Origin of the sequence: Bacteroides sp. 3_1_23, assembly GCF_000162555.1 — a bacterium.
GTDB lineage: Bacteria > Bacteroidota > Bacteroidia > Bacteroidales > Bacteroidaceae > Bacteroides > Bacteroides ovatus.
In genome coordinates this window covers 1-230,686 of record NZ_GG774954.1, presented here as the reverse complement: position 1 = coordinate 230,686, position 230,686 = coordinate 1, and the positions used below count along the sequence as shown (strand labels likewise).

Here is a 230,686-nt window from a genome sequence, read left to right as displayed (position 1 = left end):
CGTATGCAGCAACGCCCGATACAGATATTAGTCAATGCGCTCCGGGAATTAGGAGCTGAAATAGAGTATGTCCACCATGAAGGATATCCTCCCTTATGTATCAAAGGGGCAGAGTTGAAAGGAAATGAAATAACCTTGAAAGGAAATGTAAGTTCCCAATATATATCTGCTCTATTGATGATAGGTCCGGCACTCAAAGACGGTTTGACTTTGCATTTAAGCGGAGAGATTATTTCCCGCCCTTATATCAATCTTACATTGCAACTGATGCAGGACTTTGGAGCCAAAGCCGCATGGACTTCTCCCAATAGCATATCCGTTGCTCCACAACTCTATCAGAGCATTCCTTTCAAAGTGGAAAGTGACTGGAGCGCAGCTTCCTATTGGTATCAGATTGCCGCCTTATCTCCCAAAGCAGAAATTGAATTATTGGGGTTGTTTCATAACAGTTATCAGGGAGATAGCCGGGGAGCAGAAGTTTTCTCACGCTTAGGTATAACTACCGAATTTACATCGCAAGGTGTGAAACTGAAAAAAACAGGCAAAGCGCCGGAAAGACTGGAAGAAGACTTTGTCGACATTCCGGATTTGGCACAGACATTCGTTGTTACCTGTGCCTTGCTGAATATCCCTTTCCGTTTCACCGGATTACAAAGCCTGAAAATAAAAGAGACTGACCGTATTGCCGCTCTGCGAGCCGAGCTTAAAAAGCTGGGATATGTGATCGAGGAAGAAAATGACAGTATATTAATGTGGAATGGCGAACGATGTGAACCGGAAGAAACTCCGGTGATTGAAACCTACGAAGACCATCGGATGGCAATGGCATTTGCACCGGCAATTATCCGCCATCCCAATTTACTTATTGCCGATCCGCAAGTCGTTACCAAATCATATCCCGGATACTGGGAAGATTTGAAACAGGCCGGATTTCAGGTTATAAACGAAGGCTAATTTTCATACGCTGTGGAAGATTTCAACAAATATACTTCCCACATCAACTACTCCCCTATTGTAGATTTTGTATTACAACAGGGGAAGCAGACCTATTATAAGAAAGGAGACTACTTTTCCCGCCAGGGAGAAGTATGCAAAACAATGGGGTTCGTCAGTTCCGGTTCTTTCCGGTACTGTTGCACCAACAGTGTAGGCGAAAACAGCATTGTAGGCTATACTTTCGATCATTCTTTTGTTGGCAACTATCCGGCTTTTCAGTTACAGGATAAATCAAATGTAGATATACAAGCCTTGTGTGACTGCTCGGTATACGTAATCAATTACCAGCAAATGGCAGACTTCTACGATACCAACGACGCTCACCAAAAGTTAGGACGCCGCATCGCAGAAACGTTATTGTGGGAAGTCTACGACCGGATGATTTCAATGTACAGCCTGACACCGGAAGAACGCTATCTTGAAATTATCAACCGTTGTCCCGACTTACTGAAACTGATAACTTTAAAAGAACTGGCTTCCTATCTTCTCATTCGTCCCGAAACATTAAGTCGTATCCGAAGAAAAATCGTACAAAAATAATATCTTGATTTCAATCAAGGTTTTATTTATTCTCTACCCTTACTTTTGCAGATAAACAAAAAATTTGATTGTATTTCATGAAGAAGATTATAATTATAGGTGCAACCTCCGGCATCGGTCGTGGATTGGCAGAAGCCTATTCTCAAGAAGATTATCTTATCGGCATTACCGGTCGTAGAGAGAATTTGTTAAAGGAGGTATGTACCCAAGACAAAGACAAACTATTCTATCAAGTATGTGACATCACTGATACACAAGCTGCTATTTCATCTCTTGAAACGCTCACTCAAAAGATGGGTGGAATGGATATACTGATTATCTGTGCCGGAACCGGGGAACTAAACCCTGAGCTATCCTACCAACTGGAAGAGCCTACTCTATTAACCAACGTAATAGGCTTTACCAACATCGCAGACTGGGGATTCCGATATTTCGAACGGCAAAAAAGCGGGCATCTGGTTACTATTTCCTCTGTTGGAGGTACACGCGGCAGTGGCATCGCTCCGGCCTACAATGCGTCGAAAGCCTATCAAATCAACTATATGGAAGGATTACGACAAAAAGCAACTAAATCTCCTTATTCTATTTACACTACCGATATTCGTCCCGGATTTGTAGACACCGCTATGGCAAAAGGAGAAGGATTATTCTGGGTTACTCCCGTTGATAAAGCTGTGAAACAAATTAAAAAGGCTATTTCTAAAAAGAAAAAAGTAGCTTTCATTTCCAAAAGATGGAGATATGTAACTATTCTGTTTCGTCTGTTGCCATCTGCTATTTATTGCCGGATGTAAAGTTCTACCTGTTCGCCACCTCTCTATATAGTAAGAAAAAAAACTTTCGTGAATTCTACAACCCGGCAAGAGAGATTATCTGCACAAATTCACTATCTTTGCAAAGATAGCCCGTCAACAGACCAACAAAGGACTATTATTGCTACATGGACCGACTGATAATACCTAACTTGAAACAAAGGTGTATATGAATACTAGTTTTGTTAACTTAACAACAGAAAATCTTTCTAATGAGCATTTATGCTGCATTATCCGCAGCAAAAAGTCCCATCCTGGTATTGAAGCAAAGCGGCAATGGCTTTCCGACCGACTGAATGAAGGTCATGTCTTTAGAAAGTTAAATGCAAAAGCTACGGTTTTTATTGAATATGCTCCTCTTGAAACAGCTTGGGTTCCCGTCATCGGCGACAACTATTATTATCTGTATTGTTTATGGGTGTTAGGTAGTCCCCGAGGAAACGGATATGGGAAAGCATTAATAGAGTACTGTATAGCCGATGCCAAAGAAAAAGGTAGATCCGGCATTTGCATGCTCGGGGCAAAAAAACAGAAGAGCTGGCTTTCCGACCAATCATTTGCAAAGAAATCTGGCTTTGAGGTGGTTGACACTACCGATAACGGATATGAATTGCTTGCTCTTTCTTTTGACGGAACAGTACCGAAGTTCGCGCCAAATGCCAAGAATCTGAAAATAGAAAGTGAGGAACTGACGATTTATTATGATATGCAATGCCCCTATATCTATAAATACATTGAAATGATCAAACAATATTGTGAAACAAATGATGTCCCTGTTTCTTTTATTCAAGTAGATACGCTACAGAAAGCAAAAGAGTTACCGTGTGTTTTTAATAATTTTGCTGTATTTTATAAAGGAAGTTTTGAGACTGTGAATTTACCAACTATCGACTACTTGAAAAGAATACTCAAAAAATAAGAAATACAATCCTGACTTTTCCCGTTAATTATCAGGATTGTATTTTATCTGCTTCATTAAAAGGACTTCTCATTTGCCATCTTCCACATATTGAGAAAAGAGGCTTTGGTGATTTCTACTATCTTATCCCAATTCAATCGGTCGGCATGATCGGAAGGCTGGTGATAATCAGGATGCCCGTCCGTATGATACCAGATAATCGGAATACCTACTTTGGTAAACGAACCATTATCACTTCCTCCTATCGGATTTTCCCAAGCGCGGTAATCCGGTTCCAATTGCAAACCGTATTTTCTGATATCCTCTTTCAACCAATCCCCAAAGACCGGGTGGGCGGATGTATAGAAATAAACGACCTGTTTGGGTTGTTGAGGTTTGTTGTTACGGCCAATCATGTCAAAGTTCAGATAGCCTTTGATTTGAGATAGGAAAAGACAAGTTTGTACAAAATATTTAGAGCCAAGCAGTCCTTTTTCTTCTCCATCCCAAAAAGCAAAGATTACATTTCTTTCGGGTTGCTGTCCACTGGCTAAAAAGGCTCTTGCTATTTGCAGCACTGCCGATACACCGGAAGCATTATCGTCAGCACCATTGTATATTTGGTCGCCATCGAGTGCAGGATCAATACCTAAATGGTCGAAATGCGCCCCCACAATCACATATTCTTTGGTATTTTTACCAGGAATCATTCCCAATACATTCCTCATGGAAAGCTTCTGATGAACTTCCTGTTTCAGTTTAACTATGGAATCAGGATGCACTTCCAGACATCCTTTTTTCTGACGTTCTTTACGGTAAGCATCAAAAGGCTGGAAATAGCTGTCAGCCAAAGGTGATACTCCCATCCATTGCAATAAAGAAGCAATATACTCCGAGGTCACACGTGAACCATGAAAACCTGCCTCACGGCCTTGCAATTCATCACTAGCCAAAAAGTTGATAGTAGCTTCGGCAGAGGAACGGTTGATACTCTGCAACCCTTTTTCTACGTTAGTTTGGGCAGATAACAACAATGAAAAATTACACAAAAAAGAGAGAAGCAGAATGTTTTTCTTCATGATGTATATAAGATTTAAGAAACAATCGTCCATACTTTACTTATTTTCAACTATCCAGTTTTTATCATTCAAGATATTTCTATTACAATCATCTGCTCCTGGATTATCATTAAAAGAAATCCGATATTGGCGGGGAGGAGTCGGATAATAAATAGCAGGTTCCAGCGCTTGACCCAAGGAATCAAACAGTGCATTCAAGGCATCCTCATCCAATTGATTCGAGTGACAATAAAGATGTTCTAACAGACTTCCTTGCGGTACCATTAAACGAGTTAGCTGATTATGTTCACAACGCAATTCACTGATATTAGAGCTATCGGACAGATCAAGTTCGGTCAATTTGTTGTATGAGCAACTTAATTCCCTTAAAGAAGGGCAACATTTCAATATATCAGTAATTGATTGGAAAGCACATCCTTGTATCAATATCGCAGAAATTGAAGTCTTCTCGTTCAATTCCAGATGTGACAATACTTCATTAGAACTCAAATCAATATCGCGCAATGCCGGCAAGCTTTTAAGGGAAAGGGAAGAAAAACCATTATAAGAACAATATAAACTTTCCGCTTCCGGATGACTACCAAACTCTATTGAAGTCAATTTGGGATTAGAATAAACTTGTATAGATCGCAATCGGAAACAATCCTCAATCTCCAAATGCTCCAAATCAGTGAAACTACCGATATTAATACTTTCCACATTAGGACAGAAGGTATTCAAGTCCAATTCGCGAGTATCAGAAATGCTATTCAAAGCCAGTGATTTCATTCGCGGCATATTTCCCAAATAAAGATGACTCAAAGGAAGAAGCAAACCACTTATATCGATAAGCTGCAGCTCTTCAGCCCAAATCCTCACTTCATATAATTCTTTATTTCCATATCTATATACCACTCCGCCACTCATTGAAGAAGGATCTTCTATTTTCTGTATACGACCGTTTCCCCAATCTATCACCATTCGTCCCCCACTTGCTACAATGTCCAACTGCCGCCAGTCTCCTACAACATTCACTGTAAAGCGAATCGTGTTTTCATCTGTCAATGCCGGAAATTCAAAATCATCTCCAAACACTCTGTTATCCGTATCTTTACAGGCAGCAAGGGTAGTGAATAAGATAACCACCCACATACTCCGAACGAATAATATACTCTGTCTTTTCATCTTATATTTGAGTTAGTAACATACAAAAGTACGAAAGAAATAGATAGCATACACGATAGAATACAAATTTATAAGTAACTTTGCACAAAATTGATTGGTAACTGTTATATTGTCATGTGGATACTTATTATAAGTCTGGTGTTGCTGGGTGTCATTGCGCTGATAGCCGGAATTATCCGCAACAAAAGACTGCAAAAGAAAATAGAAAAGGGCGAACTGGACCGTATGCCGGAAGTGAAGGAAGTAGATGTGGAATGCTGCGGACAACACGAAGTATGCGAACGGGATAGCCTGCTGGCAGCTGTCAGCAAAAAGATAGAATATTACGATGACGAAGAACTGGACCAGTTCATTGGCAAGGCAGGAGATGCGTATACAGAAGAAGAAACAGAAATGTTTCGGGATGTATTGTATACGACACTGGATGTAGAAGTGGCCGGATGGGTACGTAGCCTTCAGCTCCGTGGCATTGAACTACCGGATGATCTCAAAGACGAAGTTTTTCTGATTATCGGAGAAAGAAGAAACATAGAAGTAAAAAAGGCAGATGACAGGTGATGTGATGGATTTACTACAATATACATTCTTTCAACACGCCCTATTGGGAAGTCTGCTGGCAAGCATTGCCTGTGGGATTATCGGTACATATATTGTAACCCGCCGCCTGGTATTTATCAGCGGAGGAATCACTCATGCTTCTTTCGGAGGGATCGGGTTAGGATTGTTTGCCGGAATTTCTCCGATACTCTCGGCAGCCGTATTCTCGGTATTATCGGCTTTTGGTGTCGAGTGGCTTAGCAGACGGAAAGATATGCGCGAAGATTCTGCCATTGCAGTATTCTGGACGTTAGGGATGGCACTCGGAATTATGTTCAGCTTCCTGTCGCCGGGATTTGCGCCTGACTTATCAGCTTACCTCTTCGGCAATATCCTGACTATCAACCAAATTGACTTATGGATGCTCGGCATATTGGCACTGATACTGACCGGATTCTTTTATCTGTTTATCCGCCCTATCGTATATATTGCTTTTGACCGTGAGTTTGCACGTTCGCAAAAGATTCCGGTAGAGATATTCGAATATGTGTTGATGATGTTCATTGCGCTGACAATTGTAGCCTGCCTGCGTATGGTAGGCATCGTACTGGCCATTTCTCTTCTCACCATTCCACAGATGACAGCCAACTTGTTCACTTATAGTTTCAAGAAGATTATCTGGTTATCAATTGGCATCGGTTTCTTGGGCTGCCTGGGTGGATTATTTATTTCTTATCACTGGAAAGTCCCTTCGGGAGCTTCCATCATATTCTTCTCTATCCTGATTTACGCTGTTTGTAAAATCGGAAAGAGTTGTTGCAGGAAAAAGTCATAATAATAGATAGTATATGGAAATCAAAATTCAATCACTGGAAAGTATCCATGAAGCAGCCCGTGAATTTATCGCTGCTATGGGCGACAACACTGTATTTGCTTTATACGGAAAGATGGGTGCCGGCAAAACGACATTTGTCAAAGCACTCTGCGAAGAATTGGGCGTAACGGATGTTATCACTTCTCCTACTTTTGCTATTGTCAACGAATACCGTTCGGACGAAACCGGAGAGTTAATCTATCACTTCGATTTTTACCGCATCAAGAAACTAAGCGAAGTGTATGACATGGGCTACGAAGACTATTTCTACAGTGGCGCTCTCTGCTTTATCGAATGGCCGGAACTGGTAGAAGAACTACTTCCGGGAAATGCCGTAAAAGTAACGATTGAAGAACTGGAAAACGGAAATAGAGTAATCAGACTATGACCGGACAATATATCGTACAAGGAATCTTTGCGCTGGCAGGAATCGTCTCCCTGCTGGCGTCATTGCTGAACTGGGACTGGTTCTTTACAACGCGCAACGCACAAACCATTGTCCGGAATGTAGGACGCAACCGGGCAAGGCTCTTCTATGGAATACTGGGAATTATCATCATTGGAATGGCTGTATTCTTCTTTGTGGAAACACGGAAAGCCATAGGAGGATAATATGTTTTTAAGAGAATCCTTTTGTTTTCTTCCCATTTTTTACTATTTTTGTATGAAAGGAGGATAGAAAAGTGAAAACAACCAATGAATATCTTACAAAAATTCGCCAATTCAAACAACAGTTTGCCGAGAAATATGGAATTATTTCTATTGGTATTTTTGGTTCTGTTGCCCGTGGAGAGCAACATGAAGAGAGTGATTTGGATGTTTTTGTTGAACTAAAGGATCCGGACCCTTTTATTATGTTTGATATTAAAGAAGAACTGGAACGTATATGTAACTGCAAAATAGACCTCCTTCGTTTGCGTAAAAACCTCCGTTCACTTATTTCCCAAAGAATAGCAAGAGATGGAATATACGCTTAAAGAAGAAAACATCTTCCTCCTTTAAAAGAGACAGTTGAACAAATTATAAAAGACTTATCATAGTAGTTGTCGTGACTTCATCTCCAGATACTTATTAATCACATCAATCGAAAGATTCTCCGGTGTAGTTAATAAAGAATAGATTCCATGTTGTTTCAAAGTAGATACAATCAGCCGCTTCTCGTAAGCGAACTTTTCTGCAATCACGTGACGATAGTAGCTTTCCGTATCTTTTGCCGGTTGGGCGATATATTCCTTCAAATCGACATCTTCAAAAAAGACTACGAGCAAACGGTGTTGGCGGTTTAGTTGTTTCAGGTAAGATAATTGACGGTTCATTCCTCCTATGCTCGAGAAGTTAGTATATAGTACCAGCAGGCTACGCTTACTGACATGTTTGTTCAAATGAACGCAAAGAGCCGAGAAGTCTGTCTCCCCGAAAGTGGTCTGCTGGCTATAAAGACTTTCCAGCAATGTCTGCATATATCCCGGTTGCTTGGAAGCAGGCACGAAAGTATCGAAGTGTTCATCGAAAGTCACTAATCCGGCTTTATCTTCTTTCCGCATGGCAACATACGAAAGCACCAGCGAAGCATTAATTGCATAATCCAGCAAGGTCATTCCACGGAAAGCTTGCTGCATCACTCTACCTTTATCGATCACATTATAAATCTGCTGTGAACGTTCGTCTTGGTACACATTCACCATAAGTTCATGCCGGCGGGCACTTGCTTTCCAGTTAATCGTACGGTAATCATCCCCCTTTACATACTCTTTAATCTGCTCAAACTCCGTATGATGCCCAACCCGGCGAATACGTTTTATTCCCAATTCTGTCAGATTATCACTTATTGCCAGCAATTCATATTGATGGAGCATCAGATATGACGGGTACACTTTGATATCCAAAGGTTCTGCACAAGTATAGCGCCGGGATATAAAGCCGATTTTTCCGGTCACAAAAACTCTGATATGACCGAAAGAGTAAACGCCACGATGAGTAGGTCGAAGACGATAGGTAACTGTTTTTCCCTCGTTTGCTCCAAGCTTCACCTGAAAGTCGACATCACGTTTCTGAAAGATAAAAGGGATCTCATCTATGATTTCTAAAGATACAGGATGCGGATAACTACTTTCTACTCGAATACTTACTTCATTTTCGTCGCCATTAGAGAAACGGTCGGCACACTGACGGAAAGCACGGATTCCACGAATACGATAAAGAGAATATACGTCTGCCAGTACCACCAAAAGCAAGACAAAGAGTGCCCACTGCCCGATAACAAAGAACGGAGCAAAAACATATCCGCTACCCAACAACAGGATAACCAGGACAAGGGCAATATAGAAACGACGAGTTAGAAACAAATGATTTATGATTTATGATTTATAATTTCTTGGATTTACGATTTCTTCAACTTACAATTTACAATTTACGTACAGTTTATAATTTACGATTTATGATTTCTTCGATTTATGTTATGAATAGGGTCAGACATCCAACGCGCAGCCCAAATCATAAATCAGAATTCATAAATCATAAATCTTTTCATTTCGGGACTTCCACTTTATCAATTAAGCGTTGTGTCACTTTCACCGGTGAATAGCCTTCCATTTCAGCTTCCGCAGTCAGGATCAGACGGTGCTGAAGTACATAAGGAGCTACAAACTTGATATCTTCCGGTGTCACAAAATCACGTCCCTGCAAAAGAGCATACGCTTTTGACGATTGCAGCATGGCTACAGATGCACGTGGAGAAGCTCCCAAATATACGGCCTTACTGGTACGGGTCTGCTGTACAATCAATGCGATATATTGAAGTAACGTGCGGTCTACGAATACTTGATTCATGAAAGCACGAAGCGACAGCAGTTCTTCCTTGGTAATAGCGGGAGTGATGTCGTCCAACTTCACCAATGCGGCATTGGTATGATGACGTTCCAAGATATTCACTTCCTCTTCCAATGAAGGATAATCCATCGTTATCTTCATCAGAAAACGGTCGAGTTGTGCTTCGGGAAGTTTGTATGTTCCCTCCTGCTCTACCGGATTCTGGGTAGCCAAAATCGTATAAAGATCTCCCATCCGGTGAGTCGTTCCATCAATACTGATCTGGCGCTCTTCCATTACCTCAAACAAGGCAGCTTGTGTCTTGGCAGGAGCACGGTTGATTTCATCGACCAATACAATATCCGCAAAAATCGGTCCCTGATGAAAATCAAAACCATTCGTTTTCATATTAAACACAGTCGTACCTAATACGTCACTTGGCATTAAGTCCGGAGTGAACTGAACACGACTGAAGTCTGCATCAATCAGACGAGCTGTCAAACGGGCCAACAGTGTCTTCGCAACTCCCGGAACACCTTCTATCAATACGTGTCCATTCGCCAAAATCGCCGTCAGTACCAAATCGACTGTCTGCTCCTGCCCTACTATGACGGAAGCAATCCGGTCTTTCAACTCTTGTATCTTCTCGGAAAAGAGAGTTAAATCTACTCGCTGTTCTGTATTCTCTTCCATAAATTTCTTCTTTAGATATGATTGATTATTTCATTCATTTTATCGATATATACCTTCATCTGCTCCGCATCAATAACACGTCCTCCGTAAATCACAGGTCTGACTTCGCGGATAAATTTAGCAATCTCTCCGGCATCCATTCCGGTTTTCCGGGCAATCCGGTGGAAAGAGCGTTCATCGTCGGCCACTTCTTCAATATCCACTTGAATCTCTCTCCGCAGTTCTTCGGCTAAATAGGAAAACTTCTTGCGAACTAAATCCGCATGGTCTTTCTTCTGAAAGTAAAGCGTGCCTATCAGTTCGGTAAATTCAAGAGATTTATTGGCCGGCTCGTGAATAACAGGGATCACCCGTTGCCGCCTCTTCGCTGTGAATATCATAAAGAGCAGGATGGTAATCATCGTCAGATACAAAGCCCAACGAAGCGGTTCATGTGCAAGAAAATAACGGAAAGGTGATTGCTGCACCTGTGCAGTTTCTTTCATGTACCCCTCCGTACGAACGATAGGAAGCTTCCCCATCTGCGACAACAAACGGAAGATATAGGTTGCATTTTTGCCGTCCAACATTCCGTAATTGGTAAAAATCAAAGGAGTGGAAACTAAAATAACTTCTCCTTTCCCCCACCGACGGGACATCGCTACAGGCATATAAACAAGACTATCCGTTGTCAACGAGTCCACCTCTGTTTCATACCGGAACTCATTCGACTCAAAAACTCTTTGTGCCAACACCCTTTCCGGAAGTGAATCTCCCCAAAAATAAGAGGAGCATAACTGGGGATAAAAATAGAAAGTCTGACGGGGATAAACCGTCGAATCTCCTATCCAATGCAAGCTATCTTTTTTCAAAAATGAAGTTGCATATTTCTTCAAAGCCATCGGACTGAAGTAAGAATAGTAAGACCTGAACTGCAAGGTATCTTCCAAATATCTGCCGAACAAGGTACTCACCAACATGATCTTATCTCCGCGTTCCGCCATTTTCAACAGAGCGTTTACATCGACGTCCGACAATCGCAAATTATCAGAGATAACCAATATACCTTTGCGTTGCGTCGTATCTTCCTGCTCCAATTGATAGAGACTCTTCCTCGAAAAAGTGTACCCCTGTGGCAAAGAAGAAGACAACACACTATCGAACACTGCACATCCGAAAGGTTGCTCGTCATGATGTCCGAAAGTGGGCTTCCACACAAAATTCTTCGGCAAATGATATTCTATTGCAAACATGATGAATAGAAAAGCGACAATAAAGACAATGAACCAGCGACTTCCTTTCATGAAACGCCTCCTTTCCCTATTTCTTCCTGCAAGGCCTGCATTACCCGGAAGAGTTCTTCCGTTGCCTCAAAGTTGCCATAACGTACCCGCAGGAAATGATTGGTCAGTTGCCTGAAAGCCGGTAGCCGGACTTCATTGATATACTGGGTAGGCGTTTTATAAAGTTGCCAATCAATACGTTCAGCGTCACTAAGTTGTTTCAAAGTTTGCAGATAGAGCAAACGTACTGCTTCCCGGTAATTCTGACGGGAAAGCGCTTCCGCAATCCCTCCCGGAAAATCTACTCCGTAAATGGTGTCTTCTTCAACTGTATAAGGCAACGCATTTTTATGCGAGACCATAAACAATTCCGGACGTTTCCGATAGACGAACCAAACAATCAGCAACAAAAGAAGGATGGCAATACATACCAGGATAAGCCCTGAATACTCTTCAGCAAAACGACTGCCGAATATCTTACGCATCAATTCCCCAAACTGTCTGCTGATCCACTCAAAGATATTCATCTCCGGAGTAATCAGTTCACGGTTATAGTTGTATGCCGGATCAGACTGCCAGAGGGCAATCTGCGCCGTATCACAGACTAATGTATCAGCCGGGGAAGTGAGATTCATTTAGTTGAGGTCTGTTTTAGAGTTTGTCAAAATTATCAATATCACTTTCTACCGTTATGCTGTCTACCACTTCCGATGCATGACCGTACTGATAAACCAGACCGACAATACTAAATATAGCCGACAAGTAAGAACCATACAACATTAGGATAGAGAACAAATATTGTGCGAAGTTCAGTCCGACCGATGAAGAGGTTGCACCTCCGTCACTCATAGTAAAGATCATTTTCACAATATAGATTACATACCATGGTATAGAAACAATTGTCTGCAATACGCTGGCAATGAGTCCCATTACAATTAATATCAGAAAAATTCCACCCCAGGTTGCGAATCCCAACCGGAATGTCTTTGCAAATGCCTCGCTCAACGAAATGTCTTCAAATAAGTAGATGGGAGACATTAATACCAAAGGTATCATAAATGCGAATAAAAGCGGAATGGTCAGAATGAGTGTGAAAGGTGTTAACACAGCCAATAGAACAACAAGGATCACCGCAAAGAGGAACAAGAAGCCACAAGCAATCCCCATCAGAAACAGCCTCTTGACATTACGGAGCAGCAACGGTTTTATATCGCCAAATACAATTCCGTTCAGGCGTTCTTCCCGTTCATTGTACAATCGCACCATCGCATAAATCAAGGAAGTCATCAACAAAGCTCCCAAACATGAAAAAAAGATAACTCCTGCATAATTCAGTGCAAATGAAGGTCCCAGAGCAGCTAAAGGATTATCACTTATTCCTCCGGACGCCTGCATAGCAGTAATATCTGTCATACTTCCCATTAAACCGCTAAAATTTGCGGCTTGAATTAAGCATATAGGGAGTATCAGATAAGTTGAATACTTAAACAATTGTTTCCAATTCTCTTTTATAAAATCAAAAGAAGCGTTCAACTTCTCACCGAAAGGACGTTTCACATACATCGCAATCTTAGGTTTCTGTGATTCCATGTTTTTTTCTATTTGGTAAATAAATATAGTAGAATATAATAAATGCCAGAGAAGTGAATATCACGCCAAGCCTCAACACATCAGGAAGCTCTGTGTGCCGGGTAAGAAAACCTTCTATAAAGCCTGCCATAATGAATACCGGAACAGTGCCGATCACTATTTTCAAGCCTCGCTTCGCTCCTCTCCTAAAAGATTCCAAGCGGGAATAGGTGCCGGGGAACAACCAGCCGTTGCCCAAAGCCAATCCGGCGGCACCGGCCACGATAATTGCCCAAATCTCAAGCGTTCCGTGCAACCAGATGGCAAGACTGGATTCCCACAACAAATCGTGTTGATAAAAGAATGTTTGAAAAGCTCCTACCATGATACCATTGGAGAGAAGCATATACCCTGTTCCAAAACTAGTCAGCAATCCCATTGCAAAGCAGTTGAAAGAGACCATCACGTTATTAAGTGTAATGCCCAAGAACATCGGTACTTCGGAAGAACCATTATATACGGCCATCGGCTCACCATTGGCAATATTGTCGAGTGTCATATCCACATAACCGTTTCCCAATATCAGCCGGACAAAATCCGGGTCATTTGCTGCTGATAATACGCCGATTAATGCGCTGGCAACAAAAATCAAAAAGGAGGTCAGTAATTCGCGCCGTGCATCGTGCATGGTTCGTGGCACTTCCTGTGTCCAGAAGGTAATAATCCGTGTCCACTTCTCGCGTTTATTGCGGTAGATTTCGTTGTGCAACGCTGAAGCCAGATTATTCAGATAAATAGTAATACGGGAAGTTGGGAAATGTGTTTGGGCAAATGCCAGGTCAGCTGTCAAGTCCGTATACGCATCGGCTAGTTGGTCGGGGGACAGACTTGCCGCCCGCTCCACAACTTTCTCTGTCTCCTTCCATTTTTCAATGTTCCGACGAATAAACGTTACTTCTTTCATGCTTTTCAATAGATTTCGGATAAGTTTTGTCCGAAACCGGAAGCAAAAATAAGAGAATTATGATATATTTGCAACGGAATCCTAAAAATGTTTAACCTGAAATGGCAGAATCTACGATAATAACCGGACAATTCGTTCGTATCAGCCAAACGCCCGCCAGTATCGGCGAACGACTGATGGCTTTAATCATCGATTATTTTCTGATCGGGCTTTACATCTTGTCCACTATTACGCTCTTGTCTAAATTAAGTTTACCGTCAGGATTCAGTTTGTTCTTTTTTCTGTGCGTCGTTTATTTACCGATTCTCGGTTATTCTTTTCTTTGCGAGATGTTCAATCACGGACAGAGCTTTGGCAAAAAACTCATCAATATCCGTGTCGTAAAAGTAGACGGTTCTACTCCAAGCATCGGCTCTTATCTGTTACGATGGCTTCTTTTCCCAATTGATGGTCCCATCACAAGTGGCCTTGGACTTCTGGTCGTTTTATTGAATAAGAACAACCAACGATTAGGGGATCTAGCTGCCGGCACTATGGTAATTAAAGAGAAAAACTATCGTAAGATACATGTCAGCTTGGATGAATTTGATTATCTGACCCAAAATTATCATCCGGTATATCCGCAGTCGGCTGATTTATCTCTCGAACAAGTGAATGTAATTACCCGGACTTTGGAATCCAGCGAAAAAGACCGGGCAAGACGTATCACGGCACTTGCCAAAAAAGTACAGGAATTACTTTCCGTTACTCCCCGTGAGGGTAATCAGGAGAAATTTCTTCAGACGATACTTCGCGATTATCAGTATTATGCGTTGGAAGAAATATAACCAGAATACGCTGTTTCAGACTATTCAGGCAAGGGATTATTCTCACCGTAGTGAGAATTAATTCTCATCGCAATGAGTATTTTTTCTCATTGCAGTGAGAACTTTTTCTCATAGGCATAAGAATGTTTGAGAAAAAGCACCGCACAAAAAAGGGGTATACTCACAGAGCACACCCCTTATCTTAATTTTATCTGCAATGAGACCGGACGTCGTTTAGTCCACCTGTCCCAGAGAGTTTCCGTATTCCATTTCTCCCTGAACCACAAAGAGGACTTCTTCAGGATCGTATTCCCCTATTTCATCCTTTTTGGCTTCTTTTACAATGTAAGCCACAACCTCTTCCAAATCGATGTTGACATAGCCGTCTTCATCGGGTTGAGCGTCGAGAATGCCACTTTCAGAGTAATACTCGTCGATTAAATCGAGAAAATAATACAATTCATCGTCCGAGAACTTCTCTTTCAGTTCTTGAGGCAGATAGTTTTTGATAAACTCGATGGTCTTTTCGTCATCGGCATCTGCTAATAAAAAATCGTCTTCCAGTCCCATTTTTTTAAGTATTAAGTGATAAGTATTAAGTATTATCGACTATAAAAGCTTCTTCACCTTTTCTGCGAATACCGGTTTGCCAACTGCACCTACCTGTTTGTCTACTATTTCACCGTTCTTGAAAAACAATACAGTAGGAATATTACGGATACCATATTCAGCAGCCATATCACCATTTTCGTCTACATCGCACTTACCAATGATTACTTGTCCTTCAAACTCCGCAGCCAATTCTTCAATGATAGGAGCCACCATCTTGCATGGGCCACACCAAGGAGCCCAAAAATCTACAACAACCGGTTTTCCTTCTGCAAGAACCTCTTTATAGTTGCTGTCTGTAATTTCTAAAGCCATTTTTTTAAGTATTAATTATTAAACGTTATTTCGTTAGCTTATTCTCGCCACAAATATAATCAATTTATCCTATTGTGATAGACTTTAATTGGAAGTTTTATAATAATCATTGAGAATCATCCATTTACTGGAAAAGTCTAATTTCACCCCTAAAAATGAACCTTAAATAATTAACTATTATGGTAAATATGAAGCAATGACAAGCATATCATTCAGATATCAGTCAACTATCACTGAAATAATAAATCAATCCTTTCTACAACAACTCCCTTATTCTTCTGATTTCCGATATTGTACAATTCCTCTCGAAGTGAAACTTGAACAAAGTCGATAATCTTCCAATCCAACGCAATACCATTATTCTCTTGTGCGGAAGCCGGATACCAATAAGGATTCACTCCCGGCCAATCCTGCGGTAACATAGCCGCCTTCGTCGGTACAAGGTCAGATACCGGAATCAGGATATCCGATGCGTCAGCTTTCAAATTAAACACAGCACCATATCCTCTTCCCTCTTTATCTACAAAATTGCAAATGGCTTTATCAGTATTGTTCAATCCATAAGCGCGAATACAAATATATGCAGGAGCCGTCTTACTTTTACTCCGACAAGTTATCCGATCACCTATATAATGGGAAAAAGTCACATCACAAGGAGCTATATAATCTTCCTTTTTCTCCAAATCAAGAACAGAAAGCTGAAAGGCAGGCAGCAATTCCAGTCCTGATACTACCGAACTGAATTGTGATTCGGGGCTCCTAAACGTGCGTGTACGACGGATATGCTTCCAATTGTCCTGTGGTCCTAAAAGAGACAAAGGAGTTGTTTCGTTTATCAGATGCATAGCGTAAGTAGCTTGTTCATAATAGTCCCACCGTTCAGGAGTGCAATATGTCTTTTCCGGAAACAAGATTGTATCATCTCCCGTATCTATGCCGAAATGATACTCATAATCCCCCTTAGCAAGCCAGCTTATATCGGCTTTCGCCGTGTAGAAGAAACCGTCTTCCGCCGTCATCGGTATACGCTTGCATCCCCAGGGCTTCAACATCAGATAAACATCTACCTGTTGAGGACGTTTGGGGCCGAACACTTCACACCGGAATGTCACTTCCTTATCAGCAGTAAACTCCGGCCATGTATGATTGGCTATTTTCCACTCTTTCATCGGAGTCTGATAGAAATCCTTGGCAGGAAGTTCTTCCTTGCTAACTATCTTTCCATCTGACAGCAGATATTTTCCGGGCAATACAGTCATTTCAGTTTCCAGACCGGGAAGCTGTATTTGAATGTTCCGTTCATTGTACACCGATTTTCTTGACACCCTATGTTTATTCAACATTTTATAAGGGTCATCTACATCCATTATATCAGGGTAGATTTCCAGTTGCCAGGTATTATCATCCTGTTTGTCAAGAAAATAAATACCTGTTCCCGAATAACGGACTACCGGAGAAGAACCAACCCCGGCAATATGCTTCAATGCTGCCGGATTTTTGGGACGGGTAGACGTAGTATTTGAATAATAGAACATATCTCCGGAGTTCAATTCACTCAACTGTTCATCGTAACTCACCCGAAAATCGCCGAAAGTCTTGTTATCCGGATAATACCCGAAGTGTTTGCCACGTGGGATACGACGCATCACTTCAGCGGCAATCATACTGCTTACCGCCTTTGAAGGAGTAAAGACCATATTGAAAAAATGAGTCTGCCAGCCTAAATTCATCGGAGCTGTACGCAGCATATCATAAGAAAAGATGGCAGCAAACTGGATACTGCCCCTACGGAACTCGCGCGCCATAGCCGGGAACATAAAACCGGAAGCCATATCCGTTGCATCAAATTCATAAACGATTTTTGCTTTTCCGCATAAATCAGGATGAAGCATCTGCTCGTAACGGTCTACGAACAACAAGCCGTTTCCTTCAATGGAATAATTGTTATTCAACGCACTCGGATACCAAGCATGAGTAGAACCTTGTATATCCGATTTCCGAATAGCAGGAGCCACACGGAAGTCTTGGCTGACATTATAGAAAGTCAACTTCTTACAACCGGTACTCCGGATTGCCTTGCACATCCGGTTGATATAACGCACCATACCTGGAATGTCTTCCGGAAATTGGGTAGGTTCGTTGATAAGTTCGACAAACAGAATGTTCGGTTCATCCTTCAAGCAGCGACCGGTGTAAGGATTACGATGATTGAGCAGTTGCTTCATGTAGTTTTCCTGTGCACGGATAGCTTCCTCGTCGTGTATAAGTGTATTTTTAGGATAATATTTGGCCAGACCGGTATTTGTTGTATCACTCATTTCCGGCCATTGTGAATTATAGGTCACGATAGGGCTAAGCAACATATAAATATCCCGTTTATCCGCTTCGGCAATCAGATAGTCCAACAGATGCAAATGTTCATTCTCCAGCAAATTTCCCTCACGATCCGTATTCTGATAGTCTCCCCAAAAGCAGAGACGTAATCCGTCCCAGTTCATTCGCTTGAAATGTTCCAGGTCTTCCACAATCATTTGCTTTCGATCACCGCCCACATAATCTGCTGCACGAAAATCGCAAGCAGAAGGCAGGCAATAATTGGCACCGAACAAGGCTACTTCCTTACGGTTTTCCGTCCAACGTATCACGCCTTGTTTGTCCATATAGACCTTCTCGGCACAATATCCCATTGTGCCGAGAAGAGTTATTAATAATGTAAATAAGCTTTTCCTCATAAAATGATAAACTAGTTATTTATCCTCAATTGATATTGGGGGATAATTTCCACGTTCTTAATCTCAAGCACCTGGTTATTTCCTTTAAAATCAGGAATGGCAGACTGGGGCAAATCTTGCAGACAGGTAGCATCCGAACGTAAAGGACGGAAGTAGAACGACATAGCTTCTTTGTTCATCATCTCTTTATGGCGGTTAAGACCAATCATCCATGGTTGGGCATGCCAGAATTCATCCTGTACCATTTTTCCACCGAGGAAGGCCATTGCCACATCACCCGTGTAATCTATCTTCATGAAGTATTCATTCACTTGCGGGGTATGAACGGTATCACTGAAAGCTACGGTAATACGACGGGTGGTTATCTTCTCTACACGACATTCGGGCCTGACAGGCTGAACCTGCACTGTTTGTGATTGCCATCCTTTTGCCGAAGGATACAAGATATAATCAAAGGCGTTATTTCCAAGTTGTTGCAGGGTGATACCTTCTGCCGTCGGTAATACGGTAGCTGTCGTTATCAATAGTTGCCCGTCCACCTTGATGGCATTGAGTGCCTGTTCATGATTCAGTGTCGTAATCTTTATTTTCTTACCGTTGCGGGGTGTGACGGTGATAGTGCTTTTCAAACCGCTTGTAACGGTGTATTTAGCCTTACCTTTGACGGTGCGGGCATCAAAACAATACTCCAGTTTCATACCTTCCGGGGCGAAGAAAATATAATGGTCGATACCGTTATCATTGATTTTCATCAGAGGTTGCGCTGTAGCATAACGGAGTCTGGCACTTCCGAGCATCAAGTTGAATGGCAGAATCACGCTTTCATCTTTCGGCAATGTAAAAGTTCCCTGTTCAGGTATGCGCAGTGTTTCATTCCGAAGATTCAGTTGCAATTGCAGACCGTCCATATCATGCCGCAATGTGTCATGATCCTGAAAGTTTATCATGAAAATAAATCCGCTGTCGTCTTTCATCCGGGCAGCGTAACGCAAATCGTCCCGATTGTCAGGAGTCATCTTATCCCAACCTTCCGGTAATACGGTTTCCATGGGAGCAAGATTACTGCCGAAATCAGCAAGAAACGAATGGATGGTGCGCAGGTAACGATAAGACGGATGTTCCAATCCGAATTCACCAAGAGGAGCCTGGAAATCATAGGAGATTTTGGGCATCCCCATCGGTTCGTCCTGATAGCTCCCTATATTATCCTGACGTAGCGGAGTACTTCCTCCGTGATACATATAATAACCAATACCGTTGCTTCCGCTACCGAGCGTACGAATCATCAATGCCTGTGCCGCACGTGCCGTAACGATAGGCCTGCGTCGGTAAATCATCTGTATTCCTGCCCCCATTTCCGCACAGAACGAAGGGAATCGTTCCGCGTCGTAGCGCACCGGAGCATAATCAGGCACACGGTGTATATCTTTAAACATACAGAAAGGCGACATTCTCGGTTCTTCCCAGAAAGGATAGGTGTAGGCGGATGTCACGGGAATTGCTTCATTGTCGATAACAGCCGCATTTCCCCAGCCGGTAGCTGTATAGAACGGAGTGATAATACCTTCTTCCTGTGCCATTTTTTTAAGAGTACGCATGTGTTCCTCTCCAAGTTCGGCGGTAGTGACTTTCTTATCCATCACACTTACGCCAATCATTGCATAGTCAATGTCATAACTTGCTACAGTAAAGTCCAGCGGTTCGCCGGGATAATTCACTCCCCAAGGAGATGCGGAATGCTGCATCTCATTTTCCAACTGGCAACCGATGATCGGACCGCCATCCTTATAATACAATCCTTGCAGTTGCCGGCCTATCTCGCCATAAAGTCTTTTTACGTAAGAGAGGTATAGAGGCTGATTGCTGCGTACATCCACCGGACGGGCGAAAAGCCAGTCGGGTATGGAGCCGTTACGTATTTCACCGTGACAGAAAGGGCCGATACGTACGATGACCGGCATGTCATGCTTCTTGCAAAGTTCTATGAAATGGCGTAGGTCTTTATTGCCACTCCAGCAGAACTTGCCTTCCTCTTCCTCATGTAATCCCCAGAAAATATAGGTTGGCAATACATTCACTCCACCGGCTTTCATCTTTACAATCTCCTGTTCCCACTGTGCACGGGGATAACGGGTAAAGTGGAACTCTCCCATAACAGGTATCACAGGCTTTCCGTCGATAGACATATAATAGCTGTTTACGGAAATATTTCCACCCGACGGGTTACTGCCCCCCATCTTAAGGTGCCCCGTATATATAGTCTTCTCTTTCGCCGGAGCGGAAAGCTCATATACTTGCTGTGCATGAAAAGTGGTTGCATATAGGGCAAACGCTAAAGCTGCATAAATTTTCTTCTTCATAATATGTGTTTTTAATGATGTAATTCCTATTTAATCAGGGGCAGTACTTGATTGGCAATTGTTTCCATCCCTTTCACAGTAGGATGCCCGCTTTCTTTCTCGATTCCTTGCAGTTGTACGTACTTTATTCCGTAATGTTCACAAACAACCTTGGTTGACTCTACAATCTCCGTTTTCAGGTCATCACTGATGATAAAGTAAAGCGTCACATTGGGATAATGCTCTTGAGCCAACTCTATCAATTTAGCCAATGCAGGACGATAGGTGTAGAGATCAGCCCGCTTGAAATCTCCATATTTGTATTCACCGATAGGAGTGTCTGCCCAATTGTCATTTATTCCACCGAAGATGAGGATGATATCAGGATTCCCCAAACGGGGAACCCTCGTAATAAATGAACGGTCGGCATAGTCTTCATCATTATATCCCGAATAGGATACGGTAGCCCCGCTATAGGAGTCGTTTGCTCCCAACTTGAAGCCGGCTTTCTTGATGACCTGCCACCACCACATCTGTTTCACATTCACTACCCCTGTCTTAGACCAATCGGTAGTTGTGTAATACGTTTTATTGGTGTCCGGTATATACTTCTCAAAGGTAGAATAAGAATCGCCCAAGACCGCAACAGTCGGTCTGACTTTTTGCGCTACTGCATTTACCGTAAACAGGCAAGCAAGGATATACAAGAATATATATTTCATGTTTTGAACTACTTATTATTATCTATCATAATTATTTTGCTTGATAGCCCCTTTGGACTCATCAATGAAACTCTGCGGAATCCAGAAACGGTTGTGTCCCTCGTGTACATTGAAGTAGCCGCGTCCTTCGGATTTATTAATGGCATCAATGCGATTGTTGGCATATTCCACGTACTTTCCAAAGCGAATCAAATCCTGACGGCGAAGTCCTTCGAGATAGAACTCATGACCGCGTTCCAAAAGGATGGCTTCATTGAAGGCTTCACCCGAAGCTGTTTGAGCGTCATCCAGTTCCGACAGTCCGGCACGCTTGCGTACACGGTTTACCAAACCGACGGCTTCCGTCGTAGGACTGCCCTCATTACGGTTGATACACTCGGCAAGTGTCAACAGCACATCAGCGTAGCGATAGATAACCACGTCAATGCCGCTTTGCCCGTCTTTCATATCCGGATCCATGCCGTATTTCAAGGGCAACGCACCTTTTGCCAACTGAGCGCTGTTCGAGCGGTCTATCTTTTCTCCATTTTTATTCGTATAAGCAGTCACTACGTTCTTCAGACGCAAATCGCCTTCTTCAAATGTACCATAAAAATCCCAAGGCATTACATAGCCACCCCAACCGGTTGCCTTTTCAGCCCAAGGATAATCGGCGGGAAGCACTTCGGCAGTCATGTAGTTGGAGTACCAACTGGCGGTATTGTTGCAAGCCAGTTGCAGAATCACCTCATTGTTGCCTATTCCCTCTTTGGAGAAGATATAGTTATAATCAGGTTGCAGGCTATACACACGTCCTTCCATCTCCAACAATTCGCGGGCTAAAGTTTCCGCTTTATCGAAGTAGCCTTTTATCATGTAATATTTCAACAGAATCATACGTGCCGCCCCTTTCGTCATACGTCCGCGCGCCTCCGCCACTTCGGGCAAATCACGGATTGCATCCCGCAAGTCCGCTTCCATCATTGCGTCATATTCTTCTTCCGTCAGTCGGGGAAGATAAACAAAAGTCTGCGGGTCGTCCAACACCTCATCCGAAGCCACTGGCACAGGGCCGAACATATCATAAAGGTAAAGCCCCATCCATCCGCGCAAAGCCTTCGCCTCACCCGAGTAAAGCGCTTTTGCATCTTCACTCACCGGAGAGTTTTCAATACGACGAATGGTATTACGTGCTTTCGAAAGAAAATTATAACGCTCGAAATTTGAGTAAGCATGATTCTGAATACTGCCTCCCACAGTAGCATACCACTGTTGGAAATAAAGTTCATCTGACTCCCACGCCCAGCAACACCAAAGCACATCAGTCGTCATATCACCTATTACTTGATATCCCATATAATCCGCTGAATAAACAGCTTTGAAATCACCGGGGTTAAAATCATAGTAGAGCGAATTTACCGCCAGTTTCAAGTCAGTCTCCGTCTTAAAGAAGTTTTCCGGAGAGATTTCGGTATAGTCCAAACGTTCCAGTTCACAGGAAGTCATTGATAACAGCATCAAGGCTGTTGCTATATATTTCATTGTTTTCATACCCAGTATATATTAGAATTTCACATCCAGACCAATAGCAAATGAAGACTGATTCGGATAAGCTCCGATACCGTTTCCGGTTTCAGGGTCCATTCCCTTATAAGGAGTAAATACGGCCAGATTACGTCCTGCGGCATACAGCCTGACTGAACGAATCTTATTCTTGAACCATTGGGCAGGGAAAGTATAACCGATTGACAAATTATCCAAACGCAGATACCAAGCCTTTTCGAGGAAAAAGTCACTCTTCTTGGGGTCAACGCCCGAAGAAGCCTCCGCTACACCCGGCAATGTACCCATAGGATTGGCAGGCGACCAGCGGTTCTTCACTTCATCCAGGACATTGACACCATACGTAATGTCTTCGATGCCATAAATGGACTGCAACTTGATGTCGTTCACTTTCCATCCGTTCAGCGAACCATAGAGGTAAATGTTGGCGTCCCAGTTCTTCCAACGGAAAGTATTGTTGATACTGAAAGGAATCGGGGTACTGTTTGCCAGTACCACCATGTCGGCTTCATCGAGCACACCATCCTCTCCCGTTGTCCGGATATAACGCCCTTCACTATCCCGCATCTTTTCGCCCTTCTCATCCAGTTGATAACCATTCAAATCCTGATATAGAATAGCTCCGGCACCAGATTTCTGGAGATGGTTGTAAGTCCGATCCATCTGAATCAGGCCATTCGTCCTGTATCCGTAGATGTTGTCCCACCTTTCCACATAGTCCTGATAGACAGCAGGAATGAAGTCCGGGTCGCGTTTCGTTGTGTGATTGCGGTAATAGGAGAAATTGATGTCGGTAGTCCAGCCAAAGTTCTTATTGTCGAAATTTACACTGTGGATACCGATATCTATACCACGGGCACGATAAACGGTCGCCGAATTGTAATCTATCTTCTTCACTTCCTGATAGGACATCAAATTTTTCTCCAGAATGACATCCTTACGCAGACGTTGGTAGAGGTCGACAGAACCGGACAGACGGTTGTTGAAGAAACCGAAATCAATACCGAAGTTATAGTCGGTCAGTGTCTCCCATTTCAATTTATCATTGCCCAGTTTGGAGATAGCCATACCGTTTACCAGGCTTCCGTTAGGGGCAAATGCGCCTTGCGAAACTTTATAATAGGTATTGATACCGGTGAGATTGCCCGCATTACCGGTTTGTCCCACACCTGCACGGAGTTTCAGGTTGCTCAACCAACCGATATCCTTCAGCCAGTTTTCTTCATTCATACGCCAGGCTGCCGATATTCCTGGGAAAGCGCCCCATTGATGCTCCTTCGAGAAGTTGGACGAACCATCTACGCGGAGATTGACAGTCAGGATATATTTGGATGCCAGCGAATAATTCAGACGTGCAAGGAATGAAGCCATCTCACTGGCTCCCTTATACGAGCTGATAGTCGGTTTTTCCTGCTCACTTGTCCCGATATTGTTCATCAAAGAGCCGTCGTATGGGAATTGTGAAGCGACGATACCCATCCCTTCCCAAGACGACTTCTTGTATTCAAAACCAGCCATCAGGTTCACATCATGTATTTCATTGAATACTTTCGCGTAATTGGCAATCACATTGAACAGGTTCATTTGCGATTTCGCATTTTGCTTGGAAGCCTGACCGTCCACACTATATCCCTTTTTGGTCGTGGTGGGAATGTATTGGTCGGCCTGCACATCTTTCATATCGAAACCGACAGTAGCCTTCAGCAACAAATCCTTGATAGGCCGGAACTCCAGATAACCACTGACAAAAAGATCGCGGCTCACTGTCTGGTCGGTAATATCCAATAACGAAACGGGATTCGGATAGATGTCACGAATCGGATTTACGGAGTATTTACCTTCTTCATCACGCACCGGTACGGTAGGAATAAATGTCATAGCCGAATATATCAACGCTGAATTATCCTGCCGTCCATCACCCAACGGTACATCGTGATACTTAATCTGTGAAAAAGTGGAATTGATACCGGCTTTCAACATACGGTTGATGGTCTGGTCAACATTCAAACGTCCGGTAATACGATTCATCGAGTTATTTTTGGCAATTCCCTGATGGTCATAATAACTCAATGAGAACAAGTATTTCGTGGCGTCCGTACCGGAAGAAACCGAAAGATTATGTTCATTTACGATACCTACACGGGTTACTTCATCCATCCAGTTTGTTCCGTCACCTACGAAATCAGCAATTTGCCTATCGGTATACTTCTTTTCATCCCCACGTCCCAGTTCATCAAACACTTTATTCTGTTCAATCATAAAATCACGTGCCTTCAGGAAATCCGGTGCATCCTTGATATACTGGAAAGCAACCGAACCGGAATAAGAGATATCGGGCTTACCTGTTTTTCCTCGTTTGGTGGTAATCAGAATCACCCCGCCCGAAGCATCCGAACCGTAAATAGCCGCCGCCGATGCGTCCTTCAGAATATCAATCGTCTCAATGTCATTGGGATTGAGATTAATCAGGGCATTGTCTTTTTCACCGCCACTATATGCCGTTCCTGCTGTCACTGTTTTTGTTGACAACTGCGGCACACCGTCAATGACAATTAACGGACTCTGTCCCGAAAGCCCACCACGAATGGAGATATTCATCGAACCGCCCGGATTGGCACTGTTTTGTGTGATATTCATTCCTGATGAACGTCCACGCAACATGGAACCTACCGAAGCTGATGCAGCCGTCGGCAATTCATCGGCTTTTACGGAAGCCACCGCACCGGAGATACTGCTCTTTTTAGTCGTACCATAGCCGACTACTACAACCTCATCCAATGTTTTAGTGTCTTCTTTCAGTATAAACTCCATCGGTGCAGCAGACGCTTTCTTCTCTTGAGAAATGTAACCAATATACGAAACGGTAATCGTTGCTCCCGAGGGTACGTCAGACAGGCTGAACTTACCGTCCAAATCGGTAATGGAGCCGTTGGTAGTACCTTTCACGACTACACTCGCACCAATGATAGCTTCACCGGCCGGATCTTTCACCAATCCTTTCACTTGAATGTTCTGTGCCATCAGTGAAGTAGCCAACAACAGGAAGGTAAAAAAGAATCCTGTCCTCACACATATTGAATATATTGTTTTCATAGTTGTTCTCTTTTTATTCTGTTACTTTCTTGATTGTAGCCCAAAGAATAGCTGTATCGAAGGTGATTTGCACTGCACCGTCATAGTCGCTCGCATAGCTTGCCACACTGCCACCTGCACTTGTAGTATCTTCCCACCAGCCGCATCCGGTCGCATCGCCCCAATAGCGGAGAACATATCCCCAGTCGGACACACGGGCTGCATAGTATTGGCGCGTACTTGAATAACTGCCGATTTGGTGCAAGGTAGAAGTATAACGATATCCATTGCGCGCCATCTCTGTAGCAGGCGTACCCCAATCGGCAAAATCACTGAAGCCACAGCCGGACACGGTGAGCGATCCTGTATAGGTTGTCGCTGAAGGTTCCAGTTTCCACATGCTATAAGTATGTGCCTGTAAATCAATCCAAACACCATAATAGCCTGACTCAGCAACCGTAACAGGCACCACATAACCATTGTTATTCATCAGTTTTGAATTAACGTAAGGACTTACACCGAAAAGGTCACCGTCCATCGTCTTCTCCGCCGTAAAGTAGATTTGGAAGTTCGCCTTGTCTGCATAAATTTTTCCTTCATATTGGTACTCTCCCTTGCGGGTCATCGGTGCATAGTAGCCGTCGAGGTAGTCGTCAGCTTTCTCGGAAGCATTAACCACCCACATTACAGGGTAATCTTCGAATGGATCTTCCTCCTCTGCTAGCATAACAACAACCGTAGTAGTGACAACAGTTTCATTGCCTCCGGCATCCGTTATAGTCAAAGTGACAGGAAATTCTCCCGTAGTAAAATCAACAGTACGTCTCAATTCTCCATTACGCCCGGTTACTTTTACCGTCTCATCTATTTGCATACTGGGGATTTGAAGACGAATATCTTTCAACTCGCGGTCATCGGTGAACTTCACATTCAGATTCCAACTTCCTTTATTTGCGGCTGCATCGAAATCTACTGCTATCCGCGACGGAAGTTGGGTTTGCATAATCGGACTCTCCATATCAGCTACATAAGTCAGCAGCACATTTTTCTTGCTTTCCCGACCGTCTACGTCACGGATAGTAATCAATAAATATTCTTCAAAACTAGCGTTTTTCGGTACAATGAGCCGATAATCATAATTAAAGACTTTGGGCTTCTGCCCGCCCAGTTCATATACTTTATGAATCCCCCATTGTTCACAACTTAACGTGACGCTTTCCAATCCTACATAATTAGATGCGGTTCCTGATACCAAAACGGTGTCACCGGGAAACGTCTCTATCTCATCACTCATTACATAAAGACCGGGAGCCACATCTTCCTTATCATCATCGCAACCGACAACAAAATATATAAGTGCCAGCAACAAACTGATTTTTCCGAATCTACTTAAAATATTCTTCATGGTATCTTCCTTTTAGTTGTTATATTTGAATGCATCCAATACTTCCAATCTATTTCCTTCATAACCAAACAAGGTGGTATTGCTTACATAATTCTTGGCACCCAGTTCCCATCCCATGCCTTCCACTTCGATAAAGATAGGATCCCAATAAAGAAAACCAAGTATGCGGCAGTCTTTCGCTTGCTTTATTTCTTTTATTTGTTCAAGCATGAAGTTTTTCTGTCCAAGCGGGGAAAAATCCAAATACGGCCCGTTGTCCGACAGTTGCCCCTGAGTTCCGTCAGGCAAAGTCTTGTCCCAGCTATATCCAGTTTCCATAATTAAAATATCCTTATCAAATTTAGCTGTGATATAATCCGCCCATTCACGCATTTGTGCTGCCGTATTTTTCGTCCAGAAAGGATAATAAGAAGTACCGATTATATCATATTTCGTATTTCTTTTTTTCAGTTCACCATAATACCAGTTATACAAGTCTTTATCTCCGGCACCTGCCGAGTGAATAATGACCTTTGAATCCGGTGATACAGCTTTCACCGCATCATAACCTGTATTGAATAGTTCGGAAAGCTGCGCAAAATTGTCACAACTTCCATCCGGATATAACATGCCGGCTTGTACTTCATTACCCAACGAGACAAATTCGGGAGTCGTCCCCTGTGCTTTCATCTTATTCATGAAATCAAAGGTAAAATCGTAGAGTGCTTTTTTCAGTCCATCAAAGTCGAGCCCTTCCCATTCATGCGGTTTGTTCTGGTCTTCTCCATTTGTCCAGTAATCACTATAATGGAAAGTCAACTGTATCTGCATACCGGCTTGTTTGGCTCTTTTTGCCAGCCGCAAAACATCTTCCGGGCCTGAAATGCCTGCGGGCAAACGGTTGGAAGGAGAATAGTCCGGATTTCCCGGGTCATTGTACAGACGGAGACGGACAATATTGAAACCATTATTCTTCAAGATTTCGATGCAGTCCTTTTCTTCTCCGTTTTCATAGAATCTGCCACCCATCTGCTCTACGTAAGTCAGTTGTGAGATATCACCGCCTTTCAGCAGATTATATTCCTTCTCTGTTTTCTTCAAACGCAGCCCGTCAAAGCGGCTCCAGTTTGCTTCAGCCGATTCGCTATGGATTTCAATATCACATTTACCGCCTTCCACTTTTATCCCGCGCACATAGGAGCGAATCCAGGTAGAAGGAGATGCTTGTAATGAAGTCATTTTCTTAGTATCGGTGCCTGCTGCTACATAACAAGACGTTTGTCCTCCGGTACTCTTATAATAAAATTCAAGGTCATAAATACCATCTTCCAAACCGCTGACAGTTTGACAGGTGGATACCGTATATGACGAAGCTGCTCCATAATGTAAAGCATAGTTGCCTTCACATCCCCCTTGCACTACTTTTGCGGCAGAATAGTCCCCGCTTACTGTCCAGCCTTTAGGAGAAGCTGTTTCGGCAGCGTCTTCTTCAAAACTTCCGTTAGGCACTTTCACCACTGTAACAGCAGGTTCGGGGTTAGCGACTGCTACCGGGTCGTCCGAACAAGCAGCCGTACTGCACACAATGGAAAAGCTAATTGCAATAAAGCCTGTAATTTTCATGATTAAACTGTTTTTAATATTTCTCATGTCATTGCTATTTAAGGTTTATATAAAAAGGAGCTTGTGACGATGCTTAAAATTAAACATCGCCACTAAGTTGTCCTACCCTATCAGGCTTCTGAAAGCCTGAATACCCTGATGATTAATATCCAATCTTTCTACCTCACTTAATAACCGGACGGATTTCTCCTTCTGATCCAGTCCCCAATATCCTAATGCCATCATATATTTGCAGTGAATTACGTTCCTTATCGTCAAGTCATCCTCCCAAATCAACAAGTCGGGTAGCGACACTGCAAAATAATCCATTTTAATCTTGTCAAACAAATGTTTTTCTCCATAAGAAGTCAATTTATGAAAGCGGCCGTTAGCCTCATCCATGCGCCCGAGTTTCAATAACGCCAGACCTTGATAGAATATTTTATCAGGTTTCGCATCATTGTAGTACATGGCGGCAGCCGGTTCGGTAGGTCCGATGATTGCCTGTTCCCAACATTCCACAGCCTTGTCATGTTGTCCCAATCCTTCGTAAGCACAACCCAGGAAGTAATAAAAATCATTCTCCTGTGCACCATACAATTTGCCTTCACCAAGATGATGCGGATATTCCAGACATTCTTCCAATAATGATATTGCTTCTTTATTCTCACCGGCAGTTAATGCTTTCTTTGCCAATTCCACACGAGCCAGTTGATATTGGGCAGGCACTTTTCCTTCGCCACCCTCCCAGGGATGGAAGTTATGTGCATCCAATACCGTTTTCGCCTTTTCGTACTCTCCTGTCTGATTCAACAAGGTGATTTCTTCCAGTATCAGGTCATCACGCTGCTTAATAAGTTCAGGATATTGTTGCAGGAAAGCTAGGCGCTCTTTGTGCGAACGACGGACACGCTTGTAAAGTTGATCGAGTTCCATCAAGATACGTGCATCGGTTGTGTCAAGGCGGAAAGCACGTTCCATACATTCGATGGCTTTCGCTTCCTCATTTTTCTTGTTGAAGAATGCCAAAGCCAGGTTACGCCATACGGTCGGAAAGCTACCGTCCAGTCTTGCGGAAGTTTCCCATGCTTCCATAGCCAGGTCGTACTGGCGCTTGTCGTAATACAGATTACCCAAATAGTAAGGAGCTCTTGCATCGTCCGGATTCTGTACCATGGCACATTGCAAGGCAAGAATTGCTTCCAAACGGTTGGGAAAACAGTAGTCGGGGCAAGCTTTGACTACATCGGCAAACGCCTGTTTCACTCCGGAGAGTCCCCCCTGGTGCAGACACCAGCCCAGATAATAGTAAGTCATTGGTGTAACAATACCTTCGGCAATGGCTATATTCCATAAGGAAGCAGCTTCCTGCCAACAACCTGCGGCACAATAGTCAAGAGCTATTTCATCATAGTTGTGAGGTTCTCCACGCATCATCTCTTTCATGACAGACAATTCGTCGACTACGTTCGTTATCAGATACTTCTCATAACGACAACCAAAGTTGAATTTATCAATAGCCAATGAGTCTTCAATCAGTTGCAGGGCTTCTTCGGTTCTGCCCATCCGGCGGAGAATAGCAGTTTTCAGAGCGCGGGCTTTATGATTATGCCAGTTGCGGATAAGCGAACGGTCTATTTCGTCTAAGGCATCTTCCAAACGACTTTGCATGGTAGAAATCTGCGCGCAGGCAAAGTATCCCGCATCCTGCCAGGCGGCATTCCAACAAGATTTATAGAAACGGTCGTAAGCCTCATTGTATCGTCTCTGGTATTTCAAGGCAAGACCGAGATTATAGATCGGTTCTCCGTCGTATGGATTCGGATTACGTTTCTGTAAGGTCTTTACGGCTGTAAGCAAGTATTGCTCCGCTTTATGGAAACGGCCTTTACGGATATACCACAGACCAAGCGCATTGTTATTACGCACATCAATCGGATCACGGCGCAATGCTTCTTCGTAGTATTCTACGGGATTGTATGTGGCATGTCTGTACTGTTCCAAGTGTAAGCCGGTCAGATAAAGCTGTTCAGTAGTCTTTATTTCTTCCGGGAGCAGGGCTGCTTCAGCAGCGTCGGGAATAGGTTTCACTTCTTCCGGTTCTGCATGCCAATAAAGTAATTCCCTTCCGTTTGCCGTGATTTCAAGAATCAGTTTGTCGAGCTTCTCACCATTCACATTTACCGTTTCATCCAGCAATTCTTCCGGAGTGATAGTCACTTCCTTGCTATAATATATTTTCCCGTCTTCACCTTTCAAGACAACATTTACCGTTTGGCACGAAGTAGCAAATATCTTGAAGCGAACGCTGTCCTCCCCTTCCGGTTCAATATTCATCAGCAAATCTCTGCTGGCATTCTTCACCACTCCCAATTCCCGGTAAGGCAGGAAATATTGAACGAAGCTCTTTTCTTCGTAAGGTTGGAGCCAGGTAAAGTCCGGTTGATTTTCGGTATAGACACCTGCCATCAGTTCAATGTACGGCCCGTCTTCGTCTGTCAGGTTGCGGTCCCATGCGCGGCCAAAGTCGCCGTTTCCCCACGTCCACTGTTTCTTGCCCGGAGAAATGTGGTGGTTCGCTACATGAAGCATGCCGGCACGAGTATCATTCTCATATCCACCCTCAAAGTTAAAGCGGGAGTTGACAGCCATATAGGAAGTAGGAACCTTGATATTCTTATAGTTCGAGATATCTACTCCGGCAGAATAATCCATCTTGTAGTAAGTACCCGTTGCGATGGGGAAACTGGATACGGCACGCTTTCCATGGTCGAAAACGGCATTGATATCGGGCGGGAATACGCTCTGATAGTAGTCGTTCACCGCTACGGCAGGGTTTGCCCACCACAGGAAGGTCTGCGGTACTTCAGTACGGTTGTAAAGTACTCCCTTGATTTCAAGAAAAGCATGTCCCGGACGAAGCGTAAAACCTGCCATTCCTTTCTGATGAAACATACGTTCCATTTCATTCACCCATACCGTGACACTTCCGTCAGCATTTTCCTCAATAGTCGTATCTACAGGCATGTAGGTGCTGGGGCGGTGATGTTGAGGCCAGTTAAACTCAATGCCGCCTGAAATCCACGGTCCGGCAAGCCCTACCAAAGCAGGCTTTATCACATGATTATAATAAATGAAATGACGTTCTCTAATTTTATCATAAGCCATCTGTACACGTCCGCCCAGTTCGGGCAGAATCATGACCTTAATGTATTCGTTTTCGATAAAAATAGCATTGTATTCCTTATCCACTTTCTCATCAGACATCGATTCAATCACAGGATAAGGATAGACCACCCCGCTACTGCCTTGATATACGCGTTTCTCCAAGAATATTGGATTCTTCTCCGGTTTGCCTACTTCATAAGTAGGTATAACCACCTTTTCTTTCCATGCCTTTACCATCGTATTATTGATTATAAATTTGTTTTTGTATTCGTTGACAAAGAGATCAAGAGACAAAGAGGATCAGGGACAGGGAGATTTTACATTCTCCCTGCCTGATTGATGATGTTATCCAATACCTATTTACTTACTTGTTAATTTGCCAACCTGTTGTTTTTTTATTTGATTAAATCCTTTTCCAATGCTTCCAGTGATTTGCCTTTCGTTTCGGGCAACGCACGGAAGAAGAGCAAATAGCCGACAGCACAAATGACTGCATAAATCCAGAATGTACCACTGCTTCCCAAGAAATTATTCAGTAACGGGAAAGTGTATGTCAGCGTGAAACTACCTACCCACAAAGCAAATGTACAGGTTGCCATTGCAACGGCACGCACCCGGTTCGGGAAGATTTCGGCAAGCAGCACCCAAGTGATAGGCCCCAGGGACATTGCATAGCAAGCGATAGCCAGCACAACAAGTACCACCATAAAGAATCCGCTTACCTCGAAGAAATAGCAAGTGCCGAGAATGAGATAAATGCCAGCCAGCCCTCCGGCACCAAAAAGCATCAGAGCGCGACGTCCCAAGCGTTCGACTGTATAGATAGCCACAAAAGTAAAAACTACATTCGCCACACCTGTCACCACAATATTAAAGAGAACATCTCCCAACGAATACCCTGCAGACTGGAATATCTCCTGCGCATAATTGAAGATTACATTCGTACCGCACCATTGCTGGAATACAGCCACAATAATGCCTAAAACAAGTACCTTGCGGAACGGACGGCTAAACAATAACCGCAATCCTCCTTCCGACTTCGAAGAACCGGTTTCTTCCACCAAGCGAAGTTCCTGATCGGCATAATCATCACCACCTATTTTACTAAGCACATTCCATGCTTTCTCTTCTTTTCCTTTCATCGCCAGCCAGCGGGGACTTTCGGGGATGAAACATGCCAACAACAAGAATATCGCAGCAGGGAAGGCAGCCGCCCAAAACATCCATCGCCATCCCATCTGCCCGTTCCATGAAGCACAAATATCCACAGGAGAAAAGTCTGCAGGAATAGGTTCTGCAATCAGCCAGTTAGTGATTTGAGCGCCCAGGATACCGAGTACAATCGTCAATTGATTCAGCGAAACGAGTTTTCCCCTAATTGACGTAGGAGCTACTTCGGCAATATACATGGGAGAAAGTCCCGAAGCAATTCCGATTCCGATGCCACCTAAAAAACGGGCTGCCAAAAACCAACTAAATGCGGAAAACGCTCCGGTAGCATAAGCTGAAGACAAGAATATGAAAGCAGAAATTATCAGGAGAGGCTTACGTCCATAACGGTCTGCCATCATGCCTGCCACCATAGCGCCAATCAAACAACCGAGCAAAGCCACGCTCATGGCAAGTCCCTGCATGGCGGGTACATCGGCAATATCGAAATAGAGTTCATAGAAAGGCTTCGCTCCCCCTATCACCACCCAGTCGTAGCCAAAGAGAAGTCCGCCCATCGCAGAGACTAAACATATAAAATAGACAAACTTTTTATTATAACTTTTCATACCATTAGAAGATTGATTAATTGATACTGCAAAGATAGAGCATGTCAAGAGCATAAAAAATAGAATTTCATTCGATAAAGATGGACAATCTTATTTTTTGCAGTTTATTTGATAGATAAGATACATTGTTATATATTTGCGCAGAACAGTCGAATCATATACTATGAGATTATGGTAAAGTTGAAAGATGGATTTACCGGAGAAAGAGCTTTAGTGCTTCCCCGCATTATCGTTGACAAAATGGAAGAAGACCCTCTTACCTCCATGCTACACATTACTGACATCGGATATTATCCGAAAGCCAAGCATCACTTCCGGGAACGGAAAGAGCCTATCAACCAGTATGTATTCATCTATTGCATAGACGGGGCCGGATGGTATCGCATCGGCAATCAGGAATATACCGTATCCGCCAACCAGTATTTTATCCTCCCTGCAGGAGTTCCCCATGCCTATGCTTCCGACAAATCGTATCCATGGACTATTTACTGGATACACTTTAAAGGTATTCTCGCTCCCTTTTACGCTCAAGAGGCAAGCCGCCCAATGGATATCCAACCTGAATCGCATTCACGCATCAGTACACGAATCAATTTATTTGAAGAGATATTCAATACTTTGAAGAATGGTTATAGTAATGAGAACCTGCGTTATGCATTCTCTATGTTTCATTTTTATTTGGGAACATTGCGATATATACAACAATTTCGCAATGCAACTGCAAATAATGATGCAGCAGAAGATGAAAATGTAAGCGAACTGGCTATTCATTATATGAAAGAGAATATGGAAAAGCATCTTAGCCTACAAGATATAGCCGATCAGATCGGATATTCTCCTTCCCACTTCTCCCTGTTGTTCAAAAAGAAAACAGGCCATAGTCCTTTGACCTATTTCAACTTATTAAAGATACAGCAATCCTGCCAGCTACTCGACACTACTGATATGAAAATTAATCAGATATGCTATAAAATAGGTATAGAAGATACCTATTATTTCTCCCGGTTATTCAGCAAAATCATGGGGATGTCTCCACGTGAGTATCGTAAATCGAAAAAAGGATAACAAAGATTGAAAAAATAGCACACAACTATATAAATAAAAAGAGACTATGTTTTCTACAACATTGTCTCTTTTATTATTTTTCTAAATTTTAAATTAACCTCCTTATCTTTGTTCCATAAAGAAATAGACAAAGCAAAATTCTTATTTCAAAACGCCATAAATCACCAATAATCAATTTATATGAAATCCCAGTTCCGGACGTTCCTTTAAATATGTTATTAAATCCCGCCCCACCGAAAGCTTAATCGGACGGGAAATCAAATCAATTGACATGTGGCTTACATCGGCATCATCCGTCACTTTAAAATACAATTCCGTATTTCCCGGATGTTCCTTAGTCAGAGTGGCAAGTTCAGTAACCAAAGCCGAGTTCAAGACCGACAGAGGAATGATAATCGTGATCTTCTGCACCAGTTCTTCTTTCACATCGGGAAGAAGCTCCATAGAGGTGATTTTCACTTCCAATTCATCCTGCCGCCATTGTTTGGCTTGACAGCGAGCCTTGATATACAAGAACGTTCCTTCATTGAGATATCCCTGATAAGTCACCCAGTCGTTTCCCCAGAATGGAATCTCGGTAGAACCGGAATAGTCCTCAATCTTGGCAATACCATACGGATTTCCGTTCTTGCTAACTCCACGACGAACACTGGTCACAATTCCTCCCATCGTTATTTCACGACCAACAAGTGCAGCTTTATCTTCCAAATCCGCCATCCGTGTATTGCAGACATGTTCCAATACGATAGAAAATTCATCCAACGGATGAGCAGAAAGATAGATACCGACCAAATCACGCTCACGATTCAGACGATCAAGATCACTCCAACGTTCTACACCTTGAGGAATTTCAGGAGTTGCAACATCAATAACGTTTTCACCACCGAACAAAGAATTGACAGCAGCTGCCTTATCTGCCTGATAGCGGTTACCATAACGCATCAATGTTTCCAGAAATACCTCACCTTTAGAATTTACAGCAAAATATTGTTCCCGTTTCAGTTCAGGAAAACTATCAAACCCTCCGGCTAATGCCAGACATTCCATATTCTTTTTGTTGCAGGCATTCAGGTTGACACGTTGCACAAAGTCGAATATACCGAGAAAAGGACCATTCTTACGCCGTTCCTCCATTATGCTTTGTACAGCAGCTTCACCTACACCTTTGACAGCACCAAGTCCGAAACGAATATCACCGTCATGGTTTACGGTAAACTTCAGGTTACTTTCATTCACATCCGGTCCCAGCGTCTGAATACCCATTGCTTTACATTCGTCCATCAGTTTCGTGATATCAGTAATGTTCGACAAGCTTCGGCTCATCACAGCAGCCATATATTCAGGAGGGTAATTGGCTTTCAGATAGGCTGTTTGGTAAGCCACCCACGAATAACAAGTAGCATGTGATTTATTGAAAGCATAAGACGCGAATTTTTCCCAGTCTGTCCAAATCTTCTCAAGCACTTTCGGGTCATGTCCATTCTTTCGTCCGCCTTCAATAAACTTAGGTTTCATGTGATCCAACTTGTCACGCAACTTCTTACCCATGGCCTTACGGAGTGCATCAGACTCACCACGAGTAAAGTCTGCCAATAAACGTGACAGAAGCATCACCTGTTCCTGATAGACCGTAATCCCATACGTATCCTTCAAGTACTTTTCCATTACAGGAATATCATACTCAATCGGCTTGCGTCCATGTTTACGATCAATAAAATCAGGGATATAATCCATCGGTCCCGGACGATAAAGGGCATTCATGGCAATCAAATCTTCGAATGTAGAAGGCTGCAATTCGCGCAGGTACTTCTGCATACCAGCAGATTCAAACTGGAATGTACCAATCGTACGTCCGTCACTATATAATTTATAAGTAGCCGGATCAGAAATATCTATCGCATCGACATCCACTTCAACATTACGACTTAAACGGATATTTTCAACAGCTTCTTTGATGATAGACAAAGTTTTCAGACCGAGGAAGTCCATCTTAATCAACCCAGTATCTTCAATCACCGAGCCTTCATACTGGGTAACAAGCATCTTTTCGCCCGTTTCCTTATCATCAGCAGTGCTGACAGGTACCCAGTCAGTAATATCATCACGGCAAATAATCGTACCGCAAGCATGTACACCTGTACCACGCACGTTGCCTTCAAGCATTTTGGCATACTTGATCGTATCCCGCAATAGAGGATCAGATGACGCTTCCGCTGCTTGCAATTCGGGAACATAAGCAATGGCATTCGGCAAATTAAGTTTCTTGTCAGGAATCTTGTCAGGAACCAGTTTACACAAACGATCGGATTCTGACAAAGGTAGCTTTTGTACACGCGCGACATCCTTGATAGCCATCTTTGTCGCCATAGTACCATACGTAATAATATGAGCAACTTTTTCCTGACCATATTTATTTGTCACCCAACGAAGTACCTCACCACGACCGTCATCATCAAAGTCCACATCAATATCGGGCAAGGAAATACGGTCTGGATTCAAGAAACGTTCAAACAGCAAATCATATTGGATAGGGTCTATCTTCGTAATACCCAAACAATAAGCCACTGCTGAACCTGCTGCCGAACCACGTCCCGGACCCACCGACACACCCAGTTCCTTACGTGCCGCATTGATAAAGTCCTGTACAATCAAGAAGTATCCGGGGAAACCCATCGTTTTCATGATGTACAATTCGAAGTTCATTCGTTCTTTGACTTCTTCCGTTAGAGGTTCACCATAAATTCTTTTAGCTCCGTCAAAAGCCAGTTTTGCCAAATAATCTCCTTCAAGTTTTATACGATAAAGTTTATCATAACCACCCAAGCGTTTAATTTTTGCTTTCGCATCCTCTTCACTTAATACCACATTACCATGTTCATCTTGAGTAAACTCGTCGAACAAGTCTTTTTCTGTAAACTTCTCCCGATACCCCTCCTCTGTTCCGAAATCTTCGGGAATGGCGAAAGTCGGCATAATAGGCGCATGGTCGATGGAGTAGTATTCTACCTTATCAAGAATCTCCAGTGTATTGCTCAATGCTTCGGGCACGTCGGCAAAGAGTTCGTTCATCTCTTCGCGTGTCTTCATCCATTCCTGTTTGGTATAAAGCATACGGGTAGGATCATCCAAATCCTTACCGGTACTCAAACAGATCAAACGGTCGTGCGCTTCCGCATTCTCTTCGTCTACAAAGTGAACGTCATTCGTACAAATCAGTTTGACATTGAATTTCTTAGCATACTCTATCAAATGTTTGTTCACATTCACCTGCAACGGATAACACTCATGATTGGCACGGGGAACAGTCGCTTTATGGCGTTGTAACTCCAGATAGTAGTCATCGCCAAACAAGTTCTTATACCATTGTATTGCTTCCTCCGCTTCGGCAAATTGCCCGGCAGTAATCCGCTTCGGCACCTCACCACCGAGACAGGCTGAACAAATAATAAGTCCTTCGTGATATTTTTCGAGTTCGCTACGGTCAGTACGCGGACGCATATAATAACCGCGCGTCCACGCGTGCGATACTAATTTAATAAGGTTGTGATAACCAGTTTCATTCTTAGCCAATACGATCAGGTGATAACCACTCTGGTCGGGCTTGCCTTCTTTCAGGTCCATGGTACGGCGTGCCACATACATTTCACAACCGATGATCGGTTTGAATAGTTTGTTTTCCGCTTCCACGATCTTAGCTTTGCAAGCAGCAATCTCCGCCTCTTTATCCTCGCACTCTATCGTGCCGGCCTCAATTCCTGCAATTCGCTTCTTCAGGTCCTTGACTTCACCTTTCGGACCGCTGTTCTTCTTATTGACGTAGTTCGTAAATTCCTTGATACCGAACATATTTCCATGATCGGTCACGGCTATACCCTTCATCCCATTCTTCATAGCTTTATCAACCAGACGAGCTACGCTAGCCTGACCATCCAACAAAGAATATTGAGTATGGACATGTAAATGAACGAAATCCTGCATAATGATAAGTAGTTAATTTGAAGGCATAAAATTACTACCTCCCGGGTTATAAACAAAAATAATCCTCAAAAAGTTATCAACATTCGCATTTCTATGCTCATTTACTTGCTGAATTTTTAAATTAAGTATATTTTTGCAGACAATATCATTAAACAGCATTCATGGGCCGACTAAAGAAATTGAAGAAAATACGTATTCACCGCGAAGGAACACATATATTATGGGCTAGCTTCTTGCTATTGCTATTGATTAATGCGGCTCTTTATTGGGGGATCGATTGCAAAATACCATTTTATGTGGTAGCAGTAGCGAGTATAGCAGTCTATCTGCTGATGGTGAATTTCTTTCGATGTCCGATCCGTCTCTTCGGACAGGACACTGAAAAGATTGTCGTAGCACCCGCCGATGGAAAAATCGTCGTTATCGAGGAAGTCGATGAAAACGAATATTTCCATGACCGCCGGTTAATGATATCCATCTTCATGAGCATTGTGAATGTACATGCCAACTGGTATCCGGTGGACGGTACCATTAAAAAGGTAGCACATCATAATGGAAACTTCATGAAAGCATGGCTGCCGAAAGCCAGCACAGAAAACGAACGTTCTACGGTAGTAATCGAAACTCCGGAAGGAGTGGAAGTACTCACCCGGCAAATTGCCGGAGCAGTGGCACGCCGTATTGTCACCTACGCTGAAGTAGGAGAAGAATGTTATATTGACGAACACATGGGATTTATCAAATTCGGTTCCCGTGTGGATGTGTATTTACCCATTGGCACAGAAGTATGTGTCAGCATGGGACAATTAACGACTGGTAACCAAACGGTTATCGCCAAACTTAAATAATTCTGTCACAATGACAAACGTTATTAAAAACAGTATTCCGAATACCGTAACCTGCCTGAACCTTTTCTCCGGTTGTATTGCCTGCGTCATGGCTTTTGAAGCCAAATATGAGCTGGCTCTACTTTTCATTGCTTTAAGTTCCATTTTCGATTTCTTCGACGGATTGTTGGCTCGTATGCTCAATGCACATTCCATTATCGGAAAAGACTTGGACTCATTGGCAGATGATGTCAGTTTTGGAGTTGCTCCTTCACTGATCGTATTCTCTCTGTTCAAAGAAATGTATTATCCGGCAAGTATGGAGTTCATCGCTCCTTACCTACCCTATTTGGCATTCTTGATTTCTGTTTTTTCAGCATTGCGCCTGGCTAAATTCAATAATGACACGCGACAGACCAGTTCTTTTGTGGGACTTCCGGTTCCCGCCAACGCTCTGTTCTGGGGCTCTTTAGTGGCGGGTGCACATGACTTCCTGATATCAGACAACTGCCATCCTGTCTACCTTCTTATACTTGTCTGTCTGTTTTCCGGACTGCTGGTATCAGAAATACCGATGTTTTCGCTGAAATTTAAAAATCTGTCATGGAATGACAACAAAATCAGTTTTATATTCCTGATTATCTGCATTCCTCTTCTTATATTTCTTGGAATCAGTAGCTTTGCCGCCATCATTGTATGGTATATTTTACTTTCACTTTTTACAAGAAAAAGTAAATAAACAATCTCTTGGCACGTTTGTTGTACTATGAGTTTTATCGAAGTAACAACATAAAAATCATAGCCCGATGCATATACTTTTATTCATACTCATTTTTATTATTGCCATTTTCGTATTTGGCCTTTCTATTATCGGCTTCATACTAAGAACGATTTTCGGATTAGGACGTGGTTCTTCTTCATCACGCCCGAAACAAACGGAATCGGGACGTACAAGCCAACAGGACTATGGCCAAAGAGATCGCCGTTCAAATGATGATGAAGAGGAAATATATTCCGAGAATGTTCCGGAGAAAAGACATAAAAAAATATTCACCCAGGACGATGGTGAATATGTAGATTTTGAGGAAATCAAATAAAACAGGATACTGCTTTTATTTTCGTTTCGCAGCAAAGAACTCTTTCATTAATGTAGCGCATTCGTCAGCCATTACCCCTTTTACAACCACCGTTTTAGGATGTAGAGCCGAACCGGCATATTTCTGATAGCCGCGTTTTTCATCTTCGGCGCCAAATACAAGCTTACCAGTCTGTGCCCAAGCAATAGCTCCGGCACACATTACGCAAGGTTCAACTGTGACATACAGGGTACATTCGTTCAAGTACTTGCCACCAAGCACATTGGCAGCAGCTGTAATAGCCTGCATCTCGGCATGAGCCGTTACATCATTCAATGTTTCTGTGAGATTATGGGCACGTGCGATAATCCGCTCCTTACAAACCACGACAGCTCCAACGGGAACTTCCCCCCGCTCGGCAGCCTTTCCTGCCTCTATCAAAGCTTGTTTCATGAAGTAAATATCGTCCAGCATTCCACCCTTTAATTTTGAATCTATTATTTTTATTATCCCCCTATCGTCTCATGTCGTGTTCACCAAAAAGGGTTGGATAATCTTCTTCCATATTCTTATGAATAAACATGAGAATCGTTTCACGAAGCCAACGTGACTTGTTCGTTATCTTATATTTCTCAAGATAACGATCTACAATCAGCTGTTCTTCGTCGCTCAATAAAATGCTCATCCGTCGTTCCCTTTTGGTACACTCGACATGCATTTTCAGGCACTTCTTACTCCTTTTTCTCATATCTTCTGCAAAATTACTTTTACTTCTGTAAATACAAAGAATAAAAGCAGTAAATTTGCAAAAAAAGATGGCTAAACATAATGATTTAGGAAAAGCCGGAGAAAATGCCGCCGTAGCTTATCTTGAACAGAAGGGGTATCTCATCCGTGACCGGAACTGGAGAAAAGGACATTTCGAACTGGACATTGTAGCAGCAAAGGATAATGAACTGATTGTAGTAGAAGTGAAAACTCGCAGTAATACCCTATTTGCAGAGCCGGAAGATGCTGTTGATTTACCTAAAATAAGACGTACGGTACGCGCAGCGGATACCTATATCAGATTGTTTCAGATTGACTCTCCTGTACGCTTTGATATCATTACTGTAGTAGGCAACGACGGGCATTTCAAGGTTGAACACATAGAGGAAGCGTTTTATCCTCCTTTATATTAAAGAATGCTTTGGCTTTACATATTCATCATTATAAGAGCCGTGAAATGCGTGCAATCTGCGCTTAAAATTATGATATAACCAATTATGAAAACATACTATAATTATTAATTCATTATGAATGTAGAAACTATCAGAGAATACTGCTTAAGCAAGAGAGGAGTCACCGAATCTTTCCCTTTCGATGATGTATCACTGGTTATAAAGGTAATGAACAAGATGTTTGCTCTCATTGACCTGGAAGAAGCTAATCACATCGCGCTAAAATGTGACCCGGAGAAAGCAATCGAACTGCGTGAACATTATTCGGGAATTGAAGGGGCTTATCATTTTAATAAAAAGTACTGGAATAGTGTCCGCTTTGATAGTGACATAGACGATAAATTGATGAAAGAGCTTATCGATCACTCTTATAATGAGGTAATCAAAAAATTTACTAAAAAGTTACGTGCAGAATATGATGCCCTTCCCTGATATATTCCCGGTTCCATTGATTCATATCAACGAGACTAATTCTACCAACAATTATCTGCAATCTCTCTGTTCTAAACAGAAAATGGAAGAACTAACTGTCGTTGTCGCCGATTTTCAAACTTCCGGTCGGGGACAACGTGGCAATTCTTGGGAATCAGATCCTGGCAAGAATCTTCTTTTCAGCACCGTTATCTTCCCTGAGTTTTTGGAAGCACGACGTCAGTTTCTCATTTCACAGGTCATCTCTTTAGCCATTAAAGAAGAATTAGATACTTATACCACCGATATCTCTATCAAATGGCCGAACGATATTTATTGGAAAGAAAAGAAAATATGCGGGATGTTGATAGAAAACGATCTGATGGGGCGGAACATCAGTCAAAGTATTGCAGGCATCGGAATTAATATTAATCAGGAGATATTTCACAGTTCTGCTCCTAACCCCGTTTCACTAGTACAAATCACAGGAAAAGAGCATGATCTATTCGAAATACTGAAAAATATCATGCTACGTATCCAATCTTATTATAGCTTGCTCAAAAAAGGCGATACGACATCAATAGCCTGTCAATATGAAAAGTCTCTTTTCAGAAGGGAAGGAATTCATCGATATAAAGATGCCAATGGAGAATTTCTTGCACGAATCGTTTGTGTAGAACCTGAAGGAAGATTAATTTTAGAAGACGAGATGCTGATGAAAAGAGACTATATGTTTAAGGAAGTAGAATATTTACTGAAATAAGCTATCCTATTCCAGATCAAAACATTATCTTTGGAACGTGCGTTTTTATATAAAACTCTTTCATTTATGAAAACAAAACTAATTTTCCTCCTTTCATTATTATGGATATTAATAGGATGCGATGATTCAGATTCTGCAACATTGAATATATCAGAATCGAAGTTTGATAACATCAGCGCAAGCGGTGAATCATTAACGATAGATATTACATGCAGTTCTTCATGGACTGTAACAAGTAATAAACAATGGTGTATTCCTAATACACAAAAAGGAGAGAACGATGGAAAGTTAATCTTATCTATTAATGCAAATCTGGAATCCAATTCCAGAACAGCAACTGTCACTATTATAAGTCATAAGGTTAACAAAACTGTTCAAATCATCCAAAATGGCTCTATCAATACAGCTGAAGAATATCATTATAAAATCCCTGTAATCTTTCATGTATTGTATAAAGAAGATAGAAATTCTCTACAGAAAGTAAATTCAAGCCGTTTATCCCATATACTAGACAAAGTGAACAGTCTGTATAAAAGCAAGAATAACAGTGTAGATATGAATCTCACTTTTACATTGGCAACAACAGATAAAAATGGAGAAACATTACCCAATCCTGGTGTAGAATATATCCAATGGCCAGAATCATACCCTATCGACTGTGAAGCTTTCATGGAGGATAATTCGGGAGAATATGTAAAATACTTATGGGATCCAAACTCATATATCAATATTATGGTTTATAATTTTGCAACCGAACCTAATTCAAATTCAGTAACATTAGGTATCTCCCATATTCCTTTTTCTACTAAAGGCAAGCATTATTTAGAAGGGCTTGGTGAAACAGACTACTCTCATCTAACATTAGCAAATTTACAATTCCCACTATGTGTCTCTATTAATAGCCTATATATTAATGAAGAATCTACTTCAACAAAATATAACACAGCAGACGTTACTGTCACGCTAGCTCATGAATTAGGACATTACCTGGGACTGCATCATGTCTTTGCCGAAACAAATAATGGTACGTGTGAAGATACAGATTATTGCAAAGATACTAAAAGCTATAATAAACAAGAGTATGATAGTAATTGTGATTACATATATGAAAATGAGAGAGCAAAATACACATTTGAAAATTTGGTAAAACGAACAGGATGTGATGGTATAGAGTTTATCTCTTATAATATCATGGATTATGCTATTAGCCACTCAAATCAATTCACTCAAAATCAACGTGAACGTATCAGACATGTCTTATCCTATAGTCCACTGATACCTGGACCGAAGAAAGGAGACATTGATACCCGAGCACTTAATGAAGGTCCCTTGGATTTACCAATACGAACTATAAAATAACAAATTGAATATAATAGAAAAAGAGGTGAACCACCTAGCGATTCACCTCTTTTTCTATTCTCAATATCTTATCCAATGTCTTTTGAGCTTCTGTCGATGGAAAACGTAGAACAACTTTCTGTAAAGAGTTACGCGCTTTCTCATACCGGGTAGTAAACAACTTCGATAATCCATCCCGATAGCGGGCATACTGCATTTTAGTGGGAGAAGGAAGTTTTTTGTAATCCGTTTCTAACTTTTTCTTCTCCTGCTCTGCCATCAAATAATAATAGTTTCCTAAAAAGATATTAGCAGCCAGATTATCCGCATCGAGTTGCAATATTTTTTCGTACATACGCAAAGCGTCTTTTTCTTGTCCGCGGCACACTTGCATTTCCGCACATGTTTCCAAACAATCTACATTATTTGGGTCCTTTTGCAGCAACTCTTTGTAGAACAAATAAGCTTTGTCGTAATTCCGTTTCTTTTTATAGGCGAGAGCTAATTCAGTAGCCAGTTTGGAGCTAATTTCACTATTCTTGTCCACATTCGTCCAATAATACATTTCCGTACGGTCTATATTCAGAGGAATAGTCTGTCGGAAATAGCTCACAGCCTGTCCATTCTGCCCAGCCTCAATGGCGGCAGATACTTTCTGCAACATCTCATCAACCGACTGTGCATTCAGCGCCAGCGGCAGTGAGAATAAAGAGATAAGAAAAATAGTTAAGGTCCTCATAATCCATCCGATTGCTATTTAGTTCGTGATTCACAAAGATACAACAAAAAAATAAAAAATGTACCTTTGTGGACGAAAAGAACAATCAATTTGATAAAAGTGTTTCTATAAAATGATAGATAAAAAACAATCCTCCGAAAACAGACGAATATTACGGATAGCCATACCATCGATTATATCAAATATTACCGTCCCGCTACTGGGACTTATCGATGTTACCATCGTAGGACACCTCGGTTCTCCGGCCTACATTGGAGCCATCGCTGTAGGGGGAATGTTGTTTAATATTATCTATTGGATTTTCGGATTCCTACGCATGGGGACGAGTGGCATGACCTCACAAGCGTATGGGCAGCATAATCTAAATGAAATCACCCGGTTACTGTTACGTTCCGTTGGCGTAGGATTGTTTATAGCTCTTTGCCTGTTGATACTCCAATACCCCATCCTGAAATTGGCATTCACTCTGATACAAACCACACCGGAAGTCGAGCAACTGGCAACTACTTATTTCTATATCTGTATCTGGGGAGCTCCCGCCACATTAGGACTTTATGGATTCGCCGGTTGGTTTATCGGAATGCAGAATTCACGCTTTCCCATGTATATCGCTATTACTCAAAACATTGTCAATATTGTAGCCAGCCTATCCTTTGTCTACTTGCTGGATATGAAAGTGGCAGGAGTGGCAACAGGAACTTTAATAGCCCAATATGCAGGTTTCTTCATGGCCATATTGCTATATATGCGCTATTATAGTGCACTAAGAAAGCGGATCGTATGGAAAGAAATTATACAGAAACAAGCCATGTACCGTTTCTTCCAAGTCAACCGGGACATCTTCTTCCGTACCCTTTGCCTGGTTGTAGTCACCATGTTTTTCACCTCTGCAGGAGCCGCCCAAGGAGAAATTGTATTAGCCGTAAACACCTTGCTCATGCAACTATTCACTCTGTTTTCTTACATCATGGACGGATTTGCTTATGCCGGTGAAGCACTGGCCGGCCGTTACATAGGTGCCAAGAATCAAACAGCCTTACGCAACACAGTACATCACCTTTTCTATTGGGGATTGGGTCTTTCATTGATATTCACCATCCTTTATGCAATCGGTGGAAAAGAATTTCTTGGCCTACTAACCAATGACACTTCAGTAATCAACGCTTCAGACACTTATTTTTACTGGGCACTTATCATTCCGCTAGCTGGCTTTTCTGCTTTCCTGTGGGATGGAGTATTTATTGGTGCCACCGCTACCCGTCAGATGCTTTACTCCATGTTAGTCGCTTCCGCCAGCTTCTTCGGAGTATATTACGCTTTCCATCCTCTCCTGGGAAATCACGCCCTGTGGCTGGCTTTTCTCATTTATCTTTCCCTGCGAGGAGTTGTACAAACCTTTTTGGGAAGGCAAATAATGAAAAAAGTAATCGCATCCCAGTGAGGCTATCCGATAAATTATCTCTATATTTGCGGCAAACAATAAAAAGCAAAAGGTATGGCAAAGTATAAAAGAATCTTACTAAAGCTCAGTGGAGAGAGCTTGATGGGCGAAAAGCAATACGGCATTGACGAAAAAAGACTGGCAGAATATGCTCAACAAATCAAAGAAATCCACGAACAAGGGGTACAGATTGGTATCGTCATCGGAGGAGGTAATATATTCCGCGGATTAAGCGGAGCCAATAAAGGTTTTGACCGTGTGAAAGGTGACCAAATGGGAATGTTGGCTACCGTTATCAATAGCCTCGCTCTAAGTTCTGCTCTTGTGGCTACCGGTGTAAAAGCACGTGTATTGACAGCAGTACGGATGGAACCTATCGGTGAATTCTACAGTAAATGGAAAGCCATCGAATGTATGGAAAACGGTGAAGTGGTCATCATGTCTGCAGGAACAGGAAATCCTTTCTTTACTACAGATACCGGTTCTTCACTTAGAGGAATAGAAATCGAAGCAGACGTTATGCTGAAAGGTACTCGCGTAGATGGCATTTACACAGCTGATCCTGAAAAAGATCCTACCGCAACCAAATTCGATGATATTACGTATGATGAAGTGTTGAAACGTGGTCTGAAAGTTATGGATTTAACTGCGACTTGTATGTGCAAAGAAAATAACCTGCCTATCGTCGTATTTGATATGGACACAGTAGGTAACTTAAAGAAAGTAATCAGCGGAGAAGAGATAGGTACGTTAGTACACAACTAATCAGAAAATAAAAAGTGCGAATTTTGCAATAGTAGTTTTTATCAAAGCTATACAGCGAAATTCGCACTTTGTCTTTCTTTTCAAATATTATATCGAAACGAATACCTATTTATCAAAATACTGGATCAAATCATACGCATTAAAATTCAATTCGCGGGCAAAGAAAGATAAATAAGGAAACAACTGATAAGAGTTATCATAAAGACCCTTATTGGCAGGTTTCGACGAATTATCCGTACCATCATCATCCTGATATTTAAACCAATGCCATCCGATACAATTCTTAGCCTCAAGCAATCCTAATGTAAAATGCTGATAAGCATAAGCCCTCTCATTTTGTGTAGGAACAGAATACCCGGCTCCCGACTGGTTATTCAGATCGGAATCCTCCACCCCTTTCGTATAAAACTCACTTACAAGAAACGGCTTATCCGCCCAACTTGCCCAGTCTGCAATCGCTGTTGTCAGTTCGGGACTCCAACGGCTATAATAGTTGATAGAAATGACATCACAATATTTTCCGGCAGCTCTCATCACTCCCTCCATATATTTAGGAGTTCCATGCAATCGAGTCCCCAGATAAAGCAGCTTATCATCTACTTTCATCACTGCCTCTTTCACTGCTTTATAATATTTCTCTGCTACGATACCTGCAAACTCATTATTCAAGGCATCCGTCACACTTTGCACGCCCTTGGAATCCATAAAGCCTTTTGCCGCAACATAAGCCGGATCATTCGAACTGTTGATAGCCAGGAAACGATCCAAAATCCGGGAACTGTTTGAAGAGAAGTTTATCTCATTATCCGAAAAGAACCCCAAGACATTAGGATCACGCAAATAATCTGCGAAAGCACTACCTGCCAAATATGAATCACACCATTCGGCCCATCCATTATAAAACACAAGACCTGCAGCATTATCATCGCTTCCTCCGGGATAATTATAAGACTTCGCACTCTTGAACTGGCTTAGAAAAGCAAATGAAGGTGCCAAAGTCAACGGACTGCTTGGATTGGAAGCATTATGAGTCTGAATCAACGAGTACGTTCCCGTACAGAATGCACCTGTACCATGAAAACCGATCTCACTCAATTCACGTTGAGTAGTGGACAGCCACTTCTCATCAGTTCCAAACCTATTATTCCAGGCTGTTTTATTACGACTGGAAGTTCCTTTGCGCAAAGAAGTTGCACTACGTTCAAGATGCAGGCAGCCTTCCGGATCAACCAACCACCAACGTCCATCTATCTTCTTCGTATAAAACCTGCCCGTAGCTGCTTGTTTCGGAAGCGTTGTCGAACTTCCATATTTATTCACCGACTCCTGATACGCTTTCAATGTCTTAATAGCCGGTTTATATCCATCCATATAAGCAATAATACGTGTATTCCCCGTTGTCCAACTGGATATGGGAGGATAAGCACTGGAATACTTGACACTGATAGGGCGATACATATTGGCATTTAATGACGGAGCATATACCACAGAGGCTCCAGGAACGGGTAAATCTTCCGGGTATTCCGACTCCACATCTTCCCCACCCATCACTATATCAGGAGGCATAAAATTAGGGTCCTTATCATCATCATCCGTACAAGAAACCATAGGAATAGAAGTTATAAACAGTAAAGCTCCCAGTATAAATATTTTTTTCATGGTGTGTATTTTATTGATTGTTATTTGATTGTTGATCGAACCAGTCGGCTAAACGATAGGCATTGATATTCAATTCTTTCATAGCATCGGCCAACGGTTTATAAAGATTGTATTCATTATCTATCAGTCCCTTGTTAGAGTCCAAATTCGAAGGATCTGCTCCTTTTGCCGTCGGGTCATTATCCTGATAACGGAACCAGTGCCATCCGACACAATTTCCACTTTCCAATAATCCTAAAACAAAATGCTGATAGGCATATCCACGTTCCTGTTGAGTTTGAACGGTAAAACCTGCTCCTGTCGTATTCGCCAGTCCGGAATCCATTCCTTTCGTATAAAATTCCGTAATGATGAAAGGTTTTTGAGCCCATTCTCCCCAATGTTTCATGGTCTTCTCACTCGGCGTCCACGCTCCATAGTAGTTAATTGCAACGACATCACAATACCTGCCTGCCGCTTCCACAATCTGGCGGATAAACTTCGGTTTTCCATGTAAACGACTACCCAGATAGAGATGATTGGGATCATACTTCCGAATCGCTTCCGATACCACTTTATAATATCGTTCAGCTACCACCCCTGCAAACTCCTCCCGGTGCTCATCGGTTATTTGTTGCGAAGTAATTCCCTGCTTTTTCAACCAGGATTCCGCATACACTCTTCCCGGATCACCAGGGTTCTGTAAAGTCAGATAGCCTTCCAGATTCTTGGGTCCGAACGGAAGTTCATTATCCGAAAAATAACCAATGATGTTTTTATCCATTTTATTCGCAACCAGTTTTTGTGCCATCTCATCGCAATAAGTTTCGAATTCCGGATCAAAAACGAAAATACACTGATTAGGGTATCCCGTGTTACCAGGCAACTGATAAGTTCCTCCCCGTTTCTTTCCGTATCCGCTCATCAGGTTAAGAATGATTGAGCGGGTCAAGACCTCCTTGTGGGATGCATTGTAAGAAGCAATCGCCTCTTCGTTACTCCAAGAGCCCGTACCGGAAAAGCCCAGTGAATGAATCATCTGTGCTGTTCTTTCGATCCATTTTTCTTCCGTACCAAATTTGTCCAGCATCGCTTGTTTATTGCGTTCGGAAGTCCCCAAACGTACTCCAACCACCACTTTCTGCAAATGCCGATATCCGTCGGGATCAATCATCCACCAACGATTTCCAATACGTTCTACTCTAAAAAATCCAGTAGCCCGGTGTTTCGGAGCATCCCAATCACTTCCATACTCATTTACATGCACTTTATCAGTAGCTTTAAAACCATCCAATTGAGCAATGGTACGGGTATCATACTCCTTCCATGGAAGATCTTTCTGTCCTTTCACCCACGGACGGGCAGTGACCTTAAATGTACGTCCCTGCCCATAACCCAACTGGGATAACAGCAGTAAAAACAATATAACTATACTATTTTTCATCTTCTAATATTCTTTTACGATTCGTATTGCATTTAAAATAGGCACAGACTCTACCGCTCCAAAACGAACGACAAGCCCTTTTCCCTGTGAAACCGGAACAATATACTTTTTAATGACCGCACGTTCGGAACCGTATTCTTCTGCAATATTCATTTGCCCGGCAACAGATACCCCATTTATATCCACAGAAAATACCCGGTTTGCATACTCCTCTTTCACCACATCATTTCCTAAATTATACACCAAAGCCTCTCTCTTATTTTCAGAAGTAAGTTCCGTCCAATACAAATATACAGCATAGACACCATCCGGCACATCCGCTTTAAAGGCCTCAATACCTACCCGTTGCGTCTGAAAGATAGGATCCTGATCCGTTCCCAGTATATCAGTGTCGCTGGCAGGCAAAGAACCGTAACGAGTCTTGTTCGGAGCCACTTCTCCGCCAATATATCCCCATGAGCCTTTTTCATAAGCCTGTTCCGGTATCCAACACAGTTCTGCTGTCCGATCCTCGAAATAACGTTGAGCACCCAGTAATACATTGACTTCCGTAAAGCCGTTCTTCACATTGACACATTGGAAATTGCAAACATACTGGTCACGATATTCGCGTCCCTCTTTTTCAATTACAGCATCTACCACATTTTCTCCGTTGACAAAAGGAATATCCACAGAAACGACCTTATCCGATACCGGATATACTCCCAAACTCTTTCCATTTAAAAAGACTTCCACCTTATCTGCATTGGTATACACCTTCAAAGGTTGCGTACAGCTCTTTCCATCCCGACTGGCTCCTGCCCTGTTCTTCCACGATTTAGAAGCAATGTGCAGGACAGGTGCCTCTTTCAGATAAGCCTGATAAAGATAATATCCATCTTTACGTTCTCTATCCATACTTACCAACCCTTTATTGTTCACATGAGGCATAGCGTTTCTTCTGGCTTCGGAATAAAAATCATTCAAGTTCCAAACCATAGCTCCCACGATATAATCCCTCTTTAGAATTTCAGGCAAGTAATGTTCGTGGTAGATGGAACCAAATTCACAACTAAAATCAAACCGCATCGGCGAAAAAGAGTGAATACGAGTATCCACATCCGCCCCATATTCGGTAATGAGCAACGGTTTGTGAGGAAACTCCCTGTGAAGTTCTTCCAGTTTCTCTTCAAATCCACTCAAGCTACCACCATACCATCCATTATAAAGATTAAAACCCAATAGCATCGGTAATTCTGCAATTCCTGCTTCCTGATAGATTTGAGAAGTAGAATGACAAGGCAACATGGTATAGCGTTCCGAATCCAGACTTCTGATCTGCGCCTCAATCGCCGAAGCTATTTGATGAAGGAATGTCATGTAGTCCGCCCGTTCCGTCCTATTTTCCGGATTAAAAGGAGGACGCAAAAGCACTTCATTCATATAAGCCCAAATAATAACAGATGGATAATTATAGTTCTGACAAACCATCTCTGTCACCTGTTCCACGCAATTATCCATAAATGCCTTACTTTGAGTGATGGCATTCACTACTGGAATTTCAACCGAAGTCAATAGTCCTAACTTATCACACATCTGCATCACAACCGGATCTTGCGGATAATGAGCCACTCGCAGGAAATTACTTCCCATATCCTTACTCAACTGTACATCCCGGATATGCATTTCATCCCGCAAAGCATTTCCCATTCCTTTGTAATCCTGATGCCGACTGGTACCAATCAATTTCCGATATTTCCCATTCAAGAAAAAACCTTTCTCCGCATCAAAACGATATTCACGAATTCCCAGCGGATTGACAACACAATCGAGCACCTCCTCTTTTTTATTCTTCAGACGGCTATATACCTTATACATATAAGGAGAGTCTACATCCCAACGTTTAGGCTGCGTAATAGCCATGAGCGATTCAAAAGCTACATTCTTTTCTTCTGCCTTCACATTTACTTTCTTTTGTGAAAGTGCTACTCTATTACCATCTGCATCCAAAATCTCCGTTTCAAGAATCAATGATTGATTACTCTTCAAAGCATTAGACAAGAATGTCTTTACTGAAATATCTGCTTGCAAATCCGTAATCTTCGATGCTTTGAGATACACCCCACTAGAAGCGTAATGAGTAGTAGACAGTTGCACAGGAGAAGTATACACCAGATAAACATCCCGATAGATTCCCCCGAAGAAAGTAAAGTCCGCTGAAAGAGGAGCAATATCCGGATTATGCGAGTTGTCAACGCTCACAGCTATCAGATTGCGTCCGGCATGAACATAATCAGTCACGTCAAACGTAAAAGCGGAATAACCACCTTTATGATTTCCAACAAACGTTCCATTCACAAACACATTCGTTTCCTGATTGGCTCCCTCAAAACTAAGATAGACTCTTTGTTCGGGGATCAGTTCCTCCACAGCCACCACTTTCCTGTACCAGCCTTTTCCCCGGAAATAACCGGGAATTTCATCATCTGCATCTTTTGCATTCCACGTATGAGGAATGGAAACGTCAGTCCAACCGGAAATATCAAAGTCAGCAGTAGAGGCATCTCCCTCAAAGAGGGAGAACTTCCAACCGTCATTAATCGTTTGCGTCACACGCTGACTATAAACCGTGCCGGTCATAACCAGTAACAAACAGGCTAAAATTATTTTTGGATATACCTTATACATACTTAATACCATTATTTCGAGATTGAACGGACTGCACGAACAAATCTTTTACCGTCTTTTTTAGCATTCGATTTATCCCAGGCAAGCGGTTTTCCAAAACGTACATAAAATGCGCTTGTACCGCTCGATGTTTCACGACTAGCCCAATAGGAATCTCCGGTAGCAGATGCTGCTGCCGTATTCATGATAGTTCCTCCCGCACCAGTAATCACTTGATCCCAAGCTGTACGGTTTGCTTTCTCAAAATCGGTAATCGCATCCGGGTTATTCTCCGTTGCATCTGCCACTGCAGTCCCATTATAAGTTTCAAACATCTGTTCCAAATCCGTTCTCGTAGGCCAATACCATCCGGAACCTTTATCCATACAATATTTAAGAGCGGGCATTTCTGCTGCATTCGGCAATGCTGCCAACGCAGTAGTATTTGCCAGGCCATTGTCATTGGATAAAGTTAAACCGGTAGAAGCCGGAGAGCTTGCCGTAGACCATGCCAGATTCTCTCTGTCCAACGACATAATCTTAGCCTTACCACGATTAGTGCCATCTACCCAGAACACAATGCCTCCTTTTAACGAACCATTATCCGCAATCACCTGTCCCACCGCAAACTCGGAACTTAAAAGCCCTCTTTGTGTAATAGTAACTTCCTGTTTAGGTGCATTCGCTCCGCTTCCGGCTATTACTGTAGCAGTCGTTACCCGGTTAGAACTATTCAAATTAGGCGATAATGTCCAGAAATAAAGAGTTTTACTTGTTATATCAACATACGCTTTCACCCAAGACTCATCAGTTATATTTACTGTAAATTCTGTTTCATCAGAAATCATCGTTATTCCTTCTGATTTCGTCACAGCATCAGGAGTAATAGTCACGGCATTTGTGCTTAACTCGAGAGAAGCGCCTCCTTCAGCCGCAACATTCTGATTCACCGTTACTTCCACCGACTTAGCGGCTGTGCCAGTACCGGCTGTAACCGTAGCAACAGTCGTACGAACATCGCCAGTGGTATTTTTAGATTTTGCTTTGAACGTAACTGTTGTGCCCGAAATAGTATACGAAAGCCAGGAATCATTTGCCAAAGCCACACTAAATACCGTTTTATTGGATGTCAATGTCACATTTGCTTCCGCTTCATTAGCTCCTTCCAATGTCACAGGATTTGGATTAACCGTCAATGTTGCCGGTTCTTCAGGATAAGTATAATCACCGATTGTACGCATACATCTTACAAAACGGTTGGTAGCTGTTTTATTTCCTGCATCAGCTCCCGATTTACCGAAACGTACCCAATAAGCCTGATTACCTGCTGCGTTTTCCGTACTCGACCAATAGCTTTCGCCATTACCTGAACCGGCAGCCTCGTTCATCACATCACCTTGTAAATCAGTCAACATCTTATCAAATGCAGCACGTGCCGCCTTCTCTACTTCCGTCAGTTTATCAGGTACGACTGAAACAAAATCCGGATCAGTATGTCCAACACCATTATAGGTATCAAACAATTCCCATAATTCATCGCGGGCAGGCAGATACCACCCGTCACCCAACGACTGGCAATATGCTACCGCATCATTTGCCGACGGAGAAGTGAACAAGGCAGAATTAGCATATCCGTTGACGGTGGAAAGTGCACTATGAGGCATCACAGAAGCCTCAAAAGGATTCCCCCCCTGACGTTTCACTGAAACCGCTTTTCCTACCATATTATCCGAAGGATCCACCCAGAAAATCATACCGATACCCTCATCCACACTTTGTCCTATCTTCAAAGAAAGATCCGGTTCTTTAGAATCCTGGGTAACCGTCACTTCTACTGTATATGAGCCGCAAGTCAGTTTCACGACAGCCGTTCTTGCATCTTCACCATCATTTTGTGTCAAGGCCGTGTAGACAACACTTTTTGAACTTACATCTACAGAAAGCCATTCTGCTTCGTACTGTGCAACAACCTGACCGACATTGGTATATAACAGCGACGTAACAGAAGAACCCGCCGCTTTCGCCAAATTTACTTTTGTATCTTTACAATTAAATTCAGGCATCACGCGTACCGATGCATCATCGACACAAGAAAGTAACCCCAGATTTAAAATCAATAAGAAGTATATTATTTTTTTCATATTCATTCATGTTTTACAGATAATCAATCGCTTAATACCAGTTCTCATTCTGTGGGAAATTCTCTTTCCCCATCAAGTCAATCTGTTCCTGTGGAATAGGCCAACATTCGTGCTTTCCAACCACAAAACTGGTACGGCATTCCGCATAATCTTTATCCAGATAAGGGTTTTCAGCCTTCGTCTCGCCATAATGCGCTTTCACTCTTTCGCCCAAGAGTCCCAAACGTTTCAACAAAGGCCAGCGAACGCCTTCAAAATTCAACTCACGGGCATATTCATCCAAAAGTATATCCTGCGTCAGAGGACCTGCAAATTTATCATTTCCCGCACGTTCCCATGTTTTATTGTAACAGCGCAAAGCATCCGTACTCATACCTCCGTCACGACGCATATATGCCTCTGCCGCCATTAAGTAAGTTTCTGCCAGTCGATAGACAATCAGATCCTTGAAACCCGTTGTCCGGTCCGGATTATCAGCCATCGTCCATTGGTCAAAGTATTTTTTCGACATAAAATGCAGTGTTTCACAATAGCTGGAACTCTGTGTAAGAGGAATCAATTCTCCATATTTAGGAGAAGTAGGGTCATTGTATTTGAAACGGTGAACAAACAACTCATTATATCGCGTATCTTTTGCCTGATCGTACAGACTCAACAGATAGGTATTCGGATAAATACGTCCCCAACCATATCCACCCTGATCGGCCGTATTGATACAACCTGAAATTTTATTGATTCGGGTAGTGGTTTGAATAGAGACACGATGTCCGGCAACCGGAGTTCCGGAACCACCTCCACCCAAGTTTTGTGAATATTGGAAACTCCATAACACTTCCGGAGATTTCAAATCTGCCCCATTAAATACATTCTCGGCTTTCTTTTCCATCGAGTAGATGCCTTCCTGCTTAAAGATATCCTCACATTCCTCAATGGCTGTATCCCAATCTGACTCCCACATGGCAACCTGTGCACGAACATGCTTGGCAGTAGCTTTTGTTACCCGTCCATACAATACATTTCCATTATTTTGAGGAAGCGACCAGTCCAGCCCTTTCATGGCATCGTCCAAGTCAGTTGTAATCAGCGTCATCAGTTCTTCATGAGAAGCAGGTTTGTATTCCCGTTTCAGATTGTCGACGGTGGTCGGGGTGATATTCAGATAAAGACGGTCAAAGCGTTTCCAGAGTTCAAAATAGCTCCGTCCTCTGAAGAATTTCGCTTCACTCCATGCATGGAGCACATCGCTGTCATCCAGTCCCAGGGCTTCTGCGGCTACAATAATTTCATTTGCTTTTCCAATAATACCATAGTGATGTTTCCAGAACTTATTGACATCCCCAGTACTTGGAGTAAAGCTCGTATTCAAACGTCCGATTGAAGTAGAAACACCTGCTCTAAGTATCGCAATATCCGTATTAAAGTCACACATAGTAACGATGTACAGATTGGATTCATTATTATCCGCTCCACCCGGCAATTCACGAGCCAGGGAGTACAGACCTGTAACAGCTGTATTCAACCCTTCGGGAGTAGTGAACAGGTAATTGTTCGTCACATCTGTCTTTGATTCCAGATTTAATAAATCCGAGCAGGAAGCGGTCAACATTCCGCAGATGACAAAGGCTGTATATATTAACTTTTTCATAAGGATTCTTTATTTTAGAATGAAACATTGACACCAAATACATATTGTCTGGACTCCGGATAAGACCCGGGAGTCAGTTCGGGACTATAAGACTTAAATTCCGTAAATGTCAGCAAGTTAGTAGCAGTTGCATACAGACGTAATTTATGAATCGGAGTATTCTTCAATAGTCTGGCCGGGAAAGTATATCCCAATTGTAAGGTGCGTAAACGGATATAAGATGCATCCTGAATAGCGATGGCACTCAAATAAGCAGGGTCTGCGCTATAAGAAGGACGCGGGAATTCGTTCGACGGATTGAACGGAGTCCAATAATCCACCTTCACTCCATTCAGTTTTCCACGCAAAGAACCTCCGGAATTATAGTCATACAAATAACTATTCTTTATCTTTCTGCCGGAAACTCCATACCAATCCATGAACAAGTCAAATCCTTTCCAGTTCCATGTGGAAGAAAGAGAGACGGTAAATTTCGGATCTTTCCGGATAGGCACTCTGTCATCTGCCGTGATCCTTCCATCTCCATTGTTATCACGCACCTTGACCATTCCCGGTTCAATAGCGCCACCGTAATCAATCGGGCTGTCGGCTACACCGTCACTGTTACTGTCGTAGGTATTTTTCAGCGTATATACCAGATTCCCTGTACCGTCACGAGTGATATCAAAATCATCATACTGAAAAATTCCGTCTACCAGATAATCATAATATACATTGATCGGTTCTCCGATAATCCATCCCTGTGCTACCTGACTGGCGGGTTTACCATTTTCATCGAGCGTATCGTCAATACGGACAATTTCATTCTTATACATACTGAAATTAGTTCCAAGCGACCAGGTAAACTCTTTCGTACGTATCACATCACCATTTAAAGAAAGATCGATACCACTGGATTTTGTCTTTCCCAGATTATCCAGCATAGTGGTATATCCAAGTGATGCATTCAAAGAGCGTTCCACCAATAAATCTTTCGTATGCGTATTGTAATATTCCACCGTACCATTCAGGCGACCATTGAAGAAACTAAAATCAACACCTAAATTAGCCGTTGCAGACTGTTCCCATTTCAGGTTCGGGTTAGAAAGCTCCTTACCCGGCAAATATCCCATCTGGAAAGTATCTCCAAACTCATATCCTTTATTATCTGCCAGCCCCAAAGTAGTGTAATTGCCGATACCGTTCTGATTACCAACAATACCATAACTGACACGTAGTTTCAGGTTATCAATCCACGACACATCTTTCAGGAAATTCTCCTGATTGACACGCCAGGCAAAAGCAGCTGACGGGAATGTACCCCATTTATTTTCTTTTCCGAAACGGCTGGAACCGTCGCGACGAACAGCCACATTCAACAGATAACGGTCTAAAAGCGAATACTGTGCACGAGCCATGAACGACACCAGATTATTTTCATTAAACTGACGACGGGGCTTGCCTGTAAACTCACCTTGAGAAATGAAATTCCAGTCTTTATCTACCGGAAGATTCTCTACTGAATAGCCGATAGACTTCGAGCCATTATGGTCGACAGACTGCACACCGGTCAACGTCAACTGATGTTTCTTATTGCGGATAGGCACTTTATAAGTCACAATATTCTCAACCAGCCAGTTCTGCGTGCGTGATTCGTCGAGCACAGCTGTTCCTCCGCCTCCCGGATATTGGGAATCTTTATAGGAACCGTCTTCAGATGTCTGATTATAAACGGAAGTATTCAGACGATAATTGAATCCCTTGAAAGGCTTCACATCCATAAAAAAGTTCAGGCGGTAATTATCACGGGATACTTCACATCCGTAATGTTGAGCACGGTACAAAGGATTATAATTTCCTTCCGAGTTGATATACTTTGTATACTTACCATCCGCATCATATATTTCCGCCAATGGGGAACTGGTAATAAAATCATTAAAGTTACCATCCTCACGATCTTGTTTAGTCATCGCATAAGAAGAATTGATGCCAAAACTAATCCACTTTGATATTTCAAAGTCCAGATTCAACCTTAAAGAAAGCTTCTGGTATCCCGATCCGGTAACTACCATTCCCTGTTGGTCAAAATAGTTGGCACCTGCCGATACTTTGATTTTCTCTGTTCCTCCACGCACACTGACATCATGGTTATGGTAAATTGCATTTCTGAACATTTCTTTTTCCCAGTCGATAAACTTTCCGCTGGCCCATACCCGCTGCATAACCTCGTCTTCCAATGCCTCGGCTATCGAAATCTCACGTGCATCAACAATTCCCTTATCATGTGCTTTCGCTTCACGGCGAAGCTGCATATATTCTTCGGGAGAATAGAAATCAAAATTTCTCCAGAGAGACTGGATACCCAGATAACCATTATAACTGACTTCCACCTTTCCGGCTTTACCGCGCTTGGTAGTTACCAATACCACACCGTCACTGGCACGTGCCCCATAAATAGCCTGCGACGCAGCATCCTTCAGAATTTCAACCGACTCAATATCGTCCGCACTCAACGTGCTAAACTCCGTTGCACTGGAAGGAGAACCATCTATGATATATAAAGGAGCATTGTCCGCACTGATAGAACGGGAACCGCGAATAGTGATCGAAGGAGTCGATCCCGGACGTCCGGAACTACTCGTTACATTCACACCTGCGGCACGTCCACGCAGCATATCAGCCACATTGCCGGCAGGAAAGGTTTTCATTTCATCCGCTTTGACCGAGGCTACCGAAGTTGCCACGTCACTTTTACGCTGAACGCCATAGCCGACAACGACTAATTCATCGAGCATTTTCGACTCTTCTACCATATCCACATTCAGTACCGTTTTCGTACCGACACGTATCTTCTGTTCCTTATATCCTATACAAGAGAAAACAAGGGTAGATTTTGCAGATACACTGATTGAATATTTTCCATTTACATCCGTCACTGTACCGTTAGTAGTCCCCTCCTCCATAATATTAGCTCCGGGGATTGGTCCAAGTGCGTCTGTCACAACTCCAGAAACTCTGACGTTTTGAGCACTAACCTCTAAAGAGATAAGAAAGGCTGTCAGGAACACAGCCCATTTAATTACGATGTTTTTCATACTATGTAATAATTTGAATGATTACAGCGCAAAAATCCAAATAATTAGTGATTTCGAATAATAGAATCGTCCGTATAAAAGTTCAAATAGTACAATTCTCACCAGGAGACAAATACATAAGACGCTATATCTTAAGCGTTTGTGTATTTCCTCCGGTAAGCAGCCGGAGTAATATCATAAGCATTCTTAAAACATCGGATAAAATAACTTGGATTAGAAAAACCGTAATCAAATGCTATATCAGCAATCAGGGCATTGGGATCATTGATTAATTTTTCTGTTGCCTTTTTCAGTCTCAAAGATAAAATAAAGTCATTCGGGGTCTGTCCGGTCAATGCTTTCAGTTTGGTGAAAAGCAAAGTTCTGCTCATGCACATCTCACGTGCAAAAGTGGCTACGTCAAAGTCTGCGTTATCAATATAAGATTCCACAATCGCCGTAGCATCCATCAGCATCTTTTTATCGATCGGATTAAACGGAAGGTCTTCCACTTTAGGTTCATCATTCCGGGCAAACCGCTGCTGGAGCAGTTTACGAGTCTGGATGATATTGTTGCAACGGGCCACCAATATCTTGATATTGAAAGGTTTGGAGATATAATCATCCGCTCCCGTCTGCAAGCCCTCTAAGGTATGTTCTTCCCGGTTGCGGGCAGTCAGCAATACCACAGGAATATGGCTGGTCTGCAAATTGCTTTTCAACTTCTCGCACATCTCCAGGCCGGACATAACGGGCATCATAATATCACTCACAATCATCTGTGGTTGTAGTGAAGAAGCCTGCTCCAATCCTTCCTGCCCGTCGGCAGCCGTATATACATCATATATTTGTTCAAAAATCTGTGCCAACACCTTACGCATCTCCGGGTTATCCTCCACAATCAGTATTTTCACCGTTTTATCCGGCTTCACCATTTCCGAGATTTCTTGAGGCTCTATTACATAATGTCCGGCAACGCGTTCATCTGCAGAGGAAGATGCTTCCACATTCACATTTGCATCTCGGTGAAGAGTAACGATAAAAGACGTTATTCCATTCGGCTCACTTTCCACTCCGATAGTTCCCTGATGCAATTCCACAATTCCTTTCGCCATTGCCAACCCGATACCCGATCCTTTGACTGTCTGTGTAGTTGTTGCCGAGTCATCCTGCCAAAACCGTTCAAATACATGTTTGATCTTGGACTTTTCGATACCGACACCTAGATTATTGACTGAAATCACAATGTCATTCTCTCCTTCCGCTACCAATTCTACAGAAATCCAGTCACCGGGCTTCGTATATTTAAAAGCATTGGACAATAGATTATAGAATACTTTCTCTATCTGCGTCTTGTCAATATACAAATCCGCTTCTTTCAAAGTGGAAGAAAAGCGGAGATCGATCTTATTCAGCTGCGCATAACTATAGAAAGAACAACAAATCTCCTCTATCACCGCAACAATATTCTCTTTGGAAATTTTCAATTTCAGATATCCCTGATCCTGCTTACGGATATCAATCACTTCATCCACCAGATTATTCATCCGGCGGGAGTTCTTATAAATCTCCAAAATTTTATTATACACCTCGGGGAGCATGTCTTTATGCATCAGGAGCATCTCAAGCTGACTGGATATAAGCGTTAACGGAGTACGGAACTCATGCGATACATTGGTAAAGAAACGTAGTTTGGACTGATTCACATTTTCGATATACTCTTTTTCCCGTTTCTCGGCCAATAGAGAATGTTGCAAGGTTTTCCGTATCCAGAACATACGGATAATATAACCTGCAATAAGGATACCTGCCAATATCATCAGCAAAATAAACCATGCTCGTTGATAAACGGGAGCCTCCACTATCAGCTCAAAACTGGCAGAAGGTGCTTCCTGGTCGTGAATGCGCAACTGGTCGCCACGAACATGAAAAGTATAACGCCCCGGATGAAGATTGGTATAAGTAACCATCGTATTATCTCCCGCCTTCATATATTCGTTATCAAATCCTTCAAGTTTATATTCCAGACCGATATTGGAAATATTATTCAGGGTATTGCTCGCTATCTCAAAAGTGACGGAAGAATACCTGGGCGGCAATACTAATTGATGTTCATACAATACCGTTTCCTTGATAAGTCCCAACGAATCAAGTGGTTGTATTTCCGTATTATCCACAAGCACTCGTTTTACGAACACATTATAATCCACAGACTGCTTGTTCAGTTTCTCCTGGGCTATGGAAACGATACCTGCCAGTCCACAGACATAAATATCGTGGTCGGACGTAATGTACAGCCCTCCGTCATTCACGTTATTCAAGGGAAAATCACTCTGCCTGTTATAGTTCTCGAATGTGGTAGTGGCTAGATTGAATTTAGAGAAACCGCCATTCGTTGCCACATAAATGGAACCGTCCAGCGGACTCTCTACCAATCCGGTGATAAATCCATTCTCCAATCCCTGCTTCGCTCCGTATCCTACAAAGGTGTCTTTCTTCTTATCGAATAGATAAATTCCCTATCCCGTCGATCCCAGCCATATACGTCCTTTTCTATCACATAGAATATGATTAATGTGGTGCTGTGCCGTGCTCTGCGCTATTTGGGAGAAAGGATAACTACGGGAAGTACCCGCTTTCAAATTGACCCGTATCAAATCAAAAGAAGTGGTCAGCCATAAATCCCCTTCTTTATCAAACGTCATATCCCAAACCTGCGACAAATGTCTGGAAGCTAAAGAAGGATGTTCGAAATGATGTAACCGGAGATGTTTTTTATCCAATACAAGCAGCCCACCCTTGGCTGCTATCAATAAGGAATCATGACCGGCAAACTCTATCATTTTTACCAGATTATAGGCCCTGTCGACTGTTTTTCCTTCCGGAGTATCGATATTTTCCGTAATAGATTCTATATGTCCGGTCGACAGGTTAATCCGATTGATGCCCTGATAAAGCGAAGCTACCCAAAGATAATCCGGTTCTTTCTCATAATACAAAGACTTCACAATCTTAAAAGACAGCTCTTGAGCATATAAATGTTTAAGCGGAAAAAAGCGTTTGGCATATTTATCATAGTAGTTCAATCCACTTCCTTCACTTGCAAACCAGATCCGCCCGGAACAGTCTTCGGCAATGGAACTGATGATATAGGAATTCAAATGCCCGCCAACAGCCGTAGACGAACGGTAAAAGTGATAAGCATCATTCGCTACATTATAATATTGTATTCCCTGATAGAAAGTGCCCAGCCATAAAGTTCCCGAAGTGTCGTAATGCATCGAAATGATGGAACGTATATCGGCTGCCTCCACATTCAAGTCATATTCATAATCCGTAAACTCTCCGGTAGAGAGATTTAAAGTCTGCAAACCGGCGTAAGTTCCGATATACAGAAGACTATCATTGGCTTGTGTCACATGACGCACATTATCATGGTTGATTGTATTATCAGCCACTTTATTATATCTGTAATGAGTAAGCTCCCCATTTGCCTCCAACCGGGTAAGTCCCCGATTTCTGGTAGCTATCCAGATGCTCCCGTCTCTGTCTTCCGTAATCGAATTAACAGCCCCCACATCAATATGACGGGTGATATGAGCAGCCTGATCGATACAGTAAATACCCTTGGAAGAAGTACCCACCACCACGGTTTGATTCTGACGAACCATTAGACTGTTCATCAATATATCCTCTCCGTCCGAAGGGAATGAAAAGAATAACTCGGGCACTTGGTTGAGATCACGATAACGGTAGATTTCTTTTCCGGTAGCTATCCACAATGCGTCGTGCGCATAGCAGATTCCTGCAACTTCTCCTTCACGCAACACCTTAAAGCGGTTCAAACGCATGTCATAAAGAGTCACACTCTGCAAACTACGGATAAAAAGCAATCCTTCCTTGTTTCCGCAAACCTGCCGGATATTATTTATATTGATTGAATAGGGATTGGCGTTATCCGGTTTGAAGACTTCAAATTTACGACCGTCAAAGCGGTTCAGTCCGTCTTGAGTACCAATCCATAAAAATCCGAATTCATCCTGATAGAAACAATTGACCGTTTGATGCGAAAGTCCTTGCCTCACGTCTTTAAAACGCATATTGATATCCTTTGTCACATTTGCCATGCAACAAAGTCCCGATATAAACAGGCAATAAATAACAAGAAAGTTAGCTTTGGTCATCTGTGTTTTTCGATAATTCGGATACAATATTCGGGAAAATCCAAGATATATGCAAGTGTTTATGCAAAAACCTGATTGACTATTGCCTGTTAATTATTCCTCAGACTGCGTATAACTAATCTCCCGATCGAATAAAATTAGTCGTCTGACAGTTGATTCTTTTTCGTCTGACAGTTGTCAGACGAAAGTTCAACAGTAGTCAGACGCAAGTTTAACAACTGTCAGACGATTAATTTTATGCATAAACAAGATTAGTATCCTCTTCACTAAGAAATAGTTTTTAGCATACGAAAGATTAAATTATACTACCAACCGCCTAAACGCTTGTTTATCATTGGTGAACTGCGTACTTTTGCACGCCATTAAAAAAAGCAAAACAATGACTAACAAAACCAAAGGTTTTATCTATGGAGCGATTGCCGCTGCGAGCTACGGTATGAATCCTCTTTTTGCACTTCCGCTCTATGCAGCCGGAATGAGTGTCGATACCGTTTTATTCTACCGGTACTTCTTTGCGACAATCGTATTGGGTATTCTGATGAAAATGCAGCATCAGTCTTTTGCACTTCATAAGGCAGACGTTTTGCCCTTAGTCATTATGGGATTGTTATTCTCTTTTTCATCACTGCTTTTGTTTATGAGCTATAATTATATGGATGCCGGAATTGCTTCAACGATCCTGTTTGTTTATCCGGTGATGGTAGCTGTCATTATGGGAATATTCTTCAAGGAAAAGATTTCCGCCATTACCGTTTTCTCCATCCTGCTGGCACTTTCAGGCATTGCCTTGCTTTATCAGGGAGACGGCAACAAACCGCTATCGACTTTGGGAATTATCTTTGTTCTGTTGTCTTCTCTCTCTTATGCTATATATATAGTAGGTGTAAACCGTTCGACATTGAAAAACCTGCCGACCACGAAACTTACCTTCTATGCCATTTTGTTCGGACTATCGGTTTATATCGTCCGTTTAAATTTCTGTACGGAACTGCAAGTAATACCGTCTGCCTGGCTCTGGGCCGATGTATTATCACTCGCCATCCTGCCAACTGCCGTATCACTGGTCTGTACCGCACTGGCCATCCATTATATAGGCTCTACACCAACGGCAATATTGGGTGCTTTGGAACCGGTGACAGCTTTATTCTTCGGTGTTCTCCTGTTTCACGAAAAACTGACTCCCCGCTTAATGATGGGTATTTTAATGATTATCACCGCCGTTACCCTGATTATCATTGGCAAGTCACTCATAAAAAAGATGGGTATGCTGTTGCAGATGAACAAAAAATAATATACTTTTGCTACTTAATCAATCAAAATGCAATTTTAAATCTCAAAAAATATGGTAGACGTAAAGACTTGCCTTGAAAATGCACAAGAAAAGATGGATATGGCCATCATGTATCTGGAAGAAGCACTGGCACATATCCGCGCCGGAAAAGCGAGTGCACGCTTATTAGATGGTATCCGCGTAGATTCTTACGGAAGTATGGTACCTATCAGCAATGTAGCAGCAATTACTACTCCGGACGCCCGCAGTATCGTAATCAAGCCTTGGGATAAAAGCATGTTCCGTGTCATCGAAAAAGCAATCATCGACTCTGACCTCGGTATCATGCCCGAAAACAATGGAGAAATGATCCGTATCGGCATCCCTCCCCTGACGGAAGAACGTCGTAAACAACTGGCAAAACAGTGTAAAGGAGAAGGCGAAACGGCTAAAGTAAGCGTACGCAACGCGCGTCGTGACGGCATCGACGCACTGAAAAAGGCCGTAAAAGACGGATTGGCAGAAGACGAGCAGAAGAATGCGGAAGCCAAACTGCAAAAAATCCATGATAAGTATATCAAACAAATCGATGATATGCTGGCTGAAAAGGATAAAGAAATTATGACCGTCTAAAAAATAATGAAGAATTAAGAATGAAGAATGAGGAATTATAATGCTGTATTATTCAGTTGAAACACAGCCTGAATTCTTCATTCTTCATTTTTAATTTATAATTTATATGAAAGGATTAGTAATCAAAAACACGGGTAGTTGGTATCAGGTGAAAACCGATGACGGACAATCTATTGAATGTAAAATCAAAGGGAATTTCCGGTTGAAGGGGATTCGCAGTACTAATCCTGTTGCAGTGGGTGATCGTGTCCGGATTATACTTAATCAGGAAGGCACTGCTTTTATCAGTGAAATAGAAGATAGAAAGAACTACATCATCCGCCGCTCGTCCAATCTTTCCAAACAATCTCATATCCTTGCTGCCAATCTCGACCAGTGTATGCTGGTGGTAACCATCAATTATCCGGAAACTTCCACTATTTTTATTGATCGCTTTCTTGCATCCGCAGAGGCCTATCGCGTCCCTGTAAAACTGGTATTTAATAAGGTAGATGCTTACGACGAAGATGAACTCCGCTATCTGGACGCACTTATCAACTTATACACACAAATCGGCTACCCTTGCTTCAAAGTTTCCGCAAAGAACGGCACTGGAGTGGCTGAAATCAAAAAAGCACTGGAAGGCAAGATTACTTTATTTTCCGGACATTCGGGAGTCGGCAAATCGACTCTTATCAATTCCATACTGCCGGGCATAGCAGCCAAGACCGGCGAAATTTCTTCTTACCACAACAAAGGAATGCATACTACTACTTTCTCCGAAATGTTCCCTGTGGAAGGAGATGGCTATATCATCGATACTCCGGGTATCAAGGGCTTCGGCACATTCGATATGGAAGAAGAAGAGATCGGACATTATTTTCCCGAAATATTCAAAACCTCCGCCGACTGCAAATATGGCAACTGTACACATCGTCATGAACCGGGATGTGCCGTACGCAAAGCAGTGGAAGAGCACCTCATCAGCGAATCCCGTTATACCTCTTATCTCAATATGTTGGAAGATAAAGAGGAAGGAAAATATCGGGCTGCTTATTAGAAAAAATGCGAGCAGCGTGCTTATAAAACCAATGCTGTTCACACTTATAGTTATAATAGTACACACAAAAAAACAATATGAAAAAAATCTTAGTTTTATTATGTTTCATTTTATACATAATTTCCGCACATGCACAATATTGCAGTATTAAAAAAGGAAGAACTGCTTACTATGTAACAACCGAAGTAAAGGAAGGAAAAACACTGAAAGATACTATGTGCATCGCAGACGTGGTTGATAAAGGTGATCGCTTAATCATAAGAGAAGATGCTTTCGGAGAGCACTATGATTCTCTAAGTATAAAAAGTGGTATCAACAGGTTATTCTATATTTATCATAAGAGTCAAGATATGACCGAAGTTATCCTTTTGGATGGTAAATCAGAATATGAATATCAGAAATATTCTAAGAACATATATGCAGAAGGACGAATTAGCATACCTTTAAAGGATCATGTTCAGAATGGAGATGATATACCACAGTGTAATTTCTTGCAAAAATCAGGACCAATGACTATGAAAGCTTCTCTAAAAGGAAAATATAAAGGACGTGAAACCATACATACTCCTGCGGGAGATTTTGATTGCATTAAAATCTACACGGAACAAAAAGGAAAAGTCATGTTCATTTCAGAAACCGAATATTCAATAGATTGGTATGCCAAAAATATTGGGCTGGTAAAATCAGAAACTATCACTAAAAAAGGGAAAGTCATATCAACCACCCTTCTATATGCCATAAAAGAATAGTTCCCTTAAGTGTATGAGCTTATTAAATTGAAAAAGATGCATTAACTTTTTTTCTATCATTTACAGATTAAACCTTTCCAGTCAGGGAAAGTCTAATCTTCAAAGATTATATTATAATTGCCATATACAATACTAAACCATGAATAAGAAGACTAAATGGGGCATCATTATTCTTGTTGGTGCCGGGATTATCGGTGGAGGAATCTACTCACAATTACCGAAAAAAAACGACGAACTAGCAGCCGCCGACAAAGTGATGGGCGGTAATAAAAAAAGAGGGAAACAAGTTTTAAATGTAAATGCCAAGGTCATAAAACCGCAATCTCTGACAGATGAATTCACCACTACCGGTGTACTTCTGCCCGATGAAGAAGTGGATTTGTCTTTCGAAACGTCGGGAAAGATTGTAGAAATCAACTTTGAAGAAGGAACAGCCGTAAAGAAAGGCCAATTACTAGCCAAAGTGAATGACAGACAGTTGCAGGCACAATTGCAAAGGTTGATTTCGCAATTGAAACTGGCAGAAGACCGTGTATTCCGCCAGGATGCTTTATTGAAACGGGATGCTGTCAGTAAAGAAGCCTACGAACAGGTGAAAACGGATTTAGCAACTCTGAATGCCGATATAGAAATAATCAAAGCTAATATTGAACTGACAGAGCTACGTGCTCCGTTTGACGGAGTGATCGGACTTCGCCAAGTCAGTATCGGAACGTATGCGTCTCCGACCACAGTCGTTGCCAAGCTGACAAAAATCGCTCCACTGAAGGTTGAATTTTCCGTTCCGGAACGCTATGCCAAGCAAATCAAAAAGGGAACCAATCTCAATTTCAGCGTTGAAGGAACATTGGATGCTTTCGGCGCACAGGTATACGCTGTAGAATCTGCCATCGATCCGAATCTGCATCAATTTACCGCCCGTGCATTATACCCGAATGTCAATCGCACCCTGCTTCCCGGCCGTTATGCCAGTGTACTGTTGAAAAAGGATGAAATACCTAATGCAATAGCCATCCCAACGGAAGCAATTGTGCCGGAAATGGGTAAAGATAAAGTCTATCTGTATAAATCAGGAAAGGCCGAACCGGTGGATATCATTACCGGTATCCGCACCGCATCTGAAGTGCAAGTGATTAGAGGATTGCACGTAGGAGACACAATCATCACTTCAGGAACATTGCAACTCCGTACCGGACTCGCCGTAACACTTGACAATATTGAAGAATGAGAATTTATGATTTATGAATTCTGATTTATGATTTATAAGCCAAATAATTTATGATTTATAAGTCAGCAGAATACAGCAAACATTCAGAAACCAGAAATCAGAATTCAACAATCAGAAATCTTCAATCCATAACTCAGAAATCATAATTCAGAAATCAGAAATCATAAATCATAAATCAATGAACATCTCCGAATTAAGTATACGTCGCCCGGTATTAGCCACAGTATTAACGATTATTATCCTCCTTTTCGGATTCATCGGATACAACTATTTGGGTGTCCGCGAATATCCGTCGGTAGATAATCCGATTATTTCTGTCAGCTGCTCTTATCCGGGAGCTAATGCCGACGTTATCGAAAACCAGATAACTGAACCGTTGGAACAGAATATCAACGGTATTCCCGGTATCCGTTCTTTGTCCAGTGTGAGCCAGCAGGGGCAAAGCCGTATCACAGTAGAATTTGAATTGTCCGTCGATCTGGAAACAGCGGCCAACGACGTACGTGATAAGGTTTCACGTGCCCAACGTTATCTGCCTCGCGACTGTGACCCACCAACAGTTTCAAAAGCAGATGCTGATGCCATGCCTATCTTGATGGTTGCCCTTCAAAGTGACAAACGTTCTTTGTTGGAGTTAAGTGAAATAGCGGATCTGACTGTGAAAGAACAATTACAGACTATTTCCGATGTAAGTAGTGTATCTATCTGGGGAGAAAAGCGTTACTCCATGCGCCTTTGGCTCGACCCGGTAAAGATGGCAGGTTACGGTATCACTCCCGTCGATGTTAAAAACGCTGTAGATAACGAAAATGTGGAACTTCCTTCAGGTAGTATCGAAGGAAATACCACCGAGTTGACGATCCGTACACTAGGATTGATGCATACCGCAGATGAATTCAATGACTTGATTGTCAAAGAAGAGAATAACCGTATTGTACGATTCAGTGATATCGGACGTGCTGAACTGGGGCCGGCTGATATTAAGAGTTATATGAAAATGAACGGCGTTCCTATGGTGGGTGTCGTAGTCATTCCACAGCCGGGAGCCAACCACATTGAGATTGCGGATGCTGTATACCAACGTATGGAGCAAATGAAAAAAGACTTGCCGGAAGATGTACACTATAATTATGGTTTTGATAATACCAAGTTTATCCGTGCGTCTATCAATGAGGTTAAGTCCACTGTATATGAAGCTTTTGTACTTGTAATCATCATTATCTTCCTCTTCCTGCGTGACTGGCGCGTCACGTTGGTGCCTTGTATCGTAATCCCCGTTTCCCTTATCGGCGCTTTCTTCGTTATGTATCTGGCAGGATTCTCCATCAATGTGCTTTCCATGCTCGCCATCGTACTATCGGTGGGACTGGTGGTAGATGACGCCATCGTTATGACAGAGAATATCTACATCCGTATTGAGAAAGGAATGGCCCCGAAAGAAGCGGGAATAGAAGGAGCCAAAGAAATTTTCTTTGCCGTTATTTCCACCACTATTACGCTGGTAGCGGTATTCTTCCCTATCGTCTTTATGGATGGAATGACGGGACGATTATTCCGTGAGTTCAGTATCGTTATTTCGGGTTCGGTGATTATATCCTCATTTGCCGCATTGACTTTCACTCCGATGTTGGCAACGAAGTTACTCATTAAACGAGAAAAACAAAGTTGGTTCTATGCAAAAACTGAACCGTTCTTTGAAGGAATGAACCGGCTATACAGCCGTTCGCTTGCCGCTTTTCTTTGCAAACGCTGGATCGCTCTTCCGTTTACTTTCATCACCATTTGCCTGATTGGCATTCTGTGGAATGCAGTTCCTGCGGAAATGGCCCCACTTGAAGACCGTTCGCAAATCAGTATCAATACACGAGGAGCGGAAGGCGTCACCTATGAATATATCAGGGATTACACAGAAGACATCAATCAACTGGTAGACTCCATTCTGCCTGATGCAGAGGCTGTAACTGCCCGTGTATCCAGCGGTAGCGGAAACGTGCGCATCACGCTGAAGGATATGAATGAACGTAATTATACCCAGATGGATGTGGCAGAGAAAATATCAAAAGCGGTACAGAAGAAAACAATGGCGCGTTCATTCGTACAGCAGCAGTCTTCTTTCGGCGGACGTCGCGGGAGTATGCCTGTACAATATGTACTTCAGGCTACCAATTTGGAAAAGCTGGAAGAAGTGTTGCCCAAGTTTATGGCTAAAGTATATGAGAATCCTGTTTTCCAGATGGCGGACGTTGATTTGAAGTTCAGTAAACCGGAAGCTCGTATTCAGATCAACCGTGACAAGGCCAGTATTATGGGGGTAAGTACCAAAAACATTGCTCAAACGCTGCAATATGGATTAAGTGGACAGCGTATGGGATATTTCTATATGAACGGTAAACAATACGAAATTCTTGGTGAAATCAACCGCCAGCAACGAAATAAACCGGCCGACCTGAAAGCTATTTACGTCCGTAGCAGTAGCGGGGATATGATTCAGCTGGACAACTTGATTGAATTGGAAAGTGGTATTGCACCTCCAAAGTTGTATCGTTATAATCGTTTTGTGTCAGCTACCATCTCTGCGGGATTGGCAGACGGCAAAACAATCGGGCAAGGCTTGGATGAAATGGATAAGATTGCCAAAGAAACATTGGATGACACTTTCCGTACTGCCCTGTCGGGAGACTCGAAGGAATATCGTGAAAGTTCTTCCAGTCTGATGTTCGCCTTTATCCTGGCTATCCTTTTGATTTACCTGATTCTGGCAGCCCAGTTTGAAAGTTTCAAAGATCCGTTGATTATCATGTTGACAGTGCCGCTGGCTATTGCCGGAGCTTTGGTCTTCATGTATTTCGGAGATATTACGATGAATATTTTCAGTCAGATCGGTATTATCATGCTGATCGGTCTGGTGGCGAAGAACGGTATTCTTATTGTAGAATTTGCCAATCAGAAACAGGAAGCCGGAGAGGATAAAATGAGTGCCATCAAAGATGCTGCCCTTCAACGCCTCCGTCCGATTCTGATGACAAGTGCCTCTACGGTTTTGGGACTTATCCCGCTGGCATTTGCCACCGGAGAAGGTTGTAACCAGCGTATTGCCATGGGTACGGCGGTAGTGGGTGGTATGGTCGTATCCACTCTGCTTACGATGTACATTGTACCGGCTATTTACAGTTACATTTCGACTAACCGAATCAAAAAACTACAAGAATGAAACAGAAAGGAATTTGCATGAAACGCATCATTTATATCACCATTGCATGTGCCTTCTTATCAGTCTCTTTTGCAAAGGCACAAGTTCTCACTCTCAAGGAGTGTCTGGAAGAAGGATTGCAAAACAATTACTCTTTACGTATCATCCATAACGAAGAGCAGATCAGCAAAAACAACGCAACGTTGGGAAATGCAGGTTACCTGCCTACACTGGACTTCTCTGCCGGATATACTGGAAACCTGGACAATATTGAGACCAAGGCGCGTGCTACCGGGGAAATAACAAAAAATAACGGAGTCTACGATCAGACGGTTAATGTCGGTCTTAACCTCAACTGGACTATTTTCGACGGATTCAATATCAGTACCACCTACAAACAGTTGAAAGAGCTGGAACGTCAGGGGGAAACCAACACGCGTATTGCCATTGAAGATTTTATTGCTGCCCTGACTTCCGAGTACTATAATTTTATCCAGCAGAAGATTCGTCTGAAAAACTTTCATTATGCAATGTCACTTTCCAAAGAGCGCTTGCGCATAGCCGAGGCTAGTCATCTGGTCGGTAAGTTTTCAGGGCTGGATTATCAGCAGGCAAAGGTGGATTTCAACGCAGACAGTGCCCAATACATCAAACAACAGGAATTGCTACATTCTTCACGTATCCAGTTGAATGAACTGATGGCTAACAACAATGTCAATCAAAACATTATTATCAAAGACTCCACCATCGACGTACACAGCGACTTGCAATTTGATGATTTGTGGAATTCTACGTTAGCAACCAATGCTTCTTTGCTCAAGGCCGATCAAAACACGGTACTTGCCCAATTGGACTACAAGAAAATAAACTCACGCAACTATCCATATCTCAAATTAAATACCGGATATGGATATACGTTCAACAAGTATGACATCAATGCAAACAGCAGAAGAGGTGAACTGGGCTTCAATGCCGGAATAACTGTCGGTTTTAATATATTCGACGGTAATCGCCGCCGCGAAAAGAGAAATGCAAGTCTGGCTTTCAAGAATCGTCGCCTGGAACGACAGGACTTGGAATTAGCACTTCGCTCTGATCTCAGTAACCTATGGCAAGCCTATCGCAACAATCTCCAACTGCTGAACCTGGAACGTCAAAACCTGATAACCGCCAAAGACAATCACGATATAGCCATGGACCGTTATATACAGGGGGACCTCTCCGGTTTTGAAGTGCGTGAAGCACAAAAAAGTTTGTTAGATGCAGAGGAACGCATCCTCTCTGCTGAATATAATACGAAACTTTGCGAAATATCCCTGTTGCAAATCAGCGGAAAGATTACGAAATATCTGGAATAAGGAAGTAGTTTCCATTTATTTTTTGATTGGGTTAATCTTCTTATCGGGAGGGTTAACCCAATTTTTACTGTATAAAAAACAGTTATTACATATCGATGTTTTTCTTTCTTCCTACATTTGCATACTATAAAAACATTAAATAATAAAAGCCATGAGAAAACTAAGTCTTTTCTTACTGCTACTTTTTATCCTGACAAACGCCTCAGCCCAAAAAGCAACAGATTACAGAAAACAACAGAACTACAAAGAATGGGTACACATCGCCCCAAAATTTGACGATGATTTCTTCAAGACGGAAGAAGCCCAACGCATCGGTGACAACGTGTTACTCTATCAACAAACGACCGGAGGCTGGCCCAAGAATATCTATATGCCGGCAGAACTGACGGAACAAGAATATAATGCAGCACTAAAAGCTAAAGAAGATACCAACCAAAGCACCATTGACAACAATGCCACCACGACAGAAATAGAATATTTGTCACGACTTTATCTAGCTACGCAAAAAGAGAAATATAAAGAAGGAGTGCTGAACGGTATTCAATATCTGCTCAAATCGCAGTATGAAAACGGTGGATGGCCTCAATTTTATCCGCGTCCCAAAGGTTATTACGTACAAATCACCTACAATGACAATGCAATGGTGAGAGTCATGAACCAACTTCGGAGCATATACGAAAAGAAAGCTCCCTACACTTTCCTTCCTGACAATATCTGTGAACAAGCACGTATTGCATTTAATAAAGGGATAGAGTGTATACTCAAAACGCAGGTGCGCCAAAATGGAGAGTTAACAGTGTGGTGCGCCCAACACGACCGTGTCACTTTGGAACCCTGCAAAGCACGTGCCTATGAACTCCCGTCACTAAGCGGACAAGAGTCTGACAACATTGTATTACTGTTGATGTCACTTCCCCATCCATCTGCAGACGTTGTAAAATCCATAGAAGGTGCTATCAAATGGTTCCAAAAGTCTGAAATAAAAGGAATACAGAAGGAATATTTCACTAACAGTGATGGCAAAAAAGACTATCGCATGGTTCCCTGTGAAGACTGTCCTACTCTTTGGGCACGTTTTTATGATCTGGAAACAAACCGGCCTTTTTTCTGCGACCGTGATGCCATTAAAAAATATGATATATCGGAAATCGGACACGAACGCCGAAATGGTTATAGTTGGTATAACAAAGATGGAAGCAAGGTGTTGAAGAGATATGAAAAATGGAAAAAAGAACAGAATAAGTAATCATAACTGATGAAAGGCTGATATTTACACTGAAAAAGTAAATATCCGGAAAGTCTTTAAGTCCTTAAAATAAGAAGAGGGGCTGTCTAACAATAAAATAGTCAAACAGCCCCTTTATTAATTCAAGGCATTTACAGCCTCTTCTTACAGTTTTATCCCAACAGGCATCAACCGGTTATTTTTTGCAATTCCACGGTTTCAACTGTTTGAAGAAGTCGTTACCCTTATCATCTACCAAGATAAATGCAGGGAAGTTTTCTACTTCAATCTTCCAGATAGCTTCCATACCCAATTCCGGATATTCCACACATTCGATGCTCTTGATATTGTTCTGTGCAAGGATAGCTGCCGGACCTCCGATAGAACCAAGATAGAAACCACCATATTTCTGACAAGCATCTGTCACCTGCTGGCTACGGTTACCTTTTGCCAACATCACCATGCTGCCGCCATGACTTTGGAACAGTTCTACATAAGAATCCATACGTCCTGCCGTAGTAGGACCCATAGAGCCACACGCCATGCCTTCCGGAGTTTTTGCCGGACCTGCATAATAAATAGGATGATCCTTAATATATTGTGGCAAGTCTTCACCGCGGTCCAAACGTTCTTTTAGTTTAGCATGAGCGATGTCACGACCTACGATAATCGTTCCGTTCAATGACAAACGGGTAGCAACCGGATATTTAGTCAGTTCTTTCAGGATTTCAGGCATCGGACGGTTCAGGTCGATCTTCACAACATCACCTTCACCTGCCTGACGCAGTTCAGCCGGAATCAGTTCACCCGGATTTGAATCCAGTTTCTCAATCCAGATACCTTCCTTATTGATTTTACATTTGATGTTTCGGTCGGCAGAGCAAGATACGCCCAAACCTACCGGGCAAGAAGCACCATGACGAGGCAGACGGATGATACGTACATCGTGAGCAAGATATTTACCTCCGAATTGTGCACCTAACCCAATCTTGTGAGCTTCTGCCAATACTTCTTTTTCCAGTTCGACATCGCGGAATGCACGACCATATTCGTTTCCGGTAGTCGGCAGGTTATCATAGAAATGAGTAGAAGCTAATTTCACTGTCAACAGGTTCTTTTCAGCAGAAGTACCACCGATTACGAAAGCGATATGATAAGGAGGACAAGCGGCTGTTCCCAATGTTTTCATCTTTTCAACCAGGAACGGAACCAATGTACCGGGATTCAGGATCGCTTTTGTTTCCTGATACAAATATGTCTTGTTGGCAGAGCCACCACCTTTTGTTACACAAAGGAATTCATATTCCATACCTTCGGTAGCTTCGATGTCAATCTGTGCAGGGAGGTTACATTTGGTATTTACCTCATCATACATATTCAGAGGCGCATTCTGTGAATAACGCAGGTTTTCTTCAGTGTATGTTTTATATACGCCCAGTGAAAGCGCTTCTTCATCAGAATATCCAGTCCATACCTGCTGTCCCTTTTCACCATGGATAATAGCAGTACCGGTGTCCTGGCAGAATGGAAGTACGCCTTTTGAAGCAACTTCTGCATTGCGCAAGAAAGTCAGCGCCACATACTTATCGTTTTCGCTTGCTTCCGGATCACTCAGAATCTTAGCAACTTGTTCGTTGTGCGAACGACGAAGCATGAATGATACATCACGAAAAGCTGCATTAGCCATCGCAGTCAAACCTTCTTTCTCAATTTTCAGGATAGGATTTCCTTCAAACTCGCTTACTGATACATAGTCTTTTGTAAGCAGATAATACTCAGTTGTATCTTTTCCCTTTTCAAACATGGGCTGATACTTAAACGGAGGTGTTGCCATAAGTTTCTTATTTTATTACGTAATGTTAGTTAGTGTGGCAAAGGTAGTAATTAAGAATGAAGAATGGCGAATGATGAATGAAGAATTAAGAATGAATAACGGAGAAAAGCAGGAACAGCAAAAGACAATCATAAACTATAAACAACGAGCGGTAAACAAGCTATGCCATTCATTGACATCTGCCGTTCACCGCTCACTATTTTATTTACAGTTTGCTATTTATCATATCCTGTTTATCATCCACAGTTCGCCATCTGCCACTCCTATTATGATCCGATTGCTTCAATCCGTTTGATTAACTCGTTTCCAAGAGCTGTTTTATCTTCAATATGTTTCAATACTGCTGTCACAAAGGTATTGCTTTCGAAATCACCGCGTACCTGCTCAAAATCCAGCTTCATTTCATCGTGAGAACCATCAGCACCGAATCCAGTCATGGAAGACAATGAGAATTCTTTCTTAGCGTCCTCATACACCATCTTATCCAATCCGACAACAGCTTGCTGCCATGCTTTCACAATACCGATGATATCTTGTGCCGTAATCGTTTCCGGATCTAAGCCATAGAATTCCTGAATCTTATGATAAGCCCATGTCCATTCATAGGTATAATAATTCTCGTGCATTTCCGCGAAACTTGCATTGATGGATTTCAAACGATTGACTGTTCCATTCTCAATACCATCCAACAATCGGTCGATTTCACTCTTGGGAGCAATCAGTCCGGAAACATCCACCCATTCGCCAAGTCCGATTTCCGTGTCAGGTTTCAGTCGCTGACGGATTTCTTCATTGGTCTGGAAATTAATACCCTCCAATCGTTTTATGATGGAGTTTCCCAAGAACTTGTGAATGGCGATTTCATAAAAACGGATTCCGTTATTCAGAGAAGAGTTCTTGATTTTAGCACTCTGGTAGGAGTAGATCTCTGAAGTTTCACCGGATACACGTTTCAATTCTTTCAAAATGGAACGTCCTTTAAACATCTTCTGAATGGTATAAGGACTCAGCAGGTTATAATTGATATAATCCAGCCGGTTCGGATCTTTTCGCTTATCACGCTTTGGCCATTTCTGTGCGTCACGGATAGTACCCACACTTCTCAAGTTAACTCCCGGAACTAGATAAGTGGTATTCCGCTGCTCTATCAGGTAAGAGAAAGGAAGATTGGAAGTATCGGCATGATTAACATGACGTCCCATTACCAAAGAGAAGGCCCCGACACGTGCCGGCCATAAGATATATGAATCGGAAGTAGTCTTCGCTCCTCTTTCCATCGTTCCCTGATGGATAGGACCTAACTTATACATGTGATTACTCTGGTTGGACCCCGAACCCGCATTCATAAACGAGAACATACCGGCAATCAATAAAGTAGATTTATGGTGTGTCACAGTGAAAGGACCTGCAAAAATAGCACATGCCTCACCGTTCTCTCCCTGACAATTACTGAAGAATAAAGAATCGGAAGCGGAATAATTGTGTCCCAGTTTACAGGATTGTCCGACGAAACAACGAGTCAGCATCGTACCGTCATCCACTTTAGAGCCGGAAGAAATAATAAAGTCATCACAGATTACACCATGTCCGATATGTACAGGTGCCGTCACATTACTATTGACGCTGCCATTGGATAAGCGGCAGGTCCCACAGATATGGCAGTAATCACCAATCCGGACATTCTTGATCGAGCCCGTATTGAGAATCATCACATGATTGCCAATACTGCCGACAGCAGAAGCATGTTTATTGGAATAATAATCCGCAATAGATTTCATACGGTTTATCAGCTCGGGACGATGGCGGTACAGTGCAAGAATATATGCCTGGTGCGCAGACAATTTATCGTTCATCAACACCTCACGGCCTCCTGTTTCATTCAAGACAGCCACTTCTACCCCATTACCAAAAGTGCTTAACCTATCCACTAAAATAATATCTACATTCTCAATGAAGGTGTCACTGCCAATCTCATAATTAGCAATATAGTTCTGTATATTCTCAATACAGCAGTTATCGCCCACCGACACATTGTGCAACGTCACATGACGTAATCCCGAATGTTTCTTGATTCCCCCCGGCAATGTAAATTCAGCTTCGAATACCCCCAGTTTTACTTCACCCGAGAAACGGGTATGATGGACGTACTCACAATTAAAACCCTCTGCCACTGATACATTTCCCCAATCATCGGCCAGACATGACTGGCTCTTCAACTGAAGTATCTCATCTTCAGTCAATCTACGATAGTCTTTCATCTTAATAATGTGTTAATGTGCCCATATGCCAATGTGCCAATTCTGATGCAGTACGCGCAACCAATTGGCACATCAGCATATTAGCATATTGATTATTCTTCCTCTTCTTCTTCGTAGGTCTGATAAAGAAAATCGTTATAGGGATATTTCTGAACGTGTAATTCTTTCACTCGCTGATAAACTACATTTTTCAGTTCGTCTATATTGATTCGTTCGCGGGCGGAAATAAAGAGACAGTTATCCTCCATTTTTGCCATCCACGTCTTCATCAGTTCTTCGAGTGTTAAGTTTTCCTTTGTTCGGGGGGTAAGGTCGTCCGGCGCTTTCTCCACGTAGGTGTAAGCGTCTATTTTATTAAATACAAGTATCATAGGTTTGCCACTGCCTCCAATCTCTGCCAGGGTCTTGTTCACCACCTCAATCTGTTCCTCAAATCCGGGGTGGGAAATATCGACTACGTGCACAAGCAAATCTGCTTCACGTACCTCATCCAGGGTAGATTTAAAAGATTCTACCAAGTCGGTAGGTAACTTGCGAATAAACCCTACTGTATCTGACAACAGGAACGGTAGATTATCGATAATCACTTTGCGCACAGTAGTGTCTAAAGTAGCGAACAGTTTGTTTTCCGCAAACACTTCACTCTTGGAGAGAAGATTCATCATGGTTGATTTTCCCACATTGGTATAACCAACCAGTGCAACACGTATCATGCGTCCGCGATTCTTGCGTTGGGTAGCTTTCTGCTTGTCAATCTCCGCCAGACGTTCTTTCAGCAATGACATACGGTTCAGGATGATACGGCGGTCCATCTCAAGCTGTGTTTCACCCGGACCACGAAGTCCCACGGAACCTTTGCCACCACCGGCACCGGAACCACCTCCCTGGCGTTCCAAGTGAGTCCAAAGCCGCTGCAAACGCGGCAACATATATTTATACTGTGCCAGTTCTACCTGTGTCTTCGCATTGGCTGTCTGCGCACGCATGGCAAATATATCAAGAATCAGTGAAGTACGGTCCAGTATCTTCACTTTCAGTTCAGCTTCAATATTACGAATCTGTTTCGCAGAAAGCTCATCATCAAAGATGACCATTCCTACTTCACGTTCTGCTTCCTCTTCGTCATGGATATATTGTCTGATTTCTTCCAACTTTCCTTTTCCAACATAAGTTACAGAGTTAGCCGTCGGCAACTTCTGTGTAAATCGTTTCACAACTTCCGCCCCAGCCGTCTCGGCAAGGAAAGCCAGTTCATCCAGATACTCGTTTGTTTTACGCTCATCCTGCGTCTGTGTGATGAGTCCTACAAGCACTGCTGTTTCTACTTTGGCTTCGGATATTACAAATTCTTTCATTCTTTACTTCTATTATATATAATAATGTGGGCGCAAATATAACAAAAAAAAAGAGGACAATGTTTTATTGTCCTCTTTTTCGTATCATTTATGGTAATTCAATTATAAATCAAACCATAGTTTTTCCCAGATTTTCGGAGATTCTTTCGGTGCATTAATATTAGCTGTCATTTCTTCAGGACTATATTCCCATCTTCTGATCAATTCTTTTGAAGTTGCATCTTCCGGGACTTGCAATGTCGGAACCTCGTTTCCGGCAGTACCAGATCGCCTCCATTGTACAAACTCCTCAAACGGACGATCCATCAAATCAATCCATTGCTGCATATGAATCTCATACAGAGCTTTTTCCTGGGTCATCGTTGTCAATTCCGGTAAACCTGTAACATATGTATCAATATCGGATTCCGCAACTCCATAAAAAGCACATGCTTCACGAATTCCTTTCAGGTACAGTTCATTAGCTTTCGACAGATTTTGAGCAACTCCTAATCCGCGCGCATAAGCTTCTGCTTCCAAAAGTAGCTGTTCTTGACAAGAATAAATCAATTCCGGAGCGTCTCTTCTGAAAAGGTAGTTGCTTACAACAGATGACAGTAGATTTTCTTCATCATCCGTCTTTGCAGCCTCTCTATTACCCAACCCCCGGTATACATCATCCGCACCCGGTTCAAAATAACAGGGAATACGGGGATCATCACGTTCTTGCATCGGTTTCAACATATAATTGCTAGCAAAGAACAATATTTGTGTCCCCCCAACCAATTCTATAAGTTCATATTTAGGGTTCTGGTTACCCGGATCTGTAGAGTAAGGAAATACCAAATTGTCCGCTGCTGATGCAACCATTCCTCCAGCCTGCAGCAACGTACCAATAGCAGCAGCCTTAGAAGGGTCTTTATCTACCATAACCATCAATGTTCTAAACTTTAAAGACTTTGCCAAAGTCATCCATTTGTTCATATCACCTTTGTAATAGATATCGTACTCATCAATTGCATTAGCATCATTCAGATCTATAAGCTGTAATGCCTCATCAAGTAATGACAAAACACCATTCAATACACTTTCCTGAGAATCAAATTTCGGATATTTAATTGTTCCGTTCCAGGATTCTGTGAAAGGAATATCTCCCCACAACATCGTTGCCTCATACATATGCTCAGCCAAAAGAATCTTACACTGCGCAATAGCATTGTGATTCACCGGTTCTGACTCTTCTGCATTTTTAATAGCTAACATCAAATTATTGCCACCTACAGAATAATAATGTTTCCAGACATTCCCTGTACTATAAGGAGAAATAGTATATACAGATTCATCCCAGCCACCGTAATCAAGTCCACCATCAACTTGACACTGCGAACTCATAGATAAAGGAATATAAAAGTCACCACCAGTGCGTGTTCCAGCCCAGTTTACAGCTACATAGTTAAACAAATACCCGGGATCAACTTTCTCGGCAGTATTGGGATCATGGTTAATATCGAGCCAATCGCTACATGAAGTTAAACATGCCAAAGCGCTCAATGCGTATGTTAATATTTTCTTTTTCATTATCATATTCGTTTAAATCTTACAATGTTAATCTGACATTAAATCCAAAACTTCTGGTAGAAGGTATGCTGTTAAACTCTACACCACCCCCAATCTGAGAAGGACCGAAGAAGTTAGCTTCCGGATCAATATGTGGCACATGATCTTTAATAATCCATAAGTTACGTGCCTCAAAACCTAAATCCAATGATTTAACAAAAAAGCTCTTGAACCATTTGCGCGGGAAGCTATAAGACAACTGTACCTCTCTGAGTTTTACAAATGATGCATTATAGATATTCCCTTCATTATTACTAGAATTGGATATATGCTGCCAATAATCCTGCATACTTTTCACAGGAACATCATTAGGTCTATATGTTCCATCATCCTGAAGGATTACACCCGGCTCAATAAAGGAAGCATCTTCACGGTGAGCTATTGTTTCAGCAGCCAAACCGCTACTTCTTAAATTAGCTACAGTCTCTGAATACAAAGAAACTCCATGACGGATATCAATCAAGAAACTCAAGGTAACTCCCTTATAAGTAAATGTATTGTTGATTCCCATCGTAAAATCAGGATATACATCTCCTAAACGCACGTTATTAACAGTTTCTCTCAAACCTGTTTTAGAATTAATCACATAATTTCCTTGGTCATCACGTTTCCAACCCGTGCCATACAAGCCAAACGAATCTCCTTTAGCAGCCTTAATTTGTAAACCGCTCAGTCCACTCGTTAACGTATATTCATCAAGTCCTTCAGCTAACTCCTCCACTGTCTGCTTATTTGAAGCAAATGTTGCATCCAGGTCCCATTTAAAATCACGTGTTTCCACAGGAGTCAACCCCAAAGTTACTTCAACACCTTTATTGGCAATCTTCCCGGCATTAATATTATTGGCAAAGTAGCCTGTTGACAATGGGACATCAATACTTACAATCTGATTCTTTGTAATATTGCTATAATAAGTCATATCTAACCTAATTTTTCCACCGAAGAAACGCAAATCAGCTCCAACTTCAAAAGAACTTTGATTTTGCGGCTTCAAATTCTCATTTGGTAAGACACGAGGTCCCGTAAAGCCAACTAATCCCATATGGGGGAAAGTGTTAACATCACCCAGATATTGCAAAAAGTAAGTACTAGCGGGAGTATATTTAAATGCCAAATTGTACGGATCTTCATCACTACCCACATTAGCATAACTCAAACGAACCTTACCAAAATTCAGAATATCTTTGTTTTCCATCAACTCCGTAAAAATAAAACTACCACTTATGGAAGGATAGAAATAGGAACGATTATTGATCGGTAGAGTAGACGACCAGTCATTACGTCCTGTTACATTTACGAAAAGCATATCTTTGTATCCCAAACTAATATCTCCATATAAACCAACAAGACGTTTCTTTTCATAATAATTTACCGGAGTAGTAGACTTCGCATTAGTATATGTGTATAGCCCATCAACAACCAGATTCTGCGCCTGCACATTTTCATTTTTCCATTCCTCCTGATAGAGATTATGCCCCATCATTACCTTAAAATGATAGTCATTTGCAAAAGTCTTCTCGTAAGAAACCATTAAGTCATTATTTATAATTCTTTTATACAAATTCCAAGTCTGGAACTTTCCGTTCAAGGCTCCTACAGTCCCCTTTGCATACACCTTACGCCTTCCTTCTGTGTAAAAATCTGTTCCGGCATTATTGGTGATAGTCAATCCTTCAATCGGTTTATAAGTCAATGTAATATTACCAATCATACGATCTAAATTATTGGTAAACTTATTCTTATTAATAATCCAATATGGATTATTACTTTTACCTTCCGGATCTAATGTTATCTGCTTTCCATTCTCATCAATCCAATTCTTTTGAATATCATGTATATCAATAGTTCTAGGCAATCCGTTGATCAATGGAATCAGTAGGTTACTATCATTTGCACCTTGTGCCGGACGACCTTCAGAATCGGAACGTATATATTGAGCAGAAATACGACCAGTGAAGTTCTTAGTAAAATTCATACCCGCATTGACAGAAAAAGCGTATTTATTGTAGTCAGACCCAGGTACAACACCAGTCTGATTAGTAGAAGTAAAGCTCAAGCGGAAGTCGGCCTTTTCACCACCACCCGCAACTGATACATTATTAATATAACTCATTCCAGTTTCATAGAAATCCTTTACATTATCAGGATTTGCTTTCAAAGTCACTTTGTCACCTTTGTAATCTGTAAACTGTTGATCTTGTACCGATGAAATCTTCGGTCCCCAACCATTCAACATTTTCACATTATATACGCCATAACTACCTTGTGCATATTCATTTTGAAAATCAGGTAACTTCAGTACATTTTCAAATCGTGTAGAAGAGTTTACTGTTACAAATACCGGAGAGTTCTTTTTTCCCTTCTTTGTAGTAATAACAATAGCACCATCCTTTGCACGCGCTCCATACAATGCAGTTGCAGCTGCTCCTTTCAATACATTGATAGATTCAATATCGTCTGAATTGATATCCCCTGCACGGTTACCAACATCGACTATACCATTAGTTCTGTCAGGATTATAAGAACCATTGTCAATTGGAAGCCCGTCAATAATAAATAAAGGAGAAGAAACGGAACCAATAGAAGAGGCACCACGAATCTGTATACTTGAACTACCACCTACCGTACCAGATGATTGGGCTATTTGCAGTCCCGCAATCTTACCAGACAAAGAGTTAAGTACATTACTTTCACGTGCTTTAGTTATTTCATCTCCCTTCACACTAGATACGGCATAACCTAGGGATTTTTCCGATCGCTTAATCCCCATAGCTGTCACTACAACCTCATCTAGATTTTGGGAATCAGACTTTAGCACAACTTTTAAAGTTGGTTTGATCACCACTTCTTGTGTCTGCATACCAATATACGAAATCTGCAAAGTCTTTGCAGAACTAAATACAACTATAATATGTTGATTACTAACAATATATATGATGTTTGCTTTCCTTCGAAAATAAATTTTTGTTGTAGTTATTATGCAGATTATCAATATATTAAGCACCTACCAAACATATTAATTTACTGATTTATGATACCAGATTTCTATCAAAAATAGGGCATAACCATCTATTAGTTAATTATTTAAGTTCTTATCTTATATGATATAAGCTAAAACTTATTTCCATCTTAACTGTTGAAGATGGTTTTCTTGTTCTAAATTATATCCAATAATTATTGACTATAATAATATATTCATTAGCAAACGGTAATCTAAGAAAAAGAAAAACTCCAGATGAAAAAATGCATATTTTATTACTGTATATTTTAAAATATGCAGGGGTGGATTCAAATATCCTCCAAAATCGCAGAGAATATGATTGATGAATATTTATATTGGATGGTTATATGCTTTTTCTGTATCAAAGAGATTGTGTAATTACATCTAATTATGCAAAAAGAGGTATTTATCATTTATCTGATGCTAAAATGAAAGAATCCCAAATACCGGATTTTAATAGCTATTAGAGGCTGTCAAGTTTATAAATTAGCTTTTAATCCTTTCCTTTTAAAGAAAGCAAGGGCTTCTCTACGACCAATGACTCGTTCCTTTTAAAGGAACGCTTTATTCCTTTAAATGGGACGAGTGATAATATTCGTAATTATGATGTATCTTTAGATTATATATATGCGTTTTCGGAACTTATATTGCATATTCTTTCATTTAATTATACACACTTTCTTCTATTAGAGAAAATTATACCTTCCATTTCTATAACCAAATCTTAAAAACAGAACACTTTCGTTTAGTTTTTGTGCTTATTATTATTTTTTTGATGAGGCAGTTTTCTCAAGATCACGCACCACTGTAATATCCATAATATTCGCATATACCTGCGTAGTCTTTACACTTTTATGTCCTAACAGTTTTTGTACAGTAGTTATATTGGCACCATTATATAATAATAAGGTAGCATTTGTATGACGGGCGGTGTGAAACGATACACGTTTATCAATTTTAGCCAAGCCTGCCAATATGTTTAATTCCTTATTAATATTAGAATTGTCTTTCAACTTGAAAAAACTATTGAGGTCATCTTTATAGCGTTGCAATATCTGGATTCCTTTACCCTCAAATAATAAATATAAAGGAAGGCGTACCTCCATACCTGTTTTGACAGATTTGTATATTATCCAAGTCTCCTGATGGAACTCAACAATATTTGCAGAGGTCAGATTAGTGAAATCAGAATATCGTAATCCAGCATAACAGCAAAATAAAAAAGCATCTTTTGTTTTTTGCAGTCTCGTATATCTTCCAGTCAGCTGCAAATTCTCAAATTTGTGTAACTCTTCCGGAGCTAAGTGTGTATGGCTTCCTTCTATACTTTTAATTTTATATTTTCTAAAGGCATACTTCTGTATATCCATATACTCCTTATTTATTGCAACATTAATATATCGTTTCAGATGCTTCATGTGCTTGGCAATAGTATTAAGGTGATAACCTTTAGATTGCAGGTAATTATCAAATGAAGACACAAACTCAAATGTCAAATCGGTAAATAATACCTCTTTCTTGAATTCCTGAAGTAATTCAAGCGTGGAAAGGTGATTTTGACGGGTACTTTCTTTCAAAGAAGAATTGGCTATCTCCTCTTTAAAAAAAGTCAAAAACGACCTTCCATTGCTTAGAGGTTTATCAATCGAATTTTTTAATAAATCTAACGATATGGACTTTCCCTGTTGCCATAGTCCAAGTTCTGTTTGCTCAATAGCTGCTATATTTTCATATAACATACGATTCAAAACATTCGCATTAGGATGATTCTTCACCATTTTTCGTTTGGTATCCCACTGTTCCGGTTTGAGATATATTTTGGTGGAGAAATACATCTTTTTCCTGTTCAGATAGGCTTCTACCTGAACTAATGCCATTCCTCTTTTATTCAATCTCTTCTTTCTGTTAAACACAAGGTTGTAACTGATCTTTTCCATACTTTCATTTTTTAATTAATAATAGAACAAATTAGACGTAATTCTGTGCTATATCAGAGGCGAATAAGCATTAATATCTCTAAAAAATAAATCTTCAAATCACTTGGTATTCACAAAACTTTAAATTAAATGCCACTTTTTTATTCGCTTTTTCACGAAAAAAGCAAAAAGAATGGCTTTCAAAGGTGTTTTATGACTAAAAACGAGTAAAAGAAATATTAAAAGAGGCATTTTGCTTATGCAAAGTGTCAATTGCTGTTTTAGCAATCAAAGCTTTTGGTTGAAAAAAATATGCTTATCGGCATAAATACAGCTTATAAAATAACAAAATGTTATATTTGCAACCTTTTTTTATTAATATAATTGCTAGTTTCAGTTTTATTAATATATTTGCAAATTGTTAGAGTAAAGATACAAATAATGTAAAGTTAAACTTTAAGAGAGAATTTATGAAAAGAAAATTAATGCTGTTATTGGCATGCCTTTTTGTGGGCATAGGCCTAGTAACTGCCCAGACTCAAAAGGTCACAGGCGTTGTGATTTCTGAAGAAGACGGGCAACCAGTTGTTGGTGCTTCTGTGTTGGTAAAAGGTACCACTCAAGGTACAATCACAGATGTAAATGGTAATTTTAATTTGTCAAATGTACCAAGTTCTGCAAAGACTTTGCAGATTTCGTACATCGGTATGCAGACGCAGGAAGTGGCGATAAAGCCCAATTTGCGAGTGGTTCTCAAATCTGATGCACAGCTAATAGATGAGGTTGTGGTAACCGGATATGGGGTAACTAAAAAAGCGGCATTTACGGGATCTGCCCAAACGGTGGATAACAAGGACTTGATGAAAAAAACAGATGCAAACTTTATGAAGTCTTTGGAAGGATCAGTAGCTGGTTTACAAGTAAATAGCTTGACTGGACAACCTGGTGCATATGCTTCTACTACTATTCGTGGGGTTGGTTCAATGAACTCTGGAACTGAACCTTTATACGTAATTGATGGTATTGCCATTTACACAGACAAAATGGGGGCTTATAACAAAGCCGGAACAGGGGATATGGCGGCAAGTCCGATGGCTAATATCAATCCTAACGACATTGAGTCCATCACAGTTTTGAAAGATGCTACAGCTACAGCTATTTATGGAGCTCGTGCAGCGAATGGAGTAATTGTAGTTACTACTAAAAAAGGTAGTCTGGGAAAAGCGCGTTTTAATGTGAATGCAAAAGTCGGAACTAGTTTTGTAGGTAAGATAGATCATAATTATCGTACGACAAATCTGGATAAATACAAAGAGATCTGGACCGAAGGACTAACAAATGCAGGATATGACGGTGAGGATGGCATGACTTCTGCTGAATGGCTGAATGCCTATGTTATGGATTGGTATAATGTGGACTTGACGCAAAATATCAAGAGTGTGGATTGGCTGAAGGAGATTCTGCAAAATGGTTTTTCACAAGAATATGATATCAGTGCTCAAGGTGGGAATGAAAATTTGCGCTATTATATTAGTGGAGGATATTTTCAGAATACAGGTATCGTCATCGGAACTGGAATGAAACGCTATAGCGGACGTATTAGTTTAGATGGAAAAAGCGGGCGGATAGGATATGGACTTTCTGTGAATGGAGCACTCTCCGATATAAACAACACTATGACTGAAAGCCAATATACTAATCCTATTGTAGCAGTATATGACATCCGTCCGTTTGAACAGGTGCGCAATGAAGACGGAACATATAATACAAATGTTAATTATAATCCTGTAGCTATTAACGATAAAGAAAAAGGTGATAAACGCAATCAAAAGCAGATTACATTGGTTGTGAATCCATATTTTACTTATAATATTATTGATGGCTTAACATGGAAGACAAATGCAGGATTGAGCTTGATTGACTTGGACGAGTTCTTTTACAGTTCAATTTATAATCCTCAATATTCCGGTAGTGGTATGCTTGGTCAAAGAAACCAGGAAAGAGCAACAACCTTGACCATTACCAATACCGTAAACTTCAACCGCACTTTCAAAGACATGCATCATTTGAATGTGTTGTTGGGACAAGAAGCACAGAAAATATCTTATAGAACAATTTATGCAGCTGCCAGTGGATATCCTAGTGATGCTGTTTTTGAATTGGACAATGCTTCCAAGCCAACAGGGGCGGGATCTTCAACCAAAGCAAGCACTCTTTCTTCATTCTTTATGAATGCAGAATATAACTTGAATGATAAATATTATCTGTCAGGCAGTTTCCGTTATGACGGCTCGTCAAGATTTGGTGTAAACAACAAATGGGCTCCTTTTTGGTCTATAGGAGCAAAATACCGAATCTCTAACGAAAGCTTTATGGAAAATACCAAAAATTGGTTGACAGATTTGACTATCAGAGGTAGTTATGGAACTGTAGGTAACCAGGATATTGGTTATTATGCAGCAATGGGATTGTATAATTATGGATATTCTTATAATGGCAAACCTGGAGCTATTCCTTACCAAATAGCCAATCCGGATCTTAAATGGGAGACTGTTGCGAAAGCCGATATCGGTATCCATGCTGTTTTCTTCGAAAGACTGACACTCGAAGTGGACTATTATAACCAACGGACAAAAGATATGATATTTGATGTACCACTTTCTTACACAACTGGATTCGGATCTATCCTGAAAAATGTAGGTGAGATGGAAAACAAAGGTATAGAATTCTTAATTAACGCTAACGTACTTAGAAATAAAGATTTCAGTTGGGATGTTCGTTTCACTGGTACGGCAAATAAAAATAAAATCATAAAACTTGCCACGGAAAAACCAATTGAGAATACTCTAACTATCAGAAAAGTTGGTGAAGCGTATAATACGTTCTATATGCCGGAATATGCAGGAGTGGATCCTGAAACAGGAGAAGCAATGTGGTATAAAGGACAAGAAGGGGATGAGAAAACAAAAAATGTAAATGAGGCCGGTCAGCGAATTGTAGGTTCTGCCGATCCTAAATTTTATGGTGGCTTTGGAATGAATTTCAAATACAAAGGTTTTGACTTCTCTTTTGATACCAGTTTCACCTTGGGAAATAAAGTATATAACTCCGGATTTGCATTTGATATGCAGGTTGGACATTATTTCTTAGGCCCGGTATCTAACTACGTTTATGACAACCGCTGGCAAAAGCCGGGAGATATAACCGACGTACCCAAATTTGTAGCTGGAGACAACTCGGGAGCAGAAACTAATTCCAGCCGTTTCTTAATGAATGGTTCTTATTTAAGAATGAAATCCATGGTTTTAGGATATACTCTTCCGAAGAACCTTATGAATAAGGTGGCTATTGACAATTTAAGAGTTTATATCTCTGCTGACAATTTGTTCACTATCACTGCTAAAGATTTTATAGGATTTGATCCACAAACCAGATCTACCGGTATGCAGTCTTGGGCATATCCTGTACCTAGAAATATCATGTTCGGTCTTAATCTTAGCTTCTAAAAAAATAACTTTAGAAATTTATGACAATGAAGAAAATATTATTTGCTTTATTAACCGGTTGGATGGCAATTTCATTCACCGCATGCGATGACTTCTTGACAGAAACGCCATCAACTTCTGTTCCGACAGAAGAAGCCTTGGTTACTACCCAAGATTTTCAGAATGCTTTAAATGGTGTATATTACACATTAGGTTCATATCGTTTTCTGGGACGTGATGTATTAGCAATTGGAGATGCGCCAACGGATATCACTTCACATTCTGTTGCAACGTCTCATTTCTATGACATCTTCCGCTATCAGATACTGGATACTAATTCATACATAGAAGAAATATGGGCATACGGATATTGGGCTATCGACCGTTGTGCACGTATCATTAAAGAAGGTACTTCATTTAAAGAAGTAACAAAGGGGGATCTGGCAGAAGTGGAAGGATGCATCGCTCAAGCCTATGCTATTAAAGCCCTCTGCTCTTTCTATTTGACTAACATGTTTGGTTTGCCATATTCGGAAGCCAACAAAACGACATTAGGTATCGTAAACATTACTGAACCCGTCCCTGCCTATTCACAGGTGTCAAGAGTCAGTGTAGAACAAAATTATAGCCTGATTCTTGATGATATAACGAAAGCTAAAGAATATTATGCTAAAGAAGGTGTTGAAAATGTAGGTAAACAGTATATGAATACGGCTGCAGTTGCTGCACTTGAAGCTCGCGTAAAACTCTATATGAAAAATTACGAAGGGGCTATTACAGCGGCTCAAGAGGCAATAACCCTAAGTGGTGGTACAATTGTATCAACCAAAGAAGACTATAAGAATATGTACACGACATTGGCTGTTTCGACAGAAGACATTTTCTTTATAGCAAAAGCCGAAGATGATTATTTGTCCGCTAATGCTCTGAATACTTTATGGAATAAATACGGTTTGTCTATTAACAGCGCAACAGTAGCAGAATATTCACCTAATGATATTCGGCTGGCGCTTCTTGGCGGTACGTGGACTGGTGGAAAAATGCGTGGTATCACAACCAATAATCAGATTTCTAATTTACCAGTTTTCAGACTGCCTGAAATGTATTTAATACAGGCAGAAGCATATGCAAAACAGTCAACTCCTAATTATGGAAAAGCTAAAGAAAAGCTATTGGAAGTAGCTTCCAAAAGAAATCCGGATTTGGATGACAATGAAATAGCAGAGGATCAAACGGTTATTGATGCCATTGATAAAGAAAGAAAATTAGAACTGGTTCAAGAAGGACATCGCTTCTTTGATGCAAGAAGATTAGGTAAAATTATTAGTGTAGCAGATGGATCGTACACTAATTTCAACATCGCAAAATTTGTGTACCCAATACCTTCTTTTGAAGTCAATTCAGGTTTTGGAGTTATACAAACAGAGGGATGGAGTAATAATTTACCTCGATAAAACATTTTTTAATATTGCCTCCATATAAGGATAAGTTTTAAATAAATAGATGAGACCTGCAATTTCGATTAATTCTAAAATTGCAGGTCTTATTATTTATAAATATATACATAAGTAGTTTTACGTAAGAAACAATAATTCGCTTGCAAAATTTCAATGAATGTCATATTTACCTTGACTAATAATCAACATTTGAATATTAGTCAGAATTAGTTTGTTGCAATTTTCTTCATATAGTATTCCCTTACTAAATAAATATCACACTTATTATCAGATAATTACGTCCATTTTGGGTAGAGATTAAGTATTACATATATAGACTGGCAATAATAACGAATTTATTTAATTAGCTAATAATTAAGCATATATGTATCATTAATTAAGAAAAGAAAAAGCTCTCCACGCCTAAACATTAGATATTACATCATTGATAATCAATAATATACAAAATATTTAGTTCTGCAAAGACTTTGCAGATTTCGTATATCGGAATGCAAACACAAGAAGTCGTTATTAAGCCAAATTTGAGAGTTGTATTAAAGGCTGACGCCCAAAAGCTAGACGAAGTAGTAGTTACCGCTATGGGTATTTCACGTGAGAAGAAAGCATTGGGATATGCCGTACAAGACGTCAAATCGGATGCGTTGACACGTGCTGCTAATACAGATTTAGCGGGAGCCTTACAAGGAAAAGTATCAGGTATTGACATCACCCCATCATCAGGTATGCCGGGTGCTTCTTCAAAGATTACGATTCGCGGTTCTCGTTCTTTCACTGGAGACAATACTCCATTGTATGTAATCGATGGTATGCCTATCGCATCTACCGCAGACGTGAGTACTTCTCTTACCGATGGAGCGTATGGAACGGACTATGCTAACCGTGCTGTCGACATTGACCCTAATGATATAGAAAGTATCAATATATTAAAGGGACAAGCCGCTTCTGCTTTGTATGGTATGAGAGCTTCCAATGGCGTTATCGTTATCACCACCAAAAGTGGTAAAGGAGCAGATAAAGGAAAACCGACTATCACTTTCAGTACCAACCTTTCCTTTGATAAGATTTCAACTCTTCCGAAACTGCAACAAGAATATGCACAAGGTTCCAGTGGTACTTTCGATCCATCTTCTCCTTTCGCATGGGGTCCTAAGATTTCTGAATTAGCTAACGATCCTACCTACGGAGGAAACACAGACAACAGTTACACCAGTCAATATGGCAAACAGTCCGGAAAATATTATGTTCCCCAACTTGCAGCTGCAGGCATGAATCCGTGGGCTACCCCACAGGCATATAATAACATGAAGGACTTTTTTGATACAGGCGTATCATGGAGCAATAATGTCAATGTAGCTCAAAGATTCGATAAAGGTAACTACTCTTTTTCTTTGGGTAACACCACCAGTAATGGTATCGTTCCATCAACCGGTATGGATAGATATAACGTAAAAATGTCAGCCGAAGCACAACTACATCCTAACTGGACTACCGGATTTAATGGAAACTTCGTAACTTCAAAAATCTCCAAACAGTCTACAGCCAATACCAGTGTGGTTGCTACGATCTACAATGCCCCCGTCAGCTATAATATGGCCGGCATTCCTTCTCACATAGAAGACGATCCTTACACACAAAATACCTATCGTGACAATTGGATTGACGATGCATATTGGGCAGTTGACAATAACCAGTTCTCTGAACGTTCACAACGTTTCTTCGGAAATGCTTTCGTGAAATACACCACTAAATTTGGAACTGACAACCACAAACTGGATATTAAATACCAGATTGGTGATGACGCTTATACTACCAATTATTCTGAAATCTACGGATATGGAAGTACTTGGGCGCCTACAGGTGAAGATTCAGAATACCATTACACTGTTAATGAGCTAAATTCACTGTTAACTGCTGCCTATACATGGAACATTAACGAAGAATGGACGTTGGACGCTTTGATTGGTAATGAGTTTGTTGATAAAAAGACAAAATATGAATATGCATATAGCATGAACTTCAATTTCCCGGGCTGGAATCATCTGAATAATGCTTCTGTATTCTCTAATGAGAGCCTATACAACAAGAAACGAACTGTTGGTAATTTCGCAAACTTGTCAGTAGCATGGAAAAACATGCTTTATCTAAGCGGAAGTATACGTAATGATATCGTTTCAAGTATGCCACGTGACAATCGTTCTTTCACTTATCCTTCGGTGTCATTGGGATTCATTTTCACAGAACTGGCTCCCCTGAAGAATAACATATTAACCTTCGGTAAGATACGTGCTTCTTATGCGGAAGTTGGTATGGCTGGTGATTACACTCAAAGCTATTACTATACTCCATCTTATGGTGGTGGTTTTTATATGGGAAATCCGATTGTTTATCCAATTAATGGAGCAATGGCTTATATTCCATATTATAAGGTGTATGACCCTAACTTAAAACCACAAAATACAAAATCTTACGAGTTGGGAGCTGATCTTACTTTCTTAAACGGACTGGTTACTTTGAATTACACCTATTCACGTCAGAATGTAAAAGATCAGATATTCGAAGTTCCTTTGGCAGGTTCGACTGGTGCCTCAAGTATGATTATGAACGGAGGTAAGATTCATACAAACACTCATGAATTGACATTGGGCATATCTCCGGTAGATACCAAAAACTTCAAGCTTGACTTTGCTTTCAACTTCTCCAAAATCGACAATTACGTAGACGAATTGGCTCCAGGAGTAGAAAGTATTATGCTAGGAGGATTTGTAACTCCACAGGTACGTGCCGGGATTGGTGACAAATTCCCTGTAATTTATGGAAAAAGCTACATGCGTAATGACGAAGGAAAGATTGTAGTAGACCAGAACGGACTTCCTATGCAGGGAGAAGATGCGGTGATTGGAACTGTATCTCCTGATTTCCGTTTAGGTTTCAATACAAACATTGAATTATACAAGTTCCGCATTTCCGCAGTATTCGACTGGAAACAAGGTGGACAAATGTATAGTGGTACCGCAGGTGAAATGAACTATTACGGTGTAAGCAAGCTATCAGGTGATATGCGTAAAAACGAATTCATTGTAGAAAACGCTGTTAAAGAAACAGGAAAAGATGCGGATGGTAATTCAATCTATGCCCCCAATGATATAAAAGTAACAGATGCTCAAGCATATTTCACCAGAAGAAGATCAATTGACGAATCTTACATTTATGATAATTCTTATATCAAATTGCGTGAATTATCTGTAAGTTATCCGGTTTTCTCAAAGAAATGGCTGAATGTGAACGTTAATGTTTTTGCCCGCAACATTTTGGTTTGGTCTGAAATGAAAGGTTTCGATCCGGAAGCTTCACAAGGTAATGACAACATGGGAGGTGCATTCGAACGTTTCTCTCTTCCGGGAACAGCCAGCTATGGTTTTGGATTTAATGTAAAATTCTAATTAGCTAAAAAGAAAGATGAAAACATATAATATAATTAAAGGTATTTTTGCCGCTACTGTTTTATCAGTTGTCTTTTCCGGATGTTCGGAAGATGCAATGGATAGAATCAATAAGGATCACGGACATACGCAAAGCGTGGCCGGAAGATTCATTCTGACAGATGTAATAACCTCTACCGCCTTCTCTAACGCAGGAGGTGATTTCAATACTTATCTATCTGCTTACATTGAATATGAAGTAGGTGTTGACAACCAGTTGTATTATGCAGAAACCAGAGAAAGCGAACCGACCTCATCTTCCACTTTCAATAATACATGGAATGGTCTGTATTCCACATTGAAATCCGCCCGTATCATTATCAATCAATGCAGTGAGGGAGGAATAGATTATGGAAATTTTGCAACCAAAGGTATGGCAGAGGTGTTGGCTGCTTATAATTGTGCATTGATAGCCGATATGTTCGGAGATGCTCCATGCAGCCAGGCAGCCTTAGTTGACGAAAATGGTTCTCCTGTTTACCTGACTCCTAAAATGGATAAACAAGAAGAGATCTATACACAAGCAATGCAATACCTGGACGATGCTATTGCAGACTTGCAGAAAGAGGATCTGATAGACCCGGGAGCTCAAGATTTGTTATATCAGGGCGATGCTGAAAAATGGCTAAAGTTGGCGTATGGTCTGAAAGCGCGTTACACAATGCACCTTCTTAAAAGATCTGCCAACAAAGACGCTGACATGGAGAAGGTGTTGGAATATGTGGATAACTCTTTCGAAAGTGCAGAAGAGCAAGCAGCATTCGACGTATATGACGCCAACAATATAAATCCGCTTTACGGTTTCTTTGTGGCACGTGCCGGATTAGGTGCAAGCGAAAGCATGAGAAGCAAACTGGCAGAATACAACGACCCACGCCTGTCCAGAGCTTTCATCACTAAACAAGGTGCATCTGGAAAAGAACAAGCCCCGGGAACTGCTGACAATGCCGTATATGCGCCTAACGGTTCTCCGGAACAAGGCACTTCCAAGTATGGGACTTCTTTATTTATGTATTCTATATCAGCACCCACACTGTTATTGAGCTATCATGAATTAAAGTTCCTGGAAGCAGAAGCTCTATGCAGATTGGGACGTGATGCAAAAAGTGCATTAAAAGACGCTGTAGTAGCCGGATTGTTAAATGCAGAAAATAGCTTTAGCGTTTCAAGAAAGGAATTGGGCAAAACGCTCATCAACCCGGCAAGTAGTATTACAGATACTGAAGCCGAAAGTTACTTTGACAATACAATAGAAGCCAAATATACAGCCGAACCGTTGAAAACAACAATGATTCAAAAATACTTCGCATTATGGGGAGCCTCAGGAGAAGCGACAGAATCTTACAATGATGTTCGCAGAATGAAAGGACTAGGCGAAAACTTTATTGAGCTAAAAAATCCAAACTCTTTCCCATTACGTTGTCCTTATGGCAATAGCGACACCACAACAAATGCCGAAGTGAAAGCAGCTTACGGAAATGGACAATATGTGTATAGTGAAAATGTTTGGTGGGCAGGCGGAAGCAGATAATCCATTGACTTGAATCATATAAATGAGACTGAATTCTCCAGGGGAAAGGTGGGAATTCAGTCTCATTTCTTTATATTATAATAATAAAAGCCTTTATTATTTATACAAAAATCCCACTCTCCCCCTTTCTTATTTCATGTAATTTCATAGAGCATACTCTTTTCATTCATCCTGCCGACCAACACATTTTCTCTATAAAAGTAATTCAAAATAAAAAATGTTCCTTATATTTGCCAATGGTTTACGGGTTTATTTACATATACTTTTTAAATATAAAGAGTATTTATTTTCGTCTATAAACAAAGTAGCTTTTGAATGATAACTCTTTAAACTTCCTCTGAAAAGGATTGAAGACACTAAATATATGGATCATTTTTTAGAGAAAATAGACACACACACTTTATCACTCCTACAACAAGGTGACGAAAAGGCTTTCGACACTATTTTCTGGAAATATAATCCCCGTGTATTTCATTTTATTCATTCCCTTCTATATGATAAAATACTAGCAGAGGACCTCACTCAAAATGTATTTCTGAAGATCTGGGAAAGACATCAGGATATCAAACCGGAAGAAGGCTTTGAAGCGTATCTTTTCACAATAGCACGCAACATGGTATATAAGGAAACAGAAAAACGGCTACTTTCGGAACGTTTTCTGGATTCAATCAAACAAACTGATGCCGACAAGCACTTTGAAATAGATGTTGACACCGACTCCCTACAAGAATATATAGACGAGCTGGTAGAACAGCTACCCTCTTCCCGGAAGAAAATCTACCTCATGAGCAAGAAACAACATCTGACAAATAAAGAAATAGCCGCCCAACTATCTTTGTCAGAAAAAACAGTTGAAACGCAATTATATCGTGCCCTTCATTTCTTACGTTCTAAATTAGCCAATGAAATTGTAGCTTTGGCTCTATTTTTTCTTTCTTCTAATTTTAAATCGTGTTAAATATAGAGTAAAATCTTTGCACCCTGTAAGGATTCTTGGCTCCATGGAGATATACATAATAAAAGCCCATGGAGAAGAATACGAATATATTATTATTAGAATGTTTTATGCGGGGAGAAACCTCTCCGGATGAAGAACAAATACTATCTGACTGGCTCCACAGTCAGGAAGCAAAAGAGCAGTTATCCAACTATTATCAGGAAACCTGGAAAGGCTCTAATAACAAGCTCATTGCCGAAGTACAAGGACGTATGTTTGAACGGGTCAAAAGTCAAATGCATAATGCCGTACAAGAGTTGAATAGACGAAAGCAGAAACGGACAATGCGAATCAGGCGTTTATTTCAGTATGCAGCAGTCATTCTTTTAATCATAACAGCAGGAATAGGAGGTCATTTATATACAGTTTCTCAAACAGAACCCACAGTAACGGATAAGAGCTATCTTGTCCAAACAGGAAAAGGACAACGGGCAAATATTACCTTACCGGACGGTACAGTCGTTTGGCTAAATTCATATACTCAACTGCATTACAATGCGAATTACGGAGCCACTCAACGAGTGGTGTCATTGACAGGCGAAGCATATTTCGAAGTAGCTAAGGATAAGGAGAAACCATTTATTGTAGAAACGGCAGGAATGAATGTAGAAGCTTTGGGAACTACTTTTAATGTAAAAGCCTACCGGGAAGATTCTCAAATCATCGCAACACTTTTCTCCGGTTCGGTCCGTGTTTCTTCCGATAGAGATAATGTTATTCTTTCTCCTGACGAAAATGCCACATTCGAACGAAGATCGGGCAAACTGGCAATACATAAACCGGACAATTCATCGTATGCCAAAATGTGGCGAAATAACGATCTTGTATTTAATGGAGAAACACTGGAAGAAATTGCCGTACTGCTTAACAGAATGTATAATGTGCAAATAGCATTTAAATCCGAACGTATCAAGCAATATTGCTTCTCGGGAGTGATCTGCAACAATAGCCTTGATAATGTAATCGAACTGATTAGCCTAACCTCTCCCATCACTTATGATACTCGTGGAGATACCATAATACTAGGCAATAGGTAACCCAATATATTCCTAATTATTAACCTTTAAAATTCAATGCGTATGAAATAGTTCCAGTAGAACATAAAAAAGATAGCCTGACAAGGTCAGGACTATCTCCTTTAAGCTTAAATCGGACCTTGGAAACTCACTCTGATACTGACAACTGGCGGAAGGCAGTGTCAGAGGGTATATACACCCGATTTTCAGCTTGTAAAGTTACATCTTTTTTATTGTTTAATGATTAATTTCCTATAAAATGAGTAACATCAAGCATCTCTTTTCTCGAATATTATATATTATTATATTTTTATCAAGTAGTCTAAGTGTCATGGGGCAGATCACTCTCACCATGAAAGACAAACCTCTGAAGAAGGTGATAAAACAGATAGAAAAAGTAAGTGAATATCGTTTCTTCTATAATGAAGAGTTGGCTAATCTCAATAAGCCAGTCTCTCTCGAAGCACAGAATAGCAGTATAGAAAAGGTTTTAAAGGACCTTTCTTCGCAGGCTCCATTCAGTTATCTGATTAAGCCTAATTTCCAGATTGTATTATCTGACGACCTGCCTTCACAACAGACAAAATTACAGAGCATAACAGGGCGTGTAGTAGACACTGCGGACAATCCTATAATTGGTGCAAACGTGTTAGTGAAAGGAACTACCAATGGGGTCATCACTGATATTGACGGTAACTTCTCCTTAGAAAAAGTTCCGGTACAATCACAACTGCAAGTATCTTATATCGGATATGAGACTAAGGAACTGGCCGTAGTTTCCGGAAAGACAAATGTCAAAATCATAATGGCAGAAAACACTAAATTATTAAATGAAGTCGTAGTGACTGGCTTTGGCCTTGCTCAAAAGAAGGCTACCCTGACAGGAGCTATTGCCTCCGTAGGAGCTGATGATATAAGCAGATCTTCAGCGGTAAACACTTCCGGAGCACTGGTCGGAAAGGTAGCCGGATTGAACTACAGATCTGCAGACAGTCGCCCGGGAAATGCCACTACCCTGCAAATCCGTAATATGGGAACACCTTTATTTGTGATTGACGGCGTGCAGTCCGATGAAGGTCAGTTCAACAACATTGATTTTAATGACATCGAATCCATTTCTATTTTGAAAGATGCCTCTGCTTCCATTTATGGTGTACGGGCTGCAAACGGGGTCATTGTTGTAACAACCAAGAAAGGAAAGAAAAACACCAAGAGCACTGTGACGTTAAATACTTATTATGGCTGGCAACATGTATCACGCTTACCGGAACCGGCAGACGCCGTAACGTATGTAGAGAATTACATACAGTCTGAAACAATTCAGGGAAAAACGTCCCGTTTATATAGTAAAGAAGATCTGGAGAAATGGCGTCAAGGTACAGAAAAAGGCTATGTGCCATTTAACTGGTATGATTACATCTGGGTGACTTCTCCGCAATATTATGTCAATGCCAATGTTTCCGGAGGTTCGGACAAGATCAATTATTATTTCAGTGTCGGACACATGAATCAGGAATCTGCCATTTGCAATTATGGCGGTATGAAACGATACAACGTACAAATGAATGTCGAAGCACAGGTCACTGATAAATTCAAAATCGGCATGAACATGAACGGACGTATCAAACAGCTGAAAAATCCGGGTGTACCGGGAACTGACGACTATTCAAACCCGACAGCAGCTACCTACCGCAATCTACCGACTGTCCGTCCGTTTGCCAATGACAATCCTAACTATCCGGCATCAGTAGGCTCTGACAATGGCTTAAACTTCGGATTATTGAATTTTGAGAAAAGCGGAACCTTTGAAGACACTTGGCGAATGGCCCAATTAAACCTGAACGCAGAGTATGAAATTATCAAAGGACTTAAAGCCAAAGCTTTGTTCGGATATTATTTTGCAAGCGAATTACTTAACAATCAAGAATATACCTATCGTGTCTATAGATATGACGAAGCAACGGACGAATATGTAGATGTAGGTGGGCGTGCCAGTGCCTGGAGGGAAAGGACGAATGCTTATGTGGAAGAGTTGACTTCAAACATTCAACTGGCTTATGAAAAAGCATTCGGAGCACATTCCATCAATGCGGTAATTGGTTTCGAAGCAATAAAAAGAGACACTCCAAAGTCTTGGCTCCATGCCATCCCGGCTTCCAACTCATTGCATCTGATCTATTATGATACGATTGACAAATACGAAGATACTGGCAACAATACGGAAGCACGTTTAGGCTGGCTGGGACGTTTCAACTACAACTACGCCAACAAATATCTGATAGACTTCTCCGCACGCTATGACGGTTCATGGAAATTCCCGCCCAATCATCGCTGGGGGTTCTTCCCTTCCGCCTCATTAGGCTGGAGAATATCAGAAGAAAACTTCTGGAAGGAATCAAAAATAGCTTCTATTTTCAGCGATTTAAAGATACGGGGATCTTATGGATTGGTAGGAGATGACAACGTTGACGGCTACAGTGCTTTCGACTACATGACAGGTTACGATTACAAACAGGGAGGAGGAGTAATCGACGGTTCCTATATCATTGGTACTACCCCGCGAAACCTGCCTGTTACCACGCTCTCATGGGCAAAGGCTAAAATTCTGGACATTGGTCTCGACGTTGCTTTCCTGAATAACCGTTTATCAGGAAGCGTAGATTTCTTCAGACGTATCAAAACCGGTATTCCGGCTTCCCGTGACGACGTATTACTTCCGGAAGAAGTGGGCTTTGAGCGTCCCAAGGAAAATCTCAATTCTAATGTTCATACCGGATATGATTTGCTTGCACGTTGGAGTGATAAGGTCAATGACTTTCACTATTCTATCAGTGCCAATTTCACCTATTCCCGTTTCTACAACTGGGAGCAGTATAATCCTAAGTTCAGTAATTCATGGGATGAATATCGTAATTCTACATGGCACCGTTTCGGGAATGTCAACTGGGCATACGAGGCAGACGGCCAGTTCCAAAGTTGGAAAGAGATTGCGTCGTGGCCGATTGACAATGACCAGAAAGGAAATACGACATTACGCCCGGGTGATATCAAGTACGTCGATCAGAATGGGGATGGCATAATCAACGATATGGACAAACGCCCCATCGGATACAAAGAAGACTCCACACCCGTTCTGAACTTCGGTTTTAACCTTGCATTCGCATGGAAAGGCTTCGATTTAGCATTGGATTTCTCCGGTGCGGGAATGTCTACCTGGAATCCGTCATTAATCCAAAAGATTCCATTTAACAATAATGGAAACAACCCGGCTTACTACATGGAAGACACATGGAGACTATCTGATATCTTTGATGCAAACAGTGAATTGATTCCTGGCAAATACCCGACATTATTAATCGGAAACAATGCCAATAACCATAGTAATTATTGGGATAGCTCTTTCTGGAAATACAATGTCCGTTATTTAAAACTGCGTAATCTGGAATTTGGTTACACCTTCCCCAAAGAGTGGCTGCAAAAATGCAGAATTAACAGTCTAAGGTTATATCTTGCCGGACAGAACCTGTTTACACTCACCAATGTACCTATCGATCCGGAAGTTTCAGCCGGTAACGGAACAGCTTACCCGAGTATGCGAATTATCAATCTGGGTTTAACACTTAAATTCTAAAAGCAATGAAATATATAAAAGGATACCTGTTATTGGGTTTAACTTTGATATTAGGATCTTGTTCTGATTTTTTAGATCGTGATCCCGATCAGATATTGACAAATGACCAGATCTTCAGCGATGCTAAAATGATAAACTCCGTATTGGCCGGTTTTTATGGAGATACAGAGAATTGGGGACAAAGTTTTGCCACTCCCGCCAGCTTTACTAAAGTGGACGACGGTTGCGTGACTGATGGTGGCCGTGATAACATGCAGGAATACAGTGACAATCAATGGCGAGTTTATCCATATAAATATATTCGTAATTTAAATCAGTTCCTGGCGGGATTAAGAGCTACAACCGTACTTGAATCTACAGAGAAATTGCGATATGAAGGCGAAATTCGCTTCTTACGCGCCTGGGCATATTTTAGTATGTGCAGAGGTTTAGGCGGTGTACCTATTGTGAATGATAACGTATACGAATATGAGGCAGGGATGGATGTTTCAGGTTTGGCTGTTCCCCGTTCCAAAGAATCAGAAGTCTACGATTATATCATCAATGAATGTGCCACTATCGCAGATTACCTGCCTACAAAGCCCACCACCAATGCCGCCCGTGCCACACGTTGGGCTGCCCTGATGTTAAAGGCACGTGCTGCCGTTTATGCAGGATCATTGGCCAACTACAATAATAAGATGGTTGCTCCTATACGCACAGAAGGAAATGAAGTCGGTATTCCGGCGGAAATGGCTACCCCATATTACGAAACAGCGTTGGAAGCAGCCAAAGAAGTGATAACTCAAGCTTCTGCCTATTATAACCTGGACATAACGGTTCGTAATGATCTGGGACAGAATTTTTATAATGCAGTCTGTGTCAAAGAGAATAATCATGAAGTGATCTGGGCCAAAGATTATGCATATCCAGGAGCCACCCATGGATTCACACAAAAGAATATTCCCGCTTCTCTAGCAGAAGATCAGGAACGTTGTTATTCCGGCGCAGTATTAAATCTGGTAGAAGCATTTGAATACAAAGACAACCGCGACGGCACAATCAAAGTTAAGGATGAATCCGGAAATTACATCATGTACAGTCGGCCGGAAGATGCCTTTGCCAATAAAGATGCCCGGTTGTGGGGAACCGTACTTTATCCGGGAGCCAAATTCAGAGGTAGTGAAGTAGTGTTGCAAGCCGGTCAGAAAGTGCCCGACGGAAACGGAAATTGGAAAGAAATCATAGGTAAAGCCGATTCTTACGATGACAATAACCGCCTGATAACTTCTATCAACGGACCAATGGAATCAAATGAAATCCGTATAAACAAAACAGGTTTCTTCTTCCGCAAATTCCTGGACGAAACCATCGGTGCTTCTACCAATTCGAAGATGAGTACCATGTGGTATCCTCGTTTCCGTATTTCAGAAGCATATATGATAGCTTGTGAGGCTGCTTATGAGCTCAATAAAACCGGAGAAGATGATCCGTTGAACTACATCAATCCTGTTCGTGCACGCGCCGGCATCAGCGAACTGGAATCAATCACATTTGAAGATATTGTCCACGAATACCGGGTGGAATTTGCATTGGAAGATCATCGTTACTGGGATCTGAAACGTTGGCGCCTGGCTCACGAAATCTGGGATGGTAATTCGGAAAATCCGGATGCGCAGCTCTACGAACTATTCCCTTATCAGGTTAATGATCCGGGCAGCGCCAATGACAAGATGTGGGTATTCGACAAAAAGAAAGCCTACATGGTTCCTTACCCCCGCTATTTCCAGATGAAGAACTATTATAACTTCTTCGATAACAGCTGGCTCAACAAGAACCCGTTATTAGTGAAAAATCCGTATCAGTAAAACATAAAACTGTAAAACAATGAAAAAAATAGGAACTATATTTTCTTTGCTTTCACTTTCCCTGCTTGCCGTAAGTTGCGGTTTAGACAATTACGACGAACCCGAATCATTTCTGGAAGGGAAAATCACGTATGAGGGAAAACAACTCGGTTTGAAAGGTACAAACGGAGGTATTCAACTACAATTGTATCAGGATGGTTATGCCAACCATGATCCTATCACCGTGTATGCCACACAGGACGGAACTTTCTCTGCAGTACTTTTCGATGGTCCGTACAAACTGGTAACTAAAGACAAAAACGGTCCCTGGGTGAATAACCGCGATACCATATATGTGGAAGTAAAAGGAAAAACACAATGTGAAGTAAAAGTCACCCCTTATTTTACAATATCAGACGAAAATATCACATTAGATAACAACATCGTATCCGGCACGTGCAATATACAGCAAATAGTACAGGATGCCAAGATAAGCCAGGCAATGCTACTCGTCAGCAAAACAACTTTTGTTGACGAGAACACGAATATAGCCCGGCAAAATTTATCCAATATAAATCCCGGAGTAACAAATATTTCGCTGGATATTACGAGTAACCAGAATGTACAGTCAGCCAAAGCCCTATTCGCCCGCATCGGTGTAAAAGCGAACGGAGCGGACCAAGCTGTCTATTCAGAAATTTTCAGACTGAAATAATTCATCTAAGAAATAATTTGTCAGTATATTTATTAAATAAATATACTGACAAAAAAAATAAAACAAAATTATATGACAAACAAAAACATGTTATTAATGGGAACTGCATCCTTACTGTCCCTACATGCAGCAGCTCAGAATGACCCAAAGCCCAACATTGTTTTAATCATGGTGGACGATATGGGATATTCCGATCTAGGGTGCTACGGAGGAGAAATTCCTACGCCCAATCTAGATAATCTGGCAAAAAAAGGAGTACGCTTTACCCATTTCTGCAACACAGGACGCTCCTGCCCTTCCCGTGCCAGTCTACTGACCGGACTTTATCCCCAACAGGCAGGTATCGGAATGATGTCCGAAGATCCTCATTCTGCCGAAGATCATGGAGTGCACGGATACATGGGATACTTGAACCGTAATTCGGTCACCATAGCAGAAGTGCTGAAAGAAGCCGGTTATCACACCTATATGTCGGGGAAATGGCATGTAGGCATGCACGGACAGGAAAAATGGCCGTTGCAACGTGGCTTTGATCATTTTTATGGTATCTTGTCAGGAGCTTGCAGTTATCTGCAACCTCATGGAGATCGCAATCTGACTTTAGACAATCAACAGTTGCCTCCACCGGAACAACCTTATTACACTACTGACGCATTTACTGATTATGCGATTAAATTTGTCGACGAACGCCCCAAAGATGACAATCCGTTCTTCCTTTACCTGGCATACAACGCTCCCCATTGGCCGTTACATGCTAAACAGGAGGATATAGACAAATTTGTAGGCAAGTACCGGAAAGGTTGGCAGAAAGTACGTGAAGCCCGTTTGAAACGTATGATTAAAATGGGATTGGTAGACAAAAATTGGGATCTTGCTCAATGGGAGGGTCGCCAATGGTCCGAACTGACCGAAGATGAACAAATAGAACTGGATAGAAGAATGTCAGTATATGCGGCACAAGTTCATTGCATGGATTATAATGTGGGACGGTTAATAAAGTACCTGGAAGAAAAAGGGGAGCTGAATAACACCTTACTTATTTTCTTGTCGGATAATGGTGCATGTGCCGAGCCTCATCGTGAGAAAGGTTTCGGAACCATCGATATGATTAACAATCCGGATGAATGGGTAAATCCATCCTATGGCCTGCCATGGGCACAGGTTAGCAATACTCCATACCGTAAGTATAAAGTAAGAGCGTATGAAGGCGGGACCTCCACTCCATTGATTATTTCCTGGCCCGACAAGTATGCAAAATACAATGGCGAGATAAGACACAATAGAGCTTTCCTGCCTGACATCATGGCAACCTTCATCGATGCAGCGGAAACGACCTATCCGAAGACTTATCATGGAGGAAATGAGATCATTCCTTTGGAAGGCGCAAGCATGCTACCGATACTAACCAATACAGACACCGAATTGCACGAATATATTTTTGGTGAACACTTTGACAACTGTGTAGTATGGTGGAAAAACTGGAAAGCCGTTAAAGACCAGAACTCTAAAGTATGGGAACTTTTCAACTTAGAGAAAGACCGTACAGAACGGGTTAATTTGTCCAGAGAAAACCCCAAGATTCTAAAACAACTGGTAGACGAATGGAACAAATGGGCAAATACACATTATGTATATCCCAAAGGAAAATAGCCACAGAAAGGTAACATAAAGACATGCAAAATGTCTAAAAACCGTATCTTAAAGCACTTGCCCCTGCTACAAATCTTTTTGTAACAGAGGCAAGTTTCATTATAGGAACTCTCCGTCCCTCATATTCTTATTCATCAAGGAATCATTCCTTCCCTCACAATATCTACCAGAATCGGCTTCAATCCGCTAACGAAACATTCCACTGCAATCACCATCAGAATCAGTCCCATAAGACGCATCATCACATTATTACCCGTTTCACCCAAGACTTTTACCAATTTCGTGGAAGCACGAAGAATAAAGAAAGTCAGCAGATAAATCAGGGCGATAGTACCTATCAATATCCCCTTCATTTCATAAGAATGCGCATCCTGCATCAAAACGATTGCATTGGCAATCGCTCCGGGACCGCATAACATAGGAATACCGAGAGGAGTAATAGAGATATCATCCGCATACGTTTTGATTTCTTCGTCCTTCAACTTCATCGGTGTATAGCGGGCTTGAAGCATATCAAAGCCTATCTTGAAGATAATCACCCCACCGGCAATACGGAAACCATTGGTAGAGATACCGAAGAACTTGAAAAGAAACTGCCCGGCAAAGACAAATACCATCAATGTAATAAACGACACAATAGTAGCACGACGTACGATAGACTGACGTTCTTTATCCGTCATACCATGAGTCATGGTAAGAAAGACAGGCATCGTTCCCAACGGGTTGGTCAACGTGAAGAATGAAGTGAAACAAAGTAAGGCGAAAGGCAGAAGCGTACTATCCATGATTATATCGTATTTTATGCAAAACTAAAACGCAACAAAAATACGACTTAATCCAGAAAACCTATAATAAATCCATTAATTCTTTCAAGGAATAGATGTGATAAGTAGGGAGGAAAGGGAAAGCTGTCCGTTCTGTCACATTGTAGAAAACCTGATGCATCCCTACTCCGTGCGCTCCGGTTATATCCGCTTCCCAACTATCACCAATCATTAAGGATTCGCGCAACTCGGATTGAGTAGCAGACAAAGCAAAATTGAATATCTCCGGCCAAGGCTTCAGCACTCCGAGATCTTCCGAGAGAATCACCTTTCTGAAATACCCGTCCACTCCTGCCGAACGCATCTTACGTGATTGCAATTCACGAAACCCATTGGAAAGGATATAGAGGTTATATTTGGGAGCAAGATACTCCAATACCTCCTTTGCATGAGGCATTAAAACACTTTTAGTAGGGATAATAGCGAAAAAATCTCTCGAAAACCGTTCAGCGAGCGCTTCATCTTTCACTCCCACGGCCTGTAAAGGATAAAAGAAACGTTGGCTGTTCAATTCATCCTTCGTTATCTTTCCTTCACCGTACTCAACCCAGAGTTCGGTATTTCTTTGTTGATAAAGAGTATAATAATGATTGAATGAATCAAAATAGCGGTCGAACGAATATTTCTGATATACTTCCTCAAAGGTGTTACGAGCATTTTGAGAAAAAGCCCAGATGGTATCATCAAGATCAAAAAAAAGATTTTTATATTTCATCAGTAGTTATATAATAAGAAACAAAAAAGCCAATGTGCTAATTTCTTGAATCCAGGAATCAGCACATTGGCAATTCAAAAGGGATATCTACCTTATTTTACCTGGATAACCAAGTATCTGGATACACTCCAGAATTCAGTAGGATTAGTAATCTTCAATGTCAACTGGCCTTTATCATCTTTTACCAATTCATAAGAACCGGTCGGATGAGTAGTCAGTAATTCAGCACGTTTAGAGTACAACTTGATTTCTTTGGTTGTACGGATATCGATCTGCGTGAAATAATCCTTATTGAAATCAGCGCTCTTCAACACGTCTCCGCTCTGAAGAATCTTTTGAGCTTTCAATTCAGATTTAGTACCAAATACGAACCAGGCAGCATTCAGGCTCTTTTCCTGTTCTGCAACGGTTTTAGCTTTCGCTTCGTTTTCTGCGGCCAGAGTTTCTTTTGCTACAGACAGATCGCTGACAGCAGCATCCAATTCCTGAATACGGATATTCTTGGAAGCCAGTTCTGTTTGAAGCTCTTCGATACGCTGTTGTTTAGCGTTCAATTCAGCAGTCAAAGCGGCAACAGCTTTTTTCATCTGTGCAGAATTGTAATTGCTATTCTTCAACTGTGCCTGTAACTTTGCAATCTGCGCTTTGTTTTCTTCCATTTGCTTGGAGATGAATTCGATGTCAGAAGCAATCTGTTGCTTGGCACTGGCAGAGTTTTCAGTGATGGTTCCACGCTGCAAGTCAACACGGCTTTCGGCAGCATTGATCTTACGGAAACCTTCCTGAACTTCATTGAAAGTCCCCATCATATCATCCAGTTCAGCGTTGCGCTGGTTCAGTTCCATCAAAAGAGAATCATTTTCAGCTTTCAGGTCTTTACTTCCACCTTTAAAGCCATCACACGAAGCCAACAAGGCTACGCATACAAATAAAACAGCTAACTTTTTCATACGTTTACGTTTTACGTTTTTTAATGAAGTTATTTAATCATCTATTCCTGCTAATACTATCACAATCTCGCCCCGGGGTTCGGTAGCGGTAAAGTGTTCTATCAATTCAGCCAAACTGCCCCGAACTGTTTCTTCATGGAGTTTGGATATTTCACGCGACACGGTTGCCTGACGTTCAGCACCGAAATATTCGGCAAACTGTGTTAACGTCTTCAACAGACGGTGGGGTGATTCATAAAACACCATCGTGCGGTGTTCTTCCGCCAATGTCTTCAGTCGTGTCTGCCGTCCTTTCTTCTGGGGGAGAAATCCCTCGAAGCAGAACTTCTCGTTCGGCAATCCCGATACTACGAGTGCCGGAACAAAAGCGGTTGCTCCCGGCAAGCACTGCACTTCAATACCGTTGCGCACACATTCACGAACAACCAGAAATCCGGGATCGGAAATTCCAGGCGTTCCGGCATCCGAAATTAGTGCCACCGTTTCACCTGCCTTTATTCTATTAACAACACTTTCCACCGTTTTATGTTCATTAAATTTGTGGTGGGATTGCATTGCATTCTTTATTTCAAAGTGTTTCAGCAAGATACCGGAAGTACGTGTATCCTCCGCCAAAATCAGATCGACCTCTTTCAGGACTTTGATAGCCCGAAAAGTCATGTCCTCCAGATTCCCTACCGGCGTAGGCACCACATATAGCTTTCCCATCTTGTTTTTGTTTTATACTGATTGATTAAAATATTTCTTTAGTAGCTCCAGAAAGTCGTTCACCGCCTCCTTTTCTTCATTCAATTCGACTTTCGAGGACAGAAATGCGACTGCAGTCTTGTAGGAACTCATTACTGATATCTGTTCGATAACCCGATTCATCAAATCAGTGTTGCCTCCGAACAGTTCACGAGAAAAACGGAAAGAATCATTCAAGCTGATAGCATGTCGCAAGCCGGCAGACAGTTTGAGACTTTCTCCCAACACAGCCGATTTAGGTTCTTCCTCTTTCACAACAGTTTCAACGACAGGTTCCTCAACAATTGCCGATTCCTCTTTTTTCCCTTCTTCTTCTTCTTCTTCTTCTTCTTCTTCTGCTGCTGCTGCTGCTGCTGTCTCTGCAGCTGCCGCTATTACGACAGGTTTCTCTTCCGCAACAATGGCTTCTCCTTCCTCATCTTCTTTCACAACAACCGATTCGAGAGATTGTATAATCACGGGGGAATCCTCTTCAGACCCGGCAACTTCATCCTCCTCTTCCGCTGTCTCTTCCACAGCTGACGGAGAAATTACCTGAACAGCATCCACCTCCTGCTGCAGTTCGTCCAAACGTCCCTGCATCCGTGTAATGCTCCGCTTCAACAGTTCAGACAAAGTCGGAGTCGGCTCCTTGGTAAATGAATCCATGAGATACTTCAACTCATGAACATCCAACTCAATATCTGTTAATAGCTTCTGTTTCATGTCAGTCCATTGTTTATACGGTGCGAATGTAGGAATAATTTATGCAATAACTTAAAATAATGGATAATTTAACAGTTCTTGCACATTGAATTGCTTACCTTTGTCCACATATTTATTTAATCAAGAAAACACAAAATCTCATGGTATTATTTTCAGAAGACCACATACAGGAGACTAGAAGAAGAGGCCGGATCGAAGTAATCTGCGGTTCTATGTTCTCCGGAAAGACAGAGGAATTGATTCGCAGAATGAAGAGAGCGAAATTCGCGAAACAACGTGTCGAGATATTCAAACCTGCTATCGACACCCGTTATTCAGAAGAAGACGTAGTCTCTCACGACAGCCATTCTATCGCCTCCACTCCCATCGATTCGTCAGCCAGCATTTTACTGTTTACTTCTGAGATAGATGTAGTAGGTATTGATGAAGCACAGTTCTTCGACAGTGGTTTGATTGATGTATGCAACCAGCTTGCCAACAATGGAATCCGTGTTATCATTGCAGGATTGGATATGGACTTCAAAGGAAATCCATTTGGACCTATGCCACAATTGTGCGCCATTGCCGATGAAGTCTCCAAAGTTCATGCGATCTGTGTGAAATGTGGTCAGCTGGCCTCTTTCTCACATCGTACAGTCAAGAATGAGAAACAGGTTCTTTTAGGCGAAACAGCCGAATATGAGCCTCTGTGCAGGGAATGTTATCTCCGTGCACGAGGGGAAGATGAGCAGAAAGTATAAACTCTATAAAAGAAACAGATTATGGAAAGGAAAAAGATAACATTCGACAGTTTTATACGCGGTTCCATCGGATGTGTGTTAGTTGTAGGAATATTAATGCTCGTGGAACGTCTTAGCGGAGTGTTATTACCTTTCTTTATTGCGTGGCTGATAGCTTATATGGTCTATCCGTTAGTCAAATTCTTCCAGTATAAGCTACGATTAAAAAGCCGCATTATTTCCATCTTCTGTTCCTTATTCCTCATTACGGTTATCGGAGTCACTTTATTCTACCTATTAGTGCCGCCGATGATTTCGGAAATAGGCAGAATGAACGACTTGCTAGTGACTTACCTCACCAATGGAGCCGGTAACAATGTGCCTAAGAATCTTTCTGAATTTATCCACGAGAACATTGATCTTCAGGCGTTGAACCGTGTATTAAGTGAAGAGAATATCCTGGCGGCAATCAAGGATACCGTCCCCAGAGTGTGGACTTTGCTTGCAGAATCTCTCAACATTCTATTCAGCATCCTTGCCTCTTTCATTATATTATTATATGTAATCTTTATATTATTGGATTACGAAGCGATAGCTGAAGGATGGTTGCATCTGCTACCCAATAAATACCGTACGTTTGCCTCCAACCTGGTTCACGACGTACAGGATGGTATGAACAGATATTTCCGTGGACAGGCTTTGGTTGCTTTCTGCGTAGGTATTCTTTTCAGCATCGGTTTCCTGATTATCGATTTCCCCATGGCTATCGCTCTGGGACTTTTCATCGGAGCATTGAATATGGTTCCCTACTTGCAAATCATAGGTTTCCTTCCCACCATTTTATTGGCAATCCTCAAAGCTGCCGACACCGGACAGAACTTCTGGATTATCATTGCATGTGCATTAGCCGTCTTTGCAATCGTACAAATCATACAGGATACCTTCCTTGTCCCCAAAATCATGGGAAAGATTACCGGACTGAATCCTGCCATCATCCTTTTATCTCTTTCTATCTGGGGTTCATTAATGGGAATGCTCGGCATGATTATCGCCTTGCCACTAACAACTTTGATGCTCTCCTACTACCAACGCTTTATTATCAACAAAGAAAAAATAAAATATGATGAAGTAGAAACTACTGATAATCAAGAAACAAGCCACAACGAGGAAAAATAATTGAAACTTTTTTCTACGTAATGCTTGCAAATTAAATAAAAGTAACTACCTTTGCACCCGCAATCAGGAAATAACTGATTCGCAAATAAGGATTGATTCGCTAGCTCAGCAGGTAGAGCACAACACTTTTAATGTTGGGGTCCTGGGTTCGAGCCCCAGGCGGATCACCAAAAACAAGATTAAACCTCTGATTTTCAGGGGTTTTTCTTCTTATCCAAAGGCCTTATTTCCATTCTACTCCCCATTAAATATGAACAACAGAAAAAATTATATAGTCTACCTACAACAATCAGCCATGAAGCAGGAGGAATGTCAAGACCCGAAGTAGAGGTACAAAAAAATTATACAGACTTACTCGACAGACAGAAACAGATTACTAAAGATAACCATTCCGCAGCCAATAAAAAGAAAAGCAATACACGCCACAACTTATTTTGCACAACTTGTTTGGAAAATAAAATATTTTTTCCTTACCTTTGTATTAGGATTTATTTCAAATCTTAATAAAAATAGAGCGTTAAGGCATTATCCAAGTTCAGGAAATCCCCAATTTCAAGACAACAACTGGATAATACATTGGACGCTCCACGTACTATTTATATATTAAAGTGTTATATATATAGGCGTGGGGCTTTGTGTATTATATGTTGTTGAGTATGGGGATACTTCTGAACGGTAATACCAAAGTTCCCACGCTTAACTTTATATATAAACACAGCTCCAGGGAACAGAGTTGACTAGAAGATAAACATTATGAAAGCAACTTGTTCTAAAAGTAAGACGACTGTCTCGACCGGTTTCTGTTCTTCGTTTGTTACTGTCTTTAGTGAAATTCTTATTCTGTTTATTTCCATTCCTGTTTTTTTCAAGACACACAATCACTATCTTACAAATTACATGCCAACATATTTTTCTGAGACCTTCCTCCATGATAGCCAATAATAGCGGTTCCTCTCACCATACAGAAAAAGACCTTTGGTTACAAGTTCTCGCTTTGGCAAAGGAAATACAGGACTGTAAGTCTTATCTGTATCCTAAGACCTTGGAATCTATATATGATAATATTGTAAGAATAGAAAAATTGTTGGATATTTTATTGATTATCACTCGTGGAAGTGACAAATAGACATTATTATTCCGCCTTATGCGACAATTTGTCCAATGCAGTAAAAATGTCGCATCATTAAACTATCGTTAAAAGTTTCATTTTTATAGATTACCTCTATGAAATGGAATTTTTATATACCAAGAAACGTACGCAATCAGTTATGTAACCTTAATGTTCAGAATAATGATAGATAAACGAATAGAAAGTACCATGAATGAATTGATCAACGCAGAAATATGGTCAACCAACTTATACCTGTCTTTACAGGTTTATTTTGAAAGTGAACAACTCCCGATACTGAGCTCCTGGCTAAATACCCAGGCTCAGGATAATATGAACAAAGTCTATCAAATGATGAGCTGGATATATCATAATGGAGGATGCGTTGCAATTAATGAGATAAAACGGGATGTGCAAAAATGGCAAGCTCCAGTAAGTGCCTTAAACGAATTGATTGAACATGAACGATATATGTCCCGCCTAGTCTCCATACTCCTCATACTATGCCGAAACGTGGATGCGTCCTCTAATTCTTTCATCAACAGGCTGTATTCAGACCGAATATATCTAAGTACGGCCCTTTTGGAATTATTACGTATTCTTGCCCAAGAAAATGTGCGGAGACTACCTTATTTCTAACAGTATGTCCCTCCATTTAACATCTCATAATATTAAAGATTATATAACCTTGTATGGTCTACTTTTTGCAACATAATAAACAATAATAAAATAGATCATGAATATTTTATTAATAGGATAACCCGGTTTTATCGACATTTTGGGACAAGTTTATGCTTGTTTCAAGATAAGAGAGAATATTAAATTATTATTAACTCTAAAAATTTAAATCATTATGAGTGAGAAATTACAAAATGCTTTGAATGAACAAATCACAGCAGAATTATGGTCTGCCAACTTGTATCTGTCTATGTCTTTCTATCTAAAAAAAGAAGGTTTTTCAGGTATGGCCAACTGGATGCGGAAACAATCTGCAAAAGAAGTGGGACATGCGTGCACCATTGCCGAGTATATGGTTAAACGTGAGGCGACACCGAAAGTAGACAAAGTGGATGTAGTTCCACAAGGATGGGGAAATTCTTTAGAAGTTTTTGAACATGCCTTGGAACATGAAAAGCATATCTCCAAGTTGATTGACGAATTGGTATACTTAGCTTCAGAAGAAAAGGATAATACCACACAGGATTTTCTGTGGAAATTTGTCCGGGAACAAGTAGAGGAAGAAGCCGGTGTACAGAATATTGTAAACCTGTTAAAGAAAGCCGGAGATAGTGGTATCCTTTTCATAGATGCTAAATTGGATGGATGCAAATAATAAACCTGAATAGTTAAAAGATAAATGATATGAGCAAAACAGTAGATATATTAGGTGGGCAGGCTGAATACTACCTAAACCATACATGCAAGACAATAGATAAACAACTGATTCATATTCCGGGTCCGGATATAGTAGATAAGGTATGGATAAATTCGGACAGAAACATTCGGACATTGGAGAGTTTGCAAACTTTATATGGACATGGACGTTTAGCGAATACCGGCTATGTATCCATCCTACCTGTAGACCAGGGTATAGAGCATTCTGCTGGGGCATCTTTCGCTCCCAATCCACTTTATTTTGATCCGGAGAACATCGTAAAATTGGCTATTGAAGGAGGATGTAATGCCGTAGCATCTACATTCGGCGTATTAGGCGCCGTAGCACGGAAATACGCCCATAAAATTCCATTCATCGTCAAATTGAATCATAACGAACTGCTTACTTATCCGAATAGCTATGACCAAGTAATGTTCGGTACAATAAAAGAAGCATGGAATATGGGCGCCATAGCAGTTGGAGCCACTATTTATTTCGGTTCGGAGCAAAGTCGCCGCCAAATAGTGGAAGTATCGCAAGCTTTTGAATATGCTCATGAACTGGGAATGGCTACCATTTTATGGTGTTATTTGAGAAACAGCGGTTTTAAGAAAGACGGAACCGACTATCACGCTGCAGCCGACCTGACAGGCCAAGCCAACCATATCGGAGTAACGATCAAGGCTGACATCGTAAAACAAAAACTTCCGTCCAATAATGGTGGCTTCAAAGCCATCGGCTTCGGAAAAACAAATGAGCGCATGTATACAGAGCTGACAACTGACCACCCGATAGACCTTTGCCGTTATCAGGTAGCTAACGGCTATATGGGACGCGTCGGACTAATCAACTCGGGTGGTGAATCTCATGGAGAATCCGACCTGCATGATGCTGTTGTTACAGCAGTAGTGAACAAACGTGCTGGCGGTATGGGGTTGATTAGTGGTCGGAAAGCCTTCCAAAAACCAATGAAAGATGGGGTCCAGCTATTGAGCACCATACAGGATGTATATTTGGATTCTTCAATAACCATTGCATAAAGACAGGTCGTCCATGAAAAGAATAGTATTATTACGTCATGGTGAGAGCCTATGGAACCAAGAAAACCGCTTCACCGGGTGGACAGATGTTGATTTAAGTGAAAAAGGCGTTGTAGAAGCCTGCAAAGCAGGCGATACATTACGAGAAGCCGGATTTTCTTTTGAGATTGCCTACACTTCTTACTTAAAACGTGCTATAAAAACGCTGGACTACGTTCTGGACCGCCTGAATGAGAGCTGGATTCCCGTCGAAAAGACATGGAGGTTGAATGAGAAACATTACGGCATACTTCAGGGACTTAACAAAAGTGAGACGGCTGCCCAATATGGTGAAGAACAAGTACACACCTGGCGGAGAAGTTATGATATAGCTCCTGCAGCATTGGGAGAGGACGATTCGCGCAATCCGGGTAAAGACATACGTTATGCAGATGTCCCGGATATGGAACTTCCACGTACGGAATCCTTGAAAGATGCCATTGAGCGTGTAATGCCTTATTGGAAATGCATCATCTTTCCCACATTGACATGTAAGGATAACCTGCTGGTAGTTGCCCATGGCAACAGCCTGCGTGGAATCATCAAGCATCTCAAGGAAATATCCGATACAGACATTTCCAACCTGAACCTGCCTACAGCAGTTCCTTACGTTTTTGAATTCGACAACCGGCTGGCTCTTGTCAAAGACTATTTTCTCGGTGATCCGGAAGAGATACGTAAACGGACGGAAGCTGTAGCAAAACAAGGAATGACTAAACAATAAAAGTTCTGTCAAGCAGCCAGACATATTTTCTAAACTTTAATTATTAACTAAAAAAGGAGGTAAAAATGGTACCTACAAAAATGAACCAGAATTGGTTACCAAGTATTTTTAATGATTTCTTTAACAATGAGTGGATGATGAAGGCAAATGCAACAGCCCCCGCTATTAATGTAATTGAAAATGAAAAGGACTATAAAATCCAATTGGCAGCTCCGGGAATGACAAAAAATGACTTCACCGTTAATGTGGATGAAAACAACAATCTAGTAATCTGCATGGAAAAGAAGGAAGAGAAGAATGAGGAGAAAAAAGACAAAAAATACCTACGCTGTGAATTCTCTTATTCCAAATTCCAACAAAGTATCATACTGCCGGACAATGTTGAAAAAGATAAGATTACAGCCAAGGTAGAACATGGGATTCTGTCTATAGATATTCCCAAAACAGTGGACAAAGAAGTTCAGAAGATAACCAGAACTATTGATATCAAATAAGATATCTTAGCTAAACTTTACCCAAGGCGTTCCTTATATTTAGGGGGATGCCTTGATATAAACCTTTGAACCTCAAATCACTATAATGAAAACATTCAATTTTGATGAAGCATTAATAGCTCTGCAAAGTGATCTGCTAGGTTTTGCATATAAATTGACAGCTGACAAACACGATGCTGAGGATTTATTGCAGGAAACAATGTTGAAAGCTCTGGATAATAAGGATAAATTTGATCCTGGAACAAATTTTAAAGGCTGGATGTATATCATTATGCGTAACGCTTTTATAAATAACTACCGGATAAAAAAAAGCCAGGGAGACTTATATATATTATCCGAACCCGACTATCATTTCCTGCTAAGAGATGACTCTTTTGCTTTCATAGACAATAGTCAAGATGCCAAGGAGATAAGGGCAGCCCTTAAAACACTACCTAAAGAACATTACAACGCTTTTATGTTGTATATATCCGGATTCAAATATCGGGAAATAGCTCAAGAAACAGGAGTGTCGCTAGGTACAATAAAAAGCCGTATCTTTCATAGTAGGAAAAAATTAAAGCAGTTACTTTCTGATTTTGTCTAATAATTGTATAAAAATGAATTATGAATAACAAGTATATTGGAATCCTGACTTCCGGAGGGGATGCGTCAGGAATGAATGCAGCGATCCGCGCCGTAACCCGTACCGCCATCTTCAACGGCTTTAAAATAAAGGGAATTTATAGGGGATACGAAGGACTGATTGCCGGTGAAGTAAAGGAACTCACAACAGAAGACGTGAGCAGTATTATTCAAAGGGGAGGTACTATACTGAAAACAGCGCGTTCCGAAGCTTTTACCACTCTGGAAGGACGTAAGAAAGCCTATGAAGTTATACAAAAAGAAAATATCAGTGCACTGATTATTATCGGTGGAGACGGTTCTCTGACGGGAGCCCGTATCTTTGCCGAAGAGTATAACGTGACATGTATAGGACTACCCGGTACGATTGACAATGATTTATATGGTACTGATTTCACCATAGGATACGACACGGCATTAAATACAATTGTTGAATGTGTAGATAAAATAAGAGACACCGCAACCTCACACGACCGCATTTTCTTTGTCGAGGTGATGGGACGTGATGCGGGCTTCCTGGCCCAGAACAGTGCGATTGCTTCAGGGGCTGAAGCTGCCATTATTCCGGAGGACAAAACGGATGTGGACCAGCTGGAGACATTTATCGGACGTGGATTCAGAAAAACAAAAAACAGCAGTATCGTCATTGTGACCGAAAGTCCCCAAAATAAAAATGGAGGTGCCATGTACTATGCCGACCGGGTAAAAAAGGAATATCCTGAATATGATGTAAGAGTTTCCATTCTGGGACATCTGCAACGCGGTGGGGCTCCAAGTGCCAACGACCGTATACTGGCAAGCCGATTAGGAGAAGCAGCCATTCAGGCTCTGATGGAAGACCAACAGAATGTGATGATAGGCATACGGAACAATGAAATTGTCTATGTTCCTTTTGCACAAGCAATCAAAAATGACAAGCCTATTGACAAAAGCCTGATTCGGGTACTTAACGAGCTGTCCATATAAAGTTATTAATTCACCACTGCTTGGAAAGACACTCCGGGAGGCAGACATACCGGACTGTATCATCATCGGGAAACTACAAAGTTTTATCCGGTATGGATAATGCCCTATTATAAAATAAACAAGGAAATATAAACTATTTAATGTACAATGTTATGGAATATCCAAGTTATAATGTAAACACTCCTCAATGGAGGGAAATTACAGTCGGTTCACATCTTCCCATGGAATTGGGAAAACTTGCGGAAATAGCACGTAATCTATGGTGGACATGGAATGATGACGCCAAAAGTATGTATTGCGACCTAGATCCGGAGCTTTGGGAAGAAACGGAGCAAAATCCGATATTGTTCCTGGAGCGGATGAATTATGAGAAGCTGGTAACACTGGCACATGATGAGTTTTTTATCCGCAAGATGAATACCGTCTATACTGCTTTCAAGGAATACATTAATGTAGTTCCAGATCATAAACGTCCGTCAGTAGCCTATTTCAGTATGGAATACGGCTTAGACAAGGTCCTCAAAATATATTCCGGTGGTCTTGGAATACTTGCGGGCGATTACCTGAAAGAGGCATCAGACAGCAACGTTGACCTTTGTGCCGTAGGACTGTTGTACCGTTATGGCTACTTTGACCAGTCTCTTTCCATGGACGGGCAGCAGATTGCCAATTATGAAGCACAGAATTTCGGACAGCTCCCAATCGAAAAAGTGATGCAACCAGATGGAAAACAGCTGGTAATCCACATTCCCTACGCCGACAGCTTTATTGTACATGCCAATGTCTGGAGAGTCAATGTAGGAAGAATCCCCCTTTATCTACTGGACACGGACAATGAACTCAATAGCGAGTTTGACCGTCCAATTACCCACCATCTGTATGGCGGTGACTGGGAGAACCGGCTGAAACAGGAGATTTTACTCGGTATAGGCGGCATGATGACACTGAAAGCTTTGGGTATAGAAAAAGACGTATATCACTGCAATGAAGGCCATGCCGCATTAATCAACATTCAGCGGTTATGTGATTATATAGCCGGTGGTCTGGATTTCGGCCAAGCGATGGAATTAGTACGCGCTTCTTCCCTTTATACCGTACATACACCTGTACCCGCCGGCCATGATTATTTTGACGAGGGACTTTTCAACAAATACATGAAAGGGTATCCCGACAAACTGGGCATAACCTGGAATAACCTGATGGATCTCGGACGCCATAATCCGGGAGACAAAGGAGAACGTTTCTGTATGTCTGTATTCGCCTGTAAAACCAGCCAGGAAGTAAACGGAGTCAGCCTGTTGCATAAAACTGTGTCACAGGAAATGTTCGCTCCTATCTGGAAAGGCTACTTCCCGGAAGAGAATCATGTGGGCTATGTGACTAATGGCGTACATTTTCCTACTTGGTGCGCCACCGAATGGGAAAAGCTTTTCAAAGACAATTTTGATGAGAGCTTTATTCATGACCAGTCCAATCAAAAAATCTGGGAAGCTGTCTACGACATTCCGGACGAAGAAATATGGAATACCCGCCTGAAACTAAAAACCAAACTGATAGATTATATCAAAAGAAAATGCAGCAAAGACTGGCTTAGAAGCCAGATCGATCCGTCATTAACCATTTCCATTTTTGAGAAGTTTAACCCGAATGCCCTTCTGATTGGTTTCGGACGACGTTTTGCTACATATAAAAGGGCGCATCTTTTGTTTACCGATATCGACCGCCTGGCTAAAATAGTGAACAATCCGAAATATCCGGTACAATTCATCTTTACAGGGAAGGCTCATCCCAGTGACGGCGCCGGCCAGGGACTAATCAGGCAGATTGTGGAAATATCCCGGCGTCCTGAATTCCTAGGTAAAATCATATTTCTTGAAAACTACGATATGGATCTGGCAAGACATCTTATCGCAGGGGTGGATATCTGGCTGAACACTCCCACACGTCTGGCCGAAGCCTCAGGCACATCAGGGGAAAAGGCACTGATGAACGGTGTACTTAATTTCTCAGTGTTGGATGGTTGGTGGTATGAAGGCTATTGTAAGGATGCAGGATGGGCGCTGACCGACAAAAGTATCTACCAGAATGAACAATATCAGAACCAGCTGGACGCCGAAGCAATTTACTATCTATTGGAGCATGACATTCTTCCTGCATATTATGAACATGGAGATAAGGAGTATTCGGAAAACTGGATTAAGTACATCAAGAATTCAATCGCACAAATAGCTCCCCGTTTTACCATGAAAAGGCAACTGGACGATTACTATGAGAAATTCTATATCAAACTGTCGGAGCATTTCCACATTCTCTCTGCTGACAATAATGCAAAAGCCAAAATGATATCTGACTGGAAAACCGCTGTCCGAAACAGGTGGGATTCCATTGAAATCAAATCCATAAAAGCCGGAAACGGGTTGGATGCGACAATCGAAGCCGGAAAGGAATATGAAGTAACAGTTGTTGTCGATGAGAAAGGTCTGGATGATGCAATTGGAATTGAATTGGTCATTATTCAGCATGAAAGTGGTCAAGATCATATCTATGAAGTCATACCTCTTCCACTAGTTTCCAAAGACGGGAATCTATATACCTTCAAGGGGACATCTCAAATTTTTAATGCCGGAAGTTTCAAACAGGCTTTCCGCATGTATCCCAAAAATAATCTATTACCACATAGACAAGATTTTTGTTACGTCCGATGGTTTTAAAAAAAAGGGAGGTGTGTCATAATGAATAATAAAACGCAAATTATCGCAGAAATAATTTCATAAATCGTTGATTAATATATAAATATAATTGAAATAATCTGCGATAATTTGCGTTAATCTGCGTTTTGACACACTCCGCTTTTATACATGACAAGTTTCAAAGGTTATTCAATAAAAGATAAAGAACAATGAAACCGAACATTATTCTTATGAATTTCACTCATGTCTATGAGCAGGAAAGATTTATAAACGACATCCATTTCCAGTGGATAGATTGTACCGACCTAAACGGAACCAACTGCTACTGTGATGCAGAAGCAGCCAAAGTCATTAGACAAAGAATGGCCCCCTACTTACCTGAAGGAATACATTTCATTGATTCCGGTAACTATCATTATATCAGTAAATTTTGGACGGATAAAATAAAGACCCCATTCTCACTAGTTGTCTTTGATCATCATCCAGATATGCAACCTTCCTTATTTGACAATCTAATGTCATGCGGATGTTGGGTGAAAAAAGTATTGGATACAAATCCTTATCTTCAAAAAGTATGTATCGTCGGTGCTGCTGAAAAGTTGATCAAAGCACTGCATCCCAATTATGGAGAAAAATTAAAGTTTTATAGCGAAACAGAACTTTCTCACGAAGAAGGATGGAACAGATTCTCTCATGAACATCTGAATGAGCCTGTCTATATATCAGTGGACAAAGATGTATTGGACATAAAATCAGCAGTAACCAATTGGGATCAGGGTTCCCTATCACTGACCGAATTGGAGAAACTCCTCTCCATCATTCTAAAAAAAGAAGAAATTATCGGAGTAGATATCTGCGGTGAATGTTCCAGTTCTTTGGATGTTTTCCAAAAAAACAGAGAACTTTCAATTAACAGTAAGGCCAATAAGGAACTATTAAATCTATTCCTGTCCAATCAAAACGAGATTCATCCCCTATAAGTAAATCATTAACATAGTCATGAATATTATGCTTAGCACAATAATTAGTGAATTGACCGTACATGATAATTCCACATCTCTTTACACTTTTCTAATTCTCCATCTCTTGATATTGCTATTTTCAATAGAAGGTTGTACTTTTGTCATCATTTTATCAGTCAATCTTTTATACAAATGGTCTTTATACACAATTTATTACTTATTCTGGGACGTGGAATAGGACAAGTGATGTTTCAGAATAATGCGTTATCCGGATTATTCATGCTAATTGGAATATTTCTAAACTCATGGCAAATGGGAATACTAGCAGTCTGCGGTAATATAATAAGTACACTGACAGCCCATTTTTCGGGATATAAGTATGATGATATTAAAAATGGATTATACGGATTTAATGGAACTTTAGTAGGTATAGCAGTTGGCGTATTTCTACAATTATCGGTAGGAAGTTTAATCATGTTGATTATCGCTTCGGCCCTTTCCACATGGATTGCCTATTTTTTTAATCAGCAACGTTTAATTCCTGGCTTTACTGCTCCTTTCATTCTTGCTGTATGGGGAATGTTGGGAGTTTGCAGCTGGCTTATACCAGATTTACTATCAGTTTCCTATACGGTTATTGATACCACACAGAATATTAATTATTTCCAAGCCTTCTGCTTAGGTATAGGGCAAGTCATGTTTCAGGGAAATACAATTCTATCCGGATTATGTTTCCTTATAGGCATTTTGATTAATTCTCGAAAGGCAAGTCTCTATACTATCTTGGGAGCACTTCTTCCTATTCCCCTAGCCATTTTACTTGAAGTGGATGCTACAGACTTAAATGCCGGATTAATGGGCTATAATGGGGTATTATGTGCAATAGCTTTAGGAGGAACGGGCTGGAAAAGTGGCGTATGGGCAGGATGCTCTGTCTTACTGTCCACCGTATTACAGATTCTAGGAATGAGTTTGGGTATCACTACCTTAACCGCTCCCTTTGTTATATCTGTATGGATCATACTAATGATACAAAAAGTAATAAGAACGCAGAATAACTAAATTAGTCTTCAAATAAAAGTTTGTGATATTTTTTTTCAAAGAAAAAGATAAAAGATATCATCTTGTCACCCGAAATATTTGCTTTTGTATTATGAATACTACACCATAATGCAGTAAACTTAAAAATAGCATCCAAACTCCTTGAATTAAAAAGAGTTTGGATACCTCAACATTTACAGTAAAAATATTATTTATAAAGTTTCAATCAGATCTTAGTTATGCTTACAACATAAAGGTGATAACTACCCATATAAACAACAGACAGAAGTGTATCACATAATTATGATAACATCATCTCATATCTTTTCACCCACAATCAGCAGCAATTTTTCATTTTCCTTTCTTAAAAACTTAATTTCTTCTTTCAACCAATCTATTTCCTTGTTTTTTGAAGAAATCAATTCAGCTATCATTGCATTAGGAGTATAATTACGACTGATAAAATTCAATATCTTGGAGATATTTATTTCTTCTCTTTTTTTAAAGTTTCAAATTGCTCCTTCTGTTTATCCAACAGCTTTTCGAAAATCTCAATTACCTGTTCAACAGGAAAACTATTAAAGGTCTGATTATTACCTGTATTACTGACAGCACTTTTAACACCGCAATTCTCGTAGAAGTTATTCGTATTATACAGGATTGTCTCTTCATTAAAACTCTTCAGCCCATCTACAGTAACGCCTAGTGCTGAAGCAATCTCGCCTAACCGTTCATCGTCAAACTTCTCTGTTTGTTCTATTTTCGAAACAGCCTGTTTCGTTATACCTAACAAATCACCGAGTTCCGCTTGAGTCATTCCCCGAAGCCGACGCACCCGTTCAATTTTTCTTCCCAGATGAATTGTATTTGTGTACTTTTCCGTTTCCATATTCCAGTCTGTTGATTATTTTCCCTGCTTTATGCACTCTCTTAGAATCTCTATTTTCTCTTGTTCACTTTTCAACAAGCGTTCATACAGTTCAACCACCTTTTCAATAGGATTAATCTGTTGGTTATGAGCATAAACAGTAGCAATTGCTCCCGGAGAAATGGTAGCATCTTTATAATTATTAATATTACAAATGGCTTTTTCAACATCAAAATCCTTGATGACATCAGTAGATATTCCCAAGACTTCAGCTATTTTTGTCAACAGTCCGTCTTCTATTTCATCTTGTTTCTCTATTTTCGAGATCTCCTGCTGACTAACACCCAGATCAGAAGCCAACGCTTCCTGTTTCATACCCAGATACACACGGATTCTTTGCAGATTGCGACCGACATGCCTTTGATTCACCTTGTCTTTTACTTTAATATCCATATCATTGTTGCTTTAGTAAATACATTGAGACAAAGATAATGAAAATAAAATTCGCAACTACATATCGCCCTTTGAAAAAGACAGCTTTCTATCTGTTTCTCTTTTAAATATAACCTAATTAGATCTATTTTATCCCAGTCTTTATCATTTTATCTACTTCTAAAACTTTACTACCGTAAAGTTTACGACGGGTAAAGGTTTAATCAACAACAATATTACTTTATAAAATCAAATATACAACAGGTAGTAAGAAACAACTCAGTTCTGATAAAAGTCAACTCTATATTTTTCAATCCCCAGTTCTATATGCATAATTTTGCCCTGTCAGTTTTTAGCTGACATGAATCGTGGCGCCACATTTAAAACAGTGCAGAAGGATGTGCAATTGACATTCTGAACAATTATCATTTAACCAATAAAATCTAATAGCCTATGGGGTAAGTAAAGTCGTTACAATCGAGACATAGCTTTAAATTGTCCGGAAATTTAGCTATCCAAAAACAAATTAGTAAACATACAATTAAACAAAAAGCATGAAATCATTTTCTGATAAAACAAACATAGGGGAGAATAATCCCCTAAAGACTGTTTATAGAATGAATTTTTACCTATTATTCCTATTAATAGGTTCATTATCGATACTTGGATCAACACGGGCTTATTGCCAACAGAGCAGAACGATCTCGGGTGTAGTGAAAAACTCTCAAGGAGAGACGATTATCGGAGCGAATATCGTTGAAAAAGGTACCAGTAACGGGACAATTACGAATGTAGACGGACTATTCACACTGCGCGTATCGCCCAATGCAATATTAAAGGTATCTTATATGGGATACACGGAACAGGAAGTCAATACACGCAACAAGAACAAGCTGGAAATCATACTGACGGAAGATGCCAGACTGATTGATGAAGTAGTGGTGGTAGGATACGGATCGGTCAAAAAACGGGATTTGACGGGGGCGGTAACCTCCGTCAAAAGTGCGGAAGTACTGGCCGCTCCTACCAATAATGTGATGGAAGCCCTTCAAGGCAAGATACCCGGAATGGATATCACCAAAACTTCGGGACAGGTAGGAGGTGATGTCACTATCCTGTTACGTGGTTCACGATCTATCTATGGCAGCAACGAACCGTTGTTTATTATCGATGGAATCCCCGGCAGCTATAGCCAGGTCAGCCCGTCGGACATCGAGAGTGTAGATGTATTGAAAGATGCTTCTTCCACCGCCATTTATGGTTCTGCAGGAGCAAACGGTGTTGTCATCATCACCACAAAAAGAGGAAAAGAGGGAAAAGCGACCGTAAACTTCGATGCTTATTACGGATTCAGCGGTTCACCTAACTACAGGCATGGAATGACGCGGGATGAATGGGTCACCTACCAGCAAGAAGCCTATAAATATAAAAACGGTGACTATCCTACCGATATGTCCGCCCTACTGGGGAAACAGGATTTTATAGATGCATACAACGACGGCAAATGGATAGACTGGATAGATGAAGTGTCGGGCAACACGGCTACCACACAGAAATACAGTCTTTCGGTCAGCAGTGGCACTGAAAAGACAAAATTATTCGCTTCGACTTCCTACAATCGGGAAGAAGGTTTACTTAATAACGAAAATCTGAACAGATATTCGTTACGCCTCAACCTGGATCAACAGATATTTTCATGGGCAAAGGTGGGCTTTACCTCCAATTTAGTCTACCGGGACTTGAACTCCGGTGTGAAAAACACATTCACCAAATCTCTCTCCGCCATCCCGCTGGGTGATGCTTATACCGAAGAAGGGGAGATCAATCACGAATACATCACGGGACAATATTCCCCGATGAGTGATTTCATAGAGAATCAGTATGTAGACAACACACGTTCCACCTATCTGAACATGAGTGGCTATGTCGAACTAACTCCCATCAAAGACCTGACTTTTACCAGTCGTGTCAATGGTACTTTGAATCACTCACGCCACGGGCAATACTGGGGAGAGAAGTGCAATGCCAACCGTCCGTCTTATGCAGGTTCACCGCATGCTTCCATCACCAACAACAATGCCTGGAATTACACTTGGGAGAATATTCTCGCTTACAACACAACCATCGCAAAAGACCATAATCTGGGAGGTTCACTGATTACTTCCTGGAATAAGAACCAGTCGGAAAGTAGCATGGCTGCCGCCAGCGGTCAGATGGTAGATCAATGGTCTTTCTGGCGACTGACATCGGGCACTTCCCAACATGTGGAATCCGACTTCGCACAGACACAGAAAATGTCTTTTGCCTTCCGTCTGAACTATTCATACAAAGGCAAATACCTGTTTAATTTCTCTACCCGTTGGGACGGTGTTTCACAATTTTCTACCGGACATAAATGGGATGCTTTCCCCGCAGGTGCACTGGCGTGGAGAATATCAGACGAGGCATTTATGGAAAAGACACGTAGTTGGCTAGACAACCTGAAGTTGAGAGTGAGCTACGGTATCACGGGTAACTCGGGAGGAACCACCGCATACAGTACCACAACACAAGCATACGTATATGCCGCTTCGGGAATTTCCATTAATGGGAAGATTGTTCCTTTCACGCAATACTCCGGTACCTACGGTAGTTCCGATCTCGGCTGGGAGAAGTCATACAACTGGAATGTGGGGTTGGATTTCGGTATCCTAAACGGTCGCATTGACGGATCGGTAGAATGGTTCAAGACAACCACCAAAGGATTATTATTCAAACGTACATTGCCCATCACCAGCGGTCTGACCGGATGGGGATCGCCTCTGGCTATCTGGCAGAACATCGCCCAGACCAGTAACCAAGGCGTGGAAGCAACGATCACTTCGCACAACATACGGAATAAAGATTTCACCTGGAATACCACTTTATCCGTCACCTGGAACAAGGAACAAATAGACGATCTGCCTGACGGTGATCTGATCGCCGAAAACCTGTTTGTCGGTGAACCGATTAAAGCTATTTACGGATATAAATATACCGGAATTTGGGGAACCGATACTCCACAGGAAACATTGGATGCCTACGGCGTAAAACCCGGATTCATCAAGATAGAAACCTTAGACCAGAAAGGCGATGAAGGTGTGCATAAATACAGTACGGAAGACCGGCAAATTCTAGGACATTCCAATCCGGACTGGATCATCGGACTCAGCAACTCCTTCACCTACAAGAATTTTGATTTATCCGTCTTTGCCATGGCACGTTACGGACAGACAATCAACAGTGACCTGCTCGGTTATTATACCGCCGAACAGAGCATAACCAAGAATCAACTGGCAGGCGTAGACTACTGGACAGAGGATAATCAAGGAGCCTATTTCCCCCGTCCCGGAACGGGAGACGAACAAAAAACCGTATATCCTTCATTAAGAGTGCGCGACGGCTCCTTCATTAAGATTAAAAATATCACGCTGGGATATACACTACCCGTCAATATTTCCCGCAAAGTTTTAATGGAGAAATGCCGTATTTATGCCACAGCCTACAATCCGTTCATCTTTGTAAAAGATAAGCAGTTGAAAGATACTGATCCCGAAACCAACGGTTCGGATGCATTTCCTACCTACCGGCAATTTGTTTTTGGCGTTAATTTGACATTCTAACAAAAGATTATAATCATGAAAAGGATATATATAAAATTCATATTTTGCAGTGTGCTGTTCTCGGCCTTATCTCTACATTCCTGCACCTTGGAGGAATACAACCCGGGCGCATTTACCAAAGAGGCTTTGGCTACTTCCATCGATGGATATGAAACCCTGATTAACCAGTGTTATTTTGCTATGGAAAGGTTTTACTACGGTTCTGCGGACTGGATGTCACTGACTGAAGGCGACACCGATCTTTGGACGTATAAAGCCAACGAATCAACAAGTTACACACAGTGGTTCTGGTTTTTCGCAGGAACATCACCCAATACGACTTACACCAATAATTGGTGGAACGGGACATACGACGGTGTGGGAGCCTGTAACGAAGCTATCGCATTAGGAGACAAACCTCCCTACACCACGGAAGAGGAGCGGAATGCCAAGATTGCGGAAGCCCGTTTTCTTAGAGCTGTCTATTATTTCAATGCAGTGGAACAATTCGGAGCAGTGACGATGCTCACAGAACCGATAACAGCGGAAACACTGACTTACTCCCCCACCCGCACCGATCCGATGACTATCTATCAGGAAGTAATCCTGCCCGATTTAAGATTCGCATCCGAATGGTTGCCAACAGGTACGCATGCAACTACTACCACCCCGACGAAGAAAGCCGCTCTCGGTTTTCTGGCTAAAGCCTGCTTGCAGACGTACGAATATGGAAGCACCGAATATTTGCAGGAAGCTCTGGATACAGCCAAGAAATTGATTACCGATTGCGAAACCAGCGGTGGGAAATACAATACGTATATGTATCCATCGTATAGCGAAGTGTTTAAAGAGAGCAATAACTGGGAAAACAAGGAAGCTCTCTGGAAACATCGCTGGTATGCAGGAGCAGACGGTCACGGATCAAGCAACGGAAATTACAAGCTAAATCGCAACGATGAGTATTTCTTATGCAATATCAATAAGTTCGGTGCTCGTGAAGATAATCAGGAAACACGTCTTACTTGGGAAGGCTCAATTACCGGTATCTTTATGCCCACACAGCATTTATTGAGTTTATATGTACAGAAAGACGGAACATTGGACCCCAGATTTCATGAATCGTTCACTACAGAGTGGAACGCGAACAAGAATTACACGTGGGATGAAAGTGCCGTCCACATGTATGACAAGGAAGAAACCGTCATTGGCAAAGCTCTGAATAAAGGTGATTTAGCCATTAAATTCATCATGCCGCAGGACATCGATTATGCGACAGAGAAACAAAAAGAACACATTTCTGATTATTTGCTAATTGATTATCATCATGTATATAGTGATGACAATAATAATGTGAACATGAATTATGCTTATACAAACGTCACTGGCAATTACAAAAATGACGGCACAAATGAGAACCAATTCCGCTACTATTATCCATCACTGAATAAGCATAACAGCAGCAATTATTATGTAGCCAATGCTTCCAAACAGAGAAACGGTAATCTGAATGCAACGTTTATCATGCGCATGGCAGAAGTTTATTTGATTGCGGCAGAAGCTGATATTTACCTGAATGGTGGTGCGAATGCAGCCGGTTATATCAACAAGGTTCGTGAACGTGCCGGAGCAAATCCGCTTACAGGGAGTATTACAGTACGAGATATCTTAGACGAAAGAGGCCGTGAACTTTGCGGAGAATATTGCCGCTTCTACGACTTGAAACGGACAGGAATGTTTAAGAACTCGGAGTATCTGGAGAATACTCATCCGGACTTAGCACAATTCTTTCACCCGAATTATGCATTACGTCCCATTTCAACTACATTTACTGCAACAATCACCAATGGCAGCGAGTATCAAAATCCGGGATATTAAGTAGGAATTTCAATATGTACAGGTATTATGGAATCAATCTTGGCACCTGTACATTAATTATATATTAAGAAATGCTCCCTATCTCGTTTTGAGATGGGGAACATACTTTTCAAATATGAGAAAAACAAGATATAGATTAATTATATCGAAAACTGTTTGCTAGTCAGAATAAAGTCTCTACCTTTACAAAGGATAACCATGTCACTTATTAGTGGCTATTTAAAACCGCTTATGCCTGTTGAAAATGAAAACAGCTATCATATATTATTCAAAACATGGAACTACCGAGCGAGTAACACACCTTATCGGAGAAAAGTTGACTAATAAAGTTGACTACATCTCATTAAAAGAGTGTCCGAGACCTGATATTCGAACTTACGATCGAATAATTCTCGGAACAGCCATTTATGCGGGCTCTCCAAACCGAAAAATTACTCAATTCTGTCACAATAATCAACTGTTATTAGAGCAAAAAGTAATAGGGTTATTCATCTGTTGTATGAACGAAGAGCAAGAAGCGGAAGAAATGAATAAGGCTTTCCCGGAGTTCTTGCAGAGATTATCGATTCCCAAAGCCATTTTAGGTGGCGAGTTTCAGTTTGACAAAATGAATTTCATCGAAAGATTTTTGACGAAGAAAATAGCGAAAGTAAATTCTTCCGTTTCGAAGCTGAGATATGATGCTATAAATGAGTTTACAAGTCAGATAAAAGATAATCATTTATGGTAACTTCTTGAGTTATCTATTGAGCAACTTTGTATTCAAATAATAAATAGAATGGCCGTATAAGAAAACTTCTTTCAAAAGAAGTTTTCTTATCTATTTAAGACAATACCTATAATCGCAATCTTTTACTTTTACGAATCCATTACTTAACAATGTTCTTATGGATAAAACATTAGCCTCATCAGGGTCAGCCAATATCTCTTTCCCTCCTATTTCGGCAATTTCCCCGATCAGCTTCTTTACAATAATCTTCCCGATGCCCTTACCCAAATATTCCTCTTCGCCTATGAGATAACCTATTTCAAAGACTGTCTCTTTCTCATCGACAGTTTTTCCGTAATGTTCCGGTATATATTCTTTTTCAAAATAACAATCCAAGTATAAACAAAAGCCAATGGCTTTATCATTATAATAAACAATGAAATGTTTCATATAATGATATTGGGTATTTCTATTATTTACCTCATCCAACCAAGCCATTTTATGTTCTTCTCCGTCAGGGCAGAACCATTTATAAATATATTCTTTAGCCAACCATTTACTGAAAATGTCTACATCCTTATCACGCAAAGGCTTTATTGTGATCTTATCATTCTTAATATCCATACTTTTTTGTGGTGAGACGCCAGCCTCTTTTATAAACTCCATAAATCCAACTATCTGAAATACAAAGATATAATTTTCAATACAATAAAGAAGAACTAAAGGATATTTATAAAGCAACTCATGTCCACAGATATCACAACAAGAAAACGAATGACCAAGTATAAAGAATCTAAAACAAACACAAATGTCGAAATCATACGTTGGGAATCGTACATGATTACTTATATTTGCGTTATCGAGCAACTTATTAAGAACCGGATGATATGTTAAAACGGATTAAATTTCAAATTCTGTAGAAGTGTACATCCCAATAAAATACTAAAAAGGCAAGAACATGAAACTTTGGAAATATAGTGGAACACTTTTAACAGCAACAGGAGTCATTCATACCATTTATGCGTTATTTCTTGGAAAAGAAGCTTTTACGGAAATGCTTAACAATGGATTAATAGACTCTATTGGAGAAAATCATAACCTGGGCTTTGCTTTCTGGTTCCTAATCTGCGGAATAATACTTATTCTTTGGGGAGAGACACTTCAATACTATATCAGAAAAGAACAAAAACCGGCACCTTTATTTTTAGGTTACTTCATTCTACTGTTCACCATAATCGGTTGCATAGTCGAACCAATATCCGGTTTCTGGCTTTTCTTACCGCAAGCACTTATTATTATTTATTCAAACATGAAAAAGCAGTGAGAAGCATCATCCATAGCGAACTCAAAACCGAGTGCAGTGCTTAAATGCAACTTATTAAAATCCCATAGCATCTTTCACTAAAACCATTTCTTTATGAGAGGTCAACTTCTCTAATAAAAGCAATGCAACCCCGTATGATGTTTGAGGACAATAAGAAGTTATGATATTATCATCCACCACGATGGGAGAATTTACGATAGTTGCTCCAAATCCCTGAAGCACTTTCTGTTTATGAGCACCTCTAAGATGATAAGTTGTTGCTTTCCGACCGTTCAACACTCCACTTTTCCCAACAGGCAAAGCTCCCACGCAGACTGTTGCGATCCATTTCTTTTGTGAGTCAAACAGTCGTATCAATTCCAGAAGTTGTTCATTATATGCCTCCTCATAGAATCCGAATTCTTCAAATCCGCCGGGTATCGCAAGCGCGTCATATTCATCTGCAGACACTTCATCCATGACTTTATCCACCAAAACAGGAACATTGAAAGAACTAATCACTTTTTGATTCAAGCCACAGGTCACAACATCTATTTTACAATCAAAATCCGTCTTTGCCCATCCCATAACATCTATAAAAGCACTAAACTCAATCGTTTCAAACCCTTTAGCAAGGAATACCAATAATTTCATAATCAAATTAGTTATATATTAATAATATAAGAAACAGCATTGCACTAAAAAGAATGTGAACTAAAATCACCTTCATTCTTTCCTATAATCCCCTCTTTACCTCACCTTTTGCAGCCTCCCAACCAATCATTGCAGTCTTGCGAATCTCTCCCCAATGGTAATTTCCCAACTCACCGGAAGCACGAATGACCCGATGACACGGAATAAGGAAAGCTACGGGATTCTCACCGACAGCCGTTCCAACAGCCCGGCAAGCTCTCGGATTATTGATTCCTACGGCTATATCTCCGTAAGTAGTCAAGCCACCGACAGGAATTTTCAGTAAGGTTTCCCATACCTTTAGTTGAAAGTCAGTACCTTTCAGATGCAATTTTATTTCTTTGAGTTTACTCCAGTCCTGCGTGAAGATAAATAAAGCATTTTGCTGCACTTCATCCACAATCGAGGTAAACTTTGCATTAGGAAACTTCTTCCGTAAAGAGTTAAAAGCCGCGTCATGTTCGTCTGCAAACTCCATACAACAAATACCTTTATCGGTAGACGCAATGAAGATTTCACCGAAAGGACTTTTGGCAAAACTGTAATTGATAGAAAGACTTTCACCTCCGTTTTTATATTCGCCCGGCGTCATCCCTTCTATATTTACAAACAAGTCATACAATCTGCCCGTACCGGAAAGCCCTGTTTCCTGTGCCGCATCGAATAAAGACGCATGAGTTTCATTCAAGATTCTCTTGGCATATTCAATACTAGTATATTGCAAGAACTTCTTAGGGCTAATTCCCGCCCACTCCGTAAACATACGTTGGAAATGCGCCGTACTCAACGCCACCTCCCCGGCAATCTCATCCAATCCCGGTTGCCTTTTAAAATTCTCCCTTATATACCCGATTGCCTGTGCAATGCGTGCATAGTCAAGCGTTTTTTGCTCATTCATAACAGAGGTTTGCCATTTAATTCCAAATCCAGCAACCGCTTTTTAGCAGGAAGCCCGCCACCATATCCCACAAGAGAGTGGTTGCTGCCGATGACACGATGGCACGGAGCAAAAATAGAAATAGCGTTCGCCCCGTTAGCGGCAGCAACAGCACGGACAGCTTTCGGCAAATCGAGTTGTTTTGCCAGCTCACCGTATGACACAGTCGAACCGTATGGAATCTCCAACAACTTATACCATACACTCTTCTGAAACTCCGTACCAACAAAAAGCAAAGGCACCTCAAACACAGTCCGCTCGCCATTGAAATATTCATCCAACTGGCTCATCGCCTCCAGTATCACATCTGATGTACTTTTCTCATAACCAGCTTTCAGCACTTTCCGCAATCTCCTGTCTACGATATCCCTATGACTTTCAGCCGCCCAGTCACAAAGACAAAGCTTATCCTCAAACGAGCCAAGCATCAAATCACCACAAGGAGAATGATAACGCTGTATCTTAATTACATTCGTTTTATCTTCCATACTTCCAAAGATACGTTTATTATATTTACAGTTGAAATAACAGCTAATAATATTTTCGTTTTTACACTCGCACTCTCATTTCCAATGCCGCAAAATTACTACACGCATCACTGATAAACGACCCGAAAATTGCTGTTTTTACGTAGAAAAGACAATCCCCCTCCCACTCCTCCATACAATCAATCGTTCTCAATATACTTTATCACCCGGCAAGGACTGCCGACCGCCACACAATTCTTTACCATCCGATTCAATATCCAATTATTTTTTATACATGATTTACTCTCACACCCTCACACTTTCCCTGCATCCCCCTATTCATCATCCTTTCAGTGATGAGGGTAAGAGTGAGGGTAGGTGAGGGTAACTTTTTGCCCTCACCCTGTCTCGTCCTGATTGGGTTGACAAAGCCCCCTTTCACACCACCTTTATCAATTACTTCACTTTCATCAAATGATAAAGCGTCCCTTTACGAGACTTACGACAAGGAATATTCAGTTTTTGAAGTGCACGCCCAAACTGTCCTACCTTATTAATAGCCAGTTTATCCCGTGTTTTCGTCTGTAAATAACTCAAAATCTGCATGGCAGTCAGCCATTCGCCTTCCATTTCCTCTTCTACGGGATTAAGATAGCAGTGGAACAGCTGTTCCAGCGGACTCGCCTGTTCAAACTCACGGTTAGTCTGTTTTAATATGTTTTCATCCTCATCATTCAGCCAATAACGTTCACCTTTATAAATAGCCTCCATCGCTTGAGCATAAAGCTGCTTGTAATTAATCGTAACATTTGTATTAATAGGAGCCGTCACCTCAATGCAAATAAAACGGCGGCTACCGCTAGGATCGGTAAGCAAATCTTTCTGATTGCTGGTACCGATAAAAGAAGCATAACGCCTCATTTCCCGAATCGTATTACCGTATGGTTTGCGCAGATTCGCCACAGGCTTCTGCAACAAATGCTTCAAGAACCCCTGCTGACTGACATTAATCTGATCGAACTCATCAATATTTATCAGAAAAAAACGTCCCAAATAGCGTTCCGCCTCCTGTTTACTTTTAAAATCAATACTGTCCGTATAGCCGAAACGCAACTCCGGCGGCAGAATAATGCGACAGAATGTAGACTTACGATACCCCTGCGAACCAACCAGCAAAGGCGAAGTATTATTACCATGCTGCCGATCGACTCCCCTCCAATGCGCCACCATACTAAGAAACCAGCGGTAAAATAATTCCTGCCAATGCGGATTATCACAAGGCACCAGACCAGCCAATGCACGGATACGATCCTTCCCGTCCCAGCGACCTGTCTCATAAAGATATTCCTCCACAGGATTATACAAAGGAACACATTCCGAATTCAGAAAACGATCCACATCACGGTCCCACGCACTGATGCCTTCCTTCAAAGCATTGATTGCAATACTGTTGCGCACCCGTTTATCCACCGGCTTAAAGCAAAAGTGAACAGAATCGCGCTGCCGATATTCCAAATCGTCCTGCACCGTATTGTAACGGAATTCATACCGACGTTTCATAAACTCTTCCAACAGAAAAGCCGTCTCCTGCTCTTTACTGATACTGCTTTTCTTGCCGAATCCCTTACATTCCTGATAAAGATTATGCAATATCGAACGGATCACCTGCTCTTCTTCTTCGCGATAATAATGAATCATCGTCTGCCGTATCGCTTCCTCTTCGGGAAGCCCCGCTTTGAAACAATGCTCGGCAAGGCGAACCAATAAAGGCTGCAAGTCGTCCCCACGTTTCCAATCCTCCATTTCCTGAAGTGCCCTGTTCAAGGCCGCTTCATAAATCTTCGTGAATGTTTGCGCCGACTCATATCCCGGCTGCAACCGTAATAACGGATTTTTCTCTCCCAGTTTCCGCTGACGGAAAGTCTCTTCTCCCGGCATCATAAGCGGTTGTTCCAAGCAGAACGGCACCGCATCCGGATTATAATAAGGAGATTCGTCCAGCGTCATACGGCATCTCTGTGCCAAAACCGGTTCTTTCAAGTCAATATCGAAAGGCAACATCCGCTGATAACATTTCACAGCCAGCCAATAAGCATGAACATGAAATAATTCCGCCTCCGCTTCCTTGGTCGGCAATCCTCCGTCATCCGGCAAAGCGAAACGCACCCATATTTTCACGCTACGCCCGCTGGAGCCACAAAAAGCGGCAAAAGTCTGTGGCAGAAGTGCCGCTTGCCGTTTCACAAACTCCGCTTCCGAGCCACCGGCCAACCGGCTCACTTCCAACTGTACCAAACCGTTGTACTGCTTCATTTTCCGTTCGCCCTCTTTGGTACGGGTATATTCCACAGCAGAATAAATGTATGGCAATTTATCAATATGTTCGTATCGGGCATACGTACCTTCCAGCAACGGTATAATCTCCCGCAAAGCCGTGATATGTCCCGCTTTAGTTTCCGTCTTCATTTTGTCGAATAGTGTGCCTGTCTCACAAATGCTAAGAGTTTCTTTTCCGCTCCCGTTGTCTTGTCTGATTAAAGTAACTTTCATCCTATTTTTGTCTATTTTTTCTACAATCACATCTACATATTTAATTCCTGTAAAGATACGCTTTTATCCTCCGGTAAACAAGCATTTTATCCGATAAATACCTGCATATTATTTGCATTTGCCTTATTATTTATGTATCTTTGCTTAGTAGTTGTCAAGGGCTCACCCGTGTGAACAAACAGGCTATCAATTGTAAATAAAAACGTCTACAGACGTAAACAGCCTTATTCACATGGGTGAGCCCTTGCAAATCATTAGAGTTTAACAAAAGAAACATTAAGCATTAATGTATTACTATCTAAGAGAATACATAACAAGAAGAGTTCATTTAAAACAAATATAGAGCTATGGCAATATTATTCGATTGGTATGAAGACCCGAAGCCTTCAAACAAACAGCAGGGAGAAAACGGAAACACCCTGCATCCGCGCATCAAATACAACGGTTCCACAGGGACCGACGTACTGCGCCGACGTATTCAAGAACGTTGTTCACTGACAGAAACAGACGTCACAGCCGTACTTGATGCGCTTTCACACATCATGGGACAGGAATTGGCGGAAGGACGCCAAGTTCATCTGGACGGCATCGGTTATTTCCATCCCTGCCTGACGACCACGGAACCTGTAACGGTAGACACAAAACGGAAAGTGACCAAAGTGAAGCTAAAGGCCATTCAGTTTCGTGCCGACCAGACATTGAAAAACGAATTCGGCGTTCTTAAAGTGAAAAACCTCAAAGGTGGACTGGATTTCACCCAACTGACGAACGAGGAAATTGACCTGCAACTGACTAAGTACTTCCGTACTCATCCATTTATGCGGAGACACGACTTCCAATATCTTTGCGGAATGGCAAGAAGTACAGCCATGCGACATATCCGACGTCTGCGCGACGAGGGTAAATTGAAAAATATGGGTGGAGCCATGCAGCCGATTTATGTGCCGGGAAGTGGATATTATGGTAATAATAAAGAAGTTAGTGTAAAAACGGAATAAGATTGGTCAACTCAAATCAGGACGAGACAGAGTGAGAGTAAAAAGTTACCCTCACCTACTCTCACCTTTACCCTCACGCCTGTAACCCCGATGAATAAATGGATTGAGCACAAAGGGTGAGGGTGTGAGGGTAAAACGTCACCAACATTTATTTGAGAGCATTCTTAATGCGAGCAACTATTATACAAGAGCACCTCCATACCGTTCCATATTTTACCGGGGAATCTTAACCATTTCAACCGGCTGCTCCTGTATCTTATCCAACGGTTGTGATTGATATTTTACCTTTGAGAAATCAATAGCTTTTAAGTCAATGCAACGTATCGAATTGTTATAAGCTGTTTTATAATAAACCTTCCGGTTCGTGAGGTCGATAGCTGAGGTCCATTGCGTAGCACTGGGAATATCCGGAATATCACCCTGTGAATGTTCTATACCAATAGGAATATCAAAATTATTAAGCAAGTGGAAACATTGCTGCACGGTATCAAAGCCTGTGGCACGTTGCGGAGCTGTCCCCCGGTAAAAGGCCGCACGCACAAACCGCGAAGGAGGCGTGGCATCACCCGGAATGCCGAGAAAACCGGAGTTGCCACCAGTAGGTTGCAACGTAATACCGCTCAATTTTTGCACGGAAGCGTCACCCGGATGAAGATTGACGTAATTGTTCAAATTTGTAAGTTGCCATTCAAAACCGGGGGCATTCGTCAATACTCCTACTTCATTCTCATAAAAATGCGGCACACCACCTACAATTTCCAACACAACCTGACGCCCCGACGGTTCACCGATACGCCAATGTACTACCGCTGTCTTTTCCAATCCTACAACACGTACAGAAGAAAGGGCTGCCTTCACCTCGTCGATAGTGGAAAACTGCGACAACAGCCACTCCGTCACTTGAAGGTCTGCCAGTGTCCGCTGGTTCTGTGCAGCATCATACGTTTTATATCCCCCATAATGAGGAAAGAAAAATAGTCCGGCCGAAAGTCCGGCCTCATTGATTCCTTCGGCAATAAATTCTTTTTGTACAACAGCCAGACCAACCACTCCATATTTTGCCGTAAACGTTAGTCCATTGACACCTGTAGGAGTGAATGACGTGAGCTGTTGGCCACGTGGAATAATCACATACTCGCTTTGCAACACACCGCGCGCCCATTCAATCGTACGGGCCTGCACATAACTGCCGTCACGGGATGTCAGCGAGATTCCCGTACAAGCTACAGCCTGAAAAGTGCTGCCACATACGGCAGCAATCCCTAGCAATAAGTTCTTTGTCATCTTCATCATTATTTATATATTTATTTGCTAAAAACTCAATACTGTATAAAGACAACAAAATATGGGTTATTTTAGTTTGCAGACACCTCTCTCAAGAAAACTATTGTTTTTTGTTCGTCCCGTACTTTGCGGAACAATATACGTAGTTTGCTTCAATATGCAATCTCTTTTTTTTGGTTAAGCACCGGGAACATACGGATGAGTGAACCAGAAGCACGACCCTTCCCCCTCACGGGATTCGACTCCAATCTTTCCGCCCATCCTATTGACCAGGCTTTGACAGATGGATAATCCCAATCCGGCACCTTGTACAAATGAGTCTAATTTTACAAAACGATTAAATATTTCATGTTTTTGTTCATCGGGAATCCCTTTGCCCGTATCCGTTACACAAAAACGCACCTGACTCTCATCTTCCAATGAATAGGAAAGTGTGATTGAGCCTTTAGTCGTAAACTTCAAGGCATTAGTCAGAAAATTAGAGAGTACTTGCATGATTCGGTTTTTATCAGCATCAATCACAATCTGCGGTGAATTTTCATCAAACCGCAGTTCGACCGCAGTGTCACGTTTTTTGTGTGAGAAGGTAGCAATCACTTCCCGGCAAAGTTGTGGTACATCCACCCGTCCCATAACAAGATCTATCATACCGGCTTCGATTTTGGAGATGTCCAGAATGTCGGAAATAAGGTTGAGCAACAGCTCATTGTTCTCCTGCACTAAAGACATATATACATGACGCAGCTCCGCCTCATCGGTTTCGGCAAGCAGACTGGAAAAACCGACGATGGCATTCAAAGGAGTACGTATTTCATGGCTCATATTGGCAAGGAATGCTGATTTGAGCCTGTCCGATTCTTCCGCTTTTTCTTTAGCTTGAATCAGCTCTAGTTCCACCTGTTTGCGGGTGGTGATATCGGTAGCCAGTTCCATGATTGCCCAACGTCCGTCGAGCCATTTTATTGCCATGCTCTGGATGGTATACCAACGTTTGGTGACCGGATTGTAGTCTTCCCAAAAATGAACGCCTGTAAACTTACGGTTGGCATCGAGCAACTTCGGCTTCGGGCAGTGTTTACACCCATTTTCCAGACCTGCATTCAACATTCTCCAACATTCCGCATTTTCCGGAACTTCTCCTGCTTCTTCCCTGAAAGGCTTATTGGCAAAAATCACTTTCAACGTATCGTAATCACTCACAAAAATATTGGCATTGATATTGTCCAATACCTTTTGCATGGTTCGCTGCGACTGTTGCAGCGATGTTTCAACTTGCCAGCGTTTAGTAGCAGTAGATACAATTTGCGATATCTGGCTCATCAGTTCCACATCTTTTTCATCCCATTGTTTGTTCCAGCAAAAGTTGAACGAAAGAAAGCCGAAATGTACTCCCAATTGTGACAGGGGAAAAACAGCAATGGCTTTTACGCCTTGCACTTCGAGCATTTGAGTAATAAAGGGATCAAGCGAATAAATATCGGACGTACAAATGATATGGTTTTCTTCCAGCATGTCGAACCAGGGTTTTCCCGCTTCAATGGTCATACTCCGCAAGTAATCGATAGCGGGTTCTATACCGTCGTTGCACCATTCGTTGGTGCAGCCATACGTAACTCCGTCGAGGTGGTTTTCCCATGTCGCCAAACGGTCGACACCAGTATAACGGCCAATTTCGGCCAGTGCCATATTCATAGCAGTAGGTATATCCGGTTCCAATTGCAAAATTTGCAGTACCTTGATAAATAATGCCTGCCGTCGGTTGGTTGCTTCGAGATTCTCCTGAATAGCGATCAAGTCTTTAGATTTCTCTTCAACCATCTGTTCGAGGCTGGTACGGTACTGTTCCAGTTCCATACCGCCCTCTTGAGGTTCAGAATCAGTGGATTTCATGTTTAATAGATAACAGTAAATAGAATTTTAGTTTAGTTTCGAATCCGGACGAGATGCGTCCCACATTCTGCAAATATATACATTTATTTTAGAAACCAAACTTTTTCCCATCAAAACGACTTCTTATAAATGCCTAATAATCGCAGAATTACGAAAGCATATATTACATAATCGACCTCGTCAATTCCAAACTTCCTCAATATTATACCGGATGGAATCTTTTCAACAATATATGACTTACACTGAAAAAGTCCTTATTACACTTTTCCATCTATTAAAACTAAATCCTATTCGTCTGATTATATCAGTTTCAACCCTACGATTGAAATAATCAGAGTCGTCATAAAAAACAAACGACCCAAAGTTGCCGGTTCATGAAAGAACAGGATACCGATCAAGACGGTTCCCACCGCTCCTATCCCCGTCCAAACAGGATATGCAGTGCCGATAGGCAATGTTTGCGCAGCCTTTGCCAGTAGGAACATGCTTAAGATTACAGAGATTACAAATCCCGCTCCCCACAAATAAAAATCGGTGCCTGTCGCTCCCTTAATCTTGCCTAGACAAAAGGTAAAACTAACCTCAAACAGTCCGGCAATAATCAATATAATCCAATTCATATCATTCTATTTTAATATTAGACTGCAAAATTAACAAGATGCCCGGAGCTTTCACTTTACATTTGATAAGAAACGACGGTGTAAGAGTATCATCAATTCTTCTTTTCCTAATATAACTTTTTGTATTTTTGCAGAATAATGATTCAATGCGATATGGATATACACGAGATTATAAACAGGATATATCGGATGCCGGAGGCTTCAGCAGATAAGGTGGTCAAACATCTGTCAAAAGTCACATATCCCAAAGGTTATCATATATTGGAGGCTGGCAAGACTGAAACGAATATCTTTTTCATCGAGAAAGGGATTGCCAGAGCTTACATTCCCGTAGACGGAAAAGAGGTAACGTTCTGGATTGGGAAAGAAGGGTCAACCATTGTCTCATTGAAAAGCTATGTAAATAATCAACAGGGGTATGAGTCAATGGAACTGATGGAAAACTCGGTGTTGTATCTATTAAAGCGCAAAGACTTACACGAATTATTCAAGGAAGATATCCATATTGCCAACTGGGGGCGCAAGTTTGCCGAATCAGAGTTCCTGCAAACAGAGGAAAGACTTATTTCTCTCTTATTCACCACCGCGTCCGAACGGTATATGAAGCTGATACAAAATAATCCGGAGCTATTACAGAGAATACCATTGGAGTGTCTTGCTTCTTATCTGGGAATAACTCCGGTAAGTTTAAGCCGGATAAGGGCGAAATTGAAACGGGTACTTTGAGATAGAAACATGTTTTTCAAAAGCAAACAGAAAGTAATATATTTGTGTTTTGAATGAATCAAAAGAGAGAAGTCATGAATATCGAAGATTATAGAGAATATTGCCTGTCAGTCAAAGGAGCAACAGAATGTATGCCGTTTGATGAACATACTTTGGTTTTCAAGGTTATGGATAAAATGTTCACTTTTGCTACATTACGTCCTAAAAACGGAAGATTCTGGGCGGATATGAAATGTAATCCTGATAAATCAGAAGAGCTCATAGAACAATACGAAGACATTTTTTGGGGACCTTTTTCGGATAAGAAACATTGGATAACCGTTTACTTGGAAGGAGATGTTCCCGATAAACTCATAAAGGAGTTGATTAGCCACTCGGTAGAAGAAGTTATAAAGAAGTTACCCAAGAAAAAACAAGAGGAATACAAGAACATGATTTAGGATTCGAAAAATAGACATATCCGGCACTACTATTATTGCTAAAAGTAGAGCCGGATAAAATCACTATACACCCCAAAACGCACACACGGATAAAATCATCGTATATTTAAAAACGTATGTCCCAGGAACACTTGCATTCTTCATTCCGGCAATCATGAATCTGGAGAAAAAATAAATGACTAATTTTATTAACTAATGCTTTTTTAGAAGCATTTTTTTAGGTTATTTTGCGGAACAAATATCACGAACTCGTCAAATTATGGATTGGATTGGCCTTGATTTAACATTCCCTATCACCGACCCTACATGGATATTTCTCCTTGTACTCTTGATTATATTGTTTGCTCCGATATTATTGAATAAACTGCGCATCCCTCATATTATCGGTATGATCCTGGCAGGACTGGCTATTGGCGAACATGGATTTAATATCCTGGCACGAGACAGCAGCTTTCAGTTATTCGGGAAAGTCGGACTCTATTACATCATGTTCCTGGCTGGTCTGGAAATGAATATGGGAGATTTCAAAGAGACGCGAAACAAAGCATTGGTACTGGGATTACTGGCTTTTATCGTTCCTATCGGGATTGGATTCATGGCAAATGTATCTTATCTGAAATATGGTGTAATCACCTCTGTATTATTAGCCAGCATGTATGCCTCCCATACGCTCGTGGCCTACCCCATCGTCACCCGCTTCGGCATATCACGCCATCGTAGCGTAAGTATTGCCGTAGGAGGAACGGCCGTAACGGATACACTCACGCTGCTGGTACTGGCTGTTATAGGCGGATTGTTCAAAGGAGAAACCGGAGGATTGTTTTGGATTTGGCTGGTGGTAAAAGTAATCTTTCTAGGGGCACTAATTATTTATTTCTTTCCGCGCATCGGTCGTTGGTTCTTTCACCGGTACAATGACAACGTGATGCAATTTATTTTCGTGCTTGCGATGGTCTTTTTAGGAGCAGGGTTGATGGAGCTTGTTGGTATGGAAGGTATCTTGGGAGCTTTCCTCGCAGGATTGGTACTTAACCGGCTCATCCCCCACGTCTCTCCATTGATGGATCATTTAGAGTTCGTTGGTAATGCACTTTTTATTCCTTATTTCCTTATCGGAGTGGGAATGTTAATCAACTTACGTGTTATTTTCGGAGAGGGGGATGCCTTAAAAGTTGCCGCCGTGATGATAACCATGGCGCTGACAGGCAAATGGATTGCTTGCTGGCTCACTCAAAAGATATATAAGATGTCTGTTCTTGAACGAAATCTAATGTATGGTTTGAGTAATGCACAGGCGGCAGCCACATTGGCGGCTGTATTAGTTGGATACAACATTATTCTGCCCACCGGCGAACGTTTATTGAATGATGATGTACTGAACGGAACAGTCTTGCTTATCCTGGTTACTTGCGTAGTGAGTTCACTGATTACCGAACGGGCAGCCAGAAAAATGGCGATGGATGATTCACAACCTGAAAATGAATCGTCGAAAGAAACAGAGAAGATTTTAATATCCATAGCCAACCCGGACACTATCGAGGACATGGTAAATCTTTCTCTAGTCATACGTGACCCCAAATTGAAAGACAATCTCCTGGCATTAAATGTTATCAACGACGATAATAACTCTGATAATCTACGAATTCGAAGCAAACATTATCTGGAAAAAGCCGAAATGACAGCAACGGAAGCAAATGTACCACTCAAAAAGGTCACCCGGTATGATTTGAATATAGCTTCCGGTATTATCCATTCAGTCAAGGAGAATGAGATTACGAGTATTATCACCGGCCTGCACCGCAAGAAAAACATCACAGATTCATACTTTGGAATACTTGCCGAACACTTATTGAACGGATTAAACTGTGAAATAATTATCTCTAAATTTCTGATACCGGTCCATACAATCAAACGGATTGTCGTTGCCGTCCCTCCTAAAGCCGAATATGAATCCGGCTTTCCGCATTGGATGGAACACTTCTGTCGCATGGGGAGCACTCTTGGATGCCGCGTACACTTCTTTGCCAATGAAAAGACTACCATCCGCCTACAAGCGTGGATAAAGAAAAGGCATAAACAGACGCTTACCGATTTCTCTCTCTTAGAAGACTGGAATGACCTGCTGGTATTGACAGGACAGGTAAGTTACGATCATTTATTGGTTATTATCAGTGCACGACCAGGAACTCTTTCGTATGACAGTTCTTTTGAGAAGTTACCGAGACAGCTCGGGAAATATTTCTCCAACAATAGCTTCATCGTGCTGTATCCTAACCAGTCGGGAGAGCCGTTGGATACGTCTTTCTTCTCCAAGCTATATACTGATACCGAAACCCGACATTATGAGAAGGTGGGCAAATGGTTTTACAGGTGGTTTAAGAAAGAGGGATAAAATTAGAATTGAAAAGTTCCGTTTAATTTATAAATATCGACACATTTATCTATATTTGTACCATTAGCAATTTTGCTATAAACACCTAAAGGAAAAGAATGGTATGTCAAACGTCGATTTTTCCAAAATAACAGAAGGAATCTATCATGTGATAGAAACTGAAGAGAAAATACTAACCGGGCTACAAAATGATACGATCACGTTGAAACGTAATAAACAAAATCGTACCATCAAACAGATTCTCGGACATTTGATTGATTCGGCATCAAACAATCACCAACGCATGGTCAGATTGCAATACAGTAAAGATTTGCTTTTCTTTCCCGATTACCGTCAGGATAATGATCTGTGGATAGCATTACAAGATTACCAAAATGAAGATTGGAACAACCTGATTCAACTATGGAAGTTTTTTAACCTGCATATCATTCAGGTTATAAAATCTGTAGACCAGACAAAACTGGATAGCTACTGGTGTGATTTTGAAGGAACAAAGGTTACGCTACAAGACATGATAGAAGGTTATCTAAGTCATTTGCACCTGCATATTCATGAAATCCATGAATTAATGAATGCCTAAAAAGGATAGCGGTTGCAGTTCTTTTATATTCTATAAATATTAAGATGTACCCACATGGCAACTTACACTCATTTCGCAAAACAACCCGATGTACTGAAACATCTGATACTCTGTGAAGTTCTTAGAAATGAAGCCCCACAAGTATATGTAGAAACCAATTCCGCATGTGCCATCTACTCCATGACGCAAACTCCGGAGCAGCAATATGGTATCTATCATTTCCTGGAGAAAGCAGATGATGACAAATCTCTAAAAGATTCCATTTATTACCAACTGGAAAACCCGGAAATGACAAAAGGAAATTATCTGGGTTCTCCTGCCCTGGCAATGAATGTATTAGAGAAGCAAGCAAAAAGGTTTGTATTCTTTGATTTAGAAAAGAGTGCGTTGGAAAATGTGGGTACCTATGCCAAACAAGTCGGATTAAGTGCATCTGTAGAGATGCATCATGCCGACTCTTCGAGAGGTACCATAGAGCTATTGCCTTCACTTCCTTCATCCTCTTTCATTCATATCGATCCTTACGAAATAGACAAGAAAGGAGATTCAGGAGTAACCTATCTCGATATCCTGATACAGGCTACTCAATTAGGAATGAAGTGTTTATTATGGTATGGATTCATGACCGAAGATGATAAAGAATCTTTGGACAACTATATTGTATCCAGTCTGGAAAAGGCAGGTATCAAGGATTACATAGGTGTAGAGCTTACTATGAATTCAATAAGAAAAGACAGTATATTATGTAATCCGGGCATTTTGGGAAGTGGTATTTTGGCTACAAATTTATCACAAATCTCCAAAGATACCATTCTTGATTACAGTAACAAACTGGTTGATATATACAAAGATGCTAAATACAAAGATTATGATGGAAGTTTATATATTCAGCATCTTTGATATCCACTTATTAATTTAATTACCTAGAACATTACTCTACAAACAGAGCGTCAGAAAGCCGGAGCTTTTAAAATCAGTTTCCGGCCTTTTGGCTATAAATTAACTTATTTCTTTGGCTGATTGTCCACAAACCATCTATTAGCCGTACATTTTTCGTATCGTCATCTTCCACGTTCCATGCATAACCTCCTGAAGGCAGGCCACGTCTCTCCAATATTTCATTGGGCTGATTATTGGAAAAGAAAAGTTCCAGTTGCGTAGAGTCAGGACTAAACACAATAAAGGCAGAAGCATTGCTATCGTCCACCGATTCCGTGCGGATTCCTTTCTCAAACAAGCGGATACAGTCTTTTTGCACTTCACACCATACATATCCGGCAGAACCGATACAGCCATGTTCATCCCGATCACCTCCCACAATCGGAGATTGCGGATACTGAACTAATTTAGAAGCCGGCATTCCCGGTGTATATTTTCCGGTATAGAACACTTCCAGCGTATCATTCAGAAGCAAACCGTTGACTTCATCTTTATTTGCATCTATCGTACTGAACGAAAGGGTATCATTCTTATCAGTAACAATCGTTACCGTATTCATGGTTGCATCACTAACGATTCCTTTTGAGCTTGCCACTTTTGACGAGCAACCTGCCATGAGGCAGAGCGTACCTACTGCTAATAATATTGTTTTCATTTTCTTTAATTGGGGCTTTGTTTTTAAATTAATGCAAAGATAAAGGTTATACTGCCAATATTTCGCTTTTACAAAATAAATTAATTTCCGGGCAGATTGTTCACCAGCTACACACAAAATGCCTATATTGGACAACGATCTATTAGAAAATCAGCCTACCTTTGTGATATGGATAATCAAAAGTAAATACAGAATACCATGAAAGAAACTTTGCAGATTCCCACTCCCGAAACACTGGAAGCCTTGATAGGTAAGGAACTTTATGATATATGGACTTCACTTTGCCAGCTTATCGAGCAAAAGTACAATATGGAACAACTATGGAACCATGGAGGGAAAAAATGGATATACGAATATAAATATCGCAAAGGCGGAAAAACGCTGTGTGCCCTATACGCCAAAGAACAAACGATTGGCTTCATGGTCATTTTAGGTAAAGATGAGCGTGCCAAATTTGAATCTCTGCGAGAAGTATTCTCCAATGAGACTCAAAAGATATACGATGAGACGACGACTTTCCACGATGGGAAGTGGCTTATGTTCGAATTGAAAGACACTTATTTATTTAATGATATGGAGCGACTGCTATCCATCAAACGAAAACCCAACCGATGATTGAATCAGATATAAATAAAAGGTATTGTCAAAGTTGCGGGATGCCTCTCCGCTTTGATATAGAGAAATATCTGGGTACTAACTCCGACGGTTCCCGAAGTGATGAATATTGCTACTACTGCCTGAAAGATGGAAAATATATCGTCGACATTCCGATGTCGGAAATGATTAATATCTGGATAAAATACACCGATAAGTACAATGAATATGCAGATACCGCTTATTCGCCGAAGGAACTTAGACGAATACTCAACGAACGGCTCCCCAAACTGAACCGATGGAAACAGAAGTTGGAAACCAGTAATATCCATCACCAAAAGATTCAGGATATAGTCGTTTACATCAACAATCATTTATTCGATAGTTTAGATGCAGATATACTTAGTACGATAAGCGGACTTTCCAAATATCACTTCAGAAAAGTGTTTCAAACCGTTGCCGGAGAAAATATTGGAAGCTACATACAACGTTTGCGCCTCGAACATATAGCACATCTGTTAGTATCCACCGACTTTACATTAAATCAGATTTCGGAGCAAACAAACTATCAGACTAAATTCAGTCTGGCAAAAGCCTTCAAAAAACATTTTGGAGTGTCAACCTCTCAATATAGGGAGAAGTATAAGCCGATGTATGACGAACAGCATGCGGTTATCACTCCTGAAATCCGGTCGATTCTGCCGATGAAAGTATTTTGTATCGAGGTGGGTGAAAAGTATAAGGATGAACTCCGATACAAATTAATATGGGACAGGCTCACCAACTATGCTAGACAGCGCAATGAAGAAAAGTCGAATGATAAGTTTGTCAGCCTTAGTATGGACGACCCGGCCATCACCCCAATAGATAAATGTCGCTTCTATCTCGGGGTCATAATCGATAACAAAGAAAATGATTCCCAGCCGGGAGTAATGGAAGTTCCCGGTGGTCGTTACGCTATATTCAGGCATATCGGCGACTACTCTTTATTGCATAAATTCTACCGGACTATTTATGAAGAGTGGTTCCCGGAAAGTAAATATCGTCCTCAAAGCACCTTTAGCTTTGAAATGTATATGAACCGCCCTGCCTCCACCCTTAGAACAGAACTAATTACCGACATCTATATTCCGGTCATCAAGAAATAATTAATTATCAACCCTCTAAAAACAATGTATTATGGGAAAAATTTCAGAAATCATGCTATTGAAGCAACCGAAACAGCCCGCTTTGGCTGTTGAAGTACAAACAGATATGAACGGAATGTCGGAAGCTATCGGGAAGAACTTTGTAAAAATAGACTCTTTATTTAAGGAACAGGGTGAAGTCACTACCGACATCCCCTACGTTGAATATCCCAACTTTGAAAGTCTGACGGAACACAATATCAAAATGATTATTGGTCTAAAGTCATCCAAAGAATTACAGGGTGAAGGGGATATACGCTCCATAACGATACCGGAAAGAAAAATAGTTTCCTGTCTGCATAGAGGAACTTACAGCGAACTGGCTGTCCTGTACAACGAGATGATGGAATGGATAAAAACCAACGGTTACAAACCTTCGAGAACATCCATTGAATATTATTACAGCAATCCCAACGTACCCGAAGAAGAACAGGTGACGAGAATAGAAATGCCACTATTATAAATGTTGATTTCATCTACTTCATCATGTAGATTCTTCCCAAGCTCCAATTATTGTTATTTGATTCAAAACGGTACGGAAAGGAATGAAACAGATTCTTTTATAAATGCCATATTTTAGTTCTAATGTAAATATTATTACAGTAATAGATGCAATAGAAATAAACGGTATTGCAAAAAAAAATGTCAATAAAACTCCTATGTATTTCTGATAGATAACGTTATTTTGTAAAACACTGTTATCCAGGCGGTTACTATTCGGGCTTTTCCTTTAAAACCAATAACCCGTTTCTCACCGAGAAACAACCTTTTCGACACCGAGAAACGAAGTGTTTCTCACCGAGAAACGAATCGACTGTTGAAGTCCTAAACTTAAATTAAGAAAATTGTTCGTCTCTTTTATTTTTGACGCTTCTATCGTAGGAATGTATATGTTGAAATATATTTCAATGATAATCTTGTCATGTCTAAAATATAATGATATGGAATAAATTTATAACTGAATAGCAAGCAATTATAAAAAATGACTGAATGAATTATTTGCAATCAAACAACAACAGATACAGACATCATTTTTGTATCTTTGCCAAGTACAGAATAAACATGAAAAGAGAAATCCTATATCAAAAGATAGCCGGCACTATCGCCTGGCAAATAAAAACAGGTATATGGAAAGCAGGCGAGAAATTACCTTCTTTACGTACTATCAGCAATGAATATGGCGTAAGTTTAAATATACAGCCATTCAGGTATATTATGAACTGGAAAAGGAAGGATTCATCATTTCCCGCCCCAAATCAGGGTACATTGTCAATTATAAGCCACTAAATTTGTCTGCGCCGGCAACAACGCAGCCTTCCGCTCAATCTCCGGGAAAGGAAGAAGCAGACTTAATCATGGAAGTATATCATTCCATCGAAGATTCGTCTATCACCCGTTTTTCGCTGGGAATACCGGAAGATGTTTTATTGCCTATTGCCAAACTCAATAAAGAACTGACCAAGGCCATGTATTCACTTCCGGGGAACGGCACCAGGTATGAAGACCCTCAAGGAAACATTCGTTTGAGAAACTATATTGCCCGTTTTGCGTATAGCTGGAATGGAAATCTGACCGAAGATGATATTGTTACTACCACAGGAGTAACCAATTCCATCTCTTTGGCATTATCTGTTATTGCTCAAAGAGGAGACACGATAGCTGTTGAAAGTCCTGTTTATTTCGGGATATTACAGTTGGCCAACAGTATGGAGCTTCATGTGCTGGAACTGCCGACCAATCCTGTAACAGGCATCGAACCCGATGCTTTAAGAAAAGTATTGCCGCAGATCAATCTATGCCTGCTTATCAGTAATTTCAGTAATCCGCTTGGGAGTTGCATGCCCGATGAACATAAGAAAGAGATAGTACAGATGTTGGCGGAACACAATATTCCTCTGATTGAAGATGATTTATACGGCGATGTATTCTTCGGACATTCACGCCCTAAGCCATGCAAAGCTTTCGATGAAAAGGGACTTGTGTTATGGTGTGGTTCTGTATCAAAGACGTTAGCTCCCGGTTATCGGGTAGGCTGGATTGCCCCCGGTAAGTTTAAGGATGCTATTATTCGTCAGAAACATATTCATTTAATATCCACTCCTACCCTCAACCAAGAAGCCATTGCCAACTTCATGGAGAACGGCAGGTATGAGAATCATTTACGCAAGTTGCGCCATGAGCTACATTCCAATAGTCTTCATTTGGCACAAGCTATTACCGACTATTTTCCCGAAGACACTAAAATCATCACTCCACAAGGAGGTTTTATGCTTTGGGTGGAACTGAATAAAAAGATTGATACCACGGAGCTATATTACAAAGCGATGCAACATAAGATCAGCATTGCTCCCGGACGCATGTTTACTCTGCACGACCAGTACAGAAACTGTATGCGCTTGAGTTTCGGTCAGCAATGGAGTGCTTTCATTGAAGAACGCTTGCAGGTTTTGGGAAACATTATCAAAGAATCATTTTGATTGACTGATATACTCCTTTACCACTTCGCCGAGGGTTTTAAGTCCTTTCTCTATTTTGTCTTCGGGCATATTAGAGTAGTTGATCCGAAGCGTATTTTCCTTGTTTCCGTTCGGATAAAAGGAGCCTCCCGGAACAAAAGCAATCTTTTTCTCCAGGCTTCTGACTAAAACATCACGTGCCGAAATCCCTTCGGGAAGTTCTATCCATGTAAATAATCCGCCTTCGGGACGAGTAAACTTTATAGTATCAGGAAAATAACGTTCTATACTTTCAATCGCCACATTTCTGCGTTTTCTGTATACTTCTACTATTTTGGCAATATGTTTATCAATATCATAGCGCTTCAGGTATTCGGCGATGGTCATTTGGGCAATAGTGTTGCATTGTAAATCCGTACCTTGCTTGACCAATACGTATTTGCGGATAATCTCTTTATCCCCCGCAATCCAGCCAATCCGGAAACCGGGACAGAATATTTTCGAGAAACTACCTGTACACAGGATATTTCCAGCCTCATCAAAAGACTTTATAGATGGCAAAGACTCTCCTTCAAACCTTAACTCGCCGTACGGATTGTCTTCAATAACCGCAACACCATACTTTGCGGATAATTCAGCCAGCTTCCTGCGTCTTTCCAAACTCCACGTTTTTCCTGTAGGATTTTGAAAAGTAGGTATTGCATATATCAGCTTTATATGAGGAGTATTGCTCAAAATTTCTTCCAAAACATCCATCATCATACCGTCCTCATCCGTGGGAATTTCAATAAAGCTACATCCATACGCTTTGAACGCGCTGATTGCAGCCAAATATGTTGGGCTTTCGCAAAGTACGATATCTCCCTGGTCCAGAAAAACTTTTCCGGATAAGTCCAATCCCTGTTGTGAGCCGTGGGTAATCAGAATATTATCTTTATCGAAAGCCGTGCCCAAACGTTCGTTCATCCGGTTGGCAATCCATTCGCGCAAAGGAGCATAACCTTCTGTTGTAGTATATTGGAGCGCTTTCGTACCTGCCTCTTTCAATACGATCTGATTGATCTCATTGATTTCATCTATCGGAAAAAGTTCTGGAGCAGGCAGACCACCTGCAAACGAAATCACATCTTCCTGTTCGGTGACTTTTAATATCTCTCTTATTTCCGAAGCCTTTATATAAGACATTCTTTTAGCAAAATTCAACTTCATAACCTTTAAGTATATTAGGAGATTAAAACAACACTGCAAAGTAAATCAAAAAAGAAAGACGAGAACAGATACACTTTTTTATATATTAACAGGTACAGATGACTGACTTTTCAAAGGATAAGTATATGAAGTTAATCTCCCCGATTACTTATTTCGTCATGAGTAATCAGGGCATTCGTCGAATAATCCTATACAGAACCTTGTTTAAACCTACCTTTGCACTGAAAACAAAAGTAATTGATAGTAACTATGGAAGAGCAAATACTCATTTTTCGAACCTCGGTTAGAAATGCACGGGATATAAAACATATCGCAGCGCTGTTCACCCTATGTCCCCAAATCTACAAATGGAATGTAGATATGGAGGACTGGGAAAAAGTGTTGAGAATAGAATGTCAGGGAATCACCCCGACTGAAATATCAAAGGCATTACGCGCTATCAACATTTATGCGCAGGAACTGGAATGAAGGGGCAATGCGCCCCTTAATAAATTCACCATCCACCTTTTTCATTTTCACTCTTCAATCATTAATTCCATCTGTATGTCTCCTCTTTCATAAGTCGTGTGATATTCGGGAAGTTCCTTGAAGCCCAACTTATGATAAATATGGATAGCCGGTTTCAGACGCGTATTGCTCTCTATAAAGATTCTTTTACCACCAAGCTCCTTCGCTTTATTTACAACTGCTTCGCAAAGCAGTACTCCAATACCTTTGCCCTGAACCTTAGGGCTGACAGCCAGTTTGGCCAACTCATAATCATAAAGCGGATGATCCATCTTACACAAAGCACATACACCGACCGGCTCATCTTTATAAAGAGCCACCAAAATAGCTCCTCCCTTATCCAGAATATATTCCTTTGGATGATCCAAAGCCTTGTAATCGGCCTCTTCCATCCGAAAATAAGCAGTTATCCACTCTTCGTTAAGGGTCCGGAAGGCAGATTGATAGCAAGGTTCATAAGGAACTATTTTGATGTCCTTACTCTCTCGTTCCTTTTTCGCTTCCTTCACCCGCTCCAACAGGGATTTATCCAACAAAAGATTCTCCCATTCTTCGATAGCCTCCCAAAGGTCATTCCGGGTTTGCTGCGTGATTTGCTCAATAGCTGCCGTAACATCTATACACTGTTCCGAAAAAGAGTCGGACATTCTTTTTCCTTTGGCAGATAACATGACCATGTTTCTTCTCCCGTCGGATTTGTCCTTTGTCTCCTTCACTAATCCTTTAGCTACCATTTCTTTAATAATATTACTCACGGAAGGATGAGAATGACCAATCTCTTTGGCTATGGACGTAATGGTTTTTGCCTCCCCACGTGATAATACAAAAAATACAGGAAACCATTTCGGTTTGAGGTCTACTCCAAACATTTTATAGATGGCGGCTGCATCTACTGTTATTTTATCGGTCAACATGCGTAATCTGCTACCGATGGCTAATTTGCCTGTCTGATTAAAAAAGTCCATGTTTTTATTAGTTGCGTCACTAAATACGTAATTGATTACGCAAATATATTAGCTTTTTATAATATGAACAAACATTTTTCGCAAAAATACGTAAGCCGTTACATAATTAGTTCTATTTATGGATAAACATCAGGAAATTTAGCTTATGTGCAAAGTGCTCCTTTGGATTTTTCCCAATATTTTGGGGAACTGCCAGAAGAACAACAAAGTACAACAAATTGCCGCTGTCGCATCGGATATTGCTTCAGCCGCATATACACCGGCTACTCCCATAAAATGTGGCAATATTAATGCCAATGGGATCAATAGGATTGCTTTGCGCAACAAGGCTATGAAAATAGAAATTTTTGCTTGTCCCAAGGCTACAAACATATTTTGGCAGGCTCGTTGCAATCCGAAAATAGTCATACCACCCAAGAAAACAGGCATTGCCCAGCGGACTGTTTCTATCAATCTTTCATCACTCGTAAAGGCGGAAGCTACTGTTGAGGGGAAAAGAATCATAAACAACATCAGCAGTAAGTTGAATGAGAACATGGTTATCAATGCGACACGGAAACAGTCTTTGACACGTTGTTTATCGCCGTGCCCATAATTATAACTCACAATAGGAACGAACCCTTGCGCAAATCCTGTTAATGGGACACTTGCAAATTGCATCGCACTTTGCAAGATGGTCAATGCGCTGACATAAATATCTCCAAAATCTTTCAGGCTGCTGTTCAGAACAAAGCCGACCAGGCTTTCGGTACTTGCCATAATAAACGGTGATACGCCCAAAGCAAATATAGAAAGTATTATTTCCCGGTTCAACGCCATATAACGTTTTTCTAAAGGGAGAGAGGCGTGCCGGGAGAAAAGGAAAGTTAAAACCCACACTGCACTACATGCCTGTGAAAGCACTGTAGCCAGAGCTGCACCTTTTACTCCCATATCGAGCCAAAAAATGAAAATCGGGTCGAGGACGATATTCAACAGTGCTCCTATTAATACCGAGTACATGGCGATAGCAGGACGCCCTTGTGCATTGATAAAAGAATTTAATCCTGTGGATATTTCTACGAAGATAGTTCCTAATAAATAGATAGAAAGATAGTTGACTGCATACTCCAATGTATTTTCTGAAGCTCCTGTAAAGAGTAGAATCGGCTCCATAAAGGTATATGCGATGAGAGAAGTAAACAAGGTGAATAGTATCAGCAGGATAAAACCATTACCCAGAATTTTTCCGGCACGTGAACGATCCCCCTGTCCGAGTGCGATAGCCGCTAACGGCGCACCGCCACCTCCTACTATCGCTGAAAAAGAAGAAATCAGTATAACAAGAGAAGTCGTTACTCCTACACCCGCCAATGCATCCGTACCAATCCCAGGGATATGACCAATATAAATACGGTCGACCATGCTATAAAGCAAATTAACAAATTGCGCTGCCACAGCCGGAAGTGCCATCTTAAAAACAAGCGGTAACATGCGCTCTGTCCCCAGTCGTTCTTCATATTTATTTATCATCCCAAACTTCTTTTTCTAAAATCAGTTGCAAAGTTATAAGAAAAACAGGCTTCCGATTTAAAACCATTGGATAAAATAAATATAATACATCAGTTATCTCCGTGTAAGAAATCCATAGATATACTGATTGATAAGGTTGTGTTGTTCTTCCGTTCCATTCTCCCCCATATTACTATGCGTTATTCCGTCCAATTTCACAACCTTCATCCGGAATTGTTCCTGCTCCTTTTCAGTGGGTAATACTCCTGAATCCGCATCATAATCGCATCCTCTTAACGTATAAAGTCGAGGATTCCGTGTTCTAGGCATTATCATTCTGCGATGATCCATAGATATGGCTTTATTTATCAACTGCGGATATCGGGTAGCAAATAACATGGTCATATCTCCGCCATTGGAATGTCCTATCAATATAAAGTCATTCCAATTTAATTGTGGCTTCAATTTCTTAAATTCCTGAATAGTAAAAAGAATATTTGCCACTCCCCTTTCCCAATTTGGCATGCGTGTTTCCATGAAATTACCTTCCATGGCCAAAAGAGGATCATCTGCCAATTCATGTTGTATGCTTATTACGTAAAAGCCTTTCTGGGAAAGGAATCGTGTTAGATAGGCATAAGTCTGATTGGACTTATTATTTTTATTTCCATCGTAGCCGTGGCTAAATATAATGACTTTTGTTTTCGAATTCACTTTGTGCGGCTGATAGACGGCTAGCGGTATCACTCTGTTTCTTGAAGCATCAAAAAGGCAAGTCGAAAACTCTATTTGTGAGAAACAAGAGAGTGCTGATAATAAAAGAACAAATACAATAATTAGTTTCTTCATGTCTATGATGTGATATTTATTATTCTATAAATCTAAGAGCAACTGAATTATAACAATGAATGCATAATGTAAGGAAGGGATTATAAAATGATTTTCTCATAAAGTTTGAACCACTCTAAACCGTAATGACCCAATCCTAAATCTACGGTATCAATGTATTCGAACCCACACTTTTCGTACAATGAAATAGCCGGAAGATTTTTCTCGTAAACATCTAACCGCACAGACTTTATCCCCGAACTTTGAGCCAATTCCAATGAATAATCCATTAATGCATGCCCTACTCCTATTTTCAAAAAAGAAGGATGTACAACAAAAGTATGTATCACAAAGATATGACTATAGTCCAGTTCTATTTTCCATTTGACATTCTCATAAGCCTTTTCCGGTTGATGATTTAAAATGACTGAACCGACAATTCTTCCATCATATCTTGCTACGTAAAGCGTTTCATCATTTACACCGGCAACCGCATCTTCCCGAACAGGATAAACACCTTTTATCCACCCGGGATAATTAGTCGTAGCAGCCAGATAATCATTCAGTTCATCATACAGCTTTTCCAGTTCATCTATATCAGCAGAAGTTCCGGGCTCTATTGTAAATTTCATATATACACACTGTTTATCTTTTTATCAGTTCTTCAATCTTTCCACCTGTAATATAAGGTATACATTCGGATATCTTCTCAATACTCCAATCCCACCATTGCAATTTCTGCAATTGAACAATCGTATTCTCATCAAAACGCTTCCGAATTTCTTTAGCTGGTGTCCCACCTACTATCGTATAAGGAGGAACATCTTTAGTAACCACTGCCCGCGACGCAATAACCGCTCCATCTCCGATATGAACTCCTGCCATGATAACAGCTTCATATCCAATCCAGACATCATTACCTATTACTATATCCCCTTTATTATCCCAAGCAGAAGTTACATCTCCTTTATCTAAATTCCATTCCTCAAAAAAGATAGGAAACGTATAATTGGATAAAGAACCCAATGTGTGGTTTGCGCTGTTAAAAAGAAATTTGGCTCCACAAGCAATGGAACAGAATTTGCCAATTATCAATCGGTCTTTATTAATCGGATAATGATATAATACATTGTTCTTCTCAAAAAGAACAGGATCATTTACAAAGTCATTGTATATTGTATAATCACCTACCATAATGGCAGGATTCTTAATCACTGTATTCAGATAAACAGTCTGGAAATCATTGGTGCGAGGATATGTTTTTGAATTCATTGTGTCAGCAGAAGAGGATTTATATTACATAGCAAATATACAAGATAAATTTCAGACTATCACACAACGAACTAAATATGTATCCCATATTGATGCTTCACTTCAGCCATTACAAACGTGCTTTCCAGTGATCCTAAGCTATCAATCGTCCCCAACACATTCAGAATAAACTCCTGATAGTATTTCATATTGGGAGCATGAATCTTCAACAGGTAATCATAACTTCCTGATATGTTATAACATTCGGTTACTTCAGGAATATCCTGTATAATCCGTGTAAACTCGGCTGCTATATCCCTGTTCAGACGTCTAAGCTTCACACTGCAGAATACGACAAATCCCTGATTCAGCTTTTCCGCATCCAATACGGCAATATACTTCTTTATATATCCTCCACTCTCCAACCGTTTAAGACGTTCAAAAACAGGAGTTGAAGAAAGGCTCACCCGTGCAGCCAACTCTTTTGTCGTCAATCGGGCGTTTTCTTGCAAAGTACGGAGTATTTGCAAATCGACTCTATCCAGTTTATCAAAAGTATCCATAAGAAAAATATTCTTCTAAAAGGTGATTTCTAGGAATAGCACAGTTATATTATTCCATATAATGGCACAAAAATAGCATTATTTTCTATATTTTAGATATATATTGTTCGATATATCTTCATCCAATAACTTTGCAAGAAAATAAAGAAAGAATATTAAACTTAAAAAATATACGATTATGGCAACAAAGAATTTACATTTCGAGACTTTACAAGTTCATGTAGGACAAGAACAAGCAGATCCGGCAACAGATGCCCGTGCAGTACCTATTTATCAGACTACTTCTTATGTATTTCACAACTCCGCTCACGCAGCCGCACGTTTCGGCCTGCAGGACCCGGGAAACATCTACGGTCGTCTGACCAACTCCACTCAAGGAGTTTTTGAACAACGCGTAGCCGCTCTTGAAGGAGGAGTAGCAGGGCTGGCAGTTGCTTCGGGTGCCGCTGCTATCACTTATGCTTTCGAGAACATCACTCGTGCAGGCGACCATATTGTGGCAGCCAAAACTATTTATGGAGGAAGCTATAACTTACTGGCTCATACCTTACCCAGTTATGGCATCACAACAACATTCGTTGATCCAAGTGATTTATCGAACTTTGAAAAAGCCATTCAGGAAAATACGAAAGCCGTATTTATCGAGACATTGGGAAATCCGAACTCAAATATCATTGATATAGAGGCAGTAGCTGAAATAGCCCACCGCCACAAAATACCTTTGATTATTGACAACACATTTGGTACCCCGTATTTAATCCGCCCTATCGAACACGGAGCAGATATCGTAGTACATTCCGCAACAAAATTCATTGGCGGACACGGTTCGTCATTAGGAGGAGTCATTGTAGATTCGGGCAAATTCGACTGGGTAGCTTCCGGCAAATTTCCACAACTAACCGAACCTGATCCATGCTATCATGGCGTACGCTTCGTTGATGCAGCCGGTCCGGCTGCCTATGCCATCCGTATCCGGGCTATTCTGCTGCGCGACACAGGTGCCACCATCAGTCCATTCAACGCTTTTATCCTGTTGCAAGGCTTGGAAACTCTTTCCTTGCGCGTAGAACGCCATGTAGAAAATGCATTGAAGGTAGTGAATTTCTTAAACAATCATCCGAAAGTGAAGAAAGTGAACCATCCGTCATTATCCAATCATCCTGACCATGCACTGTATCAACGTTACTTCCCGAATGGTGCCGGTTCCATTTTTACTTTCGAGGTAAAAGGCGGACAAGAGGAAGCACACCGCTTCATCGACAGCCTGGAGATTTTCTCCCTGCTTGCCAATGTTGCCGATGTGAAATCATTGGTGATCCACCCGGCAAGCACTACCCATTCACAGCTCAATGCACAGGAACTCGCCGAACAGGAGATTTATCCGGGCACCGTACGTTTATCAATTGGAACGGAACATATTGATGACCTGATTGCGGATTTGGATCAGGCGCTTGCCAAAATCTAACATTCAATCATTGAACTTTCCATGACTGCAAGATGTTATACCTATATAACATTAAAAACATTGCAGTCATGGAAAAATATTTAATACACAGCAACGAACTGCATCTGATAGACGCAGAGAAAATCCATCAAGCCGTAGAAAAGATGGTGGAATCACTCGATTTAGCCGCAGGATCAACCACTAACTTCGATCTCTATCAGGTTGTGGAAAACTACTTTAAAGATCTCGAGAAAAGGAGAAAAATTAATCATGTACTGGGAATCAAAGAAGATAGATATGAACTAGCCGAAGATTTCGGTATAAAATAAAAAAGAGATTTATTCAATCACACCAGACAAGTTTTCCAAAAAATAAGGGAGTTGCACGTTAAGTACAACTCCCTTATTTTTTGAATTATCAGAGTATAACAATCAATTTCCCTGATGCACAGTAAGCTGTGGGAAAGGGAAGTTGATACCTTTTTCATTGAAGGTTTCGTAAATAGCTTTATTGGTATCGAAATAAACACCCCAATAATCTCCGCTATTTACCCATACACGTACCACCACATTCACACTGCTGGCATCTAGCGCATGAAGAGCTATAAACGGAGCAGGTTCATTCAAGATACGTTTATCTTCAGCCAGAATATCACGAACTATCTGCTGAACCTTATTGTAATCTTCCCCATAATCTATACCAATAATCCATTCTACACGGCGGGTTTCCTGGTGACTGTAATTAATCACTACTCCACTACTTAATGAACCATTCGGTATATAAATCAGTTTATTATCCCCAGTAGTAAGGATGGTATGGAATATCTGAATTTCTTTTACTGTACCGGCTGATCCCTGCTGTGTTTCTATCCAATCGCCAACTTTATAAGGTTTGAACAAAAGAATAACCAGTCCGCCGGCAAAGTTTTGCAGATTACCGGATAAAGCCATACCGACAGCGACACCGGCGGAAGCCAATAAAGCCGCAAATGAAGTTGTCTCAACTCCCAAGGCACCGACAACAGAAATGATTAACAGGATTGTCAACAGAATATTGACCAGACTTCTAACGAAAGTTTTGATACTTATATCTACCTTTCGTTTATCCAACAGACGTCTTATAAACTTGTTGAGCAACGAGATAAGGAAACGTCCGACAATAAAGACGATGACCGCAATCAGTATACGTTCTCCGGCACGAATACCGAAGTCTATCAGTTGTTGAGTAATCAGCGAAAGCTTATCCAATCCGTCAGCATTGGCAATCGCCTCTTTCATTAATTCGTCTGCAGCCACTTGCACAGAGTCCGCAGCTTGTGTTGCTTGCAATAATAGTAGCATAATTAAATATATATTAAGTGAATAAATGCAGTTTTGTTATTTCAACAATTTACAAAGTTATATTGTTTTTAGTGAATCTAAAAGTTTTTTTTGCTTTCCTCCTGCAAAAGCAGTATTTTTGTAACCGATTCACTGGTAGGGGTGCCTTAACATGACGGGCTGAGAACATACCCATAGAATCTGATCCGGGTAATGCCGGCGTAGAGAACTAATTAGTAAGCAAAAATGAAAAGAATTGTATGGATGGCCGTCGCCTTATTGGGCGCAGGTATCACTGTTCATGCACAGACGAGTGCAAAGGATAGTATGAGAGTAGTAAACCTGCAAGAGGTGCAGGTAGTGTCCACACGTGCCACAGCCAAAACTCCCGTGGCATTCACCAATATAGGCAAAGCAGAACTCAAAAAGGTAAACTTCGGACAGGATATCCCCTATTTGCTAAGTATGACTCCTTCCACACTGACCACATCGGATGCAGGAGCTGGTATCGGCTATACGACACTTCGCGTACGTGGAACCGATGGCACACGAATCAACATCACGGTAAACGGCATACCGATGAACGATGCCGAAAGCCATAACCTGTTCTGGGTGAATATGCCCGACTTTTCTTCTTCCGTAAAAGATATGCAGGTGCAGCGCGGAGCAGGTACATCGACGAACGGAGCAGGTGCTTTCGGAGCCAGTGTCAATATGCAAACCGAAGGCGCATCTATGAAACCATACGCCGAATTCAATGGTTCATACGGTTCGTTCAACACGCACAAGGAAACAGTGAAAGTGGGAACCGGCCTACTCAATAACCACTGGACGTTTGACGCCCGCCTTTCCAATATCGGTACGGACGGATACATAGACCGTGCTTCGGTGGACTTGAACTCTTACTACCTGCAAGGAGGTTATTTTGCAGAAAACACATCTGTGAAGCTCATTGCATTTGCCGGAAAAGAAAAAACATATCATGCTTGGGGATACGCAACAAAAGAGCAAATGGAAAAATTCGGCAGACGCTACAATCCTTGCGGGGAAATGTACACTGATGCCAACGGCAAAAAATATTATTACGACGACCAAACAGATAATTATCTGCAAAAGAATTATCAGCTTCTCTTCAATCATACTTTCTCGACAGCCTGGAATCTGAACGTTGCCTTACATTATACCAAAGGTGACGGTTATTACGAAGAGTACAAAGACGGCAGATACCTGATAGAATATGGTTTAAAACCATTTACAATAGATGGAACCGAAGTATCTAAAAGCGATTTAGTCCGTCAAAAGAAGATGGACAACAAATTCGGCGGCGGCGTTTTTTCTCTCAATTACACAGCCAACAGGCTAAGTGCATCCCTGGGCGGCGGATTAAATCAATACCGGGGCAATAACTTCGGAAGAGTTCCCTGGGTGAAAAACTACGTAGGTTCTCTATCTCCCGACCATGAATATTACCGCAACAAATCCAAGAAGACCGATGGAAATATTTATCTGAAAGCGAACTACGATCTTACTAGAGGACTAAGTGCTTATGCCGATCTCCAGTATCGCCACATCAACTATACCATCGACGGAAACAATGATAAATATGACTGGAGTAAGAATGCGCTGCGTCCACTGGCAGTAGATAAAAAGTTCGATTTCTTTAATCCGAAAGTAGGATTAAACTGGAACATCACTTCCAACCATCGTGTCTATGCCTCTTTCTCGGTTGCTCAAAAAGAGCCAACAAGAAACAATTATACGGATGGCGATCCGGACTCGTACCCCAAAGCAGAAAAGCTGCTCGACTATGAAGCGGGATATACCTTTGCCAACCAATGGCTGACAGCAGGTGCAAACTTCTACTACATGGACTATACCGACCAACTGGTTCTGACCGGAGCCTTAAACGATATAGGTGAAGCACTGACCGAAAACGTGCCGGACAGTTATCGCATGGGAATCGAAATCATGCTGGGAATCAAACCGTGCAAATGGTTTCAATGGGATATCAACGCTACATGGAGCAAAAACCGTATTCAGGATTTCGTAGAGAGCCTGCCGGGCTACCACTATAATGACGACGGTAGCTCTACTTCTCTCCCGACTATTCAGATAAAGCATAAAGACACTCACATTGCTTTCTCACCGGACTTCTTACTCAACAATCGTTTCTCATTCAATTATAAGGGATTCGAAGCTGCCCTGCAATCACAGTTCGTGAGCAAACAGTATATGACAAACGCAGAAGTTGAAGAACTGACTCTTGATAAGTATTTTGTCAGCAACCTCAATCTGGCGTACAGCTTCCGTCCCAAGAAAGTACTGAAAGAAGTCACCGTAGGATTTACTGTATACAATCTGTTTAATGAAAAATATGAAAACAACGGCTGGGCATCAAGTGACTACACCGATACGCTGGAAAATCGGGGAAACTATGCCGGATATGCAGCTCAAGCAGGAACAAACGTTATGGGACATGTTTCTTTCCGCTTTTAATCACACAGAGTTATGGAATTGAATTTTCTGGAAATATTCGGTACGATTGTCGGGCTAGTCTACCTTTGGTTAGAGTACCGGGCAAGTATCTACCTTTGGATAGCGGGTATTGTGATGCCTGCCATCTACATCTTCGTATATTACAAAGCCGGATTGTATGCTGACTTTGGCATCAATATCTACTACCTGATAGCTGCCATCTACGGCTGGTTCTTCTGGATGTGGGGACACAGGAAAAAGAAAGGTCAACTGACGACAGCAGATGCTTCAACCGGTGACACCCCTAAAGATCTTCCTATCGTACATACTCCGGGAAAATGTTACTTGCCTCTTTTTCTGGTATTCGTCGTTTCTTTCCTCGGTATTGCATGGATACTGATAGCATATACGGATAGCAATGTTCCCTGGCTAGATAGCTTTACTACCGCATTGAGCATTGTCGGTATGTGGATGCTGGCACGCAAATACGTCGAGCAATGGTTTGCCTGGATTTTTGTGGATATTGTCTGCTGCGGACTTTATATCTACAAAGACCTTTATTTTACTTCCGCTTTATACGGACTTTACTCCATTATAGCTATCTTTGGCTACTTTAAGTGGAAAAAATTAATGAGCATACAATGAAATACGAACACTATACTCCCGAAGCCGTGATACTTGCCAATGGCGAATATCCCAGCCATCCTCTTCCCCTGCAAATGCTGGAAAATGCAGAATTTGTAGTTTGCTGTGACGGGGCTGCCAATGAATATATCCTGCGTGGGCATACCCCCGATGTAATTATCGGTGACGGGGATTCTCTTTCCCCGGAATATAAAGAACTTTTCTCCCCTATTGTACATCAGATAGCGAATCAAGAAACGAACGACCAAACCAAAGCCGTTCATTTCCTGCAAAAGAAAGGATTCCGGAGAATTGCCATCGTCGGAGCCACCGGCAAACGGGAAGATCATACGTTAGGAAACATCAGTCTGCTGATCGACTACATGAAAGATGGTATCGAGGTACGTACCATTACCGATTATGGTATGTTTATCCCCGCCAAAGACACGCAAACCTTCGCCTCTCATCCGGGGCAACAAGTTTCTATTTTCAATTTCGGAGCGAAAGGATTGCAAGGAGAGGGATTAGTTTATCCTCTTAGTGATTTTACTAATTGGTGGCAAGGAACGCTTAATGAAGCAACAGCAAATGAGTTTACTGTTCATTGTACGGGAGAATATTTAGTATTCTTAGCTTCTATATAAACTATATTGCAATTATCCGGTTTATGCCACCCTATTGTCACAATTGTGCCACCTTGTTGGCACGACCGTGACACTTCGATGGCACAACCGTGCCAACAAGGTGGCACAAATTCATTCATAGGAAGAAGAGGATTAAAGCGTCAACAAATACTTCTTGAAGTCCGCAAAGTCTTTTGTCATTTGAAGGCTTTTTTTCTCGCCTTTCATAAATTCCTGCAATTTGGCAGGGATTTCTACCGCTTCTCCAATAATGCTTTCCACTGTTTCGAGGAACTTGGCAGGATGAGCCGTTTCAAGGAATACACCTGTTTCTCCCTCTTTCAAGCCTTCTACCAACGCACGATATCCACAAGCACCATGAGGATCAAGGAGATAATGATGTTCTTTCCAGGTTTCCTTCACCGTTTCGCGGATTTGCTCATCGGTATAAGTTGTTCCTGAAATCTCGGCAGAGATATCAGCATGTGAACCACTATATAAATCGAGTACGCGGGCAAAGTTACTCGGATCGCCTACGTCCATAGCATTAGCAATCGTTGCGATAGACGGACGGGGATTATATTTACCTGTCTGCAGATATTGATAGAAAATATCGTTGCGGTTATTAGCAGCAATGAAACGCTTCACGGGTAAACCCATCTTCTTGCCAAACAATCCGGCGGTGATATTTCCGAAGTTTCCACTAGGTACACAGATTACAGCATTATCAGCTTTTCCGGCACGTTTCAATTGTGCATAAGCATAGAAATAATAGAATGCCTGCGGCAAGAAACGGGCTACATTGATGGAGTTGGCAGAAGTCAACGAAAGGTGTTCATTCAATTCTTTATCCATGAAAGCAGATTTCACCAATGCCTGACAATCATCAAATGTTCCGTCCACTTCAAGCGCAGTAATATTCTGTCCGAGCGTAGTGAATTGCTTCTCCTGTATTTCGCTCACTTTTCCTTTCGGATAAAGCACATACACATGAATACCTTCCACACCCAGAAAGCCGTTGGCAACAGCACTTCCCGTATCACCGGAAGTAGCTACCAATACATTGACATTCTTTTGTCCTTCTTTTTTAATGAAGTATCCCAAAAGACGCGCCATGAAACGACCGCCTACATCTTTAAATGCTAACGTCGGTCCGTGGAAAAGTTCAAGTGAATAGATGTTATCTGCCACCTTAACCAAAGGTACATCGAAACTTAATGTATCATATACAATCTGTTTCAGCGTATCGGCAGGAATATCCTCACCGAAGAAAGCATCGGCTACGCGATAAGCAATTTCCTGAAAGGATAAACTATCAATCGTATCGTAAAAGTCCTGTGGAAGAGGTTTGATAGACATAGGCATAAACAGCCCTTTGTCGGCAGCAAGCCCTTTTACCACCGCTTCTTGCAGTGAGGCAACAGGTGCTTGTTTATTCGTACTATAATATTTCATAATCTGTGGTGACTTATTTCATGAATTCTTTTATAAACTCGTCTTCTTTCAGAAGTCCGTAACTACCGTTGCAAGCGGCTATTTCATCATACGTCTGCACTTCGTCCGACTCGATACCCGGATACCAGATAAGAAACGGAATGGGATCAGATGTATGAGTCCGAAGCTCACAGGGAGTAGGATGATCGGGCAATACAGCAATGGCTACCGGTTCGTCCCAATCTTTCACTGCTTCATAAATAGGACCTACGGCACGTTTATCAAGATTCTCGATAGTGAGAAGTTTCAAGTCGATGTCTCCTTCGTGTCCGGCCTCATCACTGGCTTCGATATGCAGATAAACAAAATCATCCGTCTTCAATGCTTCCAAGGCAGCGGTCACTTTGTTTTCATAGTTCGTATTATAAAGTCCGGTCGCTCCCTCTACTGCGATGCGACGTAAATCAGCATAATAACCGATTCCGTTTATCAGATCGACAGCCGAGATGACTGCTCCTTTCTTTACCTGTGGGAAAGTCTCGGAGAAAGTAGGCATCTGCGGACGGTAACCGGGACTCCAGGGCCAAATACTGTTCGCAGGATCTTTACCTTCTGCCATACGTTTCAGATTCAATGGATGATCTTTCAGCAATTCCTGTGATTTCAGAATCAGGTCGTTAATCAGATCTGCCGTTTCTTGCGCTTCCGGAACCAATGGTTTCACCATCAATGGACGGAAAGGTTTCAAAGGTACATCATGCGGAGGTGTACAATCCAGTTCTTTATTACCTCCCTTGATAACCAATAGATGGCGGTACTGAACTCCTGTATGAAAGCGTACGCGGTCATTGCCCAGTTTTTCTTGCAAATATTGAATCAATACATCTGCTTCTTCCGTAGATATATGTCCGGAGGAGTGATTCTTCAGAATATCTCCTTCCACACAAATCAAATTACAGCGCATTGCCATCTCGCCCGGTTTCAGATCCACACCAATACTGGCAGCTTCCAGCGGTCCGCGACCTTCATATACCTTTGGCAAATTATATCCCAACACGGACATATTGGCAACTTCACTACCCGGATGGAAACCTTCCGCCACAGTAATCAGGCGGCCGTTACGTCCCATGCGAGCTAGCTTATCCATATAAGGCGTCTTTGCATATTGCAGGAGCGTCTTGTCCCCTAATGACTTCACTGGCCAATCGGCCATTCCGTCTCCCAATATGATAATATGTTTCATAAGGCGTTTAAACATTTGCGATGCTCATGATGTCGGCAAATACTCCGGCAGCCGTTACGCCGGCACCGGCACCGTATCCTTGAATCATCATCGGATATTCTTTATAGCGTTCCGTAGTGAGCAGGATAATATTGTTGCTGCCTTCCAAGCCGTAGAACGGATGGTTGGCTCCTACTTCCTGCAGGCCGACGGAGGCTTTTCCATTCTCCAGTTTGGCGACGAAACGCCAGTGCTTGTTTTCTTTTTCCAATACCTGGCGACGGGCTTCAAAGTCTGCGTCGAGACTTGGAACACGTTTCCAGAAATCTTCCAGAGAACCTTCGAAGAAGTCATTCGGAACAAAGAGGTTCTTTTCAACATCTTCCTGTTCCAGACGGTATCCGGCTTCACGTGCCAGAATCACCAGTTTACGGATCACATCTTTTCCACTCAAGTCAATACGTGGGTCCGGTTCAGAGTAGCGTTCTTCCTGTGCCATTTTGATGGTACGGCTGAAAGGAATATCGGCGCTGATTTTATTAAATATATAGTTCAGTGTACCGGAAAGCACCGCTTCAATCTTCAGAATCTTGTCACCGCTATGAATCAGGTCATTAATTGTATTGATGATCGGAAGACCTGCACCTACGTTTGTTTCGAACAGATACTTCACACCCCGTTGGCGGGCAATCGTTTTCAGTTCACGATAGTTTTCATAAGCGGAAGAAGCCGCAATCTTATTGGCTGCTACCACAGAGATATTGTGTTGCAGGAAATCTTTGTAAAGCGATGCGATGTCAGCGCTGGCCGTACAGTCTACAAATACAGAATTAAAGATATTCATTCCGATAATCTCGTCGCGGATGGTTTGCAAGCTGCTGTCCTTACCCTTTTCCAACAGTTCTTCACGGAAGTTGGCGAGGTCGAAACCTTCACGGCTGAACATTGCCTTGGCTGCATCAATGATGCCTACTACATGGAGTTTCAGTCCGTTTTCCATCATCAGCTTTTGTTGCTGGCAACGAATCTGTTCTACCAGACTACCCCCTACCGTACCGACACCACAGATAAAGAGGTTCAATACCTGATATTCGGAGAGGAAGAAAGAGTCGTGGATTACGTTCAATGATTTACGCAAGGATTTGGAATCGACCACAAAAGAGATATTAGTTTCCGAAGCTCCCTGTGCACAAGCGATAACGTTGATACCATTACGTCCCAGTGTACCGAAAAGTTTACCTGCGATACCCGGTGTATGTTTCATATTCTCACCTACAATAGCCACTGTTGCCAGATTTCTTTCCGCCAAAATCGGAGAAATCTCCCCCATCTCTATTTCTTTCGCAAATTCTTCGTTCAGCACTTCACAAGCCAGGTCGGCATCGGCATTACGCACACCGATAGAAGTACTGTTTTCCGATGAAGCCTGTGAGACGAGGAACACGCTGATTCCATTCTTTGCCAATGCTTTAAAAATGCGGTAGTTTACACCGATCACACCTACCATACCAAGACCCTGAACAGTAATCAGACTTGTGTCGTTGATGGAGGAAATCCCCTTGATAGCCTTGCTCTGCGGGTTGGAAACTTCTTGTTTGATAACCGTTCCCACTCCATCCGGGTTGAATGTATTCTTTATTATAATAGGAATATTCTTGTGACATACGGGATAGATAGTCGGCGGATAAACCACCTTTGCGCCGAAGTTACAAAGTTCGGTCGCCTCTACGTAACTCAATTCCGTAATCGTATAAGCAGTCGAAATGACACGCGGATCAGCCGTCATAAATCCGTCTACGTCCGTCCAGATTTCCAGACTTGTCGCATCTAGTGCCGCAGCAACAATGGCAGCCGTATAGTCCGAGCCACCGCGTCCGAGGTTTGTTACATCCCCTGTCGTTTTATCCGAAGAGATGAATCCCGGCACCAGCGCTACTTTAGGAATAGACTGGAAAGCCTCTTTCACCAGTTTATTAGTCAATTCGGTATCCAGCGTGTGCTTGCTATGCTTTCTTTCCGTCTTGATAAAAGTGCGCGAATCGAACCATTTTGCTCCCTCAATCAGTGCAGTGACGATGATCGATGAAAGGCGTTCACCATAGCTGACGATTGTATCCGAAGTCTTCGGGGAAAGGTCTTTAATCAGGTAAATTCCCTGAAAGATATCCTTCAATTCGTTCAGTAGTTCGCCAATCTGACGTTGCAACGATACTTGCTTTTCTCCGGCAGGAATCACCTCCTTAATCATCTCCACATGACGGTAAACGATTTCGCGGAACTCACCCTCATAGGCTGAATCTCCCACTGCCGCCATCTTCGATGTATTTATCAATTTGTCAGTGATGCCTCCCAATGCGGAAACAACTACAATTACCGGCTCATTTGCCGACTCTACAATTCTCTTTACGCTTAAAATGCTGTTCACGGAACCTACGGATGTTCCGCCGAATTTCATTACTTTCATGAAGATACTTATTTAAATGCAATGTCCTGAAGTTTGCTTTTTACAGAACGATTGGTTGTTTACGAATAAAATTGAATTTGAATTTTGCCTGCTTATACAAGCGTGAATCACGTAGATACACAAAAACTATCCATTAACCCCTAAGGGTCATGGTACACATGGATGTGACTGTATGTGGATAGTACTTCATCATAGTCCTTGTTTCTACTCTTGTTTTTGATAAGTGTCGCAAAAGTAATAATAAAAACGTTCAATCTATCACTTTTTTCGGTTTTTTTCTGATAAAAAGAATCTTTCGCCTGCGCTTTATCCGGTCATTCGCCTTCACTTTTATGACATTTTGTTACTTATTTATCAAATCTATTATTATATTTGCGAAAACAATCGCACAAAATCAGCTTATGAGCCCATTAAATACTTCCGTATTGTTAATATACACCGGTGGAACAATTGGTATGATTGAGAATGCCGCGACAGGTGCTCTGGAGAACTTTAACTTCGAGCAACTGCAAAAGTATATCCCCGAACTGCAAAAGTTCAATTTTCCAATTGACACCTATCAGTTTGATCCTCCAATGGATTCGTCGGACATGGAACCGGATATGTGGCGGAAGCTGGTACGCATTATTCATGACAACTACAATCGTTACCACGGCTTCGTCATCCTGCACGGAACGGACACGATGGCTTATACCGCTTCCGCACTAAGTTTTATGCTGGAAGGACTGGACAAACCTGTTATCCTCACAGGCTCACAGCTTCCCATCGGCGTACTCCGCACGGACGGAAAGGAAAATCTGATGACCAGTATCGAGATTGCCATTGCACAAAACAAGGAAGGAAGGGCACTGGTGCCCGAAGTATGCATCTTCTTTGAAAATCACCTGATGCGGGGAAACCGTACGACAAAGATGAATGCAGAAAACTTCAATGCATTCCGTTCTTTCAATTATCCGGTATTGGCGGAAGCGGGAATCCATATTAAATATAATAATGTACAAATTCACGGAAATGGTGAAGAACGGGAATTGAAACCGCACTATTTGCTGGATACCAATGTAGTGGTACTGAAGCTCTTTCCGGGCATTCAGGAAAATGTAATTGCCACCATTCTGGGGATTGAAGGTTTAAAGGCGGTTGTGCTCGAAACATACGGTTCGGGGAATGCTCCCCGAAAGGAATGGTTTATACGCCGGCTCTGTCAGGCCAGTGAACGTGGAATTGTGATTGTCAACGTAACACAATGCAGCGCAGGAATGGTAGAAATGGAACGTTACGAAACAGGATACCAGTTATTGCAGGCAGGCGTTGTCTCCGGATATGACAGTACAACGGAATCGGCAGTCACTAAATTAATGTTCTTACTGGGACATGGATATACCCCGGATGAGGTACGCGACCGGATGAACCGTTCGATAGCAGGAGAGATAACTCTGTAGGCTTCATCTATTTCTATTAGGCAGGGATAACTTATTTCTAATAAATTATCCCTATTTTTGTACCCTACAAGAAGAAAGGAATTTCGATGGCAAAAGAGAAAACCGTATATGTATGCAGTAATTGCGGACAGGATTCACCGAAATGGGTGGGTAAATGTCCGTCGTGTGGAGAATGGAATACGTATGTTGAAGAAATCGTACGGAAAGAACCCACTAACCGCCGTCCGGTGTCGGGCATTGAAACACAGAAGCCCAAGCCACTGGCACTTAGCGATATAGAGGCAGACGACGAGCCACGCATCAATATGCACGATGATGAACTGAATCGTGTATTGGGGGGCGGACTTGTACAGGGTTCTCTTGTCCTGATAGGCGGCGAACCGGGAATCGGTAAATCGACGCTCGTCATGCAGACCGTACTGCACATGCCGAAAAAGAAGATTCTTTATGTATCCGGTGAAGAGAGTGCACGACAGCTGAAACTTCGTGCCGACCGTCTCTCTGACACTTCCAGCGATTGCCTGATCGTTTGCGAGACTTCACTCGAACAGATTTATGTGCATATCAAGAATACGAATCCCGATTTAGTGATTATCGACTCTATACAGACTATTTCCACCGAAAGTATCGAATCGTCTCCCGGAAGTATAGCGCAAGTCAGAGAGTGTTCGGCGTCTATTCTTCGTTTTGCGAAAGAAACACATACGCCTGTATTGCTGATCGGACATATTAATAAGGAAGGAAGTATTGCAGGACCTAAAGTGCTGGAACATATCGTAGATACTGTTCTTCAATTTGAGGGCGACCAACATTATATGTATCGTATTCTACGCAGTATCAAGAATCGTTTCGGTAGTACGGCAGAATTAGGTATTTATGAAATGCGTCAGGATGGGTTGCGCCAAGTGAGTAATCCTTCCGAACTTTTGCTAAGTCAGGATCATGAAGGGATGAGCGGGGTAGCCATTGCCTCCGCCATTGAGGGGATTCGCCCGTTTTTGATTGAGACACAGGCTTTGGTAAGCTCTGCAGTCTACGGAAATCCGCAACGTTCGGCAACCGGTTTCGATTTGAGAAGAATGAATATGCTGCTGGCTGTTCTCGAAAAGCGGGTGGGATTTAAGTTGGCACAGAAAGATGTGTTCCTGAATATTGCCGGAGGATTGAAAGTGAATGATCCGGCTATCGATCTGCCGGTTATCAGTGCAATCCTTTCTTCCAATATGGATGCAGCCATTGAACCGGAAGTTTGTATGGCGGGAGAAATCGGTCTGTCGGGAGAGATACGTCCTGTGAATCGAATTGAACAGCGTATCGGTGAAGCTGAAAAGTTAGGTTTCAAACGTTTCTTGCTACCTAAATATAACTTGCAAGGGATCGATACCCAAAAACTGAAGATAGAATTAGTACCGGTGAGAAAAGTAGAAGAGGCGTTCAGGGCTTTATTCGGATAAGACACTGATGCATAAATAGCCCGTTTTTCTAATTGGATAATCGAAAACAATATCAATAATAACTAAATGACACAAGAATACCAACTCCGTATACTTCCCGAAATCGCAGCAAACGAACAGAAATTAAAGGAATATCTTTCTAAAGAAAAAGATCTGAATTTACGTGACATCACCGCTACCCGAATCTTGAAACGGAGTATTGATGCACGCCAGCGGACTATCTTCGTCAATCTGAAGGTAAGGGCATACATCAAGGAAATGCCGCAAGAAGATGAGTACGAACGTACTATATATAATAATGTAGAAGGAAAACCGCAAGTGATTGTCGTTGGCGCAGGTCCCGGCGGATTATTCGCTGCTTTACGCCTTGTTGAACTTGGATTACGCCCTATCGTCATCGAACGTGGAAAAGACGTGCGCGAACGTAAAAAAGACCTGGCACAAATCAGCAGGGAACACACTGTTGATCCGGAATCGAATTACAGTTTCGGAGAAGGAGGTGCAGGAGCTTACTCGGATGGGAAGCTCTATACCCGGAGCAAGAAGAGAGGAAATGTAGATAAGATTCTGAACGTATTTTGCCAGCATGGAGCTTCAACTTCGATATTGGTGGATGCGCATCCGCATATCGGAACAGACAAATTGCCACGTGTCATTGAAAATATGCGGAACACCATTATCGAATGTGGCGGAGAAGTACATTTCCAGACACGAATGGATGCATTGATTATTGAGAACGATGAAGTCAAAGGTATCGAAACAAATACAGGAAAGACCTTTCTCGGACCTGTGATACTGGCAACCGGACATTCTGCAAGAGATGTATATCGTTGGCTGGCTGCCAATAATGTGACGATTGAAGCGAAAGGAATCGCTGTCGGGGTACGTCTCGAACATCCGGCAATGTTGATCGATCAAATACAATACCATAATAAGAATGGACGGGGCAAATACCTGCCCGCTGCAGAATACAGCTTTGTAACACAGGCAGAAGGCAGAGGAGTATATAGTTTCTGTATGTGTCCCGGCGGCTTTATCGTTCCTGCTGCCAGCGGACCGGAACAAGTGGTAGTAAACGGCATGTCTCCTGCCAACCGTGGGTCACGGTGGAGTAATTCGGGAATGGTAGTGGAAATTCAACCGGAGGATTTGGGAAATGAAAAATTAAAAATGAGGAATGAAGAATTGGCTGCCCAACAAGATGAACAGCTGATGGCACTGAATCCAAATTTGAAAAGTTCACAACTTTCAGAGATTAATTCACAGTTACTATCTGTTCTTCACTTTCAAGAGGAATTGGAACGTCAATGCTGGTTGCAGGGAGGCAGACGACAGACCGCTCCGGCGCAACGCATGCTGGATTTTACCCGCAAGAAATTGAGTTACGATCTGCCCGAGTCATCCTATAGTCCGGGATTGATTTCGTCTCCACTTCATTTCTGGATGCCATCATTTATTAGCAAAAGGTTATCTCTTGGTTTCCAACAATTCGGACGCAGCAGTCACGGATTCCTGACTAATGAGGCAGTAATGATTGGTGTGGAAACACGAACTTCTTCTCCCGTTCGTATCATACGCGATAAGGATACTCTGCAACATGTCACCGTTCGTGGATTATTTCCTTGCGGAGAAGGGGCAGGCTATGCCGGAGGAATTGTGTCTGCCGGAGTGGACGGCGAACGATGTGCAGAAGCAGTAGCCAACTATTTCAATCATTAATTAAACTTACACTAAAATGAATTATCAACCCGAAATAGCAATTGTAGAAGCCAATACATTGACCTGTCTCGGTCTGAAAGGAATCCTGGAGGAAATGATTCCTATGGCAACCATACGGACTTTTCATCACTTCAGCGAACTGATGGACGATACTCCCGATATGTATGCCCACTATTTCATTTCCGCACAGATTTACGTGGAGCACAATGCTTTCTTTCTCCCCCGGAAACGAAAAACGATTGTATTGGCAAGCGACAGTCCGCAATTCCAACTGTCCGGCGTACCTGTACTCAACATTCACGAATCCGAAGAAGAGTTGGTGAAAAACATATTGAAACTTCACCAACATGCTCACCATGACGGTTATCCGGTAAAAGATATGCCACCCATGCCTCCGATGCAGCCTCATCAGGAAATTCTATCCGCCCGTGAAATAGAAGTGCTCGTACTGATAACCAAAGGATTAATCAACAAAGAAATAGCAGATAAACTGAATATCAGCCTGACTACCGTTATCACTCACCGAAAAAATATCACGGAGAAATTAGGCATTAAGTCCGTCTCCGGGCTGACTATTTATGCTGTAATGAACGGATATATCGAAGCTGACCGAATCTGACTTCTTAAAAAATAAGTCATAATCCTAATAAATGAGGATTGACCGTCATCTATATTTGCCGTTACTTTGCACCAGATAAATTAACAGCAGATGAAGACAAAGAAGATTATGATTGCCCTCATGCTCCTGACGACAGGGACAGCATGGGCTGAAGATTTCCCCAAAGACTCACTAAAAATAGTAGACATCGAAGAGGTGGTAGTGATTGCTACTCCAAAAGAGAACCGTAAACTACGTGATCTGCCGGTAGCCGCCACCGTTTTATCGCAAGACAATATGCGCGCCAATCAGGTAAATTCCGTGAAGAACCTGACAGGTATTGTTCCCAACCTGTTTATCCCTGACTATGGCTCCAAACTGACTACTTCGATTTATATCCGTGGAATCGGTTCACGCATCAATACTCCGTCCGTAGGACTTTATGTAGACAATATCCCTTATATCGACAAATCCGCTTTCGACTTCAACTATGCTGATATCGAACGTATTGATATTCTTCGCGGGCCACAAGGTACTCTCTACGGGCGTAACACGATGGGAGGGCTTATCAAGGTACATACTAAATCTCCTTTCACTTATCAAGGTACCGATATTCGCATGGGAGCAGCAACTTACAATAATTATAATGTTTCACTCACCCACTATCACCGCACATCCGACCGCTTCGCTTTTTCTACCGGAGGTTTCTACGAACACACAGGTGGCTTCTTTGAAAATTCGGCAAGAAATAACGAAAAAGTAGATAAGAGCAATGCCGGTGGCGGACGATTTCGTGGAATTTACCTGCCTACTTCGAACCTGAAAATAGATATGGCCCTTAGCTATGAATATAGCGATCAAGGTGGGTATCCGTATTATTATACCGGTATTACTCCCAGTGCCATAGCCAAAGCTCAAAAAGACGGTAAAGAAATGACAGAAGACCGGGCAGACTACATCGGTAAGATTTCATATAACGATCGTAGTAGTTACCGCCGTGGATTGCTCAACTCTGGTGTTAACATCGAATACCAAGCCTGTAACTTTATATTAAGTGCCGTGACAGGTTATCAGAACCTGAATGACCGTATGTTCCTCGATCAGGACTTCACAGAGAGGGATATTTTCAACATCGAACAAAAGCAGAGAGCGAACACCATTTCCGAAGAAATTGTCTTGAAAGCCAAACCTGGAAAAAGATGGCAGTGGGCTACGGGTGCTTTCGGATTCTATCAATGGCTACATACTACAGGTCCTGTTCTGTTCAAAGAAGAAGGAGTGAAGTCAGTCATTGAAAACAACGCCAATTCCGCTTTTGAAGAAGTCTCTGCCAAACCCGGAGCTCCCACCATGGGAATGACCGTGCACAACCCGACATTAAGCGTAGGAGGAACCTTCGATACCCCAACCCTTAGCGGTGCACTTTATCATCAGTCCACTTTCAACAATCTGTTCATCGAAGGGTTGTCCGTTACAGCCGGACTCCGACTCGATTACGAGAAAATCAGTATGAAGTATAATTCTCTTAGCACTCCTATCAACTTTGGTTTCGACTTCCACATGGCAATGGGGCCCACGCAAATAAATCTGTCCGATCAGAATATGAAAGCTCCGGCCTCTTTCGTAGGTAAGCTCTCGACTGATTACGTACAACTTCTACCCAAATTTGCTATTCAATATGAATGGAAGAATCAAAATAATGTTTATGCCACCGTTACCCGGGGATATCGTTCGGGAGGATATAACATCCAGATGTTCTCTGATTTATCACAAACTGAATTGAAAAATTCGATGATGAATGCCATCAAAGAAAGTCCGACAATAGGGCAAGATGCCACATGGGGGGCAACCATTATAAAAATGATGGACCAAATGGTACCAGCAAAAGAGATCGACGTAAAAACTTCTACTACTTACAAGCCCGAATATTCGTGGAACTACGAAGTAGGTAGCCACCTTACTTTATGGGAAGGCAGACTTTGGGCCGACGTCGCAGCATTCTACATGGATACCCGCGACCAACAACTCTCCCAATTTGCAGAAAGTGGTTTGGGACGTATCACGATTAATGCAGGAAAAAGTCGCAGCTATGGTGCAGAAGCAGCTCTTCGTGCCAGTGTGACTAAAGAACTTAGCCTGAATGCCAGTTATGGATATACGTATGCCACCTTTACTGATTATGTAATCACCGAAGAGAAAAAAGATGGCACTCCCATAATTACGGATTACAATGGCAAATATGTTCCCTTTGTTCCCAAGCATACATTAAATATCGGTGGAGAATATGCCATCACCTGCAGCCCACGTTCTATCTTCGACCGGGTTGTATTCCAAGCGAACTATAACGCTGCCGGACGTATCTACTGGACTGAACAAAACGACGTCAGCCAATCCTTCTACGGCACACTCAACTGGAGAACGAATCTGGAAATCGGTGATGCAATGATTAGTTTCTGGGCACGCAACTTCCTGAATAAAGACTATGCCGCCTTCTATTTCGAAACAATGAACAAAGGTTTCATGCAGAAAGGACGCCCAATGCTATTTGGGGTAGATCTTCGCTGCCGCTTCTAATCATTTTTACTCATAAGGATATTATTTAGTCTTTTTATTGTCAGCTAAAGATTTCATCCATATAGAATAATGATTTTCAACGTATTAACAGCTGACAATAAGTGCTGACAATAACCCAAAACAGGCTGACAATAAAAGATTCGGACTTTTATTGTCAGCCTGTCTCTTTGTAGATTAACAGCATAGAATACGGGATAGAAGAACGTATGTCCCTATGAAGTTTGCATTATAAAGCCGTTATACTTGATTTACCCAATCGGTATTGTTCTGTCAGAGCTACGCTATCCTTAACTCTCCACGGCCGTGGTAGCATCTCTTCACGGCCATGGGAGGATCTCGTCACAACTGTGGGAAGAAGTTACCACGGCCGTGGGAAGGTAAAGATAGCGGTACCCTCACACAACTATACCGGCACCTTACCGGAACTTTATCAATGCTTCGGCATTAGTTTACCTACTGCTTGCTATCAGTTTGCTTATACCTAAGACTGCTTCGTTCATAATCCAACGTGCCTGACCTATACTTCAGTACGATCAGATTCCTCCACCCCACCATGCAAACGCTCCATCTGATAAGCGATACGCTCCGTCCCATTCTTTACATAAATGATACCGCAACGTTGAAAGCCATACTTCGTCAGTATATGTTGCATGACCTTATTATCCCGATGAGTATCTACCCGGACATTAGGCCAACGTTCGAAACACCAGTCCAGACAAGCTTCCGACACCCCTTTCTGCTTTCCGTTCGTTGCCAACCGGTGAATCACTCCATAAGGTTCGTCATTGAGCCATGCACCTTCATAAATCTGTTGATAAGTAGGATCTTCTCCCAAGATGAAACAAAAAGTTCCCAGAATTTCTCCTTGTTCATCTATGCAGGCAAAGCTATGACTCTCTTCAATTTCCCGACGAATCAATGCTTCCGACGGATAGCCGTCAATCCATTGGGTCGTGTTCCCGGTTGCACGCATAAAGGCACGGGCATAGTCATAAATCTCCATCACTAAAGGGAGATCTTTTATTTCGGTAGGTCTGATTTCCATCATTTGAAAAGTTATTCAGAAATAAAACAGATAATAAAATTACTCGTTAATCGCTCCACAATGGGGGCATATACCTTTCTCTTTTAGTTTCTCCCCGCAATGTCCGCAACGATACTTATACCCAATGTTTCGATAGACCTTCTTCGCAAAAACCAAATAAAAAAGGCCAGGAATAGATAACCGATATAGATATGTGTCATCAGGATAAAGAAGAAATAACAGAAAATACAGCAGGACATCAGTCCCAGCAGATAAAAGATAGCCGCAGCGGGAGTCAATTGTCGGAACAAATCATCCAACACCGCCAAAGCTACTATCAGAAACAACCAAATACTCAACAGAAAAACAGAGAGAATGAAAGGAACTTTGAACGGTGACAAAGTTGGATTGAAATAAAAATGTTCCCACGTTTCCGGCACAAAGACCTGCATTGATTCGTAAATCGTTGCACTGAAAGCCATCAATAAACAAAGAAACAGGGGATAAACACTGTCAATATCATTAAAATAAACCATCTGCAACTGCTTCCGACGGAAAGCGCGAAACAAATAAGCTCCAACAAATAAAGCAAAAATAACCACAAAATAAGAGGCATGTGTATCGCTGAAAAGATGAATAGCCTGCGAAATACTATCAGTCGGTACAAATGACTTCTTGAGTTCTTTCTCACGTATCCAACCCTGTTCATCTTGTGTATGTGCCAGTTTCACCCAAATGCTGTCTACACTATCGGCAGGATGAACCGCAAACTCTGCAACCACTACCCTATCCCCCCTATTCAACTGAATAAAAGTATCTTTTATTGGGAGGCATTCCAAAGAGATGGAATCATCGACTACTTCCAAGTTTGTATTCCATGTATAATGGCGTTCATACAGGTAAGTCAGCGAATCTTTTGTTTTCTTCGACAGTTCTTCCGAATCCAAAGCCGGTGCTTTATAATAACAAGATGAGAGCAAAAACAGACACAATAGCAAGCTCATGACAGACTTCACCACAGAGAATGCAGAAAACACAGAGTTACTATAAGACACGGACGACATAGAAGACACAGAGAACATGAAGAAGAATTTTCCATCTCTCTTCCACAAACCGTTCAAACGAGCGGTTCCGGAAGGATGAGTTGAAACATTGTCTCCTCTACGTCCTCTGTGACGAATAATTCCGTGATTAATTATCCTCATTGTGCCGCCTTTACTTTCATTTGACAATTCTTACAATCAAATTCCAGACGAAAACGTTTGCCGTCATTCGACACCAAATAATAGGGCTCTTTATAAGGCGAACGTACCCGTTGATGGATAGGACACCAGCCCATACTATAGCGCAAACAATGTTTGCAGAACATCAGTACCGCATCTTCCACTGCTTCTTTTTCGTATGCTGCCGCTACCTGTTGTACCCCATGCTCCTGATAGAAAGAAGCTGCACGGGTGTTCATTACATTCCCCAGATATGTTAATGTAGTTTGCGGAAAAGCATGACTCGTTGGCTTCCATACTGCCAATTCCTGACGATAATTGATTCGACGGGCAGTTATCAATTGGTCGATTGCCTGTCTGCGGAAATCGGCTAACACCGAAGCTGGCAAAAACCAATTTCCGGTAAAGGATATTTCTATTTCTTTTGCTTCAAAAGGTGTATTCCCCAGTTTGGACAGTTGCGTTTTCAGATTGTCCGTCTGTGGAGTGCGGGCAAGTTCTTTCTCACGAGGGAGGGTGATTGTGACGCTATTATCATCTTCATCAGTCAATGTCAGGGAGAAACCAAAATTATTGTCGGCAAGCAAGATTTTCACTGCGATTTTCCTTTCGGCAGATTTGCGGGAAAGGATTCGTTCAAATTCCTGGTCGAAATTACGATACAGTGTAGTACGCGGCTTAATACGGGGCATTTCCTGCGGATAGAGTTTGTTACTGTCCACCCGGTTGATACGGAAACCCTGCAAACGTCCCTGTTCGTCGATATAGCAAACACCGTCTCCATTGTTAAAGGATTTAAGTCCGGCAACTGTCAGATAGTTGCCCCGGGCCTCTTTCATGGTTCCCATCTCTTCACCCAGCGACTTAGGAGTGTCGAAAGAGAAAATCTCTTTATCACGTCCATTCAGGAAATAATGCGTGAATCCACGACTGAAACTCTTATCGAGTTGTGGTTTAAATTCGAAACTACACGTACCCGAAGAAGCACGTACATATTCCGGACGACGGGCAAAGATCGCATCCAGTTTCTGGCGATAAGCAGCCGTCACATTCTTCACATAAGATACGTCTTTCAGTCGTCCCTCTATTTTAAATGAAGAAGCTCCGGCATCCAGTAGTTGCTCCAATTCGTCGCTTTGATTCATATCTTTCAGGGAAAGCAGATGTTTGTCTTTGACAATCACTTTCCCGTCCGCATCTACCAGACTAAAAGGCAGACGGCAGAATTGTGCACACTCTCCACGATTGGCACTACGACCGAAACAGGCTTGACTAACATAGCATTGCCCGCTATAACTGACACAAAGAGCACCATGTACAAATACTTCCAAAGGTACTTCCGGACAGCTTTCATGAATCTTCTTTATTTCACGCAACGATAACTCCCGCGCCAACACCACTTGACGGAAACCTGCTTCCCAAAGGAACTTCACTTTTTCCGGCGTACGATTGTCCATCTGCGTACTGGCATGAAGTGGTATCGGAGGAAGATTCAGTTTCGTGATTCCCATATCCTGTACAATCAGTGCATCGACACCAATCCGATAAAGTGCATGAATCATCTCCTCCGTCTCTTTCAACTCTTCTTCTTTCAGAATCGTATTGACCGTGACATAAATACGTGCATTATACAAATGAGCATGCTGCACCAATGCTTCAATATCTTCCAATGAGTTCACAGCTGCCGCACGGGCACCGAATTTCGGAGCACCGATATATACAGCATCTGCACCATGGTTGATAGCTTCAATACCACATTCCAGGTTTTTCGCCGGAGCGAGAAGTTCTATTTTACGCTGCTTTATCATTTAATATCATTGATGTTGTAAGGTGTTTCCTGATAAACAAAGTAGTTCAACCAGTTGGAGAACAACAAATTGGCATGAGCACGCCAACGTACCAACGGGCCTTTTTCAGGATCATCGTCTATATAATAATTGCGGGGAATCTCTATTGGCAGGCCTTTATCCAAGTCACGGCGGTATTCCGTATCCAGTGTCAGCGGAGAATATTCAGAGTGCCCCGTGACAAAGAACTCACGTCCGCCCCGTGCCATCGCCATATAGACACCGGCCTCTTTCGATTCGGAAAGCAACGTCAGTTCCGGAACTTTCAGAATATCTTCCCTGCGCACTTCCGTATGACGGCTATGCGGCACATAGAAACAATCGTCAAAACCACGGAAGATGGAATGGAAAGGTTCCAGTACACGATGCTCAAAGATGCCGAACATCTTCTCTTCCAACGGATATTTTGGAACTCCATAATGATGATATAACTCGGCCTGCGCTGCCCAACATATATATAAGGTAGAAGTGACATGCGTACGTGCCCAATCAAAGATTTCCGTAATCTCATCCCAATAGGTCACTTCTTCGAAGTCCATCTGTTCTACAGGAGCTCCGGTGATAATCATACCATCATACTTCTCGTGACGCATCTGGTCGAAATCCGTATAGAACGTTTTCATGTGTTCTATCGGCGTATTCTTCGACGTGTGGCTCTTGATCTTCATAAACGAAATCTCCACCTGAAGAGGTGTATTCGAAAGTAAGCGCACCAAGTCTGTTTCCGTTGTAATCTTCAACGGCATCAGGTTCAGAATCACAATCCGTAGCGGACGAATATCTTGCTGCGTAGCGCGGGAAGTGTCGATCACAAAAATATTTTCTTCCTTCAAAAGCTCTATCGCAGGTAGTTTATCGGGTAAATTTAAAGGCATAATCGCTATATATTAGTAATTTGAGTGCAAAAATACGAAAAATATAGCAGATTATAGGGAGGTTGCTTATTTAGAAGACGTACAAATTAAGTCAATTTAATCATCGAAGCATAACAACTAATCAATAAAAGCCTTATTTTTGCCGAAGAAATTAGTACTAATAATTTAAATCTTAGAAAAATGGCTTACGTAATTAGTGACGATTGTATTGCTTGCGGAACTTGCATTGACGAGTGTCCGGTAGAAGCTATCTCTGAAGGTGATATCTATTCTATCAACCCAGATGTATGTACTGACTGTGGTACTTGCGCAGACGTTTGTCCGTCTGAAGCAATTCACCCGGCTGAATAATACAAGCTACAAAAAATGTACAGGCTGCTTTCTACGGAAGGCAGCCTTTTTTATTTCTTGTCTTCACCACAGATTCCACAGATGGACACAGGTTATTTATATTCAACTAAATAAAAATTCCCTCACTGCAACATATTACAGCAAGGGAATCACAATTTAAACATATATTGAACAATAAAAAATCTTTTAATCTGTGTTCATCCGTGTAATCTGTGGTGAACTCTTATTTCAATTTAGCTAATGCTTCCTTGATACGACGGATAGCCTCTACGATATTTTCATCGCTTGTAGCATAACTCATGCGGATACATTCAGGAGCACCAAAAGAGGTACCACCTACACAAGCCACGTGAGCTTCTTCAAGTAAGTACATTGCCAAATCATCCGAATCTGCAATCTTACGTTCGCCGTTGCTCTTTCCAAAGAAAGTATCGCATTTCGGGAACAAGTAGAAAGCACCTTGCGGAACGTTTACTTCAAATCCCGGAACTTCTTTAGCCAACTTCACAATCAGGTCACGACGACGTTCGAATGCTTTCTGCATCTCTTTTACCGGTTCTTGTGTTCCTGTATATGCAGCTTCAGCAGCTTTTTGAGAAACAGAGCAAGGACCTGAAGTGTACTGACCTTGCAACTTGTTGCAAGCTTTTACAATCCATTCCGGACCGGCAATAAAACCGATTCTCCATCCTGTCATAGCATACGCTTTGGATACACCGTTTACAATCACTGTACGTTCCTTCATTTCAGGGAATTGAGCGATACTTTGATGTGCACCGATGTAATTGATATGTTCGTAAATCTCGTCAGCGATTACGATCACCTGCGGATGTTTAGCCAATACAGCAGACAGTCCGGCCAATTCTTCCTTTGTATATACAGAACCTGTCGGGTTGGACGGGGAACAAAGAATCAACGCTTTCGTTTTCGGAGTAATAGCAGCTTCCAGCTGTTCCGGAGTAATCTTGAAATCTTGTTCGATACCTGCCGAAACGATAACAGGAGTACCTTCTGCCATTTTCACCATTTCCGGGTAGCTTACCCAGTAAGGAGCCGGAACGATTACTTCGTCACCCGGATTTACCAATACAAGAATCGTATTACAAACAGATTGTTTTGCACCATTTGCACACGAAATCTGGGCGGCTGTATATTCAAGACCGTTTTCTTTTTTCAGTTTCTCAACAATAGCATTGCGCAAAGCCGGATAGCCCGGTACCGGAGAGTAGCGGGAAAAGTTATCATCTACGGCTTTTTTCGCAGCTTCTTTGATGTGGTCAGGAGTATTAAAATCAGGTTCTCCTACACTTAAGTTAATAACATCAACGCCTTGTGCCTTGAGCTCGTTGCTCTTTTGAGACATGGCAAGCGTCGCCGACGGCGACAAGCTGTTCAAACGATCTGATAATTGATTCATTTTGTATCTATTTTATTGTTGTTGAGTGAAAATCGCTGCAAAATAAGCGATAATATTTGATATATGAAAACAAAATGGCAATTTACTTATTAAAATGTAAAGTATGCCCCATTCTTTCTTTCTTTGTTCTCAAGTATCGCTCATTATACGGATTAGGAACTGTTTCAACAGGCACGTTTTCTACAATCTCCAATCCATAGGCTTCCAAACCAACACGTTTTACCGGATTATTTGTCAAAAGTCTCATTTTGTGTACTCCCAGCTCACGAAGGATCTGTGCACCTACTCCATAATCACGTTCGTCAGCAAGATGTCCTAAGCAAATATTCGCATCAACGGTATCCATACCGTCTTCCTGGAGCTTGTATGCTTTCATTTTTTCCATCAGACCGATGCCGCGTCCTTCCTGATTGAGATAAACCACTACACCTTTTCCTTCTTTTTCGATCATTTCCATCGCTTTATGCAACTGCTCGCCACAGTCACAACGCTGCGAACCAAGGATATCTCCTGTAGCACAAGAGGAGTGAACACGTACCAGGATAGGTTCGTCTTCACTCCACGTACCTTTAAATATAGCCATGTGCTCCAATCCGTTTGATTTCTGGCGGAAAGGAATCAGACGGAACATCCCGTGTTCAGTAGGCATATTTACTTCCACTCCTTTTTCCACAATGGATTCCTGTTTCAAACGATAGACAATCAGGTCATGGATAGAGATCAGTTTCAGTCCATGTTCATCTGCCATCTGGCGGAGTTCGGGCAAACGTGCCATTGTTCCATCTTCACTCATGATTTCCATCAAGGCGCCTGCCGGGTAAAGTCCTGCCAGACGAGCCATGTCAATCGTAGCTTCCGTATGTCCGGCACGACGAAGCACTCCTTTTTCTTGTGCATATAACGGATTGATGTGCCCGGGACGACCGAAGGTTGCCGGTGTAGAAGTAGGATCGGCCAACGCCTGAATAGTAGCGGCACGGTCGGAAGCAGAAACACCTGTTGTACAGCCTTCCAGTTTGTCAATGGTAACCGTAAAAGGAGTTCCCAACACGGAAGTATTGTCACTTACCTGATGCGGCAAATCCAACTCCTTGCAACGAGACACTGTGACAGGTGCACAAAGTACGCCACGTGCATGTTTCAACATGAAATTTACTTTCTCGGGAGTTATCTTTTCAGCGGCAATAATCAAGTCGCCTTCATTTTCGCGGTCCTCATCATCCACTACTATGACAAACTTGCCTTCTTTGAAGTCGGCAATCGCATCTTCTATTCTATCCATTTTAATAGTCTCTTTCATAACACTTATTTATTGATTTTCTGTATGATGAATTGAATTTGTTCATTGTTCTTTATAATCCGTTCCATATCCTTAGCCAGACGAACGCGGAACGCCCAGATGCGGAAATAGAAAAATAAACCGATAGGGAAAATAACTCCGGCTACCAGATTCAACCAATATATATGGAACGGGCGCACATGAGCAGAAACGGAAATAACCGGATAATTGTTTAATGCACCGATCAAAGTGGCCGATTTCGTATTGGACATTTCTTCAACCAACGCTTCCAGCTTTTCATTGATAGCCATTACTTCGTTGTCATCTTCGCTTGACATCCACAATTTAAAGTAATTGGGTGCTTTTTCCAATCGTTTCTTGGCAGCATACGCTCTGCACTCTGCAGTGAGTTGTTCCAAATCACCGGTCAGACGTGTGTAATCAGGATCATGGATAATCACTTCTTTCTTAAATATATGGCGTACACTACGGATTCCCATAATCTTCTTGAACCAGTTGATATAGGCATCTGCATTAAGCACAACAGAATCCTTATTCGATTTATAGGTAAGGAAAACTCCTAATGGGGCAAGGACCGCACTACTTGTCCACATTCCCATCCATACTATCCACTTACCGTCACGGGCCATTTTATATCCTGTATTATCAATGATATAGTAAATAATAAATACCAACACGGATACAATTACCGGCATTCCCAACCCTCCTTTGCGGATGATTCCACCCAATGGAGCTCCGATAAAGAAGAACAGCAGACAAGAGAGTGAAATCGTTATCTTCTTATGCCATTCCGTCTTATGTTTGCGAATACTATAATCGTTGTTCTCCATCGTGAATTTCTTGAACCCAAGATCGTTGGCCACATTCTCCGCCCGACTGACAGCAGAAGAAAGCACCTTCTGTTTCTGCGTTAAAGAGGCTACTTCGTAAAGGCTGTCCACATTATATTCATGGATATCCGCCTTTTCTATTTTGACCGTATCTTCTTTTGTCAATCCATAAGAAGGACGGAAATTTCCTTCTGCCACTTCCCTGTAATACTGTCGTCCGATACTATCTCCCACTACCGTCATTGAGTCGATAGAGCTTTGCAACTGCGCCATATCCTTAGCACTGGACTGCTTGCCCATAATGTCGCCATCAACCATATTGAAATCGGAGTTAAATTCAATAATGGTATGTTTTTCCCGGAATGACTCACGCCGATAAGGCACATTCTGCGATTTCAGGCTCTGAGCTTTCAGGTTCTCGAATAAATCGCCACTATATAAATGCAACCAGAGATGTTGTTTATCTGCAGTCATCTCCAGACGTCCGGAGTCGGCATATATAATATGTGCGTTTTCGAATCCGTCCTTCATATTATAAATCAGCACATCATATAGCATACCGGTCTTTCGGTTCTTCTTAGCTACCTTTAAATTATAATCCTTTATTTCAGAATAGAAAACTCCTTCCGGAATATCCAACTCCGGAGATTTCTGTTTCATCGAAAGAATCAGGGTTCCCAGCTTAGCCTGGGCGATAGGACCAACAACATTTTGGAAATAGAATGAGACACCGACAAGTCCGCAAACAAAGAAAGCGAGCGGACGCATGATTTTAAGTAGAGAAATACCCGCAGCTTTCATTGCAAGTAATTCATAACGCTCGCCAAAGTTACCGAAAGTAATCAAAGAAGCCAGTAACACAGCCAATGGCAACGATACTGGCACTAATGTTAATGCGGAATAAAAGAAGAATTGAGCCATAACGCTCATCTCCAACCCTTTTCCGACCAATTCGTCTACATATCTCCACAGGAACTGCATCATGAATATGAACAGACAGATGAAGAATGTACCAATAAAGAGCATCAAAAAACTCTTTACGATGAATATATCTAATTTCTTTATGCGTAGCATCTTAATAGGTTCGTGCAATTAGGATGCAAAATTAGCACAAAAAAAGGAGCATCGAAAATTTTTAGTTGAAAGTTAACTAAAAACCACAAGTTCTTCTTAATTTAGCTACTTGTGACTCCCACAATTCTTTCATATCATCTACTTCATCCGGCTCTGCGAAATCGGTAATTTCCAGCACATAATCACTAGTCAGCTCATTATAAGTCATCTTGATTTCAAAATAATCGCGCTCGTTTTCATCATCCTGCCAACGGAAGCGGATAAAAGAGAAAGAGCGAATGGCAATAATTTCTGCTTTCCTCTGTTCTGTCTTGCCCCAATGAAACTCTACTATTTTATCGTCAGAAATAACTTTGTCTGCAAACCAGTCCTCCAACCCGGTCGGTGTGCTAATAGCTCCCCAAAGTATATTTTTAGATGTTGCATTCAACAAATACTCCAAATGAATCTTTTCCTTTTTCATAGCAATTTCGAATTGTTTTTACGTGTGCCAAGATAAATACTTTTTTCTAAATACACCGCATAAATCAGACACTTTATTTAATTATTCTTTCATTATCGAGCCTCAAACTCCCTGTTTATAGGGAAAACCAAGACCCGTATTAAAGAAAAAACACAAAAAAGTTATGAATTGTTTTGGAGATTATAAAAAATCATCTATCTTTGCACCCGCAATCGAGAAACGATGGCGGGATAGCTCAGCTGGTTAGAGCGCATGATTCATAATCATGAGGTCCCCGGTTCAATCCCGGGTCCCGCTACTTGATAAGAATAAGGCATTTGGGAGGCTTCCACTTCTGGGTGCCTTTTTCTTTTTATCTCTTCGCGAAATCATTGTGAAATCTTCAATTACATTTCTACCAGAAGCCAACGTTGAACAATAAAAATAGCCTCAACTTACAAAAAATTGAGGCTATCGAAATATCATTTAAAAAGTTTTTCTATTCCCATTCTATAGTCGCATTAGGTTTCGGCGACATATCATAACAAACGCGATTTACATTCTTCACTTCTTTCAGAATACGGTCTGTTATCTTCATCAGGATAGGCCAATCAATCGGCTCAATAGTAGCCGTCATAGCATCCACTGTATTGACAGCGCGAATAATAACCGGCCAATCAAAAGAACGAGCATTATCACGTACACCCACAGATTTAAAATCAGGCACTACTGTAAAGTATTGCCATACTTTTTTATCCAGTCCGGCAAGTTGGAACTCCTCACGCAGAATGGCATCGGATTCACGCACTGCCTCCAAACGATCACGTGTAATAGCACCTAAACAACGTACACCCAAACCAGGTCCAGGGAACGGTTGACGGTAAACCATTTCATAAGGTAAACCTAACTCCAAGCCACAAGCACGAACTTCATCTTTAAATAATTGGCGCAATGGTTCTACAAGTTGGAATTTTAAATCTTCGGGCAAACCACCTACATTATGGTGAGATTTCACCATTTTAGCAGTTTTCGTTCCACTTTCCACAATATCCGGATAAATAGTACCTTGACCTAAGAAATCAATACCGTTCAGCTTACGCGCTTCTTCTTCGAACACACGAATAAACTCGCCACCAATAATTTTACGTTTCTGCTCCGGATCTTCTACACCAGCCAACTTATTCAGAAAACGATCGGTTACATCTACATACACAAGATTTGCCTTCAACTGGTTGCTGAATACCTCAACCACATCTTCAGACTCTCCCTTACGCATCAAACCATGATTAACATGTACGCATACCAGATTGTTACCAATAGCTTTCAGAAGTAAAGCAGCTACCACAGAGCTATCAACTCCACCCGACAGGGCCAACAATACTTTCTTATCGCCCACCTGACGCTTAATCAATTCTATCTGGTCATTGACAAAGTTCTTCATGTTCCAGTTAGCTTCAGCTTTACAAGTATCGAAAACAAAAGACTTTACTGCAGCCTTTATAGCCTCGATATCATCTGTAAATTCTGCCAACTTCACTTCACAAGTTGCTTTATCATGCCCTGCAGCCATGACAGGAATTCCCAAAGTATAGATAGCCGGATTTATATCAATAGCAACGCCATCGATTACATTATTCGGGCCACCATTGATAATAATACCCTTTACATTGGGCAATGCTTTCAGTTCTTCTACTGTGATATCGTGAGGATAAATCTCACTATAAACTCCTAATGCACGGATGGCGCGAGCCAATACCGTATTCTCATGACTACCCAAGTCAAGGATAACAATCATATCCTGCTTCATCTGATTTTGGTTGTTTTTAAGTTATTGTATTGTTATTATTCACTATCATTTTTCAAACGGTCTGCAAATATAAAGATTTTTAGAGAGACTATAATGCATTGATTCTCTAAAGTTTCAGAACAGAGTAACGTTTTTTGCTGTAATATTATTCCAAATAAAAAAATGATGTTACAAACAGGCAGCAAGAACAATATTTTATAAAATAAGGAAAGGGCTATTTCTCTATAACAACATTATTATTGTTGTATGAACTAAAGAAAAAAGTAGCATTCACAAACACTATAGGGTTTGAAAGGCTGCTTTTATCCTAGATATTTTATACATTTGCTGCATAAAACATAATATTTCACCATGAACGAAGAGAAAAGTTCCTTTATAAAAGGTATAAATGAGCAACGCCCAACCGCTTATCATCAGCTTTATAATGAATATTATAAAGCATTGGTGTTGTATGCCATCAACTTTCTCTCTTCCCAACAAGCTGCCGAAGATATTGTACAGGATCTTTTTGCAACTATGTGGGAAAAGAAAATGAGATTCTTATCATTGCCTTCTTTCCGAACTTATCTTTATAATTCTATACGAAATGCCTCTCTTAATTATTTAAAACATCAGAATGTAGAATCTCTCTATCTTGAACGCTTGGCAAGCACTTATCGAGAAATCACAGAAGAAGAAGATACCAATGAAGAAGAAGTATACCGACTACTATTTCGTGCTATCGATAAATTGCCAGCACGCTGCCGGGAAATATTCCTATTGCATATGGATGGAAAAAAGAATGAAGAAATAGCTACTGTACTAGGAATTTCGATCGAAACAGTAAAGACACAAAAGAAAAGAGCTATACAATCTATCAAAGAACAGATGGGTACATGCTACTTCTTGCTCCCCTTATGTGACATTTTGTATAGTTCGAAGTTTTTTTCGTAACCAAAATAATCTTTTTTAGAAAGTTTGTACCTCTTTTTAATCTTCATGTTGTCTTATTAACAAATGATAAGACAATAGATATATGAAAATAAAATCTGGTACAGAAAAATTAATAGCCAAATATCTCTTCGGTGATATTACAGAGCACGAAAAAAAACAACTTGACAATTGGATCAAGACCTCTCCACAACACGAAGAGTTTTTCAATCGTTTACGAACAAGCGCATCGTTTCGTAAGCGTTACGAGGCATATACACAGATTAACTCACACCAGGCATGGAAACATTTCAAAAAGAAATATTGCCAAGTATCAGTCACATCAATTCTCCTAAAATATGCAGCTATTTTAATATTACCTATAATAATAACAGCAGGAGGATGGTACTTTTATACTGCTTCTGAAAAACAAATATCTGACAATCTAGCCTTAGAAGATGCCATACAGCCAGGAATTCCTAAAGCGACATTAATTTTAGCCGGGAATGACAAGCAATCACTTACTCCAACATATCCAACACCAGTTAAAGTTAATCATTCCACAACTGCTATAGCTCAAAATGGTGCGCTCATCTATCCATCAACACCCAATATAAATATAGATATACCTCAAAAACAGCAGCCTGAAACAGTAGAAAAAAACACATTAACAACTGAACAAGGAAACGAATTCAGAGTAACCTTTGAAGATGGAACAACCGTACACCTCAATTATAATACAGAAATACGGTATCCTGTAAGGTTTAGTAAGTCTAAACGCATGGTTTATCTAAAAGGGGAAGCCTATTTTAAAATAGCCAAAGATACTCGTCCTTTCTACGTTGTCACTGACCAAGGAATAATCAAACAGTATGGTACAGAATTTAATGTTAATACATTCGCCTCTGGACGAACAGAAGTCGCATTAGTGAAAGGGAGTATCAGTATTATTCCTCAAGGAAGTACACAAGAACAACTCATAGAGCCGGGCCAATTGGCACACATTGAACAGAAAGGTAACAATATATCTATATACAATGTAGACCTCACTCCCTACATAGCATGGAATGAAGGACGACTTATTTTCGAAAATCGTACTTTAGAAAATATTGTCGAAATTCTAGAACATTGGTATAATGTTAATATTTCCTTTGGCACTTCCGAGCTTAAACAACTGCGATTTACTGGTAATATGGATCGTTATGCCACAATCAGCCCGATATTAAAAGCAATAGCACGTACTACGAATTTACAAATAAAAATAGAAGGAAGAGAGATTTTAATCACAGACAATTAATTACTAATTAAACAAGAAGAAAGAATGAGAAAGACAAAAAGTAGAGAAAGAATCCGAATACTTTCTCTGGTAGTAGTATTATTACTATTACCCACAATGATGTTTGCCATTCCAGAAAGTGGCAAAAAAGTAACTTTAAATCTGGAATCTGTCACTGTCAAAGATTTTTTCGATGCTTTAAGACAACAAACCGGATTAAGCTTTGTCTACAATACAGAACAGACAAAGTCACTGAAACCCATCACTATCCATGTAAAAGATGAAACTGTGGATAACGTACTACGTACTGTTCTTAATGGTACAGGGCTTACTTATAGTATGGAAAGAGATATTGTTACCATCTCTAAAGTGGAACAACAAGGGGATAAACGTTCCGCAACCGGTATTGTATCAGATGAAGAAGGATCCCCCCTGCCTGGTGTTAATGTTGTGATTAGTGATCTTCAACGATTTGCCATAACCGACAACAATGGTAAATATAATATAGAGATTCCAACTAATACCGCATGTACTATCACCTTTTCATATATCGGAATGTCTACTCAACAAGTGATGATTAATAGTGGTCGGAATGATGTACGAAAAAATATTACTCTAAAAAGTGATACTAAATTAGATGAGGTTATCGTTACTGGAATTTATACTCGTAAAGCGGAAAGTTTTACTGGAGCAGCAACTACTATTTCGAGCAAAGATCTGATGCGTGTCGGAAATCAGAATGTGTTCCAGAGCTTGAAAAATCTGGATCCTACAATATACATTGCAGATAATTTTGATATGGGCTCCAATCCCAATAGTGTTCCGGATATGTCAATGCGTGGAACTTCCAGTTTTCCAACGACAGAAAGCAGTTCTTTGCGCAGCAACTATCAAAATCAACCCAATCAACCTTTATTCATTCTTGATGGTTTTGAAACAACTGCTGAAACAATAATGGACATGGACATGAACCGAATTGAAAGCATTACAATTTTAAAAGACGCCTCAGCAAAAGCTCTCTACGGTTCTAAAGCAGCCAATGGTGTAATTGTTATTGAAACAAAACGTTTAACCGGAAATCAACAGCGTATTACGTATAATGGTAGTATTTCTTTGGAAATGCCGGATTTAACCAGTTATGACCTTTGTAATGCATTTGAAAAATTGGAAGCAGAACGTTTAGACGGAGTATATACAAGTAGTAACGCCAATACACAAATCCAATTAGATCAATTATATAATGGCCGACGAAAACTTGCATTAGAAGGATTAGATACATACTGGTTATCCAAGCCACTTCACACTGGCATAGGACATAAACATAACCTAAATATAGAATTAGGCGATTCCCAAAATTTACGTGCAATCTTAGACCTTACTTATAATCAGATTACTGGGGTTATGAAGGGATCTGACCGCCGCAATATATCGGGTGATATAAATTTATCATACAGACATAACAAACTATTACTAAAGAATATCCTATCAATCATATCTAACAAAAGTAATGAGTCCCCTTATGGAGAATTTAGCGAATATTCCAGAATGAATCCATATTGGCAAGCAACTGATGAAAATGGGAATATAGTTCAATGGGTAGAACAAATTGGCTCAACATCAACCAAAGTAGCTAACCCTATGTATAATTCTATTATCGGAACCAGCTTTACTTCCAGTTATTTACAATTCACCAATAATTTTTATGCAGAATGGCAAGTTGATAAAAACTGGAAAGCAACAGCACGTATAGGAGTCTCTGAAAAACGAAATGATATGGATGATTTCTATCCCGCCTCACATTCCATTTTTGCAAATGTTAATGATATACTTAAGCGTGGTAAGTATATTATGGAAAATGGTAAATCCAGTTCTATTTCCGGAGACTTGAATATAAACTATAATAATCAATTTGGTAAACATACTATCTTTGGAAATGCCGGTGCCTTTATCTCCGGAGAAAAATCATCAGCATATCGACACACGGCAGAAGGTTTCCCAAATAATCAGAAGGCAGATATTTCATTCGCAAAACAATATGCAGAAAACAGTACCCCTACTGGTTATTCCACAATTAACCGTGAAGCCAGCTTCCTATTAGCCGCTTCGTATGATTATGACAATCGTTATTTAGCCGATGCAACTGTTCGGGAAAGCGCATCTTCCTTATACGGTTCAGATAACCGTTGGGCCAATAGCTGGTCTTTTGGTATTGGATGGAACCTGCACAATGAAGCCATCTTGAAAGGTGTTGGATGGATTAAACAGTTAAAACTTCGAGCTTCGATTGGTTTGACTGGAAATCAAAACTTTGATACTAACGCAGCAATTGCTACATATAATTATTACACAGGCGTCGTATATGGAGGCTTAGCTGGCAAATTTACAGGAGCATATTTAGCATCCATGCCTAACTCCAAATTAAAATGGGAACAGAAAAAGGATCATAATATAGGAATTGATATGAGAGTTGCCGGATTATCCCTTTCTGTTGACTATTACTCAGCAGATACCAAGAATATGTTAACCGATGTAACAATCCCAACTTCTACAGGATTCGCAATAGTAAAAGATAATTTAGGATTGGTACGTAATTCTGGAGTTGAAGCTAAAGCTAATTATACAATATGGCAAGGAAAAGAAGGTTTTGTAAATGTATATGGAACATTTGCCTATAACCGAAATAAAATAATTCGTTTGTCAGAGAGTATGCGGGCTTACAATGAAAAAATGATGAAACAAGCAGAAGATAATAATACCTCTGCACCTGTATTAATGTATCAAGACGGATTATCTATGAAAACAATATGGGCAGTCCCTTCAGCCGGTATTGATCCGCAAACCGGACAAGAAATATACATTAAAAAAGATGGTACCTACACTTATACTTATTCAGCCAATGATATGGTCGCTGCTGGTAACTCCGATCCTAAGTATCGTGGTACAGGCGGTTTCACAGCCGAGTATAAAGGTATCGGATTAAGCGCTACTATAAGTTATCTTGCTGGTTGTCAAATGTATAATTCAACCCTCGTCAGTCGGGTGGAAAATGCAAATATTGCTTACAATGTGGATCGCCGATTGCTAATTGGTCGTTGGACTACTCCCGGACAAGTAACACCATACAAGAAATTTAATTCTGAAACAACCACACGTGCTACCACTCGCTTTGTACAGGATCGGCGTGAATTATCACTCTCTTCCATCAGTGCATATTATGAGTTTCCCAGTTCCATTTATAGGAAATTAAGTATGCAACGCCTGCGTTTATCATTCTATTTAAATGATATTGCAACGTTCTCTTCTATAAAAATAGAACGAGGTTTAACTTATCCTTTCGCAAGAAATATGTCGTTCTCATTAACAGCCACTCTCTAAATTTTATAAAGATGAAAAAATACATATTAATCCTATTAACGTCCATAGTAACATTATCCTCTTGCAGCGACTGGTTCGATGTTACTTCAGGATCTGAAATTCGAGAAAAAGATCATTATAGCACTCTTGCTGGATTCCAACAATCCTTAATAGGTTGTTATATTAGCATGACAGATAATATCCTTTATGGTAAAGAACTATCTTGGTATGCAATTGAAATATTAGGTCATCAATTTAATCCTGTGACTTCCAATTCAAGTAATAGTAAAGAAATGCAAGAATATGAAAGATTCAATTACGACCACACACAAATATTCTCGGACATCGAAAATATCTGGGCTAAAGCATATTCTGTAATAGCCAATGCCAATGAAGCATTAACTAATATGGAAGGACAGGAGTCAAGTCTGAACGAAGTCTATTATCATGTTATCAAAGGAGAACTTCTTGCCATTCGTGCATATATGCATTTTGATCTGTTGCGCCTATATGGATATGGTGATTGGAAAAACCGTTCCGCAGAACTAAATTCTAAAAAAACGATTCCATATGTAACAACTTTATCATCGATCCCAACTCCTCAACGCACAGGAAAGGAGACACTTCAGATGATTATCAACGATTTGGAAGCCGCAGAAAAATTATTAAAGGAATACGACCCGATCACAAAAAAACATCCGGCTTCTTATTACACAAGTATAGATGCAGATGGTTTCTTCAAAGATAGAACTTTACGACTCAATTATTATGCAGTCAAAGCATTGGAAGCACGTGTATATTTATGGGAAGGCAGTAAAGAAAGCATAGACAAAGCTTTAAATGCTACTGAAGAGATAATCACAGCTATCGGTGATAATGGAATTGTTATGGACGATATGTACACTTACTCCTACCTGTTACCAGAAATTTCTCAATCTAACCGTTCTCTAGCATCCGAAGCTTTATTTAGCCTAAATGTTTCAGACGTTACGTCCAAAATTACCTCATATATAATACCCAACTTCGTCAACACAGACTATACAGCTATGTATATATCTCCAACAGATGTTGAAAATATATATGAAGGCATAAATTCAGATGTTCGTTTCACACGAATGTTAGATCAAACCCAAAGTGATTCCAGAGGATATGTCCCTATGAAAATTCATCAAGCAAGTTTAGACGAATTCAATAAGAACCGCTTGTCTCTAATACGCTTGCCTGAAATATTCTATATTGCTGCAGAATGCTATGCAACAAGTGCAACCCCAAATCTTGACATGGCATTACAAAGGCTAAATAAGATTCGCGAAAACAGAGGTATCAGCACCCCTCTTGAAAATCTAAATGCAGATCAAATCATAAAAGAAATACAAAAAGAATATCACAAAGAATTCATTTCCGAAGGTGTCATGTTCTATTACTATAAGCGAACAGGGTGTAAATCCATTCCTAATTATAGTGAAGAGATGACAGATACGCAATATTTATTGCCTTATCCTACCTTCGAAATACAATCCGGTCGTGTACAATAAACAATATTAATATGAAAAAAATAATTATAAAATCAGTCTTAGCGATAAGCTGTTTCTCTTTATGCCTCATTAGTTGCGGCAAGGAAGAAATACCATATTTTGACAGTCAATATAATGCTGTCAGATTCAATTCTACGAATGAGTACGATGCAGAAACCGACATATTTAAAGGGAATTATTCTTTTCTGGAGAATCCCTTTGATGAATATGGTGAATATGAATTGCCTTTAGTTTTGGTCGGAAATGTATCGACAGAAGACCGTACTGTGAATTATGTAATCAATGCGGAGGAAACCACTGCCCCCGAAAACAGTTATGAAATAACTGCTGCAGTGATTCCCGCAAATAGTTTAAAAGGAACAATAAAAATAAGGCTGTTTAATACTGATGAAATACAAAATGGAGCATCATATAAACTTTATATCCAGCTAAAGGAGTCATCAACTCTAGGGTTAGGACCTAAAGAATATATCACAGCAACGTTAAGTTGGAACAGCAATATCATTGCCCCTCCGGCAACTGAACGATATTTATGGATGACATATAATTCACTAATAAAATCATCTCTAGCTCCAACCTCTTCTTCTACAACGGCTTATAGTTCCAATGCTTTAAAAACAATTGTAACAGCTTTAGACTGGGATGATTGGGACGATATGACTGCGCATCCTGACCAACCACAGAGACCAACATATTTTACATATAAATATCTCGCCAATTATAGATTATTCGTAACAGACAAATCATATGAAGCTTATGCTGCAAAATTAGCGGATTATCTAAAAAAGTATCAGAAAGAACATCCCGATGCCCCCCTAGTTCATAACGAAGGTAATTTGAAAGGACAAATTATAGAAGCCAGAACATATTAATTTATATAATTCTATAAAATTATGAAGAAAAATAATATAACTCAATTAATAATATTACTGCTGCCTAATATTCTCTGGTTTACTTCTTGTTATGAGGATAAAAGTTCATTTGTAACAAACCTTATTCCAGAAGTACAAATTAGTATAAACGATAAAAATCAAGAAAATTCAATATACGTAGGTTATCAATCTCCTGTCGATATTGTACCATCTATTACCCAAGATGGTTTTGATGGTTCTAATTTGCGCTATGAATGGGCTGTAACCGAGGAACCCTCAACTAGCAATCCTGTTTATGAAATTATTGGTACAGAAAAAGACTTTCATGGTATTATAAATCGTCCTATATCAAATGGAGCCTATACGTTAAAATTGACTGTAACAGATGTAGCAAATGATAACTTACAATATATTTATTCTTGGGAATTATATGTACAAAGTAGCTTCCTAGACGGATTGTTAATCGCAGATAGTGAAAACGGAACAACAACAGATCTCACTTTGATTAACAATTCTCAAATAACAAATCAATATACAAAAGAAGAAAGAATATTTCGTCACATACTAGAAACTGCTAATGGAGCAGCATATGATGAATTATTGACTTCATTAACCTATGAGGTGATGGGGAACACAGCAATACTTGGTAGTTCTCACTTAAATCAGATTTGGGCTATTTCTTCCACAGGAAAAAGCATTCGTTTCAACTGTGAGGACTATTCAATAAACGGGACATGGGAAGATGAAAAAATATTTTTATATTGCCCCACCGATTTTCAAGTAAAATCTTATATTCGTTCTTCACAACTTTTCATCGCTTATACAAATAATGGACTATATTCATTCTTAAACGTAGCAGGTAACAAATTCTCTATGCCTAATTCTGTTTTTAATGGATTTGAAATCAATAACAATGTATATGCAGCAAATTCTTCATTTAGTATTGGGGACAACCATTTAGTATGGTTAGATAAACCCAAAGGTGCCTTTTATTCCTTAAATGGCACGAGTTATAACACATGTACTCCGTATATCTCAAATCCAGATTTCGATCCTAATGACATGGGAAGTCAAACAGCTATTGCCGCAACAAGTTCTCAAGATGGCTCATTGGCCACTTTCTTACTTAAAGACGATAATAGTGGAAATTATGCTATTTACACTTTAAGCCAATATAAAGCAGAAGAAGGACATTATGAAGATCCTGATAATTGGGAGGGATGGATTGTGACTTCACCAGAACAACCAGCAGCTGCAAAAAACAAATATATTATTCCAACGACAGGAAAAACCTTACTAGACAAAGCTGTATCTATTTTCTTCGGACATACAAATAATGTATTATATGTAGTAACAGATGCAGCTATATACTCATTTACTTACGGTATGGGAAATGAAGTATCTGTCTCCACCACCTCACAGTTTACCCCCAGTAACGGAGAAAAAATTACAAAAGCCAAGTTATATCAACAAGGGCAATATACCAATCAAATTAATGTAATGACTGGTAATCCACCAACTATTGCCCCAAATGCATGGAATAACAAAGCCCTCATTATTGTGACCCAATCCGCAGAATTTAACGGAAAAGTCTCAATTGTTCCGATGAAACAGGCCGGTGCAGGAACCTTGGATATTTCTAAAGCCCTAATCTATGATGGTTTTGGTAAAATCCTAGATGTAACAACAACCGGATATTAATCTAATTTCATAAAAATACATTAAAGAACTGATATGAAAAAGAAAATCCTCTTACTTGCAGCAATGGTGGTAGCTTCGTCTACCACCATTGACGCACAGCGTAAATTTCCATTCTTCTGGAAAAAAAAGAAGGCAAAAACAGAACAAACAACTCCTGCTAAAAAAGAAAGTGAATATGACAAACTATTCAAGAAAAAGCATGAAATAGCCAAAGGACTGATTACTCTCCATCTGCTGGATGGAAAAGTATATTTTGAACTTCCTGTGAATTTAATCAATAAAGATATGCTTATTGGTTCCACTGTCACCAGTATCTCTGATAATGGCAATGCAGTAGTCGGTTCTAAACCGACCGATCTTCTTCACGTAGTATTCACACGCAATAAAACACATGTACAGTTACGTCAGGTAAACACTGACTATATTACTGGTAACACACAAATTGATGAAGCTTTACGCAAAAGTACACTGGGAGCAATTTTAAGCAACCAAAAGATTCAAGCATACAATAATGACTCTACTGCTATCGTTTTTGATATGAGCAGCGTCTTCCTGGGCGACAATAAAAAGATGAGTCCCTTCGACAAAAATTCTATTTATGGAATGTACAATCGCACAGAGAATTATCAATCCGACTGCTCGTACATTTCACAAATCAAGGCTTTCAAAGATAATGTTTCTATTAAAAGCTGTCTGTCATATACATTCTCTGTCAGCAATTCACAAGGAACATCACTCATAAAAGACCGTCCATTCACCGCAGAAATGACACGTTCCATCATGCTGTTAAAAGAAAAGCCTTATCGTCCACGTATGGCAGATTACCGGATCGGTGTATTTTTTACCGGACGCGAACAACTAGGCGAAGGAGCTAAAACGACCGTACCCGTTTACTATGCCAATCGATGGGATATACAACCGTCCGACACCGCCGCCTACTTACGTGGAGAGAAAGTGAAACCCACTAAACAGATTGTCTTCTACATCGATAATACTTTCCCAGAGAAATGGAAACCATATCTGCGGGAAGGAGTCACCCAATGGAATGAATTATTTGAACAGATTGGATTCAAAGATGTTGTAGCAGCCAAAGATTTCCCGACAGATGATCCGGAATTCGATCCCGACAATATCAAATATTCATGTGTCCGCTATGCTCCATCAAGCATTGAAAATGCAATGGGACCATCATGGGTAGACCCGCGAAGCGGAGAAATCCTGAATGCCTCCGTATATCTATATCACAATGTCATCAAACTTATCAGCAACTGGTTGTTCGTGCAAACAGCACAAGCCGATAAAGATGTACGCACAGTCAATATTCCGGATGAAATGGTTGGAGATGCGTTGCGCTATGTACTTTCACATGAAATCGGGCACTGTTTAGGGTTTATGCATAACATGGGAGCTTCTTCCACCTTCCCGGTAGATTCTTTACGTTCACCGGAATTCACACAGAAGTATGGTACCACTCCTTCCATCATGGACTATGCACGCTTCAACTATGTAGCACAACCTGGCGATAAAGAACGTGGCGTTAAATTGACTCCTCCCCGCTTTGGTGAATACGACAAATACCTCATTAAATGGACGTATACTCCAGTATTCAATGTTAATTCTGCAGAGGAAGAAGCAATTATAACAGGCAAATGGATCAGTGATGCCATTAAAGAGAATCCAGTGTACCGATATGGAAAACAACAAGTATATGGAGTTGTTGATCCCCGTTCACAAACGGAAGATATTGGTGACAACTCTATGAAAGCAACTCGATATGGCATCAAGAACCTTAAGTATATCATGAATAATCTGGAAAGTTGGATTTCCGAAGGTGACGATACATACGAATACCGTGAAGATTTATTTATTGGTATCGTAGAACAACTTGCAATGTACGTTACCCATGTAGCAGGCAATGTAGGCGGCTATTTTGTCAACGAAGTTAAAGAAGGGGACACAATGCCACGTTTTGCACAGATCCCAAAGGCACAACAAAAAGAAGCCCTGAATTACCTATTCGAGATTTATAACGATCTGAATTGGCTTGACAACAAAAACTTGTTAACTAAATTCCCAATTTCCGGTTCCCCTAAACAAACTATTCAAAACTTCATGTTGAGATATATACTGCCTGTACCTTTTCAGGTATCACAATACGAAGGATTAGAAAAAGATTCATTTACTGCTGCCGAGGCTTTCAACATGATATACAATTTTGTATGGAAACCGACCATTTCCGGATGTACATTAACAGAATCCCAAATGAATCTCCAGAAACAATATATATACATGATGATGCAAACTGCCGGTTTCACAATCAAAGGAGCTGGGAAAGCATTGGCCGGAGAAAAACCACTTGACATCAATCACCGCCAGTTCGGATATACTTGTTGCCAGGGACATGCTATCAAAGAGGATGTTATACACAACCCTGTAGCAGGTTTTGAATGGAGACCGTTGAATCGTTTTTCTATGACGGCTAAAGTTACACAAGCAGATGTATACGCATATATAGCTAAAGCCAAACAACTGATGAAACAAAAGGCAGCCAGTGCATCAGGGAAGACGAAAGCTCACTATGAATTATTATTAAAGATACTCGACATCAACTTAAAATAAGGGAGGGACAAAAGATGAAAATACTATTTTTATGGTTGATGCCAATTTTGTTGATTATCGGATCAACAAATGAAGCCAATGCCCGCTCCAAAAAGAAAAAAGGAAAAGCAAAAACCGAACAACAGACTGACAGTGTTCAAAAGAAAAAAAAGAGTGTCTACGACAAGCTTTTCAAAGATAAGAAGAAACATACAGTCAATAAAGGGACAATCACAGTTCATCAGTACGAGGATAAGATTTATCTGGAACTACCGATTGAATTAATGGGACGGGATTTTTTAGTAAACTCTGCCATCACTACTGCAAGTGACATTTCGCTGGCGGGCACAAAAGCTGCTCAAAGCAGGTATCTGATTATTGATAAAACCGATTCATTAATATTATTCCGAGATCCGAAATACAATGTTCGCCTCAACGAACAGGACGATAATCAAGAAGCGGCTTTTGCATTATCTCGTAGTAATGCTATTTACAAAGCATTTCCAATTGAAGGATACACCAGCGATTCAACGGCTGTTGTATTTAATGCCACTTCCTATTTCTCTTGTTCCAATAAAGATGTACTCAATCTTAGCGGACGCAGTTATGGAGGTATGCTCACAATTGCAAGCGCTTCTCCTCAAAGTAAAACATCTTTTGTGGACTCTGCAGACGCATTCGACAATTGTATCAGTATCACCCAAAACTGTACTGCAAAGTTGAGCATCAGCATCATGGGATTCGTCTCCAAAGAACAACCGGAATTAACCATGTCGGTACAAACGACACTAGCCCTACTGTCGAAAGAAAAAATGAACACCCGCGAAGCCAACCCACGTGTAGGAACAGGTTATATCTCATACACGGACTATCGTAATGAAAAACGTTTCAAGAAAGGATATTATGTTACACGGCGTAATATAACGACGCAACAACCTGTTGTCTTCTACATCGACACTCTGATTCAAGATAGCTGGGTAAAAGCCATCCAAAAAAGTGCAGATGAATGGAATATAATATTTGAAGATTTAGGAATAGGAAAACCAATCATAATAAAACCGTATGAGAAAGGTTCAACTTTCCGTGCTAATAACCCAATGATAAATACGATTGCTTTCCTGAATAACAACAACTCGGAAGTTACCGCGTACAATGTCACTGACTTACGCACTGGAGAAATCTTAAGTACCAAGATAGGAGTACCACGCGACCTTGCCGTCAGCGTACGTCGCAATGGAGTATACCAAATGGCAGAGATTGATCCGCGCTTCCGGACTTATTACATTGCCGATGAGGTGATCTGTGAGAATCTAACAGCACGTATGCTAAAAGCATTTGGGATTAGTTTGGGATTGGCAACTAATTTGGCTGGTTCTGCAGCATATTCCCCTGAAGAACTGCGTTCACCCGAGTTTACTCAAAAATATGGTATCACAGCTTCAGTCATGGACAACGTATTATACAATTATCTGGCACAGCCCGGTGATAAAGAAAAAGGAGTGGTATTGATTGTCGACAAACCGGGTGTATGTGATGCATTTACGCTCAAATATCTGTATGCCGCCACCAGTGAAAATGAATCAGACATGTTGAAGAAATGGGCTATGGAACACGATGGAGATCCACGCTATTTCTATGGAAAGCGTTCACCAGCTTATGCTACAGACCCGCGTTGCCAAAACTATGATTTAGGTAATGATCCGATAGCCTCTTTAGATGCACAAATCGCTCATGTGAAGTATGTAGTTAAAAATAGTCCTGCCTGGTTTCACGACAATAATATTCCCAATGATTACCGGGAGTTATTTCCTGATTTTGTGATTATTGAATTAATCAATAAAACATTGTCACCTGTATCTTCTTATATCGGAGGTATTTATATCAATGAAGCCAACGAAAAAAGCAATGTACCTTCATATCAACCGGTATCGGCAGATATGCAAAAGAAAGTCTTACAAAAGATATTCAGTACCTTCTATGATTTAAGTTGGCTAGACTCTAATAAGGATTTTTTGCGTTTAGGTGGTGTCAATCCTGATATGTCAACATGGATTTACAATAACGGGTATCCAATGATGTCATTAATGTTTCGTTTGATGCGCATGGGATTGAGCGTAGAGAAATCAACTAAACCATATACCCAGGAAGCATATTTGAATGATATAGAGAAACAATTATTCAAAGAAACTTTAAATGGGAAACCTTTAAGTGCTCCAATGATTGCACAACTGTCTGTATATATCAGTTCTTTAAAAGGAATGTGTCCTACATTAAAGGCTATTGATAAGGCTGTATCAACAAAAATTACTTCTATTGCTCTCAACGAGCAAACTAATCATAAGTTACAAGCATTAGGATTGCTGACAACTTTAGCCCCTATATCTGCAACAGAAAAACAATCTGGTATGGAACCTATGACTTCTGTTAATTTTTACTCCGGTACAGATATCGAAGCCATTTGCTATGATAAGTTGAAAAGTGCACGTCGCTATTTGATACAAGCTCGTTCTTTGGCTAGTAATGATATTGAACGTGGAAAATGCGATTATTTGATAGCGATGATTGACAGGGTAATTTAGCCTTTCCTCACCATTCAACGTGTATGTTTATAAAAAGTTTAGTGATAGTAAAATGTATAACAATTAAAAAAATTATATTATGAAGCAGATTATTTTATTCATTGTATTCATATTTACTACAATGACGTGCACATTTGCACAGAATTCAAATTCTTCTCCAACAACAAAAGTCAAAGATGAAAAAAATAGCGAACAAATTCTAGAAAACAATAAAGATCAGTTTGGTATCTCATCAAAAGGAATATTTGGAAAATTAATAAAAGGAATTGTGTATGATGCTGGAACAAGAGAACCAATAATTGGAGCTAATGTTGTCGAATTGGGGACTTCTAATGGGACAGTTACTGACATTGATGGCCAATATAGTCTAAGAGTTTCTAATGCGAGTCAAAAAATACTCGTAGCAAGCTATATAGGATATGTAACACAAGCCCAAAAAATTGGAGGGCATGAAGTTGTTAATTTCTTTTTAGTAGAAGATACACAAACCCTACAGAAATAACAAGAATCACATACTATCACTAAACTTTTTATAAAACAGCAATATGAAAAGATTTATTTCTATTTTTTTATTGTTATACATTACTTTACCGATAAATGCTCAAGATAAAACAAATGAGCTATCGGGATTTATTATACACAAACAAGAAAATGGATCTAATGGTTCATTAGACGGTGCCAATATCTTTTTGATCTATGCAAAAGACACACTGAAAACAACAAGCATAAATGGAGTATTCCGTTTCAAACCCATAAAAACAGGAAAAGCAAAACTCATTATCACTGCAATAGGGTGTCGGAAAGTTGAAAAAGAATTAAATATAATAGCTGGAAAGAATTCTAATCTTTACATAGAAATTTTGGATGAATCCATCCAACTGGAGGAAGTCACCATCAAGGGCAGAATCCCCATTGTGACCCAAAATGGCGACACGCTAATATTCAACCCGAAGGCAGTCAACGTACAAGAAGGGGATGTCGCTATGAATATAGTCGAGCAACTTCCCGGAACAGAGACTGACGACCATTCCGTCAAAATCATGGGAAAACAAGTAACCAAAACTTATATAGACGGCAGACTAATATTCGGAAGTGACCCAATGGCAGCACTAAAGAATCTTTCTGCAACAGATGTATTAAAAATCAAGGCTTATGATGAATATGAAAATACGAAAACAAAAAAACTAATGTACAGAGGGGATCTCACCAGAGTGCTCAACATAGAAACCAAAAGCAAACTCATCAGCTCATGGAAGGCACACCTATTGGCTAGTACAGGCAGCAACATGGACTCAAAGAACGACAGAGGAAAGTTCCGTAAAGGGCTCGGACTCACCACTAACTTTTTCTCCGAGAAATTTTTACTCACAAGTAATGTATTTCACAATAATATCAACCGAAAATCAAATAATATCAAAAATGTTCTTTCCATTTCCGATCCTGGTAGTACTTACAACGAAACGACTTATGCAGATCTGGCTACGGAACGCTCATGGGACACAGAAAATGGAACATACGGTACATTTAGAGCATTTTACACTTTCGGATATAATCGCGATAATACAAATACACGATCCGAACAACATTATTTTCCTAGCAACAATTATCAGCAGCGCCTTTATGAAGAACAAAATAGCAACAGTGACAGAAAACAAAATCACTATTCCGAATTTTCTTTCTCCAATTCAAATGACAAATGGGGAGAATTCCGTTGGAACCAGCTTATAACATATAACAACAACAAAGATTGGCAATCGCTTTACATCTATAATGAAGAAAACAATCTTCAAACATCGAAAAGCCTGATGCATTACGATAATCTAAACAAGAATTTTCATGTGAAGGAAGGTGTCAGTTATGTCAACAGTATTACCGACAGAATCGGATATACATTAGAAAGTTCAGTAGATATAAATAAAGGCAAAAATCATTCATTACGGATAGACACATTAGAAAGTTCGACAACACAAACTTATCTGACTATTCCATCAAAACTCCGCAATACGGAGTGGAACGGCAATGCGCAATTAATATATATACTGAATCCAGAAAATGACACCCAAATATCTTTTGACTATTCCGTTAAATACGAAAACGGATGGAAACACCAATTCGCCTGGAATATGTTGAGCCCCACAAATCCACAAACAGACGAAGCCAATACATATAGTTATAAAATAAATAACCTGACACAAAAACAGGAAGTTTCATTTCACTTTTTTCCCTTTCAAAAAACAAGTTGTGACATTTCAGCCGGACTGAAGGAAAGTACACTTAAGCGGAAAGAAAAAGAAATGGATAACTACCGTAAAACATTCATCTCTCCAACAGTAGCAATATCTTTTGTGCATACAGATATAACAAAGTCATGGAGTGCCGCTTACAGACTGCATAATTTTGCACCAAACATAGTGCAGTTACGCCCACAAATAGATAACAGCAATCCTTACATGCTGCGCAGTGGAAATCCCAACTTAAAACAATCATATCTACATTCGTTCCTCTTCAATTGCAATCGTATGTTAGGAAAACATAACCACACCATAGGTGTTATTATCAATGCCTCTATCCGCCAACACTCTCCTGTTGCAAAGACAACCTATTACAATGCCGAAACTTATCTACCGGAATTGCAATATACAGCACCTGCACACAGTTCTCTAATTAGTTTTGAAAACGTAGAAGGATATTGGGACATAAAAGGCAAATTGATATGGCAGGCGCCTATACGTAGCATAAAATCCAAATATACCTTATCTACCGGATTCAACTACGAACATAACCCATATTATATAGGAGAAAATAAGACAACAACACGTACCTATGCTCCATTGATCGAACATTTCCTACTTTGCAGCCTAACTAAAAGATTAAAAGTAACAATCAGTGCCAATACCCATTATGTACATAGCATCAATACTGAAAATTATACAGGTAAAACATTCTATCAGACGGCAGGAGCAATGTTAGATATAAGCCAAATATGTAAATACTTCTATCTAAGTAGTCATTATAATTTCATTTTCAGCCGTGATTATGGAATCAATAAAGAGATTAATCGCAATCACACCCTAAACTTGAATGTAGGCTGTAAAGTGTTAAATCGCAAAGGAGACATTAGTATTGCCGCATATGATCTACTAAATAGTCATCGGACTTTCAACAGCCAAATGTATTCCAACTACATTCAAAACACGTGGACAAATTATTATGGACGGTTTTTCACCATAAATTTTGCTTATCGGTTTGGTAAAGTGAAGTCGAACTACGAAGGTACTACAAATGACGGAAGCATACGCGAATATAGGCCGATGTCCGGCAAAATATGAATCTTATATTAGTTTTTTCTTATATAGGTATACCTATGGAAGTTACAATTAAAGCAAATACAGGTGTCATTAGAGTACAGATGCGTTCTGATGCTCAACAGTTAGATTATACATCTGAAAACTTATTTCCATTTACAAAATCTAATTTTTAAATGTAGCCTTCGATGAAAAATGTAACTTCTATAATCTATATTTCATGTATATTACTCTCTCTCTGTAATATACACATACTGTATGCTCAAAAGATAACTCCACCAGATTCCACTACTATACAACAAAAGGTTACTAAATATGGAAAAGTAAAGCTGCGCACAAGTATTATGCAAGTAAGTCTTGATGCAGTCAAGGCAAATCTGATATGTGGTAAAGATACATTGAAAGAAGATTATAAAAGTTCAGTTTTTTTCTTTTGGAATAAAGTTCCCGTCGGTATCGCACGAGCCATCGTGTGGGCCGACGGATTCATCGCAGATTCCGATACACTTTATGTACACGAGGGACAAACTACACAAAAAGACTTTTATCTGACCGACCGCGTTATACAATTACAGGCCGTAACAGTAAAAGGTAAAATTCCCGCTATGGTATATCGAGGCGATACTATCCGTTTTAATCCACAAGGAATCAACATATTGGAAGATGATGTGGCACGAAATATTCTGGAACAAATGCCGGGAGTAGAAGTTTCGGAACAGAGTGTAAAAGTAGCTGGAAAAGATGTGGAAAAGACATACGTTGACGGCAAAAAGATTTTTGGAGAGAATCCAATGAATGCATTGAATCACCTTCCTGCCAATGATGTTGTATATATATCCGCTTATGATGAAGATGAGCATAAAGAGCAAACACGTAAAAACAGAAAAGGTAAGAAACGCAGAGTTCTGAATATTGAGACAAAAAGCAAATTAGTAAACTCGAAGGAAGGGAATCTAATAGCAAGTATCGGAGGAAATATGGAAAAAAAACAACTTGCAGACCATGATGTACGCTATGGCATAGGAGGTACATTTAACTTCTTCTCCGAGAAAATGTTGGTAGCGATCAATGCCATGCACAACAATTTGAATAGAGCAACCAATCAACCGCAAATGTTCCTCAGTACCAAGAACCCATCGCAAACTTACAGTGAAAATAGCTTTGGAGGCATCAATCTGTCCCGTCGTTGGGAAAAAGAGACAGGATTTTATAAAGAAATAAAAGGCAGCTATCAGTTTGCACGAAGCGCAACAGAAGCAAATACCCGAACTGAACAAGAATACTTCGCTACAGATGCCTTCTGGCAAAAGAGCTATCTAAACCAATATCAGAACACAAATCAGTATAATAAACATACTATGAGTACTGGATTCAGTATGAATGATAAGAAATGGGGCAATCTAATTATTGATTATACATTATCGACTAATCATTCAAAACAACATACATTGCAACAAATAACAAATAGCATAGATGAGATCCAATCTACCGGCATTTTACAACAAAATGGCAATGGTAAATCTCAAGAGATGCAAGGAGCAGTTAGTTGGAATAAATTCTTCGGAGACTGGAACTATTCCGTCAACGCGAACTATTCGAATAGCTCGTCCAACGGAGAAGAAAACCGGGAAAACAAAACACAAAATGAGGCTAGTGGAAGTCTACAAGAGAGCATAGCCATTCCAACAAATGGAAGAGGAAATAAATGGGAAGCCAAAACAGGATTAAAGCGCATGTTATCAAAAGATAAATATTCATTCATCGAATTAATATACAATTTTGTATCGGACAATCGCCATATCAATCAGCTTGCATGGAACAAAATAACAGGAGAAACAGACCCTACAAATACATATAATTACCGAAATTCCCTGATAGAACATACCCCTGAAACGACCGTTATTCTACCCGATTTGGGAATCTTCAACATTGATATTTCAGCAGGGTGGAAACATTCCATTATTAAGGATAGAAAAGAAACGGCACAAACAAAATTTGAAAAATCATTTAACGCATTAAAAGGAGAAGTACAAATTTCTTTAGGAAGAAGATTAAGTGAAAAAGCAGAGCACACAATCAAATATACCATAAATAGTCAACTCCCCAATATAGCACAACTACGTTCAGAAATCAACAACTCTAATCCTTACTTTATCAGCAGTGGAAATCCAAATCTGAAAGCCAGTACCATACATAAAATTTGGTGGAAAGAACAGTATCGCTTTAATGACTACGGACATTTGATAAATTCGGAATTAACTCTAGCTTTCATAAAAAACAGCATCTCCAATAGGAGCACTTATTTTAACAAAGCAACTTACTTGCCTGATTTTAACTATACGGCTATTGCAAATAGTACGCTCAGCAGTTACGACAATCTAAATGGAGCATGGAATATAGATTGGGATATTTCCTGGATGTATCCCATCGTAAAAATCAAATCCAATTTAGATGTTAATATTAACAATAAGTATGAACATTTGCCTTACTACTATGATAATATACGGGATATAACGAAAATAAGCACAACAAGGATAGGAACCAGATTCGCTACCAATCTGATTCCTCGATTACGTGCATCAGCCTATTGGAGCATCCACTATCGACAAGCCTCCAATAAAGTGAATGACCAATCGAACCGGATATTAACAAATCGTTTAACGGTAGACATGACGTGCACTCCCATGTTGAAGTACTTCTTTACAAAGGTATCATATACCTATCAACATCAGAACAACAAAACCTATCATCAAATTGATAAAGAAAATATCTTAAATATTTATGCTGGAGCGAAAGTATTCAACCGACAGGCAGAAGTAAGCATTACAGCATTTGACTTATTAAATTCATATCATAACCGTATTATCCAAATGAAAGATAACTATACCAGTTATATTGACAGAGAGAACTTCGGGCGATATTTTACCATAAATTTCTCCTGGAAATTCAGAAAGATCAAATCGAACCGGATGGATATTTCAAGAGGAGTTGTATGGTAATATAAATAAGAAATCTATTAATCATTTAAAATAAAAAACATGAGTACTCCTATTGTCGAAGTTAAACACTTATCCCATCGTTATAGTGTTGATTGGGCCATTCGCGATATCAATTTTTCTATTGAGAAAACAGGAATATTAGGTCTGTTAGGGTCTAATGGGGCGGGTAAGTCCACCACCATGAATATCATCTGTGGAGTTTTAAATCAAACGGAAGGGGATGTATTTATCAATGGCATTGATTTACGGAAAAATCCGGTTGAAGCAAAAAAACACATTGGTTTCTTACCTCAAAAGCCACCCCTCCATCCGGACTTGACTGTTGACGAATACCTCATACACTGTGCCACATTGCGGAGAATGGAGAAATCTAAAATTCGTGAAGCCGTAGAAACAGCCAAAGAACGTTGCGCCATTGCTCATTTCAGCAAACGGTTGATAAAGAATCTTTCAGGAGGATACCAACAAAGAGTAGGAATCGCACAAGCAATCGTACATAATCCACCATTCGTAGTACTTGATGAACCTACAAATGGACTCGATCCTAATCAGATTGTCGAAATACGCAATTTGATTAAAGAGATTGCAGAAGATCATTCTGTACTACTCTCTACGCATATCCTATCGGAGGTGCAAGCTACCTGCAATGACATTCGCATGATTGAACATGGTAAAGTCGTATTTTCAGGTAGCATGAAAGACTTTGACAACTATGTGGTTCCAAGTAGTTTCACCGTTACATTTGCCCTTCCCCCTTCTATAGAAGAACTAGCAAAGATAGAACATGTGTTGAATATAGAAGAACTCTATCCCGGTACATTCCGGATACGCTTTGATGATAATGAAAACATAACTGAACGAGTAGTAGCATTGAGTATACAGAACGGATGGCGGTTGAAGGAGATCACAATGGAACGTTGTTCTCTCGACATTATCTTTGCACAACTATCGGGAAAACTTAAAAACAATATCTGACATGACAGATCTAAAGATTATAATGCGTATTGCTCGAACCGATTTGGCTATTTTATTCTATTCGCCGATTGCGTGGTTCATATTGATTGTTTTTTCATTCCTGACAGCATCTAGTTTTACGTCATTAATGGAGAATATAGTGACCGACTATGATCTGTCAGGAGGCAAAGAAGTTTCTTTGAGCGGTATCTGCTTCTTAGGTAGTTACGGTTTTTTGTCCTCCGTCGTATCAAACATATACATCTATATTCCATTGTTGACAATGGGACTCATCAGTCGCGAAACGGCATCGGGTTCAATCAAACTGGCATATTCATCCCCAGTCACCAGTGGTCAGATCGTATTGGGTAAATATCTTGCAGCCATCGGATTTGGTTGCTGTCTGATGCTTGTCCCGATAGCCAGTGCTATTTATGGCAGTTTGGTAATCCCTTCTTTTGATTGGGCTCCTGTACTAGTCGCCCTTCTAGGACTCTATTTATTAATATGCGCCTATTGCGCTATCGGGCTCTTTATGTCCTCACTCACGACTTATCAAGTAGTAGCAGCAGTTGGGACACTTATTGTATTAGCCATACTGAATTTTGTAGGAAATATCGGCCAGGAATACGATTTTATACGCGAACTGACTTATTGGCTGTCAATAAACGGAAGAACAATCGATATGCTGAATGGAGTAATTCGGAGTGAAGATGTGATTTATTTCGTGGTCGTAGTACCCCTTTTCCTGACATTTACCACTTTCAAACTTACATCCGACCGACGAACTATCAGTCGTTTCCGGCAAGCAATCAGTTATCTGGGATTTTTTGTCGCAGCAATGGCAATTGGCTATTTCACTTCACGTCCGGGAATGATCAAGGTATGGGATACAACACGCACAAAACTAAACTCACTTACCGAAAATAGCCAACACGTATTAGCTAAATTGACAAGACCGGTAACTATTACCAATTATGTTAACCTACTTGATAACAAATCATATCGCTACCTCCCTATCATGAAGAAAGCGAATGAAACAATCTTCGAACCTTATTGTCTCGCTAAACCGGACCTGCAAGTGAAATATGTCTATTATTATGATTTCGCCCCCAACGGCGTTGCAAATAATCCTAAGTTTCAAGGCAAAACAGTAGATGAGATGCGTGATTATATGACCATGATTTATAACTTGAATCCTCATTTATTCAAATCTCCGGAAGAAATCCGCCAAATCATCGACCTGCGTGAAGAACAAAATACATTTGTTCGCATTATGGAAACGCAAGATGGAAAACGTACCTTCATCCGTGATTTTGAAGATATGGATGCAACGCCATCCGAAGCGGAAATTACAGCAGCCATCAAAAAGATGATTTCAACTCCTCCCACTGTTGCCTTTATCAAAGGAGACGGTGAACGTGAGGTGTCCAAATCCGGTGACCGCGATTATAGCAACTTCTCCATTGAGAAATATTCTAGAGCCGCCTTAATTAATCAAGGCTTTGATGTCTGCGAGATCGACATTTCTCACGGAGACACCATTTCTTCCCTAATCAATATCGTGGTCCTTGCAGAAATGAGAACCCCGCTTACAGAAAAAGGAGAAAATCAACTGGAGGCTTACCTGGCTCGTGGAGGTAATTTATTTATTCTCACCGATACAGGCAGGCAAGAAGTTATGAATCCTTTTTTAAGCAAATTCGGTATCAAAATGGAAGAATACCAACTGGCACAATCTTCCGTTGATTTCTCTCCTAATCTGATTCTAGCCAAAGCAACCCGTGAATCGGAAAAACTTACATTCGGATTCAAAGAAGATTTTCTCCAATATGATTTACGCGTCTCTATGCCCGGATGTGTAGCCCTTACATCCTCCGACAACGATTACGGCTTCCAATATACTCCGATTCTTGAAACAAACGCCAAAGGTGTATGGATTGAAAAAGAACAAACAGATTTACAGGAATTGCCAGTAGAATGTAATGCTTCGGCAGGAGAGAAAGAACAAACCTATATCACAGCCTATGCCCTTTCACGCCAACTGAAAGATAAAGAGCAGCGTATTATCATCTCTGGTGATGCAGATTGCATAAGCAACACCGAACTGACTCTTTCACGCGAAGGATATAGATCAGGAAACTTTAATCTGATTATCGAAAGCTTCCGCTGGCTTTCCGGAGGAGAATTTCCGATCGACGTACGCCGTCCCCATTGTACCGATAACAAACTTTCGATCGGAGTGAAAGATATTGGTACAATGAAAACTATTTTCATAATCATTATACCAGCTATCCTCTTACTTATAGGAGTTGGCATCTGGTTTTTCCGCAGAAGAAATTAATAAGAGAAAAAGATGAACTTAAAACTTATACTTAGAATAGCCCGTACCGAACTAGCGGTACTCTTTTACTCACCGGTCGCATGGTTGCTACTGATTGCATTTACATGCCAGGTAGGATTCGATTTTATGAATATCCTGACGGAAATAGTAAAAATAAAAGCATTGGGCAACACGATCACTTTCAGTGTCACAGCCGGTTTTGTCCTTGGTCTCAAAGGAATATATGAAGTAATTCAGGAAACGATCTATCTGTATATTCCTTTATTAACCATGAACTTGATGAGTCGTGAATATTCATCAGGCTCTATCAAACTACTTTATTCATCACCGGTAAATAGTATCCAAATCATTACCGGCAAGTTTGTATCAATGGTGGTATTCGCCCTGATCTTTGTCATCATCCTTGCCCTACCGACAATCGTAATGTTTATCTCCGTGCCGCATGTCGATATTACACTTATCTTGGCGGGATTGTTATCCATGTTTCTGTTGATACTGACCTATTGTTCTATCGGTCTCTTTATGACCACACTCACATCTTACCAGGTTGTGGCAGCTGTCGCCACCCTTTCCGCATTAGCATTTCTCAATTATGTGGGAGGAATTGGGCAGGAGTCCATATTCTTTAGAGAAATTACTTATTGGCTATCCATTAAAGGACGTGCCAGTGAGATGGTTGGAGGATTGATATGTAGCGATGACGTTATCTATTTCCTTGCCGTAATTTTATTATTCCTCTGGCTATCGGTCATTAAACTGAACAACGAAAAAACACACCGTTCACTCCTTTCAAAAACAATGCGCTATGCCTTAGCTGTATGTACCATTATAGTTATCGGCTTTGTCAGTTCCCGTCCGGCAATGATGGGCTTTTATGATGCTACCCGCAGCAAACAACGTACACTTTCGGAAGAAAGTCAGAAAGTGATGAAGCAATTATCCGGACCTATGACAATCACAACTTACGTCAATATTTTCGATAAAGAATTTGATGTCGCTTCTCCAAAAGAGCAAAAAGAGGATATGGCACGCTTCAAAATGTACACACGTTTCAAACCGGAGATAAAGATGGAGTATGTTTACTATTACTCCACACCGAAAGACAGTGCCCTTTATCGCCAATATCCGAATAAGAACATTCGTGAGATAGCTTATGAAGTTGCCAAGAAAAAGAACTTCAATTCCCAAAAGCTGAAAAGTGCCGAAGAACTGAAAGAAAAAATAGACTTGGCAAAAGAAAACTACCGATTTGTACGTGTTGTAGAGCGTGGGTCCGGTGAACAAGCCCGCCTTCGTTTGTTCGACGATATGGAATATCATCCCTCTGAAACAGAAATCTCCGCAGCATTGAAGAAAATGCTTGTTACTCCTGTGAAGGTAGGCGCCATCACAGGACATCAGGAACGTTCCACCACTAAAAAGGGAGATCAGGATTACTCACTTTTTGCCACACATGGACGCTTTCGTTATTCCATGATTAATCAAGGTTTTGATTTGGTGGAACTGAATCTGAAGGATATGAATGATATACCAAGTAATATCAATATATTACTTATCGCTGAAATGCGTTCTTCCATGAGTTCCAAAGAACAAGAAATCATAGATCGTTTTCTTGAACGCGGAGGTAATATGATGATTATGGGAGACGTCGGACGTCAGGAAGTAATGAATCCTTTACTCCGGAAAGTTGGTTTAAAACTGTTGCCGGGAATCATTGCACAACCTTCTGATGTTAATCCCGGAGACCTCGTTCTCGCGAAAGCTACCCAGATAGCCGCCGACAGTATAGGAGGCTTCTACAAACGTATGGTTGACAGGCAGACGCATAGCGCAGTCACCATGCCATCGGCTGTTGCTCTGGAAGTTGTCGATACAACAAAATTCCATCCAATAGTTTTATTACAAAGCAACGCTCAACAAACATGGATTGAGTATCAAACAAAAGATTTTGTGAATGATTCCCTTTCTTTGGACTCTCTTCAAGGTGAAAAGCTAGGAGCCTATCCCACGGCAATAGCGTTAACCCGCAAGATAAAAGGCAAAGATAAAAAACAACGGATCATTGTGTTGGGTGATGCAGACTGTTTCAGCAATGCCGAACTACAAAAAAGCTCAAGACCGGGTATCTATTCATTCAACTTCAATATGATTCCCGGTTCATTCCGTTGGCTATGCTATAATGAATTTCCGGTATCTTCTTCCAGAGCCCCTTATCTCGACAAAGATATCAGCCTGACTCCTATGGATCTATCCACTATCAAAATTATCTATTGCTATGGCATTCCATTTATTATTGGTCTGTGTGGCATTTGGATATGCTGGAGAAGAAGAAAACGATAAAAAGAAAGAATAGAGAAACTTCCGGCAAGCAGATTTTGTGCCTGTCGGAAGTCTAATTCTTTCATAAACTCCTTCAAAACTACGCTTTCAACCGCATCACAAACCGACTTCCCTTCCCCAATTCACTCTCTACCGTCAACGTACCGCCATGAGCTTCCACAAAATCCTTGGAAATAGATAATCCCAATCCACTGCCTTGCACTTTCGTTCCGGGCACACGGAAATAACGGTCGAAGATACTTTTGTGATAACGCGGGTCGATACCCTTTCCAAAATCCTGAACGTACAGTTCGATCCTATTTTCATCCTGTTTGGCACCGATAATCACACGCCCGTTTTCTTTAGAATAACGGATAGCATTACTTAGCAGATTTGTCAATACCCAGGCAATCTTTTCACTGTCGACAAAGAGTTTGCCGATTTTCTCTTCCGGATATTCCACTTCTATCTGGATATTAAACTTATCCGCTTGCACCTGATTAGCTTTGATCGCATATTCGATCAACTCAATCGGTTTGGTGATCTTCGGCATAAACTGTAGTTTTCCGGCTTCCACCTGGGTCATGTTAAGCAATTCTCCGGTGATACTCAACAAACGCTCGCTATTCTCCTTGATACTCTTAGACAGTTGCTCCTGTTCATCATTCAATGCACCGACACGCTTATCTTCCAACAGCTGGAGGCTCATCATAATAGCAGCAATCGGAGTCTTCAGTTCATGAGATATTGTCGAGATAAATGTAGTCTTGGCAGAATCCAGTTCCTTAAATTCCGTGATATTCTTCAATAAAATAACATCACCCAGTTTGCGGGGTTCCCCTTTTTCAGCCTCCGTATTAATGATAGGGACATAAGAGGCCTTAAAGTAACTCTCTTTGTCGTCAGCATATATCTTCAATGGTTCCTTCTGCTCGCTTGGCGTCACCAGTTCACGGATCAACCGCCGCAACAGGTCATTCTTCAAAGCCAGTTCCTCCGCCGATTGACGAATCACATTCTCCCGTTTCAAATTCAAGACATTCAGTGCTTCCTCATTGATAAACAGAATCTCACGCTCCATATTCAAGCCGATCACCGGATCATCTATACTGTTTACAATTGCTTCAATAAATTTCTTTGCAGAAAGAATATCCGACAAAGTACTGGCACGATATTCGGTCAAACGCTCCGCCATCCGGTTAAAACTATCCGCCACATCCCGGAATTCTTCATTATTATTCATCTGCAGACGCTTCTCATAATTATGATTGGCTATTTCAAGAATTCCCTCTTTCAGTTCTTTAATAGGCTTACTGATAGTACGGGGCAACCAATAAAGCAATATCAGTCCGGTCAAGATACAGATTCCTCCCGTTACGGAAATCCATAACAAAGCACGTTCCAATCCGGGCGTAGCAGCAGGACTATCAGGTTCTGTCGCTGTCAGAATTTGAAGATTCACAACTGAAAGTGTTACCAGCAAAATAATCATTCCGGCCAGCATTCCGATACCGAGAATCAGTTTCGTTTTAATATTCATAACGTTCATACGATTAATATTATGCAAGTATAATCAAATCTACATTAGCTTGTGACAAATTATTTAAAAACTTTCTATATCCCAGTATAGAACAAATAGCGTATGGCAACCTTAAATTAGGAGTTCCCATGCAAACAGTCGATATCTGTTTCTCTTTACAAACCTTGACGATGCTCCCCAAAATATCCTTCGACTGCACCTGCACCACCTCTCCCCCAAGTTCCGCCACAAGCTTAAAATGGTTCAACAGATACCGTTGACTGGCTAGATCAATTCTATCCATACTCTCTTTCGGAGTCTGAACATACAGGGCTATAAAAGTAGTATTATACCGGGTTGCCAACTTTGCCGCCTTTCTGATAATCCGCCGGGGTGTTTTCTCATGACTACTGATACAAGCCATAAACTTCTCATGCCGGAGTCCGACGGCTACTCCCATCACCACCTCATTCTCCACCTTTTTTTCTACCCGCAACGCTACTTCCTTCAAAGCCAACTCACGTAACTGAAGAATATTCTCTGTCCGAAAGAAATTATCCAATGCCGTCTGAATCTTTTCCGGACGATATATCTTACCCGCTTTCAAACGTGCAATCAGCTCCTCTGCCGTCAAGTCAATATTCACCACCTCATCCGCTTCCTGAAGAACACTGTCGGGCACCCGTTCTTTCACTTCAATACCCGTAATCTCCTGCACTTCTTCATTCACGCTTTCAATGTGCTGAATATTGATTGCCGAAATCACATTGATTCCCTCATCCAGCAAAGTTATCACATCCTGCCAACGTTTCTCGTTCAAGCTACCTTCTACATTGGTATGAGCCAGTTCATCCACAATTACAATTTCCGGATGGACACGGATAATCGTATCCAGATCCATTTCTTCCAATTCTTTCCCCTTATAGAAGATTTTGCGACGCGGAATGACAGGGAGCCCTTGCAGCAATGCTTCCGTCCCGGCGCGTCCATGAGTTTCGATATAGCCGATTTGCACGTTCACACCGTTCTCCAGCAGTTCATGTGCCTCCTGAAGCATACGATATGACTTTCCCACACCGGCTATCATACCGATATAGACCTTGAATTTGCCCCGGTGGGACTTCTTTATCAGATCCAAAAAATACTGTACATTATGTTCTCTATCATCCATTACGTCAATCTGTTATTTTAAACATCCTAACCCGTAGTAATCATCACGATCACCACGGGTTTCACAAAAATTCATGAGTTTATTTTATGGCCTTAAAGTTACGCCAAATACTAAATGGGCGTCCTCCAAACGTGGATTCCATATAGCCTGTACAAATATAGGCAATGAAAACTTATCATTAAAATTTATTGCTTTCGTTGCTTTCAAAGCTAGGTTCGTCACTGCAAACCCATTCACATTATACTGCGGAGTCTTATAAGGAACCACTCCACAAGTAGCATTCAGATCAACTCCTTTCACACTGAACGGATAATTCAGTTCTACGTAAGAAGAGTATGCCTGCTTTTCCTCCCCCTCATCAGTCGTTTTTCTGTCAGCACCGGCAAACATGGTATACCATGCGATAGATAACGGGAACTTTTCAATAGGAAGCGTATAAGCTAACCCTGCTTCAAAATGATGTCCGGTGTCTCCACTTTTAAAATGGAAATAATTATTGGTAAGTTCTCCATTAGCCACATCAGCTTGTCCGTCCCACCAAAGAGTGGCTACAGAAAGTGTCGGTCCCGCTTCACCAAACTTATAAGCTGCGGTTAGGTCAATTTCTTTATTACTCTCACTCAAACTGGTTGAGCCCCATGCAGTAAGCGAGAAATTACCTACGCTAAATCCCAAAGTCGGCTGAAAGGAAGCGGCTCCCCCCTGATAAATACCACGCCATACATACGAACTTACCAAATCACCTTGTATAGTAAACTCTTGTGCTTGTGCATTGCTAGTTCCCAACATACATACGGCTGCTACAGCCATTGTTCCTAAAATACTCTTTTTACTAAAAAAACTTTTCATACTTCTTATCTAATTCTATTTTATGTTCCTGTAAAAAAGCAGCGCCCCATCCAACCCTGTTAATTTGAACCGCGGCATAACCCAAACGGTCCGGACAGGAACGCTGCTCAATCTTCATCTACTTATTGCTTTCCTCTAAAGCGATATTCAATTTCAAGACATTCACCTTTTCTGTTCCCAACAACCCCAAAAACGGTTTTTCTATGCTTTTATCAACAATCGCTCTTACTTGTTTTTCTGTTAATCCACGTGCTTGTGCTACTCTCTTCACTTGTACATACGCACATTGAGGAGTGATATTAGGATCCAGTCCCGAACCACTGGCCGTAACCATTTCGGCAGGCACATCCGCACGATTCAAATAAGGATGATGTACAAGGAAAGTATCAATACGCGCTTTCACTTCATCCAGATATTCTTGATTCGTAGGCCCTTTATTACTACCTGCGGAACTCGTCGCATCATACCCGTCACCGGCAGAAGAAGGACGTCCCCAGAAATAAATATCTTTTGTAAACATCTGACCCACATTGGCTGCTCCCACTACTTTCCCATCCAGCGTAGCCACCTCGGCATTTCCTTTATTAGGACCCGCTACCTGTGCGAACACCCACAGGATAAGGATATAGAACACGGAGAAAAAGACACAAAAAGCAAGTGTTATTTTTAATGACTTCAATAAAGTTTTCATTGCTATTGTTTTTTAATTAAAAGAATAAACCTACTACTAAATCTATCAATTTGATTCCCACGAAAGGAGCAATCACACCACCCACACCATAGATCAGCAGATTACGGCGAAGCAAAGCACTTGCACCTATCGGTTTGTATTGCACACCACGCAAAGCCAGCGGAATCAGAATCGGAATAATAATCGCATTAAAAATGACTGCCGAAAGAATGGCGCTTTCAGGACTATGCAGATGCATGATATTCAGAGCAGCCAGTTCAGGAATAGCAATCATAAACAAGGCAGGAACAATTGCGAAATATTTGGCCACGTCATTGGCAATAGAGAAAGTAGTCAGCGTACCACGTGTCATCAACAATTGTTTACCGATTTCCACAATCTCGATCAATTTCGTCGGATCGTTATCCAAGTCGACCATATTACCGGCTTCCTTTGCTGCCTGTGTACCGCTATTCATGGCTACACCCACATTGGCTTGTGCCAGAGCAGGAGCATCGTTCGTTCCGTCTCCCATCATTGCAACCAATTTACCAGCCTGCTGTTCCTTCTTGATATATTCCATCTTATCTTCCGGTTTAGCTTCAGCGATAAAATCATCCACACCGGCTTTTTCAGCAATATATTTTGCAGTTAACGGGTTATCCCCTGTCACCATGACCGTCTTCACTCCCATCTTACGCAGACGTTCGAAACGTTCCTGAATACCCGGTTTGATAATATCCTGCAACTCAATGACACCGGTCACTTTCTTGTTTACACATACTACCAACGGCGTACCACCATTGCTAGAGATAGAAGAGATGATCTCTTCCACTTCTTTCGGAAATTCATTTCCTTCACCTTCCACCATCTTACGGATAGCATCGAAAGCACCTTTACGAATCTGTGTTCCATCTGCCAAGTCTACTCCCGAACATTTAGTTTCAGCCGTAAACTTAATCATACGCGCTCCCGTTGTATTCAGGTTACGCATACGGATGCCCGACTCGCGTCCCAGTTCTACGATAGACTTACCCTCCGGCGTTTCATCGGACAAGGAAGACAACAGACAAGTCTCCACAAAATCGTGCAAATTGACACCCGGAGCCGTATGGAAATGAGTTGCTTTACGGTTACCGATTGTGATAGTACCTGTTTTATCCAGCAACAACGTATCAATATCACCGGCAGTCTCTACTGCTTTACCGGATTTAGTAATCACGTTGGCACGAAGCGCGCGGTCCATACCGGCAATACCGATAGCAGAGAGAAGTCCACCGATAGTTGTCGGAATCAGACACACAAACAAAGAAATAAGCGAAGCAATGGTGATGACCGTATTACTATAGTCGGCAAACGGTTTCAAGGTAACACACACTATGACGAAAACAAGCGTAAAACCTGCCAACAGAATAGTCAACGCAATCTCATTCGGGGTTTTCTGGCGGGAAGCACCTTCTACCAGTGCAATCATCTTGTCGAGAAAACTTTCTCCCGGTTGAGTAGTCACCATTACTTTTATATGATCGGACAATACCTTCGTACCACCCGTTACAGAACTCTTATCGCCACCTGCCTCACGAATAACCGGAGCAGACTCGCCGGTGATAGCACTTTCATCAATAGAAGCCAAGCCTTCAATAATCTCACCATCGGAAGGAATCACGTCTCCAGCCTCACAAACAAATACATCTCCTTTCTTCAACTGTGAAGAACTGACAGTAACGATTTTATTGCCTTCCACTTTCTTAGCCGGTGTCTCTTCACGAGTCTTACGCAAGCTATCGGCCTGTGCTTTACCACGTGCTTCGGCAATAGCTTCAGCAAAATTGGCAAACAACAAGGTTGCAAACAGAATGATAAACACGGCAATATTGTAAGCAAACGAACCTTGTGAAGAGTTTACAATGGAGTAGAGCGTTACGAGCAGCATGACCACTGTAGCCACTTCTACTGTAAACATAATCGGGTTCTTTATCATCATCCGCGGGTTCAGTTTCACGAATGACTGTTTCAAACTTTCTATAACTTGCTCCTTTGGAAACAAAGAAGCTGATTTATTATCTTTCATATCTTCTCTAATTCAGTATTACAAACTTAAATGTTCAGCAATTGTGCTCAATGCATGTACCGGGAAGAATGACAGCGCAGCAATAATGAAGATAACCACAAATGTCATGACTCCGAAAGTCAAAGTATCGGTCTTCAATGTGCCGGCACTTTCCGGAATGAATTTTTTCTGTGCCAGTAACCCGGCAATGGCAACCTGTCCGACGATAGGAATAAAACGGCTCAAAATCAGAACGATACCACACGTGTAATTCCAGAAATAAGTATTATCTCCCAAACCTTCAAAACCGGAACCGTTATTGGCAGCACAAGAAGTGTACTCGTAAAGTTGCTCACTTAAACCGTGGAATCCCAAATTGTTCAACCATCCACCTTCACTTTCCACAAAATCAGGGTGGTGCACATAAATATAACTTGAGAGTGCTGTAAATACCAAAATTACAAACGGATGAAGCAGAGCTACAATCGTAGCGATTTTCATTTCGCGGGCTTCCACTTTCTTGCCGAGAAATTCCGGCGTACGTCCTACCATCAAACCGCTGATAAACACTGTAATGATAATAAATGTATAGTAATTCATCCATCCTACACCTACACCGCCAAACCAGGTGTTAATCTGCATATTCAGCATCTCCATCATTCCGGACAGCGGCATAGTAGAATCATGCATACCATTCACAGAGCCATTAGAGGTTACAGTAGTTACAATACTCCATAATGCCGTTGCTCCGGCCCCCAAACGAACTTCTTTACCTTCCATCGCACCATTATCCTGCGCAATTCCCAATTCATCAATGCGTGGATTACCGCCCATTTCCTGACTGACATTAATACATACACCTACCAGAAAAGCGAAAAGCATTACTCCGAATATACTGTAAGCCAACTTCTTTCTGCGGGTATAGAATCCTAGCGCAAATACCATTGCCATCGGGATAATCAGGATAGACCAACATTCTGCCATATTAGTAAGATAAGTCGGGTTTTCCAACGGATGAGAAGAGTTTACACCAAAGTAACCACCACCATTCGTTCCTAATTGCTTGATAGGAACAATTGCAGCCGTAGGACCTTGAGAAACCATTTGTTCCTGGCCTTCCATCGTAGTCACTTTCATCTTACCATCAAATCCCATCGGGGTTCCCTGAAGAATCAGGATAAAACCTACAATCAGAGAAAGAGGCAATAAAATACGTGTACAGCTTATTACCAGAAATTGCCAGAAGTTACCAATCGTTTTGGTTGTTTTTGCAGCAATACTCTTCATAATACCTGCCATAGCAGCCATACCTGTTGCTGCGGTAATAAACTGGAATAGCATGATGACGAACAGTTGAGTAAAATAAGTCAGTCCGCTTTCACCGCTATAGTGCTGCAAGTTACAGTTCACCATAAAACTGATACAGGTATTGAATGCCTGATCCGGAGTCTGCGGTCCGTTGCCGTCCGGATTTAAGGGCAACCATCCTTGTGAAACCAAGAGTACCATTCCCCAGAAAAACCAGAAAGCATTCAAAATCAACAATGCTTTCAGGAATTGTTTCCAGTTCATTTCTTCATTGGGGTCGATTCCACAAACTTTATAAATGACTCTTTCGATAGGAGCCATAAAATCAGACCAGGTCTTTTCTCCTCTGTAGACCTTGGCAATGTATTTTCCCAGTGGATAAGCCAGAATCACCATCAAGGCTATCTGAACAACCACGCCTAAAATTTCTGTATTCATATATTTTTTACCTTAAACTGTGTGTGTTACTTTAAAACTTTTCGGGTTTGACGAGCACGTACATCAAATAACCGAAGATCGCAATACCTAATACGAATAATGCTGTGTACATAATCAATTCTCCTTTTTCTTTAAATATTCTCAAACCAGTCTACACATTTCCAAAATAGCCAGAAACAAGCGAAACCGCTTAACAGGCAGAAAATAAATGATAGTGTTATTCCCATGTTTTTACCTTTTAAATGATTACTATTATTTTTTTACTCGCCACCCTTCATGCCAAATGCGTGCCACAAAAAACACACAACAGATAACAGACTAATATTCAACAAAATACACATCACAAGAAACTTTCTATCCATCCAACATACCCTTCCATTTTGAAAAAAGGATTCTATTTTGAAAAGCTTTGTACTTTTCCAGAATTTCAGAAGAGAAAAAATAAGCAAATTATCACTTTGAAAGGGGGATTTTCATTTTGAAAAGGCAAGAGAAGGAAACATAATACTTATAATACACTGATAATAAGAGATTAACAACTAATATAGGTCTATTGGTATATGCTTTGCAAAGAGATAGATATGAAACTTTATATTATTGCAAACAGATTACCTGTCAAAGTAGCCGGCACAAACGGTAAATTCGCATTTTCGCGTAGCGAAGGCGGACTGGCAACAGGTTTGGATTCTCTTCAGACTTCTTATGAGAAGCACTGGATAGGTTGGCCCGGAATATGTGCCAATGAAGAAAAGGACCAACAGGAGATTAACGAGAAACTACAGGAAATGAATTTTCATCCGGTCTTCTTGTCGGAAAAGCAAATTGAAAATTACTACGAAGGATACAGTAACAGTACTATCTGGCCTTTATGCCATTACTTTTATGCTTATACCTTATATAAGAACTGTTTTTGGCAATCCTACCAGCAAGTCAACCGTCTTTTCTGTGAGGAGATTTGCCGACTGGTACGTCCCGGCGACAAAGTATGGATACAGGATTATCAGTTGATGCTACTTCCGGGAATGTTGAGGAAAATATATCCGGAACTCTGTATCGGATATTTCCATCATATCCCGTTCCCTTCCTACGAACTTTTTCGTATTCTGCCGGAGCGCGCCGAGATACTGAAAGGCTTATTAGGAGCCGACTTCATTGCTTTCCACACCCACGACTATATGCGTCATTTCATCAGTGCTGTAGAACGTGTATTACATCTCGATTTTAAATTGGATGAAGTACAGATCAACAACCGGGTGACCAGAGTAGAGGCATTACCAATGGGAATCAACTATGAATCTTATCATAAGGCCTCGGAAAATAAAGAAGTGCACCAAGCTATTGAACGTACCCGGAAACTTTTCGGCGAGCATAAACTAATCTTGTCGGTAGACAGATTGGACTACAGTAAAGGAATACTGCATCGCCTGCATGGCTTCGCCACCTTCCTTGAACATCATTCCGAATATCATGGCAAGGTTACGTTAGCAATGGTCATCGTCCCTTCACGTGACCATGTAGGCAGCTATGCGGAACTGAAAACAAAGATCGACGAAGAAATCGGCTCTATTAACGGACGCTACTCTACAATGAACTGGACTCCCGTCTGTTATTTCTACCACGGCTTTTCACTGGAAGAACTGACCGCCATGTATTATGTAGCCGACATAGCTCTCGTCACTCCACTTCGAGATGGCATGAACCTGGTAGCCAAAGAATACGTAGCTACCAAATGCGACAATCCCGGTGTACTTATCCTTAGCGAAATGGCAGGTGCCGCCGTAGAATTGACGGACGCTATCCAAATCAACCCGAACGATACAGAACAAATAGAAAATGCTATTTGCCAGGCACTTGAAATGCCCGAAGAGGAACAAAAACAACGCCTGCAACGTATGCAAAGCATTTTGTCCGTACAGACAGTCAACAAATGGGCAGCCGACTTTGTCAATGAACTGAACGCGACATGTATGAAAAATGATATGTTACGGAAAAAACGCATCGTAGCTGCCACCATCGCACAAATCAAGCTCAAGTATAACCAAGCCAAACAACGCCTGATTCTGCTGGACTATGATGGTACACTGACGGCTCTCAAACCACGTCCCGAGGATGCACAACCTACACCGGAACTCATTTCTATTCTACAACAACTGGCTAGCGATCCCGCCAATCATATTGTTATCAATAGCGGGCGGGATCACTTTACATTAGAAAAATGGCTTGGCTCCCTTCCTGTGTCTATGGCTGCCGAACATGGGGCTTTCTACAAAGAGAACGGGGTTTGGCATAAAAACATAAAGAAGATAGAATGGGGAGCAGGTATTCTCTCTATTCTTCAAATGTTTGTAGACCGTACTCCCCGTTCCCATCTGGAAGTGAAGGAAACTGCCCTGGCATGGCATTATCGTGAAAGTGACGCATGGCTCGGCACATTAAGAGCCCAACAACTCGTCAACACGCTGATTTCGCTCTGTACCCGGCAGAAACTACAAATTCTACAAGGAAATAAAGTGATCGAAATCAAATCACCGGATTGCAATAAAGGTTCGGAGGTGGGGCGTCTGCTAGCCAACAGACGTTATGATTTTGTTATAGCGATGGGAGACGACACTACAGATGAAGATATGTTTCAGGCATTGCCGATGAGCGCTATCACCATTAAAATAGGTAGCGTATCCGAAGCCGCCAACTATCACCTGTCTGCCCAATCTGACGTACTTCCTTTCTTACGGTCTTTACTAGGCAAACAAAAAACTGCCACAAAAGAAGGAAGTATTAAGAATCGCCTGACTTTCGCTTTCGACTTTCTCAAAGATCTATTAAAAACTCAATAAAAAGCAATCAATATGAATAATTTAAATTATGGAGTGATAGGTAACTGCCGAACGGCAGCTCTCATTTCGCAGAACGGAAATATCGAATGGCTCTGTTTTCCCGATTTCGATTCTCCTTCTATTTTTGCCAGTATGCTCGACCGGGAGAAAGGAGGAGCTTTCGGATTCGAAGTTTCCGGAGACTATCGCATCACACAAAATTATGTCCCCCACACCAATATTCTTTCTACCCAATTCTCCTCCGATGAAGGAGAATTCGTAGTGCTCGACTATATGCCCTGCTATCGTTCACAAGACGAAACAGGGCATTATTTACCTGCCGAATTATACCGCTACATACATTGGATAAAAGGGAAACCGCGTTTCAAGATCAACTATCATCCGGCCCCGAACTATGCGCAGGGACAAGTGATCCTTAATATCACTCCACAGTATATCGAATCCTACTGCTCCTTCGACAACAAGGACAGACAATATTTATATGCTTCCCTGTCTCTTCAGGACATCAAAGAGAAAAAAGAAATCATTCTTGAGAAAGACGAATTTCTCCTGCTCTCCTATAACGAGAAAGTGATCCCAATCGACATAGAAAGGGAGAAAATAGAATATTGCCGTACGCTGGTATATTGGCTGAACTGGACAGACAGAAGCAAGAAATACACTCTATATAATGACGTAATCGAACGGAGTTTATTGGTTCTGAAACTAATGTCCTACCACAACGGAGCTGTGCTGGCAGCACTAACGACAAGCCTTCCGGAAGCTGTAGGAGAAGTGCGCAACTGGGATTATCGTTTCTGCTGGCTTCGGGATGCTTCCATGTCCATCGAAACCATGTTTCAAATCGGACATACCGGTGCAGCCAAACGCTTTATGAAATTTATCCAATCCACATTCGTTTCCAAACATGATTATCAAATTATGTATGGCATCCGGGGCGAGCACCAACTAACCGAAGTGATACTCGACCATCTATCCGGTTATAAGAACTCCAAACCTGTACGAATAGGAAATGATGCATACCATCAGAAACAAAACGACTCTTTTGGTTACCTGATGGACCTGATTTACCAATATTATCGCCTCATGCCCGGCACACTGGATGAAATTGAAGACATGTGGGAAATGGTAAAGACCATTTTAGCAAAAGTAGTAGAAAACTGGAGAAAGCCCGATAAGGGAATCTGGGAGATCCGGGGAGAAGGACAACACTTTGTTTCTTCCAAAGTGATGTGTTGGGTAGCTTTAGATCGCGGAGCTAAAATCGCTCAAATGCTTAACAAATATAATTATAGCGAACGTTGGCAACTGGAAGCCGAAAAAATAAAGAAAGATGTGATGAAATATGGCTGGAATAAGGAACTTCAAAGCTTCACACAGACATATAATAATCAAGCAATGGATTCCTCATTACTATTGATGGAACCCTATGGATTTATAGAAGCAGATGATATACGCTATCATAAAACAGTGGAAGCAGTCAAGAAAGCCCTTTTCCATAAAGGACTTATGTATCGCTATAACAGCAAAGACGATTTTGGGTTGCCTACTTCTGCTTTTACGATTTGTACATTCTGGCTTATACGGGCATTGTTTGTAACCGGCCATAAAGAAGAAGCACGCTGCCTGTTTGACGAAGTTCTGAAATATTCCAATCACCTCGGATTGTTTAGTGAAGATATTGATTTCGAAACCAAAGAACAGTTGGGCAACTTCCCGCAGGCATATTCACATCTGGCATTAGTAAATACAGCTATTTTATTTGCAGAAGAAGAGAAGAGGTTATCTTTTATCCGGCCTTAGAGAAGGCCCTAATTCAGAAGTGATAAAAAAACAGAAAGCCCCTTGACTCAAAATGAATCAAGGGGCTTCTTAAAAACGGCGGCTACCTACTCTCCCACTGTTACGCAGTACCATCGGCGTGACGAGGCTTAACTTCTCTGTTCGGAATGGGAAGAGGTGGAACCCTCGTGCTATAACCACCTGAATAAGGTTATGACATGATGAAAAGTAAAACTTCAGTGTCTAGCAAGCTAAACGTATATACCCAACCGGTACATGTCCGAAAGAAAGTGAACGGGCAATTAGTAATGCTCGGCTTTGATGTTACCACCTTTACACCTGCATCCTATCAACGTCATCGTCTTTGACGACCCTAAGAAATCTAATCTTGTGGCTGGCTTCGTACTTAGATGCTTTCAGCACTTATCCAATCCCGACTTAGATACCCAGCAATGCACCTGGCGGCACAACTGGTAAACCAGCGGTCAGTCCAACACGGTCCTCTCGTACTAGTGTCAGAGCCACGCAAATTTCATACGCCCACGATAGATAGAGACCGAACTGTCTCACGACGTTCTGAACCCAGCTCGCGTGCCACTTTAATGGGCGAACAGCCCAACCCTTGGGACCTTCTCCAGCCCCAGGATGTGACGAGCCGACATCGAGGTGCCAAACCCCTCCGTCGATATGAGCTCTTGGGAGGGATCAGCCTGTTATCCCGGAGTACCTTTATCC

The 230,686-nt window shown here is 41.1% G+C and carries 170 protein-coding genes, 2 tRNA genes, 2 rRNA genes, 3 pseudogenes and 1 riboswitch (1 of these 178 cut by a window edge); of the genes and pseudogenes, 96 read left to right on the top strand and 81 right to left on the bottom strand.

The window, feature by feature from the left end; translation table 11 throughout:
* From HMPREF9010_RS07945 to HMPREF9010_RS07960, 4 genes are all read left to right on the top strand, one after another.
* Nucleotides 1-954, top strand: the 3' portion of a protein-coding gene (locus tag HMPREF9010_RS07945) for a 3-phosphoshikimate 1-carboxyvinyltransferase (RefSeq protein ID WP_032846805.1). The gene continues 276 nt to the left of window position 1, outside the view; only the last 954 of its 1,230 coding nucleotides appear in the window; the start codon falls outside the window, past its left edge; its stop codon occupies nt 952-954.
* Between the two features lie 12 nt (nt 955-966).
* Nucleotides 967-1,536 (top strand): Crp/Fnr family transcriptional regulator, encoded by a 570-nt coding sequence (locus tag HMPREF9010_RS07950; RefSeq protein ID WP_008650111.1) that lies wholly within the window; start codon nt 967-969, stop codon nt 1,534-1,536.
* A gap of 77 nt (nt 1,537-1,613) precedes the next feature.
* On the top strand, nt 1,614-2,330 hold the full coding sequence (locus tag HMPREF9010_RS07955; protein ID WP_008650110.1) for an SDR family NAD(P)-dependent oxidoreductase: 717 nt from the start codon (nt 1,614-1,616) through the stop codon (nt 2,328-2,330).
* A 187-nt stretch (nt 2,331-2,517) separates the two neighbouring features.
* Nucleotides 2,518-3,267 (top strand): N-acetyltransferase, encoded by a 750-nt coding sequence (locus HMPREF9010_RS07960; RefSeq protein WP_008650109.1) that lies wholly within the window; start codon nt 2,518-2,520, stop codon nt 3,265-3,267.
* A gap of 56 nt (nt 3,268-3,323) precedes the next feature.
* Here HMPREF9010_RS07960 and HMPREF9010_RS07965 read toward each other — a convergent pair whose 3' ends face one another.
* Both HMPREF9010_RS07965 and HMPREF9010_RS07970 read right to left on the bottom strand, forming a co-directional pair.
* On the bottom strand, nt 3,324-4,325 hold the full coding sequence (locus HMPREF9010_RS07965) for a M28 family metallopeptidase (RefSeq protein ID WP_008650106.1): 1,002 nt from the start codon (nt 4,323-4,325) through the stop codon (nt 3,324-3,326).
* Nucleotides 4,326-4,361: 36 nt separating this feature from the next.
* Nucleotides 4,362-5,489 (bottom strand): leucine-rich repeat domain-containing protein, encoded by a 1,128-nt coding sequence (locus HMPREF9010_RS07970; RefSeq protein ID WP_008650104.1) that lies wholly within the window; start codon nt 5,487-5,489, stop codon nt 4,362-4,364.
* Between the two features lie 114 nt (nt 5,490-5,603).
* Between HMPREF9010_RS07970 and HMPREF9010_RS07975 the strand changes: the two genes are divergently transcribed.
* From HMPREF9010_RS07975 to HMPREF9010_RS07995, 5 genes are all read left to right on the top strand, one after another.
* Complete coding sequence (locus HMPREF9010_RS07975; RefSeq protein ID WP_004299271.1) at nt 5,604-6,047, top strand: hypothetical protein; 444 nt, start codon at nt 5,604-5,606, stop codon at nt 6,045-6,047.
* A 4-nt stretch (nt 6,048-6,051) separates the two neighbouring features.
* On the top strand, nt 6,052-6,861 hold the full coding sequence (locus HMPREF9010_RS07980) for a metal ABC transporter permease (protein WP_004307944.1): 810 nt from the start codon (nt 6,052-6,054) through the stop codon (nt 6,859-6,861).
* Nucleotides 6,862-6,874: 13 nt separating this feature from the next.
* Nucleotides 6,875-7,288: a tRNA (adenosine(37)-N6)-threonylcarbamoyltransferase complex ATPase subunit type 1 TsaE gene (gene tsaE, locus HMPREF9010_RS07985; protein WP_004306585.1), complete on the top strand. Its 414-nt coding sequence runs from the start codon at nt 6,875-6,877 to the stop codon at nt 7,286-7,288.
* Nucleotides 7,285-7,512 carry an immunity 17 family protein gene (locus HMPREF9010_RS07990; protein ID WP_004299265.1) on the top strand — a complete coding sequence of 76 codons (228 nt, stop codon included), beginning with the start codon at nt 7,285-7,287 and terminating at the stop codon, nt 7,510-7,512. Before tsaE ends, HMPREF9010_RS07990 begins: the two co-directional genes overlap by 4 nt.
* Before the next feature lie 71 nt (nt 7,513-7,583).
* On the top strand, nt 7,584-7,877 hold the full coding sequence (locus tag HMPREF9010_RS07995; RefSeq protein WP_004299263.1) for a nucleotidyltransferase family protein: 294 nt from the start codon (nt 7,584-7,586) through the stop codon (nt 7,875-7,877).
* Between the two features lie 57 nt (nt 7,878-7,934).
* Here the strand turns inward: HMPREF9010_RS07995 and HMPREF9010_RS08000 are convergent, their stop codons facing one another.
* From HMPREF9010_RS08000 to HMPREF9010_RS08025, 6 genes are all read right to left on the bottom strand, one after another.
* Nucleotides 7,935-9,245 carry a DUF58 domain-containing protein gene (locus tag HMPREF9010_RS08000; protein WP_004299260.1) on the bottom strand — a complete coding sequence of 437 codons (1,311 nt, stop codon included), beginning with the start codon at nt 9,243-9,245 and terminating at the stop codon, nt 7,935-7,937.
* A 181-nt stretch (nt 9,246-9,426) separates the two neighbouring features.
* Entirely contained in the window at nt 9,427-10,401 is a 975-nt protein-coding gene (locus HMPREF9010_RS08005) for an AAA family ATPase (protein ID WP_004306583.1), read from the bottom strand.
* 11 nt (nt 10,402-10,412) lie between these two features.
* Entirely contained in the window at nt 10,413-11,684 is a 1,272-nt protein-coding gene (locus HMPREF9010_RS08010) for a DUF4350 domain-containing protein (RefSeq protein WP_004307940.1), read from the bottom strand.
* Nucleotides 11,681-12,298: a DUF4129 domain-containing protein gene (locus tag HMPREF9010_RS08015; RefSeq protein ID WP_004299255.1), complete on the bottom strand. Its 618-nt coding sequence runs from the start codon at nt 12,296-12,298 to the stop codon at nt 11,681-11,683. The genes HMPREF9010_RS08010 and HMPREF9010_RS08015 overlap by 4 nt, the downstream gene beginning before the upstream one ends.
* Nucleotides 12,299-12,314: 16 nt before the next feature.
* Nucleotides 12,315-13,253, bottom strand: a complete 939-nt coding sequence (locus tag HMPREF9010_RS08020) for a hypothetical protein (protein ID WP_008650100.1) — start codon at nt 13,251-13,253, stop codon at nt 12,315-12,317.
* Entirely contained in the window at nt 13,234-14,196 is a 963-nt protein-coding gene (locus HMPREF9010_RS08025) for a stage II sporulation protein M (protein WP_004306579.1), read from the bottom strand. Before HMPREF9010_RS08025 ends, HMPREF9010_RS08020 begins: the two co-directional genes overlap by 20 nt.
* Before the next feature lie 101 nt (nt 14,197-14,297).
* Between HMPREF9010_RS08025 and HMPREF9010_RS08030 the strand changes: the two genes are divergently transcribed.
* Nucleotides 14,298-15,023, top strand: coding sequence for an RDD family protein (locus HMPREF9010_RS08030; protein WP_008025064.1), 726 nt, complete (start codon nt 14,298-14,300; stop codon nt 15,021-15,023).
* A gap of 213 nt (nt 15,024-15,236) precedes the next feature.
* Here the strand turns inward: HMPREF9010_RS08030 and HMPREF9010_RS08035 are convergent, their stop codons facing one another.
* The 11 genes from HMPREF9010_RS08035 to HMPREF9010_RS08085 all read right to left on the bottom strand — a co-directional run bounded on the left by HMPREF9010_RS08035 (nt 15,237) and on the right by HMPREF9010_RS08085 (nt 34,265).
* Nucleotides 15,237-15,572, bottom strand: a complete 336-nt coding sequence (locus HMPREF9010_RS08035) for a hypothetical protein (RefSeq protein WP_004306577.1) — start codon at nt 15,570-15,572, stop codon at nt 15,237-15,239.
* 39 nt (nt 15,573-15,611) lie between these two features.
* Complete coding sequence (gene trxA / locus HMPREF9010_RS08040; RefSeq protein WP_004306576.1) at nt 15,612-15,926, bottom strand: thioredoxin; 315 nt, start codon at nt 15,924-15,926, stop codon at nt 15,612-15,614.
* A 230-nt stretch (nt 15,927-16,156) separates the two neighbouring features.
* Nucleotides 16,157-18,658 (bottom strand): hypothetical protein, encoded by a 2,502-nt coding sequence (locus tag HMPREF9010_RS08045; protein WP_008650099.1) that lies wholly within the window; start codon nt 18,656-18,658, stop codon nt 16,157-16,159.
* An 11-nt stretch (nt 18,659-18,669) separates the two neighbouring features.
* A complete protein-coding gene (locus tag HMPREF9010_RS08050) occupies nt 18,670-21,018 on the bottom strand; it encodes a beta-galactosidase (protein WP_008650098.1) in 2,349 nt (782 codons plus the stop codon).
* Nucleotides 21,019-21,044: 26 nt separating this feature from the next.
* Nucleotides 21,045-21,719, bottom strand: coding sequence for an SGNH/GDSL hydrolase family protein (locus HMPREF9010_RS08055; protein ID WP_008650097.1), 675 nt, complete (start codon nt 21,717-21,719; stop codon nt 21,045-21,047).
* An 18-nt stretch (nt 21,720-21,737) separates the two neighbouring features.
* Entirely contained in the window at nt 21,738-23,249 is a 1,512-nt protein-coding gene (locus tag HMPREF9010_RS08060; RefSeq protein WP_032852828.1) for a RagB/SusD family nutrient uptake outer membrane protein, read from the bottom strand.
* Nucleotides 23,250-23,261: 12 nt separating this feature from the next.
* On the bottom strand, nt 23,262-26,354 hold the full coding sequence (locus tag HMPREF9010_RS08065) for a SusC/RagA family TonB-linked outer membrane protein (RefSeq protein ID WP_008650095.1): 3,093 nt from the start codon (nt 26,352-26,354) through the stop codon (nt 23,262-23,264).
* 13 nt (nt 26,355-26,367) lie between these two features.
* Complete coding sequence (locus tag HMPREF9010_RS08070) at nt 26,368-27,738, bottom strand: hypothetical protein (protein ID WP_008650094.1); 1,371 nt, start codon at nt 27,736-27,738, stop codon at nt 26,368-26,370.
* 12 nt (nt 27,739-27,750) lie between these two features.
* Nucleotides 27,751-29,367: an arabinogalactan endo-beta-1,4-galactanase gene (locus HMPREF9010_RS08075; protein WP_008650093.1), complete on the bottom strand. Its 1,617-nt coding sequence runs from the start codon at nt 29,365-29,367 to the stop codon at nt 27,751-27,753.
* A gap of 75 nt (nt 29,368-29,442) precedes the next feature.
* Nucleotides 29,443-32,724, bottom strand: coding sequence for a DUF5107 domain-containing protein (locus HMPREF9010_RS08080; protein ID WP_008650092.1), 3,282 nt, complete (start codon nt 32,722-32,724; stop codon nt 29,443-29,445).
* Nucleotides 32,725-32,882: 158 nt separating this feature from the next.
* The gene (locus HMPREF9010_RS08085; protein WP_008650091.1) at nt 32,883-34,265 is read right to left on the bottom strand and encodes a sugar porter family MFS transporter; all 1,383 of its coding nucleotides are present in this window, start codon (nt 34,263-34,265) and stop codon (nt 32,883-32,885) included.
* Between the two features lie 171 nt (nt 34,266-34,436).
* On the opposite strand from HMPREF9010_RS08085, the gene HMPREF9010_RS08090 reads away from it, so the two are divergent.
* Nucleotides 34,437-35,330, top strand: a complete 894-nt coding sequence (locus HMPREF9010_RS08090) for an AraC family transcriptional regulator (protein WP_004306566.1) — start codon at nt 34,437-34,439, stop codon at nt 35,328-35,330.
* A 171-nt stretch (nt 35,331-35,501) separates the two neighbouring features.
* Here the strand turns inward: HMPREF9010_RS08090 and dnaE are convergent, their stop codons facing one another.
* Nucleotides 35,502-39,308, bottom strand: a complete 3,807-nt coding sequence (gene dnaE / locus HMPREF9010_RS08095) for a DNA polymerase III subunit alpha (RefSeq protein WP_008650090.1) — start codon at nt 39,306-39,308, stop codon at nt 35,502-35,504.
* Between the two features lie 161 nt (nt 39,309-39,469).
* On the opposite strand from dnaE, the gene HMPREF9010_RS08100 reads away from it, so the two are divergent.
* From HMPREF9010_RS08100 to HMPREF9010_RS08110, 3 genes are all read left to right on the top strand, one after another.
* On the top strand, nt 39,470-40,156 hold the full coding sequence (locus HMPREF9010_RS08100) for a phosphatidylserine decarboxylase family protein (protein WP_004299219.1): 687 nt from the start codon (nt 39,470-39,472) through the stop codon (nt 40,154-40,156).
* Nucleotides 40,157-40,166: 10 nt separating this feature from the next.
* Entirely contained in the window at nt 40,167-40,874 is a 708-nt protein-coding gene (gene pssA / locus HMPREF9010_RS08105) for a CDP-diacylglycerol--serine O-phosphatidyltransferase (protein WP_004306563.1), read from the top strand.
* 67 nt (nt 40,875-40,941) lie between these two features.
* Nucleotides 40,942-41,232 carry a DUF4834 family protein gene (locus HMPREF9010_RS08110; protein ID WP_004306562.1) on the top strand — a complete coding sequence of 97 codons (291 nt, stop codon included), beginning with the start codon at nt 40,942-40,944 and terminating at the stop codon, nt 41,230-41,232.
* 15 nt (nt 41,233-41,247) lie between these two features.
* Here HMPREF9010_RS08110 and HMPREF9010_RS08115 read toward each other — a convergent pair whose 3' ends face one another.
* Both HMPREF9010_RS08115 and HMPREF9010_RS08120 read right to left on the bottom strand, forming a co-directional pair.
* Nucleotides 41,248-41,685, bottom strand: coding sequence for a nucleoside deaminase (locus HMPREF9010_RS08115; RefSeq protein ID WP_004299216.1), 438 nt, complete (start codon nt 41,683-41,685; stop codon nt 41,248-41,250).
* Nucleotides 41,686-41,725: 40 nt separating this feature from the next.
* Entirely contained in the window at nt 41,726-41,959 is a 234-nt protein-coding gene (locus HMPREF9010_RS08120; protein ID WP_004299215.1) for a hypothetical protein, read from the bottom strand.
* Nucleotides 41,960-42,026: 67 nt separating this feature from the next.
* On the opposite strand from HMPREF9010_RS08120, the gene HMPREF9010_RS08125 reads away from it, so the two are divergent.
* From HMPREF9010_RS08125 to HMPREF9010_RS08140, 4 genes are all read left to right on the top strand, one after another.
* On the top strand, nt 42,027-42,392 hold the full coding sequence (locus tag HMPREF9010_RS08125; RefSeq protein ID WP_004299213.1) for a YraN family protein: 366 nt from the start codon (nt 42,027-42,029) through the stop codon (nt 42,390-42,392).
* Between the two features lie 114 nt (nt 42,393-42,506).
* Nucleotides 42,507-42,863: an MmcQ/YjbR family DNA-binding protein gene (locus tag HMPREF9010_RS08130; protein WP_004306560.1), complete on the top strand. Its 357-nt coding sequence runs from the start codon at nt 42,507-42,509 to the stop codon at nt 42,861-42,863.
* Entirely contained in the window at nt 42,847-43,605 is a 759-nt protein-coding gene (locus tag HMPREF9010_RS08135) for a biotin--[acetyl-CoA-carboxylase] ligase (protein WP_004306558.1), read from the top strand. The genes HMPREF9010_RS08130 and HMPREF9010_RS08135 overlap by 17 nt, the downstream gene beginning before the upstream one ends.
* Nucleotides 43,606-43,671: 66 nt before the next feature.
* Nucleotides 43,672-44,964 carry a zinc-dependent metalloproteinase lipoprotein gene (locus HMPREF9010_RS08140; RefSeq protein WP_008650082.1) on the top strand — a complete coding sequence of 431 codons (1,293 nt, stop codon included), beginning with the start codon at nt 43,672-43,674 and terminating at the stop codon, nt 44,962-44,964.
* Nucleotides 44,965-44,998: 34 nt separating this feature from the next.
* Here the strand turns inward: HMPREF9010_RS08140 and HMPREF9010_RS08145 are convergent, their stop codons facing one another.
* Nucleotides 44,999-45,682 (bottom strand): tetratricopeptide repeat protein, encoded by a 684-nt coding sequence (locus HMPREF9010_RS08145; protein WP_004306554.1) that lies wholly within the window; start codon nt 45,680-45,682, stop codon nt 44,999-45,001.
* Nucleotides 45,683-45,794: 112 nt separating this feature from the next.
* Here HMPREF9010_RS08145 and HMPREF9010_RS08150 point away from each other — a divergent pair, with 112 nt between their 5' ends.
* Entirely contained in the window at nt 45,795-47,123 is a 1,329-nt protein-coding gene (locus HMPREF9010_RS08150) for an MATE family efflux transporter (RefSeq protein WP_008650081.1), read from the top strand.
* A gap of 54 nt (nt 47,124-47,177) precedes the next feature.
* Nucleotides 47,178-47,888 carry a UMP kinase gene (gene pyrH / locus HMPREF9010_RS08155; RefSeq protein WP_004306551.1) on the top strand — a complete coding sequence of 237 codons (711 nt, stop codon included), beginning with the start codon at nt 47,178-47,180 and terminating at the stop codon, nt 47,886-47,888.
* A 105-nt stretch (nt 47,889-47,993) separates the two neighbouring features.
* On the opposite strand, the gene HMPREF9010_RS08160 is transcribed toward pyrH, so the two are convergent.
* The 7 genes and pseudogenes from HMPREF9010_RS08160 to HMPREF9010_RS08190 all read right to left on the bottom strand — a co-directional run bounded on the left by HMPREF9010_RS08160 (nt 47,994) and on the right by HMPREF9010_RS08190 (nt 64,639).
* A complete protein-coding gene (locus tag HMPREF9010_RS08160; protein WP_032852827.1) occupies nt 47,994-49,547 on the bottom strand; it encodes a hypothetical protein in 1,554 nt (517 codons plus the stop codon).
* 10 nt (nt 49,548-49,557) lie between these two features.
* Nucleotides 49,558-50,970: a hypothetical protein gene (locus HMPREF9010_RS08165; RefSeq protein WP_004307919.1), complete on the bottom strand. Its 1,413-nt coding sequence runs from the start codon at nt 50,968-50,970 to the stop codon at nt 49,558-49,560.
* 3 nt (nt 50,971-50,973) lie between these two features.
* Nucleotides 50,974-53,637 carry a glycoside hydrolase family 2 TIM barrel-domain containing protein gene (locus tag HMPREF9010_RS08170; protein WP_004306546.1) on the bottom strand — a complete coding sequence of 888 codons (2,664 nt, stop codon included), beginning with the start codon at nt 53,635-53,637 and terminating at the stop codon, nt 50,974-50,976.
* 11 nt (nt 53,638-53,648) lie between these two features.
* Nucleotides 53,649-55,763: a BACON domain-containing protein gene (locus tag HMPREF9010_RS08175; protein ID WP_008650075.1), complete on the bottom strand. Its 2,115-nt coding sequence runs from the start codon at nt 55,761-55,763 to the stop codon at nt 53,649-53,651.
* A 25-nt stretch (nt 55,764-55,788) separates the two neighbouring features.
* Nucleotides 55,789-57,402 carry a RagB/SusD family nutrient uptake outer membrane protein gene (locus HMPREF9010_RS08180; protein WP_004306542.1) on the bottom strand — a complete coding sequence of 538 codons (1,614 nt, stop codon included), beginning with the start codon at nt 57,400-57,402 and terminating at the stop codon, nt 55,789-55,791.
* Between the two features lie 14 nt (nt 57,403-57,416).
* Complete coding sequence (locus tag HMPREF9010_RS08185) at nt 57,417-60,476, bottom strand: SusC/RagA family TonB-linked outer membrane protein (RefSeq protein ID WP_008650071.1); 3,060 nt, start codon at nt 60,474-60,476, stop codon at nt 57,417-57,419.
* 131 nt (nt 60,477-60,607) lie between these two features.
* Nucleotides 60,608-64,639: pseudogene (locus HMPREF9010_RS08190) on the bottom strand (response regulator).
* 379 nt (nt 64,640-65,018) lie between these two features.
* Here HMPREF9010_RS08190 and HMPREF9010_RS08195 point away from each other — a divergent pair.
* The 8 genes from HMPREF9010_RS08195 (at nt 65,019) to pelA (ending at nt 75,352) form a co-directional block, all read left to right on the top strand.
* Entirely contained in the window at nt 65,019-65,930 is a 912-nt protein-coding gene (locus HMPREF9010_RS08195; protein ID WP_004299199.1) for an EamA family transporter, read from the top strand.
* A 51-nt stretch (nt 65,931-65,981) separates the two neighbouring features.
* Nucleotides 65,982-66,542: a ribosome recycling factor gene (frr, locus tag HMPREF9010_RS08200; RefSeq protein ID WP_008650070.1), complete on the top strand. Its 561-nt coding sequence runs from the start codon at nt 65,982-65,984 to the stop codon at nt 66,540-66,542.
* Between the two features lie 106 nt (nt 66,543-66,648).
* Nucleotides 66,649-67,581: a ribosome small subunit-dependent GTPase A gene (rsgA, locus tag HMPREF9010_RS08205; RefSeq protein ID WP_008650069.1), complete on the top strand. Its 933-nt coding sequence runs from the start codon at nt 66,649-66,651 to the stop codon at nt 67,579-67,581.
* A gap of 77 nt (nt 67,582-67,658) precedes the next feature.
* Nucleotides 67,659-68,330: a hypothetical protein gene (locus HMPREF9010_RS08210; RefSeq protein WP_004299196.1), complete on the top strand. Its 672-nt coding sequence runs from the start codon at nt 67,659-67,661 to the stop codon at nt 68,328-68,330.
* Between the two features lie 139 nt (nt 68,331-68,469).
* Nucleotides 68,470-69,558, top strand: coding sequence for an efflux RND transporter periplasmic adaptor subunit (locus HMPREF9010_RS08215; RefSeq protein WP_004299195.1), 1,089 nt, complete (start codon nt 68,470-68,472; stop codon nt 69,556-69,558).
* Nucleotides 69,559-69,736: 178 nt separating this feature from the next.
* Nucleotides 69,737-72,769, top strand: coding sequence for an efflux RND transporter permease subunit (locus HMPREF9010_RS08220; RefSeq protein ID WP_008650067.1), 3,033 nt, complete (start codon nt 69,737-69,739; stop codon nt 72,767-72,769).
* Nucleotides 72,766-74,106, top strand: coding sequence for a TolC family protein (locus tag HMPREF9010_RS08225; protein WP_004306530.1), 1,341 nt, complete (start codon nt 72,766-72,768; stop codon nt 74,104-74,106). Before HMPREF9010_RS08220 ends, HMPREF9010_RS08225 begins: the two co-directional genes overlap by 4 nt.
* A gap of 151 nt (nt 74,107-74,257) precedes the next feature.
* Nucleotides 74,258-75,352 (top strand): pectate lyase, encoded by a 1,095-nt coding sequence (gene pelA, locus HMPREF9010_RS08230; protein WP_008650065.1) that lies wholly within the window; start codon nt 74,258-74,260, stop codon nt 75,350-75,352.
* Between the two features lie 175 nt (nt 75,353-75,527).
* Here pelA and HMPREF9010_RS08235 read toward each other — a convergent pair whose 3' ends face one another.
* On the bottom strand, nt 75,528-77,165 hold the full coding sequence (locus HMPREF9010_RS08235) for a fumarate hydratase (protein ID WP_004306525.1): 1,638 nt from the start codon (nt 77,163-77,165) through the stop codon (nt 75,528-75,530).
* A gap of 34 nt (nt 77,166-77,199) precedes the next feature.
* Here HMPREF9010_RS08235 and HMPREF9010_RS25565 point away from each other — a divergent pair, with 34 nt between their 5' ends.
* The gene (locus HMPREF9010_RS25565) at nt 77,200-77,460 is read left to right on the top strand and encodes a hypothetical protein (protein ID WP_229097412.1); all 261 of its coding nucleotides are present in this window, start codon (nt 77,200-77,202) and stop codon (nt 77,458-77,460) included.
* On the opposite strand, the gene HMPREF9010_RS08240 is transcribed toward HMPREF9010_RS25565, so the two are convergent.
* From HMPREF9010_RS08240 to HMPREF9010_RS08260, 5 genes are all read right to left on the bottom strand, one after another.
* Nucleotides 77,432-79,423 carry a DUF4954 family protein gene (locus tag HMPREF9010_RS08240; RefSeq protein ID WP_008650063.1) on the bottom strand — a complete coding sequence of 664 codons (1,992 nt, stop codon included), beginning with the start codon at nt 79,421-79,423 and terminating at the stop codon, nt 77,432-77,434. The genes HMPREF9010_RS25565 and HMPREF9010_RS08240 overlap by 29 nt on opposite strands.
* Before the next feature lie 92 nt (nt 79,424-79,515).
* Nucleotides 79,516-80,778 carry a GTPase HflX gene (gene hflX / locus HMPREF9010_RS08245; RefSeq protein WP_004326261.1) on the bottom strand — a complete coding sequence of 421 codons (1,263 nt, stop codon included), beginning with the start codon at nt 80,776-80,778 and terminating at the stop codon, nt 79,516-79,518.
* 102 nt (nt 80,779-80,880) lie between these two features.
* Nucleotides 80,881-82,341 carry a SusD/RagB family nutrient-binding outer membrane lipoprotein gene (locus HMPREF9010_RS08250; protein WP_008650062.1) on the bottom strand — a complete coding sequence of 487 codons (1,461 nt, stop codon included), beginning with the start codon at nt 82,339-82,341 and terminating at the stop codon, nt 80,881-80,883.
* Between the two features lie 13 nt (nt 82,342-82,354).
* Entirely contained in the window at nt 82,355-85,309 is a 2,955-nt protein-coding gene (locus HMPREF9010_RS08255) for a SusC/RagA family TonB-linked outer membrane protein (RefSeq protein WP_032852848.1), read from the bottom strand.
* 830 nt (nt 85,310-86,139) lie between these two features.
* Nucleotides 86,140-87,312 (bottom strand): site-specific integrase, encoded by a 1,173-nt coding sequence (locus HMPREF9010_RS08260; protein WP_008650053.1) that lies wholly within the window; start codon nt 87,310-87,312, stop codon nt 86,140-86,142.
* Between the two features lie 449 nt (nt 87,313-87,761).
* Between HMPREF9010_RS08260 and HMPREF9010_RS08265 the strand changes: the two genes are divergently transcribed.
* The 10 genes from HMPREF9010_RS08265 (at nt 87,762) to HMPREF9010_RS08310 (ending at nt 107,078) form a co-directional block, all read left to right on the top strand.
* Complete coding sequence (locus tag HMPREF9010_RS08265; RefSeq protein WP_032852825.1) at nt 87,762-90,797, top strand: SusC/RagA family TonB-linked outer membrane protein; 3,036 nt, start codon at nt 87,762-87,764, stop codon at nt 90,795-90,797.
* Between the two features lie 20 nt (nt 90,798-90,817).
* Complete coding sequence (locus HMPREF9010_RS08270; protein WP_004326264.1) at nt 90,818-92,230, top strand: RagB/SusD family nutrient uptake outer membrane protein; 1,413 nt, start codon at nt 90,818-90,820, stop codon at nt 92,228-92,230.
* A gap of 470 nt (nt 92,231-92,700) precedes the next feature.
* Nucleotides 92,701-95,673: a SusC/RagA family TonB-linked outer membrane protein gene (locus HMPREF9010_RS08275; protein ID WP_083792358.1), complete on the top strand. Its 2,973-nt coding sequence runs from the start codon at nt 92,701-92,703 to the stop codon at nt 95,671-95,673.
* 16 nt (nt 95,674-95,689) lie between these two features.
* Nucleotides 95,690-97,243, top strand: coding sequence for a SusD/RagB family nutrient-binding outer membrane lipoprotein (locus HMPREF9010_RS08280; RefSeq protein WP_008650046.1), 1,554 nt, complete (start codon nt 95,690-95,692; stop codon nt 97,241-97,243).
* A 364-nt stretch (nt 97,244-97,607) separates the two neighbouring features.
* On the top strand, nt 97,608-98,201 hold the full coding sequence (locus tag HMPREF9010_RS08285; RefSeq protein WP_008650044.1) for an RNA polymerase sigma-70 factor: 594 nt from the start codon (nt 97,608-97,610) through the stop codon (nt 98,199-98,201).
* Nucleotides 98,202-98,269: 68 nt separating this feature from the next.
* Complete coding sequence (locus tag HMPREF9010_RS08290) at nt 98,270-99,277, top strand: FecR family protein (RefSeq protein WP_008650043.1); 1,008 nt, start codon at nt 98,270-98,272, stop codon at nt 99,275-99,277.
* Nucleotides 99,278-99,515: 238 nt separating this feature from the next.
* Nucleotides 99,516-102,887, top strand: coding sequence for a TonB-dependent receptor (locus HMPREF9010_RS08295; RefSeq protein ID WP_004306505.1), 3,372 nt, complete (start codon nt 99,516-99,518; stop codon nt 102,885-102,887).
* Between the two features lie 5 nt (nt 102,888-102,892).
* The gene (locus HMPREF9010_RS08300; RefSeq protein ID WP_004306504.1) at nt 102,893-104,734 is read left to right on the top strand and encodes a RagB/SusD family nutrient uptake outer membrane protein; all 1,842 of its coding nucleotides are present in this window, start codon (nt 102,893-102,895) and stop codon (nt 104,732-104,734) included.
* Between the two features lie 19 nt (nt 104,735-104,753).
* Complete coding sequence (locus HMPREF9010_RS08305; protein ID WP_004326276.1) at nt 104,754-105,428, top strand: DUF3823 domain-containing protein; 675 nt, start codon at nt 104,754-104,756, stop codon at nt 105,426-105,428.
* Nucleotides 105,429-105,500: 72 nt separating this feature from the next.
* Nucleotides 105,501-107,078, top strand: a complete 1,578-nt coding sequence (locus HMPREF9010_RS08310) for an arylsulfatase (RefSeq protein WP_032852824.1) — start codon at nt 105,501-105,503, stop codon at nt 107,076-107,078.
* A 134-nt stretch (nt 107,079-107,212) separates the two neighbouring features.
* Here HMPREF9010_RS08310 and HMPREF9010_RS08315 read toward each other — a convergent pair whose 3' ends face one another.
* The 5 genes from HMPREF9010_RS08315 to HMPREF9010_RS08335 all read right to left on the bottom strand — a co-directional run bounded on the left by HMPREF9010_RS08315 (nt 107,213) and on the right by HMPREF9010_RS08335 (nt 111,019).
* Nucleotides 107,213-107,863: a MarC family protein gene (locus HMPREF9010_RS08315; RefSeq protein ID WP_004306500.1), complete on the bottom strand. Its 651-nt coding sequence runs from the start codon at nt 107,861-107,863 to the stop codon at nt 107,213-107,215.
* A gap of 61 nt (nt 107,864-107,924) precedes the next feature.
* A complete protein-coding gene (locus HMPREF9010_RS08320) occupies nt 107,925-108,617 on the bottom strand; it encodes a YjjG family noncanonical pyrimidine nucleotidase (RefSeq protein ID WP_008650037.1) in 693 nt (230 codons plus the stop codon).
* Nucleotides 108,618-108,709: 92 nt separating this feature from the next.
* Nucleotides 108,710-109,567, bottom strand: coding sequence for a hypothetical protein (locus HMPREF9010_RS08325; RefSeq protein WP_004326281.1), 858 nt, complete (start codon nt 109,565-109,567; stop codon nt 108,710-108,712).
* A 33-nt stretch (nt 109,568-109,600) separates the two neighbouring features.
* Nucleotides 109,601-110,275, bottom strand: a complete 675-nt coding sequence (rsmI, locus tag HMPREF9010_RS08330; RefSeq protein ID WP_008650035.1) for a 16S rRNA (cytidine(1402)-2'-O)-methyltransferase — start codon at nt 110,273-110,275, stop codon at nt 109,601-109,603.
* Between the two features lie 12 nt (nt 110,276-110,287).
* The gene (locus HMPREF9010_RS08335) at nt 110,288-111,019 is read right to left on the bottom strand and encodes a hypothetical protein (RefSeq protein ID WP_008650033.1); all 732 of its coding nucleotides are present in this window, start codon (nt 111,017-111,019) and stop codon (nt 110,288-110,290) included.
* Nucleotides 111,020-111,159: 140 nt separating this feature from the next.
* Between HMPREF9010_RS08335 and HMPREF9010_RS08340 the strand changes: the two genes are divergently transcribed.
* The 14 genes from HMPREF9010_RS08340 (at nt 111,160) to HMPREF9010_RS08405 (ending at nt 123,998) form a co-directional block, all read left to right on the top strand.
* Nucleotides 111,160-111,759, top strand: coding sequence for a thymidine kinase (locus HMPREF9010_RS08340; protein ID WP_004299175.1), 600 nt, complete (start codon nt 111,160-111,162; stop codon nt 111,757-111,759).
* Nucleotides 111,760-111,780: 21 nt separating this feature from the next.
* The gene (locus HMPREF9010_RS08345) at nt 111,781-112,914 is read left to right on the top strand and encodes an AI-2E family transporter (RefSeq protein WP_004306487.1); all 1,134 of its coding nucleotides are present in this window, start codon (nt 111,781-111,783) and stop codon (nt 112,912-112,914) included.
* Nucleotides 112,915-113,008: 94 nt separating this feature from the next.
* Nucleotides 113,009-113,084: transfer RNA gene (locus HMPREF9010_RS08350), tRNA-Lys, on the top strand.
* A gap of 758 nt (nt 113,085-113,842) precedes the next feature.
* Nucleotides 113,843-114,040 (top strand): hypothetical protein, encoded by a 198-nt coding sequence (locus HMPREF9010_RS08355; protein ID WP_004306485.1) that lies wholly within the window; start codon nt 113,843-113,845, stop codon nt 114,038-114,040.
* Nucleotides 114,041-114,232: 192 nt separating this feature from the next.
* Nucleotides 114,233-114,661 carry a ferritin-like domain-containing protein gene (locus tag HMPREF9010_RS08360; protein WP_032851559.1) on the top strand — a complete coding sequence of 143 codons (429 nt, stop codon included), beginning with the start codon at nt 114,233-114,235 and terminating at the stop codon, nt 114,659-114,661.
* Nucleotides 114,662-114,875: 214 nt separating this feature from the next.
* Entirely contained in the window at nt 114,876-115,355 is a 480-nt protein-coding gene (locus HMPREF9010_RS08365; protein WP_008650030.1) for a ferritin, read from the top strand.
* Nucleotides 115,356-115,384: 29 nt separating this feature from the next.
* Nucleotides 115,385-116,437 carry a class I fructose-bisphosphate aldolase gene (locus tag HMPREF9010_RS08370; RefSeq protein ID WP_004309107.1) on the top strand — a complete coding sequence of 351 codons (1,053 nt, stop codon included), beginning with the start codon at nt 115,385-115,387 and terminating at the stop codon, nt 116,435-116,437.
* Between the two features lie 13 nt (nt 116,438-116,450).
* On the top strand, nt 116,451-117,200 hold the full coding sequence (gpmA, locus tag HMPREF9010_RS08375) for a 2,3-diphosphoglycerate-dependent phosphoglycerate mutase (protein ID WP_004306474.1): 750 nt from the start codon (nt 116,451-116,453) through the stop codon (nt 117,198-117,200).
* A gap of 65 nt (nt 117,201-117,265) precedes the next feature.
* A complete protein-coding gene (locus tag HMPREF9010_RS08380) occupies nt 117,266-117,694 on the top strand; it encodes an Hsp20/alpha crystallin family protein (RefSeq protein ID WP_004306472.1) in 429 nt (142 codons plus the stop codon).
* Between the two features lie 85 nt (nt 117,695-117,779).
* Nucleotides 117,780-118,280 carry an RNA polymerase sigma factor gene (locus HMPREF9010_RS08385; RefSeq protein ID WP_008650022.1) on the top strand — a complete coding sequence of 167 codons (501 nt, stop codon included), beginning with the start codon at nt 117,780-117,782 and terminating at the stop codon, nt 118,278-118,280.
* A 20-nt stretch (nt 118,281-118,300) separates the two neighbouring features.
* Nucleotides 118,301-119,284 carry a 6-phosphofructokinase gene (gene pfkA / locus HMPREF9010_RS08390; protein WP_008650020.1) on the top strand — a complete coding sequence of 328 codons (984 nt, stop codon included), beginning with the start codon at nt 118,301-118,303 and terminating at the stop codon, nt 119,282-119,284.
* A 152-nt stretch (nt 119,285-119,436) separates the two neighbouring features.
* On the top strand, nt 119,437-121,995 hold the full coding sequence (gene glgP / locus HMPREF9010_RS08395) for an alpha-glucan family phosphorylase (RefSeq protein ID WP_004326384.1): 2,559 nt from the start codon (nt 119,437-119,439) through the stop codon (nt 121,993-121,995).
* A 188-nt stretch (nt 121,996-122,183) separates the two neighbouring features.
* Nucleotides 122,184-122,954 (top strand): arginase family protein, encoded by a 771-nt coding sequence (locus HMPREF9010_RS08400; protein WP_004306464.1) that lies wholly within the window; start codon nt 122,184-122,186, stop codon nt 122,952-122,954.
* Between the two features lie 174 nt (nt 122,955-123,128).
* Nucleotides 123,129-123,998: an urea transporter gene (locus tag HMPREF9010_RS08405; protein WP_008650018.1), complete on the top strand. Its 870-nt coding sequence runs from the start codon at nt 123,129-123,131 to the stop codon at nt 123,996-123,998.
* Nucleotides 123,999-124,461: 463 nt separating this feature from the next.
* On the opposite strand, the gene HMPREF9010_RS08410 is transcribed toward HMPREF9010_RS08405, so the two are convergent.
* Both HMPREF9010_RS08410 and HMPREF9010_RS08415 read right to left on the bottom strand, forming a co-directional pair.
* Nucleotides 124,462-124,866 carry a helix-turn-helix domain-containing protein gene (locus HMPREF9010_RS08410; RefSeq protein ID WP_004309090.1) on the bottom strand — a complete coding sequence of 135 codons (405 nt, stop codon included), beginning with the start codon at nt 124,864-124,866 and terminating at the stop codon, nt 124,462-124,464.
* Between the two features lie 15 nt (nt 124,867-124,881).
* Nucleotides 124,882-125,298, bottom strand: coding sequence for a helix-turn-helix domain-containing protein (locus tag HMPREF9010_RS08415; protein WP_004306458.1), 417 nt, complete (start codon nt 125,296-125,298; stop codon nt 124,882-124,884).
* A 533-nt stretch (nt 125,299-125,831) separates the two neighbouring features.
* Here HMPREF9010_RS08415 and HMPREF9010_RS08420 point away from each other — a divergent pair.
* From HMPREF9010_RS08420 to HMPREF9010_RS08430, 3 genes are all read left to right on the top strand, one after another.
* A complete protein-coding gene (locus tag HMPREF9010_RS08420; RefSeq protein ID WP_008650014.1) occupies nt 125,832-128,918 on the top strand; it encodes a SusC/RagA family TonB-linked outer membrane protein in 3,087 nt (1,028 codons plus the stop codon).
* Between the two features lie 15 nt (nt 128,919-128,933).
* Nucleotides 128,934-130,772, top strand: coding sequence for a RagB/SusD family nutrient uptake outer membrane protein (locus HMPREF9010_RS08425; protein WP_008650012.1), 1,839 nt, complete (start codon nt 128,934-128,936; stop codon nt 130,770-130,772).
* A gap of 244 nt (nt 130,773-131,016) precedes the next feature.
* The gene (locus HMPREF9010_RS08430; protein ID WP_004306452.1) at nt 131,017-131,502 is read left to right on the top strand and encodes a flavodoxin domain-containing protein; all 486 of its coding nucleotides are present in this window, start codon (nt 131,017-131,019) and stop codon (nt 131,500-131,502) included.
* A gap of 90 nt (nt 131,503-131,592) precedes the next feature.
* Here HMPREF9010_RS08430 and HMPREF9010_RS08435 read toward each other — a convergent pair whose 3' ends face one another.
* Nucleotides 131,593-132,105 carry a GNAT family N-acetyltransferase gene (locus HMPREF9010_RS08435; protein ID WP_004309086.1) on the bottom strand — a complete coding sequence of 171 codons (513 nt, stop codon included), beginning with the start codon at nt 132,103-132,105 and terminating at the stop codon, nt 131,593-131,595.
* Between the two features lie 334 nt (nt 132,106-132,439).
* Here HMPREF9010_RS08435 and HMPREF9010_RS08440 point away from each other — a divergent pair, with 334 nt between their 5' ends.
* Nucleotides 132,440-132,805, top strand: a complete 366-nt coding sequence (locus HMPREF9010_RS08440) for a DUF6463 family protein (protein ID WP_004309084.1) — start codon at nt 132,440-132,442, stop codon at nt 132,803-132,805.
* Between the two features lie 54 nt (nt 132,806-132,859).
* Here HMPREF9010_RS08440 and HMPREF9010_RS08445 read toward each other — a convergent pair whose 3' ends face one another.
* The 4 genes from HMPREF9010_RS08445 to HMPREF9010_RS08460 all read right to left on the bottom strand — a co-directional run bounded on the left by HMPREF9010_RS08445 (nt 132,860) and on the right by HMPREF9010_RS08460 (nt 137,431).
* Nucleotides 132,860-133,438: a DJ-1/PfpI family protein gene (locus HMPREF9010_RS08445; protein ID WP_004306443.1), complete on the bottom strand. Its 579-nt coding sequence runs from the start codon at nt 133,436-133,438 to the stop codon at nt 132,860-132,862.
* Between the two features lie 82 nt (nt 133,439-133,520).
* Complete coding sequence (locus HMPREF9010_RS08450; RefSeq protein WP_004306442.1) at nt 133,521-134,375, bottom strand: bifunctional helix-turn-helix domain-containing protein/methylated-DNA--[protein]-cysteine S-methyltransferase; 855 nt, start codon at nt 134,373-134,375, stop codon at nt 133,521-133,523.
* Entirely contained in the window at nt 134,372-134,902 is a 531-nt protein-coding gene (locus HMPREF9010_RS08455; protein WP_004306441.1) for a methylated-DNA--[protein]-cysteine S-methyltransferase, read from the bottom strand. Before HMPREF9010_RS08455 ends, HMPREF9010_RS08450 begins: the two co-directional genes overlap by 4 nt.
* Before the next feature lie 435 nt (nt 134,903-135,337).
* The gene (locus HMPREF9010_RS08460; RefSeq protein WP_032852823.1) at nt 135,338-137,431 is read right to left on the bottom strand and encodes a BT4734/BF3469 family protein; all 2,094 of its coding nucleotides are present in this window, start codon (nt 137,429-137,431) and stop codon (nt 135,338-135,340) included.
* A 347-nt stretch (nt 137,432-137,778) separates the two neighbouring features.
* Between HMPREF9010_RS08460 and HMPREF9010_RS08465 the strand changes: the two genes are divergently transcribed.
* On the top strand, nt 137,779-138,429 hold the full coding sequence (locus HMPREF9010_RS08465; protein ID WP_004306439.1) for an HU family DNA-binding protein: 651 nt from the start codon (nt 137,779-137,781) through the stop codon (nt 138,427-138,429).
* Nucleotides 138,430-138,642: 213 nt separating this feature from the next.
* Here the strand turns inward: HMPREF9010_RS08465 and HMPREF9010_RS08470 are convergent, their stop codons facing one another.
* From HMPREF9010_RS08470 to HMPREF9010_RS08480, 3 genes are all read right to left on the bottom strand, one after another.
* Nucleotides 138,643-139,722 carry a linear amide C-N hydrolase gene (locus HMPREF9010_RS08470; RefSeq protein ID WP_004299162.1) on the bottom strand — a complete coding sequence of 360 codons (1,080 nt, stop codon included), beginning with the start codon at nt 139,720-139,722 and terminating at the stop codon, nt 138,643-138,645.
* Between the two features lie 168 nt (nt 139,723-139,890).
* Entirely contained in the window at nt 139,891-141,603 is a 1,713-nt protein-coding gene (locus tag HMPREF9010_RS08475; protein WP_008650006.1) for a GAF domain-containing sensor histidine kinase, read from the bottom strand.
* Nucleotides 141,604-141,902: 299 nt separating this feature from the next.
* Nucleotides 141,903-142,223, bottom strand: coding sequence for a DMT family transporter (locus tag HMPREF9010_RS08480; RefSeq protein ID WP_004309079.1), 321 nt, complete (start codon nt 142,221-142,223; stop codon nt 141,903-141,905).
* Nucleotides 142,224-142,376: 153 nt separating this feature from the next.
* Between HMPREF9010_RS08480 and HMPREF9010_RS08485 the strand changes: the two genes are divergently transcribed.
* From HMPREF9010_RS08485 to HMPREF9010_RS08505, 5 genes are all read left to right on the top strand, one after another.
* Nucleotides 142,377-142,949, top strand: a complete 573-nt coding sequence (locus tag HMPREF9010_RS08485; protein WP_032852847.1) for a Crp/Fnr family transcriptional regulator — start codon at nt 142,377-142,379, stop codon at nt 142,947-142,949.
* A 74-nt stretch (nt 142,950-143,023) separates the two neighbouring features.
* The gene (locus HMPREF9010_RS08490) at nt 143,024-143,389 is read left to right on the top strand and encodes an MmcQ/YjbR family DNA-binding protein (protein ID WP_004306433.1); all 366 of its coding nucleotides are present in this window, start codon (nt 143,024-143,026) and stop codon (nt 143,387-143,389) included.
* A gap of 259 nt (nt 143,390-143,648) precedes the next feature.
* Entirely contained in the window at nt 143,649-145,781 is a 2,133-nt protein-coding gene (locus HMPREF9010_RS08495) for a cation:proton antiporter (RefSeq protein ID WP_004306431.1), read from the top strand.
* Nucleotides 145,782-145,884: 103 nt separating this feature from the next.
* Complete coding sequence (locus tag HMPREF9010_RS08500) at nt 145,885-146,361, top strand: DinB family protein (protein ID WP_004299152.1); 477 nt, start codon at nt 145,885-145,887, stop codon at nt 146,359-146,361.
* Nucleotides 146,362-146,415: 54 nt separating this feature from the next.
* A complete protein-coding gene (locus HMPREF9010_RS08505) occupies nt 146,416-147,261 on the top strand; it encodes a 23S rRNA (adenine(2030)-N(6))-methyltransferase RlmJ (protein WP_004299151.1) in 846 nt (281 codons plus the stop codon).
* Between the two features lie 73 nt (nt 147,262-147,334).
* On the opposite strand, the gene HMPREF9010_RS08510 is transcribed toward HMPREF9010_RS08505, so the two are convergent.
* Complete coding sequence (locus HMPREF9010_RS08510; RefSeq protein WP_004306429.1) at nt 147,335-147,955, bottom strand: hypothetical protein; 621 nt, start codon at nt 147,953-147,955, stop codon at nt 147,335-147,337.
* Between the two features lie 198 nt (nt 147,956-148,153).
* Between HMPREF9010_RS08510 and HMPREF9010_RS08515 the strand changes: the two genes are divergently transcribed.
* The 4 genes and pseudogenes from HMPREF9010_RS08515 to HMPREF9010_RS08530 all read left to right on the top strand — a co-directional run bounded on the left by HMPREF9010_RS08515 (nt 148,154) and on the right by HMPREF9010_RS08530 (nt 152,213).
* Nucleotides 148,154-148,570, top strand: coding sequence for a DUF3788 domain-containing protein (locus tag HMPREF9010_RS08515; RefSeq protein WP_004306427.1), 417 nt, complete (start codon nt 148,154-148,156; stop codon nt 148,568-148,570).
* On the top strand, nt 148,567-149,697 hold the full coding sequence (locus HMPREF9010_RS08520) for a GyrI-like domain-containing protein (protein ID WP_008650003.1): 1,131 nt from the start codon (nt 148,567-148,569) through the stop codon (nt 149,695-149,697). The genes HMPREF9010_RS08515 and HMPREF9010_RS08520 overlap by 4 nt, the downstream gene beginning before the upstream one ends.
* A 31-nt stretch (nt 149,698-149,728) precedes the next feature.
* Nucleotides 149,729-150,199, top strand: a complete 471-nt coding sequence (locus HMPREF9010_RS08525; protein WP_008650002.1) for a GyrI-like domain-containing protein — start codon at nt 149,729-149,731, stop codon at nt 150,197-150,199.
* Between the two features lie 599 nt (nt 150,200-150,798).
* Nucleotides 150,799-152,213 (top strand): annotated as a pseudogene (locus HMPREF9010_RS08530) (PLP-dependent aminotransferase family protein).
* Here HMPREF9010_RS08530 and HMPREF9010_RS08535 read toward each other — a convergent pair.
* Nucleotides 152,205-153,401: a PLP-dependent aminotransferase family protein gene (locus tag HMPREF9010_RS08535; protein WP_004299142.1), complete on the bottom strand. Its 1,197-nt coding sequence runs from the start codon at nt 153,399-153,401 to the stop codon at nt 152,205-152,207. The pseudogene HMPREF9010_RS08530 and the gene HMPREF9010_RS08535 sit on opposite strands and share 9 nt — an antisense overlap.
* A 249-nt stretch (nt 153,402-153,650) precedes the next feature.
* Between HMPREF9010_RS08535 and HMPREF9010_RS08540 the strand changes: the two genes are divergently transcribed.
* On the top strand, nt 153,651-153,869 hold the full coding sequence (locus tag HMPREF9010_RS08540; RefSeq protein WP_004299141.1) for a hypothetical protein: 219 nt from the start codon (nt 153,651-153,653) through the stop codon (nt 153,867-153,869).
* A 47-nt stretch (nt 153,870-153,916) separates the two neighbouring features.
* On the opposite strand, the gene HMPREF9010_RS08545 is transcribed toward HMPREF9010_RS08540, so the two are convergent.
* The 6 genes from HMPREF9010_RS08545 to HMPREF9010_RS08570 all read right to left on the bottom strand — a co-directional run bounded on the left by HMPREF9010_RS08545 (nt 153,917) and on the right by HMPREF9010_RS08570 (nt 159,006).
* Nucleotides 153,917-154,873 (bottom strand): GNAT family N-acetyltransferase, encoded by a 957-nt coding sequence (locus tag HMPREF9010_RS08545; protein WP_004299140.1) that lies wholly within the window; start codon nt 154,871-154,873, stop codon nt 153,917-153,919.
* Between the two features lie 138 nt (nt 154,874-155,011).
* A complete protein-coding gene (locus HMPREF9010_RS08550) occupies nt 155,012-156,385 on the bottom strand; it encodes an MATE family efflux transporter (protein ID WP_004299139.1) in 1,374 nt (457 codons plus the stop codon).
* 93 nt (nt 156,386-156,478) lie between these two features.
* Complete coding sequence (locus tag HMPREF9010_RS08555; protein WP_004299138.1) at nt 156,479-157,213, bottom strand: alpha/beta hydrolase; 735 nt, start codon at nt 157,211-157,213, stop codon at nt 156,479-156,481.
* 80 nt (nt 157,214-157,293) lie between these two features.
* On the bottom strand, nt 157,294-157,824 hold the full coding sequence (locus tag HMPREF9010_RS08560) for a GNAT family N-acetyltransferase (RefSeq protein ID WP_004306419.1): 531 nt from the start codon (nt 157,822-157,824) through the stop codon (nt 157,294-157,296).
* Nucleotides 157,825-157,837: 13 nt separating this feature from the next.
* A complete protein-coding gene (locus HMPREF9010_RS08565; protein ID WP_004306418.1) occupies nt 157,838-158,464 on the bottom strand; it encodes a CatB-related O-acetyltransferase in 627 nt (208 codons plus the stop codon).
* A 71-nt stretch (nt 158,465-158,535) separates the two neighbouring features.
* A complete protein-coding gene (locus HMPREF9010_RS08570) occupies nt 158,536-159,006 on the bottom strand; it encodes an Lrp/AsnC family transcriptional regulator (protein ID WP_004299136.1) in 471 nt (156 codons plus the stop codon).
* A gap of 178 nt (nt 159,007-159,184) precedes the next feature.
* Here HMPREF9010_RS08570 and HMPREF9010_RS08575 point away from each other — a divergent pair, with 178 nt between their 5' ends.
* Entirely contained in the window at nt 159,185-160,471 is a 1,287-nt protein-coding gene (locus HMPREF9010_RS08575; protein WP_004299135.1) for an O-acetylhomoserine aminocarboxypropyltransferase/cysteine synthase family protein, read from the top strand.
* Between the two features lie 68 nt (nt 160,472-160,539).
* On the top strand, nt 160,540-160,779 hold the full coding sequence (locus HMPREF9010_RS08580) for a hypothetical protein (RefSeq protein WP_004306417.1): 240 nt from the start codon (nt 160,540-160,542) through the stop codon (nt 160,777-160,779).
* 102 nt (nt 160,780-160,881) lie between these two features.
* Here HMPREF9010_RS08580 and HMPREF9010_RS08585 read toward each other — a convergent pair whose 3' ends face one another.
* Nucleotides 160,882-161,790 carry a mechanosensitive ion channel family protein gene (locus HMPREF9010_RS08585; protein WP_008650000.1) on the bottom strand — a complete coding sequence of 303 codons (909 nt, stop codon included), beginning with the start codon at nt 161,788-161,790 and terminating at the stop codon, nt 160,882-160,884.
* 127 nt (nt 161,791-161,917) lie between these two features.
* A riboswitch (TPP riboswitch) is annotated at nt 161,918-162,014 on the top strand.
* 1 nt (nt 162,015) lies between these two features.
* Here HMPREF9010_RS08585 and HMPREF9010_RS08590 point away from each other — a divergent pair.
* Genes HMPREF9010_RS08590 through HMPREF9010_RS08600 form a run of 3 tightly spaced genes read left to right on the top strand, consistent with a single transcriptional unit; the run spans nt 162,016 to nt 165,512 of the window.
* On the top strand, nt 162,016-164,265 hold the full coding sequence (locus HMPREF9010_RS08590; protein WP_008649999.1) for a TonB-dependent receptor: 2,250 nt from the start codon (nt 162,016-162,018) through the stop codon (nt 164,263-164,265).
* 12 nt (nt 164,266-164,277) lie between these two features.
* Nucleotides 164,278-164,889: a nicotinamide riboside transporter PnuC gene (gene pnuC / locus HMPREF9010_RS08595; RefSeq protein ID WP_004299130.1), complete on the top strand. Its 612-nt coding sequence runs from the start codon at nt 164,278-164,280 to the stop codon at nt 164,887-164,889.
* Complete coding sequence (locus HMPREF9010_RS08600; RefSeq protein WP_008649998.1) at nt 164,886-165,512, top strand: thiamine diphosphokinase; 627 nt, start codon at nt 164,886-164,888, stop codon at nt 165,510-165,512. Before pnuC ends, HMPREF9010_RS08600 begins: the two co-directional genes overlap by 4 nt.
* 132 nt (nt 165,513-165,644) lie before the next feature.
* Here HMPREF9010_RS08600 and thrC read toward each other — a convergent pair whose 3' ends face one another.
* Genes thrC through thrA form a run of 3 tightly spaced genes read right to left on the bottom strand, consistent with a single transcriptional unit; the run spans nt 165,645 to nt 170,611 of the window.
* Entirely contained in the window at nt 165,645-166,946 is a 1,302-nt protein-coding gene (gene thrC / locus HMPREF9010_RS08605) for a threonine synthase (RefSeq protein ID WP_004309069.1), read from the bottom strand.
* Between the two features lie 13 nt (nt 166,947-166,959).
* Entirely contained in the window at nt 166,960-168,168 is a 1,209-nt protein-coding gene (locus HMPREF9010_RS08610; protein ID WP_004323558.1) for a cofactor-independent phosphoglycerate mutase, read from the bottom strand.
* 7 nt (nt 168,169-168,175) lie between these two features.
* Nucleotides 168,176-170,611: a bifunctional aspartate kinase/homoserine dehydrogenase I gene (gene thrA / locus HMPREF9010_RS08615; RefSeq protein ID WP_008649997.1), complete on the bottom strand. Its 2,436-nt coding sequence runs from the start codon at nt 170,609-170,611 to the stop codon at nt 168,176-168,178.
* A gap of 401 nt (nt 170,612-171,012) precedes the next feature.
* Here thrA and HMPREF9010_RS08620 point away from each other — a divergent pair, with 401 nt between their 5' ends.
* The 5 genes from HMPREF9010_RS08620 to HMPREF9010_RS08640 all read left to right on the top strand — a co-directional run bounded on the left by HMPREF9010_RS08620 (nt 171,013) and on the right by HMPREF9010_RS08640 (nt 178,395).
* Nucleotides 171,013-172,050, top strand: a complete 1,038-nt coding sequence (locus HMPREF9010_RS08620) for an asparaginase (protein ID WP_032852820.1) — start codon at nt 171,013-171,015, stop codon at nt 172,048-172,050.
* An 86-nt stretch (nt 172,051-172,136) separates the two neighbouring features.
* Complete coding sequence (radA, locus tag HMPREF9010_RS08625; RefSeq protein ID WP_008649995.1) at nt 172,137-173,504, top strand: DNA repair protein RadA; 1,368 nt, start codon at nt 172,137-172,139, stop codon at nt 173,502-173,504.
* Between the two features lie 66 nt (nt 173,505-173,570).
* The gene (locus HMPREF9010_RS08630; protein ID WP_008649994.1) at nt 173,571-175,223 is read left to right on the top strand and encodes an NAD(P)/FAD-dependent oxidoreductase; all 1,653 of its coding nucleotides are present in this window, start codon (nt 173,571-173,573) and stop codon (nt 175,221-175,223) included.
* A gap of 16 nt (nt 175,224-175,239) precedes the next feature.
* The gene (locus tag HMPREF9010_RS08635; protein WP_004306407.1) at nt 175,240-175,842 is read left to right on the top strand and encodes a response regulator transcription factor; all 603 of its coding nucleotides are present in this window, start codon (nt 175,240-175,242) and stop codon (nt 175,840-175,842) included.
* Between the two features lie 90 nt (nt 175,843-175,932).
* A complete protein-coding gene (locus HMPREF9010_RS08640; RefSeq protein WP_008649993.1) occupies nt 175,933-178,395 on the top strand; it encodes a TonB-dependent receptor in 2,463 nt (820 codons plus the stop codon).
* A 517-nt stretch (nt 178,396-178,912) separates the two neighbouring features.
* On the opposite strand, the gene HMPREF9010_RS08645 is transcribed toward HMPREF9010_RS08640, so the two are convergent.
* From HMPREF9010_RS08645 to metA, 4 genes and pseudogenes are all read right to left on the bottom strand, one after another.
* On the bottom strand, nt 178,913-179,440 hold the full coding sequence (locus HMPREF9010_RS08645; protein WP_004326443.1) for a GNAT family N-acetyltransferase: 528 nt from the start codon (nt 179,438-179,440) through the stop codon (nt 178,913-178,915).
* A gap of 39 nt (nt 179,441-179,479) precedes the next feature.
* Nucleotides 179,480-180,624, bottom strand: a pseudogene (locus HMPREF9010_RS08650) (zinc ribbon domain-containing protein).
* Nucleotides 180,621-182,450 carry a peptidase U32 family protein gene (locus tag HMPREF9010_RS08655; protein WP_008649990.1) on the bottom strand — a complete coding sequence of 610 codons (1,830 nt, stop codon included), beginning with the start codon at nt 182,448-182,450 and terminating at the stop codon, nt 180,621-180,623. The pseudogene HMPREF9010_RS08650 and the gene HMPREF9010_RS08655 overlap by 4 nt, the downstream one beginning before the upstream one ends.
* Nucleotides 182,447-183,364 (bottom strand): homoserine O-succinyltransferase, encoded by a 918-nt coding sequence (gene metA, locus HMPREF9010_RS08660; RefSeq protein WP_008649989.1) that lies wholly within the window; start codon nt 183,362-183,364, stop codon nt 182,447-182,449. Before metA ends, HMPREF9010_RS08655 begins: the two co-directional genes overlap by 4 nt.
* Nucleotides 183,365-183,544: 180 nt before the next feature.
* On the opposite strand from metA, the gene HMPREF9010_RS08665 reads away from it, so the two are divergent.
* On the top strand, nt 183,545-183,715 hold the full coding sequence (locus tag HMPREF9010_RS08665; protein ID WP_002559159.1) for a DUF362 domain-containing protein: 171 nt from the start codon (nt 183,545-183,547) through the stop codon (nt 183,713-183,715).
* A 223-nt stretch (nt 183,716-183,938) separates the two neighbouring features.
* Here the strand turns inward: HMPREF9010_RS08665 and HMPREF9010_RS08670 are convergent, their stop codons facing one another.
* The 4 genes from HMPREF9010_RS08670 to HMPREF9010_RS08685 form a co-directional block, all read right to left on the bottom strand.
* Complete coding sequence (locus tag HMPREF9010_RS08670) at nt 183,939-185,132, bottom strand: pyridoxal phosphate-dependent aminotransferase (protein WP_008649988.1); 1,194 nt, start codon at nt 185,130-185,132, stop codon at nt 183,939-183,941.
* A gap of 82 nt (nt 185,133-185,214) precedes the next feature.
* Nucleotides 185,215-186,432: a bifunctional 3,4-dihydroxy-2-butanone-4-phosphate synthase/GTP cyclohydrolase II gene (locus tag HMPREF9010_RS08675; protein WP_004299085.1), complete on the bottom strand. Its 1,218-nt coding sequence runs from the start codon at nt 186,430-186,432 to the stop codon at nt 185,215-185,217.
* Between the two features lie 5 nt (nt 186,433-186,437).
* Nucleotides 186,438-188,336 carry an LptF/LptG family permease gene (locus tag HMPREF9010_RS08680; protein ID WP_032852819.1) on the bottom strand — a complete coding sequence of 633 codons (1,899 nt, stop codon included), beginning with the start codon at nt 188,334-188,336 and terminating at the stop codon, nt 186,438-186,440.
* A 76-nt stretch (nt 188,337-188,412) separates the two neighbouring features.
* A complete protein-coding gene (locus HMPREF9010_RS08685) occupies nt 188,413-188,799 on the bottom strand; it encodes an START-like domain-containing protein (RefSeq protein ID WP_004299081.1) in 387 nt (128 codons plus the stop codon).
* A 224-nt stretch (nt 188,800-189,023) separates the two neighbouring features.
* On the opposite strand from HMPREF9010_RS08685, the gene HMPREF9010_RS08690 reads away from it, so the two are divergent.
* Nucleotides 189,024-189,097: transfer RNA gene (locus tag HMPREF9010_RS08690), tRNA-Met, on the top strand.
* A gap of 180 nt (nt 189,098-189,277) precedes the next feature.
* Here HMPREF9010_RS08690 and guaA read toward each other — a convergent pair.
* Complete coding sequence (guaA, locus tag HMPREF9010_RS08695; protein WP_004299035.1) at nt 189,278-190,585, bottom strand: glutamine-hydrolyzing GMP synthase; 1,308 nt, start codon at nt 190,583-190,585, stop codon at nt 189,278-189,280.
* 351 nt (nt 190,586-190,936) lie between these two features.
* Here guaA and HMPREF9010_RS08700 point away from each other — a divergent pair, with 351 nt between their 5' ends.
* From HMPREF9010_RS08700 to HMPREF9010_RS08765, 14 genes are all read left to right on the top strand, one after another.
* Nucleotides 190,937-191,518, top strand: a complete 582-nt coding sequence (locus tag HMPREF9010_RS08700) for an RNA polymerase sigma-70 factor (RefSeq protein ID WP_004309044.1) — start codon at nt 190,937-190,939, stop codon at nt 191,516-191,518.
* Between the two features lie 82 nt (nt 191,519-191,600).
* Entirely contained in the window at nt 191,601-192,791 is a 1,191-nt protein-coding gene (locus HMPREF9010_RS08705) for a FecR family protein (RefSeq protein ID WP_008649985.1), read from the top strand.
* A gap of 24 nt (nt 192,792-192,815) precedes the next feature.
* The gene (locus HMPREF9010_RS08710) at nt 192,816-196,145 is read left to right on the top strand and encodes a SusC/RagA family TonB-linked outer membrane protein (RefSeq protein ID WP_008649983.1); all 3,330 of its coding nucleotides are present in this window, start codon (nt 192,816-192,818) and stop codon (nt 196,143-196,145) included.
* Nucleotides 196,146-196,156: 11 nt separating this feature from the next.
* Entirely contained in the window at nt 196,157-197,659 is a 1,503-nt protein-coding gene (locus HMPREF9010_RS08715) for a RagB/SusD family nutrient uptake outer membrane protein (RefSeq protein ID WP_032852818.1), read from the top strand.
* A gap of 11 nt (nt 197,660-197,670) precedes the next feature.
* Nucleotides 197,671-198,531: a DUF4843 domain-containing protein gene (locus HMPREF9010_RS08720; RefSeq protein ID WP_008649981.1), complete on the top strand. Its 861-nt coding sequence runs from the start codon at nt 197,671-197,673 to the stop codon at nt 198,529-198,531.
* A 21-nt stretch (nt 198,532-198,552) separates the two neighbouring features.
* Nucleotides 198,553-200,232, top strand: a complete 1,680-nt coding sequence (locus HMPREF9010_RS08725; protein ID WP_008649980.1) for a PKD-like family lipoprotein — start codon at nt 198,553-198,555, stop codon at nt 200,230-200,232.
* Between the two features lie 33 nt (nt 200,233-200,265).
* On the top strand, nt 200,266-202,851 hold the full coding sequence (locus HMPREF9010_RS08730; RefSeq protein ID WP_008649979.1) for a zinc-dependent metalloprotease: 2,586 nt from the start codon (nt 200,266-200,268) through the stop codon (nt 202,849-202,851).
* 14 nt (nt 202,852-202,865) lie between these two features.
* Nucleotides 202,866-205,409 (top strand): zinc-dependent metalloprotease, encoded by a 2,544-nt coding sequence (locus HMPREF9010_RS08735; protein ID WP_008649978.1) that lies wholly within the window; start codon nt 202,866-202,868, stop codon nt 205,407-205,409.
* A 79-nt stretch (nt 205,410-205,488) separates the two neighbouring features.
* Nucleotides 205,489-205,911 (top strand): carboxypeptidase-like regulatory domain-containing protein, encoded by a 423-nt coding sequence (locus tag HMPREF9010_RS08740; RefSeq protein ID WP_008649977.1) that lies wholly within the window; start codon nt 205,489-205,491, stop codon nt 205,909-205,911.
* 43 nt (nt 205,912-205,954) lie between these two features.
* Entirely contained in the window at nt 205,955-208,738 is a 2,784-nt protein-coding gene (locus tag HMPREF9010_RS08745; protein ID WP_008649976.1) for an outer membrane beta-barrel protein, read from the top strand.
* Nucleotides 208,739-208,902: 164 nt separating this feature from the next.
* Nucleotides 208,903-211,713 (top strand): outer membrane beta-barrel protein, encoded by a 2,811-nt coding sequence (locus tag HMPREF9010_RS08750; RefSeq protein WP_008649972.1) that lies wholly within the window; start codon nt 208,903-208,905, stop codon nt 211,711-211,713.
* A gap of 39 nt (nt 211,714-211,752) precedes the next feature.
* Nucleotides 211,753-212,688 (top strand): ABC transporter ATP-binding protein, encoded by a 936-nt coding sequence (locus tag HMPREF9010_RS08755; RefSeq protein ID WP_008649971.1) that lies wholly within the window; start codon nt 211,753-211,755, stop codon nt 212,686-212,688.
* Between the two features lies 1 nt (nt 212,689).
* Nucleotides 212,690-215,011, top strand: a complete 2,322-nt coding sequence (locus HMPREF9010_RS08760) for a Gldg family protein (protein WP_008649970.1) — start codon at nt 212,690-212,692, stop codon at nt 215,009-215,011.
* Nucleotides 215,012-215,023: 12 nt separating this feature from the next.
* Entirely contained in the window at nt 215,024-217,351 is a 2,328-nt protein-coding gene (locus HMPREF9010_RS08765; protein ID WP_008649969.1) for a Gldg family protein, read from the top strand.
* Nucleotides 217,352-217,430: 79 nt separating this feature from the next.
* On the opposite strand, the gene HMPREF9010_RS08770 is transcribed toward HMPREF9010_RS08765, so the two are convergent.
* The 7 genes from HMPREF9010_RS08770 to HMPREF9010_RS26785 all read right to left on the bottom strand — a co-directional run bounded on the left by HMPREF9010_RS08770 (nt 217,431) and on the right by HMPREF9010_RS26785 (nt 225,447).
* Nucleotides 217,431-218,870: an ATP-binding protein gene (locus HMPREF9010_RS08770; RefSeq protein ID WP_032852846.1), complete on the bottom strand. Its 1,440-nt coding sequence runs from the start codon at nt 218,868-218,870 to the stop codon at nt 217,431-217,433.
* 19 nt (nt 218,871-218,889) lie between these two features.
* Nucleotides 218,890-220,020, bottom strand: coding sequence for a sensor protein KdpD (locus HMPREF9010_RS08775; protein WP_008649967.1), 1,131 nt, complete (start codon nt 220,018-220,020; stop codon nt 218,890-218,892).
* 84 nt (nt 220,021-220,104) lie between these two features.
* Nucleotides 220,105-220,869, bottom strand: a complete 765-nt coding sequence (locus tag HMPREF9010_RS08780) for a hypothetical protein (RefSeq protein ID WP_004306399.1) — start codon at nt 220,867-220,869, stop codon at nt 220,105-220,107.
* 118 nt (nt 220,870-220,987) lie between these two features.
* Nucleotides 220,988-221,560, bottom strand: coding sequence for a K(+)-transporting ATPase subunit C (locus tag HMPREF9010_RS08785; protein WP_004306397.1), 573 nt, complete (start codon nt 221,558-221,560; stop codon nt 220,988-220,990).
* 16 nt (nt 221,561-221,576) lie between these two features.
* Nucleotides 221,577-223,610: a potassium-transporting ATPase subunit KdpB gene (gene kdpB / locus HMPREF9010_RS08790; RefSeq protein WP_004306396.1), complete on the bottom strand. Its 2,034-nt coding sequence runs from the start codon at nt 223,608-223,610 to the stop codon at nt 221,577-221,579.
* An 18-nt stretch (nt 223,611-223,628) separates the two neighbouring features.
* Nucleotides 223,629-225,335, bottom strand: coding sequence for a potassium-transporting ATPase subunit KdpA (gene kdpA / locus HMPREF9010_RS08795; RefSeq protein WP_004306395.1), 1,707 nt, complete (start codon nt 225,333-225,335; stop codon nt 223,629-223,631).
* A 31-nt stretch (nt 225,336-225,366) separates the two neighbouring features.
* A complete protein-coding gene (locus HMPREF9010_RS26785; protein WP_073343870.1) occupies nt 225,367-225,447 on the bottom strand; it encodes a potassium-transporting ATPase subunit F in 81 nt (26 codons plus the stop codon).
* 448 nt (nt 225,448-225,895) lie between these two features.
* On the opposite strand from HMPREF9010_RS26785, the gene HMPREF9010_RS08800 reads away from it, so the two are divergent.
* Nucleotides 225,896-228,169 carry a bifunctional alpha,alpha-trehalose-phosphate synthase (UDP-forming)/trehalose-phosphatase gene (locus HMPREF9010_RS08800; RefSeq protein WP_008649962.1) on the top strand — a complete coding sequence of 758 codons (2,274 nt, stop codon included), beginning with the start codon at nt 225,896-225,898 and terminating at the stop codon, nt 228,167-228,169.
* 12 nt (nt 228,170-228,181) lie between these two features.
* A complete protein-coding gene (locus HMPREF9010_RS08805) occupies nt 228,182-229,972 on the top strand; it encodes a glycoside hydrolase family 15 protein (protein ID WP_004323567.1) in 1,791 nt (596 codons plus the stop codon).
* A gap of 73 nt (nt 229,973-230,045) precedes the next feature.
* Here HMPREF9010_RS08805 and rrf read toward each other — a convergent pair.
* Both rrf and HMPREF9010_RS0124580 read right to left on the bottom strand, forming a co-directional pair.
* A 5S ribosomal RNA gene (gene rrf, locus HMPREF9010_RS08810) occupies nt 230,046-230,156 on the bottom strand.
* Nucleotides 230,157-230,233: 77 nt separating this feature from the next.
* A 23S ribosomal RNA gene (locus tag HMPREF9010_RS0124580) occupies nt 230,234-230,686 on the bottom strand; the annotation flags it as partial.

What these genes read in the sequence shown, in the direction of transcription:
- HMPREF9010_RS08335 (WP_008650033.1), bottom strand. Translation starts at nt 111,019, where the DNA reads ATGAAACAGAAGCTATTAACAGATATTGAGTTGGATGTTCATGAGTTG.
- metA (WP_008649989.1), bottom strand. Translation starts at nt 183,364, where the DNA reads ATGCCTTTAAATTTACCCGATAAACTACCTGCGATAGAGCTTTTGAAG.
- HMPREF9010_RS08260 (WP_008650053.1), bottom strand. Translation starts at nt 87,312, where the DNA reads ATGGAAAAGATCAGTTACAACCTTGTGTTTAACAGAAAGAAGAGATTG.
- HMPREF9010_RS08805 (WP_004323567.1), top strand. Translation starts at nt 228,182, where the DNA reads ATGAATAATTTAAATTATGGAGTGATAGGTAACTGCCGAACGGCAGCT.
- HMPREF9010_RS08085 (WP_008650091.1), bottom strand. Translation starts at nt 34,265, where the DNA reads ATGAAAAGTTATAATAAAAAGTTTGTCTATTTTATATGTTTAGTCTCT.
- HMPREF9010_RS08770 (WP_032852846.1), bottom strand. Translation starts at nt 218,870, where the DNA reads ATGAATATTAAAACGAAACTGATTCTCGGTATCGGAATGCTGGCCGGA.
- HMPREF9010_RS08540 (WP_004299141.1), top strand. Translation starts at nt 153,651, where the DNA reads ATGGAAGAGCAAATACTCATTTTTCGAACCTCGGTTAGAAATGCACGG.
- HMPREF9010_RS08715 (WP_032852818.1), top strand. Translation starts at nt 196,157, where the DNA reads ATGAAAAAATACATATTAATCCTATTAACGTCCATAGTAACATTATCC.
- HMPREF9010_RS07980 (WP_004307944.1), top strand. Translation starts at nt 6,052, where the DNA reads ATGGATTTACTACAATATACATTCTTTCAACACGCCCTATTGGGAAGT.
- thrC (WP_004309069.1), bottom strand. Translation starts at nt 166,946, where the DNA reads ATGAAATATTATAGTACGAATAAACAAGCACCTGTTGCCTCACTGCAA.
- HMPREF9010_RS08195 (WP_004299199.1), top strand. Translation starts at nt 65,019, where the DNA reads ATGACTAACAAAACCAAAGGTTTTATCTATGGAGCGATTGCCGCTGCG.
- HMPREF9010_RS08750 (WP_008649972.1), top strand. Translation starts at nt 208,903, where the DNA reads ATGAAAAATGTAACTTCTATAATCTATATTTCATGTATATTACTCTCT.
- HMPREF9010_RS08710 (WP_008649983.1), top strand. Translation starts at nt 192,816, where the DNA reads ATGAGAAAGACAAAAAGTAGAGAAAGAATCCGAATACTTTCTCTGGTA.
- HMPREF9010_RS08210 (WP_004299196.1), top strand. Translation starts at nt 67,659, where the DNA reads ATGAAAAAAATCTTAGTTTTATTATGTTTCATTTTATACATAATTTCC.
- rsgA (WP_008650069.1), top strand. Translation starts at nt 66,649, where the DNA reads ATGAAAGGATTAGTAATCAAAAACACGGGTAGTTGGTATCAGGTGAAA.
- HMPREF9010_RS08370 (WP_004309107.1), top strand. Translation starts at nt 115,385, where the DNA reads ATGAGCAAAACAGTAGATATATTAGGTGGGCAGGCTGAATACTACCTA.
- HMPREF9010_RS08055 (WP_008650097.1), bottom strand. Translation starts at nt 21,719, where the DNA reads ATGAAATATATATTCTTGTATATCCTTGCTTGCCTGTTTACGGTAAAT.
- HMPREF9010_RS08015 (WP_004299255.1), bottom strand. Translation starts at nt 12,298, where the DNA reads ATGAATCTCACTTCCCCGGCTGATACATTAGTCTGTGATACGGCGCAG.
- HMPREF9010_RS08740 (WP_008649977.1), top strand. Translation starts at nt 205,489, where the DNA reads ATGAAGCAGATTATTTTATTCATTGTATTCATATTTACTACAATGACG.
- pelA (WP_008650065.1), top strand. Translation starts at nt 74,258, where the DNA reads ATGAGAAAACTAAGTCTTTTCTTACTGCTACTTTTTATCCTGACAAAC.
- HMPREF9010_RS08440 (WP_004309084.1), top strand. Translation starts at nt 132,440, where the DNA reads ATGAAACTTTGGAAATATAGTGGAACACTTTTAACAGCAACAGGAGTC.
- HMPREF9010_RS08125 (WP_004299213.1), top strand. Translation starts at nt 42,027, where the DNA reads ATGGCTAAACATAATGATTTAGGAAAAGCCGGAGAAAATGCCGCCGTA.
- HMPREF9010_RS08635 (WP_004306407.1), top strand. Translation starts at nt 175,240, where the DNA reads ATGAATTATCAACCCGAAATAGCAATTGTAGAAGCCAATACATTGACC.
- HMPREF9010_RS08585 (WP_008650000.1), bottom strand. Translation starts at nt 161,790, where the DNA reads ATGCTACTATTATTGCAAGCAACACAAGCTGCGGACTCTGTGCAAGTG.
- HMPREF9010_RS08400 (WP_004306464.1), top strand. Translation starts at nt 122,184, where the DNA reads ATGAAACCGAACATTATTCTTATGAATTTCACTCATGTCTATGAGCAG.
- HMPREF9010_RS08140 (WP_008650082.1), top strand. Translation starts at nt 43,672, where the DNA reads ATGAAAACAAAACTAATTTTCCTCCTTTCATTATTATGGATATTAATA.
- HMPREF9010_RS08225 (WP_004306530.1), top strand. Translation starts at nt 72,766, where the DNA reads ATGAAACAGAAAGGAATTTGCATGAAACGCATCATTTATATCACCATT.
- HMPREF9010_RS08510 (WP_004306429.1), bottom strand. Translation starts at nt 147,955, where the DNA reads ATGAAAACAATATTATTAGCAGTAGGTACGCTCTGCCTCATGGCAGGT.
- HMPREF9010_RS08420 (WP_008650014.1), top strand. Translation starts at nt 125,832, where the DNA reads ATGAAATCATTTTCTGATAAAACAAACATAGGGGAGAATAATCCCCTA.
- pssA (WP_004306563.1), top strand. Translation starts at nt 40,167, where the DNA reads ATGACAAACGTTATTAAAAACAGTATTCCGAATACCGTAACCTGCCTG.
- HMPREF9010_RS08565 (WP_004306418.1), bottom strand. Translation starts at nt 158,464, where the DNA reads ATGAATTCAAAAACATATCCTCGCACCAATGATTTCCAGACTGTTTAT.
- HMPREF9010_RS08300 (WP_004306504.1), top strand. Translation starts at nt 102,893, where the DNA reads ATGAAATATATAAAAGGATACCTGTTATTGGGTTTAACTTTGATATTA.
- HMPREF9010_RS08035 (WP_004306577.1), bottom strand. Translation starts at nt 15,572, where the DNA reads ATGGGACTGGAAGACGATTTTTTATTAGCAGATGCCGATGACGAAAAG.
- HMPREF9010_RS08590 (WP_008649999.1), top strand. Translation starts at nt 162,016, where the DNA reads ATGAAAAGAATTGTATGGATGGCCGTCGCCTTATTGGGCGCAGGTATC.
- HMPREF9010_RS08725 (WP_008649980.1), top strand. Translation starts at nt 198,553, where the DNA reads ATGAAGAAAAATAATATAACTCAATTAATAATATTACTGCTGCCTAAT.
- HMPREF9010_RS08170 (WP_004306546.1), bottom strand. Translation starts at nt 53,637, where the DNA reads ATGTATAAGGTATATCCAAAAATAATTTTAGCCTGTTTGTTACTGGTT.
- HMPREF9010_RS08515 (WP_004306427.1), top strand. Translation starts at nt 148,154, where the DNA reads ATGAAAGAAACTTTGCAGATTCCCACTCCCGAAACACTGGAAGCCTTG.
- HMPREF9010_RS08425 (WP_008650012.1), top strand. Translation starts at nt 128,934, where the DNA reads ATGAAAAGGATATATATAAAATTCATATTTTGCAGTGTGCTGTTCTCG.
- HMPREF9010_RS08780 (WP_004306399.1), bottom strand. Translation starts at nt 220,869, where the DNA reads ATGAAAAGTTTTTTTAGTAAAAAGAGTATTTTAGGAACAATGGCTGTA.
- HMPREF9010_RS08580 (WP_004306417.1), top strand. Translation starts at nt 160,540, where the DNA reads ATGGAAAAATATTTAATACACAGCAACGAACTGCATCTGATAGACGCA.
- HMPREF9010_RS08215 (WP_004299195.1), top strand. Translation starts at nt 68,470, where the DNA reads ATGAATAAGAAGACTAAATGGGGCATCATTATTCTTGTTGGTGCCGGG.
- HMPREF9010_RS07975 (WP_004299271.1), top strand. Translation starts at nt 5,604, where the DNA reads ATGTGGATACTTATTATAAGTCTGGTGTTGCTGGGTGTCATTGCGCTG.
- HMPREF9010_RS08120 (WP_004299215.1), bottom strand. Translation starts at nt 41,959, where the DNA reads ATGAGAAAAAGGAGTAAGAAGTGCCTGAAAATGCATGTCGAGTGTACC.
- kdpB (WP_004306396.1), bottom strand. Translation starts at nt 223,610, where the DNA reads ATGAAAGATAATAAATCAGCTTCTTTGTTTCCAAAGGAGCAAGTTATA.
- HMPREF9010_RS08665 (WP_002559159.1), top strand. Translation starts at nt 183,545, where the DNA reads ATGGCTTACGTAATTAGTGACGATTGTATTGCTTGCGGAACTTGCATT.
- guaA (WP_004299035.1), bottom strand. Translation starts at nt 190,585, where the DNA reads ATGAAGCAGGATATGATTGTTATCCTTGACTTGGGTAGTCATGAGAAT.
- HMPREF9010_RS08445 (WP_004306443.1), bottom strand. Translation starts at nt 133,438, where the DNA reads ATGAAATTATTGGTATTCCTTGCTAAAGGGTTTGAAACGATTGAGTTT.
- HMPREF9010_RS08730 (WP_008649979.1), top strand. Translation starts at nt 200,266, where the DNA reads ATGAAAAAGAAAATCCTCTTACTTGCAGCAATGGTGGTAGCTTCGTCT.
- HMPREF9010_RS08070 (WP_008650094.1), bottom strand. Translation starts at nt 27,738, where the DNA reads ATGAAGAATATTTTAAGTAGATTCGGAAAAATCAGTTTGTTGCTGGCA.
- HMPREF9010_RS08760 (WP_008649970.1), top strand. Translation starts at nt 212,690, where the DNA reads ATGACAGATCTAAAGATTATAATGCGTATTGCTCGAACCGATTTGGCT.
- HMPREF9010_RS08295 (WP_004306505.1), top strand. Translation starts at nt 99,516, where the DNA reads ATGAGTAACATCAAGCATCTCTTTTCTCGAATATTATATATTATTATA.
- HMPREF9010_RS08045 (WP_008650099.1), bottom strand. Translation starts at nt 18,658, where the DNA reads ATGAGGAAAAGCTTATTTACATTATTAATAACTCTTCTCGGCACAATG.
- HMPREF9010_RS08480 (WP_004309079.1), bottom strand. Translation starts at nt 142,223, where the DNA reads ATGAATTGGATTATATTGATTATTGCCGGACTGTTTGAGGTTAGTTTT.
- HMPREF9010_RS08270 (WP_004326264.1), top strand. Translation starts at nt 90,818, where the DNA reads ATGACAATGAAGAAAATATTATTTGCTTTATTAACCGGTTGGATGGCA.
- HMPREF9010_RS08385 (WP_008650022.1), top strand. Translation starts at nt 117,780, where the DNA reads ATGAAAACATTCAATTTTGATGAAGCATTAATAGCTCTGCAAAGTGAT.
- HMPREF9010_RS08135 (WP_004306558.1), top strand. Translation starts at nt 42,847, where the DNA reads ATGATGCCCTTCCCTGATATATTCCCGGTTCCATTGATTCATATCAAC.
- HMPREF9010_RS08520 (WP_008650003.1), top strand. Translation starts at nt 148,567, where the DNA reads ATGATTGAATCAGATATAAATAAAAGGTATTGTCAAAGTTGCGGGATG.
- HMPREF9010_RS08775 (WP_008649967.1), bottom strand. Translation starts at nt 220,020, where the DNA reads ATGGATGATAGAGAACATAATGTACAGTATTTTTTGGATCTGATAAAG.
- thrA (WP_008649997.1), bottom strand. Translation starts at nt 170,611, where the DNA reads ATGAAAGTAATGAAATTCGGCGGAACATCCGTAGGTTCCGTGAACAGC.
- HMPREF9010_RS08320 (WP_008650037.1), bottom strand. Translation starts at nt 108,617, where the DNA reads ATGAAATATAAAAATCTTTTTTTTGATCTTGATGATACCATCTGGGCT.
- HMPREF9010_RS08405 (WP_008650018.1), top strand. Translation starts at nt 123,129, where the DNA reads ATGGTCTTTATACACAATTTATTACTTATTCTGGGACGTGGAATAGGA.
- HMPREF9010_RS08470 (WP_004299162.1), bottom strand. Translation starts at nt 139,722, where the DNA reads ATGATGAAGATGACAAAGAACTTATTGCTAGGGATTGCTGCCGTATGT.
- HMPREF9010_RS08340 (WP_004299175.1), top strand. Translation starts at nt 111,160, where the DNA reads ATGGTATTATTTTCAGAAGACCACATACAGGAGACTAGAAGAAGAGGC.
- HMPREF9010_RS08250 (WP_008650062.1), bottom strand. Translation starts at nt 82,341, where the DNA reads ATGATAATGAAAAAGAAAATATTAACATACGCATTGAGCGCTTTGGCA.
- HMPREF9010_RS08290 (WP_008650043.1), top strand. Translation starts at nt 98,270, where the DNA reads ATGGAGAAGAATACGAATATATTATTATTAGAATGTTTTATGCGGGGA.
- HMPREF9010_RS08525 (WP_008650002.1), top strand. Translation starts at nt 149,729, where the DNA reads ATGGGAAAAATTTCAGAAATCATGCTATTGAAGCAACCGAAACAGCCC.
- HMPREF9010_RS08640 (WP_008649993.1), top strand. Translation starts at nt 175,933, where the DNA reads ATGAAGACAAAGAAGATTATGATTGCCCTCATGCTCCTGACGACAGGG.
- HMPREF9010_RS08460 (WP_032852823.1), bottom strand. Translation starts at nt 137,431, where the DNA reads ATGAAAGTTACTTTAATCAGACAAGACAACGGGAGCGGAAAAGAAACT.
- HMPREF9010_RS08550 (WP_004299139.1), bottom strand. Translation starts at nt 156,385, where the DNA reads ATGATAAATAAATATGAAGAACGACTGGGGACAGAGCGCATGTTACCG.
- HMPREF9010_RS08560 (WP_004306419.1), bottom strand. Translation starts at nt 157,824, where the DNA reads ATGAAATTTACAATAGAGCCCGGAACTTCTGCTGATATAGATGAACTG.
- HMPREF9010_RS08355 (WP_004306485.1), top strand. Translation starts at nt 113,843, where the DNA reads ATGATAGCCAATAATAGCGGTTCCTCTCACCATACAGAAAAAGACCTT.
- hflX (WP_004326261.1), bottom strand. Translation starts at nt 80,778, where the DNA reads ATGAAAGAATTTGTAATATCCGAAGCCAAAGTAGAAACAGCAGTGCTT.
- HMPREF9010_RS08380 (WP_004306472.1), top strand. Translation starts at nt 117,266, where the DNA reads ATGGTACCTACAAAAATGAACCAGAATTGGTTACCAAGTATTTTTAAT.
- HMPREF9010_RS07965 (WP_008650106.1), bottom strand. Translation starts at nt 4,325, where the DNA reads ATGAAGAAAAACATTCTGCTTCTCTCTTTTTTGTGTAATTTTTCATTG.
- HMPREF9010_RS08455 (WP_004306441.1), bottom strand. Translation starts at nt 134,902, where the DNA reads ATGGAAGATAAAACGAATGTAATTAAGATACAGCGTTATCATTCTCCT.
- HMPREF9010_RS08050 (WP_008650098.1), bottom strand. Translation starts at nt 21,018, where the DNA reads ATGAAGAAGAAAATTTATGCAGCTTTAGCGTTTGCCCTATATGCAACC.
- frr (WP_008650070.1), top strand. Translation starts at nt 65,982, where the DNA reads ATGGTAGACGTAAAGACTTGCCTTGAAAATGCACAAGAAAAGATGGAT.
- HMPREF9010_RS08410 (WP_004309090.1), bottom strand. Translation starts at nt 124,866, where the DNA reads ATGGAAACGGAAAAGTACACAAATACAATTCATCTGGGAAGAAAAATT.
- HMPREF9010_RS08365 (WP_008650030.1), top strand. Translation starts at nt 114,876, where the DNA reads ATGAGTGAGAAATTACAAAATGCTTTGAATGAACAAATCACAGCAGAA.
- HMPREF9010_RS08555 (WP_004299138.1), bottom strand. Translation starts at nt 157,213, where the DNA reads ATGAAGAAACTAATTATTGTATTTGTTCTTTTATTATCAGCACTCTCT.
- HMPREF9010_RS08485 (WP_032852847.1), top strand. Translation starts at nt 142,377, where the DNA reads ATGGATATACACGAGATTATAAACAGGATATATCGGATGCCGGAGGCT.
- HMPREF9010_RS08745 (WP_008649976.1), top strand. Translation starts at nt 205,955, where the DNA reads ATGAAAAGATTTATTTCTATTTTTTTATTGTTATACATTACTTTACCG.
- trxA (WP_004306576.1), bottom strand. Translation starts at nt 15,926, where the DNA reads ATGGCTTTAGAAATTACAGACAGCAACTATAAAGAGGTTCTTGCAGAA.
- HMPREF9010_RS08345 (WP_004306487.1), top strand. Translation starts at nt 111,781, where the DNA reads ATGGAAAGGAAAAAGATAACATTCGACAGTTTTATACGCGGTTCCATC.
- HMPREF9010_RS08075 (WP_008650093.1), bottom strand. Translation starts at nt 29,367, where the DNA reads ATGAGAAATATTAAAAACAGTTTAATCATGAAAATTACAGGCTTTATT.
- glgP (WP_004326384.1), top strand. Translation starts at nt 119,437, where the DNA reads ATGGAATATCCAAGTTATAATGTAAACACTCCTCAATGGAGGGAAATT.
- kdpA (WP_004306395.1), bottom strand. Translation starts at nt 225,335, where the DNA reads ATGAATACAGAAATTTTAGGCGTGGTTGTTCAGATAGCCTTGATGGTG.
- HMPREF9010_RS08610 (WP_004323558.1), bottom strand. Translation starts at nt 168,168, where the DNA reads ATGAAACATATTATCATATTGGGAGACGGAATGGCCGATTGGCCAGTG.
- gpmA (WP_004306474.1), top strand. Translation starts at nt 116,451, where the DNA reads ATGAAAAGAATAGTATTATTACGTCATGGTGAGAGCCTATGGAACCAA.
- HMPREF9010_RS08785 (WP_004306397.1), bottom strand. Translation starts at nt 221,560, where the DNA reads ATGAAAACTTTATTGAAGTCATTAAAAATAACACTTGCTTTTTGTGTC.
- HMPREF9010_RS08465 (WP_004306439.1), top strand. Translation starts at nt 137,779, where the DNA reads ATGGCAATATTATTCGATTGGTATGAAGACCCGAAGCCTTCAAACAAA.
- HMPREF9010_RS08705 (WP_008649985.1), top strand. Translation starts at nt 191,601, where the DNA reads ATGAAAATAAAATCTGGTACAGAAAAATTAATAGCCAAATATCTCTTC.
- HMPREF9010_RS08280 (WP_008650046.1), top strand. Translation starts at nt 95,690, where the DNA reads ATGAAAACATATAATATAATTAAAGGTATTTTTGCCGCTACTGTTTTA.
- HMPREF9010_RS07960 (WP_008650109.1), top strand. Translation starts at nt 2,518, where the DNA reads ATGAATACTAGTTTTGTTAACTTAACAACAGAAAATCTTTCTAATGAG.
- HMPREF9010_RS08025 (WP_004306579.1), bottom strand. Translation starts at nt 14,196, where the DNA reads ATGAAAGAAGTAACGTTTATTCGTCGGAACATTGAAAAATGGAAGGAG.
- HMPREF9010_RS08030 (WP_008025064.1), top strand. Translation starts at nt 14,298, where the DNA reads ATGGCAGAATCTACGATAATAACCGGACAATTCGTTCGTATCAGCCAA.
- HMPREF9010_RS08310 (WP_032852824.1), top strand. Translation starts at nt 105,501, where the DNA reads ATGACAAACAAAAACATGTTATTAATGGGAACTGCATCCTTACTGTCC.
- HMPREF9010_RS08495 (WP_004306431.1), top strand. Translation starts at nt 143,649, where the DNA reads ATGGATTGGATTGGCCTTGATTTAACATTCCCTATCACCGACCCTACA.
- HMPREF9010_RS08620 (WP_032852820.1), top strand. Translation starts at nt 171,013, where the DNA reads ATGAGCCCATTAAATACTTCCGTATTGTTAATATACACCGGTGGAACA.
- HMPREF9010_RS08575 (WP_004299135.1), top strand. Translation starts at nt 159,185, where the DNA reads ATGGCAACAAAGAATTTACATTTCGAGACTTTACAAGTTCATGTAGGA.
- HMPREF9010_RS08185 (WP_008650071.1), bottom strand. Translation starts at nt 60,476, where the DNA reads ATGAAAAACATCGTAATTAAATGGGCTGTGTTCCTGACAGCCTTTCTT.
- HMPREF9010_RS08720 (WP_008649981.1), top strand. Translation starts at nt 197,671, where the DNA reads ATGAAAAAAATAATTATAAAATCAGTCTTAGCGATAAGCTGTTTCTCT.
- HMPREF9010_RS08600 (WP_008649998.1), top strand. Translation starts at nt 164,886, where the DNA reads ATGAAATACGAACACTATACTCCCGAAGCCGTGATACTTGCCAATGGC.
- pnuC (WP_004299130.1), top strand. Translation starts at nt 164,278, where the DNA reads ATGGAATTGAATTTTCTGGAAATATTCGGTACGATTGTCGGGCTAGTC.
- HMPREF9010_RS26785 (WP_073343870.1), bottom strand. Translation starts at nt 225,447, where the DNA reads ATGTACACAGCATTATTCGTATTAGGTATTGCGATCTTCGGTTATTTG.
- HMPREF9010_RS08285 (WP_008650044.1), top strand. Translation starts at nt 97,608, where the DNA reads ATGGATCATTTTTTAGAGAAAATAGACACACACACTTTATCACTCCTA.
- HMPREF9010_RS08130 (WP_004306560.1), top strand. Translation starts at nt 42,507, where the DNA reads ATGAATGTAGAAACTATCAGAGAATACTGCTTAAGCAAGAGAGGAGTC.
- HMPREF9010_RS08735 (WP_008649978.1), top strand. Translation starts at nt 202,866, where the DNA reads ATGAAAATACTATTTTTATGGTTGATGCCAATTTTGTTGATTATCGGA.
- HMPREF9010_RS08020 (WP_008650100.1), bottom strand. Translation starts at nt 13,253, where the DNA reads ATGGAATCACAGAAACCTAAGATTGCGATGTATGTGAAACGTCCTTTC.
- HMPREF9010_RS08765 (WP_008649969.1), top strand. Translation starts at nt 215,024, where the DNA reads ATGAACTTAAAACTTATACTTAGAATAGCCCGTACCGAACTAGCGGTA.
- HMPREF9010_RS08490 (WP_004306433.1), top strand. Translation starts at nt 143,024, where the DNA reads ATGAATATCGAAGATTATAGAGAATATTGCCTGTCAGTCAAAGGAGCA.
- HMPREF9010_RS08175 (WP_008650075.1), bottom strand. Translation starts at nt 55,763, where the DNA reads ATGAATATGAAAAAAATAATATACTTCTTATTGATTTTAAATCTGGGG.
- HMPREF9010_RS08325 (WP_004326281.1), bottom strand. Translation starts at nt 109,567, where the DNA reads ATGAAAAAGTTAGCTGTTTTATTTGTATGCGTAGCCTTGTTGGCTTCG.
- HMPREF9010_RS08450 (WP_004306442.1), bottom strand. Translation starts at nt 134,375, where the DNA reads ATGAATGAGCAAAAAACGCTTGACTATGCACGCATTGCACAGGCAATC.
- pyrH (WP_004306551.1), top strand. Translation starts at nt 47,178, where the DNA reads ATGGCAAAGTATAAAAGAATCTTACTAAAGCTCAGTGGAGAGAGCTTG.
- HMPREF9010_RS08535 (WP_004299142.1), bottom strand. Translation starts at nt 153,401, where the DNA reads ATGAAGTTGAATTTTGCTAAAAGAATGTCTTATATAAAGGCTTCGGAA.
- HMPREF9010_RS08160 (WP_032852827.1), bottom strand. Translation starts at nt 49,547, where the DNA reads ATGAAAAAAATATTTATACTGGGAGCTTTACTGTTTATAACTTCTATT.
- HMPREF9010_RS08475 (WP_008650006.1), bottom strand. Translation starts at nt 141,603, where the DNA reads ATGAAATCCACTGATTCTGAACCTCAAGAGGGCGGTATGGAACTGGAA.
- HMPREF9010_RS08755 (WP_008649971.1), top strand. Translation starts at nt 211,753, where the DNA reads ATGAGTACTCCTATTGTCGAAGTTAAACACTTATCCCATCGTTATAGT.
- HMPREF9010_RS08435 (WP_004309086.1), bottom strand. Translation starts at nt 132,105, where the DNA reads ATGGATATTAAGAATGATAAGATCACAATAAAGCCTTTGCGTGATAAG.
- HMPREF9010_RS08145 (WP_004306554.1), bottom strand. Translation starts at nt 45,682, where the DNA reads ATGAGGACCTTAACTATTTTTCTTATCTCTTTATTCTCACTGCCGCTG.
- HMPREF9010_RS07970 (WP_008650104.1), bottom strand. Translation starts at nt 5,489, where the DNA reads ATGAAAAGACAGAGTATATTATTCGTTCGGAGTATGTGGGTGGTTATC.
- HMPREF9010_RS08675 (WP_004299085.1), bottom strand. Translation starts at nt 186,432, where the DNA reads ATGAAAGAGACTATTAAAATGGATAGAATAGAAGATGCGATTGCCGAC.
- HMPREF9010_RS08315 (WP_004306500.1), bottom strand. Translation starts at nt 107,863, where the DNA reads ATGGATAGTACGCTTCTGCCTTTCGCCTTACTTTGTTTCACTTCATTC.
- HMPREF9010_RS08415 (WP_004306458.1), bottom strand. Translation starts at nt 125,298, where the DNA reads ATGGATATTAAAGTAAAAGACAAGGTGAATCAAAGGCATGTCGGTCGC.
- HMPREF9010_RS08655 (WP_008649990.1), bottom strand. Translation starts at nt 182,450, where the DNA reads ATGATAAAGCAGCGTAAAATAGAACTTCTCGCTCCGGCGAAAAACCTG.
- HMPREF9010_RS08430 (WP_004306452.1), top strand. Translation starts at nt 131,017, where the DNA reads ATGAAAACAGCTATCATATATTATTCAAAACATGGAACTACCGAGCGA.
- dnaE (WP_008650090.1), bottom strand. Translation starts at nt 39,308, where the DNA reads ATGCAGGATTTCGTTCATTTACATGTCCATACTCAATATTCTTTGTTG.
- HMPREF9010_RS08110 (WP_004306562.1), top strand. Translation starts at nt 40,942, where the DNA reads ATGCATATACTTTTATTCATACTCATTTTTATTATTGCCATTTTCGTA.
- HMPREF9010_RS08680 (WP_032852819.1), bottom strand. Translation starts at nt 188,336, where the DNA reads ATGCTACGCATAAAGAAATTAGATATATTCATCGTAAAGAGTTTTTTG.
- HMPREF9010_RS07955 (WP_008650110.1), top strand. Translation starts at nt 1,614, where the DNA reads ATGAAGAAGATTATAATTATAGGTGCAACCTCCGGCATCGGTCGTGGA.
- rsmI (WP_008650035.1), bottom strand. Translation starts at nt 110,275, where the DNA reads ATGGGAAAGCTATATGTGGTGCCTACGCCGGTAGGGAATCTGGAGGAC.
- HMPREF9010_RS08080 (WP_008650092.1), bottom strand. Translation starts at nt 32,724, where the DNA reads ATGGTAAAGGCATGGAAAGAAAAGGTGGTTATACCTACTTATGAAGTA.
- HMPREF9010_RS08305 (WP_004326276.1), top strand. Translation starts at nt 104,754, where the DNA reads ATGAAAAAAATAGGAACTATATTTTCTTTGCTTTCACTTTCCCTGCTT.
- HMPREF9010_RS08115 (WP_004299216.1), bottom strand. Translation starts at nt 41,685, where the DNA reads ATGCTGGACGATATTTACTTCATGAAACAAGCTTTGATAGAGGCAGGA.
- HMPREF9010_RS08265 (WP_032852825.1), top strand. Translation starts at nt 87,762, where the DNA reads ATGAAAAGAAAATTAATGCTGTTATTGGCATGCCTTTTTGTGGGCATA.
- HMPREF9010_RS08800 (WP_008649962.1), top strand. Translation starts at nt 225,896, where the DNA reads ATGCTTTGCAAAGAGATAGATATGAAACTTTATATTATTGCAAACAGA.
- HMPREF9010_RS08060 (WP_032852828.1), bottom strand. Translation starts at nt 23,249, where the DNA reads ATGAAAACAATGAAATATATAGCAACAGCCTTGATGCTGTTATCAATG.
- HMPREF9010_RS08570 (WP_004299136.1), bottom strand. Translation starts at nt 159,006, where the DNA reads ATGGATACTTTTGATAAACTGGATAGAGTCGATTTGCAAATACTCCGT.
- HMPREF9010_RS08505 (WP_004299151.1), top strand. Translation starts at nt 146,416, where the DNA reads ATGGCAACTTACACTCATTTCGCAAAACAACCCGATGTACTGAAACAT.
- HMPREF9010_RS08545 (WP_004299140.1), bottom strand. Translation starts at nt 154,873, where the DNA reads ATGGACTTTTTTAATCAGACAGGCAAATTAGCCATCGGTAGCAGATTA.
- HMPREF9010_RS08005 (WP_004306583.1), bottom strand. Translation starts at nt 10,401, where the DNA reads ATGGAAGAGAATACAGAACAGCGAGTAGATTTAACTCTCTTTTCCGAG.
- HMPREF9010_RS08670 (WP_008649988.1), bottom strand. Translation starts at nt 185,132, where the DNA reads ATGAATCAATTATCAGATCGTTTGAACAGCTTGTCGCCGTCGGCGACG.
- pfkA (WP_008650020.1), top strand. Translation starts at nt 118,301, where the DNA reads ATGAATAACAAGTATATTGGAATCCTGACTTCCGGAGGGGATGCGTCA.
- HMPREF9010_RS08500 (WP_004299152.1), top strand. Translation starts at nt 145,885, where the DNA reads ATGTCAAACGTCGATTTTTCCAAAATAACAGAAGGAATCTATCATGTG.
- HMPREF9010_RS08235 (WP_004306525.1), bottom strand. Translation starts at nt 77,165, where the DNA reads ATGGCAACACCTCCGTTTAAGTATCAGCCCATGTTTGAAAAGGGAAAA.
- HMPREF9010_RS08630 (WP_008649994.1), top strand. Translation starts at nt 173,571, where the DNA reads ATGACACAAGAATACCAACTCCGTATACTTCCCGAAATCGCAGCAAAC.
- HMPREF9010_RS08010 (WP_004307940.1), bottom strand. Translation starts at nt 11,684, where the DNA reads ATGAAAGGAAGTCGCTGGTTCATTGTCTTTATTGTCGCTTTTCTATTC.
- HMPREF9010_RS08360 (WP_032851559.1), top strand. Translation starts at nt 114,233, where the DNA reads ATGAATGAATTGATCAACGCAGAAATATGGTCAACCAACTTATACCTG.
- HMPREF9010_RS08165 (WP_004307919.1), bottom strand. Translation starts at nt 50,970, where the DNA reads ATGAAAAATAGTATAGTTATATTGTTTTTACTGCTGTTATCCCAGTTG.
- HMPREF9010_RS08065 (WP_008650095.1), bottom strand. Translation starts at nt 26,354, where the DNA reads ATGAAAACAATATATTCAATATGTGTGAGGACAGGATTCTTTTTTACC.
- HMPREF9010_RS08645 (WP_004326443.1), bottom strand. Translation starts at nt 179,440, where the DNA reads ATGGAAATCAGACCTACCGAAATAAAAGATCTCCCTTTAGTGATGGAG.
- radA (WP_008649995.1), top strand. Translation starts at nt 172,137, where the DNA reads ATGGCAAAAGAGAAAACCGTATATGTATGCAGTAATTGCGGACAGGAT.
- HMPREF9010_RS08180 (WP_004306542.1), bottom strand. Translation starts at nt 57,402, where the DNA reads ATGAAAAAGTTAATATATACAGCCTTTGTCATCTGCGGAATGTTGACC.
- HMPREF9010_RS08150 (WP_008650081.1), top strand. Translation starts at nt 45,795, where the DNA reads ATGATAGATAAAAAACAATCCTCCGAAAACAGACGAATATTACGGATA.
- tsaE (WP_004306585.1), top strand. Translation starts at nt 6,875, where the DNA reads ATGGAAATCAAAATTCAATCACTGGAAAGTATCCATGAAGCAGCCCGT.
- HMPREF9010_RS07990 (WP_004299265.1), top strand. Translation starts at nt 7,285, where the DNA reads ATGACCGGACAATATATCGTACAAGGAATCTTTGCGCTGGCAGGAATC.
- HMPREF9010_RS08240 (WP_008650063.1), bottom strand. Translation starts at nt 79,423, where the DNA reads ATGAAAGACTATCGTAGATTGACTGAAGATGAGATACTTCAGTTGAAG.
- HMPREF9010_RS08100 (WP_004299219.1), top strand. Translation starts at nt 39,470, where the DNA reads ATGGGCCGACTAAAGAAATTGAAGAAAATACGTATTCACCGCGAAGGA.
- HMPREF9010_RS08700 (WP_004309044.1), top strand. Translation starts at nt 190,937, where the DNA reads ATGAACGAAGAGAAAAGTTCCTTTATAAAAGGTATAAATGAGCAACGC.
- HMPREF9010_RS08090 (WP_004306566.1), top strand. Translation starts at nt 34,437, where the DNA reads ATGGTAAAGTTGAAAGATGGATTTACCGGAGAAAGAGCTTTAGTGCTT.
- HMPREF9010_RS08220 (WP_008650067.1), top strand. Translation starts at nt 69,737, where the DNA reads ATGAACATCTCCGAATTAAGTATACGTCGCCCGGTATTAGCCACAGTA.
- HMPREF9010_RS08685 (WP_004299081.1), bottom strand. Translation starts at nt 188,799, where the DNA reads ATGAAAAAGGAAAAGATTCATTTGGAGTATTTGTTGAATGCAACATCT.